General features: G+C 54.1%; 222 protein-coding genes, 4 tRNA genes, 2 pseudogenes, 1 riboswitch and 3 other annotated features (1 of these 232 cut by a window edge). Of the genes and pseudogenes, 61 read left to right on the plus strand and 167 right to left on the minus strand.

Annotation, left to right across the window (positions count from 1 at the left end):
• The 5 genes and pseudogenes from FKP33_RS00005 to FKP33_RS28015 form a co-directional block, all read right to left on the minus strand.
• Positions 1-488 (minus strand): HD domain-containing protein (locus tag FKP33_RS00005; protein WP_141333690.1); only part of this gene is annotated, 488 nt, incomplete at its 3' end.
• A gap of 239 nt (positions 489-727) precedes the next feature.
• Entirely contained in the window at positions 728-1,027 is a 300-nt protein-coding gene (locus tag FKP33_RS00010) for a peptidylprolyl isomerase (protein WP_141333691.1), read from the minus strand.
• Positions 912-1,256, minus strand: coding sequence for a hypothetical protein (locus FKP33_RS26880; protein ID WP_181410019.1), 345 nt, complete (start codon positions 1,254-1,256; stop codon positions 912-914). Before FKP33_RS26880 ends, FKP33_RS00010 begins: the two co-directional genes overlap by 116 nt.
• 7 nt (positions 1,257-1,263) lie before the next feature.
• Complete coding sequence (locus tag FKP33_RS00015) at positions 1,264-1,674, minus strand: hypothetical protein (protein ID WP_141333692.1); 411 nt, start codon at positions 1,672-1,674, stop codon at positions 1,264-1,266.
• Positions 1,675-1,740: 66 nt separating this feature from the next.
• A pseudogene (locus tag FKP33_RS28015) lies at positions 1,741-1,879 on the minus strand (IS1595 family transposase); the annotation flags it as partial.
• A gap of 252 nt (positions 1,880-2,131) precedes the next feature.
• Here FKP33_RS28015 and sda point away from each other — a divergent pair.
• The 4 genes from sda (at position 2,132) to FKP33_RS00030 (ending at position 3,703) form a co-directional block, all read left to right on the plus strand.
• Positions 2,132-2,272, plus strand: coding sequence for a sporulation histidine kinase inhibitor Sda (sda, locus tag FKP33_RS28020; RefSeq protein ID WP_127608448.1), 141 nt, complete (start codon positions 2,132-2,134; stop codon positions 2,270-2,272).
• Between the two features lie 336 nt (positions 2,273-2,608).
• Complete coding sequence (locus tag FKP33_RS00025; protein ID WP_141333693.1) at positions 2,609-2,815, plus strand: hypothetical protein; 207 nt, start codon at positions 2,609-2,611, stop codon at positions 2,813-2,815.
• A gap of 271 nt (positions 2,816-3,086) precedes the next feature.
• Entirely contained in the window at positions 3,087-3,236 is a 150-nt protein-coding gene (locus tag FKP33_RS26885; RefSeq protein WP_155615679.1) for a hypothetical protein, read from the plus strand.
• Between the two features lie 110 nt (positions 3,237-3,346).
• A complete protein-coding gene (locus tag FKP33_RS00030; RefSeq protein ID WP_127608450.1) occupies positions 3,347-3,703 on the plus strand; it encodes a hypothetical protein in 357 nt (118 codons plus the stop codon).
• Positions 3,704-3,772: 69 nt separating this feature from the next.
• Here FKP33_RS00030 and FKP33_RS00035 read toward each other — a convergent pair whose 3' ends face one another.
• The 5 genes from FKP33_RS00035 to FKP33_RS00055 form a co-directional block, all read right to left on the minus strand.
• The gene (locus FKP33_RS00035) at positions 3,773-5,101 is read right to left on the minus strand and encodes a TIR domain-containing protein (RefSeq protein WP_141333694.1); all 1,329 of its coding nucleotides are present in this window, start codon (positions 5,099-5,101) and stop codon (positions 3,773-3,775) included.
• 476 nt (positions 5,102-5,577) lie between these two features.
• Positions 5,578-5,877 (minus strand): putative quinol monooxygenase, encoded by a 300-nt coding sequence (locus FKP33_RS00040; RefSeq protein ID WP_054798249.1) that lies wholly within the window; start codon positions 5,875-5,877, stop codon positions 5,578-5,580.
• A 96-nt stretch (positions 5,878-5,973) separates the two neighbouring features.
• Entirely contained in the window at positions 5,974-6,834 is an 861-nt protein-coding gene (locus FKP33_RS00045; protein ID WP_141333695.1) for an ATP-dependent DNA ligase, read from the minus strand.
• 65 nt (positions 6,835-6,899) lie between these two features.
• On the minus strand, positions 6,900-7,904 hold the full coding sequence (locus tag FKP33_RS27940; RefSeq protein WP_141333696.1) for a globin-coupled sensor protein: 1,005 nt from the start codon (positions 7,902-7,904) through the stop codon (positions 6,900-6,902).
• Between the two features lie 46 nt (positions 7,905-7,950).
• Positions 7,951-8,928 (minus strand): HD domain-containing phosphohydrolase, encoded by a 978-nt coding sequence (locus FKP33_RS00055; protein ID WP_258313346.1) that lies wholly within the window; start codon positions 8,926-8,928, stop codon positions 7,951-7,953.
• 494 nt (positions 8,929-9,422) lie between these two features.
• Here FKP33_RS00055 and FKP33_RS00060 point away from each other — a divergent pair, with 494 nt between their 5' ends.
• The 3 genes from FKP33_RS00060 to FKP33_RS00070 all read left to right on the plus strand — a co-directional run bounded on the left by FKP33_RS00060 (position 9,423) and on the right by FKP33_RS00070 (position 11,072).
• The gene (locus FKP33_RS00060; protein ID WP_054798253.1) at positions 9,423-9,731 is read left to right on the plus strand and encodes a DUF3817 domain-containing protein; all 309 of its coding nucleotides are present in this window, start codon (positions 9,423-9,425) and stop codon (positions 9,729-9,731) included.
• A gap of 251 nt (positions 9,732-9,982) precedes the next feature.
• Positions 9,983-10,810, plus strand: coding sequence for a hypothetical protein (locus FKP33_RS00065; RefSeq protein WP_127608455.1), 828 nt, complete (start codon positions 9,983-9,985; stop codon positions 10,808-10,810).
• A 67-nt stretch (positions 10,811-10,877) separates the two neighbouring features.
• Positions 10,878-11,072 carry a hypothetical protein gene (locus FKP33_RS00070; protein ID WP_054798255.1) on the plus strand — a complete coding sequence of 65 codons (195 nt, stop codon included), beginning with the start codon at positions 10,878-10,880 and terminating at the stop codon, positions 11,070-11,072.
• A 63-nt stretch (positions 11,073-11,135) separates the two neighbouring features.
• Here the strand turns inward: FKP33_RS00070 and FKP33_RS00075 are convergent, their stop codons facing one another.
• The 7 genes from FKP33_RS00075 to FKP33_RS00100 form a co-directional block, all read right to left on the minus strand.
• A complete protein-coding gene (locus FKP33_RS00075) occupies positions 11,136-11,936 on the minus strand; it encodes an IucA/IucC family C-terminal-domain containing protein (protein WP_127608456.1) in 801 nt (266 codons plus the stop codon).
• A gap of 272 nt (positions 11,937-12,208) precedes the next feature.
• Positions 12,209-12,358: a hypothetical protein gene (locus FKP33_RS26890; protein WP_164751862.1), complete on the minus strand. Its 150-nt coding sequence runs from the start codon at positions 12,356-12,358 to the stop codon at positions 12,209-12,211.
• 281 nt (positions 12,359-12,639) lie between these two features.
• The gene (gene gloA2 / locus FKP33_RS00080; protein WP_141333698.1) at positions 12,640-13,029 is read right to left on the minus strand and encodes an SMU1112c/YaeR family gloxylase I-like metalloprotein; all 390 of its coding nucleotides are present in this window, start codon (positions 13,027-13,029) and stop codon (positions 12,640-12,642) included.
• 12 nt (positions 13,030-13,041) lie between these two features.
• Positions 13,042-13,476, minus strand: coding sequence for a DUF350 domain-containing protein (locus FKP33_RS00085; protein WP_141333699.1), 435 nt, complete (start codon positions 13,474-13,476; stop codon positions 13,042-13,044).
• A gap of 21 nt (positions 13,477-13,497) precedes the next feature.
• The gene (locus FKP33_RS00090) at positions 13,498-14,811 is read right to left on the minus strand and encodes a glutathionylspermidine synthase family protein (protein WP_141333700.1); all 1,314 of its coding nucleotides are present in this window, start codon (positions 14,809-14,811) and stop codon (positions 13,498-13,500) included.
• Positions 14,812-14,851: 40 nt separating this feature from the next.
• Positions 14,852-15,112, minus strand: a complete 261-nt coding sequence (locus FKP33_RS00095) for a hypothetical protein (RefSeq protein ID WP_141333701.1) — start codon at positions 15,110-15,112, stop codon at positions 14,852-14,854.
• A 102-nt stretch (positions 15,113-15,214) separates the two neighbouring features.
• Positions 15,215-15,670, minus strand: a complete 456-nt coding sequence (locus tag FKP33_RS00100) for a hypothetical protein (RefSeq protein ID WP_127608459.1) — start codon at positions 15,668-15,670, stop codon at positions 15,215-15,217.
• A 348-nt stretch (positions 15,671-16,018) separates the two neighbouring features.
• Between FKP33_RS00100 and FKP33_RS00105 the strand changes: the two genes are divergently transcribed.
• Together FKP33_RS00105 and fxsT are read left to right on the plus strand one after the other, a co-directional pair.
• Positions 16,019-16,501: a toll/interleukin-1 receptor domain-containing protein gene (locus FKP33_RS00105; protein WP_181410012.1), complete on the plus strand. Its 483-nt coding sequence runs from the start codon at positions 16,019-16,021 to the stop codon at positions 16,499-16,501.
• A 47-nt stretch (positions 16,502-16,548) separates the two neighbouring features.
• Positions 16,549-18,954, plus strand: a complete 2,406-nt coding sequence (gene fxsT, locus FKP33_RS00110) for an FxSxx-COOH system tetratricopeptide repeat protein (RefSeq protein ID WP_164751863.1) — start codon at positions 16,549-16,551, stop codon at positions 18,952-18,954.
• A 59-nt stretch (positions 18,955-19,013) separates the two neighbouring features.
• Here fxsT and FKP33_RS00115 read toward each other — a convergent pair whose 3' ends face one another.
• From FKP33_RS00115 to FKP33_RS00140, 6 genes are all read right to left on the minus strand, one after another.
• Positions 19,014-20,342 carry a right-handed parallel beta-helix repeat-containing protein gene (locus tag FKP33_RS00115; RefSeq protein WP_127608462.1) on the minus strand — a complete coding sequence of 443 codons (1,329 nt, stop codon included), beginning with the start codon at positions 20,340-20,342 and terminating at the stop codon, positions 19,014-19,016.
• Between the two features lie 112 nt (positions 20,343-20,454).
• Entirely contained in the window at positions 20,455-20,742 is a 288-nt protein-coding gene (locus FKP33_RS00120; protein WP_054800063.1) for a stage VI sporulation protein F, read from the minus strand.
• Between the two features lie 101 nt (positions 20,743-20,843).
• Positions 20,844-22,898, minus strand: coding sequence for an ATP-dependent DNA helicase RecG (recG, locus tag FKP33_RS00125; protein ID WP_141333703.1), 2,055 nt, complete (start codon positions 22,896-22,898; stop codon positions 20,844-20,846).
• A 6-nt stretch (positions 22,899-22,904) separates the two neighbouring features.
• Complete coding sequence (locus FKP33_RS00130) at positions 22,905-23,762, minus strand: DegV family protein (protein WP_127608464.1); 858 nt, start codon at positions 23,760-23,762, stop codon at positions 22,905-22,907.
• Between the two features lie 70 nt (positions 23,763-23,832).
• Positions 23,833-25,632 (minus strand): DAK2 domain-containing protein, encoded by a 1,800-nt coding sequence (locus FKP33_RS00135; RefSeq protein WP_141333704.1) that lies wholly within the window; start codon positions 25,630-25,632, stop codon positions 23,833-23,835.
• 70 nt (positions 25,633-25,702) lie between these two features.
• A complete protein-coding gene (locus tag FKP33_RS00140; RefSeq protein ID WP_054798200.1) occupies positions 25,703-26,065 on the minus strand; it encodes an Asp23/Gls24 family envelope stress response protein in 363 nt (120 codons plus the stop codon).
• Between the two features lie 188 nt (positions 26,066-26,253).
• Here FKP33_RS00140 and rpmB point away from each other — a divergent pair, with 188 nt between their 5' ends.
• On the plus strand, positions 26,254-26,442 hold the full coding sequence (gene rpmB / locus FKP33_RS00145; protein WP_054798201.1) for a 50S ribosomal protein L28: 189 nt from the start codon (positions 26,254-26,256) through the stop codon (positions 26,440-26,442).
• 102 nt (positions 26,443-26,544) lie between these two features.
• Here the strand turns inward: rpmB and spoVM are convergent, their stop codons facing one another.
• The 19 genes from spoVM to FKP33_RS00240 form a co-directional block, all read right to left on the minus strand.
• Complete coding sequence (gene spoVM / locus FKP33_RS00150) at positions 26,545-26,625, minus strand: stage V sporulation protein SpoVM (RefSeq protein WP_014652194.1); 81 nt, start codon at positions 26,623-26,625, stop codon at positions 26,545-26,547.
• A 486-nt stretch (positions 26,626-27,111) separates the two neighbouring features.
• Positions 27,112-27,363 carry a hypothetical protein gene (locus FKP33_RS00155; protein ID WP_054800044.1) on the minus strand — a complete coding sequence of 84 codons (252 nt, stop codon included), beginning with the start codon at positions 27,361-27,363 and terminating at the stop codon, positions 27,112-27,114.
• A 7-nt stretch (positions 27,364-27,370) separates the two neighbouring features.
• Positions 27,371-28,030: a ribulose-phosphate 3-epimerase gene (rpe, locus tag FKP33_RS00160; protein ID WP_141333705.1), complete on the minus strand. Its 660-nt coding sequence runs from the start codon at positions 28,028-28,030 to the stop codon at positions 27,371-27,373.
• A gap of 2 nt (positions 28,031-28,032) precedes the next feature.
• Positions 28,033-28,953 (minus strand): ribosome small subunit-dependent GTPase A, encoded by a 921-nt coding sequence (gene rsgA / locus FKP33_RS00165; protein ID WP_127608467.1) that lies wholly within the window; start codon positions 28,951-28,953, stop codon positions 28,033-28,035.
• The gene (gene pknB / locus FKP33_RS00170; protein ID WP_141333706.1) at positions 28,953-31,142 is read right to left on the minus strand and encodes a Stk1 family PASTA domain-containing Ser/Thr kinase; all 2,190 of its coding nucleotides are present in this window, start codon (positions 31,140-31,142) and stop codon (positions 28,953-28,955) included. The genes rsgA and pknB overlap by 1 nt, the downstream gene beginning before the upstream one ends.
• An 8-nt stretch (positions 31,143-31,150) precedes the next feature.
• The gene (locus tag FKP33_RS00175) at positions 31,151-31,924 is read right to left on the minus strand and encodes a Stp1/IreP family PP2C-type Ser/Thr phosphatase (protein WP_141333786.1); all 774 of its coding nucleotides are present in this window, start codon (positions 31,922-31,924) and stop codon (positions 31,151-31,153) included.
• Between the two features lie 8 nt (positions 31,925-31,932).
• Complete coding sequence (gene rlmN / locus FKP33_RS00180; protein WP_054798204.1) at positions 31,933-33,015, minus strand: dual-specificity RNA methyltransferase RlmN; 1,083 nt, start codon at positions 33,013-33,015, stop codon at positions 31,933-31,935.
• A gap of 90 nt (positions 33,016-33,105) precedes the next feature.
• On the minus strand, positions 33,106-34,581 hold the full coding sequence (gene rsmB / locus FKP33_RS00185) for a 16S rRNA (cytosine(967)-C(5))-methyltransferase RsmB (protein WP_141333707.1): 1,476 nt from the start codon (positions 34,579-34,581) through the stop codon (positions 33,106-33,108).
• A gap of 8 nt (positions 34,582-34,589) precedes the next feature.
• Positions 34,590-35,537, minus strand: coding sequence for a methionyl-tRNA formyltransferase (gene fmt / locus FKP33_RS00190; RefSeq protein ID WP_127608490.1), 948 nt, complete (start codon positions 35,535-35,537; stop codon positions 34,590-34,592).
• 17 nt (positions 35,538-35,554) lie between these two features.
• Positions 35,555-36,040 carry a peptide deformylase gene (def, locus tag FKP33_RS00195; protein WP_127608470.1) on the minus strand — a complete coding sequence of 162 codons (486 nt, stop codon included), beginning with the start codon at positions 36,038-36,040 and terminating at the stop codon, positions 35,555-35,557.
• Positions 36,041-36,335: 295 nt separating this feature from the next.
• Positions 36,336-38,834 carry a primosomal protein N' gene (priA, locus tag FKP33_RS00200; protein WP_141333708.1) on the minus strand — a complete coding sequence of 833 codons (2,499 nt, stop codon included), beginning with the start codon at positions 38,832-38,834 and terminating at the stop codon, positions 36,336-36,338.
• Positions 38,831-40,054, minus strand: a complete 1,224-nt coding sequence (gene coaBC / locus FKP33_RS00205; protein ID WP_127608472.1) for a bifunctional phosphopantothenoylcysteine decarboxylase/phosphopantothenate--cysteine ligase CoaBC — start codon at positions 40,052-40,054, stop codon at positions 38,831-38,833. The genes priA and coaBC overlap by 4 nt, the downstream gene beginning before the upstream one ends.
• A gap of 57 nt (positions 40,055-40,111) precedes the next feature.
• Positions 40,112-40,327 carry a DNA-directed RNA polymerase subunit omega gene (rpoZ, locus tag FKP33_RS00210; RefSeq protein ID WP_054798758.1) on the minus strand — a complete coding sequence of 72 codons (216 nt, stop codon included), beginning with the start codon at positions 40,325-40,327 and terminating at the stop codon, positions 40,112-40,114.
• Between the two features lies 1 nt (position 40,328).
• Positions 40,329-40,970 (minus strand): guanylate kinase, encoded by a 642-nt coding sequence (gene gmk, locus FKP33_RS00215; RefSeq protein ID WP_127608473.1) that lies wholly within the window; start codon positions 40,968-40,970, stop codon positions 40,329-40,331.
• On the minus strand, positions 40,960-41,220 hold the full coding sequence (gene remA / locus FKP33_RS00220; protein WP_009672664.1) for an extracellular matrix/biofilm regulator RemA: 261 nt from the start codon (positions 41,218-41,220) through the stop codon (positions 40,960-40,962). Before remA ends, gmk begins: the two co-directional genes overlap by 11 nt.
• 76 nt (positions 41,221-41,296) lie before the next feature.
• On the minus strand, positions 41,297-42,178 hold the full coding sequence (locus tag FKP33_RS00225; RefSeq protein WP_054798757.1) for a YicC/YloC family endoribonuclease: 882 nt from the start codon (positions 42,176-42,178) through the stop codon (positions 41,297-41,299).
• Positions 42,179-42,207: 29 nt separating this feature from the next.
• Positions 42,208-44,112: a bifunctional homocysteine S-methyltransferase/methylenetetrahydrofolate reductase gene (locus FKP33_RS00230; protein ID WP_141333709.1), complete on the minus strand. Its 1,905-nt coding sequence runs from the start codon at positions 44,110-44,112 to the stop codon at positions 42,208-42,210.
• 24 nt (positions 44,113-44,136) lie between these two features.
• Entirely contained in the window at positions 44,137-44,985 is an 849-nt protein-coding gene (gene dapF, locus FKP33_RS00235; protein ID WP_141333710.1) for a diaminopimelate epimerase, read from the minus strand.
• 158 nt (positions 44,986-45,143) lie between these two features.
• The gene (locus FKP33_RS00240; RefSeq protein ID WP_141333711.1) at positions 45,144-47,930 is read right to left on the minus strand and encodes a calcium-translocating P-type ATPase, SERCA-type; all 2,787 of its coding nucleotides are present in this window, start codon (positions 47,928-47,930) and stop codon (positions 45,144-45,146) included.
• A 226-nt stretch (positions 47,931-48,156) separates the two neighbouring features.
• On the opposite strand from FKP33_RS00240, the gene FKP33_RS00245 reads away from it, so the two are divergent.
• Positions 48,157-49,944 carry an Rqc2 family fibronectin-binding protein gene (locus FKP33_RS00245; RefSeq protein WP_127608477.1) on the plus strand — a complete coding sequence of 596 codons (1,788 nt, stop codon included), beginning with the start codon at positions 48,157-48,159 and terminating at the stop codon, positions 49,942-49,944.
• A 183-nt stretch (positions 49,945-50,127) separates the two neighbouring features.
• Here the strand turns inward: FKP33_RS00245 and FKP33_RS00250 are convergent, their stop codons facing one another.
• The 7 genes from FKP33_RS00250 to FKP33_RS00280 form a co-directional block, all read right to left on the minus strand.
• On the minus strand, positions 50,128-53,727 hold the full coding sequence (locus tag FKP33_RS00250; RefSeq protein ID WP_141333712.1) for a CheR family methyltransferase: 3,600 nt from the start codon (positions 53,725-53,727) through the stop codon (positions 50,128-50,130).
• A 262-nt stretch (positions 53,728-53,989) separates the two neighbouring features.
• Positions 53,990-55,330, minus strand: a complete 1,341-nt coding sequence (locus tag FKP33_RS00255) for a UDP-glucose dehydrogenase family protein (RefSeq protein WP_141333713.1) — start codon at positions 55,328-55,330, stop codon at positions 53,990-53,992.
• Between the two features lie 33 nt (positions 55,331-55,363).
• Positions 55,364-56,230, minus strand: a complete 867-nt coding sequence (gene galU, locus FKP33_RS00260) for a UTP--glucose-1-phosphate uridylyltransferase GalU (RefSeq protein ID WP_054797032.1) — start codon at positions 56,228-56,230, stop codon at positions 55,364-55,366.
• Positions 56,227-57,087, minus strand: a complete 861-nt coding sequence (locus tag FKP33_RS00265) for a PHP domain-containing protein (protein ID WP_155615457.1) — start codon at positions 57,085-57,087, stop codon at positions 56,227-56,229. The genes galU and FKP33_RS00265 overlap by 4 nt, the downstream gene beginning before the upstream one ends.
• A 24-nt stretch (positions 57,088-57,111) precedes the next feature.
• The gene (locus tag FKP33_RS00270) at positions 57,112-58,023 is read right to left on the minus strand and encodes a selenium metabolism-associated LysR family transcriptional regulator (RefSeq protein WP_054797030.1); all 912 of its coding nucleotides are present in this window, start codon (positions 58,021-58,023) and stop codon (positions 57,112-57,114) included.
• Between the two features lie 149 nt (positions 58,024-58,172).
• Positions 58,173-58,613, minus strand: coding sequence for a hypothetical protein (locus FKP33_RS00275; protein WP_127608479.1), 441 nt, complete (start codon positions 58,611-58,613; stop codon positions 58,173-58,175).
• 191 nt (positions 58,614-58,804) lie between these two features.
• A complete protein-coding gene (locus FKP33_RS00280) occupies positions 58,805-59,071 on the minus strand; it encodes a YlbG family protein (RefSeq protein ID WP_127608480.1) in 267 nt (88 codons plus the stop codon).
• 53 nt (positions 59,072-59,124) lie between these two features.
• On the opposite strand from FKP33_RS00280, the gene FKP33_RS00285 reads away from it, so the two are divergent.
• Positions 59,125-60,159, plus strand: coding sequence for an asparaginase (locus tag FKP33_RS00285; protein ID WP_141333714.1), 1,035 nt, complete (start codon positions 59,125-59,127; stop codon positions 60,157-60,159).
• Positions 60,160-60,214: 55 nt separating this feature from the next.
• On the opposite strand, the gene FKP33_RS00290 is transcribed toward FKP33_RS00285, so the two are convergent.
• The 3 genes from FKP33_RS00290 to FKP33_RS00300 all read right to left on the minus strand — a co-directional run bounded on the left by FKP33_RS00290 (position 60,215) and on the right by FKP33_RS00300 (position 64,495).
• Entirely contained in the window at positions 60,215-60,661 is a 447-nt protein-coding gene (locus FKP33_RS00290; protein WP_127608481.1) for a YlbF/YmcA family competence regulator, read from the minus strand.
• A 76-nt stretch (positions 60,662-60,737) separates the two neighbouring features.
• On the minus strand, positions 60,738-62,801 hold the full coding sequence (locus FKP33_RS00295) for a helicase-associated domain-containing protein (RefSeq protein WP_141333715.1): 2,064 nt from the start codon (positions 62,799-62,801) through the stop codon (positions 60,738-60,740).
• Positions 62,798-64,495, minus strand: coding sequence for a DNA repair helicase XPB (locus tag FKP33_RS00300; RefSeq protein WP_127608483.1), 1,698 nt, complete (start codon positions 64,493-64,495; stop codon positions 62,798-62,800). Before FKP33_RS00300 ends, FKP33_RS00295 begins: the two co-directional genes overlap by 4 nt.
• Positions 64,496-64,674: 179 nt before the next feature.
• On the opposite strand from FKP33_RS00300, the gene FKP33_RS00305 reads away from it, so the two are divergent.
• Entirely contained in the window at positions 64,675-65,427 is a 753-nt protein-coding gene (locus FKP33_RS00305; protein ID WP_141333716.1) for a thermonuclease family protein, read from the plus strand.
• Between the two features lie 49 nt (positions 65,428-65,476).
• On the opposite strand, the gene FKP33_RS00310 is transcribed toward FKP33_RS00305, so the two are convergent.
• Together FKP33_RS00310 and FKP33_RS00315 are read right to left on the minus strand one after the other, a co-directional pair.
• Entirely contained in the window at positions 65,477-65,914 is a 438-nt protein-coding gene (locus FKP33_RS00310) for a CBS domain-containing protein (RefSeq protein WP_054797028.1), read from the minus strand.
• Between the two features lie 94 nt (positions 65,915-66,008).
• A complete protein-coding gene (locus FKP33_RS00315) occupies positions 66,009-67,196 on the minus strand; it encodes a M20 metallopeptidase family protein (RefSeq protein ID WP_054798754.1) in 1,188 nt (395 codons plus the stop codon).
• A 209-nt stretch (positions 67,197-67,405) separates the two neighbouring features.
• On the opposite strand from FKP33_RS00315, the gene FKP33_RS00320 reads away from it, so the two are divergent.
• Together FKP33_RS00320 and ftsW are read left to right on the plus strand one after the other, a co-directional pair.
• Positions 67,406-67,753, plus strand: coding sequence for a YugN family protein (locus FKP33_RS00320; RefSeq protein ID WP_054798753.1), 348 nt, complete (start codon positions 67,406-67,408; stop codon positions 67,751-67,753).
• Positions 67,754-67,766: 13 nt separating this feature from the next.
• Positions 67,767-68,924: a putative lipid II flippase FtsW gene (gene ftsW, locus FKP33_RS00325; RefSeq protein WP_141333717.1), complete on the plus strand. Its 1,158-nt coding sequence runs from the start codon at positions 67,767-67,769 to the stop codon at positions 68,922-68,924.
• Between the two features lie 407 nt (positions 68,925-69,331).
• Here the strand turns inward: ftsW and FKP33_RS00330 are convergent, their stop codons facing one another.
• A complete protein-coding gene (locus tag FKP33_RS00330; protein WP_127608487.1) occupies positions 69,332-69,721 on the minus strand; it encodes an Asp23/Gls24 family envelope stress response protein in 390 nt (129 codons plus the stop codon).
• A 277-nt stretch (positions 69,722-69,998) separates the two neighbouring features.
• Here FKP33_RS00330 and cax point away from each other — a divergent pair, with 277 nt between their 5' ends.
• Positions 69,999-71,051 (plus strand): calcium/proton exchanger, encoded by a 1,053-nt coding sequence (gene cax / locus FKP33_RS00335; RefSeq protein WP_141333718.1) that lies wholly within the window; start codon positions 69,999-70,001, stop codon positions 71,049-71,051.
• Between the two features lie 33 nt (positions 71,052-71,084).
• On the opposite strand, the gene FKP33_RS00340 is transcribed toward cax, so the two are convergent.
• From FKP33_RS00340 to FKP33_RS00355, 4 genes are all read right to left on the minus strand, one after another.
• Positions 71,085-71,375, minus strand: a complete 291-nt coding sequence (locus tag FKP33_RS00340; RefSeq protein ID WP_054797025.1) for an Fpa/YlaN family protein — start codon at positions 71,373-71,375, stop codon at positions 71,085-71,087.
• Positions 71,376-71,521: 146 nt separating this feature from the next.
• Complete coding sequence (locus FKP33_RS00345; RefSeq protein ID WP_054797024.1) at positions 71,522-71,770, minus strand: HPr family phosphocarrier protein; 249 nt, start codon at positions 71,768-71,770, stop codon at positions 71,522-71,524.
• Positions 71,771-71,867: 97 nt separating this feature from the next.
• Entirely contained in the window at positions 71,868-72,986 is a 1,119-nt protein-coding gene (locus FKP33_RS00350) for an aminopeptidase (protein WP_141333719.1), read from the minus strand.
• 22 nt (positions 72,987-73,008) lie between these two features.
• On the minus strand, positions 73,009-73,614 hold the full coding sequence (locus FKP33_RS00355; protein ID WP_141333720.1) for a TVP38/TMEM64 family protein: 606 nt from the start codon (positions 73,612-73,614) through the stop codon (positions 73,009-73,011).
• A gap of 364 nt (positions 73,615-73,978) precedes the next feature.
• Between FKP33_RS00355 and rpsD the strand changes: the two genes are divergently transcribed.
• Positions 73,979-74,578, plus strand: a complete 600-nt coding sequence (gene rpsD, locus FKP33_RS00360; protein ID WP_054797022.1) for a 30S ribosomal protein S4 — start codon at positions 73,979-73,981, stop codon at positions 74,576-74,578.
• A gap of 115 nt (positions 74,579-74,693) precedes the next feature.
• Here the strand turns inward: rpsD and tyrS are convergent, their stop codons facing one another.
• Entirely contained in the window at positions 74,694-75,950 is a 1,257-nt protein-coding gene (gene tyrS / locus FKP33_RS00365; protein WP_054798751.1) for a tyrosine--tRNA ligase, read from the minus strand.
• 59 nt (positions 75,951-76,009) lie between these two features.
• Positions 76,010-76,275 (minus strand) — a binding site (T-box leader).
• Positions 76,276-76,460: 185 nt separating this feature from the next.
• Between tyrS and FKP33_RS00370 the strand changes: the two genes are divergently transcribed.
• Positions 76,461-79,586 carry a transglycosylase domain-containing protein gene (locus FKP33_RS00370; protein ID WP_141333721.1) on the plus strand — a complete coding sequence of 1,042 codons (3,126 nt, stop codon included), beginning with the start codon at positions 76,461-76,463 and terminating at the stop codon, positions 79,584-79,586.
• A gap of 158 nt (positions 79,587-79,744) precedes the next feature.
• Complete coding sequence (locus FKP33_RS00375) at positions 79,745-80,443, plus strand: type 1 glutamine amidotransferase (protein ID WP_127610500.1); 699 nt, start codon at positions 79,745-79,747, stop codon at positions 80,441-80,443.
• Positions 80,444-80,512: 69 nt separating this feature from the next.
• On the opposite strand, the gene acsA is transcribed toward FKP33_RS00375, so the two are convergent.
• Positions 80,513-82,237: an acetate--CoA ligase gene (gene acsA, locus FKP33_RS00380; RefSeq protein WP_127610498.1), complete on the minus strand. Its 1,725-nt coding sequence runs from the start codon at positions 82,235-82,237 to the stop codon at positions 80,513-80,515.
• 144 nt (positions 82,238-82,381) lie between these two features.
• On the opposite strand from acsA, the gene FKP33_RS00385 reads away from it, so the two are divergent.
• The 3 genes from FKP33_RS00385 (at position 82,382) to FKP33_RS00395 (ending at position 86,383) form a co-directional block, all read left to right on the plus strand.
• Complete coding sequence (locus FKP33_RS00385) at positions 82,382-83,014, plus strand: GNAT family N-acetyltransferase (protein WP_127610496.1); 633 nt, start codon at positions 82,382-82,384, stop codon at positions 83,012-83,014.
• A 15-nt stretch (positions 83,015-83,029) separates the two neighbouring features.
• Complete coding sequence (locus tag FKP33_RS00390) at positions 83,030-84,208, plus strand: acetoin utilization protein AcuC (protein WP_127610494.1); 1,179 nt, start codon at positions 83,030-83,032, stop codon at positions 84,206-84,208.
• Between the two features lie 705 nt (positions 84,209-84,913).
• Positions 84,914-86,383 carry a DUF5050 domain-containing protein gene (locus tag FKP33_RS00395; RefSeq protein WP_127607407.1) on the plus strand — a complete coding sequence of 490 codons (1,470 nt, stop codon included), beginning with the start codon at positions 84,914-84,916 and terminating at the stop codon, positions 86,381-86,383.
• A gap of 158 nt (positions 86,384-86,541) precedes the next feature.
• Here FKP33_RS00395 and FKP33_RS00400 read toward each other — a convergent pair whose 3' ends face one another.
• The 15 genes from FKP33_RS00400 to crcB all read right to left on the minus strand — a co-directional run bounded on the left by FKP33_RS00400 (position 86,542) and on the right by crcB (position 100,448).
• Positions 86,542-87,927, minus strand: coding sequence for a glycine--tRNA ligase (locus tag FKP33_RS00400; protein ID WP_127607405.1), 1,386 nt, complete (start codon positions 87,925-87,927; stop codon positions 86,542-86,544).
• Between the two features lie 35 nt (positions 87,928-87,962).
• Positions 87,963-88,670: a 5'-methylthioadenosine/adenosylhomocysteine nucleosidase gene (locus tag FKP33_RS00405; protein WP_127607403.1), complete on the minus strand. Its 708-nt coding sequence runs from the start codon at positions 88,668-88,670 to the stop codon at positions 87,963-87,965.
• A gap of 38 nt (positions 88,671-88,708) precedes the next feature.
• Positions 88,709-89,737 (minus strand): catabolite control protein A, encoded by a 1,029-nt coding sequence (ccpA, locus tag FKP33_RS00410; RefSeq protein WP_127607401.1) that lies wholly within the window; start codon positions 89,735-89,737, stop codon positions 88,709-88,711.
• Between the two features lie 140 nt (positions 89,738-89,877).
• A complete protein-coding gene (locus FKP33_RS00415; RefSeq protein WP_127607399.1) occupies positions 89,878-90,294 on the minus strand; it encodes a hypothetical protein in 417 nt (138 codons plus the stop codon).
• A gap of 141 nt (positions 90,295-90,435) precedes the next feature.
• Positions 90,436-90,840 (minus strand): VanZ family protein, encoded by a 405-nt coding sequence (locus FKP33_RS00420; RefSeq protein ID WP_141333722.1) that lies wholly within the window; start codon positions 90,838-90,840, stop codon positions 90,436-90,438.
• Between the two features lie 21 nt (positions 90,841-90,861).
• Positions 90,862-91,395 carry a type 1 glutamine amidotransferase domain-containing protein gene (locus FKP33_RS00425; protein WP_127607395.1) on the minus strand — a complete coding sequence of 178 codons (534 nt, stop codon included), beginning with the start codon at positions 91,393-91,395 and terminating at the stop codon, positions 90,862-90,864.
• A gap of 66 nt (positions 91,396-91,461) precedes the next feature.
• Positions 91,462-93,252, minus strand: coding sequence for a phosphoenolpyruvate--protein phosphotransferase (gene ptsP / locus FKP33_RS00430; protein WP_141333723.1), 1,791 nt, complete (start codon positions 93,250-93,252; stop codon positions 91,462-91,464).
• Positions 93,245-95,143 carry a glucose PTS transporter subunit IIA gene (locus FKP33_RS00435; protein ID WP_127607391.1) on the minus strand — a complete coding sequence of 633 codons (1,899 nt, stop codon included), beginning with the start codon at positions 95,141-95,143 and terminating at the stop codon, positions 93,245-93,247. Before FKP33_RS00435 ends, ptsP begins: the two co-directional genes overlap by 8 nt.
• A 154-nt stretch (positions 95,144-95,297) precedes the next feature.
• Positions 95,298-96,089, minus strand: coding sequence for a hypothetical protein (locus FKP33_RS00440; protein WP_054797015.1), 792 nt, complete (start codon positions 96,087-96,089; stop codon positions 95,298-95,300).
• A 102-nt stretch (positions 96,090-96,191) separates the two neighbouring features.
• Positions 96,192-96,884: a thiamine phosphate synthase gene (thiE, locus tag FKP33_RS00445; RefSeq protein WP_141333724.1), complete on the minus strand. Its 693-nt coding sequence runs from the start codon at positions 96,882-96,884 to the stop codon at positions 96,192-96,194.
• 1 nt (position 96,885) lies between these two features.
• On the minus strand, positions 96,886-97,314 hold the full coding sequence (locus tag FKP33_RS00450) for a CoA-binding protein (protein ID WP_054797013.1): 429 nt from the start codon (positions 97,312-97,314) through the stop codon (positions 96,886-96,888).
• A 71-nt stretch (positions 97,315-97,385) separates the two neighbouring features.
• Positions 97,386-98,237 (minus strand): C39 family peptidase, encoded by an 852-nt coding sequence (locus FKP33_RS00455; RefSeq protein ID WP_141333725.1) that lies wholly within the window; start codon positions 98,235-98,237, stop codon positions 97,386-97,388.
• Between the two features lie 95 nt (positions 98,238-98,332).
• Entirely contained in the window at positions 98,333-99,628 is a 1,296-nt protein-coding gene (aroA, locus tag FKP33_RS00460) for a 3-phosphoshikimate 1-carboxyvinyltransferase (RefSeq protein ID WP_127607385.1), read from the minus strand.
• Between the two features lie 38 nt (positions 99,629-99,666).
• Positions 99,667-100,038 (minus strand): fluoride efflux transporter FluC, encoded by a 372-nt coding sequence (locus FKP33_RS00465; RefSeq protein ID WP_141333726.1) that lies wholly within the window; start codon positions 100,036-100,038, stop codon positions 99,667-99,669.
• Positions 100,035-100,448 (minus strand): fluoride efflux transporter CrcB, encoded by a 414-nt coding sequence (gene crcB / locus FKP33_RS00470; RefSeq protein ID WP_258313347.1) that lies wholly within the window; start codon positions 100,446-100,448, stop codon positions 100,035-100,037. The genes FKP33_RS00465 and crcB overlap by 4 nt, the downstream gene beginning before the upstream one ends.
• A 70-nt stretch (positions 100,449-100,518) precedes the next feature.
• Between crcB and FKP33_RS00475 the strand changes: the two genes are divergently transcribed.
• Together FKP33_RS00475 and FKP33_RS00480 are read left to right on the plus strand one after the other, a co-directional pair.
• Positions 100,519-100,812 carry a rhodanese-like domain-containing protein gene (locus tag FKP33_RS00475; RefSeq protein WP_141333727.1) on the plus strand — a complete coding sequence of 98 codons (294 nt, stop codon included), beginning with the start codon at positions 100,519-100,521 and terminating at the stop codon, positions 100,810-100,812.
• Between the two features lie 314 nt (positions 100,813-101,126).
• Positions 101,127-101,459 (plus strand): hypothetical protein, encoded by a 333-nt coding sequence (locus tag FKP33_RS00480; RefSeq protein ID WP_141333728.1) that lies wholly within the window; start codon positions 101,127-101,129, stop codon positions 101,457-101,459.
• A gap of 16 nt (positions 101,460-101,475) precedes the next feature.
• Here FKP33_RS00480 and gndA read toward each other — a convergent pair whose 3' ends face one another.
• The 7 genes from gndA to FKP33_RS00515 all read right to left on the minus strand — a co-directional run bounded on the left by gndA (position 101,476) and on the right by FKP33_RS00515 (position 109,729).
• Entirely contained in the window at positions 101,476-102,888 is a 1,413-nt protein-coding gene (gndA, locus tag FKP33_RS00485) for an NADP-dependent phosphogluconate dehydrogenase (protein WP_054795601.1), read from the minus strand.
• A 94-nt stretch (positions 102,889-102,982) separates the two neighbouring features.
• Positions 102,983-103,753, minus strand: coding sequence for an SDR family oxidoreductase (locus tag FKP33_RS00490; RefSeq protein ID WP_127607378.1), 771 nt, complete (start codon positions 103,751-103,753; stop codon positions 102,983-102,985).
• A gap of 12 nt (positions 103,754-103,765) precedes the next feature.
• Positions 103,766-105,310: a gluconokinase gene (locus FKP33_RS00495; RefSeq protein WP_127607376.1), complete on the minus strand. Its 1,545-nt coding sequence runs from the start codon at positions 105,308-105,310 to the stop codon at positions 103,766-103,768.
• Positions 105,311-105,323: 13 nt separating this feature from the next.
• Positions 105,324-106,592 (minus strand): nickel pincer cofactor-dependent isomerase, group 22, encoded by a 1,269-nt coding sequence (locus FKP33_RS00500; RefSeq protein WP_127607374.1) that lies wholly within the window; start codon positions 106,590-106,592, stop codon positions 105,324-105,326.
• 43 nt (positions 106,593-106,635) lie between these two features.
• Positions 106,636-107,646, minus strand: a complete 1,011-nt coding sequence (locus FKP33_RS00505) for a LacI family DNA-binding transcriptional regulator (protein ID WP_054795600.1) — start codon at positions 107,644-107,646, stop codon at positions 106,636-106,638.
• 160 nt (positions 107,647-107,806) lie between these two features.
• Positions 107,807-108,403, minus strand: coding sequence for a hypothetical protein (locus FKP33_RS00510; protein ID WP_054798746.1), 597 nt, complete (start codon positions 108,401-108,403; stop codon positions 107,807-107,809).
• Between the two features lie 420 nt (positions 108,404-108,823).
• On the minus strand, positions 108,824-109,729 hold the full coding sequence (locus FKP33_RS00515; protein ID WP_127607372.1) for a stalk domain-containing protein: 906 nt from the start codon (positions 109,727-109,729) through the stop codon (positions 108,824-108,826).
• Between the two features lie 157 nt (positions 109,730-109,886).
• Here FKP33_RS00515 and FKP33_RS00520 point away from each other — a divergent pair, with 157 nt between their 5' ends.
• From FKP33_RS00520 to FKP33_RS00540, 5 genes are all read left to right on the plus strand, one after another.
• On the plus strand, positions 109,887-110,726 hold the full coding sequence (locus FKP33_RS00520) for an ABC transporter ATP-binding protein (RefSeq protein WP_141333729.1): 840 nt from the start codon (positions 109,887-109,889) through the stop codon (positions 110,724-110,726).
• On the plus strand, positions 110,659-111,423 hold the full coding sequence (locus FKP33_RS00525; RefSeq protein WP_236595859.1) for an ABC transporter permease: 765 nt from the start codon (positions 110,659-110,661) through the stop codon (positions 111,421-111,423). The genes FKP33_RS00520 and FKP33_RS00525 overlap by 68 nt, the downstream gene beginning before the upstream one ends.
• Before the next feature lie 45 nt (positions 111,424-111,468).
• A complete protein-coding gene (locus FKP33_RS00530) occupies positions 111,469-112,515 on the plus strand; it encodes an ABC transporter substrate-binding protein (protein ID WP_127607368.1) in 1,047 nt (348 codons plus the stop codon).
• 210 nt (positions 112,516-112,725) lie between these two features.
• Positions 112,726-113,364: a DUF1054 domain-containing protein gene (locus FKP33_RS00535; protein WP_054795596.1), complete on the plus strand. Its 639-nt coding sequence runs from the start codon at positions 112,726-112,728 to the stop codon at positions 113,362-113,364.
• Positions 113,365-113,458: 94 nt separating this feature from the next.
• Positions 113,459-114,193 carry a hypothetical protein gene (locus FKP33_RS00540; RefSeq protein ID WP_141333730.1) on the plus strand — a complete coding sequence of 245 codons (735 nt, stop codon included), beginning with the start codon at positions 113,459-113,461 and terminating at the stop codon, positions 114,191-114,193.
• 173 nt (positions 114,194-114,366) lie between these two features.
• Here FKP33_RS00540 and FKP33_RS00545 read toward each other — a convergent pair whose 3' ends face one another.
• From FKP33_RS00545 to FKP33_RS00570, 6 genes are all read right to left on the minus strand, one after another.
• Positions 114,367-114,732 (minus strand): STAS domain-containing protein, encoded by a 366-nt coding sequence (locus FKP33_RS00545; protein ID WP_054795595.1) that lies wholly within the window; start codon positions 114,730-114,732, stop codon positions 114,367-114,369.
• Between the two features lie 9 nt (positions 114,733-114,741).
• Positions 114,742-115,161 (minus strand): ATP-binding protein, encoded by a 420-nt coding sequence (locus FKP33_RS00550; RefSeq protein ID WP_127607364.1) that lies wholly within the window; start codon positions 115,159-115,161, stop codon positions 114,742-114,744.
• Positions 115,162-115,232: 71 nt separating this feature from the next.
• Positions 115,233-116,861, minus strand: coding sequence for a PP2C family protein-serine/threonine phosphatase (locus FKP33_RS00555; RefSeq protein ID WP_164751791.1), 1,629 nt, complete (start codon positions 116,859-116,861; stop codon positions 115,233-115,235).
• The gene (locus tag FKP33_RS00560; RefSeq protein WP_164751790.1) at positions 116,848-118,329 is read right to left on the minus strand and encodes a SpoIIE family protein phosphatase; all 1,482 of its coding nucleotides are present in this window, start codon (positions 118,327-118,329) and stop codon (positions 116,848-116,850) included. Before FKP33_RS00560 ends, FKP33_RS00555 begins: the two co-directional genes overlap by 14 nt.
• Before the next feature lie 71 nt (positions 118,330-118,400).
• The gene (locus tag FKP33_RS00565; RefSeq protein WP_054795588.1) at positions 118,401-120,194 is read right to left on the minus strand and encodes an AfsR/SARP family transcriptional regulator; all 1,794 of its coding nucleotides are present in this window, start codon (positions 120,192-120,194) and stop codon (positions 118,401-118,403) included.
• Positions 120,195-120,324: 130 nt separating this feature from the next.
• Entirely contained in the window at positions 120,325-121,116 is a 792-nt protein-coding gene (locus tag FKP33_RS00570) for a sporulation protein (RefSeq protein WP_164751789.1), read from the minus strand.
• A 169-nt stretch (positions 121,117-121,285) separates the two neighbouring features.
• Between FKP33_RS00570 and FKP33_RS00575 the strand changes: the two genes are divergently transcribed.
• Positions 121,286-122,860, plus strand: a complete 1,575-nt coding sequence (locus FKP33_RS00575; protein ID WP_164751788.1) for a copper amine oxidase N-terminal domain-containing protein — start codon at positions 121,286-121,288, stop codon at positions 122,858-122,860.
• Between the two features lie 320 nt (positions 122,861-123,180).
• On the opposite strand, the gene FKP33_RS00580 is transcribed toward FKP33_RS00575, so the two are convergent.
• A complete protein-coding gene (locus FKP33_RS00580) occupies positions 123,181-124,359 on the minus strand; it encodes an MFS transporter (RefSeq protein WP_054795582.1) in 1,179 nt (392 codons plus the stop codon).
• Between the two features lie 223 nt (positions 124,360-124,582).
• Here FKP33_RS00580 and FKP33_RS00585 point away from each other — a divergent pair, with 223 nt between their 5' ends.
• A complete protein-coding gene (locus FKP33_RS00585; protein ID WP_459558714.1) occupies positions 124,583-126,052 on the plus strand; it encodes an aminotransferase class I/II-fold pyridoxal phosphate-dependent enzyme in 1,470 nt (489 codons plus the stop codon).
• Positions 126,053-126,116: 64 nt separating this feature from the next.
• Here the strand turns inward: FKP33_RS00585 and FKP33_RS00590 are convergent, their stop codons facing one another.
• Positions 126,117-126,959 (minus strand): Cof-type HAD-IIB family hydrolase, encoded by an 843-nt coding sequence (locus FKP33_RS00590; protein WP_127607350.1) that lies wholly within the window; start codon positions 126,957-126,959, stop codon positions 126,117-126,119.
• Between the two features lie 147 nt (positions 126,960-127,106).
• Here FKP33_RS00590 and FKP33_RS00595 point away from each other — a divergent pair, with 147 nt between their 5' ends.
• A complete protein-coding gene (locus tag FKP33_RS00595) occupies positions 127,107-127,526 on the plus strand; it encodes a DUF1885 family protein (RefSeq protein WP_054798735.1) in 420 nt (139 codons plus the stop codon).
• 56 nt (positions 127,527-127,582) lie between these two features.
• Here the strand turns inward: FKP33_RS00595 and FKP33_RS00600 are convergent, their stop codons facing one another.
• A complete protein-coding gene (locus tag FKP33_RS00600) occupies positions 127,583-127,870 on the minus strand; it encodes a DUF1292 domain-containing protein (RefSeq protein WP_054795580.1) in 288 nt (95 codons plus the stop codon).
• A 100-nt stretch (positions 127,871-127,970) separates the two neighbouring features.
• A complete protein-coding gene (locus tag FKP33_RS00605) occupies positions 127,971-128,585 on the minus strand; it encodes a stalk domain-containing protein (RefSeq protein ID WP_127607348.1) in 615 nt (204 codons plus the stop codon).
• A 221-nt stretch (positions 128,586-128,806) separates the two neighbouring features.
• On the opposite strand from FKP33_RS00605, the gene FKP33_RS00610 reads away from it, so the two are divergent.
• The 3 genes from FKP33_RS00610 to FKP33_RS00620 all read left to right on the plus strand — a co-directional run bounded on the left by FKP33_RS00610 (position 128,807) and on the right by FKP33_RS00620 (position 131,677).
• Entirely contained in the window at positions 128,807-129,544 is a 738-nt protein-coding gene (locus tag FKP33_RS00610) for an MBL fold metallo-hydrolase (RefSeq protein WP_054795608.1), read from the plus strand.
• A 114-nt stretch (positions 129,545-129,658) separates the two neighbouring features.
• On the plus strand, positions 129,659-129,892 hold the full coding sequence (locus FKP33_RS00615; RefSeq protein ID WP_141333731.1) for a DUF3892 domain-containing protein: 234 nt from the start codon (positions 129,659-129,661) through the stop codon (positions 129,890-129,892).
• A 150-nt stretch (positions 129,893-130,042) separates the two neighbouring features.
• The gene (locus FKP33_RS00620; RefSeq protein ID WP_141333732.1) at positions 130,043-131,677 is read left to right on the plus strand and encodes an ATP-binding protein; all 1,635 of its coding nucleotides are present in this window, start codon (positions 130,043-130,045) and stop codon (positions 131,675-131,677) included.
• Here FKP33_RS00620 and FKP33_RS00625 read toward each other — a convergent pair.
• Entirely contained in the window at positions 131,646-132,161 is a 516-nt protein-coding gene (locus FKP33_RS00625) for a divergent PAP2 family protein (RefSeq protein ID WP_054795577.1), read from the minus strand. The two genes, FKP33_RS00620 and FKP33_RS00625, sit on opposite strands and share 32 nt — an antisense overlap.
• Before the next feature lie 81 nt (positions 132,162-132,242).
• Entirely contained in the window at positions 132,243-132,536 is a 294-nt protein-coding gene (locus FKP33_RS00630) for a DUF1811 family protein (protein ID WP_127607342.1), read from the minus strand.
• A 176-nt stretch (positions 132,537-132,712) separates the two neighbouring features.
• Between FKP33_RS00630 and FKP33_RS00635 the strand changes: the two genes are divergently transcribed.
• Both FKP33_RS00635 and FKP33_RS00640 read left to right on the plus strand, forming a co-directional pair.
• Positions 132,713-132,940, plus strand: coding sequence for a hypothetical protein (locus tag FKP33_RS00635; protein WP_127607340.1), 228 nt, complete (start codon positions 132,713-132,715; stop codon positions 132,938-132,940).
• Between the two features lie 105 nt (positions 132,941-133,045).
• On the plus strand, positions 133,046-133,477 hold the full coding sequence (locus FKP33_RS00640) for a PilZ domain-containing protein (protein ID WP_054795575.1): 432 nt from the start codon (positions 133,046-133,048) through the stop codon (positions 133,475-133,477).
• Here FKP33_RS00640 and FKP33_RS00645 read toward each other — a convergent pair.
• Positions 133,474-134,412, minus strand: coding sequence for a hypothetical protein (locus FKP33_RS00645; protein ID WP_181410013.1), 939 nt, complete (start codon positions 134,410-134,412; stop codon positions 133,474-133,476). The genes FKP33_RS00640 and FKP33_RS00645 overlap by 4 nt on opposite strands.
• A gap of 223 nt (positions 134,413-134,635) precedes the next feature.
• Here FKP33_RS00645 and FKP33_RS00650 point away from each other — a divergent pair.
• Both FKP33_RS00650 and FKP33_RS00655 read left to right on the plus strand, forming a co-directional pair.
• Positions 134,636-134,708 (plus strand) — tRNA-Val (locus tag FKP33_RS00650).
• Between the two features lie 408 nt (positions 134,709-135,116).
• Positions 135,117-136,054: pseudogene (locus tag FKP33_RS00655) on the plus strand (bile acid:sodium symporter family protein).
• Between the two features lie 78 nt (positions 136,055-136,132).
• Here FKP33_RS00655 and FKP33_RS00660 read toward each other — a convergent pair.
• Positions 136,133-136,321 carry a YqaE/Pmp3 family membrane protein gene (locus FKP33_RS00660; protein ID WP_054795574.1) on the minus strand — a complete coding sequence of 63 codons (189 nt, stop codon included), beginning with the start codon at positions 136,319-136,321 and terminating at the stop codon, positions 136,133-136,135.
• Positions 136,322-136,504: 183 nt separating this feature from the next.
• On the opposite strand from FKP33_RS00660, the gene FKP33_RS00665 reads away from it, so the two are divergent.
• From FKP33_RS00665 to FKP33_RS00690, 5 genes are all read left to right on the plus strand, one after another.
• Positions 136,505-137,152, plus strand: coding sequence for a hypothetical protein (locus FKP33_RS00665; protein ID WP_127607336.1), 648 nt, complete (start codon positions 136,505-136,507; stop codon positions 137,150-137,152).
• A gap of 167 nt (positions 137,153-137,319) precedes the next feature.
• A complete protein-coding gene (locus FKP33_RS00670) occupies positions 137,320-137,811 on the plus strand; it encodes a phage lytic cycle repressor MrpR family protein (protein ID WP_127607334.1) in 492 nt (163 codons plus the stop codon).
• 629 nt (positions 137,812-138,440) lie between these two features.
• Complete coding sequence (locus FKP33_RS00680) at positions 138,441-139,445, plus strand: hypothetical protein (RefSeq protein WP_141333733.1); 1,005 nt, start codon at positions 138,441-138,443, stop codon at positions 139,443-139,445.
• A gap of 107 nt (positions 139,446-139,552) precedes the next feature.
• A complete protein-coding gene (locus FKP33_RS00685) occupies positions 139,553-140,413 on the plus strand; it encodes a DUF421 domain-containing protein (RefSeq protein ID WP_127607331.1) in 861 nt (286 codons plus the stop codon).
• A gap of 144 nt (positions 140,414-140,557) precedes the next feature.
• Complete coding sequence (locus tag FKP33_RS00690; protein ID WP_127607329.1) at positions 140,558-141,088, plus strand: GNAT family N-acetyltransferase; 531 nt, start codon at positions 140,558-140,560, stop codon at positions 141,086-141,088.
• A 179-nt stretch (positions 141,089-141,267) separates the two neighbouring features.
• Here FKP33_RS00690 and FKP33_RS00695 read toward each other — a convergent pair whose 3' ends face one another.
• The 4 genes from FKP33_RS00695 to FKP33_RS00705 form a co-directional block, all read right to left on the minus strand.
• Entirely contained in the window at positions 141,268-141,504 is a 237-nt protein-coding gene (locus FKP33_RS00695; RefSeq protein ID WP_054795566.1) for a hypothetical protein, read from the minus strand.
• Positions 141,505-141,702: 198 nt separating this feature from the next.
• Positions 141,703-143,139 (minus strand): group II intron reverse transcriptase/maturase, encoded by a 1,437-nt coding sequence (gene ltrA / locus FKP33_RS00700; protein WP_141333734.1) that lies wholly within the window; start codon positions 143,137-143,139, stop codon positions 141,703-141,705.
• A 719-nt stretch (positions 143,140-143,858) separates the two neighbouring features.
• Positions 143,859-144,023 carry a hypothetical protein gene (locus tag FKP33_RS26895; RefSeq protein ID WP_155615272.1) on the minus strand — a complete coding sequence of 55 codons (165 nt, stop codon included), beginning with the start codon at positions 144,021-144,023 and terminating at the stop codon, positions 143,859-143,861.
• Between the two features lie 156 nt (positions 144,024-144,179).
• Positions 144,180-144,401 (minus strand): hypothetical protein, encoded by a 222-nt coding sequence (locus FKP33_RS00705; protein ID WP_054795565.1) that lies wholly within the window; start codon positions 144,399-144,401, stop codon positions 144,180-144,182.
• Positions 144,402-144,540: 139 nt separating this feature from the next.
• Between FKP33_RS00705 and FKP33_RS00710 the strand changes: the two genes are divergently transcribed.
• Positions 144,541-144,705 (plus strand): DUF3973 domain-containing protein, encoded by a 165-nt coding sequence (locus FKP33_RS00710; RefSeq protein WP_127607325.1) that lies wholly within the window; start codon positions 144,541-144,543, stop codon positions 144,703-144,705.
• 43 nt (positions 144,706-144,748) lie between these two features.
• On the opposite strand, the gene FKP33_RS00715 is transcribed toward FKP33_RS00710, so the two are convergent.
• From FKP33_RS00715 to FKP33_RS00755, 8 genes are all read right to left on the minus strand, one after another.
• Positions 144,749-145,012, minus strand: a complete 264-nt coding sequence (locus tag FKP33_RS00715; RefSeq protein ID WP_181410014.1) for a hypothetical protein — start codon at positions 145,010-145,012, stop codon at positions 144,749-144,751.
• A 188-nt stretch (positions 145,013-145,200) separates the two neighbouring features.
• Complete coding sequence (locus FKP33_RS00720) at positions 145,201-145,398, minus strand: hypothetical protein (protein ID WP_127607321.1); 198 nt, start codon at positions 145,396-145,398, stop codon at positions 145,201-145,203.
• A 239-nt stretch (positions 145,399-145,637) separates the two neighbouring features.
• Positions 145,638-146,027 (minus strand): VOC family protein, encoded by a 390-nt coding sequence (locus FKP33_RS00730; protein ID WP_127607316.1) that lies wholly within the window; start codon positions 146,025-146,027, stop codon positions 145,638-145,640.
• Between the two features lie 216 nt (positions 146,028-146,243).
• Positions 146,244-146,633: a spore germination protein GerPE gene (locus tag FKP33_RS00735; protein WP_244932931.1), complete on the minus strand. Its 390-nt coding sequence runs from the start codon at positions 146,631-146,633 to the stop codon at positions 146,244-146,246.
• A gap of 2 nt (positions 146,634-146,635) precedes the next feature.
• Positions 146,636-146,818 carry a spore gernimation protein GerPD gene (locus FKP33_RS00740; protein WP_127607411.1) on the minus strand — a complete coding sequence of 61 codons (183 nt, stop codon included), beginning with the start codon at positions 146,816-146,818 and terminating at the stop codon, positions 146,636-146,638.
• The gene (gene gerPC / locus FKP33_RS00745; protein WP_054795561.1) at positions 146,796-147,431 is read right to left on the minus strand and encodes a spore germination protein GerPC; all 636 of its coding nucleotides are present in this window, start codon (positions 147,429-147,431) and stop codon (positions 146,796-146,798) included. The genes FKP33_RS00740 and gerPC overlap by 23 nt, the downstream gene beginning before the upstream one ends.
• 15 nt (positions 147,432-147,446) lie before the next feature.
• Positions 147,447-147,674, minus strand: a complete 228-nt coding sequence (locus FKP33_RS00750) for a spore germination protein GerPB (RefSeq protein WP_141333737.1) — start codon at positions 147,672-147,674, stop codon at positions 147,447-147,449.
• A gap of 17 nt (positions 147,675-147,691) precedes the next feature.
• Positions 147,692-147,913, minus strand: coding sequence for a spore germination protein (locus tag FKP33_RS00755; protein WP_127607314.1), 222 nt, complete (start codon positions 147,911-147,913; stop codon positions 147,692-147,694).
• Positions 147,914-148,047: 134 nt separating this feature from the next.
• Here FKP33_RS00755 and FKP33_RS00760 point away from each other — a divergent pair, with 134 nt between their 5' ends.
• A complete protein-coding gene (locus tag FKP33_RS00760) occupies positions 148,048-148,533 on the plus strand; it encodes an Hsp20/alpha crystallin family protein (RefSeq protein WP_127607312.1) in 486 nt (161 codons plus the stop codon).
• Between the two features lie 81 nt (positions 148,534-148,614).
• On the opposite strand, the gene FKP33_RS00765 is transcribed toward FKP33_RS00760, so the two are convergent.
• Entirely contained in the window at positions 148,615-148,833 is a 219-nt protein-coding gene (locus FKP33_RS00765) for a spore germination protein (RefSeq protein WP_127607310.1), read from the minus strand.
• 189 nt (positions 148,834-149,022) lie between these two features.
• A tRNA-Leu gene (locus FKP33_RS00770) sits at positions 149,023-149,108 on the minus strand.
• Between the two features lie 170 nt (positions 149,109-149,278).
• Between FKP33_RS00770 and FKP33_RS00775 the strand changes: the two genes are divergently transcribed.
• Positions 149,279-149,512, plus strand: a complete 234-nt coding sequence (locus tag FKP33_RS00775) for an alpha/beta-type small acid-soluble spore protein (protein WP_054795556.1) — start codon at positions 149,279-149,281, stop codon at positions 149,510-149,512.
• 133 nt (positions 149,513-149,645) lie between these two features.
• Positions 149,646-149,882: a hypothetical protein gene (locus tag FKP33_RS00780; protein ID WP_141333738.1), complete on the plus strand. Its 237-nt coding sequence runs from the start codon at positions 149,646-149,648 to the stop codon at positions 149,880-149,882.
• A gap of 37 nt (positions 149,883-149,919) precedes the next feature.
• Here FKP33_RS00780 and FKP33_RS00785 read toward each other — a convergent pair whose 3' ends face one another.
• The 6 genes from FKP33_RS00785 to FKP33_RS00810 all read right to left on the minus strand — a co-directional run bounded on the left by FKP33_RS00785 (position 149,920) and on the right by FKP33_RS00810 (position 154,587).
• Positions 149,920-150,363, minus strand: coding sequence for a DUF6376 family protein (locus tag FKP33_RS00785; protein ID WP_141333739.1), 444 nt, complete (start codon positions 150,361-150,363; stop codon positions 149,920-149,922).
• A gap of 196 nt (positions 150,364-150,559) precedes the next feature.
• Positions 150,560-151,195: a CBO0543 family protein gene (locus FKP33_RS00790; protein WP_181410015.1), complete on the minus strand. Its 636-nt coding sequence runs from the start codon at positions 151,193-151,195 to the stop codon at positions 150,560-150,562.
• 598 nt (positions 151,196-151,793) lie between these two features.
• Positions 151,794-151,881, minus strand: a riboswitch (cyclic di-GMP riboswitch).
• A gap of 155 nt (positions 151,882-152,036) precedes the next feature.
• Positions 152,037-153,257 (minus strand): MFS transporter, encoded by a 1,221-nt coding sequence (locus FKP33_RS00795; protein ID WP_141333740.1) that lies wholly within the window; start codon positions 153,255-153,257, stop codon positions 152,037-152,039.
• Positions 153,258-153,485: 228 nt separating this feature from the next.
• Positions 153,486-153,559, minus strand: a tRNA-Ile gene (locus tag FKP33_RS00800).
• A 7-nt stretch (positions 153,560-153,566) separates the two neighbouring features.
• Positions 153,567-153,643, minus strand: a tRNA-Met gene (locus FKP33_RS00805).
• Positions 153,644-154,014: 371 nt separating this feature from the next.
• Positions 154,015-154,587: a phosphatidylglycerophosphatase A family protein gene (locus tag FKP33_RS00810; protein ID WP_054795552.1), complete on the minus strand. Its 573-nt coding sequence runs from the start codon at positions 154,585-154,587 to the stop codon at positions 154,015-154,017.
• A gap of 180 nt (positions 154,588-154,767) precedes the next feature.
• Here FKP33_RS00810 and FKP33_RS00815 point away from each other — a divergent pair, with 180 nt between their 5' ends.
• Positions 154,768-155,775: a phosphatidylinositol-specific phospholipase C/glycerophosphodiester phosphodiesterase family protein gene (locus tag FKP33_RS00815; protein WP_141333741.1), complete on the plus strand. Its 1,008-nt coding sequence runs from the start codon at positions 154,768-154,770 to the stop codon at positions 155,773-155,775.
• Positions 155,776-155,847: 72 nt separating this feature from the next.
• On the opposite strand, the gene FKP33_RS00820 is transcribed toward FKP33_RS00815, so the two are convergent.
• The 16 genes from FKP33_RS00820 to leuC all read right to left on the minus strand — a co-directional run bounded on the left by FKP33_RS00820 (position 155,848) and on the right by leuC (position 179,144).
• Positions 155,848-157,551 carry a hypothetical protein gene (locus FKP33_RS00820; RefSeq protein WP_054798723.1) on the minus strand — a complete coding sequence of 568 codons (1,704 nt, stop codon included), beginning with the start codon at positions 157,549-157,551 and terminating at the stop codon, positions 155,848-155,850.
• A 31-nt stretch (positions 157,552-157,582) separates the two neighbouring features.
• Entirely contained in the window at positions 157,583-158,839 is a 1,257-nt protein-coding gene (locus FKP33_RS00825) for an efflux RND transporter periplasmic adaptor subunit (protein WP_127607302.1), read from the minus strand.
• A 51-nt stretch (positions 158,840-158,890) separates the two neighbouring features.
• Positions 158,891-161,989 (minus strand): efflux RND transporter permease subunit, encoded by a 3,099-nt coding sequence (locus FKP33_RS00830; RefSeq protein WP_141333742.1) that lies wholly within the window; start codon positions 161,987-161,989, stop codon positions 158,891-158,893.
• 115 nt (positions 161,990-162,104) lie between these two features.
• Positions 162,105-162,626 (minus strand): GbsR/MarR family transcriptional regulator, encoded by a 522-nt coding sequence (locus FKP33_RS00835; protein ID WP_054798722.1) that lies wholly within the window; start codon positions 162,624-162,626, stop codon positions 162,105-162,107.
• A 195-nt stretch (positions 162,627-162,821) separates the two neighbouring features.
• On the minus strand, positions 162,822-165,041 hold the full coding sequence (locus tag FKP33_RS00840) for a hypothetical protein (protein ID WP_127607296.1): 2,220 nt from the start codon (positions 165,039-165,041) through the stop codon (positions 162,822-162,824).
• A gap of 49 nt (positions 165,042-165,090) precedes the next feature.
• Positions 165,091-166,566: an ABC transporter substrate-binding protein gene (locus FKP33_RS00845; RefSeq protein WP_127607294.1), complete on the minus strand. Its 1,476-nt coding sequence runs from the start codon at positions 166,564-166,566 to the stop codon at positions 165,091-165,093.
• Positions 166,563-167,492: an ABC transporter ATP-binding protein gene (locus tag FKP33_RS00850; RefSeq protein WP_127607292.1), complete on the minus strand. Its 930-nt coding sequence runs from the start codon at positions 167,490-167,492 to the stop codon at positions 166,563-166,565. The genes FKP33_RS00845 and FKP33_RS00850 overlap by 4 nt, the downstream gene beginning before the upstream one ends.
• Positions 167,493-167,499: 7 nt before the next feature.
• Positions 167,500-170,412, minus strand: a complete 2,913-nt coding sequence (locus FKP33_RS00855; protein ID WP_127607290.1) for an ABC transporter permease — start codon at positions 170,410-170,412, stop codon at positions 167,500-167,502.
• Positions 170,412-171,479: an efflux RND transporter periplasmic adaptor subunit gene (locus FKP33_RS00860; protein WP_373423818.1), complete on the minus strand. Its 1,068-nt coding sequence runs from the start codon at positions 171,477-171,479 to the stop codon at positions 170,412-170,414. The genes FKP33_RS00855 and FKP33_RS00860 overlap by 1 nt, the downstream gene beginning before the upstream one ends.
• Positions 171,472-172,317: an ABC transporter ATP-binding protein gene (locus FKP33_RS00865; protein WP_127607288.1), complete on the minus strand. Its 846-nt coding sequence runs from the start codon at positions 172,315-172,317 to the stop codon at positions 171,472-171,474. The genes FKP33_RS00860 and FKP33_RS00865 overlap by 8 nt, the downstream gene beginning before the upstream one ends.
• Positions 172,318-172,761: 444 nt before the next feature.
• Entirely contained in the window at positions 172,762-173,439 is a 678-nt protein-coding gene (locus FKP33_RS00870; RefSeq protein ID WP_127607286.1) for a DnaD domain protein, read from the minus strand.
• A gap of 57 nt (positions 173,440-173,496) precedes the next feature.
• Positions 173,497-174,795 (minus strand): asparagine--tRNA ligase, encoded by a 1,299-nt coding sequence (gene asnS / locus FKP33_RS00875; RefSeq protein WP_127607284.1) that lies wholly within the window; start codon positions 174,793-174,795, stop codon positions 173,497-173,499.
• 69 nt (positions 174,796-174,864) lie between these two features.
• Positions 174,865-176,079: an acetate kinase gene (locus FKP33_RS00880; protein ID WP_127607282.1), complete on the minus strand. Its 1,215-nt coding sequence runs from the start codon at positions 176,077-176,079 to the stop codon at positions 174,865-174,867.
• Positions 176,076-176,948 (minus strand): 3-hydroxyacyl-CoA dehydrogenase family protein, encoded by an 873-nt coding sequence (locus tag FKP33_RS00885; RefSeq protein ID WP_127607280.1) that lies wholly within the window; start codon positions 176,946-176,948, stop codon positions 176,076-176,078. Before FKP33_RS00885 ends, FKP33_RS00880 begins: the two co-directional genes overlap by 4 nt.
• A 136-nt stretch (positions 176,949-177,084) precedes the next feature.
• Entirely contained in the window at positions 177,085-177,690 is a 606-nt protein-coding gene (gene leuD / locus FKP33_RS00890) for a 3-isopropylmalate dehydratase small subunit (RefSeq protein WP_141333743.1), read from the minus strand.
• Positions 177,691-177,725: 35 nt separating this feature from the next.
• The gene (gene leuC / locus FKP33_RS00895) at positions 177,726-179,144 is read right to left on the minus strand and encodes a 3-isopropylmalate dehydratase large subunit (protein WP_054795548.1); all 1,419 of its coding nucleotides are present in this window, start codon (positions 179,142-179,144) and stop codon (positions 177,726-177,728) included.
• A 172-nt stretch (positions 179,145-179,316) separates the two neighbouring features.
• Here leuC and FKP33_RS00900 point away from each other — a divergent pair, with 172 nt between their 5' ends.
• Positions 179,317-180,288, plus strand: coding sequence for a LysR family transcriptional regulator (locus tag FKP33_RS00900; RefSeq protein WP_127607276.1), 972 nt, complete (start codon positions 179,317-179,319; stop codon positions 180,286-180,288).
• Positions 180,289-180,354: 66 nt separating this feature from the next.
• On the opposite strand, the gene FKP33_RS00905 is transcribed toward FKP33_RS00900, so the two are convergent.
• Positions 180,355-181,158, minus strand: coding sequence for a carbon-nitrogen family hydrolase (locus FKP33_RS00905; protein ID WP_127607274.1), 804 nt, complete (start codon positions 181,156-181,158; stop codon positions 180,355-180,357).
• A 189-nt stretch (positions 181,159-181,347) separates the two neighbouring features.
• On the opposite strand from FKP33_RS00905, the gene FKP33_RS00910 reads away from it, so the two are divergent.
• The 8 genes from FKP33_RS00910 to FKP33_RS00945 all read left to right on the plus strand — a co-directional run bounded on the left by FKP33_RS00910 (position 181,348) and on the right by FKP33_RS00945 (position 190,029).
• A complete protein-coding gene (locus tag FKP33_RS00910; RefSeq protein ID WP_054795547.1) occupies positions 181,348-182,550 on the plus strand; it encodes a pyridoxal phosphate-dependent aminotransferase in 1,203 nt (400 codons plus the stop codon).
• Between the two features lie 107 nt (positions 182,551-182,657).
• Entirely contained in the window at positions 182,658-183,743 is a 1,086-nt protein-coding gene (locus FKP33_RS00915) for a GGDEF domain-containing protein (protein ID WP_181410016.1), read from the plus strand.
• Positions 183,744-183,819: 76 nt separating this feature from the next.
• Positions 183,820-184,033 (plus strand) — a binding site (T-box leader).
• A gap of 65 nt (positions 184,034-184,098) precedes the next feature.
• Entirely contained in the window at positions 184,099-185,232 is a 1,134-nt protein-coding gene (gene proB / locus FKP33_RS00920) for a glutamate 5-kinase (protein ID WP_127607270.1), read from the plus strand.
• Between the two features lie 34 nt (positions 185,233-185,266).
• Positions 185,267-186,538 carry a glutamate-5-semialdehyde dehydrogenase gene (locus FKP33_RS00925; protein WP_127607268.1) on the plus strand — a complete coding sequence of 424 codons (1,272 nt, stop codon included), beginning with the start codon at positions 185,267-185,269 and terminating at the stop codon, positions 186,536-186,538.
• Between the two features lie 25 nt (positions 186,539-186,563).
• The gene (proC, locus tag FKP33_RS00930) at positions 186,564-187,433 is read left to right on the plus strand and encodes a pyrroline-5-carboxylate reductase (RefSeq protein ID WP_054798760.1); all 870 of its coding nucleotides are present in this window, start codon (positions 186,564-186,566) and stop codon (positions 187,431-187,433) included.
• Between the two features lie 15 nt (positions 187,434-187,448).
• Complete coding sequence (locus FKP33_RS00935; RefSeq protein WP_141333745.1) at positions 187,449-188,729, plus strand: 2,3-diketo-5-methylthiopentyl-1-phosphate enolase; 1,281 nt, start codon at positions 187,449-187,451, stop codon at positions 188,727-188,729.
• On the plus strand, positions 188,726-189,388 hold the full coding sequence (locus FKP33_RS00940) for a 2-hydroxy-3-keto-5-methylthiopentenyl-1-phosphate phosphatase (protein ID WP_127607264.1): 663 nt from the start codon (positions 188,726-188,728) through the stop codon (positions 189,386-189,388). Before FKP33_RS00935 ends, FKP33_RS00940 begins: the two co-directional genes overlap by 4 nt.
• On the plus strand, positions 189,385-190,029 hold the full coding sequence (locus tag FKP33_RS00945) for a methylthioribulose 1-phosphate dehydratase (protein WP_141333746.1): 645 nt from the start codon (positions 189,385-189,387) through the stop codon (positions 190,027-190,029). The genes FKP33_RS00940 and FKP33_RS00945 overlap by 4 nt, the downstream gene beginning before the upstream one ends.
• Before the next feature lie 160 nt (positions 190,030-190,189).
• On the opposite strand, the gene pyrE is transcribed toward FKP33_RS00945, so the two are convergent.
• The 7 genes from pyrE to pyrR form a co-directional block, all read right to left on the minus strand.
• A complete protein-coding gene (gene pyrE / locus FKP33_RS00950; RefSeq protein WP_054795543.1) occupies positions 190,190-190,846 on the minus strand; it encodes an orotate phosphoribosyltransferase in 657 nt (218 codons plus the stop codon).
• Positions 190,847-190,931: 85 nt separating this feature from the next.
• Entirely contained in the window at positions 190,932-191,672 is a 741-nt protein-coding gene (gene pyrF / locus FKP33_RS00955) for an orotidine-5'-phosphate decarboxylase (protein ID WP_054795542.1), read from the minus strand.
• A gap of 110 nt (positions 191,673-191,782) precedes the next feature.
• On the minus strand, positions 191,783-194,998 hold the full coding sequence (gene carB / locus FKP33_RS00960; protein ID WP_127607258.1) for a carbamoyl-phosphate synthase large subunit: 3,216 nt from the start codon (positions 194,996-194,998) through the stop codon (positions 191,783-191,785).
• Entirely contained in the window at positions 194,985-196,166 is a 1,182-nt protein-coding gene (locus tag FKP33_RS00965) for a carbamoyl phosphate synthase small subunit (RefSeq protein WP_141333747.1), read from the minus strand. The genes carB and FKP33_RS00965 overlap by 14 nt, the downstream gene beginning before the upstream one ends.
• A gap of 41 nt (positions 196,167-196,207) precedes the next feature.
• On the minus strand, positions 196,208-197,491 hold the full coding sequence (locus FKP33_RS00970) for a dihydroorotase (RefSeq protein ID WP_127607255.1): 1,284 nt from the start codon (positions 197,489-197,491) through the stop codon (positions 196,208-196,210).
• Positions 197,492-197,537: 46 nt separating this feature from the next.
• Entirely contained in the window at positions 197,538-198,446 is a 909-nt protein-coding gene (locus FKP33_RS00975) for an aspartate carbamoyltransferase catalytic subunit (protein WP_141333748.1), read from the minus strand.
• Entirely contained in the window at positions 198,443-199,024 is a 582-nt protein-coding gene (gene pyrR, locus FKP33_RS00980; protein WP_054798759.1) for a bifunctional pyr operon transcriptional regulator/uracil phosphoribosyltransferase PyrR, read from the minus strand. Before pyrR ends, FKP33_RS00975 begins: the two co-directional genes overlap by 4 nt.
• Positions 199,025-199,523: 499 nt before the next feature.
• Between pyrR and dapD the strand changes: the two genes are divergently transcribed.
• Both dapD and FKP33_RS00990 read left to right on the plus strand, forming a co-directional pair.
• On the plus strand, positions 199,524-200,237 hold the full coding sequence (gene dapD / locus FKP33_RS00985) for a 2,3,4,5-tetrahydropyridine-2,6-dicarboxylate N-acetyltransferase (RefSeq protein WP_054798717.1): 714 nt from the start codon (positions 199,524-199,526) through the stop codon (positions 200,235-200,237).
• Positions 200,238-200,332: 95 nt separating this feature from the next.
• Complete coding sequence (locus FKP33_RS00990) at positions 200,333-201,481, plus strand: N-acetyldiaminopimelate deacetylase (protein ID WP_054795541.1); 1,149 nt, start codon at positions 200,333-200,335, stop codon at positions 201,479-201,481.
• Between the two features lie 82 nt (positions 201,482-201,563).
• Here the strand turns inward: FKP33_RS00990 and FKP33_RS00995 are convergent, their stop codons facing one another.
• From FKP33_RS00995 to lspA, 3 genes are read right to left on the minus strand one after another with little or no spacing between them, the layout of a single operon-like run.
• A complete protein-coding gene (locus tag FKP33_RS00995; RefSeq protein WP_141333749.1) occupies positions 201,564-202,736 on the minus strand; it encodes an aminotransferase A in 1,173 nt (390 codons plus the stop codon).
• A 16-nt stretch (positions 202,737-202,752) separates the two neighbouring features.
• Entirely contained in the window at positions 202,753-203,709 is a 957-nt protein-coding gene (locus FKP33_RS01000) for an RluA family pseudouridine synthase (protein ID WP_054798716.1), read from the minus strand.
• Positions 203,706-204,236: a signal peptidase II gene (gene lspA, locus FKP33_RS01005; RefSeq protein ID WP_141333750.1), complete on the minus strand. Its 531-nt coding sequence runs from the start codon at positions 204,234-204,236 to the stop codon at positions 203,706-203,708. The genes FKP33_RS01000 and lspA overlap by 4 nt, the downstream gene beginning before the upstream one ends.
• Positions 204,237-204,342: 106 nt before the next feature.
• Here lspA and FKP33_RS01010 point away from each other — a divergent pair, with 106 nt between their 5' ends.
• Complete coding sequence (locus FKP33_RS01010) at positions 204,343-205,104, plus strand: TraR/DksA C4-type zinc finger protein (protein ID WP_054795538.1); 762 nt, start codon at positions 204,343-204,345, stop codon at positions 205,102-205,104.
• Positions 205,105-205,200: 96 nt separating this feature from the next.
• On the opposite strand, the gene ileS is transcribed toward FKP33_RS01010, so the two are convergent.
• The 23 genes from ileS to FKP33_RS01125 all read right to left on the minus strand — a co-directional run.
• Entirely contained in the window at positions 205,201-207,978 is a 2,778-nt protein-coding gene (ileS, locus tag FKP33_RS01015) for an isoleucine--tRNA ligase (protein ID WP_141333751.1), read from the minus strand.
• Between the two features lie 55 nt (positions 207,979-208,033).
• Positions 208,034-208,300 (minus strand) — a binding site (T-box leader).
• 84 nt (positions 208,301-208,384) lie between these two features.
• A complete protein-coding gene (locus tag FKP33_RS01020; RefSeq protein WP_127607245.1) occupies positions 208,385-208,864 on the minus strand; it encodes a DivIVA domain-containing protein in 480 nt (159 codons plus the stop codon).
• A 120-nt stretch (positions 208,865-208,984) separates the two neighbouring features.
• Positions 208,985-209,767 (minus strand): YlmH family RNA-binding protein, encoded by a 783-nt coding sequence (locus tag FKP33_RS01025; RefSeq protein WP_127607243.1) that lies wholly within the window; start codon positions 209,765-209,767, stop codon positions 208,985-208,987.
• A gap of 16 nt (positions 209,768-209,783) precedes the next feature.
• A complete protein-coding gene (locus FKP33_RS01030) occupies positions 209,784-210,053 on the minus strand; it encodes a YggT family protein (protein WP_054795537.1) in 270 nt (89 codons plus the stop codon).
• A 23-nt stretch (positions 210,054-210,076) separates the two neighbouring features.
• The gene (locus tag FKP33_RS01035; protein WP_141333752.1) at positions 210,077-210,505 is read right to left on the minus strand and encodes a cell division protein SepF; all 429 of its coding nucleotides are present in this window, start codon (positions 210,503-210,505) and stop codon (positions 210,077-210,079) included.
• Positions 210,506-210,535: 30 nt separating this feature from the next.
• Positions 210,536-211,225: a YggS family pyridoxal phosphate-dependent enzyme gene (locus FKP33_RS01040; protein WP_141333753.1), complete on the minus strand. Its 690-nt coding sequence runs from the start codon at positions 211,223-211,225 to the stop codon at positions 210,536-210,538.
• A 69-nt stretch (positions 211,226-211,294) separates the two neighbouring features.
• A complete protein-coding gene (gene pgeF / locus FKP33_RS01045; RefSeq protein WP_141333754.1) occupies positions 211,295-212,155 on the minus strand; it encodes a peptidoglycan editing factor PgeF in 861 nt (286 codons plus the stop codon).
• Positions 212,156-212,229: 74 nt separating this feature from the next.
• Positions 212,230-212,532, minus strand: coding sequence for a YlmC/YmxH family sporulation protein (locus tag FKP33_RS01050; RefSeq protein WP_054795534.1), 303 nt, complete (start codon positions 212,530-212,532; stop codon positions 212,230-212,232).
• 156 nt (positions 212,533-212,688) lie between these two features.
• Positions 212,689-213,471 carry an RNA polymerase sporulation sigma factor SigG gene (gene sigG / locus FKP33_RS01055; protein ID WP_127607235.1) on the minus strand — a complete coding sequence of 261 codons (783 nt, stop codon included), beginning with the start codon at positions 213,469-213,471 and terminating at the stop codon, positions 212,689-212,691.
• Positions 213,472-213,630: 159 nt separating this feature from the next.
• Positions 213,631-214,353, minus strand: coding sequence for an RNA polymerase sporulation sigma factor SigE (gene sigE / locus FKP33_RS01060; RefSeq protein ID WP_054795533.1), 723 nt, complete (start codon positions 214,351-214,353; stop codon positions 213,631-213,633).
• Between the two features lie 47 nt (positions 214,354-214,400).
• Positions 214,401-215,309, minus strand: coding sequence for a sigma-E processing peptidase SpoIIGA (gene spoIIGA / locus FKP33_RS01065; protein ID WP_141333755.1), 909 nt, complete (start codon positions 215,307-215,309; stop codon positions 214,401-214,403).
• Positions 215,310-215,555: 246 nt separating this feature from the next.
• On the minus strand, positions 215,556-216,698 hold the full coding sequence (gene ftsZ / locus FKP33_RS01070) for a cell division protein FtsZ (protein WP_054795532.1): 1,143 nt from the start codon (positions 216,696-216,698) through the stop codon (positions 215,556-215,558).
• A gap of 50 nt (positions 216,699-216,748) precedes the next feature.
• The gene (gene ftsA, locus FKP33_RS01075; RefSeq protein WP_127608540.1) at positions 216,749-217,993 is read right to left on the minus strand and encodes a cell division protein FtsA; all 1,245 of its coding nucleotides are present in this window, start codon (positions 217,991-217,993) and stop codon (positions 216,749-216,751) included.
• A 186-nt stretch (positions 217,994-218,179) separates the two neighbouring features.
• On the minus strand, positions 218,180-218,971 hold the full coding sequence (locus FKP33_RS01080; protein ID WP_141333756.1) for a cell division protein FtsQ/DivIB: 792 nt from the start codon (positions 218,969-218,971) through the stop codon (positions 218,180-218,182).
• A 102-nt stretch (positions 218,972-219,073) separates the two neighbouring features.
• On the minus strand, positions 219,074-220,342 hold the full coding sequence (murA, locus tag FKP33_RS01085; protein WP_141333757.1) for a UDP-N-acetylglucosamine 1-carboxyvinyltransferase: 1,269 nt from the start codon (positions 220,340-220,342) through the stop codon (positions 219,074-219,076).
• 15 nt (positions 220,343-220,357) lie between these two features.
• Positions 220,358-221,263, minus strand: coding sequence for a UDP-N-acetylmuramate dehydrogenase (gene murB, locus FKP33_RS01090; protein WP_141333758.1), 906 nt, complete (start codon positions 221,261-221,263; stop codon positions 220,358-220,360).
• A gap of 203 nt (positions 221,264-221,466) precedes the next feature.
• Positions 221,467-222,540, minus strand: coding sequence for an undecaprenyldiphospho-muramoylpentapeptide beta-N-acetylglucosaminyltransferase (locus tag FKP33_RS01095; protein WP_141333759.1), 1,074 nt, complete (start codon positions 222,538-222,540; stop codon positions 221,467-221,469).
• A gap of 9 nt (positions 222,541-222,549) precedes the next feature.
• Complete coding sequence (gene spoVE, locus FKP33_RS01100) at positions 222,550-223,647, minus strand: stage V sporulation protein E (protein ID WP_127608536.1); 1,098 nt, start codon at positions 223,645-223,647, stop codon at positions 222,550-222,552.
• Positions 223,648-223,701: 54 nt separating this feature from the next.
• Positions 223,702-225,126 (minus strand): UDP-N-acetylmuramoyl-L-alanine--D-glutamate ligase, encoded by a 1,425-nt coding sequence (murD, locus tag FKP33_RS01105; RefSeq protein WP_141333760.1) that lies wholly within the window; start codon positions 225,124-225,126, stop codon positions 223,702-223,704.
• Between the two features lie 2 nt (positions 225,127-225,128).
• Entirely contained in the window at positions 225,129-226,091 is a 963-nt protein-coding gene (mraY, locus tag FKP33_RS01110; RefSeq protein WP_054795529.1) for a phospho-N-acetylmuramoyl-pentapeptide-transferase, read from the minus strand.
• A 4-nt stretch (positions 226,092-226,095) separates the two neighbouring features.
• Positions 226,096-227,505, minus strand: a complete 1,410-nt coding sequence (locus tag FKP33_RS01115) for a UDP-N-acetylmuramoyl-tripeptide--D-alanyl-D-alanine ligase (RefSeq protein ID WP_127608534.1) — start codon at positions 227,503-227,505, stop codon at positions 226,096-226,098.
• Positions 227,506-227,508: 3 nt separating this feature from the next.
• Complete coding sequence (locus FKP33_RS01120; RefSeq protein WP_127608533.1) at positions 227,509-228,996, minus strand: UDP-N-acetylmuramoyl-L-alanyl-D-glutamate--2,6-diaminopimelate ligase; 1,488 nt, start codon at positions 228,994-228,996, stop codon at positions 227,509-227,511.
• Between the two features lie 219 nt (positions 228,997-229,215).
• A protein-coding gene (locus FKP33_RS01125) for a stage V sporulation protein D (RefSeq protein WP_127608532.1) crosses the window boundary here: on the minus strand, positions 229,216-230,686 show its 3' portion. The gene runs 479 nt beyond the window's last position; 1,471 of the gene's 1,950 nt are visible here — the last part of the coding sequence; its start codon lies beyond the right edge, outside the window — the gene reads right to left on this strand; its stop codon occupies positions 229,216-229,218.

Below are 230,686 nucleotides of genomic sequence, written 5' to 3' on the forward strand. Positions count from 1 at the left end.
ATAGTAAAATAATTCGAATATTGTTTTCTTACAATTTCTGCAGATCTTATTGCATGAATCTTCCTAATATATTCTTGCATTGCTTCAGTCTCATTACCACAGAATTTCTCTAGTAATGCTTCAAAAACTATGTCTGAGTATGGATAGGTATTACTTTTGATTTGTATTTTTTCAGCATCAGTAACAGCCATCCCTATATCATGAAGTAATGCTGAATAAATAAGTATGGTTATATCCAGTTCATCATGTTCTTCAATATTAGGAATCAAGCTAAACATATTCTCCATAACTCGGATCGAATGATTAATATCATGCATTGTGTACTTAGGGAACGTTTTTGGAATCTCATTATTCAATACAAATTCTACATTCCTAGCAAGCTCGTAAATATTGGTAAGGAATTCACTTTTCCTACTTTCTAAAAATTTCACTAATCTAGGGGGATCAAGTTCTATTTTACTTTTAAAATTTTCTACAGCTGAATACATACCGAGCTATTCCCTCACTTTAGAATTTTATTTTCTGAGAACACTGCCACACTCATTGATGATTCAAACTGAATATTCAATTACAGAATTAAACATAACAACTATATGCAACAGTCAAACAACCGAGGCATTATCATATTTCCACTATAATAAAATAACAAAATTCGCCAAAAGAGTATATCATTTTTCAGGAAAAAAGAACTAAAAACGACACCTTGTTAGGTGCCGCTGTAAGTTTATTAAATATCCTTTTCAATTATCTCAACTGACTGGATAATTACATTTTCAGTAGGTTGACTAGATTCACCCGTCAGGTTGCTCCTACTAACTGGAGTCTCAGCAATCTTTAATACCGTATCCATCCCACTGGTTACTTTTCCGAAAATGGTATAGTTGGGCATTTGGTTTAGCATCAGGCTGTCTTCATCCTTTGTCATCATTATAGAATCCTGATAATTCAGTAAGCTTGCCTCTGGCCCAAGAGTTTTGTTGACGTTTAGTAAGCCATGATGCTTGTGCAAGTGGGTATTCTGCTTCATGTATAAATCCCAAGTAAAACTGGCCGTTTCTGTACTTCTTTTTATTTAAATATTTTTGTGTCTCCTTGATATCTTTATTAAATGGGTCAATGTTGGTGGCATATCCTTTAAACTTTAATTCAATAATTGCGAGAACGTCTTCAATGTTGTTACTAAGTTGTTCATACTCATCACTTTTTGTTCTAACTATAGCAATATCCGAACGCGTGGGAAAAACTCTTGTCTTCATTATTGTTCTATTGTTTACTTTCGTATAGCTCTTGAATTTTATTTTTCAATTCTTCATTGTAAATATAATAATGCCCGCCCGTGCTATTGGGAGTAAACCCAAGCTTTAGTTCCTTGTTTTCAAACAAAGAAACCCCATATAGAAAACCGCTTCTATCTTCTTGATTGGGGTCGGGAACGAATTTAAAATTACGAACCTGACCAATCCAATCTTGTATCTGATTCTTGTCTGTATACGTTTTGAGATGACCCGTTTCCCCACTGCGAATCTCGATATAATCAACTTTCTGAATATCGCCAGGGTATAGCTCATACAGTTTTTTCGTGGTTAATTGAGGTTCTGGTACAGTTTTACTGCACCCAGCAATAAAAGGGAGAATAACGAATAGTAGAACAAAAGATGTTATTATTGGTTTCATGAAATCGCCTCCATTTGTTGAAACCGTTTGTTAGAATTAGTTACAGCGTTCAAGCTAGACAAGACAGCATATTTTCCTTGTTTGCCTTCGTGTTTTCATATTCTTTGCTATCTAAATAACGATACCAAGCAAAATAGTGTTGCAAATATGGGGTTGCAACGCCGTTAAACCGGTTTCTCCAACACTTTAATCGACTACGATAGCTAGTCCAGCTGCTTTAAAGCAATAATAAGGTCATCTCTTGTCTTTGGCGTAAGTGCTGAATGCTCTCCCGATGTCTAACCTCTTCGAACGGGTTTATACCCACATATTACAGAATATGAGTTTGCATGATGTGAATATCAGCATGAAGCATTAACCAATTTTTTTATATACATTTCATTCCATCTGTAGGATTCTGAACTACGGTGAAGGGATGGAATCCATTCGCTTCAAAGGAGACATTTGAGTGCGAAGGATGACTGACGCCGAACTAATCGATGCATACAAAATAGCTATTGAACATGAGTTAGACCGGGATTTTGTACAAATGCTCGAGGAGGAGATTGATCGCAGGAGGATTAATATTCAGTCTGTGCTTCAGAAACAAGATGAGTAGGATTCGCCGCCATTACTGAGTAACTTTTTAACTAAAATATGAAGGGCGGATGGGTTCTACGCCCTTCACTGGTGGGGGCAATATGCCCCGCCTTATTTAGTAAATAGGATAAAGTTACTTTTTGCCGGTCCCAACCAGGATAACATCCCAAAAAGGATGCGTTTTACTCCAGGAGCCACCCAAGTACGGGTCCGTCGCCATAAGCGTTTTCCCGTCAGTGTTTTCATTTCTTCGATAGCAATGCTAGCCATTCCGGACATGTTTCGGCTTTTCCCAAATATGACCAAGCCTTCATGCATATACATAAAAGATAAAGACAGACGGGAGGTGGGAAGTATGTCGATCAGAAAAGCACTTTTATCGCTTTCTGTTGGCTTGTTCTTAGCTGTCTTCGTCATAGGTCTTTTGCCTTTCTTAGTTATTATTAGTTGGGCGGAGACTTTAGGAAGTACCGAACTCTACACGTCGCCGCTATTCTTCTTAAAATTTTTATACAAGGACAGCTGTAAGAAGCAATCGCAGCACAGAGAAGAGGGGCATTAAGATGGCCTCTTCTCCCCTTTAGAGGGAGAAACATCATTTTCAGACCTGTCCGCCACCATGGATGGCAATTCTCCTCGAAATATTTGCCGTCGAACACAACATCAAGATATCCGTTGTCACTGCCGCCTGCAATCGTTCCGGGATTCCCGTCCACCCTAAAATCTCATTCCTTTGGAAAGCGAAAGAGATTCCCCTTTTCTCCCTATTCAGTTAGTGCTCGAGGTTGCCGATATTCTTAATGGGAACGATGTTATTAAGGAGTTGAATCACCATGTTCGAAGCCGGCTTGACTCAAGAAGAACTAAACCTGCTTCTCTCAAGAAAGAGTGCCCATGAATCTCCATTTATACCTAGATCGAAAAGAAAACGTAAGAAGCAAGGATTTATTGAATTCATCCTCAAAAAGCTTTTGATTATTTAAATTATAGACCCCGCAGTGAATCCATTTGTGTAGACATTTAGGAATAGGGTGGCTTCCGGCATCTATGATCGGGATTTCATAGGGGATCAATCCGATGCTGCACTTCACAAGTGAAAGTCGCCAATAGCTTCGTCTATAATGTCTTGGTTGGTCCCCATGTATCGCATGGTGATGCTCGGCACGCTGTAGCTAAGTATCTGCTGCAGCAGGTCACCGATCCGCAGCCCACGTTAACGCCCATCACCAGCAGAAACCAGTCGCGCTCCGACCGTTTTCTGAAAACTGACCTCATCTGCTCCAACTTCTCCATGCTTCTAATCGGCTGTACAACCTTCCAGCACTTTTCTTATAAACGAAAACCAAACAAGCTGACGTCTGTAGGGTACAGAGGCCAGCTTGCAGCTGCGAATCCTATGTTTATCGAGGACTATATTCGCCTGATCCAGTTTATCACGCACTTCCAGTAAACACATACGCGTTGCCGTATTTTTTCCTGACTTGAGTGCATTCATCCCTGTTCTAGTCATTCTACATCATCATGATTCAATATTGATTCGATTTAAAATGTCGGGAATTTCTTCGAACGAATGAATCCACAATACATTAAGCCCTAAATCATTCGCATCCTGCTCTTCCAATAAAAAAGCCAGTCTATCTATGATCTCAGTATCCCCGCGATAAGTTGTAGGTACCTTCTTAATAATATAATGATTGATTTTCTTCTCTGAATTTTTCCTGGAGGACACATCCAGCAAGCGCCTTAAATTAGGATCCGTTAAACTTAAACCAATCAATAGACACGTGTTCTGGTTTAACTTATTGAGCTGAATAAGATTGGACCAGCTGAAAGGTTCGATAAATTGACTATGATAGGAATCCTCACTAAACACAATATTGGAATCCTTTGGAATAGGGCTTGATCTTGGCAAGTAACCATGCACATGATAAATGGGGATTTCATCGGAATTGTGTTTTAAACCTTCACAATAAATCGGTTTATTTTTTATATTATTGTTAGTAAGATGCTCTTCAATGAGCGAGTCAAAATTAAAGGTTATAATGGAATCAAGCGGTTTGCGATCCCGTTGGGGCCGTGCCAGATTTGCTATGGATTCGATCGTATCGTTAATCCTAATATCGGAGGAGTACAGGGCATTGCGCACTTTTGCCTGGAAGTCATCGCCCAGATTATTTTTCAGGTACTTGCCGATGATTAGACTGGAATATCTGCTGTTAATGTCATCGATATTGCTGAAATCGATTGAAATATCATGATTATTCGATATTCGGGTCATCATGGATTCCAATAGTTTATTTAATAGCACATTCCAAGCCGGAATCCCCGCACTTATGGAAATACCGGCTCCGCAAATCAAGGTGAGCCTTCCGTCCGACAACGATTTGGCAATGACTTTAATATCTTTATCGTGCGAAACTGTAAAAGTGTTCGATGCCGCTGCTGTAAATCCATCTTCGACTCTATCGAACAAGCTTTCGATTAACTCTTTAAGTCCATCTTCAAAGTTAGACGATAAATCTAAATACTTGATTTCCGAAAGATAACTGGGCACGCTGCTTTTGTCAATGAGGACCGGTATGATCCTTCTGCTGCCCCTTGATATATCTGCCAGCGCCATTGCCGAAAATTCTTTTAACACCCCTCTGGAGTTCAGAGAATTTTTACTGATGACGACGATGATGGCATCCGCGTTATCAATGCCCTCTTTAATTTTTTCAAAAATATTGTCACCCAGTTCGATTCTCCAGGAATCCAGCCAAATGTGGTGACCCGCTGTTTCTAATTCGCGTACAATTCGATTGGTTATATCTTTATCCTCATGGCTGTAACTAATAAAGACTTTCATCTGTGCACCTCTTCGAAAGATGGCCTGTCACCATACACAAACGTTCCTGCACCATTGGAAACAACCCTATAGTTCAATCATATAAAAAATAACAAATATCACCATAAAAGTATATCGTTTTTTTGTAATGGCCATTGTCCTGCCAGGCTTGGTCATCTCATCTCATATCTCCGGAACATACGTTCCCCATCGCGCCGCAAAATAAAAAGGACTCCTCTCGGAGTCCCTTGACGGTGATGGAATGGGTACACTGCCTTGAACCTTCTGAACCTCGGGTCAAACCTTGATCACACCATGCAGTTGTACACTACATTAATGTGTCTTTGGCACATCCCCTCGCTCCTATTTGGTTTCAATAACAACTTCCCTGGTATTGCTCGTTAGATCGCCCAACGAAAACCACACCTCTCTTGTCACCGTCCTTATGTAGGATGTCCCGTGACAAAGAAATTATTGTATCTCTACGTTCAAAAAAATTACCGGCGGATGGATGCGATTTCTTCATAATGGGTCAGCTTAATTTCTCCATCTACCAGCAAGGCAAACTTTTCGCGCAATTCCCGTATATGCGGAGTGTTGTCATGGAAATCCCAGGCCGCTTGATCTTTATACTTTTCGTAGAATGTAAATTGGCCCGGATCGTCTTTGGCCCGGAGCAGGGTATACGCCAACGCCCCTTCCTCGTTTTGCACCTGTGACACCATATGAATCAGCGCTTCTTCAAGTTCCTTTTCTTTTCCAGGCTTTGCTTTTAACGTAGCTGTAAATGCGATCACGGGTTCATCCTCCTGATGTAACGATTCTGTTTACCAAGTGCGGGGATCGCCTGCACTCTCCTGAGTATAGCCGATCCACCCGCTTCATGCATGCGTTCATTCTGCACAAATTTGAACAAGCTCCGGCTTCCGCAGCATCCCGCCGCGCGTCCGGTTCCGGTATTTCACCCGAGCTCTTATCTTCGGCTCCAAATAGACAAAGCTGGGGCCTTCACGGGCTTGGAGTTTCCGGGACAGGCTCATAAACGTTTCTCGATGCTCAGCCGTCACCCCAAGCTCGAGCATGCCTGAAGGACGCAGCCTGCCGTTCTCTTCCAGATGAATCAGCCAACCCGATCCATCTTTACGATACCCTGCAAGGTACACATCCGCAAACTGGTAGTTAATAATTTGCTGCCAATCATGGGATTGCCTGGACACGTATTTACTGTTTTTCCGCTTTCCGACAATCCCCTCCATTCGGTTCGCCACGACATATTCCCATAGATCCTCACCGCGGCCATCGATATGCGGCACGATCGATATATTCGGATTCGACTCAAGAACAGACTCCAGAATCGAGCGTCGCTTCATTAGCGGCAGCTGCCGCAAATCCCGACCCTTATGGAACAAAATGTCCCAAACTATATAATTCACCGGCTGCTGTTTCGAGTACGCATCGATTTTGTTTTTCTTTTTCAGCCGGAATCGTTCCATCACAAGCTCAACATCTATCGCTTCTGTCTCCGGATCGGTGCAGCAGACTTCGCCGTCCAGCACGAAATCGCCGGCCATTGGCGGCAGGTGCAGCTCGGGAAATTGCCTCGTGCATTCATTCCCCTGCATCGTCCATAATCTGGTTTCATCGGATTGCCTCGACATGATCACCCTATGACCATCAAGTTTCGGTTCAAAAATCCATCCGTCGTCTGAGAATGGCTCCGGACGTGATTCAAGCAGCATCGGCGCTATGAACATAAGAATCACCCGCAATCATTGTACCACGGGGATTATGCACGAATAATCAGGGAATCACTGGGGTTTCAGTTGGATTGCAATTGCTCAAGATCAGCGGTCACTTTCTCAATCATCTGCACAAACGAAGATAACTCCTCGGAACTGGCCGCCTGGGTCCGCGCTTGGATGGACGTTTGGTGGGACTCATGCTCAACCTCTCGCAGTAAACGTGAAATCACTTCAAGCTTCTCCTGAATTTGCTCAAGCGCCTCCTTCGACCTTGAAGCTAATTTACGAACTTCATTGGCTACAACCTCAAAGCCGCGCCCCTGATCACCGGCGCGCGCCGCTTCAATGGCCGCGTTGAGACCAAGTAAATGAGTTTGATCCGATATTTCTTTGATCAGGGAACCCATATTTTCAATATGCGTCACTTCTTGAGTAAGCGATTGCACCATATGATAGGATTTATCCTGAGATTCCGAGGAACGAATAGCGGAATCTGCAACCGATTGGCTGCTGCTGCTGAGTTCCACCATCATCGAAGCAAGTTCCTGGACGGCGGAACTAATCCCGTGCAAGAGACGGCCCCGTTCATCAGCGAGCGTTTGGACTTTCTTCTTCTCTTCGAATTCATAAGCTTCCAAAACTAATTGAGAATCGAGATTAAACATTTTGGTAAGCGCTTGGATGACCGATAACCATGCGTCAGGCATCGTCCGTTTGAAATGATGGGTTGCCAAGTCCAAATACAGCAAATACGTTCCTAAATACCACTGCGTCGTTAAACCGATTCGAGAATGAACCTGACCTATAAAAATCCTTTTTTCAATAAATTCATTGTCAATGGTACCGGTCGCAAGCGAAAGAAAATACCACCTTTGCGTCTCCTTCAATCGTTCAACCGTGCTGTGAGCCTCAATAATCCGTTTCAGTTCTGATCGCTGCATGATCCGTTCATACAGTTCATCAACCAGTGTGTCCACGACTTCTTTAAATATAGGTTCTTTACTTTGCAAAAGCGTTAAATCTTCGCCGGTAATGCCGATGTAATCAAGCTGTTGTTTTCGTGCTTCCGATAAGTTTAGCATGGGTACGCTCCTCTGCATCATGAAGTCAAATCTGCTTACTCTACTTTTATTTCATTATAAGAAGAAACGAATCTATAATATCCGGATCAAAGAACGATCCACGGTGGTCCAGCAGGAATTCCAATGTTCTCTCCTCTCCCCAAATTTCCTTGTAAGGCCTTCGTGAAGTTAAAGCGTCATAAACATCCACCACACTGACAATACGAGCTTCTAATGGGATGTCAGCGCCTTTCAATCGATGAGGATAACCAGATCCGTCCCATTTCTCGTGATGGTGCAGGATAATGTTTCTGGCTACATCGAATTCATCTTTAAAAAACTCATCGTCCAGCTCTGCATTTATTTTTTCGAGAATATCTACACCAATGAGCGGATGCATTTCAATAATTAAACGTTCATAGCTTGTTAACTGCCCCGGCTTATATAAAATACCTTCGGGTACCCCGGATTTCCCAATATCGTGCATAATGCTGGAGTGACTTACACTGCGGACATATTCATCCTTCAGCTTAAGATTCAAGCGCTCATTATGAGTCGTTATTAACCGCTCCGTTAGCTGCTGGACTCTTGTTAGATGTTCCTCGATCGCGGGGTCTCTGATTTCACAGGAAATAGCCAGCACTTTCAGAAGCGCGGCTTGAAAGGAGCTTCTTCGTTCTTCCGCTATGTAGATGCCTTCTCGCAAATCTTCCAGTTCCCTGAACAGTCCGACGTAGAACCACTCCCCTTCGATAAGAAAAGGAGTAATCGAAATGGAAGAATGCCAAAGTTCGCCGCTCTTCTTTTTATTGATAAAAATGCCTGCCCAGCTCTCTTTTTTATGCAACGCCTCATACATGCTTCTATAGGTCGCTTCTGTGGTAAATTTCGTTTTTAGAATGCTTGCTCTGGCACCTATGATGGTCTCGCGTTTGTACCCGGTAATTTCCTCGTATGTCTGGTTCACATCAAGAATACGATGGTCGGCATCGGTAATAATGACGGCATCGGATAACGAGAGGAACATACGTAAGTTCTGATTCAAGGCCATTCCCCTTATTCTTTATGCAAAATAAATGTAACCAAAGTTACAATAGCACGTCTTTCGCACAAATGTCCAGGCCTGTTTACGGCCAACAAAGAACACACGTTCGATTATCCATGCATTAAAAAAGGACTCCTCTCGGAGTCCCTGACGGTGATGGAATGGGTACACTGCCTTGAACCTTCTGAACCTCGGGTCAAACCTTGATCACACCATGCAGTTTAGCACTACATTAACGTGTCTGCGGCACATCCCCTCGCTCCTAATTGGTTTCAATAACAACTTCCCTGGTATTGCTCGTTAGATCGCCCAACGGAACCACACCTCTCTTGTCACCGTCCTTAGTTAGGATATCCGATCGAAGCAATCTTATACCGAAGATTATCAATATTTGATTTCGATTCATGTTCACATCTCGTCCATGGCGTTCCCTGCGGCCTGTTGTTATAATGAAGAGTGAGTTTTAAACGATAAATGTCATTCGAGGTGTAACGATGCTCACAACCGCTCTAGGACGTTTGCGCTTGATCGGTGCGATCGAGGGCCTTTCCTTCCTCATTCTGCTCGGAATCGCCATGCCACTGAAGTATGCCTTCGAGATGCCGCAAGCCGTTACGACAGTCGGGCAACTCCACGGCCTCTTCTTCGTGCTGTACCTGCTGGCCATTGCCAACGCTGCCTTCGTGCATCGCTGGTCCATGGGGAAAATAGGGCTTGCGATTATTGCCGCCTTCGTGCCGTTCGGGCCATTCCTGTTCGACCTGAGGCTGAGAAAAGAGCAGCGGCCAACTATCCCGCAGTAGCGGAACAAGGATCTTCATTCCGGCTCATATCCGGGCTTTACGGCCTGATAGCCTGGAACGAGGATGCCTTAGTTCCGCTTTTCTCTTATCTAGGATACAAACGGTGTATAAAAGCGCTTGACTCGATACATTACGTATCTTATAGTTACATAATGGAGCAGCTCTTGTTCCTTTCAGAAAACTATCGGCAATGTAAAAGGTCACAGCTGACGTTATACGGTTTGTATCGTATTTATAGAAAGGGGATTTGCATGTTTCATTTGCTGGAATTGAACATTGCCGAACACCGTCTCGTTATGGAAGTGCCTTCGGACACGTTATATACGTGGGCGGCGCGTACATTTTGCGCGGTTCCGGCAACCAGCTATACCTTCGCCTCCCCGATCGACCTCATCCTGAGCGCGAACGTAGGGTACGGTCAATCCTTCGACGGGCGGCCAGCGCAAATTTCCTGCACTGCGGCATTCATACAATATTGGCGAAGCGACTTCCTGATCGTCGTCTCACGCGACTATTCGGAAGCAACGATCGAGGCGTATGATCTTTTGGCTTTAAATCAGGCTCTCCTGACGTTGTACAGCGCGCTCATTACATACCGGGAGTGGGGACTCCTCGTACGGGCGACTTGTTGGATCGAAGACGGTCGTGTCCTCATGTCCGCCGATACGTCCTCCCCACGGCCATTCATGACGAACGAAAAGCCGTTTGCCCACACCCTGTTATCGGATGAAGCTGCGCTGATTAAAGTGTCCGGCGATCATCTCCGGGCGTTCAATTCGCCTTTCCGCAGCGGTTCGTTGCGAAATCCGCTTGAAATCCATCTGAATGGCGAGCTAGACGAGTGTCTGCTGAACCGCCCTACGCTCCATTCTCGCCGAATTCGGCTCAGCGAAACCGAAGCCGTCAGCCGACTGCGGCATTTACTGGCCTTTCAAGCACTCGACACGCATGAATCGGCCAAAACCGCCGCGATGTGCCGCGCAGCAGTTCGCGCGGTTCCTTTCTACGAGCTTCAGGCCCCAGTTCCCGATGCCTTCCTGAGCCAGGCTCATGAACACGTCTACGCAGAAATGGTTTAAGCGGACCAGCCTTTTCGGCTCTCCCCTTTTCTGGTAAGATCATACCAGAGAAGAAAGGGTGGGAACGATGAGAACCGAAAATCAAGTGAAACGCAAGCTCAACGAGCTTCTGATGCAGAAGAAAACGTTGGAGTCCCGGCTGGAAAACGAAGCCGCGGGCGCGGACAACCATCCGCTGCGGCAGCAAATCGACCGGCTCGACGAACAAATCATGCTGCTTGAATGGGTATTGAACGAACCGGTCGGCAGCTATCACGCCTAATGAAAACGGAACGAAAGTCATCGACCTTCGTTCCGTTTTTGTTTGGTATGGCAAGCCCTAGCGCTAAGAGCCCTGCGCGATTGCCGTCTTCCGCGCCTGTGTACGGCGCTCCTCGCGCTGCTCTTCCGTCAAGCGCGGGCACGTATAGCAGCAAAAGCCGCCTTCGGTTCGATAATACAAGCAACAGGCGTTTTTCATACGGATACGCTTGTCCGGATCTTTCAAGTCTTCCATCCAGCGAATTTTGACGTCGAGCGGATTTTTGGCACGGCCAAACACCTCGCCGTTCAATTCCTGTCTTAAGCGGTTGTAGTCTTCAGCAATCCGCTCACGCAGCTCATGCTCTTCCGCCTCCGCCAATAGATCGTCCATCAAGTAATTCAGCTTCGTCGGGAATTGACCCCATAATTGGCCGACTTCGATTCCCGCGGCCTCCGAAGCGGCCTCCAGCAGCGGACGAAACGTCGTGCCGTAGAGCTCCGTCAGCGTTCGGCGCAGCCACGCGGTTCTTTCCGCTTCCCCGGCGGGAGCCGGCTGCGCCGCCTCGCGAACGAGCTTAAACGAGATAGCCGTATAGCTCTCCTTGACGTGCAGCTGCACAACGAAGTTTGAGAGCGACAGGTCTAACGCCTGATTGTGAAACGACAGCGCATACTGCTGTGCAAACGCCGCATAACCAAGCCATCCGCTGAAATAAGCGGCGGACGCAGCCGGTTCAAGCGCGTGGATACGCGTCCCGTAAAGCTCCAGAAACTGCTGCATATTAGGCCGCTCCAGCAATTCGGCGGCAGGAATCGAACAAATCAAGTGCTCCGGGTCTTCTCGACGAATATGATATTTTTGTTCCAATGTCAGAAAGTCCATCAGGATGCAGCGCCTTCTTTCGCGGATCGATAAAGGAAAGTTAACCTCGTTATAGGCTGATAACGATTTTCATTTTCAATTATAACCGAAGACGCTTTCTTTTACCACGTTCAATTTGACTAGTTGTCGCTGCGCCTTTCGTCGTCACGATCCGACAACTCTATAATGTCCTTGGCGCTCGGCAAATCACTCTCGTCAAATTCCTCTTTGGATTGCTCCGCCTGCCGCAGCAGCTCCTCCCGCCTCGATAAGTCCGGCTCCGGGGCTCCCCCTTACAGCAGCTTCAATTGGTTCTCGTAGACGACGATTAATAACGTGACGATGAGGGACAAATCCATCAGCACAACCCCGATCAGACTGGTAAACAGGAGCAACATCAAATTGACGGCAACGACCGCGACAAAGATGAAAATCCCTCCCATGCACAACCCCTCCCGCTCCTTGCTACCGATCGCAGCTGCGAACGGTTCGTTATGCCGATGCAACGATCTTAAGTTCTTCAGACGGTTCAATCCGGCAAACGAGTCCAGCCGTATTCCAGGACCGTCCTTCTTTCAACTTCGTTGTCATATTCTGAAGACCGGTCCCGGGACCGCCCGAGATCGGCACATCTTCTTGCGGGGCATGCTGGGCAACGCGCCTGCCGGCAGCAGGCGCTTCGTTTCGTTCCTGTCTTGCGCGCGGTTATTCCTTCCTGGCAGCGCTAAGCTTCGTACAGCTCGAGCGGCAGTCCGTCGGGATCCGCGAAGAATGTGAACCGTTTGCCCGACGTCTCGTCAACCCGGATCGGTTCGACCTGTACGCCTTGAGCGGTCAGGCGGGCGGCCGCCGCCTCCACGTCGTCCACCTCGAAAGCCAAGTGCCGCAGCCCCCGGGCCTCCGGATAGCTCGAGCGCACCGGCGCTTCGGGGAACGAGAACAGCTCGATTTGGTAGATGCCGCCGACCCTCAGATCCAGCTTATAGGAGTTCCGTTCGGCGCGATACGTTTCGTTAAGTACCGTAAGTCCGAGGATGTTTACGTAAAAGTGCTTCGATTTTTCATAGTCCGAGCAAATGATGGCGGCATGATGAATGCGTTTAATAGGAATCATCGCGTCCGCTCCTTAGTAACTGATCAGCGAGGCCATCAGCAAACCGGAGGCGAGGCTCAAGCAGAACGAGAAGATGCCGACGGAGACGTTTCCCCTGGGAATTTCGGCCAACACCGTAAATGGCGTCAACAATTCGAACAAGTAAAAGATAAGGATCTGGAAGGCGATGCCGATCAATCCCCATACGATCAAATCGACAAGCCCCAGGGAATGATACACCGCGGAAGCGAGCACCAGCACTTGACCGATCAGCTTGCCGCCGAGATCGTAGGCCGCCGCTTTGCCTGCCGCCGCCTTGACCGGATCGGTGACATCCCCGGCATCGCGAATTAACCGGAACTCATTGTAAGGCGTGACGAGGTTGAAAAACAATAGCCCTAACCCGACAAGCGGCACCGTAACCCCCAAATACATGAAAAAATTAACGACGCTTTCGAATTGCTCCACCTTCGATTCTCCTCCCGCAAATTAGCTTTCAGTGCCCTCTTCCTCCAAAGCGCACGGCAAATAATAGGATAAATTGCTCGTGATGGTTCCGCCGACGCGCGCGATGACCGCCGAACCTTTGCCATCGATCAGGAAACAGCCCCACAGGAGACGACCGTCGAACGGGCCGTTCGCCGTCTCTACCCGGATCGGCGGCAGCTCGGTGAATTGCTGGTACACCATCGGTTGATCGGCGTACTCCTGTTCGCCGCTCGATTCCCGGGCGGCGCCGCTGCCGTCATAGATCGTGACGCTGCTGCCCTCCCGCCCGAGTATGGGTTTCGCCACATACGGCGTTCCCGGCTCGAAGCAAGGCTCCAAGTAAGTCGGCAGCATGTACCGCCTGATCGTGTCGTGCTCCTCTTTGGTATAAAACTCGTCCGCTTCGTGCAGGTTCCAGATGAGCGCCTGCAGCGCTTTCGTCTGCGCGGCAAAGCCCGACGGCGGATTGACGATTGCCAACCGGCGGTCCGCAATCAGCCGCAGCACATGCTCGCCGGTCGGGTAACCGTCCGTGTCGCGGTCTTCGGCCAGCTTCTCAAGCGCGTGCAGCCGGTATAACACGTCAACCGGCTGCAGCGGCGGCTCAGCGAAGGCGGTCGAGCCGGCCGGCGGCAGGCCGGGCGCCCATAGGCGTTCGCCCTTCACCCGCAGGTCGGCCAGCGGCACGAACGCAGCGCCGGTAACGCCAGACTGCTGCAGCAGGTAGCGCGTCGTACCCGCATCCTCCTCGTGCCAGCCGAGCGCGCTGAACACAAAGCGCTCCGTCGGGTAACCGGCCTCCCGGTACAGCCGCAGCATCCGCTCGAACGCTTCGCCCAGCGCCTCGCTGCAGCCCGCGTTCGGGTCCTCCGCGCCGTAGGCTGCGCAGATGCGCCCGTTCGCGTGAAAAGCCTCGACGATGCCCGTCGGCGTATCGCTGTTGAACTCCAGCATCTTAAGGCCGTCCGGCGTCAGCGCAAAATCGAACCGGCCGATCATCGTCGGCACCGTGTCATCAAAGCGAAGCCGAAGCGCGCCGAACGACGCCTCCGGCAGCCCGAGCTCCGTCCATAAAGCGGGCTCGCCCTGCTGTACGATCTGCACGGTGCGCGCATACACGCGCCCGAGCGCCTCCGCAGCGCGGCGCATCTCCTCAAGCCGGCTCCGGCGGATACGGCACAGCCCGGCCAGCGCATACTCTTGGCCGTACAACCAATCCCAAGTGAACACGCCTTCCCGGCGCAGCGGCTCATACAGCGCTTCTCGACGCTCGGCATAGGTGAGATCTGCAACCCTCCGGCTTTCCTTGGTCATGGTCCATCTCCTCCGTTTCGATTGTACCCGAGCCGTCACGTCAAGAGCCGGAGCTCCCGCTGCTGCCGATACCGCCCTTGCTGATCCCGGATGTCGCACCGCTCGTGCCGCTTTTCACCTTACCGCTGGAGCCGCCGTAGTAGCCCGACGAATGTCCCCCGCTTCCGTCATCGCAATAGCCGTCTTGATTTCGATCTGTGCAGCTGCCGTTACTTGAACAGCCGGCCGCACCGCCGATCACGAGCGCCGAAGCGACGAACAGCGAAACGACTTTGCGCGTTCTGCTTTTCGTTAGACCCATCGTTCGTTTCACCCCTCCCCTTGCGGCTGACCGCGATTACATAGCCCGGGAGCCGGGCAAGCCAAACTCCGCCCCCTCTCCCTCCGGGCTATTGCAATTCATTTACGTCGAAGTCGAAATGGCGTAATATACATACGTTTCGCGGTCTTCATCGATTTCCGAAGACGTGCGCTGCCACTCCCGACCTTCCGCATATAAATAATTCGCTTGCACATGCAGCATTGCTTCCAGCGTATCGGCGAAGCGGTAAGTCTCGACCAGCCGGTAGTCGGCTGTGCCTTCGCTGTACTCCCGCAGCTCCATGTAGATGCCGCGCGGGCCGTTCACATCCGGCCGGCGCCATGGCATCGTTCGTTCCTCTTCAGCTTCTTTCACATAAATGACGTAACCGTCCGACTCGACGGCGCATGACGTTTTTTCATACACCCGTCCGCTTTTGACGAAATAATCGCAAGCGAACCGAAGCGCCGCCTCGTCTCTCCCGATCTGCTCGTAGTAATAAAGGACCGGGAACGTCTCGCCGCCTTCCGTATATAACCGATATTCCAATCGCGCCAAGTAAACCGCTCCTTTCCGTCATCGACCGCGCGGAGGCATCAAGGCGTCGTCCGCGCTTCGGGCAGCCTGCGGGCTGCATCCGCCCTTATCCGGCATCCGTACCATTCATACGTGCAACCGCGCCTAAAGATTCGTTTCGTAACAACGGCCGCATTACCCATTACCATTTCGCTTAGACGCACTTTCGGGCTCCAAAGTTGCGCCTTCGGATAAAATCAGGTACATTTCCCAGGCGCGTACACCGGCAGCGCGACAAGCTCACATGTCGGGCAATAAAAGGAAATGTATGGATGATGTCGAATATATAGCTGTTTCCATCTTTTATAGCGAATGATGAGGGGTATGAATATGTCGAATAAAGACTTCTTTATTAGCTACAACAAGAACGACGTGCAGTGGGCGGAATGGATCGCTTGGGTGTTGGAAGCAAAAGGTTATCAAACCGTCATCCAGGCTTGGGATTTCAGACCGGGAAATAATTTTATTCTAAAAATGCAGGAAGCTGCCAGTCAATGCCAAAGAACCATCGCCGTGTTGTCGCAAGATTATTTGAATTCAGCATTTACGCAGCCGGAATGGGCAAGTGCATTTGTTCATGATCCGACTGGTAATCAGTCTACCCTGCTGACTGTGCGCGTTAAACCATGCGAACTGGAAGGTCTGTTAAAACCGCTCATCTACATCGACCTGCTCGACAAACCGGCCGGTGAAGCGGAAGAAGCGCTGCTTCAAGGCGTGCAGCTAGGGCGGGCAAAGCCAAATCAAGCACCCGTTTTTCCGGGAGCAGCGGCAAAGACTGTTCCGTTCCCGGGTAATCGTGTAAACCCCTAGCAGGCTCATCGGGACAATCAGACACACACTTGATGGGCCCACAAACCGTGTCTGCCAGACGTTCACACTGGAATATTCCGCACCACCTGAAAAACAAAAACTTCGTAGGCAGAGATACGTTTATAGCCGATCTGAACCACCATGTTCATACAGCGGTATCTAACCGCATTTTTGCTATTCACGGTATGGCCGGGATTGGCAAGACCCAGATTGTGTACGAATACATCCGTACATTCAAAGATCAATACGACCTGATCTACTGGATGAGCGCAGAAGATGAAACGCTGGCGCTGAAAGATTTTATCGGGCTCGGAGAAAAGCTGAAATTACCCATAGACCCGGATCAGGAGCAACGCAGCAATCTGGAACTGGTCAAAAACTGGCTTGGCGCGAACGAACGGTGGCTGTTAGTTTTTGATAATATGGATGATCCTAAGCTTCTTCAAACTTTTTTACCGGACGAGGTCCGGGGTAACATTCTGCTCACGAGCAGAAACCCGAACTGGATGCATGCTGCCGAACCGATTGAACTGGGCCTCCTGGATCCTGACTATTCAGCGTTGTATCTCCAGCAGCGATCCGGCGTTTCAGACCCTGCTGCCGCCCTTCAGTTGGCCAATCTTCTGGGCAATCTTCCACTAGCGCTGGAACAAGCAGGGGCCTACATTGAAGCCACCCGCTGTTCACTTGCAGATTATATCGAGGAATACAATAAATATAAGTCAAAGCTGCTCCAGCTTTTCCAACCGTACAATTACAATTTTACGGTAGTTAAGGTCACGGAACTAGCGCTGGAGCGAATACGCGATAGTAAGCCGGATGCGCTATGTCTGCTTAACGCGATGAGCTTCCTTCATCCTGAGGATATCCCCAAGGACTTGTTTGTCCAGGACGATACAGATTTGGAGCTCGAACACTACCCCATTAGGGATTCATTAACGCTTAACTCTTATATTTATGAATTACGGCGTTTTTCTATCATTCATGCGGATCAGGCTTCGCTATCCATGCACCGGCTGATCCAAGAGATTGTACGCGCGGGATTGCCGGAATCCCAGCAACGGGAGACGCTGCGTCTGGTGCTGCGGCTATTGGAAAAATCGACCTCCAAATGCAACGAAACGGAACTGGAGATCACCGCTAGCGGCGAACGGCTTGTTCCCCATCTGGTACGCGCTACCGAACATGCGCTGCAAATGGATCAATTTACGGATCAAGCCATTGATTTAATGACTTTTTTAGGACAGTATTTCACGCTAACCTCCAACTACGAAAAAGCGATCCATGTTTATGAAGAAACGATCGATTGGGTCAAAAAGTCTTTAGGCGAACAATATGAAGGCTTGATCGACCCCTACAGCGGGCTGGCTTTTACCTATTACCGCATGGCACAATACGCAAAATCGGAGTCTTTGTATCAACAAGCGCTACAATTGATTTCGAGAAGTAAGGCAAGCAACGAGTACGCCACCTACAATCATTACGGCTTGCTGTTGTTGAAAACGAATCGGTTTCCCGAAGCGAGAACATTTTTTATTCAAGCACTGCGGGGGTCAAGGAAAAAATTTGGAAAAAAATCATTGCAAACCGTCAATATTAATGGCAACTATGCCGAGCTGCTTTTAAGACTGGATCAAAACGAACGAGGGTTAGAAATTCTTAACCAAAACATAAAGTTGTTACAGGATTTGTACAGCGACAAGCATCCTTCCATAGCGACCTGCCACATTCTCCTCGGTCAAGCCTACAGCAATCTTCACCGATTCAATGAGCAGGAGCAGCATTGCCGTTTAGCCCTCGGGATGGATGAAGAGTTGTTTGGCCGCGAGCATCCCAAAGTGGCAACCGATTGCAATAACCTCGGACTGGCGCTCATTAATCAGGAGCAATATGACGAAGCGCTCGCTTATTTTAAACGCTGTTACCGGATCGACCGTCAATACCTGGACATGGATCACCCGAAAATAGCGGTTCGCCTTTGCAACGTAGGTCTCGCTTATAATCATAAAGGGAAGCATCGACTTGCCATCAAATTTTACAGAAAATCGCTTGCCATCAATCAAAAAGCATTCCCGGACGGTTCATTGGAAGCAGCAACGCAGCTCGTTAATATTGGAACGGCTTATCAAAGTTTAGGAAAAACGACCGAAGCCATTGAATATTTGGAACAAGGACTGGCTATGGAGAAAAAATTTTATAAATCCGATCATAGCGAGTTAGCGAAGAGTTATCTCAATTTGGGATTCTCGTATTGCATGACGCGTCTTCCGTTCTATTTGGATAAGGCGGTTACGTATTTCAACAAGGCACTTCGGATCTATGAAAAAAAACTGGCACCCGGCCATCCGTTAATTAAACAAGCTGTTGAATGCTTGTTGGTTGCCTACGAACTCCAAAAAGATTTCTTGAATTTCACTTCAACCCTTACCAAATACAGGAGCATTCTAAACTAGTACATTGGTGAAGATGAATAAGGCTCGGCGCCAATGCGCGCCGAGCCTTCCTCATTACTTCAAAACCCGCTGCGGATCGTGCCCTTGCCCGCATCGGCCAACGCTTCGCCGTTCGCGGAGCCGCCGTTGCCGAATACGGCGTTTGCTTCGCAGCGCTGCGTGGCAAGGCGGATGCCGGCCTCCGTGCAGCGAAACACCGTATTGCCGGTGATGACGTTATCCCGGCAAACGGAACCGCCCTTCTCGCCGGACGTGTCCAGCTCGATGCCGACCTTCGTCCGCCTTACGTCGTTGCCGCTCACCGTGTTGGCGTCGCTGTTCAGCAGCGCGATGCCTTTCGGCGAATCTACGATGCGGTTGCCGGCGATCAGATTGCTCTTCGGGCGTTCCGCCTCCGCCGCCCCGTCGCCTTCCAGCCAAATGCCGGCCGCGGACGCGCCGGCGATTCTATTGTCGGCAATTACGTTATCCGTGCAGTAATGGCGCAGCACAATTCCATGCCTGCAGCTCTTCTCCCCGGCGGCCAGACCGGTTGACGTCACCGTATTTCCTTCGATCCGCAAGTGGGAGCACGCCTTGAGCGGTGACGTAACGGTAATTAGCGATTCCTTGCAAGCTTCAGCCGTATTGCCTGCGATCGTGGAATGCGAGCAGCCGCCCGATACGTAAATGCAGGGCTTGTCCAGCTGTTGAAACCGGTTGTCGACAAGGCCGAGCTTCTCGCCCGCCTCAGCAACGATTCCGTAACCTTCGTACAAGCTTTCCGATGAGTACAGCCGGATGAACGAACAGCCGACCACCGTCGTTTCGCGGCAGCCGGTTAGCCAGACGCCGTTGGCAACCGCCTGGAACGCGCAGTCGCGGACGATAGCCTGCTCGCATTCCGTCAGCGCGATCGCCTTCTCCGTTTGCAAGTCGTTGCGGCCTGTCAGCGATCCCGAGCCTTCAAAGCCGAGCCGTTCCACCGACGAGTGCTTCAGTTTCGCGCCCTGCACCATCACCATCGACGAACGGTTCGACTTGATGACCGAAGAAACGGGCCCGTCTCCGATCAACCGGACATTCGAATACAGAAACAAAGGCGCATCGATGATATATCGTCCTGGAGGAACGTACACCGTGCCGCCGAACCGGGAAGACCCGGCCGCATTGATTGCCGCCTGGATGGCCGGCGCATCATTCTCGAAGACGAGCCCGCCGCCTTTGGCGCCGTAATCCTTAACGTTCAACCAAGGGCCCGCCGCCGAGGGAAGCGGAGCTGCCGCCGAAGCGGTCCGCTCGAAGCTTGCGCTCCCTCCCAACATAAGTCCCGCCGCGCCCGTACCGATCGCCGCCAGCAGCTTGCGCCGCGACCACGTCTGTTGCTTTGAAGAAGAGTCCGATGGCATACCGATGTACCTCCCGTAAATCTACATAATCTAGCAATCTATGAAAATTATAGCCGTAGCCTGAACGTTTGACAATGCAGCCGGGAAGATCTTCAAAAAAACCATGCTCCGTTTAACGGAACATGGTCCACAATTTAATAAGATGGAACGTATTGTTCGGATCGATTTTTTGCGAAATTATGAAATTTACCAAATTCTCCATTTGGAGATCCGTTACCTTTTCTCCGAGCGCCTTGGTCAGCATCCCTACGAAACGCCGCACTTTCACCCGATCCTGCAAATCGGCCTTCGTCACGCCCTGCAGAATCATCTTCACCCGTTCCTTCGTCTCCGGGTTTTTCATCTTTTGCTTGATCCGTTCCACCTGTGCGGGGTCAAAACCGTATTTCGTGTAGCTCACGCCGCCCACCTCCGTCAATTTCAGCATAGAAACATACCTATACCGTAAGTCTATGACGGATGGCTTGACCATGTTTACCCTTCGGGCACCCAAATCATGAATTAGTCCAGCATCTCGCTTTCAAAAATGTGCTCCCGCTGCAAGAAGCTCCTGAGCGGCACGTACGCCGCCCCGGTCCAGAATTCCGGACGCCGGACGATTTCCGCCGCGTCGTCGCGCGCCTGCTCCATGACCTCGAAGTCGGTCACCATATCCGCCAGGCGGAAATCCGGCACCCCGCTCTGCTTCGTTCCGAAGAAATCCCCCGGTCCGCGCAGCTCCAGGTCGCGCCGCGCGATTTCGAAGCCGTCGTTCGTCTCCGTCATCGCCTTCATGCGCTCCTTGCCGACTTCGCTCTTCGGGTCGGCGATGAGCACGCAGTACGACTGATGCTCGCCCCGGCCAACCCGGCCGCGGAGCTGGTGCAGCTGCGAGAGCCCGAACCGGTCGGCGTCGTAAACGACCATCAGCGTCGAATTCGGTACGTCGACGCCTACCTCGATGACGGTCGTCGAGACGAGCACATGCACGCGTCCTTCGCTGAATTCGCGCATCACTTCGTCCTTCTCGCCAGGCGACATGCGGCCGTGCAGCAGCCCGACGCGGTAAGACGGGAACGCAAATTGCAGCTGCGCGTGGATATCGATGGCGTTCTGCACATCCAGCTTCTCCGATTCTTCGATCAGCGGACAAATGACATACGCCTGCCTCCCGGACTCGACCTCGCGGTTGATAAACCCGAGCACGCGCTCCAGCATCGAATGCGGCACCGCATAAGTCTGGATCGGCTTCCTCCCCTTCGGCAGCTCCCGCAGCGTCGACACGTCCAGATCGCCGAACGCCGTAATCGCCAGCGTGCGCGGAATCGGCGTCGCCGTCATCGTCAGCACGTCCGGGTTCATGCCCTTGCGGCGCAGCACGCTGCGCTGGTTGACGCCGAAGCGATGCTGCTCGTCGGTTACGACGAGCCCCAGCGCGCGAAAGAACACGTCTTCCTGAATCAGCGCATGGGTCCCGACGACGATATCGACGAGCCCCATCTGCATCGCGCCCAAGACGTCGCGGCGCCCGCGGGCCGTCAGGCTCCCGGTGAGCAGCGCCGTTTGGATGCCGTAAGGCTCAAACAAGCGGTCAAGCGAGCGTTTATGCTGCTCGGCCAAAATTTCCGTCGGCACCATCAGCGCGCCTTGGTACCCGGCCTTGACGACGGCGAACAAAGCAACCGCTGCGACGACCGTTTTTCCCGCACCGACGTCGCCCTGCAGCAAACGGTTCATGCAGTAAGGCTGCTGCAGATCATGCAAAATTTCGGCGATCACCTTCTTCTGCGAATCCGTTAATGTGAACGGCAGCGAACGGACGAACGCCCGCACGGCCGGCAGATCGACCGGGTGCGCGACGCCGTCGGCGCGCTTATGGTTGATCGCCCGGTAAGCCTGCATTTTCAGCTGAAACAGGAACAATTCCTCGAACACCATGCGACGGCGCGCCCGCTGCCCCTGCTCCATATTGCCGGGCATGTGCAGCAGCTTCACGGCGGCCTTACGCGGCAGCAGCTCATATTTATACAGCAGCTCGGCCGGCAGCACCTCGGGAATCATCTCCCCGAACTGAAGCAGCGCCTGCTTCATCGTTTGGCGGAACCACTTTTGCGTGAACGCCCCGGATATGGAATAGACGGGCTGTAACGTTCCGGTCTGTGAAGCGCCCTGTCCGGGGAATTCGGATTCGGTTACGGTGATGTGCTGCCGCTTCTGATCCCATTTGCCGGTCAGCACGATCTCGGCGCCGCTCGTCAGCTTGTCCTTCAGAAAGTGCCGGTTAAACCAAACCGCCGTCACGAACCAGGTATCGACCAGCACCTTACAGAGCATGCGCGACTTCGTTCGCCCATACATCTGCACCTGCGGGATGCCGACGATCTGACCCTTCACCGTAACTTTGTCCCCATCCTTTACCTGGGTCAAGTCGCGAAGCGTGTAATCTTCGTAGCGGAAAGGATAATAATCAAGAAGCTGCCCCACGCTTGAAATGCCAAGCGCGTGCAGCTCCTCCAGCTTCTTTCCTTTAACGCCGACGACTTGACCGACCGGTACTTTGTACAAATCGATCGACATGTTCATTCACTCCTGAGCCGGATAGGCAAACACCGCAATGGTTCCCGGTCCGGCATGAGCTCCGATAACGGAGCCAATTTGCGTATAGTTGATACTCTGCACTTGAAATTGAGACTCCAGCTGCCTTTGCAGCTCCTGCGCATGCTCTTGCCCCTTCGTATAAGCAAAAATAAGATGAAGAGGACGATGGCCGAAATCCTGCTTCAGCATCTCGGCAATGCGGCCCATCGCTTTCTTCGTGCCGCGTACTTTATCGACGGAAAACACTTGGCCGTCGTCGCTGATGGACAAGATCGGCTTAATATTGAGCAGCGAGCCGACCAATGCAGCCGCTTTGCCGATACGTCCGCCTTTTTGCAGAAATTCCAGCGTATCGACCAGAAAATATATTTTCGTGCTTTCGCGAATCCCGGCAATCATTGCCAAGATTTCTTCCCTGCTCTTCCCTTGCCGTGCGGCTTCCGCCGCTGCGACGACGAGCAGACCGAAGCCGTAAGACGCGGACTTCGAATCGACGACGTCAATGTCGATCTTATCGTCGATCATCGTCTTCGCGATCAGCGCCGACTGGTACGTGCCGCTCATCGCCGAAGACAGATGGATCGAGATGATCGGTCCGTCCCCCTGTTCGGCCAGCTGCTGATACACTTCGAGAAATTCGATCGGCGACGGCTGCGAAGTAGTCGGCATGACGTTCGAACCCGTCAATTTATCATAAAACGCATCTGCGCTAATATCAACGGCATCGCGGTAAGATTCGGTGCCGAACAATACCTTCAAGGGCACCATCTCGATCCCCAGCTTCTCGCGTACGTCTTTGGGAATGTCGGCTGTGCTGTCGGTTACGATACGAACTTGGCTCATGGGAGCCTCCCCCCGTCCAAATGGTAATTGGGTGACGCGCCTCGAGACCGAGACGGTCTCGAACCGTGCCTTACTCTGCGGAAATAATGTAATAGTACAACGGTTGACCGCCTTCGTGCACTTCCACTTCGACGTCGCCGTGCGCCTCATGCACATACGCGACAAGCTGCTGCGTCGTCGATTCCTCGGCGTCCGCCCCCGCGTACAATGTTAATATTTCCGCGCCGTCCGCAAGCAGGCTGTCGATCAGCTGCCGGCAGGAGGCGACCAAGTCCGGGTTCGAAGCGACGATCTTGCTGTTGTGAATGCCGATATAATCGCCCTGCTTAATGTCGATGCCGTCCATCTGCGTATCGCGGACCGCGTACGTCACTTGACCGGCATGCACCTGCTGGAGCGCCTGCTGCATATTGTCGGCATTCTCGTCAGGCGCCGCTTCCTCCTGAAACGCGATGATGGCGGCGATGCCCTGCGGAATCGACTTGCTCGGAACGACGATCACTTGCTTGTCTTCCACGAGCTCGACTGCCTGCTGGGCAGCCATGATGATGTTGGAGTTATTGGGCAGTACGAACACGGTATGCGCTTCGACCTCCGAAACGGCCTTTACGATGTCCTCCGTGCTCGGATTCATCGTTTGTCCCCCGTGCAGCACGCGATCGACGCCCAGGCTGGTGAAGATTCCGCCCAGCCCCTCGCCTGCGGACACCGCTACGAAGCCGTATCGCTTCAAATCGTCCGTATCCGCGATTGCGGCAGCTTCGGCCGGAACCGCGGCAGCGGCTGCTTGAATCGCAGGCTCTACCGTTCCGAACGGCTGCTCCGATTCCAAAATGTGCGTATGCTGATCGCGCATATTTTCGATCTTGATCCGGCTCAGCTCGCCGTACTGCTGGGCATGCGTCATTACCGTTCCGGGATATTCGGCATGGATATGAATTTTGACCAGATCGTCGTCAGCCACGACGAGCAGCGAATCTCCATACGCGGACAGCTGCTCGCGGAAGAGCGCTTCGTCAAAAGGCCGGGAGGCCGTCTTGGACGGGTTCAACCGGATCATGAACTCGGTGCAGTACCCATATTCGATATCTTCCGTCGCCAGGTGGGCCTGCGCGCTCTTCGGTTCGGCGTGAGCCTGGACGTTCACGGCCGTATTCTCCGGTTCCAGCAGCTCGTCGATCGGCTGCACCGCGCCAAACGCCACATACGGCATATCCGCCGGCTCAACCACCTCATCTTGACCTTCAAGCGCCGACATAAACCCTTCATAGATCAATACCAAGCCTTGTCCACCCGAATCGACAACGCCAACCTGCTTCAGCACCGGAAGCAAATCGGGTGTACGGTTTAAAGCGTCCTGCCCTTGACGCAGAAGCTCGGACACAACCGTCGTCACATCCGATTGACGCTTTGCCGTCACGACCGCTTGTTTGGCCGCTTCTTTGGCTACCGTCAGAATGGTGCCCTCCACCGGTTTCACCACTGCCTTATACGCAATATCGACGCCGTTCTGAAAAGCGGCTGCGACCTGCTGCGCGTTCGCTGTGCTAAGGTCGGCCACGGCTTTCGAAAAACCGCGGAACAACTGCGACAGAATGACGCCCGAGTTACCGCGTGCACCCATCAACAGCCCTTTGGCCAGCGCCTCGGCTGCCTTCCCGAGGTGTTCGGACGGCCTGCGCCGCAGCTCCTCGACCCCGGATGTAAGGGTTAGATTCATATTCGTTCCTGTATCTCCATCCGGCACCGGAAACACGTTCAGCGCGTTGACTCGATCGACATTCGTCTTCAGCCGAAGAGCCCCCGCCTCCACCATTCGGATAAAATCCGCACCGTTCAATTCATTGAAGCGCTTACTCAAAAAGACCATTCCCCTTCCTGCTATTCCCTATCCCGCGCCAGGCCCTTGGCCCGGTCGCAACTGATGCCTCTGCTTAGTCTTATTGGGCGATACGAACGCCTTGTACGAAAATGTTGACGGCATCGACTTGCAATCCCGCCACTTCGCGAAGCATGTACTTCACTTTGGTTTGAACGTTGTGCGCCACAACGGAAATCTTCGTGCCATAGCTAACGACGATATATAAATCAATGGCGAGAATGCCCGTTTCATCGCGATGCACTTCAACGCCGCGGCTCAGGTTATCCCTTCGCAGAAGCTCGGCGATTCCGTCCTTGAACTGGTTGCGCGACGCCATGCCGACAAGCCCGTAACATTCCAGAGCTGCGGAGCCGGCGAGTACGGAGACTACTTCGTCCGTCACATATATTTTGCCATAGGGTGAAGCCAGTTCAATAGCCATCTTTAGAACGCTCCTTTAATTTAGATTACGATGGACTATGTAACATTGTACTATATCTGTTGCAAGAAATAAATAAACTTCCATGAAAAGTGCCAAGATTGTCCTTTCGTTCCGTTGACGGCTTTTACCCACTGTGCTATCATAGTTAAGTATGCTTTGAGCGCGTATGCTTTAAGGAGGTGTAACACATGTCCCGTAAATGTTTTATTACCGGTAAAAGTCCGAGCACTGGAAACCACGTATCCCATGCGAACAACAAAGCGAAACGCACATGGGGAGTTAACGTGCAAAAGGTCCGCATTCTGGTGGACGGCAAACCTAAACGTGTTTGGGTAAGCACGAAGGCTTTGAAATCCGGCAAAGTAACTCGCGTGTAATCTGCGCTTGCAGACAAAAAGCACCTGTTTCAGGTGCTTTTTTAGTTTGCCCCGAACTTCGAAGGCTGCAAGTCGACCCGTATAAGTATGGGTGGCGTACGTTCAGTTTTTACTGAATGTATTAAGTACCGCCTTCACAAACCCACCTAAAAACTTCGGAAGCTTGATTGTGTAAAATTTCATTTTGCATCCTCCTCCCGGGCTTTGACTGGCAAAGCCACTTCGTCAGCATAGTCATAAGCTTTGCGAAAGCAAAGTCGCTTCGTAAGCAGTTGCTCGGCTTTGCCCGGCAAAACCATTTTCGTAAGCATTATATTCGTACCGCTCCCCAAAGGTGACTTACCTTTTTCTTCCGGTTCACACATCCAATGGCATGCTAGAGCCATAACTTTTTACTTTATATTATTAACTCCTCCGATTAATTATGACTTCACACGAGACAAGATTTACGCAGTCCGGGGGACTTTCTTCCTCTCGGCTTTCCCGCTTGACCCTAAGCAAGATAGCAGCACGCCGAGCACGCCGATTCGCTGCAGGTGTCACGCTTGGTTTGAAGGAGGGGCACAAGGTGAGCCGGATGGTAATGCCGATGCGTCCGCCATGTAAAGCTCACGCCCGAAAAAAAAAACGCCGCCCCAACCGATAAGTTGGAGCGGCGCTTACACAGCGTCAAGCCGGCTGCGCAGGTTCGTTCATAAACAAAAACACCGCGTAGAAGCATATGAACAGAAAGTAAAAGCCGACTGCCGCGGCGACAAAACCGATGCGCATGGCGCGCGAGTCGTTGCGCGTAAAAAACTGGTAGCCGACGTACAGTGCTCCCAGTGAGAACACATACTTGCTCAGATCCTGCATAATCGAGAATAGAAAGATAAGACCGCCGCCTGACAGGCCGAACACCACAACTTTTGCCGCACGCAAGCTGGAATCAGCGCTCCTCCCCGCGAATGGCGCGGATCGCGGCGGCACGGTCCGGTTGGCCGAACACCGCGTTGCCCGCCACCAGCACGTTGGCCCCGGCAGCCGCCACAAGCTTGGCCGTATCGGCATTGATGCCTCCGTCCACTTCGATGTCGATGTGCGCCAAACCCCGCTCATTCAACATCTTACGCAGCGAACGAATTTTCTCCAGCGACCCCGGAATGAAGCTTTGGCCCCCGAAGCCGGGGTTTACCGTCATGACGAGCACCAAGTCCACGATTTCCAGCGGCGCGTATTCGATCGCCGATAACGGCGTAGCCGGGTTTAAGACAACTCCCGCCTTGACTCCCTGCTCTTTAATGCCGTGAAGCGTGCGGTGCAGATGCACGCACGCTTCCGCATGCACGGAGATCAGATCTGCGCCGGCTTTGGCGAACGCCGGCACATAACGATCCGGTTGTTCGATCATCAGGTGAACGTCGAGCGGAAGCTTCGTTCTCGGCCGAAGGGCTTCCACCACAAGCGGTCCGATCGTCATATTCGGCACGAAGTGCCCGTCCATCACATCGACGTGAAGCCAATCGGCTCCGCCCTGCTCCACGTCTGCCACCTCCTCGCCCAGACGGGCGAAGTCGGCGGAAAGAATCGATGGCGCTATGCGCAGCATCGTTAATACCTCCTTTTTTGACCGCGGATTTCTTCCAGAAACAGTACGTAATCCGAATACCGCGAGGCCGCGATCCTCCCCTGCTCCATCGCTTCCTGCACTTTACAATCAGGCTCGTGCAGATGAAGGCAGCCGCGGAATCGGCATTGCGCCGCGAACGGCGCGAACTCGCGGAAGCATGCGCCCAGACCTTCGGCGTCAACCTGCAGAAAGTCAAGCTGGCTGAACCCCGGCGTATCGGCGACTATGCCGCCGTTCGGCAGGCGCAGCAGCTCGACATGACGCGTCGTATGCTTGCCCCGGCCAAGCTTCATGCTGATTTCGTTCGTTTCCAGCTGCAGCCCGGGAATCATCGCATTAAGCAGCGTCGACTTGCCGACGCCCGACTGACCCGCGAACACGCTGATCCGTCCGGAGAGACGTTTACGCACCTCTTCCACGCCGACCCCTTCCTTGGAGCTCGTGACAAACACCGGATAGCCGATCGACTCGTACAAACGCACGACCGCCTCAAGCTCCTCCGACGAATCCTCATCCGTCTTGTCCGATGCGGACGGGGACCACAAATCCCGCTTCGTCAAGCAAATGATCGTATCCAGTCCCGCGCTTTCGGTATGCACGAGAAATTTATCGAGCAGCGGAATGTTAAGCGCCGGCTCCCCGACCGAAAACACAAGAACGACTTGTTCCACGTTGGCGATCGGTGGACGCACGAGCTCCGAGGACCGAGGCAAAATTTCCGTGACCGTTCCTTCCCCGTTCTCCGTCAATTCGTAAGCGACCCGGTCTCCGACCAGCGGCGAGATGTTCCGCTTCTTGAAGACGCCGCGCGCCCGGCATTGAATATATTCGGAATCGTGAGACCCTTCCGCCAGCACGTAGTAATATCCGCTTAATGCCTTGACGATCAATCCGTTGGGCATTATGACATTCGGCCTCCCGTTGTCGTATTTCCGCTTGCTCCTCCGGCCGGCACGCTTGTGCCGCCCTGCGCGGGCTTCGCCCCGCCGTTGTTTGCAGGAGCCTGACTATCCGTCCCGGCCGGCTTGTTGGTGCCGCCCTGCTGCTGAATCCCCGTCCCGCCGGCGCCGGTATTCGGCGTTCCAGTGCTCGGCGTTACAGGCTTGCCGCTTTTTTGCATCAAATAATCCTGATACGTCACCGTAATCAGATCGGCGATATTGTTATCCACCTTAACCTGGATGACCGCGTTTTTATCCGGGGACACGACCAGCTTCACTTGAAGCATCTCCGTCTTCGTTACGTTGCTCAGCGTTTGATATTCCGTCGGCGTGTCGTAAGTCGCGTCGGTCAACAAAATTTTGACCGTTGACGCTTTCCCCTCTTGCGCAGGCTTGATCGGTATGCTGACGGACATCGGTCCGGCTTCTTCCGGAAGACCCGAACTGACCGTTAACGTGATTTCTGTTCCCGGCGGCACGGAATCATTCGGCTGGTAAGGGAACTGCCCGATGACCTTGCCCTTCGATTGCTTATAGCTAGCCTCGTAGGTAATTCCATCCTTAGCGAGCTTCAGGTTGTTGACCAGCAGCATGTTTTTCGCTTCATTCTCCGTCTTGCCGATCAAATTCGGCATCGGGATGGATTCGCGCCCTTTGGACACAACCAGCTTCACCATGACGGCCGCCGGATCGGCGAATTCTTCGTCCGCCGCCGGCGTCTGGCTCACGACCGTGTCCGGCGGCTCGTCCATAAACTTCGATTCGACGACGATGTTCTTCTCGGCGATGCCCAGCTCCTTCAACCGCGTTGTCGCATCGCCAAGCTTCAATTTCACCAGGTCGGGCATTTTTTTCTTATCCGGCCCTTGGCTGACGTACAGCGTAATCTTCGAGCCGACATTCACCTTCATGTCGGAATGGCTTTGACGGACAACCGTGTCCTTAGGCGAATTTTTGTCATCCTTGACGTACTCGAATTCCGACTCCAGCTTCGCGTCGTGCAGCATCTGCTGCGCTTGCACGAGCTGCAGGCCGACGACGGTCGGGACGTCCACCCGCTCGATCATCACTTTAGCCTTAACCACACCGACCGCATACCACATGCCGCCCAGCACCGCAAGCAGCACAAGGATGATAACCAGCGGCTTTACCCAGCGTTTCTTCTTGCGCAGAGCCGCAGGTTCCTCCTCATCGTCCTCGTCGTCCCCGGCTGCCTGCAGCGAGGAACGGTCGATCGTAAATTGGTCGGGCCTTAGAGCCGGCATGACGCGCGTCCGTTCTTCATCGAGCTCGTCGTCATCGAGGAAGTTGACCTTCGGCTCGTTTCGGCGATGCGGCAGCAGGCACGATTCCAGATCGCCGAGCATTTCTTTGGCGGAACGATACCGTTCCGTCGTGCTTTTCCGCATCGCCCGCAAAATGACGTTCTCGACGCTCTGCGGAATGAGCGGATTTACTTTGCGCGGCTCCTCGACGTCCTCCTGCAAATGCTTCAGTGCGACGCTGATCGGGCTCTCCCCGAGAAAAGGAAGACGACCGGTCAGCATTTGGTACATGACGATCCCTAGCGAGTACAAATCGGATTGCTCGCCGGTCGGCGTACCTTTGGCATGCTCCGGCGAGAAATAATGCACCGAACCGACCACCGAGCCGGTTTGTGTGATCGTAGAGGATGTAACGGCGCGCGCGATGCCGAAATCGGTCACTTTGACGCGTCCGTTTTTGCCAATCAGGATATTGTGCGGCTTGATGTCGCGATGGATGATTTGATTATGGTGTGCGTGATCGAGCGCATCGCAGATTTGACCGGCGATATGCACGGCTTCTTCCACCTGCAGAGGCGCCCTCGTTTTAATCAAATCGTTCAAGGTCGTCCCTTCGATGTACTCCATCACGATGTAATGCACGTCTTCTTCCTGACCGACGTCGTAGATGCTGACCACATTCGGATGCGATAAGGAGGCGGCCGCTTGCGCTTCGCGGCGGAACCGCTGGATGAATTCCTCGTCGTGCACGTACTGCTGGCGGAGCACTTTCACGGCCACATGTCGATGTAATAAAATATCTAGTCCTTTGTATACGATGGCCATTCCTCCGCCGCCGACCCGCTCGAGAATTTCGTAACGTCCTCCTAGCTGTCTGCCGATCATTCCATCCCTCACCCCGCTTCTCCGTTAGGTTCCGACGCCCGATGCCAGGAATCGTTAGCCATCAATACGACAGTGACGTTATCGTCGCCGCCCGCAGCCAGCGCTTCGTCGATCAAGCCGCGAACTTTGTCCTCAAGATCGCCTTCTCCCAACACCGTATGTAAAATGCGCTGCTGCTCCACGAGACCGCTAAGGCCGTCGCTGCACAGCAGCAGCATGTCCCCGGACTGCCAGGAAATTTCCTGCACGTCAACCTCGATCGTAGGCTCCGTGCCCAGCGCCCGTGTCAACACATTGCGGCGCGGATGGTGTTCCGCCTCTTCACGGCTGATTTGCCCGCTCTTGACCAGCTCGTTCACGAGCGAATGATCCTCCGTCAGCTGTTCGATATGACCGCCGCGAATGCGGTAAGCCCGGCTGTCCCCGATATGCGCGATCACAGCGGATTCACTGCTGGCCAGAACAGCGACCACCGTCGTTCCCATTCCGTGGTAGTTTTCCCGCTCGGAAGCGTACTCAAATATTTTCTCATTCGCTTTTTCGATCGCAGAACGCAGACGCTGGCCCCGCTGCTCGCCGTTCAGATCAGCGTCCATCGGATGCAGACCTTGCGGAATCCATTCGATCGCCATTGCGCTTGCGATATCGCCCGCCTGATGACCGCCCATGCCGTCGGCGACGATGGCGAGCGCCCATCCGTCCGGTTGATCCTGAACGAGCGCACGGTCTTCATTGACCGTGCGGACCCGTCCAATATCGGATAAAAAGGCCATTTTCAACATCGTAGGTTTCACCTCGCACCCGACTCCATATGCTTCGCCCGCAATTGTCCGCAAGCCGCGGCGATGTCGCTGCCCTGCTCGCGGCGGATCGTGGCGTTCACTTTGTTCTTCTCGAGAATGCGCTGGAACGCGAAGATATCGTTGCGCGGCGTACGCACGTAGTCGCGCTCGGATACGAAGTTGACCGGGATGAGGTTGACGTGAGCCATCGGGAACGTCTTGAGCACCCGAGCCAGCTCCTCCGCATGCTCCGGTCTGTCGTTTACATTCCCCATCAAAGCGTATTCGAACGTGATGCGGCGGCCGGTCTTGGCCACATAGTAACGACAGGCTTCCAGCAAGTCGGCAAAAGGATAGCGCCGGTTCACCGGCATCAGCTTGGAACGCAGCTCGTCGTTTGGCGCGTGTATCGAGATCGCCAGATTGATCTGCGTATCTTCGTCCGCAAAACGGTAAATGTTCGGCACGATGCCGCTCGTCGATACCGTAATGTGGCGCTGCCCGATGTTCAGACCTTTCGGATGAATCATCACCTTGAGAAACTTCATGACGGCGTCATAGTTCTCGAACGGCTCGCCAATGCCCATGATGACGATGCTGCTGACGCGCTCTTCCGTTTCATCGAGCAGTTGCTGGGCTTTGACCACCTGCGCGATAATTTCGCCCGAGGTCAAATTCCGCTTCAAGCCGCCTAGCGTGGAAGCGCAGAACGTACAGCCGATCCGGCAGCCGACTTGCGTCGTGACGCAAATGCTGTTGCCGTAGCTGTGCTTCATGATGACCGTTTCGATCGCGTTCTTATCCGTTAATTCGAATAGAAACTTCACGGTACCGTCTTTGGACCGGTAGTGCGCCACTTCGTTTAACGTGACGAAGTCGAACTGATCCCGCAGCTTGTCCCGCAGCGATTTCGGCAGGTTCGTCATCGCGTCGAAGCTTGAAACTCTTTTCACATATAACCAGTCAAAAATTTGGCCGGCGCGAAAGCCCGACTCTCCGTTCTCTTTCACCCAAGCCTGCCAATCCTCTAACGTATAATCGTAGACGTAGGGCTTAAGGTTGGTGGGCATTTTGCTTGCTGGCAGTTCCATATCTTATCACGACCCGTTTTTTCTAAATTGAAGGCCCTTCGGGCAATACTGCCGAAAAGGCCACGTTTTATTTTACCACATTTTAAACGCTTATGCTCGTTTGCGCAGACGGGCGATAAAAAAGCCGTCCGAGCCGTATTCGTACGGCATCAGCTGGCGCATCGCCGCCGGCCCGCCCGGAGGCGCGTCCGCCGAAAAATCGGGGTGCTCGCGCAAAAAGCTTTGCACCATCTCTTCGTTCTCGGCCTTCTCCACCGTACACGTGCTGTAAACGAGCACGCCGCCCGGCTTCAGCAGCGGTGCGACCGCCGCGAGGAGGTCGCGCTGAATGCTGCAGACGGCTGTGATTTCCGCTTCCGTTTTGGCCCACTTCAAGTCCGGCTTGCGGCGGATGACCCCGAGCCCCGAGCACGGGGCATCGAGCAGGATCCGGTCAAAGCTCCCCGGCGGAAAATAGCGGTCAAGCTCGCGGGCGTCGGCGGTCATCGTGCGGATCGACTTCAGGTCAAGTCGATCCGCTTGCCCGGCGATCAGCTGCCCCTTGTGCTCGTGCACGTCGCAAGCGACGATCTCGCCGCGATCGCCCATCTTCTCGGCCATATGCGTCGTCTTGCCGCCCGGCGCCGCGCAGCAGTCGAGCACCCGTTCGCCCGGCTGCGGATCGACCCATTCGGCGACGAGCATCGAGCTCTCGTCCTGCACGGAGAACAGGCCGCTTGCGAACTCGGGCGTCAGCGCCATGTTGCCGCCGCCTCGAACGACGACGCCGGAAGGCGCCAGCGCGGAGGCCTGCGCGTCCAGGCCCTGCTTCTGCAGCCGCTCGATCAGCGTCTGCGGATCGAGCCGCAGACGATTGGCGCGCAAGCTGACCCGGGGCGGCTCGTTGTTTGCGCGGCACAAGTCGCGCGCTGCGGATTCGCCGTACTGCGCGATCCAGCGCCGCACCATCCATTCGGGGTGCGACTCTTCGAGCGCGATTCGCGCCGCTGGCGGTAAATCCGCCGGCAGCGCAAGCTCGCCTTTGCGCCGGAGCACATTGCGCAGCACGCCGTTCACCATGCCTGAGATGCCCGAATGGCCGCGGCGCTTCGCCAGATTGACCGCTTCGTTCACGATCGCGTGGTCGGGAATCCGGTCCAAGTAATACAGCTGATAGAAGCTTAGACGCAGCAAGCTTCGCACCCACGGCTCCAGCTTCGCCAGCCCTTTCGCCACAAAAGGCGTTAAGAAATAATCGATCGTATTGAGTCGCTGCACCGTCCCGTATACGATTTCCGTCGCGAGGCCCGCATCCGGCTTATCAAGCTTGTACGCCTGCAGCGTTTGGTTCAGCAGCAGGTTGCTGTAAGCGCGGTCGGCGTCGATCCGCGTCAGCACGTCGAGAGCTGCTTCCCGGGCCGTGCCCCGCACAGGCTTGCGGGCCGGCGGTTTAACGGCGGGACCGCTCCTGCCGCCCGATGCGTTCGGGCGCCCCGCTCCGCGTACGTTGCCCGCACGTTGCGGCGATCCGGCAGACGGCTGCCCTTCGCGGCGGCTGTCCGCCCCTGCTTTCCTTGTGTCGCTCATGTTAGATCTCAGCTCCCGTCATCCTGCGAACCCAGCACCGTGCCGGGCGCCAATTGTCCGCCCCGCACGAACGTAGCGGCGTCCATCGCTTTCTTGCCTGCCGGCTGCAGCTCCGTAATCCGCAGCACACCTTCGCCTGCGGCTACGACGATGCCGCCGGGGCCCACTTCCAGCACAGTGCCCGGCTGAACGCCGGCCCTCGCAACTTCCGCTGCATTCGGCTTGGCGCACGCCCATATTTTCAGCACCTCACCGTTCCATAGCGTATAGGCGCCCGGACGCGGGTGCAGCGCGCGCACCAGATTCCAGATGGCCGTGGCCGGCTGGTGCCAGTCGATCCGCTCCTGCTCGCGCGTGATGTTGGGCGAGTATACCGCATCGCTATCCGCCTGCGGCACCGCTTGTACGCGCCCGGCCAGCAAGTCCGGCAGCGTCGATTCCAGCAGCGCCGCCCCGGCGGCGCTTAATTTATCGAACATCGTACCGGTTGTATCTTCGTCGCCGATCGGCACCTCGATACGGCTGATCATATCGCCCGTATCAAGTCCTTCGGCCATGTACATGATCGTGACGCCGGTCACTTTGTCACCGTTCATGACGGCGTAGTGAATCGGCGCGCCGCCTCTGTATTTCGGCAGCAGCGAAGCGTGAATGTTGATGCAGCCGAGCTTCGGCAGGTCGAGCACCGACTTCGGTAAAATTTGACCGTAAGCGGCGGTGACGATCAAATCCGGCTTCAGCTCGCGAATCGCTTCCACCGATTCCGGCCGTCGCAGACGCTCCGGCTGCAGTACGGGCAGGGCGTGCTTCTCGGCCTCGACCTTAACCGGCGTCGGTGTCAGCACACGCTTGCGTCCGACGGGACGGTCTGGCTGCGTCACAACCCCGACCACGCGGACTCCGTCGAACCGCAGTAAAGCTTGCAGCGCCGGAACAGCAAATTCCGGCGTTCCCATAAAGACGACTCTCACACTCATGCTTCGTCCTGCTCCGAATCTTCAGGCGTTCGATACATCGACTCCGCCAAGTCCGTATACAAAATCCCGTCCAAGTGATCCACTTCATGCTGAATGCAGCGGGCGAGCAGTTCCCTGCCTTCAATTACGATTTCTTCGCCGTTGCGGTTCAAGCCTTTCACCTTCACGCGCTCAGCCCGGCGCACGTCCCCGCGAAGTCCGGGAATGCTCAGGCAGCCTTCCGGCCCGAATTGTTCGCCGTCCTTCTCGATAATTTCCGGGTTAATCAGCTCGATCAACCCGTGCTCGTCGCCGACGTCCATCACAATGACACGCTTCAAAATACCGATTTGCGGCGCTGCCAAGCCTACCCCTTCCGCATCGTACATCGTATCGGCCATATCATCCAGCAGCTTATGAATGTTGGGTGTAATTTTCGGCACCGGCTTGCTTTTTTCCCGCAGAACGGGGTCCGGATCTTTCACGATGATTTTAATTGCCATAACGTTCAGCACCTTTCTATAGTAAACATGACTTGCTGTTGCTTCTAAGACCTATAGTATGTAGAGCAGCTGCACAAGGTAACGTTAGGAATAAGAGGAACAAGAACACCGTCTGTTTCGAATACGGACTTCTCCGGATCATAGCGGAACTTCCGTACGCTATCTGTTTCAAACGCCGCCCGGTTCCGGAAACAAGCTTGCCAACCTGCAAATAACGAACTCGAGGCTCCGCTATTTCCTCAACAACGCTTGCCGACCCGACGAATAAGCGTTCAAGTCGGCTTCTCCTTGCGGCTTACATCAAGATCTGCGGGTCCACATCGATCGAGACGGTCAGCTTGTGCTGCTTCATCGGTTCGTCGAGCACCGAAACCGCTTGCTGCACAAGCTCTTCGATGCGGGAATCTCCCCGATATTTTATCATGCATTGGAATCGATATCTATCTTTGATCCGGGAGATCGGCGAAGCGACGGGGCCCAAGACCTCAAACTCCGTCGAGTCTTTCGGCAAAGCGACCGCGAGCGCCTTCAACCGTCCGGCCAGCGCTTCCCCGGAACGAATCAGCAGTTGCACCTGTTCGTGAGACAGCGTAATCAGCACCAGCTGATGAAACGGCGGGTAATGGTGAAGCTTGCGCATCAGCATTTCCTTGCGCATGAAGCCCAAATAATCGTGACGGCTGGCGCTGACGATGCTGTAATGCTCCGGTGTGTACGTCTGCACGAACACCTCGCCCGGCAGCTGGTGGCGTCCGGCCCGGCCCGCTACCTGCGTCAGCAGCTGGAACGTCCGTTCGGCCGCGCGAAAATCCGGCAGATTCAGCACCGAATCGGCGGCCAGCGCTCCGACCAGGGTCACATCGGGAAAATCAAGCCCCTTGGCCACCATCTGCGTGCCGAGCAGCACATCCGCCTGGCGGTTGCGGAACATCGTCAGCCACTTCTCGTGCGAGCCTTTCTCCGTCGTCGTATCGACGTCCATCCGGATGACCCGGATGCCGGGAAACAGCTTGCCGAGCTCCTCTTCCACCCGCTGTGTCCCGGTACCGAAATGGCGGATATGCTCGCTCCCGCAATCCGGACAGACGGACAGCTCCCGCTCCGCATAGCCGCAATAATGGCAGCGGACGGCGCGCGAGCTCTGATGGTACGTGAGTGAAATGTCGCAATGCGGACACTGCGCCACATACCCGCACGTGCGGCACATGACGAACGTCGCATACCCGCGGCGGTTCAGCAATAAAACGATCTGTTCTTTCTTGTGTAACCTTACTTCGATCGCTTTATACAACGCGCGGCTGAACATCGAGCGATTGCCGTTCTTGAGCTCCTCCCGCATATCGACGATATGCACCGGAGGCAGCGGACGGCCTTCCACCCGGCTTGCCATCGACAACAGCTCGAAGCGCGGCCGGTCCTCCGTGGCCAGCCGTTCTGCCTCAACGCTGGTGCGGTACATGCTCTCCAGCGACGGCGTCGCCGAACCGAGCACAACCGATGCCCCATGCTCGCGCGCGCGGGCGATCGCCACGTCGCGCGCATGGTACTTCGGGCTCTCTTCCTGCTTATAGGTCGATTCGTGTTCTTCATCGATAATAATGAGCCCGAGCTTCGTAAAAGGCGCGAATACCGCCGATCTTGCGCCGATCACGACACGCACCTCGCGGCGTACGATTTTGCGCCACTCGTCATAACGCTCCCCATGCGACAAACGGCTGTGCAGCACGGCGACTTGGTGGCCGAACCGGCCCTTGAACCGCTCCACCATTTGCGGCGTCAGCGAGATTTCGGGCACGAGCACGATCGCTTCGCGTCCCTGATCCAGACACGTCTGGATGGACTGCAGGTATACTTCCGTCTTGCCGCTTCCGGTTACGCCGTGCAGCAGAAAGATGCGCCGCTCCCGGGCCAGCACCGCCCGGCGAATCCGGTCGTACACGTCCTGCTGTTCAGGCGTCAACGGCAGCGGCGTCGTCGGCTTGAAGGTGCGGGACCCATAAGGATCCCGCCGCACCTCCACTTCCTCGAGCCGCAACCAACCGCGCTCCACCAAACCTTTGACCGCCGATGCCGTAATATGCAGCTTGGTCTGCAAATCCGTCAGCTTCACGGGCTCCGGTACCGGCTGCTCGCGAAAAAAACGCAGCACCTCGTGCTGCTTCGCCGCGCGCGCCGGCAGCTCCGCGATCCACGCATCCAGCTGCGACGGATCGTCCGGCGGGAACACGGTCAGCGCCTTCTTCACCGTCATCCGGTCTTTGACCATCTGCCGTTCGACAAGAACGCCTTCCTCCAACAGCTGCTTGATCCGCCCGCCGGCTTCGGGAAATTTCGCAAGCAGCGACTCGAGCTCAACGCTCTCCTGCTTGCGGACGTAATCGACGATCATACGATGCTCGGGAAACAGCATCGCTGCGGTCTCTGCACGTTCGCTCTCCTCCGCGACCGCCACGTGACGCTCATATTTCGCCTTCAACGCGCCGGGAATCATCGCCTGCAAGGCGACAATTTCATGGCACACATACGTACGGCCGATCCAGCGGGCAAGCTTGACGAGCTCCGGCGTAAGCGGCGGCGTAACGTCGAGCACCTGCTTGATCGGCTTCAGCTTGCTTACGTCGATATCGGATCCGTTCTGCAGCTCGACCACGAACCCCTGCACCGTACGCGGGCCGAACGGGACGCCGACCCGGCTGCCGACGGCCACGAGCTCGAGCAGCGGCTCCGGCACCACATAGTCGAACGAGCGATTCGTCGGCTTGGCCGGGACATCGACTATCACTTTGGCGATCATGCGCCCGTTGCATCCCCCTTCGTCAGACGGTCGGCGATCAGACTGAGCAGCCGCGATGCGACCTCCCGCTTACCCAGCATCGGCAGCGCTTCGACCAAGCCGCTCGCATCGAAGATGCGCACGATGTTCGTATCGGTGCCGAAGCCGGCCCCTTCCAGCGTCACGTTGTTCGCGACAAGCAGATCGCACCGTTTCCGTTGCAGCTTGTCCATCGCGAACTTCTCCAGATCCCGGGTTTCGGCCGCAAAACCGACGACGAGCTGCTTCGTTTTCCGTTCGCCGACAAGCTGCAGAATGTCCGGATTTTTGACCAGCCTCATCGTCATTTCGTCTTCCATCTTTTTGAGTTTATGTTCATACTGCTCGGCCGGCCGATAATCGGCGACCGCCGCCGCTTTGATGATCACATCCTGATCGTCCATCCGGGACAATACCGCATCGCGCATCTCCAGTGTCGATTCCGCCTGAACGAGCGTCACGCCCGGCGGGACCGGAACCGAAACCTTGCCCGACACAAGCGTGACGTCCGCTCCCATACGAGCCGCCGCCTCGGCGATCGCGTACCCCATTTTGCCCGAGGAATCGTTGCTGATGTAGCGAACCGGATCGATGCGTTCCAGCGTTGCGCCAGCCGTGATCAGCACCCGCTTCCCCTTCAACCGTCCGTCTTCGGCAAAATGCTGCTCGATCGCCCGCATGATCTCCTCCGGCTCGGCCAACCGGCCTTTGCCTACATAACCGCACGCCAATTGACCGGTACCCGGTTCGACGAAACGAACGCCGCGGTCCGCCAGCGTCTTCATATTTTGCTGAACGGCCGGATGCGCGTACATATGCACGTTCATTGCCGGTGCGACCAGGACCGGCGCCGTCGTCGCAAGCAGCGTCGTACTGAGCATATCGTCGCCAAGTCCGTGCGCCATTTTGCCAATCACGTTGGCCGTCGCAGGCGCAACGACGAACAGGTCCGCACGGTCGGCGAGATCGATGTGCTGGACGACGGACGCATCCTTCTCGTCGAACGTATCGACTGCCACCTCATGACGCGATAACGTCTGGAACGTCAGCGGCGCCACAAACTTAACGGCCGATGCGGTCATAATGACCCGAACTTCAGCACCCGCCTGCGCCAGCTTGCTGCACAACGCGGCCGCTTTATAAGCGGCGATGCCTCCGCTAACGCCGAGGACGATCGTTTTTCCGTTCAACCCTTTCGACATCCGCCGAATCCCCTCTCCCTTTCTGCGCTAAAAAAATAACAACCACGAAGGGTTGTTTTACTTAATCGTTTCTTTGTTTTGGAGCTTCTCGTACGAAATATGATCTTCGTATATTTCTTCTAGCGCCAGGCCAACAAATTTATGCGAGCGTTTTTGACGAACTTCGCTTTTGGCTCCGTCACGCAGCAAGCGCGCCCGTTTGGCGGCTGCGACGACGAGCGAGTATTTGCTGTCGACTTTATCCAAAAGCCGGTCAATGGAAGGATACAACATGTTATTTTCTCACCTCTTCCATCCAATGTTGAATTTTTGACACCATGCGGTCCTTGCGGCAATGTTCCGCCGTCAAGATGCTGCGAATGCGATGGCAGGCCAAATCGACCTGATCGTTCACGATCGCATAATCGTATTGCTCCATCATCGCGATTTCTTCCAAGGCGACCGACATCCGGTTTCTAATGGATTCTTCCGATTCGGTCCCGCGGCCGACGATGCGGCTTTCCAGTTCAGTCAGCGAAGGAGGCAGCAAAAATATAAATACGCCGTTCGGGAACTTTTGTTTCACCTTCAAGGCGCCCTGCACTTCGATTTCCAGAATGATGTCTTTCCCGCTGTTCAACGTATCTTCCACGAATTTGCGAGGGGTTCCGTAGAAATTACCGACGTACTCGGCCCATTCCAGCATTTGGTCCTGTTCGATCAACTGCTGAAAGTGTTCCCTCGACTTGAAAAAATAATTCACCCCGTCGACTTCGCCCTCTCTGGGCGAACGCGTCGTAGCCGATACCGAATAAACGATGTCCGGCGCACAGGCGCGAAGCGCTTTGCATACGGTGCCCTTGCCTACGCCGGATGGTCCGGACAGGACAATCAAAATCCCTTTGTCCGAAGGGGAAACACTTACATTACTCGTCATGATCATCGTCCTTATTGGAAAGTCGGTGTGCCACCGTTTCCGGCTGGACGGCGGACAAGATCACATGATCGCTGTCGGTAATAATCACAGCACGGGTACGGCGACCGTAGGTCGCATCGATCAGCATATGGCGGTCTCGCGCTTCTTGGATAATCCGTTTGATCGGCGCCGATTCCGGGCTGACGATGGAAATGATTCGATTCGCGGAAACAATGTTCCCGAAACCGATATTGATAAGTTTGATCGCCATTGAATGGTTCCCCCTGGTTCTTTGCTTCCCTCGGCGTTTCGGTCGCGAGCGGAAAAGAAAGAATGATAGTCCGAATTTACTCGATATTTTGAATCTGCTCGCGTATTTTCTCGAGTTCCGCTTTCATATCCACGACGACGGCGGCAAGACCCGCATGACTCGCTTTCGAGCCGACGGTATTGACTTCCCGGTTCATTTCTTGAACGAGAAAATCGAGCTTGCGACCGACGGGCTCCGTTTCGCTCAGCAGCTTGCGGAATTGCTCCGCGTGACTTTCCAGCCTGATCAATTCTTCATCGATGCTCGCGCGATCCGCGAACAGTGCCACTTCCATAGCCAGACGCGTTTCGTCCAGCTCCGTCTGCTGCAGCATATCCTGAATGCGGCTCCTAAGCTTGACGGCATATTCTTGAATGATCTGAGGTGCAAGCCGGGCGGCGTGCTGCCGGAACCGTTCGATGGCTTCCAAGCGACTGTGAATATCCCCCAGCAAAAAATTCCCTTCCCGCTCCCGCATGGAAACAAGCTCGGAGACGGCGGCATTGGCGCAAGCAGCGATTTCGTATTCAAGCGACTCCTCATCGAGATCCGGTTTGTCGCGGAACGACACAATCCCCGGCAAGCCCAGCACCTCGCGCAGCGTGAGCTCGCCCGTAAGCGAGAGCTTCTCGCGGAGCGCCTCGGCCGCATGGCGGTAGCTTTGCGCCAGCGCCCAATCGATATCGACCTCGAGCGGCGCCTCACGGTCCCGTTCGACCGTAACGAACGCGTCGACGCGTCCCCGCTTCACTCGCTGTTGGATCGCCTGCTTCACCGTATTCTCATAACGGGCAAACTCGCGCGGAAGGCGAACCGCCACTTCGCAGTATCGATGGTTCACCGATTTGAGGTCGATCTGCATCCGAAATCCGGCGATGGAACGCTCAGCTTGTCCGAAACCGGTCATACTCGTCACCATGGCAGTCACATCCGTTACCCTATTTTAATTCATTTTGCAAGTGGGGACAAGTGGAAATCCCTGCGGCCCGCCTTCTCCCACACGTACTGCGTCAGCTCTACGGTCATCTCGTAAGCCATGAACGGCGTCATCAAGTAAATGCCGTTAAACCGCGAAATCGCCACGTCAAGCAGTTCTTTGGCGATTTGCACCCCCATCGCACGTCCTTCCTCGCCCTTCAACCCGTTCATGCGCCGGCGCACATCGTCGGATAATTGAATGCCGGGCACCTCATTGTGCAGGTACTCCGCATTGCCTCCGCTGGCGAGCGGCATGATGCCAAGGAAGATCGGAATGTTCAGATGACGCGTCGCTTGATAGATGCTCTCGATCAGTTCGGCGTTGTACACGGGCTGCGTCATGATGTAGTCGGCGCCCGCCTCGATTTTGCGTTCGAGGCGCTGCACGGCTTTGTCCAAGTATTTGACATTCGGATTGAAGGCGGCCCCGACGATGAAGTTCGCTTTCTTCTTCAACGGCTTCCCGGAGAAAGCAACCCCTTCATTCAGCTGTTTGATCATACGAATGATCTCGAACGAAGTCAAATCGTACACCGAGCTGGAGCCGGGCAAATCGCCGAATTTCGCCGGATCGCCGGTGACCGCGAGCACGTGGTCGATGCCCAGCGCATGCAGCCCCATCATATGCGACTGCGTACCGATCATATTGCGGTCGCGGCATGCGATGTGAATAAGCGGCCGAATCCCGACGCGTTCCTGCACGATCGAACCGAGCGCCAGATTGCTCATCCGCGTCACGGCTAGCGAATTGTCGGCCATCGTCAGCGCGTCGACGCCGACTTCCTTCAAAGCGGCCGCGCCCTGCATAAACTTCGCGATATCCAAATCGCGAGGCGGGTCGAGTTCTACGATAACCGTCGGCCGTTCCTTGACGAGATCGACAATCGTCGGCTCCGCGGGTGGCGGCTCCGTGATCGCGATACCGCGCACCTTCTGCCATTCACTCGTCGCAAAGACGCCAGCTTCGCCGCTTATCCCCCGTGTCTGCGCCCCGCTCTCGTTCGGCATGTAGCCTTCCAGAGCGGCGGCGATGGCGGCGATATGCTCCGGCGTCGTGCCGCAGCAACCGCCGACAATGCGTGCGCCGAGATCGGCGAATTTACGGGCGGACTCGCCGAAATAGGACGGCGTTGCGGCGAACGTATACCGGCCGTCCACGTAATCGGCCAGTCCCGCGTTCGGGAACACCGAGAACGGCGGCTTCTCGTCCATGCCGCTCGCCTGTTCGAGGGAGCGCAGGAGACCGTTCGGGCCGCTGCGGCAGTTGAAGCCGACGACGTCTGCGCCAGCCGCGAGCAGCTTCGAGAAAGCCTCGGGCATCGGCACCCCGTCCATCGTCGCGCCGACGCCTTCGGTCGTAAACTGGCAAATGACCGGCAGCGAGCTGACTTTGCGAATCAGCTTCAGTGCAAGCATCATTTCCTCCAAATCGAAAAACGTTTCAAGCAGCAGCCCGTCCACGCCCGCATCGACCAGCACCTCGATCTGCTGGCGCAAATCTTCCTTGACCTTGGCGGTACGGACGTTCTTCCGTTTGCCTGCGCGAATCGAACCGACAGCCCCGACGACATAGGCATCGTCCCCGACCGCTTGACGCGCCAGCTTCACGCCGGCCCGGTTAATCGCCTCGACTTCTCCCTCCAGACCGAACTTCGACAGCTTCTCGCGGTTTGCGGAGAAAGTATTCGTCTCGATCAACCGCGCGCCCGCTTCATAATATCGCCGATGGACGTCCCGAATGACGTCGGGCTTGAGCAAATTCAATTCCTCGTAGGAGATGCCGACGGGAAAGCCCATTTGATATAAATAGGTGCCCATCGCCCCATCTCCGACCAGCACGCCACGGCGCAGCGCTTCTCTCAAATCCGGTTTCACTCGCGGCCTCCCCTTTCTTGCTTCTTATATAAGTGACGGGAGCGTTCCCGTATACACCGTCTCGGCAGGACCGGTCATGTACACGCGGTTGTCCGTCTCGTTCCATTCGATCAGCAGCTCGCCGCCCTTCAGAGCGACAATGCCCTTCCGGTCCATTTTGCCGTTCAACACGCCGGCAACGAGTGTCGCGCAGGCGCCTGTCCCGCAGGCCAGCGTAGGACCGGCGCCTCGTTCCCAGACGCGCATATCCGCATAGTCCCGGCTTTTGACCGTAGCGAACTCGACGTTGATGCGGCGCGGAAACAGCGGGTGCTTTTCCAGCTTCGGCCCCCATGCGGCCAAGTCGAAACGGACCGCGTCCTCCACGAAAATGACGCAGTGCGGATTGCCCATCGACACGGCGGTAAACGTGAATTCACGGCCGTCTACCGCGACCGGATGCTCCAGCACCGGCTCGGCGTCGACCGTCGTCGGCACCTGCAAGCCGGCGAGTACCGGCTCGCCCATATCGACGCGCACCCGGGTCACCCGTCCGTTCTCCACCTGGAGCTGGACGACTTGCGGCCCGGCGCCGATCGTCTCGATCGTCAGCTCGGTTTGCCCCGCATCGACAAGCCCGTTGTCGTAAATGTACTTCGCCGCGCAGCGGATCGCATTGCCGCATTGTTCGGCCTCCGAGCCATCGGAATTGATAATGCGCATCATATAGTCAGCACGGTTGGACGGCAGCACGAACACGAGTCCGTCGGCCCCGATCCCGAAATGGCGGTCGCACAAGCGGACAGCCAGCTCGGAAGCGTCGGCGGGAAGCGTCTCCGTATTGGAAAAAACGATGAAATCGTTGCCCAATCCGTGCATTTTCGTGAAATTCATAGCGAAAACTCCCATTTTTACGGTTTATCCCCTACTATAGCGTAAAAAAGTGACGCTGCAAAGCGGTTCCGCAAAATTTTACCGCATCGCTCCAAAAAAAGCAACGGCCTTAGCCCCTGCGTCGCTGCAGGCGGCTCGGGCCGCATGTTTAGAGATTCTTATCGGACGACGGGCTTCATCGGGTTGCGCCCTTTGGGCAGCGTCGTCTGTTTGCGTTTGGACGTGCTGAGCAAGCTGCCCAGCCCCATAAGGAACGTCGGAATACCCGCGAACACGAGCACAAGCCCCCAATCGACGAGACCGAGCGGCACCGTCTTGAAGATCGGCTGCAGCGCGTCGACGTAAAGCACCGGGAACATCAGCAGCAGCGAAGACGCCACCGCCAGCACGAGCCAAACGTTCTGGAGCGGGTTGCGATGGAAAATCGAGCGCGAGCTGCGGCAATCAAACACGTGAATCAACTGAGCCATGACCAGCGTAACGAACGCCACGGTCTGCGCTTTCATGAGCGCGTTCGGGCTATCGGCGCCCTGTTTCAGCGTAATGTAGAATGCCGCCAGCGTACAAAGCCCGATCAAGATTCCGCGGCTGACGATTTTCCAGCCGAGCCGGCGGGCGAAGATGTTTTCTTTGGCCGAACGCGGCTTTTGCTGCATCAAATCTCTCTCTGCCTGGTCGACGCCAAGCGCCATCGCCGGCAGCCCGTCCGTCACCAGGTTCACCCACAAAATTTGAATCGGCACGAGCGGCAGCGGCAGGCCGGCCATCATCGCGAGGAACATCGTCATAATTTCGCCTACATTCGACGCCAGCAGGTATCGGATGAATTTACGGATGTTCTCGTAAATGCCCCGGCCTTCCTCAATCGCCGCCACGATCGTCGCGAAGTTGTCGTCGGACAAGACGAGCGACGACGCTTCTTTGGAGACGTCCGTGCCGCTGATGCCCATCGCAATGCCGATATCGGCCGCCTTGATCGCAGGCGCGTCGTTGACCCCGTCGCCGGTCATCGCAACCGTGTGGCCTTGGCGCTGCAGCGACTTGACGATGCGCAGCTTATGCTCCGGGGATACGCGCGCGTACACGAACACGTCGTTCACCCGCTTATCCAGCTCGTCGTCGCTCATGGCGGCAAGCTGTTGGCCGTTCAAGGCCAGCCCGTCCTGCTGCAAAATGCCGAGCTGCTTCGCAATCGCCTCCGCCGTCGTCTGATGGTCGCCGGTGATCATGACCGTCTTGATGCCGGCGCGGCGGCACTTCACGATCGCGTCGCGCACCTCGCGGCGAGGAGGATCGATCATGCCGGTCAGACCGATGAACACGAGCTGACTCTCGACGGTCGACTCATCAAGATTCCGCTCCGTCGCTTTCAAATCGCGGTACGCAAGACCGAGCACGCGCAGCGCGTTTTTGGCCATGCCCTCGGCTGCGGCGAGCACCTTTTGCTTCAGCGTCGAGGTGAACGGAATGACTTTATCGTCCCACAGCACATAGGCGCATTGCTGAACGAGCAAATCCGGCGCTCCTTTCGTGCATGCCATCCGTCCGCCTTGATGCTCGACGATCACGGACATCCGCTTCCGCTCGGAATCGAACGGAAGCTCAAGCGTGCGCCGGTACAGCCCTTCGAGCGATTGTTTCGTAAGACCCGCTTTTGCTCCGAGCACGGTCAGCGCGCCTTCCGTCGGGTCGCCTTTAATCGCCCAGACGCCGCTCCGCTCGGTCGCCTCCTTCTTCTTCTTCGTTTCGTTCGCTTCTTCATATAGCATGGCGTTATTGCACAGCACGGCGACCTGGAGCAGACGACGGAGCATCTGATTGTCGCGCAGGTCGGCGGGCTTGCCCCGGTTCATGATGCTCCCGTTCGGCTCGTACCCGTCGCCCGTCACCTCCAGCACCTCGCCGCCCAGCCACAGGTGCGTCACGGACATTTTGTTCTGTGTCAGCGTGCCGGTCTTATCCGAGCAAATCACCGACGCGCAGCCGAGCGTCTCGACCGACGGCAGCTTGCGGACGATCGCCTTGCGCTGAATCATCCGCTGCACGCCGAGCGCGAGCGCGATCGTGACGATCGCCGGCAGCCCTTCGGGAATCGCGGCGACCGCCAGGCTGACGCCCGCGAGAAACATGCCGTAAGGCTCTTGGCCGTGTACAATCCCCGCGACGACGACAAGCACCGTCAGCGCCAGCGCGACGATGATCAATATTTTACCGAGCTGCTCGAGCCGATGCTGCAGCGGCGTTTCCATGGCATCGGTATTCTGGATAAGATCGGCGATCTTGCCCATCTCCGTCTGCATGCCGGTGCGTACGACAACCCCTCTGGCCGTTCCCCGGGTGACCATCGTTCCCATGAAACCGAGGTTGCGCTGATCGCCTAGCGGAATATCGTCCTGCGTCAGCGGGGATGTATGCTTGGCCACCGGCACGGACTCTCCGGTTAGAGCCGATTCCTCGATGTAAGTGCCGAACGTTTCGATGAAACGAATGTCGGCCGGCACCCGGTCTCCGCTTTCGAGCAGCACGAGATCGCCGGGCACGAGATCGCGGGCCGGAATCAGCTCGAGCTTGCCCGCTCTTACCACCTTGGCGTTCGGGGCCGACAGTTCCTTCAGCGCGCGCAGCGAACGCTCCGCCCGAAACTCCTGGGCAAAGCCGAGAATGCCGTTCATAATGATGATCGCAATGATCGTAATGGCATCCAAATACTCCCCGAGCAATCCGGAAACAAGCGTGGCTCCTACCAGTACAAGCACCATAAAATCTTTAAATTGATTCAGGAACAACGTGATCGGCGAGATGCTCTGACCTTCGGCCAGCTCGTTCTTGCCCTGCGAGCCGAGCCGCTTGTCCGCCTCCTCCCAGCTCAAGCCTTGTGAGGGCTCTGTTCCCGACGACTGCAAGATCTCCTCGGCCGTCCATTGATACCACGGTTTCTGACTCATCTGCTCATTCCCTCCCATAAGGTTGTCTAGGGTAAATGTATTCAGACAAGCCGCAAATTAGCACGTTTTCCTGCAGCTGCAAAAAGACCTTAAGTTTTTGATGAAAATATGGCATGATAGGGGGTAGCGTTTAAAACTTAGCCTACGTTTGCCCGCAACGCGTGTCCGGTCCGGCTGGTAAGCCCGGCCGCGCCGCAGCGGCAAACACGATTGGAGTTGTTCCCTCATGTCTTTTGACGGTCTCGTTACACACGGGCTCGTAAGCGAGCTGCAAAGCCTCCTGCCCGCCCGTATCAATAAAGTGCAAATGCCCTCCGCGAACGATATCGTGATGCAGCTTCGCGCCGGAGGCAAAAATACGAAGCTTCTGTTATCGGCCAGCCCGACCTATCCGCGTGTACACGTTACGGAGGAAAGCTTCTTGAATCCACTCGAAGCGCCGATGTTCTGCATGCTGCTGCGCAAGCATTGCGAGAACGGCATCATTGAAGCGATCGATCAGCCGGGCATGGAGCGCGTCATCCGCTTCCACATCCGGCAGCGCGACGAGCTCGGCGACCTGTCCTTGAAGACGATCGTCGTGGAAATTATGGGCCGCCATAGCAACATTATTTTGCTAGACCCGGCGACCGGCACGATTCTGGACGGCATTCATCACGTCACACCGGCGATCAGCAGCTACCGGATCGTCATGCCCGGCGTACGTTACACGGCTCCGCCGGAGCAGCACAAGACGCTGCCGCTCGGCCTGAGTGCGGACGCATTCGAGCAGCAGCTCGGCGATACGGCCGCCGGGCTGCTGGAAGCCGGCGGGGAATACGGCGCCCGGCTGTGGGAGCAAGCGATCGTACAGCGCTTTAGCGGCATCAGCCCGCTTGTGGCGCGCGAGCTCGCATACCGCGCCTTCGGCGGCGCCTTTGACCCGGAGCTTGACGCGGCCTCAGCCGTACGCAAGCTGTGGGAGCCGTTCCATGAGCTCATCGGCAAGCTGGAGCGAAGGCAGCTGACGCCTGTCATAACCGAGCATCCGTCGTCGGGAAAGAGCTACTTCTCCATCCTCGAACTGACGCATATCGGCGGCGGCATGCGCCGATTCGATTCGATAAGCGCCTGCCTGGAAGCCTATTATAGCGATAAAGCCGAGCGGGATACGGTCAAGCAGCGGGTCAGCGACCTGTTCCGCTTACTGACGAACGAGCGGACCAAGAACGTGAAGAAGCTGGAGAAACTGGAGGAAACGCTGCAGGACGCGCAGCAGGCCGATCGTTTCCGGATTCTCGGCGAGCTGCTGACCGCCTCCATGCATCAGATCCGCAAAGGCGACAGCCGTATCGAAGTGATTAACTACTACGATGAAGAACAGCGTCCGATCGAAATCGAGCTGGACCCGCTGCTGTCACCGTCTGAAAATACCCAGCGGTACTTCAAAAAATATACGAAAGCCAAAAACAGCCTAAGCGTCGTGAAGGAGCAAATGCAGCAGGCGCACGAGGAAATCGCCTATCTGGACAATTTGCTGCAGCAGCTTACGAGCGCGAGCCTCTCCGATATCGAGGAAATCCGCGAGGAACTGACAGAACAAGGTTACTTGCGCGACCGCGGCAAGAAGGGCAAGCGCAAGAAGGCAAACGCCAGGCCGCAGCTCGCCTGCTACACATCCAGCGAAGGCATTGCTCTTTATGTGGGCAAGAACAATACGCAGAACGAGTACTTGACCAACCGGCTCGCCGGACCCGGCGATACGTGGCTGCATACGAAGGATATTCCCGGCTCTCACGTTGTCATTCGCAGCGCGGAATTCGGCGACGCCACGCTGCTCGAAGCGGCGCAGCTCGCCGCGTATTACAGCCAAGCGAAGGAATCCAGCGGAGTGCCGGTCGATTATACGCTGGTCAAGCACGTCCGTAAACCGAGCGGCGCCAAGCCCGGCTTCGTCATCTACGATCATCAGAAGACGCTGTTCGTCACACCGGACCCCGAACGGATTAAACAGCTGCCCTTTACCGTGAAATAACGTTCGCCGCCGGGAGAACGACATAAAGACCGCCGGTCCCTTGATGAAGCAGCAAGGACATGCTGCATTCCGGGACAGGCGGTCTTTTTTTTTGCGCTTCACCCGCTTCCCCCACATATAGGAAGGCTGGTACGCTTTCCCTTGCGCCAAAAAAGATCTGCTGGGTCTTGTATTGGAAGAAAATCAGGAGATCGTCGGCAGCTGAATGACAACGGCCGTTCCGACATTTTCTTTGCTCGTAATTACCATCACGCCTTGATGGTTTTCAATAATTTTATAGCTGACCATCAGACCCAGGCCGGTCCCATTGCTTTTCGTCGTGTAGAACGGTTCTCCGAGACGCGCAAGCTTCTTTTCGGGAATACCGCAGCCATGATCGATAAACCCGATGTTCACCATACCGTCTGCTGCAAGGCGCGCGCGCACAATTAATTGTCCGCCGTCCGGCATCGCCTCGACGCCGTTCTTCACCACATTAATGAATACCTGCTTTAATTGGTTTTCCACACAACTGATGAGCGGCAGCGGATCGTCGATTTCATTGACGATTTCGACATTCGTAATGATCGCCTGCGTATCAAGCAGCATGATCACATCGTTCAGAATGGAGGAGACCGACTTCGGCAAATAATCGACCGCCTGCGGCTTCGCGAGCACGAGGAGCTCGCTGACGATTTGCTCGATCCGCTCCAGCTCGGCGGACATGATCGATAAATAACTATCGTTATGAGCCCCCGAACGGAGCAGCTTGGTGAACCCTTTCAGCGCGGTAAGAGGGTTGCGGATTTCATGGGCGATGCCCGCTGCGAGCTGGCCGACGGCCGAAAGCATTTCCGACTTGCGCAGCAATTCTTCCGTATGTCTCCGCTCGGACATATCTTCAGCGATTTTCAGATAATGAATCGTCTGTCCTTCGCTATCTTTGATCGGCAAAAACTTGACCGATTCCCAGTAAGTCAATCCGTTCCTGCTGTGGCTCTCCAGCTCGCCCTTCCACTCTTGACCCTCCGACAGCAGGCTCCAAATTTCCGTGAACGGCACGCTGGAACCTTCCCAATGCTGCAGTTCTCGAATGTGCCCGCCTATGGCGTCGGCCGGCTCGAATCCGGTCACTTCCGTGAATTTCGGATTGACGTATTCGATGGTCCCGTCCAAACCGGCAATGACGGTAATCGACGGGCTTTGTTCAATGGCGTACGACAGCTTCAGCATTTCGATATTGGCGCTCTTCAGCTCGGTAATATCGACAAAAGTAAGCACGATTCCTTTAATAACATTGTCGCTCGTCCGATACGGCAGCACGCGCATGCTGTACCATTTGCCGCCTTGGTTCTGGATCTCCCGCTCTTCGGGCACTAACGTTCGGAGCACTCGCTTCGCGTCTTCCACGAAGCCGTTATAGCGGAAGTTGTGCGAGATGTGCGCGAGCGGCCGGCCGCAGTCGGCATCCAGCAAATTGATCTCCTGAGCGATCACTGGCGTGAACCGGCGAATGCACATATTCCGGTCCAGAAAAATGGTGCCGATCCTTGTGCTGACCAGAAAGTTATCGATATCATTGTTCAAATCGGTCAGTTCTAAAATTTTGTACTGATATTCGAGGTTGACCGTCACCAGTTCCTCGTTGACGGACTGCAGCTCTTCGTTCGTGCTCATCAGCTCTTCATTGGCGGCCACCAGCTCTTCATTGGTCGCCTGCAGCTCTTCGTTCGACGTTTCCAGCTCCTCGATCGTAGCCTGCAGCGACTCTTCGGCCCGCTGCAGCTCCTGCTCGAGCTCCACCATACGCTGGTTTACGTTATTTTCAATATCGAACGATTCGACGACGCGTACCTGCGGCGACTGCTGCTGCGCCGACTCCTCGAACGAAACGAGCACGAGCTTGTCGAACTTTTTATTGGTCAACGAGAACGGCTTGACTATCAGGTTAATGTACGGCGAATGCTCCGAATTGTTGACCTTGATGTCTTTGTAATAAATAGCGCGCCGTTCCCTGCGTACCTTCTGGATCGCCGTAACGATCGCCACCGACAAATGCGCCTCCACCATCTTATAGATGTTCCAGCTCGGCTTTCCGCGCGCAAGCGCCAAGTACGGATTGATGTTGCCGCTCAAGTGCAGCACTTCGTTGTTCTCGTCGATAACCATGCATGGTGGCAAATGTTCATCGACGAACGTCGTGTCCAAATCGTCCGTTTTTTTGCAGCCTTGAACCTCTTTCGAGAGCGGAACCCACCTCTGTGCCATCTGATGAATCTTCGGGATATGCGCAGAACCGTTCATTCCGGGAACTCCGGCCGCAGCTTTATTCGAGTTGATGCTGTGCTGCTGAAATATGTTCCATTTACGCTCGAACGGCGTGAACAAATTCGCCAGTCGTCCGAGCGTTTCACTTGGCCCGAGGAACAGATAACCGTTCGGTTTCAAAGCAGCATGGAATAAAGAGATGAGCTTCTGCTGCATGTCCGATTGCAAGTAAATCAGCATGTTGCGGCATGTGATCAAGTCCAAATTATGAAATGGAGGATCTTTGATCATGTTGTGAGACGCAAACACAACCATGTTGCGGATTTCTTTGTTGATCTGGTGCATATCGCCGATTTGCGTAAAATACGTCTTGCGAAGCCGCTTGGAGACGCCCTTCATGGCAGCTTCCGGATACACGCCATGTCCCGCGAAATCAATCGAGTCTTGATCCAGATCGGTTGCGAAAATTTTTACCGAGAACGATTGCCCGGTCTTCGCCATATGCTGGTGAAACAATATCGCCAGCGAGTACGCCTCTTCTCCGGTCGAGCAGCCGGCCGCCCATATTCGGATTTGCCGCTCGCTTTGCTTGCTTTCCAAGATCGCGGGAATCACTTTGTGCTGCAGCGCCTCGAACGCTTGTGCATCGCGAAAAAAGCGCGTAACGCCGATCAGCAGGTCCTTGACGAGCGAACCGAGCTCGTTCTCGTCTTTCTGCAGCAGCTGCAAATAATCGGCCTGCTTGTTCATGCCGATCATGCTCATTCGACGCTCCATGCGACGGAAGATGCTGTTCTGCTTGTAGTGCGAAAAATCGATGCCTCTGGACATGTTCAGCAATTCGAAAACGCGCTGCATCGTTTGCTCGTCCCAACCGACGATAGATGGCAGCGCTTCGTCCCCCGGCATATCCCTTTCTTTCTCATGATCGACGACCGCCCGACCCAACAAGTAATTAGCTATCGCGCTCGGCGCAAGCACGTGGTCGACGCAGCCGGTCGATCGGGCGCTATTCGGCATCCCGTCGAATTTCGCCGACTTCTCGTCCTGCACGATAACCAGACCCCCGTGCTCCTTGATCGCCTCCGCACCGCGCGTGCCGTCGCTTCCCGTGCCGGACAAAATGACGCCGACCGCTTGGGTGCCCACATCCATGGCCAGCGAAGTCAGAAACATGTCGATCAGCAGATAAAGACCGGCCGATTGCAAATAACCGGTCACTTGCAGCTTTCGGTTGTTGATCGTAATCGCTTTGCGCGGCGGAATCAAATAGACGCAGTTCGGCTTCACCTCCATTTGATTCTCCGCTTCGTATATGCGCATCCGAGTGTTCTTGGCCAAAATCTCCGCCATGAAACTCTTGTAATTCGGTGAAAGATGCTGAATGACCACAAAAGACAAGCCACTGTCCGCTACCATATGATCGAAGAAGTGCTGCAGCGCCTCCAGACCGCCTGCAGAGGCGCCAATTCCTACGATATAACCGCCCGCAGCAGGCTGCTTCCGTCTTTCTTGTATCGCTGGTTTATCACTCATTCACCTCAACCTCATTTCATTCGGCGTTGTTCCGCACACCGTTGTCCAGTCTATTATATCAAAATGGGTAGTCTGCATCAAAATCCCTATTTACCCAACATATACCTTTTTTTCGGCCCGTCGCCCTATGCGAGTGATGATGTTGCACGGCGGCGCTTCCGCCAGATGGGCTGCAAAATGTGCACGACCTGCAGCGCAAATAAGCCCGGGGCTGACAAGCTCCCGGGCTTTGCTTTATTAACTTCCGTATACGCGCACCGCTTCATTGGCGAACTAGCGCCGTGCTGTCCGGCTGAATCACGATCTCCGGACGGCCTACGCCGATATACCGGATGCCGTGCTTCGCCATTTGGACCGGATCGAAGCAGTTGCGGCCGTCGATCACGACCGGCCTGGCGAGCCTTGCCTTTACTTCCTCAAGGTCCAGCGTCCGTACGGCGCTCCATTCCGTCGTAACGACCATCGCATCGGCGCCGGTTAACGCTTCGTAGGGGTCGCTGACGTAAACCGCGCCGTCCAAACTCAGAACATCCGCCGCAAGCTCAGCGGCGACCGGGTCATATGCGCGTACGCGAAAGCCGCGTTCCACCAGCATGCTTAAGATATCGAGCGCCGGTGCGTCGCGCAGATCATCGGTCTCCGGCTTGAACGTCAAGCCCATCAGCGCTACCGTGCAGGGGCCTCCCAGCGTCTGCTCGATCTTATCTGCGAACCTCTCCCGCTGGCGGCGGTTCACCTCGATGACCGACCGCAATATAAGAAAATCGTAATCGACATGCTCCGCCAAGCGGAGCTGCGCTTTCGTATCCTTCGGAAAGCAGGAGCCGCCGTACCCGATGCCCGCCTCCAGAAAGTGCGGTCCGATGCGCCGGTCCATCCCCATCCCTTTGGAGACGAGGTCGATGTCGGTGCCCACCTTCTCGCATACGTTTGCCATCTCGTTAATGAACGAGATTTTGGCTGCCAGGAAGGCATTGGACGCATATTTGATCAGCTCGGCGCTCTCTCGGTCCGTGTACAGCACCGGTGCACCGAAGGACGCATGGAGCGCGGCAATTCGTTCCGCCGCGTCCCGGCGGTCCGCGCCGATGACGATCCGGTCAGGTTGCAGCGTATCCCGAATTGCCGAACCCTCCCGCAGAAACTCCGGATTAGACACGACATCGAACGCCAGAGGCTTGCGTAAAGCTGTCTCAATCCATCCTTCCACGAGCCGCGACGTGCCGACCGGCACCGTGCTTTTCATCACAATGAGCTTTGGCGCGTCCATCGCCTCCGCAATTTCAGTAACGGCTGCCTGGACTTGGCTTAGATCGACCTCGCCGTTCGGGAGCGTCGGAGTGCCGACAGCCAGAAACACGATATCCGATTGACGCACCGCGTGCTTCAGATCGGTCGTAAAGGCCAGTCGCCCGCCTTGCAGATGCCGCTGCACCATTTCATCCAGGCCCGGTTCATAGATCGGAATATGACCGCTTTGCAGGAGCTGTATTTTCTCCTCCGCCCGATCCACGCCAATGACGAAATGCCCGGCTTCTGCATAACAGGTGCCGGAGACGAGTCCGACATACCCGGTTCCTACCACTGCAATCCGTTCGAACATAAACGCCTCCCGATTCCTGATTCGATTCGCCCGTTACAAACCTAACCGCCCGCGCAAATATCGCTCAAGCGGCCCTTTCAACTCGTCGCGCTCGAGCGCCATCTCGACGGTTGCTTCAATATAGCCGAGCTTATCGCCGACATCGAAGCGTCGACCGCCGACCGGCATCATCACCATACGCTGCTGCCCGTTCAGCACCCGCAGCGAGTCGGTCAATTGAATTTCTCCGCCTCGGCCTGGAGCGCTGTTCTCCAGAATGCCGAAAATTTCCGGCATCAATACGTAACGGCCGATGATGGCCTGATTGGACGGCGCCGTATCGCGATCCGGCTTCTCCACCAAATCCTCGATCCAAAGAAAGTCCGATGCCTCCTTCACCGGAGACAAAATCCCGTACTTGGACACGTCCTCCCACGGCACTTCCTGCGCACCGATGACCGAGGTGCCCGTCATGCTGTGCAAGTCGATCATTTGCTTCAAGCAAGGCGGGTCCGACTGAATGATGTCGTCGCCGAGCAGCACGGCGAACGGCTCGTTCCCGATAAATTTGCGGGCGCACAAAACCGCGTGGCCGAGGCCGAGCGGCTGCTTTTGACGTATGTAATGAACGTCAGCCAGATTGGAAATCGACTGGACCATCTGGAGCAGTTCGGTGTTTCCTTTTTCCTCCAGGATCATCTCCAGCTCGGCCGACTTGTCAAAATGGTCTTCGATCGCCCGCTTGTTGCGGCCCGTCACGATGATGATATCTTCGATTCCCGAAGAAATCGCTTCTTCCACAATATATTGAATCGCCGGTTTGTCGACGATCGGCAGCATTTCTTTTGGCTGCGCTTTCGTTGCCGGCAGGAACCGGGTTCCCAGTCCTGCCGCCGGAATAATCGCTTTGCGTACGCTCATGTCCTCACTCCTCTTCTCTGTTTCAGCCTCTCGACGACCTCAGCGTCGATCCGGCGTCCTCCGACCGGGGCGTGAAACACGACGCCCCCGCGCTCGCCGTGGTAATCGGAGCCCGCCGTGACGACCAAGCCGTAACGATCGGCCATCGCAGCATAGTGGGCCTCCTGCCCGGGCGAATGGTCGGCATGGTAGGCTTCCAGTCCGACCAAGCCTTCCGCGGCAAGAGAAGCGATAAGATCGTCCCGCCCGTATAAGCCGGGATGCGCCAGCACCGGCGCGCCGCCGGCTTCCTGAACCCAGCGAACCGCTTCAAAGGGCGTAATGCGCGGCGGCGACACGAACGCGGCGGCTCCGCTGCCCAGGTAACGCTCGAACGCCTCAGCCATCGATCCGACGTAGCCCTTGCGCACGAGCGCGTCCGCAATGTGCGGGCGCCCTATCGTATCGCCTTGCTTCTTAACGGTCTGCAGCGATTGCAGCACGTCGTCCATCGTCAGGTCGAGGCCGAGCTCGCGCAGCCGCTCCACAATCATCTCGTTGCGCCGGTCGCGCACGCGCCGAAGCTGTTCCAGCCGGGACAACAACACAGGGTCGTCCTTGTCGATCCAATACCCGAGCACGTGGATATCGATCCCTTCATGCATCGTGCTGATCTCTACGCCAGGCACGACGGTGACGCCGTAGACGGCGCCGGCTTGAAGCGCTTCCTCCAGCCCTCCGACCGTATCGTGATCGGTCACCGCGACGGCGCTGAGGCCCGCTTCCGAGGCTAATCTCACATTGTCCGTCGGAGTCCCCGTACCGTCGGAAGCCAGCGTATGCGTGTGCAAATCGGCGAATGCCACTTGAGCCAACATCCCCTTCTCCTTAATGTCAATGCGCTACAGCCATTGGCTGAGATCGCGCTCCCGTAAAAACGTCAAAAACGTTACCGCCGAAATCGGCAGTAAGGTCGAGCTTAAATAAATGGCATGAAAGCTGCGGACGAAGCTTACATCCTTCACATCTTTTACCTGCAGCACCCCCAGCGCAGCCTCGTGTTTAAGCGACGATTGGGACAAGATCGAGATGCCGAGTCCCGCCTCCACCGCCGATTTAACCGCTCCTGTGCTGCCGAGCTCCATCACGATTTTGAGCGAAGACGGGTCATAGCCCGCTCGCGTCAGCTCTTCTTCCATCACACGCCGCGTACCGGAGCCCTGCTCCCGCAGGACGAAAGGGTACTTCATCAGTTCCTCCACCGGCACCAGGTCGAAGTCGCCAAGCGGATGATCCTTCGGCAGGATCAGCTTCAATTCGTCGCTGAGCACGGCTTCCGTATGCAGATCCGAATGCTTCACTTCAGCCTCCACCAGCCCGAACGTAAGCTGATGATTCAGGACTTCCTCCAAAATTTGCTTGGTGTTGATCACCTTCATGCTGACCGAAATATTCGGGTACTCCAAACCGAACGGACCGAGCAAGCGCGGCAGGATGTACTCCCCGACCGTCAGGCTAGCCCCCAGATGAAGCCGGCCCTCCAGCATATGCGTGAACTTTGACATACTAACGTCCGTTTCCTTAATCAGCTCGATACTTTTCTTCGCGTAAGGCAGCAGCGTGCGTCCCGCTTCCGTCAGCTCGACCCGCTTGGTTGAACGGACGAACAGCTTCGTGCCGAAATAATCCTCCAGCGATTGAATTTGCATCGTCACTGCCGGTTGGGTCATATGTAAAGCCCCGGCCGCGTGTGAGAAGCTGCCCTTTTCCGCGACCGTGTAAAAAATGTGAAGCTGATGAAAATTGAGCGCCATAACGTACCTCCGCAAGGGTCTTCCTTCAAATTATATCTAAAATAACGGCGATTAGCCATCCGAACGTTTTAAGCCCGCGTTAAAAATGAAAAAAGGTACGCCTTGAGGGCATACCTTCAATAACGCATCGTAAGTCGGAGAGCTTGGCGTTATCTTCGCTTCCTGCTGTTCTTGATCAATGTCATGCGGCGGGAGTGGCGCAGCCACGAGTAATACGAACGCAAATCGCGCAGTTCCATCGTTTCGGACATCCGTCCGAGAAAGGTGACGACGATCATCTTGTAAGTCGGAGGCCCTGGTTGAGGCCCGGGCTTCACGGTTTCGGCGAATTCGCAGACCATCACCAGATCATCATCGATCAGAAAGACGTCCTGCTCATTTTTGTAGTAAGTCCGAATGGAATTTGATCTTAATTTGCTCCACAAAAATTCGGTGATGTCATGGAAACCGGTTTTCTCGGATTCAACACGATCGGCCCACCGGCTGCGGGCATGATGCGTAATCACGATATCTGTAATTGCTCGACCCCCAAGCACGATCGGGTTGGTATCGTTTCGGTTGTCACGTTCGCCGACTCTGCGTTCTGCCACAAACCAAACCCTCTTCCTACAAAAATAGTCCGTCAAACCTATATACTTTTTTAATCTACTATTATATTTTACAGCATCCCTCGCGAGAATCAACTTAAAAAATCTTTAGATAAAAGGCCCCGGTTCGAACCAGAGCCTTCATTTCGTCATAGAATGCTAAAAAAACCGCCGTTTGCGGCGGCGGGTTTGTCTTACAGGGTGTAGAATCTTGTTTTATCAGGCATATTACTGCTATACTCGGTTTTGATTTCATTCCGGTAGGAACGCTCCACTTTTTTGACGAAGGGCAGCTTTTGCAATTGTTTGACCGTGTCGTCCAAACGGCTTGCATAAACATACATAGCGGCATAATGCAGCTTCTTGGAAATAAAATGGACGTTTCCGTATTTCTCCAAATGCTTAGCCGCCGCCTTGACGTCGGACACCCAAACGATGATTCCGGTACGCTCGGTAAACATATCGTTAACCTTCTTTCTCCAGCTTTCTTAGACAATGAAAGGAATGAAACTCGATGTCCACTTCAGATGCCGAACTTCTTGTCGCCGTCACGCGCGGTCCGGTTACGGAAAGCGTTCATCGCGGCCATATCGCCGTATCGGACTCGCAAGGAAGGCTGCTGGCTTATGTGGGAAATCCGCACTTTTATACGTTCGCCCGCTCCACCGCCAAGCTGCTGCAGGCCATTCCGCTTCTCGAAGCGGGCGGCGCCGAACGGCTGTCGCTGACCGATGCCGAAACGGCCATCACTTGTGCGTCCCATAACGGGGAGCCGGAGCATACACAGGCGGCGATGTCCTTGCTGGGCAAGGCCGGCCTGGGTGTAAGCGCTCTTGATTGCGGGCCGCAGGAGCCGTTGCTGCGGCGCGAAGCGGATCGGCTCAAATACGAGCATGTCGCGGCCGCGCCGATTCACAACAATTGTTCGGGCAAACATGCGGGCATGCTCGCCCTAGCCTCGTTGATGCAAGTATCTACTCATCAGTATACTCACCCCGATCATCCTGTCCAGCACAAAATGCTGCAAACCGTCAGCGACATGTGCGGAATCCCGGCCGAGCGCATCGAGCTTGGCGTCGACGGCTGCGGGGTTCCGGTATTCGCGCTTCCGCTGGCTGCTCTTGCCTACGGATATGCGCGCCTCGGGCGCCCGGATGACTTGGCGCCGAAGCGTGCGGAAGCTTGTCGGCGCATTATAGCGGCCATCCGCCGTTCCCCGTTCTATCTAGCGGGCACGGATCGTTATGATACGCGCTTGGCGGAATTAACCGCCGGACGGATTATCGGCAAGATGGGCGCTGAAGGCTTGTACGCGGCGACCGTCCCGGAGCTGGGCATCGGCATCGCCATTAAAGTCGACGATGGCGCCGAACGGGCGCTGTATCCGGTTGCAACGGAAGCGCTGCTGCAGCTCGGTCTGTTAAGCGAGGAGGAAGCGGAACGGCTCGCCCCGTTCCACCGGCCGGACGTCGTCAATCGCCGGAATGAGACGGTCGGACGGATTCAGCCGGTATTTCGGCTTATTCGCACACAAGAACACACATGCTAATAAAACAGAAAGGGCGGCGTCTGCCGCCCTTCATTGGTTCCGGCTTACTCCCGCCTCAGCCGCAATTCCCGCTGCAGCTCCCTCCGGAAGAACAACCCCCGGAGCTTGCGAGCGGATCGTTCGAAGGCACCTTGATCGTTTCCGAGACGGAACGTGCGATCGTCTCCGAGACGGTATATAGAAGGTCGTCCAGCTTCCTCTCCGCCTCTTTATATTTACGAACCGCCTCTACTTCGTCAAGCTGCGCCTGCACGGCTTTCACCTGATCGAGCGCCTCGTGATAATTCGGATGATAGTGGCCAAAGCGTTCGCACTCTTCGAAAAGCTCTTTCTTCTTGGCGAACTCCTTCACCAGACGCGCCACTTCCGGATCGGCGTCCTTGGCTTGCTTCCAATATAAATAATCCGCGGTTTCTGCGGAGTACTTGATCATATCGGCCAAATCGTAGGCCTCCAACAGGATGGCAGACATATCGAGCGTGCGCGATTCCATAACCGCCATGTTTAAGCACCCGCCTTTCGGATAATATAAGCTTACCCTTCTATCATATCACATTTTAAAGAAATACGCCGTTGGATTAATATTTATCGTTGATCCCAGGCAAAATCAGCTTCATCTCCTGCCATTCGTCGGCAAGGAGACGAATTTCGCCGGCGTTCCCGCTCCGTTCCTCCGCCGGCCCGAGCCCGGTCATGCACCAGGTGCCTCTGGTTTCCTGCACCTTGCGGGGGGCGAACCGAACATCGGCGCCATCCTTGCGGATTTGCAGCAGCGTCCGCATCTCGATCGCTTTCTCAACCATATCTTTGCGCGTAGATGGGTGATAATTCCGATAATCCCGCAGCCAAGCCGCCGGGATATCCCGCAGGTCCGGATACAGATCGGCAGGCTCAGGCAGCCGCGCTTCCATCTGAAAGTATGCGATGGAATGCCGCGAGTAGACGAGCCCCTTCGCCGTTCCGGCATCAATCTCAAACTCCGGTTCACGCGGCGGCTGTGTTCTCTCTTGCCCGGAATCCCGGAGCAGCGAAGGATAGCGGCGGCCTCCGCTTCCGGCAGCAGGATCGGCAGCCGGAAGCCCGGCCATAAATCCGGCCTTCTCCAATGCGGCGGCGAGCGGCTTGATATCGTTCTCGTCGATGACGTAATGCATGTCCCCGATCCGCTCGCCCAACAGCTTCGACACCGGCGGCAGTCTCGTTAAGGCTGCCGCCGTATCGGCATCGGCGCAGCGCAGCAGCACGACACGCGTGAGATTCGTTTTGCCGAACGGCTTCGCCCATTGCTCGACGGTCAACCGGACGTTGTCCGGCAGCCCGTATGCCGCGTGCTCTTCCAGAAAGTACAGCACGTCGTCCGCAGTTCTCCCCTGCTCCAGGGCATACTTGAGGCTCGCCTTGGTCAGTTTGGTTACGGAGAGCACGTCCCGGACAGGCGGGTCGCATAGGCAGATCAGCTCCCATTGCACCCAAAGCGGCACGTCAGGCGGTACGAGGATTTCGAAATCCGGCTGCACGAGGAAGGCACCCGGCATCTCCTCGACCGCCTCCCCCTCCGTACCGGCGGCTCGCCAACGCCAACGATAATACGTAGAAGCGCCTCCCTGGCCCTCGCGGCCGAGGCCGATGCAGCCTCGCTCCAGCCAGCCGAGCCCGGTTAACGGCTCCAACCATTGCTCCCTTAGCAAACGCACGCGTTCGGCCGCATCGTCCGAGTTTTCCGCGCCCTCGGCGAGCCCGTAACGGCGCAGCGAGCTCAGCAGCATCTCAGGGGCAAACCATTCGCCTTCCGGGATCGTCTCCAGCAGCAGCACTGCGTGCTGCTGCCACGCATAGGCCGGGAAGGCAAGCTCCTTCCACAGCCGGTACAACCGTTCGTTTTGCCGGGCACGGGTCGCGTGGAGAAACGCCCGCAGTTGTTCTTCCTGCAGACGCAACCCTTCGTCATCCATCTCCAGCAATCCCATTTTCAGCAGCATATCCAGGACCAGCGCCGTCTTCAACGGGTAGACGTCCGCATAGGCATACTTCAGCGACACGCCTTGGAAGCATTCGTCTTGCCAAGGCAGCCCTTCATTCAGCCGTTGAACGGCTTTCTTCGGCAGCGTGCCGTTTTTTGTCAATTTCATATCCTGCTTCGCAATCAGCGTCAGGATGTCGAAGATGGCGATGACAGGTTCCCGGCCGCCCCCGGCTTGCAGTTCAATCGAACCCGGGTCCAGCCGTTCCGCCGCCGCTCTTTCGCCGAGCAGCGGGTAGAGGATGCGCTGCCACCGCGGAAGGGCGTCCTCAGGAAGCAGGTACACAAGCTCGCCCCACGATTTGCGGAATGCGAACACCAGTCCTTTACGCCGAATGCCGGCGAATCCGGCTTGTACTTCCGCACCGGATAGCGCCGCCCCAACCGATCGCTCTAAACGCGCGTCGTCAAAGGGTTCGCAGCCGATCCGCCGCACGACAGCGTCCAACACCGTACGTTCCGCCGGCGCAAGCCGATTGTACACAGTCTCCAGCACCACATCGTCCTGCCAAAGCCGCTCCAGCGCTTGTCCTCGCCTCAGCCACGGCGCATAAACGGTTTCCGCTTCAAGACGACCGCGCAGTTCGGCCGGCATCAAGGCAAGCAGTCGATCGTAATTCATCGCACGGTCACCTCCGACACACCGGCCGCACCGACCATCCGGTAGTTGTAGCCTTGTTCGATCAGAAACAACTGACGGTTCATCGCAAACTCCTGCTCCTTTGTATCTTCGCTGACAATCGTATAAAAGTAAGCTTTATTTTCTCCCGATTTCGGCCGTAAAATGCGGCCCAGCCGCTGCGCCTCCTCCTGACGGGAGCCGAAGCTGCCGGACACCTGTATCGCCACCGCCGCATCGGGTAAATCGACGGCAAAGTTGGCCACTTTGGACACGATCAGCACGGGAATTTCGCCGCTGCGGAAGCTGTGGTATAACGCCTCCCGCTTGTCGTGCGGCATCTCGCCGCTGATCATCGGCGCGCCGGTCCGCTCAGCAAGCTTGTGCAGCTGCTCCAAATATTGCCCGATGACGATTACCTGCTCGCCTTCATGCTTGCGCAATAACCCATCCACAACGTCCAGCTTGGCCCGGTTATTGCTTGCGATGCGCATCCGTTCCCGTTCGGCCGCCGACCGGTAAGCCTCCATCTCGGCGGGCGGCAGCGGCACCCGCAGCTCGACACATTCGACGGAGGCGATCCACCCTTGCGACTCCAGAGTTTTCCAGGGCATCTCGTACCGCTTCGGACCGACGAGCGAGAATACGTCCTCCTCGCGTCCGTCTTCGCGGATCAATGTAGCGGTAAGCCCCAGCCGCCGCGTCGCCTGGATATCGGCCGTCACCCGGAATACGGGAGCGGGCAGCAGGTGGACTTCGTCATAAACGATAAGCCCCCAGTCCCGTTTATTAAACAGGTCCATATGAACGAACGATTCGTTCTTCGACTTGCGGTACGTCAAGATTTGATACGTTGCGATCGTCACGGGGCGAACTTCTTTCTGCAAGCCGGTATATTCGCCGACCATATCCTCCGTGAGGTCCGTTTTATCCAAAATTTCGCGCTTCCACTGCTTCACCGACGTGCTGTTCGTCGTCAGAATGAGCGTCGCGCACGACAGCTTCCCCATCGCCGCAATGCCGATAACCGTCTTCCCTGCGCCGCAGGGCAGCACCAGAACGCCGCTGCCGCCCTGCATCGAGCCCTCGCGGTAGAAGGAATCGACCGCAGAGCGCTGGTAATCGCGAAGCGCGAAGGCGCCCGTACCGGCGGCATCCGAACGCAGCTGGATCGGCAGCGATTCGCCTCGGCTGTAGCCGGCAAGATCTTCAACCGGAAATCCGAGCTTGACCAGTTCCTGCTTCAATAAACCCCGGTACTGTGCAGAAAACCGCAGCGTCCGTTCATCCAGCTGGCATAGCCCATAGGAACGGAGCGATTTGTAACGAGCCATTTCCTTAATGATATCGATATCGTCGGAGATTAGAAGCAACTCATCTCCAAGCCTTTCCAACCGGACTAACCCGTACCGCTCAATAAATCGCCGGATGTCCTGCTTGACCGACACCGGGACGCCGAACTTCGAATTCGCTTCGAGAAAAGCGATCACATCCTCGGCCGTGACTCCCGCGGCAGCGGCGTTCCAAAGCGATAGCGACGACATCCGGTACGTATGCATATTATCCGGCGATTTGACAAGGTCGGCGTACCGGATCAGCTCGGCGCGCATTTCCTCGAATTGGGGGTGTCTCGTTTCCAATAAAATGCAGAAGTCGTGCTGTACAACGAGCGGCCGGTCTTTATGAAACGTAGGCATCGCAGTTCCCTCCAAGCATTGACAGATATTTGTAGTATGAGGGAACGGCGCACGATTTAAACCTCCTTTACCGAGAATCAAACTCGAAATTCCTTGAAAAACGTCGAAATTTGTGAAAAAATGTGTGGAGCAACCGATCTTTACCGTTGGGGCGGATCGGCGTAAAGGAGATTGCAATCATGATGAGACATCTTTGGGCGGCAGTGATCTGGGGAATGATATTCGTCTTGTCCGGGTGCGGGGTCCCGCCAGAGGGCACGGCTGGATCGGACGACGACGCATTCGTACAAGCCGTCTTGGCGGATTATCCTCAATTAAAAGGAAAGCCTTATTCGGTCGATCAAGTGAAACGTGTGGTCGACGGCGATACGTTCGAGACGGTCTCGAACAATAAAGTTCGCCTGATCGGCGTAAACACGCCGGAAAGCATCGGCAAAATTGAGCCGTACGGCAAAGAGGCCAGCGAGTATACGAAGAAACGTCTGTCTAATCGGAAGGTCTTTCTGTTTACGGATACAGGAAACACCGATACTTACGGCCGACTGCTGCGCTACGTATTCGTCGAAGGGGAGCGAATCATGTACAACGAACTGCTGGTGCGTGAAGGATACGCCAATCCGATGACCGTTCCGCCGAATGTGATGTATGCGAAGCTGTTCGTCCAGGCGGAGAGAAGCGCTCGCGAGCAAGGCAAAGGCTTATGGGCCGCAGGAAAAAAACCAGGCAGCAGCACTGGCGTCTCCGCGGGAACAAATAACGAAGCCGCCGATTCCACTTGCGCGAATCCGGAGATTAAAGGCAACATCAACGCCAGGAAGGAAAAAATATACCATGTTCCCGGCGGCCGCTACTACGAGCAAACCGTGCCGGAGCAGCTGTTTTGCAGCGCCAAGGAGGCCGAGAACGCCGGTTATCGCAAATCGAAAGAATAAGCAAAAAGTCCTCCGGCTCCCCGGAGGATTTTTCATACGAGCGTATCATTTAATTGACGGTTTGTTTGTGGTTCTCGGAAATTTGGCTGAGCGCCTCGCCCGCCTCGTTCTCGAACTTGTCGCGCACCGCCAGATCCCCTATGGAGACGATACCGACAAACTCCCCGTTCTCGACGACCGGAAGGCGGCGAATTTGCTCCTTCGCCATCACCTTCGCCGCTTCATCGACGGTCGTATCCGGCGAGACGGATACGACTTTATCGCTCATCACCTCTTTAATCGCGGTGGATCCTTCCTTTTTAGCCGCAAAGCCGCGGATGACCAGGTCGCGGTCGGTCAGCACGCCGATCAGCTTCTTACCGTCGACGACCGGGATAAATCCCGTATCTTCCTGCTTCATTTTTACGGCAGCTTCATATACGTTGTCCTTCAGCGTCACTGTCGCGCAATCTTTCGTCATGATTTCCCGAAGCGTCCTCGATGCCATCGCGCTCATCCTCCTGAGAAAAAAATCGGCGGTACGCCGTCTCCCATAGATTTGCCCTGGCGGCGCGATCCCATGCGCTTCGAAGAACTAGCACTTAACGGGAAGTCCGGTACTCGTTCATATAATCGAGCGTCATGCTCACGAACAGCTTCGCCGCGTGCAGCATCGCATTCTCGTCGATGTCAAAGCGGGGATGATGGTGCGGATAAACGATTCCCCGCTCCCGATTGCCTGCGCCGACGAACATGAAGCACCCCGGAATTTGCTCCAAATAATAAGCGTAATCTTCCCCGGCCATAATAAGCGGCGAAAGCTTCGTGCCCGCTTCCCCGAATGTCTGCGGCGCCGTGCGCAAGAACCGGTCTGCTTCCTCGGCATGATTAATGACCGGAGGATACCCCATCTTGTAATCAAGCGTGTACGTGGCGCCGTGCATCAAACAGGTCTGGCGCACGATCGTTTCCAGCCTGTCCTTTACCATCGACCTTAAGTCCGGATGAAAGGTCCGGACCGTTCCTTTCAACGTCGCCGTTTCGGCGATGACGTTGAACGTCGTGCCGCCGTGTATCGATCCGACCGATACGACGCAAGGCTCCGTCGGATCGGCTGAACGGCTGACGATCGATTGCAGATTCACGACGAGCTGCGAAGCGACGAACACACTATCGATCGCCTCGTGCGGCAGTCCGCCGTGACCGCCCTTGCCTTTAATCTCGATCACAAACTCGTCCGCGGCAGCCATCATCGGTCCCGGCTTACAAGCCGCCGTGCCGACCTCGAACGGCGTCCATAAATGAATGCCGTATACGACATCGACACCGTCCAATGCGCCGTCTTCGATCATCCCCAGCGCTCCTCCCGGCGTCGTTTCTTCGGCAGGCTGGAACAGGAACACGACGGTGCCGTTCAGACTGTCGCGATGCCGGCTCAGCGTCTTGGCCACCGCGAGCAGCGTAGACGTGTGGGCATCGTGTCCGCAAGCGTGCATGACGCCGGGTACGGTCGATGCGTATTCGCACGCTTTCTCATCCTGAATCGGCAGCGCATCCATATCCGCCCGCAGCGCCACCGTCGGCCCTGCGTTCCGGCCTTCCAGCCGCGCAACGACGCCATGTCCCTTGCCCGCAAATGTACGGACCTCGAGTCCCCAAGCCAGAAGCCGTTCGGCTACGTAGGCAGCGGTCTCCGATTCGTAATAGGAAAGCTCCGGATTCCGGTGCATATGTCTGCGCCATTCGATCATCTCGGGAAAAACCGATTCAAGCGTTTCATTCATATTCATGGTCTTTCCCCCTTTGTATACGTCTTTAAGTCCACGATCCGTACCTTCGTTTCTTATTGTAACAAATGCGCGGGGCGGTTTCATCCATGTGTCACAAAATTTCAAATTTTCCCTTTGACGCCGCTTGGGCGGGATGCATTAGGCTTGCACAAGTAAGGGAAACATACTATCATGAGTAAAGTGATGTACATAGATTAGGAGGGCTTGCTGTGATTATTGAGAACAGTGGATTGAAGGGCTTGAAAAGCGATCTCGCCCATTTGGACGAAAGTATGGAGCAACTCGGGTTCGTGCGTTGGCAATGGGAGTACTACCGCGCCACTTACGACCTGAAGCTGGAAGATAAAGCAAACCGCGAAGATTACTTCCTGCGCATCAATACACGGGTGGAAAGCGGTAAATTGGAATCCCCTTACGCGATTCTTTACATTGAAGACGTTTATATCGGAAGAGCGACCTTCCCGCACGGTTTGGACTATCAATCTCCGGTGCCGGACTCCATCATGAAAGCCGTAAACGGTAAACTGGCGGAATTGAAAGTTAAGTTGACCCACTAAGCGGAGACTCTCGATGAATTCGCCGCGACGAGGAACGCCTGATTTTCTGCTGCTCTTTCTGACGTTTTTACTCGTGTGCATCGGTTTGGCGTTCGTATTCAGCGCAAGCGTAGCGATGAACGATCCTTGGAGTTTGGTCATTAGGCAAGGCTTGGCCGTCGGCTTGGGAACGGTCATCATGTTCTTTTGCATGAATGTCGATTTCCGCAAGTTTCAGAAATGGGTGGCCCCCTTCCTTACCTTCTCCATCGTGCTGCTGCTTCTAGTGCCGATCGTCGGACGCGAAGTGAACAACGCCAAAAGCTGGATTTATATCGGTTCCTTCGGTTTGCAGCCTACGGAACTCGCCAAACTGGCCGTCATCCTCTACTTGGCGGCCTTGCTTAGCAAAAAGGGGGATAAAATCCACGATTTCAAGCGCGGACTCGTTCCTCCTTTGCTCGTTGTTGGATTCCTGTGCATGCTGATCATGTTTCAGCCCGACCTTGGTTCCACCATGATCGTAGTTTTGAGTGCGGCGCTGGTCATCGTCGTTGGCGGCGCCAGCATCAAGCATATTATGCTGCTCGGCGCAGCAGGCGCCTCCGCCCTCGCGCTGCTGGCGTCCGTTTACTTGTTAAAAACGGGTGGAGACAGCTATCGGGTCGACCGGTTTACGACATTCTTGGACCCGTTCGCCGATCCGCAGGGCGGCAGTTTTCAAATCGTACAGTCGCTTTATGCGTTTGGACATGGCGGTCTGACCGGCGCCGGCTTCGGACAAAGCGTCCAGAAGCTGCACTACCTGCCGGAAGCGCACAACGATTTTATTTTCTCCATTATCGGCGAAGAGCTCGGCTTTATCGGATCATCCATATTTTTGATTATTTATTTAGTATTCCTGCTGCGCGGTCTTATCGTGGCCTTACGCTGCAAAGACTTGTTCGGCATGCTGGCGGGCGTCGGTATCGTCGGCATGATCGGCATCCAGGCCTTCATCAACATCGGCGGCGTTACCAACACCATTCCGATGACCGGTGTTACGCTTCCACTGATCAGCCAAGGCGGAACATCCATGCTGGTGACGCTGATGAGTCTCGGAATTCTGCTCAGCATCTCGCGGGAATACAACCGGCCGGATAAAGAGCGGGAGCCGGGAAAGAAATTGAATGAGCGCCAATGGGCGAGATAGAGAGAAAACGGGAAAACCTAGCGGCTCAACGCTAGGTTTTTTTGGGGTATTCGGATGCTGATTTTCATCAGGGATTAGGTTTGTCCGGAACAAAAGATGGCCAGAACCAGTATTCACTTCCTTGAGCTATAATTAGAAGTTCAAGCCAGGTCGCAAAATCCATGTTCAAGTCAATGGCATACTCCTATGAATTGATACAATCTTGCCAAAATAAATAGTTTTTTCCCTCAATATAGGCTAGAGAGTCAATGAAAATCATGGCGGTGTTCGCCATTCAATGCTCGCACAATCTTTTCTTGATTCATCTCATTGTCACATCATTTCGAATAATTAATCCGATGGGCATCTCGCCCCGGACATGAAAAAGCAGAGGGCGATTTCTCGGCACCCCCTGCTGCGCTATCTTCCTATTTTACCCGATGCTGCGGGTCTTCGGTATGTACCGCTTCTTCTTCGCGGAAGGCGACCCCTTCCACTTTCACGTTGACTTCAATGACCGATAAACCGGTCATGTTCTCCACCGCTTCGCGCACGTTCTCTTGAAGATCGCGGCAAACCTCCTGGATCTTGCTTCCGTAGTGAACGATTACGCGCAGATCGATGGCGGCCTCGACTTGACCCACTTCAACGGAAACGCCCTTTTGCGCGTTTTTCCCGCTCAGGCGCTTGGCCAATCCTTCCGACATCCCTCCAGACATGGCGGCGATCCCCGGCGTCTCCAATGCAGCGAGTCCTGCTATGGTTGCAACGACGTCATCTGAAATGCGGATAAGACCAGTTTGAATTTCTTCGTTCATGAGGATCACTCCTTCACCGATTATACTTCTATTGTAATAACTTCTTTCATGGAAAGCAAATCCAACGTACCCTCGGATTGACAAGGTTCGACACCGGTACAGCTGATAGTTCAAGGCTTTTCCCGGTGCTTCGCCCTTAGCGTTATTGCACCGCGATTCCGTACTTTTCATCACCGGACTGCGGGTCCAATAAATATTTTGATTGCCTTACATCTTGTAGGGGATTAGAATATTGTTTGTTGATTTAAGGAATACTTTCCCATATGAGGTGATTGTTATGAGACGATACGGTTTTGCCATCGGACTAATCGCTAGCTTCATTTTGAGCGGAGTGGCTCATTATGTCGGCGCTCCAACCTTTAGCCCAACGGTGCAATTTCTGATTTCCGCGGTATCGATCGTGTTCGTTGCCGGGTTTCTTGGCAAAGCGACGGAAAGCGTCGCTCATTATGCCGGAGAACGGCTCGGCGGTTTTCTGAACGCAACGTTCGGGAATGCGGCGGAGCTGATCATCGCCATCTTTCTGGTCAAGGACGGCATGTTCGACATCGTCAAGGCGAGCGTCACCGGTTCGATTATCGGCAACATGCTGCTCGTGCTTGGATTAAGCGTCCTGCTCGGCGGGTTGAAGTACAAAGAGCAATCGTTCAACCTGAAGCTCGCCGGCCATAACGGCTCGCTCATGCTGCTCGCCGTCATCGCACTGTTCATTCCCGCCGCCTTCACGAAAAGCTTGACGACGAACGAGACGATCAACCTAAGCATTATCGTTTCCGCTATCCTTATTGTCGCCTACTTGCTGTGGCTTTACTTCTCGATGGTCACCCACAAAGACGAGCTTTCGGACCCGGTTGTCGAGCATGGAGAAGCGGCCTGGTCCAAAGGGATCTCCGTGCTGTTTCTTATCCTTGCCACGGTCATGGTCGCATTCGGGAGCGAATGGCTCGTGGGCACGCTCGAAGGCTTCAGCCATCAATACGGATTATCCGAGCTGTTCGTAGGCGCTTTCCTCATTGCGATCGTCGGCAATGCGGCCGAGCACAGCGCCGCTATTATTATGGCACGCAAGAACAAAATGGGCGCCGCGGTCGAGATCGCGATCGGCAGCAGCCTGCAAATCGCACTGTTTGTCGCGCCGCTGCTCGTCCTCGTGTCCGTATTATTCGGCAAAACGATGGACCTCGTCTTCACCGGGTACGAGCTGGTCGCCATCGGCGTCGCCGCCTTTATTGCCAAATCGATTTCCAGTGACGGAAAAACCACCTGGTTCGAGGGCGTCCTGCTCTTGGTCGTGTATCTGGTGCTCGGCATCGCCTTCTTCCTCGTTTAACCCAAAAACAAAGGGTAACCTTCAGTCTGAAGGTTACCCTTTGTTTTGCAAATCCAGCGCTTCGTAAAGCGTCGCCAAATTACGCTCCAGCTTCACCAAAATTTGCTTGCCTGTCGACTCGGTAATTAAATCGGCACGAATGGCAAAGTCGATTTCCCGGGACAGCCCGTAGATCTGCGTATCTAAGACCTCTTCGTACAGAGGACATTTGCGTGTGGTCAAGTTTTCCATCTGTACTTCGATCAGCTTCTCGATCTTATCCGCATCTTCCTGAAGAAGAAGCAGCGCTTTCTGCGATAAGCTGAGCAGCACATCCGACGACATGGCGCTCCCCCCTGTGATCCCCGTTATGAATCTAATTAATAGCTTGTATATTTATATTAGTCGAAATCGAACCATTACACAAGTGCAACTCCATAGAAAAAGGCATTTTCGCTTTATGCGAAAACGCCCCCTACGACTAAACCTTATTATTCTTGAATGCTGTTGATGCTCAAGCCGTGTTTCTCGAACACTTCGGCCATAGCTTGCTTGGCTTCTTCAGCATCCGGACCGTGCACGTGCAGGTCGTATTTGCTCGAAGTCAAGAGCGTTGTAAACAAACCAAGGATACTTTTAACGTCGATGTACTTATTCTCATATTGGAGAACAATCGAAGATCTGAATTTGTTGGCGGTTTGCGAAATCTCCACAATAGCTGCGTTGTTTGCGTTCGGCATAAAAATCCCTCCATGTGTTGATGAGACGGTCGTAATAAATCGCTTAGTTAATGATACATTGGAAGAGAATAACATGCAACTAGATTTTTCGGCGTATTTACTTCAACCGTTCCGGATTTAATCCTTCCAGTTCCGGAACGACGAATCGTCCGTCCTTGCGGATGAGCCGGTCGTCGAAATAAATTTCGCCGCCCCCGAATTCAGGGCGCTGAATCAGCACCAAATCCCAATGAACGGACGAGCGGTTGCCGTTGTCCGCCTGCTCGTAAGCTTGGCCCGGCGTAAAGTGAAGGCTGCCGTCGATCTTCTCGTCGAATAGCGTATCCTTCATCGGGTACAAAATATACGGGTTAAAGCCAAGGCTGAACTCGCCGATATAACGCGCCCCTTCATCGGTGTCCAGAATCTCGTTCAGCCGTTTCGTGTCGCTCGCGGTCGCTTCGACAATTCGGCCGTTCTCGAAGCGGAACGTAATATTGTCGAATGTAATGCCCGAGCTCACGGACGGTGTGTTATAGGCGATAACGCCATTGACGGAATCGCGCACCGGCGCCGTGTACAGCTCTCCGTCCGGGATATTGCGGCGTCCGCAGCATTTGACCGATCCGATGCCCTTGATCGAGAACGAGATGTCGGTCGCGCCCGGTCCGACGATCCGTACGCGGTCTGTCCTGTTCATTAATTCCTGCAGCGGGTCCATCGCCGCGGACATTGCGGAATAATCCAGGTTGCATACATCGAAATAAAAGTCCTCAAACCGCGACGTGCTCATATTGGCAAGCTGGGCCATCGAAGCGTTCGGGTAACGAAGCACAACCCATCGCGTTCGTTTCACACGCTGCTCCAAATGTACCGGCTTCTGATACAGCTGCTTGTACAGCTTCATCTTGTCTTCCGGCACATCGGACTGCTCGTTCACGTTCTCACCTGCGCGTATGGCGACATAGCAGTCCATATCTTCCATACGCTTCAAATCGAGGGCCGCCCAGTGCTCAAGCTGTTTCTCCGTGATGCCCTTCAGCACGGACGCCCGAACGGCGGGATCGATCAATTCCACGTAAGGATATCCGCCGCGGACGTACACTTCTTCGACCAGGCATCGGACCAGCTCGCGCTCGGAGCCGATCATTTCGATCAAAACCTTCTCGCCAGGCTTCACATCGAGCGAATATTGCACAATATTGCGCGCCAACGTATGTAAGCGAGGATCTCGCATCGTTCTTCTCTCCTTTATCGCGTTAAACTTTTTTGCCGGACTTGCCGACAGGTTCGGCTCGCGTCCATTTCTTTTTGTAATAACTTCCCACGGCAAGCATAACCGCCAAGAGAATGAGGAGTACAAGCAACCTCCCTTTATGTTGCCCAAAATGCAGCAAATCGTGCCCAATCAGCGATTCCATAAATACCATCGGCGCTTTGCCGATCAGGGTGCCGATAATGAAATGACGGGTACGTACTTTCATAACCGCGGCGCCCAAATTGATCGCGAAGGAAGGCAGCACCGGGATGATGCGGCTGCCTGCAATAAACCATAGTCCGTACCGTTTCAGCTTCTCGTTAAATTTGTCTAGATAGCTGTATTTGGCAAGCTTGCGCTGCACCCATGTTCTGCCCAGGTTTTTGGCGACCCAATAAGCGATAACCGCACCTAAACAGGCAAACACGTAGTTGACAATGAAGCCCATCCAGAAGCCGAACAAGAGCACGTTAACCCCGGCGACAACGATAAACGGGATAAAAGGCACCAGCGTCTGCACCAGTACGAGCAGCGCTCCTCCGATATGGCCGATCCAGCCTAACGAGTCCAAAGCATCCGATATGTGCTGGACATTCCAATGGCCCAAAGGTTGTCCCTCCCTTCTCACATTCTATTATTGTATCAAAATAAGCAAACATACACGAGCTTTAAGCAGCGGTGATCTTTATTCGAAAATATTACCCGATCCGTGCCGCCTCCACTTGACACAGCCTACTTCAATCTTATAAAATTAGAAGTCGAGAATAAGCGTGATCCCTCACGGGCTTCATGTTTATGGTGGAAGGCGTGTCACCCTCTAAAGATTTCGTTACCGACAGGACCGCGGCTGGTTTTTCTTGTCGATAGCTCCGGTGATCTTTCGGAGCGTAGCAGCGGAATCGGGCACGATCTTCACGCGTTTGTTCCAAGCTTGACTCAACTATATTAAGGTTAAAGGAGTTCATCCTACAATGTCACGTTACACAGGTCCTAAATTTAAATTAAGCCGCCGCCTCGGCATCTCCTTGAGCGGTACCGGCAAAGAATTGAAACGCCCTTTCCCTCCAGGTCAACACGGCCCTGGACAACGTAAGAAACTGTCCGGTTACGGCGTACAATTGCAAGAAAAACAAAAGCTTCGTCACATGTACGGTTTGAACGAGAAGCAATTCCGCAACTTGTTCGACAAAGCTTCCAAGCTGCAAGGTATCGCGGGTGAAAACTTCATGTTCTTGCTCGAAAGCCGTTTGGACAACCTCGTATACCGTTTGGGTCTGTCCAACACCCGTGCAGGCGCTCGTCAGCTCGTCGCTCACGGCCACATTACCGTTAACGGCAAAAAAGTGGACATCCCTTCTTACATCGTTAGCACCGGCGACGTGATCGGTCTTCGCGAAAGAAGCCGCAACCTGTCCGCCGTCAAAGAAGCTTTGGCGAACCGCAACTACTTGCCGGGTTACCTGGAGTTCAACGAAGCCGCCCTGGAAGGTAAATACATTCGTCTTCCTGAGCGCGCCGAGCTTGCCCAAGAAATTGACGAAAAACAAATCGTCGAGTTCTACAGCCGTTAATCCTACATCACACCGAACTGTTCCTTCCGGGAACAGTTCTTTTTTTCATTTACACATAAAGAAATACCTCCGCCCCGCTCGCCATAAAGCGCTTCGGGCACGGAGGTATTTGTATTTATCCCAGCTTAATCCGGGCGAATTTGCGCTTGCCGACCTGTACAATGTCGCCATCGGCCGGGGTGAGCTCGGCATTCGGGTCGTCAACCTTCTGCTCGTTGATCTTCACAGCGCCCTGCTGCACGCTGCGGCGCGCCTCGCTGCCGGACGTCTGCAGACCGAGCGTCACCAGCAGCTTCGCCGCGCGGATGACGCCGTTATCGAGCGCCTCCGCAGGCAGCGTCACGTCTTCGATATCATCCGGCAGCGCGCGCTGCTGGAAGACTGTGACGAAGTGGTGCTGCGCCTCATCGGCGGCTTGCTGGCCGTGGTACATCCGCACGAACGTATGCGCCAGGCGCATTTTGGCATCGCGCGGATGAACGGAACCGTCCTCCAGCCCGCTGCGCAGCCGGGCGAGCTCTTCGTTCGACATGTCCGTCGCCAGCTCGTAATATTTAGCCATCAGCTCATCGGGCACTGACATCGCCTTCCCGTAAATTTCGTTCGGCTCTTCGTCGATGCCGATGTAGTTGCCGAGGCTCTTACTCATTTTGTTAACGCCGTCAAGTCCTTCGAGCAGCGGATTCATGATGGCGACCTGGGCAGCCACGCCATATTCCTTTTGCAGCGTACGGCCCATCAACAAGTTGAACTTCTGATCGGTACCGCCGAGCTCGATGTCGCTTTTGAGCGCAACCGAATCGTAGCCTTGCATAAGCGGATAGAAAAACTCGTGAATATGAATCGGCAATCCGGAGCCGTACCGCTTGGAGAAATCATCGCGCTCGAGCATCCGGGCGACCGTCACTTTAGCCGACAATTGCACGACATCGGCGAAATTCAACGGACCAAGCCACTCCGAATTGTAATACAGGTTCGTTTTCGACTTGTCGAGAATTTTATAGATTTGCTTCTGATACGTTTCCGCGTTGCGCTTCACGTCTTCTTCGGTCAGCTGCTTCCGCGTCTCCGACTTGCCGGTCGGGTCGCCGATCCGCCCGGTGAAGTCCCCGATGATGAGCTGTACCTGATGGCCCAGCTCTTGGAATTGACGCAGCTTATGCAGCACCACCGTGTGCCCGACATGAATGTCCGGGGCCGACGGGTCGAGCCCGAGTTTAACGTTTAACGGCTTGCCGGTCGCGACCGAGTCGATCACCTTATTTCTCAATTCGTCCTCCGGTACGATCTCAACGACGCCGCGGCGAATCGTCTCCAGTTGACGATTCACCTCCTCTTGCTGCGCGGACGAAAGTTCCTCCCATTTTGCCATAACGACTGATTCCTCCTAAGAAATAAACTGAACACATAGAAAAAAAGCCTTCTCTTCCACAAAGGGACGAGAAGGCTCTGCTCGCGGTACCACCCTAATTAAAGTCAGGCTCTCAAGATCTGCGCCTGAACTTTCACTTCATCTGAATAACGGAGGTCCCCCGATCGGAAGCTACTGGCTCATCGATGGCTCACAACCAACATGAAGCGTTCCCCTCCGCTGCTCCGGACCGTAATTCGATCAAAGACGAGTACCGGTTCGCACCTACCACCGGCTCTCTGGGAGCTTCGTTCCTTGGCCTACTGCTGTCCATCCTGGCATTTGTCCGTATACAATTACCGATTATTTAACCATACAACGGCGGCATTGTCAAACGGGTTCGCCCCGTTTCTCTCATCCAAACGTCATGGAACAGTCATGAAAGCGATACCGCCGCGCGGTGTTCAGCTTGACGCTTTATGCTATAATGAACTAGGAATGTTTTTCTAGATCAGGAGGAACCCGGTTTACATGGAGACGGAGAACAAGACTAGATCTTACAAAACAATAGTACGCGCGACCGGTAAATACACGGTACTGACGATCAAATGGCTTTTCATTACGGGCGTTATTGCCGGTTTTCTGGCCGGCGGCGCCGCATTCGGATATGTAACCGCACTCGTGAAGGACGACCCTGTACGCGATAAAGAAACGATGCTCAAGCAAATGAACGACGACGCCTTGACCGGCTTTGTTTACTTCCGGGACGATACGGTCGTCGGCCAGCTGCGCACCGAGGAAGACCGGCAGCTCGCCAGCATGAGCGACATTCCTCAGGTCGTGCTGGATGCCGTCTTTGCGATCGAAGATAACAATTTCTACGAGCATATGGGGATCGATATTACCGGGACCGCCCGCGCAGTAGTCCAGAAGCTGCTGAATCAGGATGTGCAAACCGGGGGAAGCACGATTACGCAGCAGCTTGCCCGGCGCGTATTCCTGTCGCTCGACAAAGCGGACAGCCGGAAGGCGAAAGAAATTTTTCTCGCCATGCGCCTGGAACGACTGATGTCGAAAGACGAAATATTACTTGCTTATCTGAACAAAATCCCTTACGGCAACGGCTCGTCCGGCTACAATGCCTATGGAATCAAGGCTGCGGCCAAAGGGATTTTTAATATCGAGGATTTAAACAAGCTGAACTTGGCGCAAGCCGCCTACTTGGCCGGACTTCCACAGCTGCCAAGCAACTATTCGGCGTTCAACAGCCAGGGCATCTTCGACAGCGCCGCCTTCAAGCGCGCCGTGCAACGTCAGCAGTTGGTGCTTCGGCGCATGCTGGAGGAAGGCAAGATCACCCAGCAGCAGCACGACGAGGCGCTTGCCTTCGATTTAAAGGGTTCGCTCGCCGAACGGGTGAAGAAAGCTTACTCCACTTACCCGTTCTTGATGATCGAAGTGGAGAAGGAAGCGGCGAAAGCGCTGTTGAAGGCGGAGAAGCCGGATCTCGACCCGGAGAAAAACCCGGAAACGTACAACGAAGCTCTGAAGAGCATGCAGGCGCAGCTCAGCCGCGGCGGTTACCACGTCTATACGACGATCGACAAAGATATTTACGAAGAGATGCGTTCCATCGCCCAGAACGAAAAAAACTTCACCCCGGATGACAAGGTGAAGGGGATCGAGCAGGTCGGGGCCGTTATGATCGATAACAAAACCGGAGCGATCCTGAGCATGCTGGAAGGACGGGATTTCTTCAAGGAGCAGTTGAACCACGCGACGCAAGCCTATCGCCAGCCGGGCTCCACCATGAAGCCGATCGCAGCCTTCCTGCCGGCCCTCGAGAAGGGAGCCATTCAGCCGGCTTCCGTCATCGACGACGTGCCGATCATTTTGAAGGACGGCACGAAGGTCGGCTATCACATACCGGAAAACTGGGATGACGGATATCACGGCTTGATCACGGCCCGTACGGCATTAAACCAGTCGTACAACATTCCTGCCATCAAGCTGTTCACCGAAACCGTGGGCATCAAAGAAGCTTGGGCGTTCGCAAGCAAGCTCGGCATCCGTTCCATAACCCCGGACGATTACGTCGCGCAGACGGGCGTTATCGGCGGTTTAAAATACGGCGTATCCGTCAAAGAGCTGACCAACGCTTACGCCACGATAGGCAATGAGGGCGTCTTTAACGAGGCGTTCATGATTCGTAAAATTACCGATTCGAACAACCAGATCATCTATGAGCACGAGAGTAAACCGACAACCGTCTTCTCTCAAGAAACGGCGTACTTGATGACAGATATGATGCGTACCGTCATTACTTCCGGAACGGCAACCGACTTGATGAGCAAGTACAAAAGTTACGGTAAAATTCCGATTGTCGGTAAAACCGGTTCCACCCAGGACGACGCGGACGCTTGGTTTATGGGATATACGCCGGATATTACGCTGGGCGTATGGGCCGGATATGAACTGCCGATCCATAAGCTGAGCAAGAAAACCGGCGGTACGAACCGCGCCAAGAACGTGTGGGCGATGGCCATGAATGCGGCGATCGAGAAACATCCGGAGTTGTTCCCGACCAAGCAATTCAAGCGCCCGCCGAACATCGTCGAAATGACCGTGTCGAGCTTATCCGGCAAACTGCCGAGCGAAGCCGTTTCGGCGGCCGGCAAGCTGACCACCGACATTTTCAACAAGAAATTCGTGCCGACCGATGAAGATAATGTCATGGTGAAGCTTCCGATCATTACCTACAACGGGTTGAACTACATAGCGCAACCATCTACACCGGCGGAGTTCGTGCAGGAGAAGACGGTGATCAAACGCGAAAAGTCGTTAAATCAGCTGTTCAAAGAAATCGGGGAAATTATGAGCCGGATGCCGCAAGACCGCAAGCGCAGCATCGATTTCTACAAGCCTAGAGACTTTGACGAGGACGCCCCGTCGGAAACCGATCCGAGAACCGACGACGGCAAACCGCCGGTGCCGCCGACAACCGTTGTCGCCACCCACTCCGGCGAAACAAGCGTCATCACGTTCCAAGCGAGCGAAAGCGCGGATACGGTCGGATACCGGTTGTACCGTTCTACCAATAACGGCAATTATCAAAGGGTCGCGGGGAAAGTCGTCCTCGCCGGAGCGGAGACCAAATTCACCGACCACATCGCTCCGGGACTGCACGGCTACTATGTCACCGCGGTCGATGTGGCGGGTCACGAATCGCCGCCGAGCAAGGCCGCCTTCACGGACGGCACAGCGATGGAACTGCTCTTCCTGAATCCGGATAGCGGCGACCCGCTTGCTTCAACAGAAGGCGCAAAACCAGGCAAGTCAGGCGAATCGAAGCCCGGCAGCACGAACGGGGCTACCGCAGCCAAAACAGCTCCCGCCGCTCCTTCCGGTCTAGCCGCCAAGTCGACCGGCGGCGGTATCGAGTTAAACTGGAAAGCGAACGCCGATAAAGACAAAGTAAAATCGTACACCGTATATTACAACGAGAAGGAAGACGGAAAGTTCGAGAAAATCGGCACGGTTACAGGAGCCACCCAGTTCCGCTATTATGCCGTATCGTTCGATGGGTTTTATCGCATCACGGCAACCAATGAATACGGCGAGTCTAAGCCTTCAGCGACCGTGAAGTATGTGAAATAGTGCAAAAAAACGTCCGGCAGCCGGACGTTTTTTTGCACCCGTTCCCCTCACTTATAACGTTAGGTAAATTGACATGCACCTCACTCCCCTACTACAATAAGACTAAAACCTGCAATCATCTGTTAAGCGATGAACGTTCGGTTTTCGGGAGGGTTCATATGCATATTGTACTGCTTAAGCATTTCGCGTTCGACGACGCTTCGGTTATACTCGCTTGGGCGGAGCAAGAAGGCTGTCAGACGACTGTGTTGTTCCCGCCTGACGGGATCGCGCTGCCCCGTATGGACGATTTTGACTGGCTCATCATTCTTGGGGGGCCGATGAGCGCCTACGACAAGGAGGACTGGCTGCAGCAAGAGAAGCGATTCATCCGTTCGGCCGTTGATCACGGTAAACACGTGTTAGGTATTTGCTTGGGAGCCCAAATGCTGGCTGAGGCGCTCGGCGGCAAGGTGTATCGGAACGAACAGAAGGAGATCGGATGGCATCCCGTGACCCGTACGCGCGCTGCACACCGTTTATTCGAAGATGTGCCTGCCTCCTTTCACTCGTTTCATTGGCATGGGGATTGCTTCGACTTACCGGAGGGCGCGCTGTCCCTCGCCTATTCGGATGCTTGCAGGCATCAAGCCTTCGCCTACGGGGAGCGGGTGCTTGGGCTGCAGTTCCATTTGGAGACAACGCCTTCCTGCCTGGCCATGATGCTCGACCGTTGGCAAGACGAGCTGAGCGATGCCCCGTTCATTCAAACGGCAGACCGCATTCGTCAAGAAGCACACCGCAGTGAGGAGTCGTTCCGCATCCTGCGGCACATTCTCGACCGTTTCGCGGCCATTCGCACGATAGCTAACCGATAGCCCCCAATGCGGATGCAAATAAAAAAAGACAGCGGACTCTCAGGCCCGCTGTCTTTCTTTTTGTTCGAATTAATCTTCAATCGTCGACAGGTCGCCTGTCGGCAAGTTCAGCTCCCATGCTTTCAACACGCGGCGCATGATTTTGCCGCTGCGGGTTTTGGGCAGTTTGTCTTTAAATTCAATCTCGCGCGGAGCGGCGTGAGCGGACAATCCTTCTTTGACGAATTTGGAGATGTCGGCTTTCAATTCGTCGGAAGGCGTATACCCTTCGCGCAGCGCGATGAACGCTTTGATAATTTCCCCGCGCATCGCATCCGGCTTCCCGATAACGCCCGCTTCGGCTACCGCCGGATGTTCCACCAGCTTGCTCTCCACCTCGAACGGACCCACGCGCTCGCCCGCCGTGTTAATGACGTCGTCGATCCGGCCTTGGAACCAGAAGTATCCGTCCGCGTCCATATAAGCGGAATCCCCGGAGATGTACCAGCCGGCAATACGGAAGTATTCTTCGAACTTCGCCGGGTTCTTCCAGATTTTGCGCATCATGGAAGGCCAAGGCGTCTTAATGGCCAAGTTGCCCATCCGGTATGGAGGCAGCTCGTTGCCCGCATCGTCGATGATCGCCGCTTCTATGCCCGGCAGCGGTTTGCCCATGGAGCCCGGGCGAATTGTCATCGCCGGATAATTGCAGATCAATTGGGCGCCGGTCTCGGTCATCCACCAAGTGTCGTGAATACGCTGACCGTATACTTTAAGCCCCCAACGGACGACCTCGGGATTCAACGGCTCGCCGACGCTCAGTACGTGACGCAGCGAGGACAAGTCGAATTGTTTCACGGCTTCGTCGCCGGCGCCCATCAGCATGCGGAACGCGGTGGGCGCGCTATACCAGACGGATACTTTATAACGTTGAATCGTATTGTACCAATCTTGCGGGCTAAAGCGTCCGCCGCGGATCACATTCGTCGCGCCGTTCAGCCACGGAGCGAAAATGCCGTACGACGTTCCCGTCACCCAGCCTGGATCGGCCGTACACCAGTACACGTCCTGTTCCTGCAAATCAAGCACGACGCGGCCCGTATAATAGTGCTGAATCATTGCGTTATGGACGTGATAGACGCCTTTGGGCTTGCCCGTGGAACCGGAGGTGTAATGAATGAGCAGCCCGTCTTCACGGTCTACCCACTCAAGCTCCAATTCTTCGGAAGCGGCAGCCATCTCTTTGTGGAAATCTACTTGCCCTTCGCCCAATTGCAAGTCTTGGCCGACCAAAATAACATGCTTCAAATTCGGAAGCTGATCCACCGGTACGCGCGAAAGCTGAGACGGAGTAGTAACGATCGCCACAGCCTCGCTATCCTCCAGACGGTCCCGGACAGCCGTTTCCATGAAAGCTTCGAACAACGGTCCGACGATCGCCCCTATTTTAATCGACCCGAGCAAAGCGAAATACAATTCCGGCGTTCTCGGCATAAAGATGAACACCCGATCGCCCTTCCCCACGCCCAGCTTGCGCAGAACGTTGCCGAAGCGGTTGGATTGGAGCTTCATGTCGTGATAGGTGTACTGCTCGTCGCGGCGATCGTCGCTGTAATACAACGCCACTTTATTTTTTCGTTCGGAGTTCGCATGGCGGTCAATGGCTTCGTGGGCCATGTTGACTTTGCCCGTTTGGGCCCAGCTAAACGTCTGTTCGATCGTTTCCCAGCTAAAACCGGCACGTTCTTCTTCGTAATTTTTCATATTCGAAGTTGTTGCTACAGGTGCAATGCTTTCTACACTTGCTTGATCCATGCCACTTACCTCCCGAAATTATCCGTATTTATTTATATAAAACGCTTTCATTAGACATCTGATATTATACCACAACATCTTTCTATTCGCCTATTTATTTGTTATGCTTAACAGAGAATGTCGGAGGGGAGAAACCGCTCACAAATGGAACACCTTAAAATCTATCACTCCTTTACTATCCCGTATCAGGACACGGAAATCGTCGTTGAAGGCCCTGTATCTCCCGAGCGTCTGCGGGGCTATTCGATGCATCCGGACCTCGATGCGTTTCGCCGTCCGAAGGAACAGTTCGTGGCCCTGGTGGAGATCGCGGAGCTTCCGGAAGGACGTATTATTCTGGCCCGCCATGCGGAGCAGATCGTCGGGTACGTCACGTTCCATTACCCGGACGAACTGGAACGATGGTCGGAAGGCGGAATGAAAGACCTGATTGAGCTGGGAGCCATTGAAGTGGCCGACGATTACCGCGGTATCGGCCTCGGCAAGAAAATGATCCAGCTCGCCTTCGAGGACGAACAATTGGAGAATGTCATTACCTTTACGACCGAGTATTATTGGCACTGGGATTTGGAGAAAAGCGGGCTTACCGTGTGGCAATATCGCGACATGATGGAGAAGTTGATGAAAAGTGTCGACATGGTCTGGTATGCAACCGACGACCCGGAAATCTGTTCTCACCCGGCTAACTGCTTGATGGTGCGTATCGGCAAAAACGTACCGCTGTCCTCCGTCGAGAAATTCGATCGGGTCCGTTTCCGGCAGCGGTTCATGTACTGATGGGGGCGCAAGAGGATGAAACCGAATGCCATATTTATTTACAATGAGCGGGAAACCGCGTACCGTTTTAATGATAGTCACCCTTTTAATCAAAAAAGACTGCATCTGACCGTCGATTTGTTGAAAAAATCGGGCACTTTGCCCGCTTCCTGTATACGCATGCCGGCTTCCGCCGATGAAGGGCTGCTGCGGCTCATCCATTCGCAAGAATATATCGACGCAGTCAAAGGTCTAAGCGCGGCTGCTCCGGCGCCGCAGTGGCTGGATAAAGCAAGCATGTACGGCCTCGATACGGAGGACACGCCGTTCTTCCCGAACATGCACGACATCACGCTCGGTGTCGTGGGCGGGTCGATTCACGCCGTCGATGCGGTCATGTCCGGGGCATCGCTGCATGCCCTGCATCTGGGCGGCGGGCTGCATCATGCGCTACCGAGCAAGGGCGCCGGATTTTGCGTCTATAACGACGCGGCCGTAGCGATCGCTCACGCTAAGGCGGCTTACGGTGCCAGGGTGTTGTACATCGACACCGACGTGCATCACGGCGACGGCGTGCAGTGGTGCTTTTATACCGATCCTGACGTATGTACGTTTTCGATTCATGAAACGGGCAAGTATTTGTTTCCGGGCACCGGAGCGGCGAACGAACGTGGAGACGGTTCCGGCTTCGGCACTTCCGTAAACGTTCCCATGGAACCGTTTACGGAAGACGAATCGTGGCTTGAATGCTTCGAAGAGGTGCTGAATCGCACGATCGCCCAGTTCAAGCCCGACCTGATCGTGTCGCAGCACGGCTGCGACGCCCATGCGTACGACCCGCTCGCCCACATTCATTGCAGCATGGAAATTTTCCGTGCGATGCCGCGAATCATCCACGGCCTGGCCCACACCTATTGCGGTGGACGCTGGGTTGCGCTTGGCGGAGGCGGTTACGATATTTGGCGGGTGGTGCCGCGCGCCTGGAGCTTGCTGTGGCTGGAGATGAGCGACCATCCACTGCGGGACCGGCTTCTAGCGGAGCCCTCCCTCACCCTGCCGAAAGCTTGGATTGACGCATGGCAGCCGCTGAGTGAAGAAGTCCTCCCACACACGTGGCTCGACCCTGTAGACACCTGGGAACCGATGCCGCGCCGTGCAGAAATCGAAGCCAAGAATCGCCAAACGGTGGAAGTGTCAACGCTTTATTTAGCTTAGCTCGAGGACGCAGCCCTAGCGAATGCACGTGAGATATCCTTTTTTCTGAACTAACTGGCCATTATGCGTAACAACTTTTTCTTAATAATAAACGTGAACAAGGTGGGGTAGTTATTGCAAAAGATCTTAGCATTACTACGATTTTTGGCTGGCATACTATGCTTAATCCTTGGCGTTTATGGTTACATGTGGTGGAATACGCTTTTGAAAGAGAGCGGAGGACCCGATCAAGGCAGTGGGATTATAATGGTCGTACCGAATTTCATTGCCATGTTTTTAGTTGTCATCGGATTAGTTTCCTTAAGTCAAGGAATGATTAGACTACTAAAAAAAGGCGTCACGTGACAGATACTTCTGCGGAAATCTAATGGAGCCTAAAAAGACTTTTATAAAGTATTTGTGGTATCTGGTACGATATTAAGGAGGATTTCGCCACCTATAGGCGTATCTCTAACAGAAATGAGGCGCTCCATATTTTTGGCACTGTACACTTGATGATAATTCAACCTGCCGAAATGGCAGGTTTTTTTTGCGTACATTTGAACTTGGAGAAAAATTCGAGTGGCTGGAGAAGCCGTATATCCGGGTAAAAAAGTAAACCACCTATTTTACGGCGGTCCGCAACATTCCAGATCGGCGCAGCGTTTATTGGTTTAGATCTGAAATATTAAGGACTCAACTACTTTTATCCAAAGGAAGAGAGCCATGATGTCAACACGATTAAAACGCAGTTTGAGCGCTCTGCTCGTCGGAATCACGGTTACATGTACGTTACCCCCTCTTGGCGCGGATGCCGCGGCCCCTGCCCTTCAGGCAACCGTCCCTTCATTTCCCGTCACCGTTAACGGCACCGTACTCGATGTCACGCACGCCGCCTACCCGCTGCTGCTATATCGGGATATCACTTATTTCCCGATGACCTGGAACAACACAACGGCGCTAGGGTTATCCGTCGCCTGGGATCCGGTTAACGGCTTGTCGCTAAGCAAGAAAGCCGGCTGTGAGCCGGTCCGTCAAGATTTGACTGCCGTGCGTAATGATAAGACGAAGCAGGAACCGGTTATGTTGGCGCCGTTTCCCGTTACCGTGAACGGTCAGAAAGTCGATAACGCGCAGGAGCCTTACCCCGTTCTGCTGTACCGAAACATGACCTATTTCCCCATGACATGGCGCTTCACCCACGACGCGTTCGGCTGGACGACGAGCTGGACGACCGGCCAAGGCTTCGGCCTTCAAGCTTGCGGCAGTGGAGCCGACGTACAAGCGAAACAAGCCGACGCGCTCAACCTTGCCAATGGCGGACAGTTAGCCGTACAGGGCGACTGGCTCTACATGAACCCCGCTCAGCAATACAGCGGACCGAATCAGCTTGTCAAAAAGCGCATGGACGGGTCCGGCGAGGTCAAGCTGGCCGATGACAACGCAAGGTACATCCAGCTTGCGGACGATTGGATCTATTACACGTCCTCAAGCCCCGACATGAAACAAATGGACGGTATTCTGAAAATTAAACCTGACGGATCTCAGCGCACCGTCATTTCTGCGGCTCCCACGAACCGGATGTGGGTAGCCGGTGAGCGGATTTACTACACCCGTCTCGCCTTCAAAGCCATGGAAGGCGTAACCGGAGGCGGTTATTATTCCGCAACCGGTATCCACAGCATGAACAAGGATGGCACGGACGATACCGAGCTCGTCGGCGGCAGCGGCGAATTTGACTTTTTCATCCACGATGACCGGATTTATTTCCTTATGCAGGAGTCGGAAACCGGACCTTCGAACTTGTATGTGATGTCGACCGACGGCACACAGCGGACAAAGCTCGCCGAAGGCGTATCCAGGCTGTCCGTTCTCGACGGATGGCTGTATTATGTCAAGAACGGCATGCAATTGAATAAGCTGAGTCTGGACGGCAAGGTCGATATTCCCCTCCTCACATCGGACCAGTTGATTTCGGGACTGCATTACCGTCAAGGCTGGCTCTATTTCATTCATGGCTCCTTTGGAATCATGGGCTCCGCTTCGATTGAAAAGATGCGGATTGATGGAACGGAGCGCAGCTCGCTCGTTCACGCAAGGGCGACCTCTCTATATTTGGTCGATGACGATACCCTCTATTTCCCGCAATCCTACATGGGCGACAACAGGCTGGAACGATTCGAGCTGACACCCTAATTGGCGATAAAGCGCCATTCTGCGCCTCCTGAAGAACGAAGATCGGCCGCTAGCTTCACGTTTCTGATCAGGTCCTTCAGGAGGCCTTTTTTGGCCTTAACCCGAGTAGACGCACAAAACCCGCAACCAAAGGCTGCGGGTTCGAAGCTGAGATGCGATTAAAATTGAATTTTCGACTCGAGGAACGCTTTCAGCTCGCTGATCGGCATCCGCGTTTGTTCCATCGTGTCGCGATCGCGAACGGTCACTTGACCGTCCGTCTCCGATTCGAAGTCATAGGTGATGCAGAACGGAGTTCCGATCTCGTCGTGGCGGCGGTACCGTTTACCGATCGAACCGGCCTCATCGTAGTCGACCAAATAATGCTTGGCAAGATCCGCGAACACTTGGTGGGCCCCATCGGACAGCTTCTTCGACAACGGGAAGATCGCCGCTTTGTAAGGCGCCAGCGCCGGATGCAAATGTAGGACTGTCCGGCTGTCGTCGCCTTCCAGCTGCTGCTCTTCATAAGCGTCGATCAAGAATGCGAGCGTCACGCGGTCCGCACCGAGCGAAGGCTCGATACAGTATGGAATGTAACGTTCATTCGTTTCTTGCTCGATATAGTTGAAATCTTCGCCGGAATGCGTCATATGCTGCTTCAGATCGTAATCGGTACGGTCAGCGATGCCCCACAACTCGCCCCAGCCGAACGGGAACTTGTATTCGATATCGGTTGTCGCGTTGCTGTAGTGCGACAGCTCGTCGTCGGAGTGATCGCGCAAGCGGATGCTGTCTTCTTTAATGCCGAGGGCTAGCAACCAGTCGCGGCAGTAGGCGCGCCAGTACTCGAACCATTGCATGTCCTCGCCCGGCTTGCAGAAAAATTCAAGCTCCATTTGCTCGAATTCGCGTGTCCGGAACGTGAAGTTGCCCGGCGTAATTTCGTTCCGGAAGCTTTTACCGATTTGGCCGATCCCGAACGGCAGTTTCTTGCGCATGGTACGTTGAACGTTCTTGAAGTTCACGAAGATGCCTTGCGCCGTTTCCGGACGCATGTACACCACGTTGGCGCTGGACTCGGTAACGCCTTGGAACGTTTTGAACATCAGGTTAAATTGGCGAATTTCCGTATAATCCAAAGCGCCGCAATCCGGGCAAACGATCTTATGCTCGGCGATCAGCTTCTCCATATCGGCGAACGACAGGCCGTCGACGATCATTTCGATGCCCTTCGCGTTGAGCGCGTTCTCGATCAATTTATCGGCGCGATGCCGCACTTTACATTGCTTGCAATCGATCATCGGGTCGTTAAAGTTACCGACGTGACCGGAAGCGACCCAAGCTTGCGGATTCATCAAAATCGCCGCATCCAAACCAACGTTATAAGGCGATTCTTGAATAAATTTTTTCCACCAGGCGCGTTTGATATTGTTTTTCAATTCCACGCCGAGCGGACCGTAGTCCCATGTATTGGCCAAGCCGCCGTAAATTTCGGAGCCCGGAAAAATAAAGCCGCGGTGTTTCGCCAAAGCGACGAGTTGATCCATTGTTACAGAAGACATAAGTTTGTTACTCTCCTTCTATGTATAATTCTCGGTCAGGCTTGCAATCGTTTCAGCATCCCGTCCACGATTTGGAACGAATGATCCGAAGCCATCAACGTGAATTCGGCAAAATTGACATGCGCCGAACCGTCCGCCTTATCGGACATCGAGCGTATCACGACGAACGGCACCCCGTTCATCGAGCACACCTGTGCAACCGCGGCGCCCTCCATCTCGACGCAAGCTCCCTGCAGCTCGCCGTACAGCCCTGCTACCGTCTCGCGGCTGGCGATGAATTGGTCGCCGGATAACACTCGCCCTTCGAGCACGCGCTCACCGAACAGCTCCCGGCTCACTTCCGCCGCAAGTTTACGCAGCGACCCGTCGGCGGCGAACAGCGAGGTCGCCTCGTACGGAATAGTGCCCCGCGGAAAGCCAAGCGCCGTCACGTCCATATCGTGCTGTAAACATTCCGAGGAAACGACGATATCCCCTACGTTCAAGGAGGGGTCCACCGCCCCCGCAACGCCGGTGAAAATAACCGCCTGCACGCCGAACGTATCGATCAAGAGCTGCGTCGTCACGGCAGCATTCACTTTGCCGACGCCGGATTTGCACAGCACGACGGGTTGCCCGTGGAAACGGCCCTCATAGAACGTGATTCCGGCTTTTACCGTTTCGCGCGTCTCGGTCAGATGTTCGTGGAATTTGTCGATTTCCTCTTTCATGGCGCCGATGACGCCAATCTTATCGTAAACCAAAATCAGTTGCCTCCTTTTACAAAAAGAAGTGGCTCATATCAACGATGAGCCACCGAATTTCTATGAATGACCTCATGCGGCAAAATCACTTGCGATAACTCCGAAGCGTCCTTCGTTTCCTTGTTCATCAGCTTCGTCAGCAATCGCATCGCCACCGCGCCGATATCGTACATCGGCTGCGCCACCGTTGTCAGCTGCGGCCGAACCATCGAAGCCATCCGGATATTGTCCACGCTGATAACCGATACATCTTCCGGTACCTTGACGCCGTTATCCTGCAGCGTGTGGATGGCGCCGATCGCCATCTCGTCCGTCGCTGCGAATATCGCCGTCGGCCGCGGATCAAGCGTTAAGAAATATTTCGTCACTTCAAGCCCGGATTCGTAACGGTAATTGCCGACTCGCACATAGTCTTCGCGAAGCGGAATACCCGCTTCCTCCAGCGCTCTCTTGTATCCTTGGTAACGCGCGAAGCCATTGGCCGGATCCTGCAAATGCCCGGAAATCATCGCAATGTCACGATGGCCTTGTCCGATTAATGTCGCCACGGCATCATACGCTGCTTTCTCGTGATCGATATCGACGGAAGGAAGCTTCCGCTGCTCGTCCGCCGTTGCGCAAAGCACGACCGGCACCGAGGACGTTTTGAACGCTTGCACGTGTTCTTCCGTCACTGCGCCGCCCATGAACAATAGCCCGTCCACCTGCTTCTCCAGAAGCGTGTTGATGACGCGGATCTCTTTCTCTTTCTTCTTGTCCGCGTTGCAAAGAATAATATTATAATGGTACATGTTGGCGATATCTTCGATCCCTCTCGCCACTTCCGAAAAGATGGAGTTGGAAATATCGGGAATGACCACGCCGACGGTCGTTGTTTTCTTGCTGGCGAGTCCACGTGCAACGGCGTTCGGACGGTATCCCAAGCGTTCGATCGCTTCAAATACTTTCTTGCGCGTTTGCGGTTTCACATTCGGATTGTTGTTGACAACCCTCGAGACGGTTGCCATGGAAACGCCTGCTTCTCTGGCTACATCATAAATTGTCACAGTCACGGCCATTCTCTCCATTGTAATTTAAAGTATAATGCGATCAGGTCATTTAGCCTTATCATACGACAAAATGCCGGGTTACGCAACGAATTTGGGCTTACGCTTGTGTTTATAGTATCAAATTTATGCCAAAAAAGCCAACTGCGAAGCAGTGGCTTTCAAAAATCTTGCACCGTTAGCGAATGCTTGGCAATCTGCGACAGGCGTTTGCGCAGATCTTCGATCCACGGCCCGTCCTGCAGCGATTGGGCGAGCAGCAGCAAATCGAGCAGTTCGTTAATCCGCTCCTCTATGATCACTTCGATCGCATCCGAGGCGCGTTTTTTCTCCGTCACTTTCATCATCAGATAAGCGATCTCGCTAATTTCGTTAAAATTCACCTGCTGCTTCTCAGGCTTGCCTCCAAGCGTTCCGATCAATCCGGTTAACTCGGGCTTCACTTCGGCAAACACTTCGCTCCGGTTACAGGAGTCGCATGAATGAATAGGCACGTTATCGATTTCAACTTTATTCTGATAGATAACCGTGCGGAGCCTGATATTCATCGATTTCCCGCATTTGCATAACTTCACCAACAATACCACTCCTTCTGGCGGCACACCCAACCTTACATGAGAACATGGCGACACAAGAAGCCTAGCCGGCTTTCCTGGTCCGATAAATAGAAATATTCTACCTTCGTTCATATTCTCCTGCCGCTCGAAGTCTAGCAATTATTAGCAGTCGTTACGCCGTTCGAAAAACCGCGCTACGCTTGGAATGGAAGCGGTCAACATGGCAAGCGCAGCCCCGATCGCATCATTGCGGAGATCCATCACATCCGGGGTGCGTCCCGGTACGAACATCTGATGGAATTCGTCCGTTACGCCGTAGCCTATGCACATCAGGACGACGAGAAGCTTCGTGCGCCAGCTTAGCCGTCTTGGTCGAAGCCCCCATAAATACGTCAGCGCCAGTCCGTAATAGGATACGAAATGGCCCCAATCGAAGCCTTCCATAAAGGGGATCCAAATGCGAATTTGGTCCAGCCAGCCGCCTAAATCGTCGCCCGTTCGGGACGAAAAATAATAAATGGCCGCCATCCCTAGGACGGAGGGCAGCCATCGAAGCCATACATTCATTTCGCTATTTCCCCTGCTCTTTTATTTCTGTGAGAAGCTCGCCAATACGTCCACGAACGCTTTCGTAAACGCCGGCAGATCGGGCGGTCTGCGACCGGATACGATGTGACGGTCAACCACGACTTCCTCGTCGACCCAAGTAGCTCCCGCGTTCTCCAGATCGTCCCTGATGCCCGGTGTCGACGTCATCGTGTATCCTTGGCAAATTTTCGCCGAAGCAAGCACCCAGCCTGCATGGCAAATGTGCGCGATCGGCTTCTGCGCCTCATGAAATTCTCGCGTCAGCCGCAGAACGGACGCATAGCGGCGCAGCTTGTCCGGCGCCCAGCCGCCAGGCACGTACAAGCCGATATAGTCTTCGGACTTCACCTCGTCAAGCGCGTACACCGTCGTTAACGGCACGCCGTATTTCCCATGATAGACCTGATTCGCCTTCGGGCCTGCCAAATGCACCTCGGCGCCGGCTTCCCGCAAGCGAAGCACGGGGTACCACATCTCCAAATCCTCAAATTCTTCGTCCACGAAGGCAAGCACTTTGTAACCTTTCAGTTCCATGGTCCGCGACTCCTTTCCTGTTCTGAGCTTGAATAATGGATGTTTCGCTTCCAATCGCCTACCCGTTCAAAAGCAGCCGCTTGCGGGCCGCGAGTTATCCGACTCTGACGGCTTCGGCCCTTTCGACGCCGCGGCAATCCCCGTCTCCCAATAACGTCCAAGCACCTGCAGCACGGCGGTGCTGCTTGGACAGGCCGCAAGCTCCTGCCAAATTGTCGAGGCTTCGCTTTGACGGCTTTGAATCAGACTGTTCTTCACATGCAGAATCGACGACACCGACATGCTCAGCTCGGTTATGCCGAGGGCAATCCAGATCGGGAGCGCGCGCACGTCGCCCGCCATCTCGCCGCAGACGCTGATGTGCGTGCCGAACCGTTTGGCGTTATCCACCGTTATTTTCAGCATCCTCAGCACAGCCGGATGAAACGGGTCGTACAAATGCGCGACCTGCTCGTTCATCCGGTCGACCGCGAGCACATATTGCACCAAATCGTTCGTACCGATGCTGAAAAAATCGACTTCCTTGGCAAGCAAGTCCGAAATCATGACCGCTGCCGGAAGCTCGATCATGATGCCGACCGGCACGTCTGCACGAAAAGCGACGTTCGCCTCCGCCAGCTCGGCTTTTACCTCGTTCAATACGTCGTTCGCCCTGCGAAGCTCGTCAAGCGAGGAGATCATCGGGTACATGATCTTGATGTTGCCGTAATGGCTGGCCCGCAAAATGGCGCGAAGCTGCGTTTTGAACAGATCGGTTCGATCCAGCATGATCCGGATCGCACGGTATCCGAGCGAAGGGTTTTCCTCCTCCGGCAGCTCCAGATAATCCAGATGCTTATCTCCGCCGATGTCAAGCGTTCGAATGACAAGCGGTTTGCCGTTCAGACGCTCCGCCACCTCGCGGTACACGACGAATTGCTCTTCCTCCTCCGGGAAGCTGGTGCGGTTCATGTACAGAAATTCGGTGCGGAACAACCCGACGCCGGAAGTGCCCTTGGCGATCGCTTGCTCCAGCTCCTTGATCGAGCTGATATTGGCGGCAAGGTTCATGGTCATGCCGTCTTCCGTTTGCGACGGAATGTCGGCTAATTGAAGCAGCAGCTCTTGCTGCGCTTTCCACGTTTCCCGCCGCTGCCGATACCGTTCGATCTCTTGCTCCGGAGGGTTGACGAATACGAGGCCCTCGTCGCCGTCGATGATTAAATAATCGCCCGTTTGGATCGGCGTGGACAGCTTCCCTTCCACGCCCAGCACATAAGGAACGCCCATTGCCCGGGCCATGATGGCCACATGCGATGTTTTGCCGCCCATCATCGTAACCAGCCCGAGCGTCTGGTTGACGTCGAGGTGCACCATTTGGGACGGAATAAGCTCCTTCGCGACGAGCACGTAAGGTTCGTCCTTCGGCGGCAACGTTTCTTCCAGCGCGCCGAGCAGGTGCTTGAGGAGACGGTTGCCGACATCCTTGATGTCAAGCGCCCGTTCCTTCATGTACCCGTCGTCCAGCAGATCGAACATATTGACGAATTTTTCGATCGTTTCCTTCACGGCCACTTCCGCCGCTTTATATTGACGCTGCATAATACCCTGGACCTCGTTCATGAATACCGGATCTTCCAGGATGGCCAAATGCGCGTCGAAAATTTGTGTCTGCTCTTCACCCAGCACGCTGACGAATTCTTGCTTGATTTGCTCGATCTCATCCTTGGAGTGCCGGATGCCGTCATACAATCGTTCGAATTCGTACGCCAGGTCGGCGACATCAATCAACTTGTCGGGAAAGTCCCATTCCCAGGTCGGAATGACGAAAGCCCTGCCCATCGCAATGCCGGATGAAGCTCCGATCCCCCTAACCAAAAACGTTCCCTCCCCTTACGACTGTTGTGGCGGTATCTTTAAGAACGACCGACATGACCGAAGCCTGGCCTTTCTTTACCGCTTTATATGGTGCAAAGCTCCATGATTTGACCGCATCCGTATTCGTGATCAGCATCGGCGTAGCCAGCGATTTGCTGCCCTTCTTCACCTTCTGCAGATTGAACCGGACAAGCAGTTGTCCCGTTTCCACCTGATCGCCTTCTTTCACATAGCAAGTGAAATACTTGCCCTGCAGCTGCGCCGTATCGATCCCGATATGCAGCAGCACCTGCAGTCCTTGCTCCGTCTCGATGCCCAGCGCATGAAGCGTCGGATACACGTGAATGATGCGCCCGGCGATTGGGGCAACGAGCTCGCCCTTATCCGGGATGAACGCGACGCCGTTACCGACGATTTTGCCGGCGAAAATTTTATCAGGAACGTCTTCGAGCGCGATCATGCGTCCTTGCATCGGCGAGCTGAACAGCACCTGACGAATATCCTTGCGCAGCACCTTGTTGATTTCTTCGCGAATAAGCTCGGAGTACGTGCCGAACACGACCTGCACATTGCCGCCGCCAAGACGGATGACGCCCGCCGCACCGAGGTGCCGCAGCGCGGACGTATCCATCAGCTTATCGTTCTCGAGCGTTATGCGCAACCGGGTGATGCACGCTTCCAGATTTTTAATGTTGTTCTTCCCGCCGAGCGCCTCCAATATGAGCGGCGAACGGTAAGGGATGTCGCCGGCCCATTCTTCCAGCTGCGAACCTTCCTCGCGACCGGGCGTCGGGATGCGGAATCGGCGAATCGCCCAACGGAAAAGCACATAATACACGACGCCGTAAGCAAGCCCGACCGGAATGAGCAGGAGCCCGTTCGTGGACAGGTGCAGATTGATCAGAAAATCGATCGCGCCGGCCGAGTAAGAGAAGCCGTGATGAATGCCAAGCGAATAGGCGATCCACATGGACAAACCGGACAATAAGGCATGAATGAAGAACAAGTAGGGCGCTACGAATAAAAACGCAAATTCAATCGGTTCCGTCACACCCGTTAAGAAGCAAGCGAACGCGGCGGTCAAAAACGTCGCCCGAATTTTCGGCTTCAAATCTTCGCGCGCTTCTTGAATGATGGCTAGGGCGATGGCCGGAAGCGCAAACATCATAATCGGGTACAATCCTGCCATGTAAATGCCTGCCGTCGGATCGCCCGCGAAAAACCTCGGCAAATCGCCGAATACCGGCTGTCCGTTGTTCCCGTAAGCGCCCAATTGAAACCAGAAAAAATTGTTGAACACGTGGTGCAGACCGGAAGGTACTAATAAACGATGGATGATTCCGTACAAAAAGGTGCCGAACCCGCCCCAACTGAGCAGCATATCGGTCAGCTTCTGCATCCCCAGATTCATGAGCGGCCCGATTTGAATCATAAGCAGGACGAGCACGAAGACGGCCGGTCCCATAAATAGCGGAACCAAACGAGGTCCACCGAAAAATTGTATGGCCTCAGGCAGCTGAATATGTTTGACGCGGTGATAAATCACGGCTGCAATCAGTCCGATCAATATCCCCCCGGGGACGCCCAGTTGAAACGTCTCACCCAGATAACGCTGCAGCGTCTCCGCGAACATATAATGTCCGATCAGAGCGGTCATCCCGGCGATGCCTGCGCTTTCGGTCAACCCGAGCGCCACCCCGACGGCAAATATCATAGGGAGATATGTAAATATGATCGTGCCGAATGCAGTGAAGATTTCACCGATCCGGGGCATATACATCTGATCCCAAGGCAGCGATCCGAGACGCAGCATAATGGCCGCAACGGGCAATGTGATGGTCGGCAGCATCAACGATCGTCCGAGCTGCTGCAAATTTCCCATCCAGTTCAAAACGTGTCGCTCCCCCTTCCAATTTACCGTAACTTGACTCGCACTATTTGATGGTAAGCGCTAACCCGGTATTTGTCAAACAACCATTTGCCTTGAAAAAGCGCATAAAGGCGAGCCTTTCGGCCCGCCCGTTCGCTTACGAGAACAGTTCAATTTAGAACTGGTATCTGTTCATGCCGCTTGCGCCCATACCGTATTGGCTTTGCGCGGGTTGCGTAGAATCGGAACGCAGATAAGCGTCATGACCTTGTTGGTTGCCGCGGTAGCTTGCCGTATGGTAAGACTGCGGGCTTTGGTTTTGGAATTGCGAATAAGAAGCGCCCGTACCCATTTGCTGCTGGTTGCTGTTTATGCCTGTGGAAAACGAAGACGTATAGGGGCTGTTCGCGTAGGAGCTTGCGCCGATACCGTACTGGCTTTGAGCCGTTTGGGTAGAATCGGAACGCAGGTACGCGTCGTGACCCGGCTGATCGCCGCGGTAGCCCGCCGTGTGGAACGATTGAGCGCTTTGATACTGGTTGTTCGGTTGGTTGGCTTGGAAGGCGTTCGAGCCAAACGATGTCGATGTGTACGCGCTGTTGTTGATGCCGCTCGCAGCGCCTATTCCATATTGGCTTTGTGCGGGCTGCGTGGAGTCGGAACGCAGGTAGGCGTCATGACCTTGTTGGTTGCCGCGGTAGCTTGCCGTATGGTAAGCTTGCGGGCTTTGCTGTTGCGAGTAAGAAGATGCGAATTGCTGCTGATTGTTCACGAATTGCTGCTGATTGTTCATGTTGTTCATACCTGCGTTGAACTGGTTATTCGCGCCCTGATTAATTGACGAGTTGTATTGGGATTGAACGAATCCGACCGGTTGATACTTTGTTTCGTAGCCGCGGTACTGGGAATTCACAATTCCGGAAGCACCTGCTTGATTTTGAAAATTGTTTTGAAATTGGCTGTACATGCGAAATCCTCCTTGGACGGTTTAGGAAGTCTTCCAGAGATAGGCGCTTCGCCGTTCTCATCCGAAAGCCTTTCTTATTGTCTTCAAGGAGGATTTATTTTATTACTCGGATTTATCGTTTTTTCTCTTTCCCCCGCGAGCGTTGCGTGCGGCATCGACGTTTCTCCGCAACTCGCGGGCCGCATTCTGCGGATCGCTTTGTTTCGTTATCGCGGACACGACAGCCACCCCGTCCGCGCCTGCGCTTACGACGGCCGAAGCATTGCCGCTCTGGATGCCGCCGATGCCGACAAGCGGCAGCTGCGGCCAACGCGCCCGGATCTGCGAGATCAGCGACGTGCCGATCGGTTCGCCGGCATCGCCTTTGGTCATCGTAGCGTATACCGGACCTACGCCTAAATAGTCGGCGCCCTGCGCAACGGCCCACTCTGCCTCTTCCATCGTGCCTGCCGACACGCCGACGATGGCGGCTGGACCGAGCAGTTCGCGCGCGGCGAGGCCGGGCAGGTCGTCCTGGCCGACGTGCACCCCGTCGGCCTCAAGCAGAAGCGCAAGGTCTGCGCGGTCGTTGACAAGGAAAGGGACGCCGTACTCCCGGCACAAAGCCCGGAGCGCGCGTCCCTCTTCCAACGTTTGACGCAGCTGCGCGTTCTTCTCGCGCAGCTGAACGATCGTCACGCCGCCGTCCAACGCGGCTCGTACGGTGGCGAGCGCACTGCCTGCCCCGGCCGGTGACAAATCCGTCACCAGATAAAGCGACAGCAACTCGGATAAGGACTTGGATCTGGTCTGCACTTTATTTTCCTCCGGGCAGCAGGATCGAATCTTCCACTTTGATGCAGCGGTCCATGATGACTTCCAAACCGCCAGCTTTCGCTATTTCCGCCGCTTCCTCATTGTAAACGCCAAGCTGCAGCCACAATACCCGCGATCCGATGCTTACAGCCTCTTCCGCCACCGGGACGACTTGGTCGCTGCGCCGGAACACGTTAACGATGTCCACCTTATCGGGAATGTCCGACAGCGTTGCATAGCACGTTTCCCCGAGAATGGTGCCGTTCACCATCGGGTTGACCGGAATGATCCGATACCCTTTCTTCTGCATCGCCTCCGACACCGTGTAGGAAACCCGATCCGGCTTGTCGGACAGTCCGACGACGGCAATATTTTGCGCCTCGCTCAGCAGTTCTTTAATACGTTCACGCGAAGGATTTTCAAATGCCATGGTTTTCATCCGCTCCTTATACTAAGCTTGATCAAAGCGATAGCTACTTGCTATTGTGATCCCGGGGACGCTCAGCCATTCGTATAGCTGATCGCTTGGCGCCCCATCGCTTCCCAAACGGCAATAAATTGCGCTTTCTCGATAGGCTGCTTGCTGCGGCCCGAAAGCGGATCGTTCACATACACATACGTCTCGTCATAACCGACCAAGAGTACAGCGTGCTCCATAAACGTCGTTTGGATCGGACCGATCGGCGTATCCCAAACGACCCATTTCTCAGGCACCTGATAATCGATCGTCGTCCAAACCACGGAAGGTATTCCCAGCTGTAACTGCTCTTCCAACTTGGCAAAAGTCTGACGGGTCAAATCGATTGCGCTAGGCACATGAGCCTTCAACTGCGCGAATAAAGCGGTATGGTAAATGCCGAAACCTTTGGCTGCGCCCGTCGGCTCGCCGACAAACCCCGTATTCGGGTTGCCCCAGTAGGCGATCGTGCCGTCCTTGTTATAACGAATCGGCGTTGTGTCGCGCGGCATCTCCGCGGCCAGCTCCAGCTTCGACTTCTCGAGGCCGCGGAATTTCAACAGCATCGTCAAGCTGGTCACCTCGCAGCCTGAAGGCAGCTCCGGCAGCTGGCGAACCATCGGAGCGTCGAGCATTGCGCTTGCCGGCTTGACCGGCTGCGGCGGCACTGCAGCAGCCGGCTCCGGCTGCGCTGCCGCACTGTCCGCGGCGGTTCCGGCTGCGGCGGCTTCCAGACCTGGAGCCGCCGCAAGCGCCCGGAGACCCGGAGTGATCCACGCGTCATGCCCTGTCGCTTTCGCATATAACAAGACGGCGAACACGCCGCTGGCAAACAACAAACCGGCAATCAAAAAGAATGCAAACGTGACTTGAATGCCTTTCCATAATACGGCCATGATGCTCACCGCCTTTGTCGCATACTGATTGGAGCGTCTAGCTGTCTGGGGAAGCTTTCCGTTTTCCTAAACGGATGCGATACGATAGACTACGATTACGCCTGGACCAATTCGATCTGCGCGCCAAGCGACAGCAGATGTTCGAAATACTGCGGATACGATTTAGCCACATGATGAGCGTCATTAATAACGAGTCCTTGCTCTGAACGCAAGCCGACAACCGTCAACGCCATAATGACGCGGTGGTCGTAGTGCGCATTGATTTCCACCCCGCCAGCGACGCCCTGTGGACGTCCATGGACGATGATTTCGCTCTGCCGCTCTTCCACATCTGCACCCGCTTTGCGCAGCTCGTTCACGAAATCGGTAATGCGGTCGCACTCTTTGTAACGCAGGTTCTCGACATTATAAAACCGGGACGTCCCGTCGGCAAATACGGCAGCCGCAACCATCGCCAGCACCGCATCGGTAAAATGGTCGCCGTCGAACTCGCCTGCCTTAAGCGTCTGATTGCCGCGCACATGCACCGTATCGTTCTCGTGCGTCAAATCGACGCCCATCGCGCGAAGCACGTCGATGACGGCGCGTTCGCCCTGCTTGCTCTGTTCGGCGAGTCGCAGCACCGTTACGTCAGAGTGCGTAACCGCCGCGGCCGCCAAGATCGCCGCCGAACCCGGATAATCGCCTTGGACCACATAATTTTGCGGCTTGTATTGCTGCTTGCCCGGAATTTTATAATGCATCAGATCTTCGGAGGCTTCGATCCGAATACCCGCCTGCTCAATAACCTCGAGGGTTTGCCCGACGATGATTTTGGATTTCAAATCATGCAGCACCGTAATTTCCGTGTCTTCCTCGAGCAGCGGCGTTACGAACAGCAGCGAGCTGAGAAATTGCGAGCTGATGTTGCCCGAAACAGTGATTTGTCCGCCGCGCGGCTTGCCGCCGCGAATGGTAATCGGCAGCTTGCCCTCGCGATGCTCGACCTCGACGCCCATCTGCTGCAGCGAATCGATCAGATCGTCGTGCGGCCGCTTGCCCAGGGAATCCGGATATGCGTTCACGAACGTCACTTCCGGCAGGAAAGCGGCGACCGACATGAGAAACCGGAGCACGGCGCCCGCATTGCCGACGTTCAGCTCGCTGACAGGCTTGGGCGATTTGCCGAAACCGCGGATGACCATCTTCTCTTCGTCTTCTTCGATTACGGCTCCCAAATCGCGGATGCAGCGGCGCATCGCGTCGCTGTCTTCGCTGTGCGCCGGGTAATGCACCGTGCTGGTGCCGTCCGCAAGCGCACCGATCAGCAAATAACGCGTCGTGTAATTTTTCGAAGATAGTGCGTTAATCGTGCCTTCCAATCGAGGCGTCGGTTTGACGATGGCTTTCATTGTGTATGTATCTCTCCTTGATTATTCAAATCGCTTATTCAAATCGCATATCCTGCAGCGGCGAGCAATATGCCAAGCGTGTAGGATACGCCCAAATAAGTCCAGGCATTGTTCCGCCGCCCGTCGCTAAAGAACGCTTCGGCCTCAAGCTTGAACGTCGAGAACGTCGTGAACGCACCCATGAAGCCCGTCCCAAGCAGCAGCATCGTCGTCTCGGAGGCTCCGTGTCCCCATAGAAAGCCAAGCAAAAAACTGCCGATCGCGTTGACCGTCAATGTGCCGTAGGGCAAATATCTGCGGGGAAAACGCTTGGCAATTCCACCGCTCAGCCCGTATCGGGCTATGGCCCCCGCGAACCCGCCTACGCTCACCCACAACAGGTTCCACAGCATATTATTATTCGACATCATTCTGCAGATCCCCTCTTTGCCCGCCCAAATTCCAGGTTTCTTCCAAGACGAACCAACCACAAGCCGCCCCACAAGCTCGCCAGCGCATAAAGGATGGCCGCCGCCCACAGCCCGTCGCGGAGCAGCGCAAAAAGCTCCCAGCTGAGCGTGGAGAACGTCGTGAACGCGCCGATCATGCCCGTTGTGATAGCCGTCCGCAATCTCGGCCGCCGCGAAAGACGGCTGGAGTACGCCAGGCCGCCCAGCAGGAAACATCCCACCCAGTTACACAAAAGCGTTCCCCATGGCAGAAAATGGACGGGAAACTTGATGAAAGCCGCGGACATGCCGAAGCGCGCCAGCGATCCGAGGACGCCTGCCAGTCCGACGTAAAGCCAGGTCAAAGCGGCCAAACCTCCTTTGATTGACACGATTTCCCGTTCCTAGGTATGATGAGGACAGTCGGCTGCCTGCAGCCAGATCAGAAGGAGGCGTTACCTCGTGCAAACGATTACCCCGGCCGAAGTGAAAGAACGGCTCAAGAATGGAGAAAAGCTGGTCATCATCGATGTCCGCGAAGCGGAGGAAGTGGCCCTCGGGATGATTCCCGGCGCTAAGCACATTCCTTTAATGCAAATTCCCGAGCGCCTGTCCGACATTCCGCAGAACGGCGAGACGATTCTCGTATGCCGCAGCGGCAACCGCAGCGGAAAAGCCCTTGAATATTTACAGGCGCAAGGCTTCTCCAACCTGAAAAACATGACAGGCGGCATGCTTGAATGGGACCCCTCCTAGTGCAAGCCAGTTCTTCAAAGCAAACCAGCCGCCGCTAACGACGAGACTCACGATTTCCTCGACGGTATGTCCGTCCGTTTCGATCTTAAATCGGCCAAATCATACGCGTGCCCAGCGGTTTCCTTAATCGTGCGCACGCGTTCCTCCATATCTCCCTGCAGCAAAGACCAGTCCAAGTTTAAACTGATCCTATCATATCACAGCTTAAGTAACGTGAATAGAAAGGTTGTCAAAAACATAAGATGATTGTGAATAATTACCAGATAAAACAATCAAACTGAATAATACCAATTTTTAGAAAGGAGAATGCTGCAATGACGCCTAGCGCCTTGTTCAGGAACCAAACGGCTGGCACCGATCCGACCGAGATGAAGCTGGAGCAGATCATGGACCCTGCGCGCCCTCTTTGCAAAGAAGAAATCATCTGGATGCTGGAATACATTAAAAAAAAGGTGGCCGAGGAAGATCCAAACCTGATGGATCTTTCCCAGCCACGACTGCTTCAAAACTTCCGTTATTTCGCCGAGATCGCACTTATGCTCATTCAGCGCCGCAACGGCTTCGACCAGGAGGCCGACCGGCTGAAGCGCTGGGTGCAGGAAGCTTCGCACGGACTATATTCGCCACGCTCGAACCGGAAGTCCTAACGTAACGGACTGCCGCTTAATTTTCGATCCATTGATAATGGAACGTGCCTTCTTTGTCCAGCCGCTTGAACGTATGCGCGCCAAAATAATCGCGCTGCGCTTGCAGCAGGTTCGCCGGCAAACGCTCCGTCCGGTAGCTGTCGTAGTAGGCGAGCGCCGAAGCAAACGCCGGAGCCGGAATGCCGCGCGATACCGCTGTACCTACCACGGATCTCCAAGCTTCTTGATAATTTTCGACGATGCCTTTGAAATACTCGTCCAGCAGCAAGTTTTTCAATTCCGGATTACGGTCGTATGCGTCTTTAATGTTCTGCAGGAAACGGGCGCGGATGATGCAGCCGCCGCGGAAGATCATCGCGATACTGCCGTAATCCAATCCCCAGTTGTACTCCTCGCTGGCTGCTCTCATCTGAGCGAAGCCTTGCGCGTACGAGCAAATTTTGCTGGCGTACAACGCCTTGCGAACTGCCTCGATGAATGCCGCACGATCGCCGTCGAACGGCTTCGTTGCCGGTCCGGCCAGCACTTTGCTTGCCGCCACGCGCTCTTCCTTCATCGCCGAGAGGAAACGGGAGAAGACGGATTCCGTAATGATCGACAGCGGTACTCCGAGGTCGAGCGAGCTTTGGCTCGTCCATTTCCCTGTGCCCTTCTGTCCGGCGGAATCCAAAATAACGTCGACCATCGGCTTGCCGGTTTCTTCGTCGTATTTCGTGAAAATGTCGGTCGTGATTTCGATCAGGTAGCTGTCCAATTCGCCGCGGTTCCAATCCGCGAATATTTCGTGCAGCTCTTCCGTGCTGACGCCGAGCACATCTTTCAAGAGCTGGTACGCTTCGCAGATGAGCTGCATGTCGCCATACTCTATGCCGTTATGCACCATTTTGACGTAGTGGCCCGCGCCGTCCGGTCCGATGTAGGTGCAGCAAGGATCGCCGCCTACTTTCGCGGAAATGGACGTCAGGATCGGAGCCACCAGCTCATAAGCGTCCTTCTGTCCGCCAGGCATGATCGCAGGTCCTTTCAACGCGCCCTCTTCGCCGCCGGACACGCCGGTACCGATGAAGCGGATGCCGTGCGCTTCAAGCTCTTGGTTGCGGCGCTGCGTATCCGGGAAGTATGCGTTGCCGCCGTCGATAATAATATCGCCCTTATCGAGGTGCGGAATCAGTTGGTTGATCGTATCATCCGTTGCGGAGCCCGCTTGGACCATGATGAGAATTTTGCGCGGCGACTCGAGGGAAGCCACGAATTCTTCGATTGTGTATGTACCCGTAAGCCGTTTGCCTTGCGCTTCCGCAAGCAATGCATCCGTCTTCTCCCGGGAGCGGTTGTACACGGACACGGTAAACCCGCGGCTCTCGATGTTGAGCGCCAGGTTTTTCCCCATGACCGCAAGTCCGATCACGCCGATTTGCTGTTTGGACATGTTTGGTTCTCTTCCTTCCCTAATCCCAATTTATATACTGTGAAATTAAATCTCAATTAAAAATAGCATTGTTCGCGCCCCATTTTCAAGCCCTTTAAATCGTCATCGCTCCGAAACCGCCGTCAACCCGCAGCAATGAGCCCGTTACAAAGCCCGACGCTTTCTCCGACGCGAGGTATACGGCCGCGCCCTGCAGCTCCTCCGCCTCGCCGAACCGGTTCATCGGCGTATGCCGCAGGATCGCATCGACCCGGTCGGGAGATAAAATTTTCCGGTTTTGCTCCGCCGGGAAAAAGCCGGGAATAATCGCATTGACGCGCACCCGCGAGGGAGCGAACTCTTTGGCCAAAAACTTCGTTACGTTGTTCACCGCCGCCTTCGACGCCGAATACGTAAACACGCGAGACAACGGCGGCTCGGACGAGACCGACGAAATATTGATGATGCTGCCGCCCTCGCCCCGCTCGACCATATATTTCCCAAAAACCTGGCAGGCCAACACAACACTTTTTAAATTGACGTCCATGATGGCGTCCCATTCGTCCATCTTCAGGTCGAAGAACGGCGTTGTGCTGTTTTTGCCGGGACAGTTCATCAGCACGTCGCAGCGCCCGGTCCAGGCGAGGACCTCGTCCAGCACCCGCTGCAAATCGCCCTCATTCGTCGCGTCGGCCGAGAAGCATTGCGCCCGGCCGCCGGCCGCTTCTACCGCCCGGGCCACCTCATGCGCTTTCTCCTGGTTTCGTCCCACGATCGCCACATCCGCACCGTGTCCGCCGAGACCGACGGCCATCGCGCCTCCCAGCGTGCTGTTTCCTCCGATGATGACGGCCGTTTTTCCCGTTAAATCAAACAAATTCGCCATGCTTACGCCCTCCTAAGATAACGTGTGCTGCTGTTGAAAGGCGGCAATCGCATCGAACTCATCTTTCAACTGATGGTACACACGACTATAAATGGTTGTCAACTGCCGGTACACTTCGAACGCTTTGAGATCCGTCTGCAGCGTATGGCGCACCTGCACCCAGTTATGAACGCTGGAGAAATCACGAATTTCCCCGACGGCCAACATGCCGAGCAGCGCTGCGCCCGCGCCGGAGCCCTCGATCGTATTCGGTACCGCTACCGGACTGCCGAGCACGTCGGACATCATTTGCAGCCAGAACGGCGAACGCGCGAAGCCACCGGAAGCGCGAATTTCGCGTGTGGGTCCGCTCAGCTCCTCCAGCGCGTCGACCACCGTATGGATGCGGTACATGACGCCCTCGAGCACGGAGCGGATCATATGCTTCTTCTGATGGTACAACGAAAGTCCGAAAAATACGCCCCGGGCGTTGGCGTTCCAGTAGGGAGCCCGTTCCCCCGCCAGCAAAGGCAGGAAGAGCAGTCCGTCCGAGCCGTGCGGCACTTCCGCCGCCAATGCCGTCAAATATTCGTAAGGGTCCATCCCCCGCCGGCGGCCTTCTTCGGCTTCCGCCGTCGCCAATTGATCGCGCACCCAGCGGAACATGATGCCTCCGTTGTTGATCGCGCCTCCGACAACCCAGAAGTCTTCCTTCAGCGCATAACAAAATAGCCTTCCCTTCGGGTCGGTCACCGGCTCACGGACGACGCCGCGCACAGCGCCGCTCGTACCGATCGTGACCGAATAGATGCCCGGCTCGAACGCGCCCGCGCCTAAATTCGCCAGCACGCCGTCCGATGCGCCGACGACGAACGGGGTATCCGCAGCAAGACCGAGCCGTGCGGCATCTTCAGCCCGCAAGCCTTGCATGACATGCGTCGTCGGCACCGGCCTGGACAGCTGCTCACGGCGTACGCCACAGAGGGCCGTCGCCTCCGAGTCCCAATCGAGGCTGCGCAAATTGAACAGCCCCGTGGCGCTTGCAAGCGAATGATCGATGACGCATTCCCCAAACAACCGGGCAAATACATATTCTTTAATGCCGATAAATTTATAAGCCGCGGCAAACAGCTCCGGGCGGTGATCGCGAAACCACAACAGCTTGAGCAGCGGGCTCATCGGATGAATCGGCGTTCCCGTCCGCATATATATCTCGTGACCGTTCAACTGCTCCTTCACCGGTTTCACGTATCCGGCGCTTCGGTTATCCGCCCATGTTATACAAGGCGTCAGCGGCCTCAAGGCTTCGTCGACGGCAATCAAGCTGTGCATGGCAGAGCTGAAGGACACGCACATCACTTGTCCCGGCAGCACGGAAGCCTGACGGACGACCGCCTGAATCCCGGTCAACACCGCTTGATAAATTTGCTCCGGATCCTGCTCCGCCATGTCCGGCTTCGGGGTATGCAGCGGATATTCGACCGCATGGGAAGCCAGAATGCGTCCTTCCCGGTCGAACAGCAGCGTCTTCGCACTAGTCGTGCCGATATCGGCTGCGATGATATATGGCTTTAGCACGTGCAACGCTCCTTTATCTCAAGTTCCCGTCCGCATTAAACTTCAGCTCATACGGTTCGGTCAATATTTCGATATCCGGATGCAGCTTCGCTTCCTCCAGCAAGTTGACCGATATTTCGATTTCCCCCACGTGCAGCGTATCTTGAATGCGCACCAAACGGCACTTCGTGTAATCGAGGATGTTGCAAGTTTTGACCGCCGCTTTAATCGCATACTCGTCGTTCTCGAGCGTAGTCGCAATTTTCGTTGGGGCGCAGACGGTCGACGTCAAGCCGTTGGCATAGGTGGCGACCAAATCGGCTTTGTCGACCAGACGCTGCGTCGTGAAGTCCGCCGTTCCGACGCCGTTCGCGTTACCTTTCGTCTCCGGCGTCAGATCGAGCACGACCATCTTCGAAACGTCAGGTCCGCCGTGCGCATAAGGGGTCGGATAACGGCCGGTGACATTCGGATCCATGCCGTCGCCGCTGATGTTCTTCCCAATATAGTCGATCACAAGAACGTCAATCTGATCGAACAATATTTTCGGCAGCCGCGCCTTGGCCGCTTCGAGCAGCACAACTTCCCGCTCCTCGATTTGCTCCGCCGGCAGCACCTCGACGATGCACGTCTCGTCATAGGCGTTCTCAACCAGCGCAATGCCGAATACGATCGGCAGCTTGTCGATCATAATCCGCGCCATCGCCGGCACGTTCTCGGCCATATATTTAAACCCGAGCTGGTGGCAGGCTTCAGCGCCTTTTTGCTTCCCGAGCCCGATCGAGATCATTTTCATAATGCCGCTTTCGATCCGGCCGCGGAAAGCCGTGTGCGGTTTCACCCGATTGATGACGACGATCGCGTCCGCTTCCGATGCATACTTGTCGACATAGACCGGAAGGCCGTTCGGCAGCCGGTCGATCTCGATCACTTCCATCGAAGAGAGGATCGGCGCGCCCATCGCTTCCTCCGTCACGCCGAGATGGTGCAGGACATCCACTTGCCCTTCCGCCGTTGCGCCGCCATGACTGCCCATGCATGGCACGATGAACGGATGCGCCCCTGCCGCTTGAATCGCTTCGACCGTTGCGCGTGTGAAGTCGGCAATATGTGCCACTCCCCGGCTGCCGACAGCGACCGCCACCCGTTGTCCCGGCCGGATCCGGTCCATCGCGCCGGGTTTGTTCAGCTCCGTGCGAAGGACCGCGACCGGATCTTCCAATCGGGTGGCGTCGAATTTTTGCCGGATGCGAACCATTTTCGGCAGGGGGATATCTTGCAGCAGTGTTTTCAGTATGCTCATTTACTTATTCTCCTCCATAGATGACTTTGTTTGAGTGTCAGGCTCATTCCGTGTTCAGCCGTTTGACGGAATCGCGAACGATGAGCTCCGTATGAAACAATGTTTTGCGCTCCGCGCTTTCTTTGGTCTCAAGCAGGGCCATAAGTCTTTCGGCGCCCGCGCGGCTCATCTCCTCGATCGGCCGTCGCACCGTCGTCAGCGCAGGGGTTGTGAAGGCCGAATAGCCCGTATCGTCGAAGCCCGCCACCGAAACGTCATCCGGCACGCGCAGCCCCCGTTCTACCGCCGCTTTCACCGCTCCGAGCGCCATATCGTCGCTGCTGCAAAAGACGGCCGTCGGACGTTCAGGCAGCGCAAGCAGCCGCACCATCGCTTTGTAGCCGCTCTCCAAGCCGTAATCCCCGCGAATGCAAAGCTCGTCCTGCAGCGGGATCCCGTAAGCGAGCAGCGCCTCGCGATAGCCCTCCTTACGGGCCTGGGCCGATTTGAAGCCCGCTTTCCCTTCCACGATGGCGATTCTCCGATGGCCGCAGCGCAGCATATACTCCGTCATCCGGTAAGCGCCGCTCTGATCGTCGGGAATCAAATTCACGACACCGCTCATTTCGACCTCCCGGTTCAGTACGATGAACGGGATGCCGTGATCGGAGGCGTATTCGATGAACGGCTGATCCGCTGCGCTTTGACTCATCAGCATAATGCCGTCAAAGCTTTTGCGATTGACGTGGTGGTAGCTCTTATAGTCGTCGATGCCGCGCACGATCAAATTATACCTGTCCTTGATGATCTCGTTAACCCCTTTAATCGCTTCGTATAGAAAGCCGGGCGAGGTCCCTTGACGCAAGGTCGTAAAGAACAGCCCCAGGTTATAAGATCGGTCCAGTACCAGGCTCTTCGCGCTGTAGTTCGGGGTATAATTCAAGCTTCCTGCGATCGATTTGATCTTCTCCTTCGTTTCCGGATTGATCAGCGGGCTGTCGTTGAGCGCCCGGGATACCGTCGTATGCGAAACACCGGCCATTCTAGCGATGTCCTTGATCGTCACGTTGCTCATGAAACCACCTCCTCTTTATCATATCATAGCCATGCACACGTTAACAATCGGATTTCTTATACGGGATGCAGCGAGGCAGCAGAACATCGGTTCTAACTTAAAAAGGCTTCCCGCGCGACAGATTCGATCCGTCTAACGGGAAGCCTATTGCAATTCAGTCTTACATTTCAAGCAATAACATTTCATGCCGCAGCTCCTTCAGCTTCTCTTTGCAAGTTAAAATTTTTCGCGTATCCCCTTCTTGAAGCGCCTCATGCAGCATCGCCAATTCGTAATCAAGCTCCAGCCGCAATACCGGGATCCGCTCGTCGGGCCGCCTGGAGCGGAATGCTTGCATCATTTCTTCCACGGTCACCACCGGCTCTTTTTGAAAAAGTACTTTGTGCTCCACCCCTGAAATTTCCACCATTCGGATGATTTCTCCGAACATAATGTTCTCAATTAAGATTTGCCGGTCTTTGAACCGTTTGACAACCGCATGGCCTCGGGTATCGCCGATCATTTTCTCCATAAGTTCCGCCAGTTTTTCGTCTTTGAACGAATAGTTGCCGACGATTTTATAGCGCTCTCCGATGCGTTGAAATTTCAGCTTTACCAGCTTGCGGCCGGTACGAATGGAAACGATGAACTGCTGATCGCTTTCATTCCAATAGAGCGAGTAACCCTCTTGAATGAGCGTTTTGATGAAGTTACGGATTAGCCGACGGTCAAATCGTAACTCAAGGTTGCAATATTCTACTTCATGACTTTTACTCACGGCAATCCCTCCTCTGGGTTTGAACGGTGTCAATAAAGTTCATCGATTTGCGCGAACCTTGCTGCGTCGGCTTCGATGAATGGAACAATCAGAAATGAAGAACAGCCGCATCGCTTTGAGTGAATTTTCTGACTATTCTGTTTCTTAGTTCTATCTTATTATGAATCATATGTTTTAGCAACTTGGATTATTGACTTTTTTTTTCGAAAAAACCACCTATTTTTTCGGCGGCCTGCCTGCATGACAGCGCTGCCAATCCATCGCGGGGGGCGTTTCGAGCGAACGCGCCAAGCCCGCGGAGCCATTCCCCGCGGGCTTATACAAGCCTTCTTGATCTTGTCCTTCGGCGCCGGAATCATGATGCACAAGAGCTGCGAGAACAGTCGTCGATTGCGATGTTGTTCATGGCGGCCGAACGGATTAAGGCTCCTCCGGATGCTCGCGTTTGTCGGCTTCGAGCAGCAAGTCGTATGTATTGGCAATGTTGACCGTGTAACTGTCCGGATTCAGGATATCTTGCGTCAATCTCAACTCGGCCAGTTTGTAGCGGGTTTGTGGGACCGGCACATTTTTCATTCGAACGGTTTCCAGGTACAGGAACTTGTAAGTATCCGTCTTGTCGATGTCTTTCTCGACCATAATCGGCTTTGTATAATACTCCACATCGCTGTACTTGATCAGGGTCATCCCTTTGATGTGGCTGCGAAGCAGCCCGAGCTTCTTCGGATGCAGCTCATCGGCGATCACATACGCTTCGTAGCCGGACGCATATACCTGCTTCGGCGCTTGGCGCCATCGCTTCTGCAATTCCTTCTCGTGAACGAACGTTTCATTCGTCAACCGATCCTTCGCTTTGGCCAAACCGCTCGTATCGATCCCCATCCGTTTGGCATCCTTCTCCCGGTAATACAAGCCGTAGTTGCTCGTTTTGGCGTTATACGTAAGCAGGACGGGGTAATCCGAGCCCAAATAGTTCATCATCGCCGAATAAGGGTTGGAGAGCTCCAGCGCTTCATACGTCGTGTCCTGCTCGTCCGGGCGCTGCTCGGGATTGATCCGGCTGTTGATGTAAATCGTCTTCGTATCGCCCTTCCAATAAATATTGGCTCCGAGCCGCTGTGCAAGCTCCTTCAAAGGCAAATAGCTGGTGTCGTTGTACACGAGCGCCGGACTTTCCAATTGAACGGCGGTACCGTTCAGTACGATTTGAAAGTCGGGCCGCAAGTACGCGTCCACCCGCTGCAGGACGTCCTCGGCATACACACCTGCCGTAAAGGCGCCGCTGAGCAAGCCCGCAGCCACCATAACGCGTTGGTAACGTTTCATGATATTCAAACCTTTCTTATATGAAATAGCCGTCCCCATTGATTCGACAAAACCGGACGATTTCCTGCCAAAAAAACGAGTTGACAAGATGACTAATTCCTATAAAATAGGTTTGATATCTGTCCTCTACAACTAGAATCTGAAAGGAGTGATTGTGTTGATCGAAATTCGCAACGTCAGCAAGACGTTTCAGCAGCGCGGTGCCGCTCCTTACACCGCGATTGACGACGTGTCTTTAACAATACAGAAGGGCGAGTTCGTCTCCCTGCTCGGGCCTTCCGGCTGCGGCAAATCGACGCTGCTTAACCTGGTAGCGGGGCTGGATCAAGCGGAGAAAGGGTCGATTGTCGTGAACGGCAAACCGTCTGACGGTCCGGGACCCGACCGGGTCGTTGTGTTTCAGGAGCACGCCCTTTTCCCTTGGCTGACCGTGCTGGAGAACGTCGCCTTCGGCTTGAAGCAGAAAGGCATCCGTAAAGCGGAACGGGAAGCGTTGGCGAAGGAGCATATCAAGGCGGTTCATCTGAGCAAATTTACAGACCGGTATCCTCACGAGCTCTCCGGAGGGATGAAGCAGCGGGCGGCGATCGCGCGGGCCCTCGCCATGGATTCAGACATTTTGCTGATGGACGAGCCGTTCGCGGCTTTGGACGAGCAAACCCGGCTCATCCTGCATAAAGATCTTGAAGAAATTTGGATGAAGACGCGTAAGACGATTTTGTTTATTACACATAATATCAGGGAAGCCGTTATCCTGTCCGACCGCGTGCTCGTCATGTCGACCCGTCCAGGTACGATTAAGAAGGAGTTCGCCGTGAAAGCGGCCCGCCCTCGGGATTACTCCGATTCCGTCTTACGCCACGTGGAAGCCAGCATCATGGAAGCGCTGGCCGATGAACTGGAAAAAGTGGTAAAGGAGGAGATGGGCGATGAATACAGCCTTAAGAAGAAGCATCTTTCTGATTCTGCTGCTGATAGCGTGGGAAGCGGGATTTAGAATTTTCGACTGGGGCTGGAAGTTCCCTTCCGTCACCCAGACGTTCCTTGCTTTCTATGACGGATTCGTTCACGGACAGCTGCTGGAAGCCACTTACCAGAGCTTGAAGAGACTTCTGCTGGCCTTCGTTCTGGCCATCGTCGTCGGAACGGCGCTTGGCTTTCTGTTCGCCCGCTATCGTCTCATTGACGATACCATCGGCTTTCTGGTTGTCGCCCTGCAGACCATTCCAAGTATTGCTTGGCTTCCGTTTGCCATCATCTGGTTTGGGATGGGTGATTTTGCCGTTATTTTCATCACCACGCTCGGCGCGACCTGGACGATGGCGATGGCAAGCCGGACCGGGATTAAGAACATCCCGTCTATTTACATTAAGGCAGCGCAAACGATGGGTACCGGGGATGGGCTGCGGATGTTTTATCAGGTCATGGTGCCCGCCGCTTTTCCGCATATGATGACCGGTGTGCGCGTCGCTTGGGCGTTTGCTTGGCGGGCGCTTGTTGCCGGCGAACTGATCGCCAAAGGAGTGGGCCTCGGGCAATTGCTGCAGGACGGCCGCAATCTGGCGGATACGGCGCTAATGCTCTGTATCGTCATTATCATCGCGGTGCTCGGTACGGTGTCCGACCATTTCTGCTTCAAGCGCCTGGAAGATAAATTGTTGGTGCGTTACGGTCTGATTAGCAGCAAAAAATAAGGATCCACTAGTGATCCGGCTACACAGCAAAGGAGAAAACAAGAGATGAAAAAAGGTTCTGTACTACTCGCAGTCTTGCTGTCCGGTGCGCTTGCCCTGTCGGCTTGCGGCGGCAAAACGGAAGCTCCGAACAATGCCGGCGGCGACGCTGCCGCAGCGAAGACGGTGCGTCTTGGCATCTTCAAGAACGTGACGCATGCACCGGGCTATGTAGCATTGGAGCAAGGATTGTTTCAAAAGCATTGGGGAGACAACGTCAAAATCGAGGTTCAGGCTTTCGATAACGGCTCCGATTTCTCCACCGCCCTGGCAACGGATCAAATCGACCTAGGCTTCGTAGGTCCCGGCCCGTCCACGAACCAATATATCAAGAGCAAAAACTTCCGCATCATCTCCGGCTCGAATAACGGAGGCGCGGTGCTCGTGGCAGGTAAAGATTCCGGCATTAACAGCGTGAAAGATTTGGCCGGCAAGACGGTTGCTATCCCGACCAAGGGAAGCACGAACGAAATTTCGCTGCGGCTCTTGCTTCAGGAGAACAACTTGAAAGTAACTACGGATAAAAGCGGCGTTCAGATCATCGCCCGTGCTCCGGCGGACACGCTCATCGCCATGCGCCAGAAGGAAATCGACGCCACGCTTATTCCGGAGCCATGGGGCACGCAGATGGAGCAGGAAGGCATCGGTAAAGTCATCGTGCCTTGGGACCAAATTCCGCCAAACAAAGGAAACTATCCGCTTGTCATTCTGGTAGCCGGGGATAAATTCCTGAAGGAAAACCGTGAATTGGCGAAGAAGGCGATCAAAGCGAACGCCGAAGCGATCGAATTTATCAAGCAAAACCCCGATAAATCGTATGAGCTTGTCAACAACCGGTTGAAGGAGCTCAGCGGCAAAGGGATGGACGTAGGCCTGATCAAGGCTGCGCTCTCTCATCTGAACCTGACGACCGACGTCAGTAAGGAAGCGATTGAAGAAATGGCGCGTGTCTCCATCGAGGCGGGCTACATCAAAGACATGAAGAAAGAAGAGCTTGATCTGAGCAAGTTCCTCGATCTCTCTTTGCTGGATGAAGTGAAGCAGGGCAAGTAAAGTGAAACGGAGCTGCGCGGCGCGCAGCTCCGTTTGTTTCGCCGGGAAATCAATAAGCTTTGGGCAGGCACCTCCATCTTGTGCGAAGCACCATCCCCGGCGAAATCGATGTGGTGTCGATTGCCGTCGAATTTCACTGTGTATTCGTGGTCATCTGTCACAGAGTGTGTTATATTGTTTGAAGAAAAAGGAAGTGTGGAGGCTAGCAGAATGACGGCATTCAAAGGATTTATAAAAGCGGATTTTGATACGTTTACGATCAACGGGTTGGAAGAACGGATGAAAGCCATTCAAACCCGGATCCAGCCCAAATTCCAAACGATCGGCGAAGATATTTTACAGTCTCTCTCCGTCCGCTCCGGACTGGAAATGTTCCTGCATATTGCAAAGCATGCCCGCAGAAAAGTGAATCCGCCCGTAGACACATGGATGGCTATAGCAAACAATAAACGCGGCTATAAGCAGCATCCTCATTTTCAAATCGGCTTGTTCGATGATCGGGTTTTCATCTGGCTTGCATTCATCTACGAGCTTCCAAATAAAAAGGAGATCGCAGAGAAGTTTCTGCAGCAGGCCCCCGAGATCAAACAACTTCTGCCGGCCGACGTTGTGATTTCGTTCGATCATATGAGGAAAGATGCGCTGAGTCTGTCAGCCATGGATGAAGAACAGTGGAAACAAGGCCTTGAGCGGTTTCGCGACGTGAAAAAGGCGGAGCTGCTGATCGGACGAAATATCATGAAAGACGACCCTGTTCTGCAAGACGGAGAAAAGTTCATTGAACTCGCTAACGAAACTTTCGATCATCTGCTGCCCTTATATCATTTATCTATGGGTATGAAAAATTAATTTTAAACTAAGCTTGCTTTAAAGTAAGGTTAATATGGTTTGCATACGTTATAGTTGGTGAAAACCGAAACCTACGTAAGGATGGTGCATTGTTATGAAGCAAACGTATGCCAAAAAAATGATTGTCTCCTCCCTAGCGCTTGCCTTGCTGCTGGGCGGCGGCACGCTTTACGGCACGAAGCAATTCGTTCGCGCAGAGACGCCGGATGCCGTCGTTCAGCCGCAGGACAGCGCGGACAAACCGGCAGGAGCCAAGGAATGGTCGGACAGAGGCGAAAAAGCACGCGGTAAGCACGGCAAGTCTATGCCGATCTTTGAGGAAGCTGCCGCCATTCTCGGCATGGATCAGGAGACGCTGAAGCAGTCGCTGAAGGACAAGACGCTGGTGCAGCTCGCCGCCGAGAAAAAGATCAGCGAAGCTGATCTGATCGCCAAGCTTCAAGCCGGGCGGACGAAACAAATCGACGAGGCCGCTGCCTCCGGCAAGCTGACGGCGGATAAAGCGGCGAAGCTGAAGCAGAATATGGAAGACCACCTGAAATTCATGGTGAACCAAAAGCTGAACGGCGAAGGAAAGAAGCGAATGCACGGACACGGAGGCAAGCATCAGATCATGATGCCCGCCAAGGAGAAGCTTGCCGGTATTCTAGGTATCTCGGAGGACGAATTGAAGGCGGAGCTCAAAGCCGGCAAATCGTTGGCAGAGATTGCTCAAGGCAAGGGAATCACCAAGGAACAGTTGATTAGCAAAATCAAAGATGAGATGACGCCGTGGATCGAGAAAATGGTTGACCGCAAGCATACAGCCGGCGACAAAAAAGCGGAATAATTATGGGCACAGGCGAAGGCTCCCCGGCCCTCGCCTGTTTCCATAGTCCCCTATTGTTTTGGAAGCATGCTAGTGATGAAGAAGATCGGATAAACAAAGGATTCCTGATGAGCGACATCATCTATATACGCGTAGGCTGACATCCTGCCGTGAACTGGTTGCTCCCTTCCTTTTCACTCCTGGATGGTTTCAATGCGCTGCAGAATCGAATACTCATCCGGGTAAATCATGATATATTCGGTCAAGCCGACCATGCGAAACAGCTTCTGATAATGCGGCGTGACCCCATAGGCGAACGTTTGACATCCGGTTTTCATGAGCGACCTCACAATGCGGATAAGAACCGCAATGCCCATACTGTTAATATAAGGAACCTGCGTGAAGTTCAGGATCAAAAACCTCTTATTTTGACCCAATCCCAGCTCCCACTCCCGTAAACCAAGCAAGCCTTCCTCGGATTGGTTTGAAAGATCGCCATATAAATCAATAATCACGGTTTTTACATGAGTCCGCATGTCTGCTCGAAATTGGCTGTCCATAGCAACCTCCTACCGATAAAAGATAACATCCACATACACTTTCCCGTCCCTCTCACCAAATTCAAACCGGTCCGAAAGTCTTCTTATTAGGAACAACCCCCAGCCCCTCGGGTGTTCCTCCTTCCATTTGTCCGAAAGCGGCTGCTCATAAGGAATAACCGGCTTTCGGGTTCCATGATCCAGGACTCGAAATTTGTATTTTTCGTTGTCCGCGATCATTTGGAGCGTCACAGGGAGGCTTGGATTCGAGAGATTCCCGTGCTCGATCGCGTTCAAGCATACCTCGGCAATAACAGTCATTATATCATCAATTCGGTGTTCTTCCGGATTGATTCGAGCAATAACGGAGGCAACCTCTTGCATTATCTTCTTTTCACAGCCATATTCGCCGGGCATGTTCCATTCCTTAAAAACCGAAGCAGCACTCATTGATCCTCCCTCCTACTGCTAACGCGTGATAAGATCCGTTTCTATTGTCCACCATTCCTATAACAAAAAACTTACACGCTTGTGTATCCGTTCCATCTTACCATAACAAGCGTACGGTCATCGCCCAACTCTTCCGCTTCCTCATGCTGCGGTCGCTTGATCAGCCTTAACAGCTGTTCCTCAAGCCCCCGGTAAGGCGACAGCTGCCGGAGCTCCTGCTCCCACCATTCGAATCCCAGCATGCCCCCCGATGCATGGCGGCTCTCGATGATGCCGTCTGTATACAAAATGAATATATCTCCCGGAGCTAGTGTATTGAGGATCCCCTGATAAACCGTATCCGGTGAAATGCCCAGCGGCAGTGATGAGCATTGCAATTCCATCACCTGTCCATTTCGAAAGATGTAAGGATCGAGATGTCCTGCACTGGCATATTCCAACCGTGCCGTTCCGGATGACAGGTCAATCAGTGCCAGCCCCAAAGTCGTGAACATCTTTCCTTGCGTCATATGAAAAACATGGCGATTGAGCCTGGTTATGATATCCCCGGCTGTTCCTCCTTTGGCAGCCTCTGTGCGAAGTCCTGTCATCATAGCGGACACAAGCAGCGCTGCCGGCAATCCTTTTCCCGTCACATCGCCGATCGCCACACAATAATATCGTTCTCCCAGTGGAATGACATCGTAAAAATCTCCGCCAACCTCCTGACATTGTTGGCAGGAGGCCGCAATGTCCACCCCTTCCATTACGGGAAAAGATGTCGGAAGCAGCCGTTGCTGAACCTTGTACGCCAGCTTCAGCTGACGATCAACCTCGTCGTATGTTCGTTCCACCCAATGTTGAAGAGCATTGAAGGCATCAGCCAGCCTTCCCGTTTCGTCGAGTGAGATGATGGTAAGCTTCTGATGCAAGGTTGTTTTCATTCCTCCGGACAGGGCGTGCAGACCGTCAATCAGCATCCGAAGTTCCTTACGAAGCTCCACCATATACAGCGATACAATTCCGATAGCGAAAGCAGCATATACCCCGGCTATCAACAAAAAGTCACTAACCTTAAAAAGTTCATCGGGGTTCGATCGAACAATGACGCGCGATGCGGCTGAAAATGTAATCACAAAGCAAACAACTGCTGACATAGCAATCAGGCTTACAGCGGAATAAGGTTTCTCACGGACAATCGAATGTATCTCCAAACGGACAGCATAAGAACGCAGAAGATGCCGGGTAATGCTGAACAACAGGATGGCCAGGATGAGAGAGAGGCTTAGCTCGGATAAAACGCTATTGAGCAAACGGGCAGCATTGTCAATCGAAGCTAAGGCTCTGCTGCCCATCATGATTTCTGACCCATGATACAAAACGATGAATACAATGGAAAGCAGCACCATTCCCCAAAATAATTCCAGCGGAAACCGCATAAGCCGGTCGAAAACGATGGATTTGGCAACATGCGGGGGCTGCACTCGGAAATATCGGAGGACCGGATACAAACGCCAATATGTAATCGCCAGCAGCAAAAGCGTGAACACAAGGTCGCTTAACAGAACGAAAGGAACGTTGAACTCCAGCAATTTCTGTATCGTTCTTCCATGGATAACGATATTGTTGATAAAAATAAAAATGGAGCCTCCGAACAACGCAGCGATATAAGCCGCCAGCAGCCGCAGCATAAGTCCTTTCGACCTGTCATGTGCCGCCATGCTTGTCCCTCCCGGCTCTGAATGCCATGACACAGCTTTGAACCTCCATGCTTTGGTTGGAAGAGACGAACCCTTGCCGAAGCACAGCCCGCTGCTCCCATACTGCGTATACATCCTCTCCTGACGGAACAGCCATGCCTGACGCATGCAGCATGACGATGCATTCCCTCTGCAACGGAAATTGCCGGTTATCGTATTGCCTATGATAACGGCTTCCCAGCGGCTCCGCATGCGGACCTCCTTCAAGGTATGGCTCCGACTGAACGACCCGCGCACACATGTTGCCGGCCAAAGCATATTCCAGCATCCCTCGTTCACTATCGATGATCCCGATGGCCATATGTATGTGAAGGCCGTCCGGCAAAATGTCGGCCAGCGAAGCATTCAACTCCGTTAACAGTTCTCCCGCTGAAGCTGCATCTTGAACTTTCGTACGGAGCATCATGAGAAGTGCTGACATAACCAGCGCTGAAGGCAGGCCTTTCCCTGTCACGCTGCCCGCCGCAATGGCTGCACGATGATCCGTTAACGGCAGCACATCATAGAAACCTCCCCCGACTTCCAACGGCCAGCTGCAAGCTCCGTCAAACCGCCATTCCTTGAATTCCTCGGGCCGATGGGCAAACAGCTGCTCCTGCACATGTAACGCCAGCTTCATGTCATTGTCGATGCGTGCATATTCCTTCTCGAACCGGGACTGCAGCGCGTTAAAGGCCATGGCCAGCTCCCCGGATTCATACGGGGAAGCGATCGGAATACGGCTGTGCAGCTGCCCGCGCTTCATTCCCGCCAACTCGCGCAGCTTAACAGTCATTCGCTCCAAATCGCGGAACAAATAATAAGCCGTATAATAAATGGCGGTAAAAGCGATCACGGTTACCGTCGCTCCAATGACCAACAGTACGGCGATTTTCGGAGCCTCCCCGACTAGCCTAGTGTCAATCGCATACCAGAACATGCGCAGCAATAAATAGACGATACTGCAGCTCAGGATGAGAATGATCATGCCGGCAGCGCTTCTGAACCGGAAGATCTCCTGCTGAAAGATGCGCATGTCTCGAAGATAAGGCCGCAAAATCCAGCGCGCTGTACAGTAGTGGATCATGGCAAACGCAAAATAGGCCGTAAAGTTAAACATAGTGCTCTTTCCATATTGCAGCGTAATTTCCGGTGGCCACGGCGGGAGGTCTAGTACTGAAAAAAGATAGATTTGCGAGACCAACATCCCGCTGAGCAGAAAGAACCGGAATAATTCCCCCGGGAAGCTTGTCAGCCGAAACCATCGCTGCAGCTCCATATCCGAAGGCTGATTAGGTTGACCTGCCTCACCCCGTAACTTCAGCCGATAATAGGTGAAAACAGAGAGCAAGACGATCAGGATCATGTTCCCGATGGAGAAGCTTTTTATCGTGAGAAGATGGTTAGCCGCTGTATTCCCGGTGATGAACTTGTTCGAAAACAGCATCATGCCGGCCGAGGCCCCCGTAAGGAGGATAACGTAAATCATACACAAGCGCAGCCTCACATCAGAGAAGATTGTCAACGCGTACTTCCCCCCAAGAGAAGATAAGTCTCTTCGGACGGTTCCGTCCCCAACTCGTCTCGACACCACTGGGCGAACCGCTCATAAACTTCTGCCGCTTCGCTTTGCCGGTGCGTGCGGATCAATAGACGCATGAACCGCTGACAAGCTTCTTCCTGATAAGGTTTAAGATCGATCCACTCCCGGCAGTACATTTCCTCGAGGACCGTTTCCTGCTGTTCCTCTGCCATCAGGCACAGCTTGCGGATGACAGCAACCTGCTTTTCCAGAACATACTCCCGCATGTTCTCGAGCCATGAAATATATGGAAGCTCGGGAAGCAGCTCGTCGTACAGGGCGTAAGCCTGCAGATAGAATTCATAGGCTAGGGGGCGGTCCTTCAGCCACAATTGGTCGGCCACCCGAAGCAGCGTCAAGTACCGTTCCACATCTACATACTCAAAGGCGTCTTCACGGAGAATGACCAAGCCTTCACGACTGTACACTCCCTCGTGAATAGACAACTGTTCGTGCAGCGTTTGCTTTAACTGATGGATAATCACATACAGCGATTTAGCGGCCTTCTCGGGATCTTCTCCAAGCTCAAGAATCTCTATAAGCTGCTCCTTCGCGCATGTGTATTTGGGCTGAAGCAACAGATAGACGCACAACTCCTGCGCCTTCCTTCGTTTCCATCGGATATTGCGCACCTCCTCGGCACCGCGCCCGACCGTCAGACCGCCGAAAAAGCGAATCCACCACCCGGCCTGTGGTTTTGGCTGCTCGATCCGGATCGTTTCCGGCTCCTGAACAAGATCCGGAGAAGAAGAGCAATTCGGCAGCCTCAAATGACGGGCGATCCGACCGGCCTCTTGCATAACCGCTTTTGCCTCCTCAGCGAGCTCAAGGCGTAACAGCCAATCATACTCGGCAAGCAGCAAAGCGTGCTGCAGCTGCATATCGGAGGGGTATTGTTTCTTTAGCTCGCTTAGTCTGTCTGCGAAGGCGGCAGCCTCCTCGGGGCAAACCTGTAACGCCGCCCTAAAGAAAGCCACTTGCACGCCGACCAAAATATAATACGGCCCCCTCCCCCGGAAAGGGGAATGGACCTGTCTCTTCAGCTGTGAGTATACATGCTCCCAGCGTTCAAGCTGCGCATTCTGAAGCGATATAATCCAGTCTGCACTGAGGCTGCCGTCTTCCGTCACGGCTGACCATCGCTTCAGCTTCCATTCCAGGTCCCTCCACTCCTTCGGATGAAGCTCGGCACCGCATTGAGTTATAAGTTCAGCCAATGTACAGGCAGCCTGGTCCATTTGAAGCTTCCGCTCGTACAACACAACCGCTTCGAGATACCACATCTTTGCCTGAGCATCGGCATCGATTAAGCGGCTGCCCGCCGCCAAAGCGCGGGGAAGACCGCCTTCCCGCTCCCCGGAAGGCGTCCTCTCATATTCCGTCTTAAGAAATAGGAGCAATGTTTCTGCCGATGCCAAGTCTCCCATCCGCAGCTGCACTTGCACCAATGCACACATCGCCGACAACAGACGGGCCGGGAGGGCCATCGCTCCGAACCCCTTCATCGCCTGTTCGAACCGCTGTCTCGCCTCGGAAAGCTGACCGTTGCCATAGCATATATTCCCAAGTGCTTGCAGAAGCAGCGGGGAAGCGTTCAGATAGGAGTCAGGAATTTGCCGAAGCAGCTCTTCCTGTACCTCCCTTTCCTCCAGCAAAGCGCATTCCATTCGCATCACCGCTTCCCGGAAGCGATTTCTTCGCAGCAGTCCATCCATGCTTTCATCCGGTATCAAGAGCCTTTTCGCCGCCTTTTTCTTAGCTGATTTCATCCACCGCTGAAATCTTATACTTTCTTATATCTTAACATAAAAAGCGCTGCGGCGTCCCTTGCCTTTCAGCGAAAATAATTCATATCACCTCAGCTTATTCCGTTGCTGTTGCCTTATCTATGACCGCTTTAATATGCCGCGCAAAGGCATCATTGTCTCTTGCTAACCATTCCTCAGGCAGAAATTCGATCGTTTCCGTAATGATGTCTTTTTCTGCAATCGTATGAAGCAGCCCGGCTTTCCTGTTGATTCCCAGAATCAAATGAAGCTTATCCGGCATCCACACGGGAGTTGCCATAATCTCATCCAATAATAAATGGTATTCATCCGATACCCCATAAATGATTCGTTGAATAAAAGGGTCCGGACTGACCTGTGTGTTTCCGTTTTCCGTCAAATACGATTCTACAAGCGGAAAGCCGAGGCGGTTCATCGCATCCAAGATACGCTGCATCAATGGATGGGGAAGCACAGTGATCCTGTCTTTATCCAAAGAATCGACCGCTTTCTCCATATTGAGCCGGGTTTCAAACCATATTTTTTCCCGGGATAACGTAATAGGCGTGTGCAGCGGAATGGCAATAGATAATGGATATTGTTTGACTTCAAACGATTGAATGTGAAAATCACATGGAAGCGTATACGCGTTCAGAAGTACTTTTGCAGTAGACGTCCGGTGTTCCCCTTCAGAGTCCGTGTAATAGGTCGTGTATTCAGTGAATAAGGCGATTTCGCAGCTTTGTAATTCCTGTTCTGTTTTTCCGCCTTGAATCCTGACCGTTCCCGTAATTTCTTCCCCGGCTGTCAATTGATGTGACGGAAGCCGAAAATCGACCTTCACGCTGCCGATACCTACCCGAGCCAGCATCTTTTTAAACAATGACACAGGCACACATCCTTTCGTTTTCCATCCTTGAAAATGATGCCTCATGATATCGCAAATAACTTACAAAATCATTGCAATATTCCGTTGGGCAAGTTTGTAAGTTTCCTGTAATCAAGGCTCGTTATAGTGAATGCTGAGTATGAATCAAATCTTGCGAGGAGTGAAGAAGATGAAAAAAGGGATTGCATCCATTCTGTTGCTGTTCATGCTGAGCATTTTTGTGCCCGGCGCACTTTTTTTCGGATCGGTCCAGGCGGCCGATACCATTACATGGGGTGATAAGCAAAGCGGCGTTTACGATAAGCTGCACCCCTATACGCTGAATTGGTCCGGTGACGTGCTTGATCGAGGGGGACTCAATTTACTTGAGTTGAAGTACACGACAAGCAGCTCCGATGCAGATATTGTCATCAATCAATACGGCGACATTGGGGCATTGGCGATTCGTAAGCTGGACTCTGAGGATCTGACGAAACCGACCGACCGTAATGTAACCGGCTTCACCAATTCGCTTGAAATAGAACAAGGAGCTGTTTATCTCGTCGTGCTGCATGACGGCAGCCATTCTAAAATCAAAATCGACCGCATTTTGCCGGATAACGGCTTTTCGATTACTAAAGTGACGTTCTCCTATGTGCTTGAGGTTCCGGAACAGGAGAACGACGGAAGCACAAACAGTCAAAATAACGGGACTTCCCCTCCGGTGTCCCTGGACTTGGGTTCTCCCGAAAAGGATATTCTCAATCCTTCAGCGGTTTACGAATTTGAGGAGAATGGAAGCATTACACTGCCTTGGAAGCAGTTAAACGGACATGTCTCTTGGGACATCTACCGTTCGGACAACGGCAAGCCTTATGTGAAAATGACCGACTTTAAGCTGACCGAGCCGCAATATATCGATAATTATACGTTTGCCGGACATACGTACCTATATAAAATCGCATCTTATGACAGAAATGATAATCTGATTTCCATCTCATCGGCACTCAAGGTGACCATCGTAAAAAAAGCCTCTCAAGCGCCCGTTAACGAGGGAAACCGGACGCCCGTTAACGAAGGAAACCGGATTTTGCTGCAAATTGATAATACAACGGCTTTGGTTAACTTAAAATCCCACACCTTGGAAACGGCGCCTTTCATCTACGACGGCAGAACTCTCGTCCCTCTCCGTTTTATCAGTGAGGCGCTCGGCGCTCAAGTGAAATGGAACGGCGAGCAGCGCAGCATTACATTGACTGTAGGGCAGGATACAATCGTGCTGGTTATCGGTCAATCTGCAGCGAGAGTGAACGGCAAGACCGTCATGATGGACGTCCCGGCCATGATCTATAACAACACCACCATGGTTCCTGTGCGATTCGTGAGCGAGCAGTTAAACCAAAAAATCACCTTTAACGATGAAACACGAACCATTCTCATCGTCAGTAAAGACGCAGCAGAAGCCAGCGATGACAATTCGCTGTCAACCTCAGACCCAGCTGATTACTTTATCGGCAAATGGAACATGTGGGTCCCGGCAGGCCGCGATGGAGCGAGCGGCGGAACCTTGACGATTGCTGCGGACGGCACCATCTCCTTCTATTGGAACGGACCGCAGACCGGCACATGGACGTTAGATCAAGCAACGGGCAAGCTGCTGCTCTCCGGTTACAAGAGCGGCTGGGATTGGACCGTAACGCGAACCGAAGACGGCATCACCGTCTCTACATTTGGTGTCCACGAAACAGGAACGCGTGCGAAATAAACGAAAGAGACATTCCTCAAGTCAGAATGGGCATCCATCCGGGTTGTGGAGAAAAACGGTCTGCGTTTTGAAGGTATGGCACAGCGGTGCTGCGTATGAAAGCGATCTGCGCCATCGCCATGGAGGAAGGGAAGAACAGACGGAAGAGGTGTAAGAAAAGCTTCTGATCGAAGCCTTTTCGATGAAGATACATTCGTGTTTTAGAGGAAGTTTTTCTTGAAATATCAGAATCGTGATCCTCCGGATCAAACTTATAAATTTTGATATTATAAAAAAGCTGCCGCAGCGGGAGTATCGCCTACGGCAGCTTTCTTATTTGGTCAGAGCGGCTGACTTGATGTTCTGGTGCCGATCCGATCCAATACTATAAAGCGGTACAACAAATAGAGCGCTCCGACCGACAACACCGCGCCGATCAGGAACGGCAGGCTGTGGCTGTAATCGTAAATGCCGGCTCCGAGCAGCGGTCCCGCGATGCGGCCCAGGCTGTCCATCGACGAGCTCAAGCCGGATGCGACCCCCTGCCCGACCTTGGTCTTCTGCGTGATCAGCGAGGTTACACAGGGCCGGATCAACGCATTCCCGGCCGCAAATACGCTTAAGTAAATCGAAGCGGTGAGCAGGCTGCTGGAAAACAAAATAAGCACGAAGCCCGCCGCCGACAATAACAAGCCGATGCCGATAACACGGGACTCCTGTCCCCGCTTGATAAGACGGCGTACAACTCCGCCCTGAATCAAGGCGCCGACGATGCCGCTTACGGCGAACATGATGCCGAGCTGCTGCGGAGTAGCTCCGATCTGATCCCGTTGGAACAGCAGCAGCGTCGCCTCGAGACCGGCCAGCGAGAAGGAGACGAAGAACGACAAGACGTACAAATATTTCAGCGAGCCGACGAAGGCCGTCCAGCGCGACTGTTTCGAATCCCGCGTCTGCTGGCGGGCTTCCGCGGACACCGATTCCTGCAGCATGAAATAAGCGAATACGAACATGAGCAGCGCCAGCAGCGCGGCAGCGAAGAACGGCACATGGTAACCGAAGCCGCTTAACAAGCCGCCGACCGCCGGGCCGAAAATAAACCCGAGTCCGATCGACATGCCGACCAGCCCCATCCCTTTCGTCCGGTTTTCTTCAGATGTAATGTCCGCAACGTAAGCGACCGCACAGGCCGTAACTGCCCCGGAGAACAAGCCGCCCAAAATACGCGAAATATACATAAGGACCAGATGGTCTCCGGCAATGCCGAAAATGAAGAAGCTTACGCTGAACCCCAATGTGCCGATCATAATGATCGGACGTCTGCCGATCCGGTCTGACCAAGCTCCCCAAAACGGCGACATGAGGAACGAAACGAGCGAGTACACGGAGAGCAGCATGCCCAGATGAAAGCTTTCGGCGCCCGATCCGGTTACAACCTCGGGGAGCACGGGAATAATGATGCCAAAGCCGATAAAAATCGTCATGATCAGCACCATGATTACGAGAAGCCTTTTGTCCATAGGTGTGACGTTTCCTTCCGATTTATAGTAAGTAATCTAACTGTACCATATCTTTTTTGACGATGGAAATATTGTACGCAAGGTTAACAAAATCGACAAACCTGCAAACTTCACAAAGGTTTTACAAAAACCGCTTGCATCCGTGTCGCATTTTGCTATACTCGATTTGTTTGCTTTTTTCAAGCAGGCCACCATAACTTATTCATGAAGGGTAGGGATGACCGTGGATCAGACGAAAACTCCCCTGTTCACTGCGTTGAAAGAACACGCTGCGCGCAATCCGGTGCAATTTCATATTCCAGGACATAAAAAAGGCGTGGGGATGGACCCTGAGTTCCGGGAGTTTATCGGCGATAACGCGCTCTCCATCGACCTGATCAATATCGCGCCGCTCGACGATTTGCATCAGCCGACCGGCGTTATCGAACAATCGCAGAGGCTCGCGGCCGAAGCGTTCGGCGCCGACCATACGTTCTTCTCCGTACAAGGGACAAGCGGGGCGATCATGACGATGATTCTTACCGTCTGCTCCCAGGGCGATAAAATTATCGTGCCGCGCAACGTGCACAAGTCGATCATGGCGGCCATTATTTTCGCAGGCGCCAAGCCGGTTTTCTTAAAGCCGGTGCGTGACGAAAATCTGGGCATCGATCACGGCGTGACGACCTCGTCGGTCAGACGGGCGCTCGAGCGCCATCCCGACGCCAAAGCGGTGCTCGTGATCAATCCGACTTATTACGGCGTCTGCGCGAACCTGAAAGAAATCGTGGACATCGTCCACGGCTACAACATTCCGGTGCTGGTGGACGAAGCACACGGCGTGCTCATCCACTTCAACGACAAGCTCCCGATGTCGGCCATGCAGGCCGGCGCCGATATGGCCGCTACGAGCGTGCACAAGCTCGGCGGTTCGATGACGCAAAGCTCCGTGCTGAACATTCGCGAAGGCCGCGTCAATGTCCGCCGCGCGAAGACCATCATCAGCATGCTGACGACTACGTCGACGTCCTACATCCTGCTCGCGTCGCTGGACAGCGCACGCCGCAATTTGGCGTTGAACGGCGAAGCGATGGCGGACCGCGCCATTGAGCTTGCGGAGTACGCGCGCAATCAAATCAACGAGATTCCGGGACTTTCCTGCTTCGGCCGGGAAATTTTGGGCAGTGAAGCAACCTTCGACTGCGATCCGACCAAAGTCAATATTCATGTCCGTCACCTGGGCATTACCGGCTACGACGCCGAAAACTGGCTGCGCGAGCAGTACAACATCGAAGTCGAGCTCAGCGACATGTACAATATCCTGTGCCTGGTGACGCCGGGCGATACCCAGGAGAACATCGACACGCTGCTTGCGGCGCTGCGCCGCTTGTCGGCCGAGAATTACAACATCCGGCAAGCTAACGAGCTGGTGATCAAAATTCCAAAGATTCCGCAGCTGACCCTTTCGCCCCGCGACGCCTTCTACGGCGATACGGAGCTTATTCCGTTCAAGGAGTCGGCCGATCGGATCATCGCCGAGTTCATTTACGTGTACCCGCCGGGTATCCCGATCTTGCTGCCGGGGGAAGTCATTTCGCAGGATTTGATCGACTATATCACCGAGCATATCGAGGTCGGTCTTCCCGTTAAAGGTCCCGAGGACCGCAGCATCGAATTCGTCAAAGTGATCGTGGAAACCCCTGCTATTTTCTAAAGACCAGGTCAAAAACGCTTGCCTTCGGTTGATCCGCGGCAAGCGTTTTTTTATGGTTACAGCCTTACGATCGAGCTTCCGCTTCGGCCTGCGCTTCGAGCCATTCGATCACATCGGCCACCGCATGCTCCTGGTGATGCTTCCCCTTCCGGTTCGCCGCTTCAATAAGCAGCGGGTGCGCGTTCTCAACCGCAACGCCGATCCCTGCCCTGCGGATCATTTCCAAGTCGTTCAAATGGTCGCCGATCGCCACGCATCGTTCCATCGCTATCCCTATTTTATCCGTTAACAGCTCCAATGCGTGGCCTTTAGTCGCCCCTCTGGCCAGCATCTCAAAATATCGGTCGTCGGATCGCACCCATTCGATCTGCGCAGCTTCGGTCAGCCGAACGATCGCCTCGCTCGTCTGATCGAGCCGCTCCGGCTCCCAAGCGAATAATACTTTCAGCCAATCCGGCGGCACCTTCGTCACATCGTCGATCGGCTGGTACGGAAACCGCTCGATTTGTCGATGCCGCGCCGTCCACTCATTCTCGCGCAGCACATACGGGTAAGGCTCCCCCTGCACATAAATTTCCGCGCCGATGCCGGGGAACGCCTCAACGACTTGCTGCAGCGCCGCTTTCCCCGCATCCGGCAGCTCGGACTGCCAAATCGCTTCCTCCCTGCTATAATCGTAGATAACCGCTCCGTTATATAAAATCGCGGGCGTGTTGACCGGGAGCTGCTTGACGAAATAACCCGCCGGTTCGACAATACGCCCCGTCGCTACCGTAAACAATCCGCCTTGGGCGACGAAACGCTCAATGGCGGCCAAGTTTTCTTTACTGATTTCCTTCTGCGCATTCAGCAGCGTTCCGTCCATATCCGTGACGAGCAAATAACCTTCAAACCTCTTCCTATCCACGGGAAATCCCTCTCTGTTCTTTGTTTACGCGGCGACTTTCGCTCACGTCACAAGTATTGTATTTGGTTTTTCTTAATGCTATGATGATCATGGTGCATGACAAAAGTCAAATCGTTCCAGTTCATTAAGTAGGCAGGTGCATGGGTCATGGCGCAAAGCGCATATATCAAATTCGTGGAAGGCTCGTCCATTTCCTCGTTAACTCTGGATGAGCTCAAGCAGCAGCTGGAGCATTACCGGGAGCAGCTTGCACTGACCGGCAAACAGCTCGGCTGGGAGTACGACGATGCCGGATTTCCGTATACGATCGAATCAAAACCGGAAGCCGAAGGCAAATGGTTTTTTTTGAAAGGGACCAACCCCCTCTACAAATATATCGTGATGGGCGTCGGAACCGAGAAAAACGGCGATGCCGAACGACACTTCGTACAGATGGTGCTGCCGGATGGCTGCACCCACGGTGACAAATCCAAGGGCAATGAATTCAGCAAATACTTGGGCAAGCTGTGGAAAGCCGAACTGCAATTGTTTAACGGACGTACGATGTACTTCAACCCTCGCAAATGATGGACCGAACGAAAAACCCTTCTTGCTGACAAGAAGGGTTTTTCGTTCAAGATTTATTATTCTTGCTCTTCAACGATCTCGTTGTAAATCGCAACAACGCGATCCCATTCCTCTTCGTCTTCGATACTGGCAAGGAACGCCTCGCCGTTCTCTTCTTCAATTCGGAATATAACACCGTCGGCTTCCATATCATTGCGATCGAGAAGTACCGCATAAGCCTGTTCTTTGGCTTCAAAGGTGTACACCATTACCATCTCATGTTCGACACCGTCTTGGTCCGTCACGATAAAAATCTCATCCTCGTGATCATGGTCGCAGGAAGCGTCATGAATGTGATCGCTCATGGGAAGACCTCATTTCTTCATTGTATTGATTGCTCCCACGTATCGTACCACGCATTCGGATCCCAAGTCAATGAACCAGGCATGTCCAAAACCGCCATATTTATTCGGATAGAATCGCTTTCTCGGAGACGACCACGTAGTCGCTGTCCGCATTCGGTTTGATCGAGAATCGAACGGTATACTGGCCGGCTTCAGTGAACGTCACGTTAAACGGCCACGTGTACCAAAAGCTGCTCTTCTGTCCGTCCACCACTTCTTCGCGCGCCTTCACCTGTTCGCCGCCCGGCGATACGATGGAAATGCGGAAGGAGTAAATGGACGTATCCAGGTTGTCAATTTGTGAAAAAACCGCAAAATCAAGGCGATCGCCTTTCTTAACACCGCCGAAAGGCTGCTTGATGGAATAATCGTCTTCCACCTTCTTGGCGACAAACATATGTACATTGGGCTTGTAAACCGAGACGGTACGGCTGCCGTTATCCCATTTCACAATCGATTGAAGCGTGTCAGACAAGATCCGGGCAGGAACGACGGCGCTTCCTTTCATTAAAAAAGAGGGTGTCTCGTCCGAACCAAACGACCTCTCCTTGTCATTTACCATCAATCTCACTTTCGAATACCCTTCAAAATCTCCCCACATGGAACTGGCGAAAGCTCCTGCCGTACCGAACAAAGAAAGCGAGAGCACCATCGTCAGTAATCGCGGTACCTTCATTGCAAGTAACCTCCATCGTTATTGTGCATTTGCTAAGTTATACTCTACAGACCGGCAAGAGTTGCGGAGATTGTGCCAAATTTATTAATAGTCAAGAACCGACAGCCAAACCGTTAAATTTAAGCAAAATGTGACGAAACTATCTTGAATCCGTATTGAAAAGCGTGATAGATTATAGAAAATATCGGCTGCAACGCCAAAAGCTGAGCGGAGGAACGTCATTGAGCCTGCAACTGCAAATGATAGGCACAGGAAGCGCGTTTGCCAAAACATTCTATAATAATAATGCGCTGATTTATTTGAACGACTTCACGTTATTGATCGATTGCGGCTACACCGCACCAAGAGCCTTGTTTGAGCTTGGCATCTCGCTCGATCAAATCGATGCGGTCCTGATCACGCATATCCATGCCGATCATGTCGGCGGCCTCGAAGAACTCGCTTTTCAATGCTTGTATACGTTCAAGCGGCGAATCAAGCTTCTCGTCCCCTTCTCTATCGAGCATATGTTGTGGGATCACTCCCTCCGCGGAGGTCTTGAGAACAAAGACGAGGGCATTTCGAGCTTGAACGATTATTTCGATGTCATTCCGCTTGCCGAGAACACGCCGATCTCCATTCGTCCGGACTTGACCGTCCGGCTGCTTCCGACCGATCATATTCGCGGGAAGAAAAGCTATTCGCTGCTTCTGAACGATCGTCTGTTCTACAGCGCGGACGCCAGGTTCGACCTTGAGCTGCTGATGAGCTTGCACATCAAGGGTTGCGATCATTTTCTGCATGACTGCCAGCTGCATTCGCCGGGTCACGTCCACGCCAGTTTGGAGGAGCTGCTCACGCTGCCGGTCGACTTGCAGCAGAAAACCTGGCTGATGCATTATTCCGATCAAATGCCAGATTATATAGGGAAAACGGGACATATGAGATTTATCGAACCGTTCAAGCGTTATACGTTCTAAGCGATAAACGAACCGCGCCAGCGTATCGGTTTGCTTCGCTCCGGGCATGTCCTCCCCTTTTTCGGCATAATTTCCCTCTGGTTGAAGCATCCTAGTCATAAGGAGGCGATATAGATGGAAGAACCCACTCAACACGTCGTAGCTGTTCGCAAGAACGGCGACGGCGATATCGTAGAAATGAAATTGTCCTCGGGCCAGGTCGTCGATTACGAGGAAGCCCAGTACATGGCCAAGAACGGGCAAATCTCGGGCGTCAACGTTTTCCGGGGCCGCGACGGAGACGAGCATCTGCGTTCGAACGCTGACGGAGACCCGACCAACAACCTGGACAACTTGCCCGGCTTCTAACTACTGGACAACCGCGACAAGCCGAATTTTTCTCGGCTTGTCATTTTTTTACTTAAATTTTGACAGCGCTTAGAAGGATTTCATCGAATTATACAGAATTTCAATTAATACGAACAAAATCTGCGAAAATTTGGGAGTTGGAGTACCGCAATGAAAGGTAATGCGATCTTCCTGATTTACTCGATTCTTGTATGCACTTGGTCGATCGGCTACGGGCTAACGGCAAGCATCCCACTGCTAATCCTGGTAACGCTGCTGTATATGCTGACCTTCTTCATAAAACGTCCTTATTACGGAAACACTTCCATTCAGTTATTGTTATTGGTCGCTCTACATGCCATCAGCGCGACAAGCTGGTGTCTTCCGCTTTACTTGCTGCATATGAGCCAGATGTATTATCGGGTCTCGAAATTTTCGACAGCGCTTCTCTTCAACGTCGCCTTGATGGGAGCTTACGTAATCGTCTCGTTAACCTACCGACCGCTCATTGCCGCCCATTTGACGGATATCGCTTTTCAAGCGGTCAGCTGTCTCATTTTGGCTTATATATTCGGAAGGCTCATTAAGGAAATGGAGCTGCAGAAGCAGCTGCTGGCCTACGAGAAGAAACATCTCAGCACGCATGACCCGTTGACTGGCCTTTATAATTTCCAGGAATTTCACCATCAAATGGAAATGATCGTTAAACAGAAGAAACCGATCGTTCTTGTGCTTGCCGACTGTAAAGACTTGAAGTCACTCAATACGACGAACGGATTTCAAGGAGTCAACGACATTTTGAAGGAAGCGGCCCAGCTGCTGCGCATCATGTTCCCCGAAAGTTCATTAATCAGCCGTTACGGCGGCGATGAATTCGCGATCGTGATGGAATATACCAATACCCGCCAAACGATCAATACGATTACACAATTGCTCGCTTCGGAATTTCCGAAATTGACCGGTATCGAAATTAACTTCGGGATGGCCTGCTATCCGCAAGACGGCTTGAATAAGGACGATTTGATGTCCTTCGCCGAACATCATCTCTATATGATGAAACGGGAAAGCTGGCTAAAGCGCGAGGAGCATATGCTGCGAAGCGAGAAGCTGCGCGTAGTGGGCGAGTTAGCGTCCGGGATGGCGCACGAAATTCGCAATCCTCTGACGACGATCAAAGGCTTCTTGCAGTTATCCAAAGCGGGGAATTACAACGTGGAGCCGTGGTACGATTTAATTATGGACGAAATAACCCGGATGAGCATGCTGACGGCGGAGTTTTTGCAATTTTCCAAGCCCCATGTTACCCAATACCGCGTACAATCGATCCGAAGCTGCATCGAGCGGGTCATCTCGCTGCTCGACTCGGAAACGACCAGGTTGGGACATCAGATTCACTTCGAATATGATCCAATGGATATTCGCATGCTGATGGATCAGGACAAAATGCTGCAGCTGCTGCTCAACTTAATGAAGAACGCGCTCGAAGCCATGGTGGATCAGGGAGACATCTTTATTCGGCTGTATAAGCAGCAAAATTACGCAGTCATCGAAATTGCCGATACTGGCAAAGGGATCCCCGAGGCCGAGCTGGACAAAATATTCATTCCGTTCTATACCACCAAAGATTCAGGCACGGGCCTCGGGCTTTCCATCTGTCATAAAATTGTACAGGATCATGACGGTACGATTGAGGTTGAGAGTTTGATCGGGACGGGAACAAAGTTTACCATTACGCTGCCGACCGCGGAAACGGATGAGCCGCGAAACCCCCAAGCTAACGAAGAGCTGACCACCATTTCCGTGTGAACGCCAGCCCTGCCGTGAAGGGATTTCGGCTAGGCTCGCTTACATAACTAAGAAAACCGATAACGGCTCCCAATACAGCACCCCCCAGCACTTCCGCAGGCATATGACCGAGGCGCTCTTCCAATTCGGCATCACGTCTTCGGTGGGCATGATGGGGGTGTTCTTGCGTCAGCTTGAATACCGTATCTTCGAGCTCGTTCACTTCCATTGCGATCAGGCCGGCATGGCGGCGAATGCCCATCGCATCGAACATCACAATCAAGCTCAGCAGGGTTGCCAGAGCGAACGAATCGCTGCTAAAGCCCTTCTTCAATCCGAGATAGCTGGCAAGTGATACGACCCCTGCCGCATGTGAGCTTGGCATGCCTCCCGTCCGAAACAAATCCGACCAAGACCAGCTCCTGCGCTCCTGCAAATGCGCAGGTATTTTCAACAGCTGCGCCGCTCCAACCCCTACAATGGACGTCCATAACGCCCGGTTCATACGCATCACCTCTTCACTAGGATGAGACGCGACGTATCTTTCTATGCGAACGAAAGCCGTGAATAAATCGGCAGACCGTAGTTAAAACCGTGTAAGCATTGAAATCGGAAAACTTGCCTCCGGATCGTTATCCAGTTTGCCCCAAGCCATAATTCCGTTGACATACGCCACTTCAAAAGGCAGCTGGATCCCCTCGACCTTATATAAACCAGGCGGAAAGTCAGCCGGATTCAACAGGTACGCCTGTGCCGTATACAGCTTACGTTCGGCAACCGCACGTTGACTGGGGAATTCGGCGTTCTCCTTTTCAGATTGAATCCAGCGGATTTCTTCCAGCAGTTCTTCTCTACTCATCTGGCTGTATAATTTTTTCATTTGGCATATCCCCTCCGAAAGACCCAAGACATTTATCCTGAATCCCATTCATTGTGTCGAAGCTTTGTCTATTCATCGCTCATCCTGTCAAGCCATGTAACAAAGTATTTATCGAAAATAACGAAGCAAAGTGGTATAATAAGTTACCCGATAGAAGGAAGGAGGAATTTGAAGTTATGAATACGGAATTGTTATTTATGAACCAAAAAATTCCGGTTAGCTTTATTTCCAGCGATCAAAAAGCGATACCGCAACTGATCAACATATTGGAGCGCAATTCATCCCATTCCTCGGCTGCCGGCACCTCGGACTTTAATCAAATCGATCGAATTGAAATTATCGGAAACAACGCCGTTTTGCATAAGAAGCATGTGAATCAATGTATCGAATTGCCGCTCTATTAGAGCGGCTTTTTACTGCTTAAGACGGATATTCATGGACAAGCACGCTACGATATACTAGAGGAGTCGATAGTAACTATATTTTTATTTGCAAAGGAATGTCTGCTTATGAGCACGAATAACAAGCGAAATTTCTTTCGCCTAACGTTTACAGTTCCGCTCGGCGCCGATGTGAAAATCTTCGGAATGGGCGATTTAGATCCGGAAACCAAGCTATATAAAGCCGCGCTTGTCGATTTAAGCGCAGGAGGCGCACGCTTCTTTACTCAGGCGCCCTTACCGGATAAGCCCGGTCTGCTGACCGAACTCCGGTTTATGTGTCTGGGCCATGAATACCGGCCGTACGGCCCGATCGTGCGCTCCATTTTGCCGGAGCCCGGCCATTATGAGTACTGCATCCAATTTTCCTTGGACGACACCGACACATCGGCGTTAACCAGGATGTTAAATCAGCTTGCAATCAAGCTCCGCCGAACCCCTAACGTACCTGGCTGCAGTTTCCTGACTCCGGAGGAAACGGCGGAATTTGAGCATTTTTAGCGAGCTTTACCGGATAAACCGACTGTCAAATACCGTTTCCCCGAATCCGCGTGCCCGATCCAACTGCGAAACAGCAGCTGGTCGGGTTTTAGTTTGTCATGAAGCTCCTTGAGCCCCAACACAGCGGCTTCCAGCCCGTACTTGCCAAACGCCTCGAACAGGAAGCGCGTCCGTTCCTCGGCCGTCCTATCCTCGTACAATTCGTCCGCGATCCAGTTCCGCTCCTCATCCAGAACAATCATATCGGTCCACATCGCCACCCGTCCATCCGGCTTCACCAACGACAGCAGCAGCCTGTTGTACCCTGTGATCAATGAGTTTCGCAAGTAGGCAAGCGCTTCTAAGATGGAGCGAATATCCGCTTCGTTGTACCGGTCCATGTAACCATGGAACTGCAGCAGCGCATCCGGATAAAACAACGGCGTATGTACACCCGAAGACATGACAAACGAGAACGATTTCTTGAGGTGCGGCACGACCTCGTGGCGGTTAACCTGGAAGCTGGCATCGCGCAAAAATCCGGCGATGTCCGCGGCCGACGACTCATTCAGCAGCAGTTCCTCAAATTTTTCATAGAACGAAATTTGATCCAGGCACGTATAATCGACTCGCGTCAATGATCGAAGCCGGCTCTGTGCCAATCCCCCCGTCTTGTCCAGCCATTCCTCCAGCATATTATCTTCCGTATCGAGCACGGTCACTTGTTGAAAATGCACCGCCAGCCCCGGCAAATCCACATCACCGTGATTCCCCGCTCCAAGCACTACCGCTTTCTCGGGCTTCGCCAGCAGACTGATGGAGTCCTCCACCAAACGGCGCACATGGTAACGATGAGTTCCGTACTCGTGCTCTCCCCAGTCCAAGCTTTCGTTCTCGATTGCCGCAGTATCTCCGCCGCCGAACTGCGACTGCATCATCCATGGCAAATCCTTCATGATTGTCCCCTCTTTCGTTGGCCATACTCCTCGTTCATATTATAACATACCGCTCTTTGAGAAAATACGACAGGAGACCTGTAAGCCATATGCTTTAATCGAGGCCTAATCCTAAACGTTCTAAAAAAATGGGGATGACGTGTTGACAAAATATTAAGATCTTGATAATATAATAATCGTCCCCTTGAGAGACACGAAAGAAAAAGGAAATAACTTTATCCATGACTTGTTAGCTCAGCTGGGAGAGCACCATCTTGACAGGGTGGGGGTCAGTGGTTCGAGCCCACTACAGGTCATACAGAAAAACCCTTGTGTAGCAAGGGTTTTTTGCTTTTTATCGAACTTCATTCATTCTTTATTTGGACAAGCTGGGGGCTATTTGGGGGCCGAATATATGTAAATGTATTTAAATTAATTATAGACCAGCTCTGAAACGTTCCTTGTCTGAATTATTTTGGGCATTAATGGAGATTGTCATGGAAGGTACGATAAATATTGAACTCAATAAGGGATCAAGTCGCATGTTCCGAAGGCCTCTCCAGATAAGAACGTCATCTGTCTGCCCGCGTCGCCCCTTGCTGGACATACATTGTAATATAAGCCCACACCACCCGTGCGGGCCTATTTATTTCATTGTCATTTGAATCTTACCGTAGTAAAATGACTATTTGTTAACAGCATGAATAAATAGGAGAGAGAACAGCATGAACGCAGTAGAAAAAGTCAGCAATTTTGTAGGTAAAACGTTTTCGCTTTGGGTTATCTTGTTTGCATGTCTAGGATTCTTTGCTCCACATCTGTTCACCGGCTACAAATCCTTGATTTCACCGCTTCTCGGCATCGTCATGTTCGGTATGGGGCTCACGCTTTCCGCTGCCGACTTTCGCGAAGTGTTTCGCCGGCCTAAGGATGTCGCCATCGGTGTCATCGGACACTACCTGATCATGCCTTCCATCGCCTATTTGTTGGCCATCGGCTTGAACCTTCCTCCGGAAATTGCGGTTGGCGTCATCTTGGTCGGCTGCTGCCCGAGCGGTACCGCCTCCAACGTCATGACGTTGCCAAGGGCGATGTAGCGCTTGGCGTATCGATCGCTTCGGTTTCTACGATCATCGCGCCATTTGCCACTCCCGCCTTGATCTCGCTTTTGGCCGGCAAATGGATGGATATTAATGCGAAGTCTTTATTTATGGACATCTTGCAGGTCGTCATTTTACCGATCGTGCTGGGCATTATTGCGAAAGCTATATTCCGCAAGCAAGCCGAAGCCAGCGTCAAAGCGCTGCCGCTCATTTCCACGATTGCGATCGTGCTCATTGTCGCCATCGTCGTAGGCTTGAACCAGCCGAAAATCATGTCCAACGGACTGCTCATTTTCGCGGCTGTCATCCTCCACAATTTGCTTGGCTACCTGCTCGGTTATTTCTTTGCCAAGCTGTTCGGCATGGATTTGGCCAAGCGTAAGGCAGTTACTCTGGAAACAGGGATGCAGAACTCGGGTCTGGGAGCTGCTTTGGCTGCCGCACATTTCAGCCCGCTGGCAGCTGTGCCTAGCGCCTTGTTCAGCGTGTGGCACAACTTGTCGGGTTCGATGCTGGCCACCTGGTTTGCGAGAAGAACTGAAGATAAGAACAAGCAGTAGCCCGCCTCATCAAGCATCGCGCCAACTTGGTTGGCGGATGCTTTTTTTTACATTCCCTCCGATTTCCAGCACATTGAACTAGTCTCTCATATTCCTCGCCATCTTCTCCATCCGTTTATCTTGTTTTCTCTCATGAACTACCATACACGCATGAATCGCGCCCGGAATCCAGAAGAAGCACGTTAGAATGAAATTCAACAAGGCTTGAATGGGCTTCCCGCAAAATAATACAGCAACAGGAGGAAGCAAAATCGCCAACAAATACATAAACGACACCTCGATTTATTGAGATACTTCATACTACGTTATGATTCCGTAAAGGATTCGGTAAGCTGGAACATCAAGGTCAGATGGCTTTGCCGTATCCCTGACCCTGCGAATGTTGGAATAGACACTTTAGCAGTGGGCAAATTAAAACCAAGAAGAACAAAATGGAAAGGACTTTTCATCATGAACTATTGGGAAGAAGTGCTGCAACGGCTGGATTTGAACGCAAAAGGAGCTTGGCTTATTTACATAGGCGGTACGCTTTTATTTTTAGCCTCATTGTGGTTCAAAAGAAGAATAACTTGGAGAGAATGGTACATCACTTTTGGCGTTGTAGGATTTATGGCCTGGATGGGAAATATTATTTTCTTTTTTCAGCTGGACTTGCTCGATTCGGGCGATCCATCCATTGGCGGAATTCCCGACATCGTGATGTTCTCGTTTGTCCCTCCCGCTATTGCCAATTTGTATTTGAATTTTGTAACAACCAAAAATAAATGGGTGCTGACGAGTCTGTTCGTCGCTTTTTCCTTACTATCGGAGTATTTGTTAGTTAAAGCGGGATTTCTCATTCAAAAAGGCTGGCATGTTTGGTATTCGATTCCATTTTATTTTTTGTTCTTTCATGTATTCCTTCCGTGGCATCTTCGCTTCATCAGGTCTGCAGAAGCTGCAAACAAAGTCCAACAAGACCATGCACCTGTCTTCCCGGCGAATTCGCCAACCAACGGGACAGCCTCTTTCACGGTCCGTGTAACCAAATGGATGGGGTATCATGAGAAAACGCCGCTCCTCATAAAATGGATAGAAAAAAAAGAAAAGGCAAACTAACATTTTCATATACGGGTTGAGTTCATATATTTGTCAAAAGTGTATCGTTTTCAAGCAAAAAATGACAAAACCTCTTATTTTAACACCGTATATTTATTTGCCAATATAATGTTATATTATTCCAGTCAGTTAAATATAGATGCAGGAAAGGATGATCTTGAATAACTATGACTGTCTTATTTGTTGAAAAATTACTTTTTGTTGAAAGTCAAAGCGTCAATCCTCAAGATGCAATTATTATTCGTTTACTTATGGAGGGTGTAGGAGTTCACGAGTTAGTATATTTGACCAAGGATTCTCTGGATATAACCAACCGTATGCTCACCCTAAAGGATGCTTATGACATCGAACGAAAAATTCCCGTGACACGAAAGTGCGTTGAGCTTTTTCAAAGCGCTGTCGAGCAGACTAAATATATTTTGCAAAACGGTTATAATCAAACCAGACAAAATTCAGTAAATTTGCGAGACAGCCGGTTTCTGATCAAAGTAAGCGTGCAGGATTACATCGCTAATGAAAGCATGATAACGGAATTAGATTCTGTGATTTTACGGGTCATCTACATGAGACTCAAACGGCTGGCCGAGTTTTTTTCGATACCGGAACTAACTCATTTTGCAACCGGCAAGCCCGACCTTCAAACAAAGGTATACGCATAAAAAGGAGGCTATTAAGCCTCCTTTTTTATATGAAGAAACCTGGATCCGCAGCTGTGTTTCTTTTACATCGCGTCTAATTTCTTTTTCTGCATGCTTAAATATTCAGTTCTCGGATCATAAACGATATGAGGATCGCTTATTTGTCTGAGATCTTTCCAGTAACACAGCACTCTTCCTTCATTCCCCCCCTTGAACATTTTACATCCTGAGCAAAAGTTGTCTATTTGGAATTGGTTTAACTCAACCACTTTATTTCGTAAGCAGCAATACACGTTTCCGATTTCATTGGCATAGTTAACATGGTTAATATACATAGCCATCCCTCCGCTTGTCCATTTAGTATGAGTATGGAAATTATACTGGATGTGAGCTGAAAAATGGCTCGAACGATGTTCACAAAATTGTGAGATTTTGACGAAAGCCATTAAAATAATAACTGGCCCATTCATGACTTTATTTTCCTGTACTTGTTTCGCAAGTAAAAGCAGAAAATGAATGCGAACAATTCATCTGGGGGAAATGGATCATGAACCGAGTCCGTACATGCCTTGGCGATTTTTATTGCTTGTACTTTGGTGTGGGTTGGGCAAGGGGCATTAGCGGAACCGGCTCATAAAGCCGTTTTAACCGTGAAAACTTCCCTTGATTCCGAACTCGAGACGAACCTGGAGCTGACGAATAACTTCGAACGCTTCCTGAAGCACGGTCAGCGTAAATCTGTCCAAAACATCCCCGTTCTGGATACTTACTTGACCCTAAATCGTAATGGAGAGCATCTCACCTTTCTGGTTGACCAGGCAGGCAACTTATACGATGAGAAGACCCTTGAAATTATTTATCTTCAAGAGCACATAAAATCGGAACTCAGGAATTACGTCCATAGCTTGCGCTCCAAACACTATGGCCAAATGATCGAGTGGGATAATGCTTCAACCTTGATCCCGAAGCAAGCGAAGTTCAAAGTCATCGACCTGGAAACCGGCCTCTCGTTTAACGTGCAGAGAAGAGCGGGAAGCAAACACGCGGATGTACAACCTTTGACCAAAGAAGATACCGCCATCATGAAACAAATCTACAACGGAGCCTGGAGCTGGCGGCGAAAAGCAATTATTGTTCAAACCGAGGATCAGCGGCTTGCCGCATCCATGCACGGCATGCCGCATGGCGGCGACGGCATTCCGGATAATGATTTTTCGGGCCATTTTTGTATCCATTTTACAGGAAGCTCTACCCACGGCTCCGGAAACGTTGATCCTGAACATCAGTTGATGGTATATAAGGCTGCCGGAAAATTAGTTGATTATTTCAATGAAGCTTCCCCTTATCAAATTGCGGACGCCTTTTTGATCGCATTAAACCTGAAGAAACCGCAAATCTTGAAAATGAGCTTTGCAGACGCCAAGGATCCGCAGCTTGATTATTTTCTGAAAGAAAAGGACCGGCTCAAAGGCATTCGCAAAAGATCCAGTCACGTTGACAAACCGTTCTCCGGTGTACTAGCTTTGGAATTTCCACTTGAAGTCAACATGTACCGGGAAAACAACCGCGTCGACAAAGCAACTTTTACGTTCCAAATGATCCGGGGATCTCTGCTGGAACCGTGGACCATTACATCCATCAGCATGGTTTCCTAAATAGGGGATCGGGCTAAACCCCTACCGTCTGGTGATTCATTCATAAAAACCAGGCATGCGGTAAATAAATATATTGTTGATTAATTGAACTGGAGGCAAATAAACCTATGTCACAATCGATTGAAGTTGCTTTACGAACGCTTCTTGCGGTTCTTGTGCTTTTTTTGTTAACGAAGCTGCTTGGCAAACGGCAAATATCCCAGCTTTCTTTTTTTGAATACATTACGGGCATTACGATCGGAAGCCTGGCTGCCTACGTTTCAATGGATTTAGATTCGATGTGGCATCTAGGTTTAATTTCACTGGTCGTTTGGGTATTGGTGTCGTTTCTTATTGAAATATTACAGATGAAAAGCAAAGTGTTCCGGGACTGGGTTGACGGAAAAGGAACCATTCTCATCAAGGATGGGAAAATAATGGAGGACAATCTAAAGAAAGAACGTCTCACAACCGATGAACTGCTGGAGCAGCTGCGTAAGAAAAATATATTTAAAGCGGCTGATGTTGAGTTTGCGGTCATGGAGCCCAGCGGCGAAATTAATGTGCTGGCAACCAAAGAAAACCAACCTTTAACCCCCAAGCATCTCGGTATTAAAGTAGGTCCCGAACAGGAACCGCAGACGGTTATTATGGACGGGAAAATGTTGGATGAGCCGCTGGCGACGATCGGATTAAGCCGGGAGTGGTTATACACCGAGCTGGAGAAGATCGGCGCTACCCTTGAGAATGTGTTCGTAGGGCAAGTTGATTCCTATGGTCAATTGTACGTCGACCTATATGACGACCAGCTCAAGGTTCCGCAGCCCCAGCTTAAGGCTACGCTGCTCGCCACCCTCAAGAAATGTGAAGCGGATCTTGAATTATATGGGCTTACAACGAAAGACGAGACGACGAAACAGATGTATGAACAGTGTTCCCGTAAATTACAAAGAGTGATTACGGAAATTAGACCGTTATTGGTCAGCTAGACCGGGTCTCTCCATTATAACAGCATAGGAAACCACCGGATCGTGTTGGCCGGTGGTTTTATGCGTTCCCGCAGCCGATAGACGAGTATTAAAGCGCGCATAAACAGCATACAATCAACAAACGACATTTCGGGGGAATGGGACATGGAGCAATGGGAAATCCGGCAGCCGAAACTGACGCATGTTCTTAAAAACACCGACGAAAACTTGTTTCAGGAGTTAGCGAAAGACTTCTCGGCAATTATTGGCTCCCCGGTTAAAGTATCCATTGTGAAAGAAAAGGAAAGATGGATGATTTTTTACAACCCTTCCGGCGAAGGCTTATTTCGCTTCTATATAAGCCTGCACGACCCGTCGATGAAGGAATACCTGACAAGCGATTTCGAGCTTGATCGCCCCGTCATTCAAATTCATGAATTGTTCGTCCACCCGATCGGACAGGGGCTCGGAACACAACTCATCTTCAAGCTGCTGGATCGTATCCAAGACACCAAGTTCGAGCTAATCGTATTGCGTGCAGAAAGTGAAAGAGCCGCACGGTTTTGGATCAAATTCGGATTTGAATACAAGGAGGATACGACCCCTTACATGCCATCCATGTCGCTTGATTTGGTGCCGATCCAACGAAGAACGACACCGGTTGTGAAAATACAATTTAAACAAACCTCGACTTGACCCAGGCCCGGATGCCCAACAGACGAAGCGAGCGGCGCGGCCGCAAACCTTTCCACGCGTCTAGCGGCCCGTCAGCCGGAAGCTTTTCCAGCCCGTGCGGCCGCTAACGAGTACTGTGAAGAAACTGTCTGCAAAAAAAGCCGTTGTGGCCAAGTCCACCACACGGCTTTTCTCGCGTCTTAACCTCCATGCCTGCGCACTTTGCGTATATTCTTGCTCTTCTCTTCGGCCGCTTTAGCGTCGTCCTCCGCTTCCGAAACCCACAGCAAGCCCATACAAAGCAAGAACATCCCGCCGACCAACACCAGTCCAGGCATCAATAATCCTTGAACCTGTACATAAAGAACTCCGGCTATTGAGACCAAGAGGCCGGCAAACAAGCCCAGCCCGATCCGTTGGGCGGTTTGTCGCTTCAAGCGGAAACACCTCCTTAAACCATAAGCATCTCTTCTCTTCTAGTCTATTCGACTGTCAGCCGCTTAGAAGCGGTGCTTCCGGGCCGTATAAAGCCGATCCATCAATAAAGTAGGGAAACCACTCTCATGGTTTCCCCCTTATCGAACCGTACGTGCCCTACTAAGGCATACGGCTCACCAACGTGATTCAACTTGAATTCAGAATGTCGCTAATCTCTGGGAATACTGCATCTTGCGGACGCGGTCGGGAGTGTAATACTCTTCACCGCATTCTTTTGCTTTCTGAACTTTACGTTCTTGTTTAACTGTTTGACGCCGCTTCATGTAGTCTAGATATTCTTCAAGGGAGTAACCGTACTGCTCATGAATGTACAGCCAATGGGCAGGGACTAGCCCTATTCGGGCAAAGAACTCGTTGTTCCATTTGGTTTTCATCGCATGTCCTTTTCTCTGACTCGGATGCTTGTGGATCATGGCAACTCTCAATCTCTGGCGGATATAGCCGTCGATGTCGAGTAGGTTGTTTCGACAGGCATTTACGAAGCAACGGCTTTCTTGTCCGTATTTCTTGTTTTCCTCCATCGCATGGTACAAGTTTAGGAAGTAGTTTACTTTCCCCCGGACGATGGGGTTTACTCGTTCCAACCATGCCTTTTTGTTCAGTGTCAAGGTCTTCTTCGTTTTCACTTTGATCTTTTGTTTGAAGTCCTTCCACGTGCTATCCTTTGGCTTCGCTATGAAGTATCGCTTGCCGTCCTTCTTGCGTTCTCGCCAATGCTCGAAGGTGAAGCCAAGAAAGTCGAAGTCGTCGTCCTTGAAGTTAACCGTCTTCGTTTTCTCCATAGCCACTTCGAGTCCTAGCTCTTGTAGCATTGTTTGGGTGATCTCCGCGGCTTTCTTAATTTCCTCTTCTGTTTTGGCGAAGAGCAAGAAGTCATCGGCATAACGTACGAACCGTATGCCATGTTCCTCTAGTTTCCAATCCAGCTCGTTTAGATACAGATTCGCAAGCAACGGCGACACCACGCCACCCTGTGGAGTGCCGGAATCTACCTCGTGGTATTTCCCTTCCTCCATATATCCTGCCTTCAGCCATTTCCAGATCATATCTAAGACAGTTCCATCGGCTATATATTTCGTCAGCACACGTATGAGATTCTTGTGCGGGATTTTATCGAAAAAGCTCCGTATGTCACAGTCATAGATGTAATGATGATCCGTTTCAATGTTCCATAGGATGATTTGGGCTACCCGTTTTGCTCCATAGTTTGGGCGGTATCCGCATGACCATCGATGAAAGATGGATTCTTCGCACTTCGGCTGTAGTACATTGACTATAGCTTGTTGTACGATTCGATCTTCGATGTTTGGAATTCCAAGCGGTCGTAGTTTTCCGTTTTTCTTCGGTATGTAACGTCTTCGGACCGGAGAAGGTACGTATTCTCTGGCTCTGAGTTTGTTCAGGAGCATGGTGAGATTGTGTTCCAGTTTCTTCTCGTACGCCTCCAACGTTACCCCGTCGATACCTCCTGCTCCCTTGTTTTCTTTTACTTGTTTCCATGCTTCATGAAGTCGTCTTTCAAACAGAATCTGTCCGTAGATGCTGTGCCATTTTAGCTTTAATTCCTGATTCAAGTCTATCTCTCACCTTTCATTGCGTCCATTCCGTTCGTTCTTACCGCGGTATCGTTACGGTTGTTCGACGCTACATTCAAGTGTTCGTCCACGAGGTCGTTCCCCTTCCGTTCAGTAGACGTTTGGTCGTCTGCCTACTTCCGTACTATGAGAACGTCTGAATTCTCTGACATGGGTATCACTTCGGCGAAGCCTTATAGATAGCCATCCTTTACAGGGAGGACAGAGAATCTCACGGGGTCATCGTATCTTCCTTCTGAACATACCCAGCACCTTCACATGATAAGCCACCGCTGCTCGTCTGGCTCCTTGAGCAACGGTTTGCCGTTCCGCAGGCTTCCCGTTATTTACGCACAGTCGCCGACTTACCCCGCCGCTTCGTGCTTCACGCTTTCGCATTTGGGTCTGCTCATCCACCTACGGGTCTCTCGACATCCCGCATCTCCTTCAGACAAGCACCTCGCAGTCCTTGCCCTAGATTAGGTTTCTCAAGCTGTACCAGAACTCTTGAGGAAGGACTTTCACCTTCGAGAAAAGTATCGTTCTCGGCTCTTGGCTCGTTTTTACCTACGGTATCGTTGCCGCCGCCTTTAATAGATAGCTCATAGCGCCATTGCGCTAGTGACACGACTGCCCGTCGCACATAAAAAGACCTGTTCCATTCAGAACAGGTCCTTGTTTGTTATTCAGGGTAAGGAGGATAAGGGATTGGGGTCAAACTATTCGGTTTCTTCCGATACTTCCTCGGACAATACTTCTTCTGTCACTTCGCCGGATGCGGCTTCTTCAACAGCCTCTTCTTCCGAAGCGGCCTCTTCAGCTTGTTCCACAACTACTTGTTCCACAACTTCTTCTTCAGACCGTACTTTCTCGTCTTCTCCCATATGTAATCCCTCCCAATGTTCGCCTAGGTTACCTAGACGTACCCTTAGTATACGATAGAGGCATATGAAATTGATGTCGTTTCATGCGGGCGAAAATATTACATTTCGATTACAAAAAAAAAGCAGGGACAGCCGCACCTGCATACCCATCTGAGCTTACTCCCTCAGCGCTTCGCTGAGCTTTGTCGACATCGACGGCTTCTGCGCAGTCGCCGCCTTCAGCAGCGCTGTCTTCAACCGTTTATTCTCCGCCCTTAGCCGCTCCACTTCCTCCAATAGACCATGGACGATACGTCCGGCTTCCGTCTGCGGCTCGGCACCGTCTCCGTCCAGCTGTCGTATCAGGTCTCTCCACGCTTCGATCTTATCCGCACTCATCCGCTTGTTACGCCCCTAACTTCGTATACTCAACAATAATCATCAATTCCGATTCCAGTCCGGTCGATTCCCTGTCATTTTTCCGCGAAAACGCGCATAACATGATAGTGCAAAATCACTCGAGTAAAGGAGACACACTATGTACTATTGTATCGCATGCCGTAAATTGCACCGGTTGAACGACGAGCCTGCCCAAATCGTCTTTAAGACAGGATTCCATATTGTCGACGTCACCCGTTACCCTGCGGGACTTTGTCTCGTTTCCCAATCGTTGCAGCAAGAATTATCAAGCGCTTCGGCCTAGCACAGAAATAGAAGGGGTGCGGCATGAAGCTCGATACGGCTTGTCAATAGCGCCGTCTCCAAGCCTTAACCGCAATCACGACGGAAAATAAGAGCATCGCCAAGCCTACGAACACGCCGAACCCCATCACCAGCCAGCTCATCCAGTGCGCACGGGGTTCCGCCCCTTCGCATGCGCAAGCAAACGAGGGCAGTGTCATAAGGTCAAGTCCCCCGATCGTCATGGCGAACAGCACGGTCGCCAGCCCTCTTCTCCGTCGCTCCCATACGAAGCGCACTTTCCGTATACGTTGTCCTAGAAGTAACATAGTTGTATCCCTCTCTCATCGATGATCATCCCGTCTATCGTTAGACGAAATCGCTGCAGGGATTGTTCCACGACAACAGTAATGACCGTAATAAACGGAGCAAAAAGGCGCGTTATGCGCGCCCAACCGGTTTCATGGTCCGGAAAAGCGACGAAATACGCACCAGGGGGCCGCTGGTCGCATCGGGATTATCGTTTTTTTCGCGAATTCCAATCGATGATATTATCTTTCGGCTCGGTTATGTTGATCTCTTCATTTCGTATCATTTGCGATAGATCAGCAATCGTCTTGTCAAGCAGCTCGCCTTTATGTTTCGAGAACAGCCGGCGTCTTTCTTTGAGCAAAATTTCGAGCATCAACTTTTTTTGTTGCTTGCTGAACAGCATGGGCTATTTCACCTGCCGTTAATGGATTAAGGCTTACTTCTCCTCGAAGGTTAAGCATGGTTTGCCGGACGAGCGCCTGATCAGGCTTGAAGGCAATTCGCTCGTTTTAATGCCGTAAGAACGGCAGCCCCGAGGAAAACTCGGATCCCACGTGACATAGAAATGCTTGCATTTGTAACAATTGATCCGTGTAGTCGAAGATGGTTGCGATTGGTTTGCAGCCTGTCTCATCGCTTCCCTTACCGAGTCGATTGGAAAAATTCGATCCACTCGCCGTCCGGGCCGTAGAAGAAAAAGTACCTCGAGCCGTTCGGCAGCGTCGTAATTTCCTGATCGATGAGCCTTATGTCAAGCTCTTTAATCCGAGCAAATTCTTCTTCAATGTCGTCCACGGTAAACGCAATGTGATGCACTTTGCCTTCCGCCGGCAAGCCTTCATTGTAGCCCTGAATCAATTCCAGCTCCGTTTCCGCCTGTTGCCCGAAGCCTAAGAAAGCAAGCTGGATAACGCCGTTCGGATGATCTAACCGCCCCTTCAGCTCCAACCCTACGACTTCCTTATAAAAACGTACCGACGCATCGATGTCTTTCACCATAACACCGACATGCTCGATTTTTTTGCGTGCCACTGTATCCCTCTCCCTCGCCGTTTATTTCTCCAGATTCATCATCCCTGTCCATTATATCACATGCCTTCGCGCTTCACAGCCGCGAAAGGCAAAAAGCAGCACGAGTCCGCCGGTCCGGCGAAGCTCAGGCTGCTAGATCCGCTCCTCCTCATTCACAAAAACGGACGAGGAGCGTATAGGATCAGCTTGCTTGTCCGGCATTCTAACAATCATCTCCTATTTCAGAGGCAATCCTGTTAGTATCTCCCTGATATTTTTTACCCGCGATTCGGCGCAAATGCCGCGCAGCTCCCCGAACTGCACGAGCGAGGAGCTGGAGATCGACGTGACCCGCACCGTGCCGGCTCGAATAACAGGATCAACATTGACAACACGCATCCGGACATCCTCGTCCGGCAGCAGCTCTGGAATCGGCCTCCAGAACGTCGAGAATTTTGACAAATCGCCCTCACTGCCCGAGAAACGCGAGATTTCCCTCTGCACGGCAAATACCAAGCTTACCGGAGCAAAATAACGCAAATCGCCTACGAACAGCGAGGAGGCATACCCGATATCGTTAACCTTGACCGACTGCACCGTGCTTGTACGTTCGTTCGGTATCGGCACACTTATTCCTCTTCCGTCGGAACAATCATTGTCGGGCCGATGATCAACGATTCCGGCGGCGTGTCGAACACCGATGACAGCGAGATCGACTGAGTGTCTCCTATCAGCAGAACGGAGGCGCTCGCAACCCCGACCACTTTGATATCGCCGACGCATAACGATCTATTTTCCACCTGCAAATTCATTCGAATCATCCGACTTTCCCCCCTCGTCCTTCTGCTTCATCAAATACTGCTCAATCCCGGATCTTACATCATCAATGACTTTAGATGCGATCGCTTCCTCCTGCTCTTGTGTAAGAAGAAGCGTCTGCCCGTTTCCTCCTATCGATTGCATATAATACTCGATCCGCTGCCCGGTTTGCCCTTGCAGGTCGCCGATCATGAAATCTTGAAATTCTTCGCTCAAGTGGAGCTGATACCGGTCCTGCAGTTTCTCCATCTCGGCAGGCGCGGCTTGCAGCAGGAAGTCATCGACTCGCTTCTGAATGCGCTCGAACGACTCAGAACGGGCCGTATTCGTGTAGACCGTCTTGCCGCCGACCGCCAGGTCGTCGATGTTCTGAGCCCCCAGCCCCGCGGGCGCAATACCGACATTCAGCGTGCCGTCCAGCTTCTCCACCTTCAGCTGATCGAAATTGTACTCGATCTTATCGATCCGTATGCGATCTTGCGACTTGACCTTGTCCAGCTCCTGCTCTAGGCCGTCGATCCGGCTCTCCAAGTAACGGATACGCTCAGTTTGCCACTTCAAATAGTCGTTCAGTTTCTGGAAATAGGACGCATATTCGGCGTACATGGCATATTCCTCCGTTTAAATGGTAGGGGAAGGCAGCGGCACCAACGGAAACGGAGAAGCTCCTTCGGGCCCTCCTACCTGCCCAAGCGCAGGCGCGGGCCCGGTAAACCCTCCGGTGTTATATAAATTGGAAAGTGCTCGAATCGTGCCCGCGGTTCCGATTTGCAGAATGGACGAGTTATTGATCGAGCCGACTTTAAGCTGATGGATCACGATATTTTGATGGACGGTGCAATTCGTCATGGCGGGCGACACCTGCCTTAGTTGTTGAGTGCATTGTTGGTATCCGCAACTTCCTTGTCAATCGTATTGGTCGTGCTCACATAGTTATATGTACGCAAAAAGTCTCCGGTGTTGAACGATCCGGCGCCTGCGAACGTTTTCGCCGTCGAACGCGGCGCCAGCTGGATGGAGTCGCCGATATGCACAATGGAGCCCGTACCAACACTGCTGATTTTGATCACGCCCACTATGGCCGGCATTATGCAGCACCCTACCTGTCATGGATTTGGTTCATTATATGAGAAGAACGGCGAAAGTATGTTTTGCTTTTCGCCTTAACACTCATGTCGAAGGCCGCACGGTCATATAGTGTAGAAGGAAGGAGTGAGGCTATATGAGCGGATCGAATCCGAATCCTTATTTCGACATGAACTGGAAGCAGTTCGAACAATTTTTCGGAGGCAAAATGCCGTTTCCGCCACAACCGGGTTCAGGGGATACGGGACCGGCTGCCGCAGCCGGAGATTTGTCTTGGGTGGACGGGTACATTAAGGACGTGTTAAAAAAAACGATTCCGCAGATGGAAGTGCAGACGTTGAATCATCATTTTCACTCGGAAGTGTTCGATACCCATAATAACGTCATCGTCAAGGTGCATATCCCCGACCGTGCGCAAGCGCGAAAAATCCGGGTGCTGCTGAATACCGACCAACTGAGGCTGGAAGGCCTTCCGGACGACAAGACGCAAACGATCGGGCTTCCCGGCTTCATCGTCCCAAGCAGCTGCAAAGCGGTCTATAAGAACGGCATACTGCAGCTTCATATGCGTAAACAAACGACGGAAAATCCATTCTACGAAATTGACGTCCGTTTTACGTGAGGATGCGCGGCAAAGGAAAGCACACCTGACTCGCTCCGCACGGAGACATGAGTGGTGTGCTCTTTTCTGTTCGTTGCTTCGTTAATTGTTGGCGGCATTGTTGCTGTCGGCGATATCAGGGTCAAGTGTATTGGTAAAGCTGATCAGCGTAAAGGTCGCGCTGAAATCACCCGTATTACTGCCGCCTGAACCTGTGTAAAATTTAAAGGTTGTTTTCGGATTAATTTGCAGCACGTCGCCAAACACCAGATCACCTTCATTGCCGGTAATTTTGATCGGGGCCAGTATGATTGAAGGCATGTCGTCCCTCCTCTTCCCTTGTGTGTTGTAAAGTATATGACGACGTTCAGAGAAACATCCCGACTTTCAGCAAGCGATCTAAGCTAAAGGCACGGGTTCGTCTGTGCAGAAGGCAAATGAAAAAAACTCCCTGGTTGTCCCGATGCCTAGCGCATCCGTTCATCCAAAGAGTTTCCTGACTTGTCGTACTGCCGAAGACCGGGGTCGAACCGGTACGGTAGTCACCTACCGCAGGATTTTAAGTCCTGTGCGTCTGCCTATTCCGCCACTCCGGCTTATGGTAACGTCGAAAAATCCCGACTTTTTTTATTATATCCACGATCCGGGGAAAAATCAATTGAAATTTTCCACCTGGGCATGGATAAAACGGCAGCATACCGGAAATCATATCCTTACATTGGCAGACAAAAGCCAATGAACATTCAATCCAGGAGGGATTTCAGGCATGGCTACAGGAAGAAGTCGTTCCAATAATCAACTGGTCGTTCAGCAAGCGGCGTCTGCATTAGAGCAATTGAAGTATGAAGTAGCGCAAGAATTAGGCATTCAGGTTCCGCAAGACGGGTACTACGGCTATATGGCTACGCGCGATACGGGCGCTATCGGCGGTCACATCACCCGCAGACTGGTACAAATCGCGGAGCAGCAGCTGTCCGGACAAGCTTTCGGAAAGCGCTGATCGCGAAAATGGCTTTCCAACGAATCCTCCTCAGACATAAGGATGGTTTGTAACACATAAGTCCCCGCCCGGTTTATCCCGGCGGGGAATTTTCTGCGTATAAGATCCTTAGATCAAGAAGGGAGCCGGCCCGATGAGTCAACAACCCTATGAACAAGAACTCGCCAAAGCGCTGCTGGAAGCCGGCATGGAAGAACCCGAAATCGGGGAAACGGCACGCCGCCGGCTGCCCGCCAAGACCGAAATCCGCATCCAGGCCCAGTTCGATCCCGTCACTGAAGAAACGGAACTTTACCGGCGGATGGCCCAAGAAATTGACGATCGTTACGACCGCTACGTTCAGGAATCAACAAACGAAGAGAATACTTGAAATCCCTCCGGCGGCAGTATGGCCGCGGTGCCGGAGCTTAGGGAGCGAGCTCCCGGATGCTCGTTAACGTTTGAGTGATTTTATTGATCGTTTGCAGCATCGGGGAGTCCGCAAGCGCTTTGAAATCGATCACGTTCTGATTCATCTGCTCCAAATACAATGTCAATTCTTTCATTAAAGCTTCATTATGCGCGACCAACTGCTTATGAAGGTCTTGAGCCACTTTGGGGACTTCCAGACCGTTAAATCGCACGATGCCGTCCCTCATGCTCTCCAGCTCCTGTTGAAGCGCCGTTCTGGACGCAGGATCCAGCAGCGCTTGCTGAGCCAAGACCGGCACCTGCTCGGCAAAACCGCTCGCCCGATTCACAAAACTCGTCGCTTCATTGATGTAATCGAGCGTATGGTTCACTTCGTTAAGCGCCGAACAACCCGGCAGTATCCCGATAACGAGCGCCAATAGCAGCAAATAACGTTTCATGTCTTACCCTCCTCCTCGTTTCCCGCTATACGTTATACTACTTTGAAACCGGAGATTGGTTTCATGATCGGTACATCTGCATCGTTCGACCGGATGAAAACCGTAGAGACAGGTACGAAGCGTTCTTGACATGACAAAAACCCTTGCTGAGCAAGGGTTTTTGTCATAGGGGTCAAGCGTGTCCGGACCCAGGGGGTTATTTGGCTTTGGCTTTGTTCGGGAACCATCTTTGCAGGCTGAGCTTTTTCGTGACGACCGTATCTTTTGGGGCTACGTTCTGAAAATATACGAAAAGGTTTGTGATCCATTTGGATATCAGCATGATCGTTAAATAGCCTAGAAGTAAATAAAAGTAATTGGCTCCCTTATATAATTGAAATAAGCCGAAGGCCGATAAAGCGGGTTTAAACAAGAACGAAAGCAGCACGCTTAAAGCGGTCGCATATAAATAATAATTTTTATGTTTATGGAGCGTCCATTGATACACGAACATGTATACGACAGGAATAAATGAGGCGTCCAATGCGATACTGGTTATGGTTGACGGTATTGCTTGATAAGGATAATTCCATAACCCATTCTTGATGCCATAGGCATCGATATAGGTAAACCATACATGGACATTAAACCCAAAGAAACCGATTTGCAGTGCTCTTCGTTTGTCGATGAATACGTAAAGCACAATCAGAGGCACGATGAGCAGAGCCGCATAAAACCAAAATTGCCATGTGCTTATATTCGAATATTGTTGCCAATAGTTAAACCAAAGCAGGCTAAGATTTTCTTGCATCCTGTTGATTTGTTCAAGTTGTTTACTTTGTTCTGCCAACAAGACTTTCCCTCATTTCTTCGCTTTATTTTATCCATTAACATCTAGAATACCCACCCCCGTTTCGATTTATTTCTAATCAGATAAGGTATCAAGAAAAGCGTTGATTCGACAACACCGTTCATCATCCTTTTTAACCAACTTCTTTTATAATTCATATATAAAACACCAGGAGGTGCTGTGCCTTGCCCTATTATCAATTCACTGAAATTTGGACACCCCTTAAATGGATCGGCATTCGCTTCTATTCAGATGGGGATGGGAATAAATGGATTAAAGTATGGCGCCGGTCAAGGCGATTGATTAAGTAAACGGCGGCAGGTCATCGCTAACTTCTCTCGCCTTCCGGGCAAAAAAAATAGCCCCGATCGACTCGGGACACAAAGTTCAGGCTCTTATAAGGTAGAATCCATCGTACTAACGCGTTTACCAAAGTGGTATCTGGCTTTGGCCGCCAATCTCATTTTTTCCCTGGGACAAAGACAGTCTTCCATCATTAGTTCGTAATGTCTGGCCAGAAAGCGATGCCAGGCCATCTTAAACTCTTGTATCATTCATCATCAACCTCCTCTTGTCCCGCATGACATAACGGAGGCTATATTACGGCAGCTGGCTGACATATTGGAGATTCCAACGAAGTCCCTATAGCTTTGCGTCACCATTTTTCAATGGTTTTGCCATGATCGTCGTACATGCGGTTGATATCAATCAAATTATATCTAACTTGAAGAGGATTGCAATGCATCGTTTGTATGAATTTAGGTTTTTTTTGGAATTCCTAATTAGGTAATTTTTCCCTTGTTATTTTCATATTTTTATTCTACCTGTCGATATTCCTCACATTTTATACCGAATTATTGACTAAAACCTGTTGGCTTAGCTTCCGCTCGACTCCATAGCTAAGCAATGCCCCGGCGAGGCCGAGAATGGTAAGGATCGCTGCCAGCCACGGTACGGAAGTCAGACCGGCATACGTAATGGTCAGGCCACCGAGATAGGCGCCTGAAGCGTTGCCCAGGTTCAAGGCAGAATGGCTGGAGGTCGCTGCGAGCAGCGGCGCTTCATGCGCCAAATTCATGATGCGTACTTGGATGCCGGGCATGATGCCGAAGGCTGCGATTCCCCAGCAAAAGACGGTGATGACGGCAAGAACGGGATAACGGAGCGTTACGGTCAACAAGGAAAGAATGACCGCCAGTACAGCAAAGTTAACCATGACCGAAGGCATAAGCTTCCAGTCCGCCAGCTTGCCGCCTACTATATTTCCGATGGTCACTCCGAAACCGAACAACACTAGAATCCAGGTCACACTGTGTTCGGCAAAGCCGCTAATCGATTCCAGCATCGGTGTAATGTACGTAAAGACGGAGAACAGGCTCGCGCATCCCAATGCACCCGTAATCAGCATCAGCAGCACTTGCGGGTTCACCAGACTGCGGAACTCTTGGGCCAAACTGGACGGTTGATCTTGGCGGATGATGGGGATGAATCGAATAATGCCGATAAGAGAAAGGATCCCCAGTAAGGTAATCGCTCCGAACGAAGATCTCCACCCAAGCTGTTGACCAATGAAAGTTCCGAACGGTACGCCGATAATGTTGGCCACGGTTATTCCGGCTAGTACCATGGATACGGCGCCCGCCCGCTTCTCGGGTCGTACGAGACGGGCTGCTATAAGCGACCCGACGCCCAGGAATGATCCGTGAGCAAAGGCCGTCATAATTCGCGCGGCAATAAGCAAATAGTAGGTAGGAGCCACCGCTGACAAGGCGTTGCCGGCAATGAAGATACACATGAGCAGAACGAGCAATTTTTTTTGCTGCATGCGGTGGGTAATCACGGTGAGCACGGGAGCGCCTACGGCGACACCGAGTGCGTAGCTCGTAATAAGCTGCCCGGCTTGCGGAATCGTAACGTGCAGATCGTCGGCGACGTTAGGCAGAAGACCCATAATAATAAACTCGGTCATGCCGATGGCGAAGGCTCCAATGGTGAGACATAAGAGGGATAACGGGAAACGGTCCTTCTTTTGCGGCAATGGAGCTTGGTTTTTTGATGAATTCATGTTAGATTTCCTCTTCCTATCCATAAATAATAACTGCCCGAATATGTCAATCAATAGGACATCCGAAAGGAGGAGGCAGCAAAAAAGGCGAACTGCTTGGTGCGGTATCGCCTTTCTGCATCGGTGCAATAAATCGTGCGCTCCAGCTTCTTCAGCCGTAGGGAGTTCTTTCTATGATGTCATCCACAAATAAAGAAAAACCCTTGTTCGGCAAGGGTTTTCTTCGTATGGGCCCTGAGGGACTCGAACCCCCGACCAATCGGTTATGAGCCGACCGCTCTAACCAACTGAGCTAAGGGCCCTGGAGTTTGGTTGCGGGGGCAGGATTTGAACCTGCGGCCTTCGGGTTATGAGCCCGACGAGCTACCGGGCTGCTCCACCCCGCGCCATTGTGCTGTCGACAGCGACAAAAATAAATATACACCAAATAAATCCTCGCAGTCAAGCACAAATTTAAACGGTATACCGAACTCCAAAGCGCCCTTTTCTGGAGCGAAAAACTTCAACCTCAGAAGGGCATTCGTACCCGTAAATCCACCAATCTTCTTCCATCCGTTTAGCTAAGCAGCCTGCTTGAAACTTGCTCTCATATAATTTTACCCAATAGACCCATCTCAACAGTCCTCACCCCGCCTGGTTCCATAATGAAGAGGAAGCAATGCTTGTAGTGTAACCCAATAAAAGCACCCTTATTTCTAAGGATGCTTTCGCATAATTGTACAATTTCAGGAAAATCTATAGCCTCACCGAGCGGGCATCACCCTGCGTTCTTCTCCGGCGTCTCCAAATCCGGCACGATGGGAACAACGACGTTATCCTGCTCCTCCCGCTCTTGCTGGTCGCGTTGATGGTGAGCGATGCGGCTGGCAGCGGACGATGCAATACTGGCCACCAGGTCGTCCAGAAACGTATGCACGCCTCGGCCGTTCTTCGTGTCCAACTGCTTGATGATGCCGATTTTCTGTTTATCTAAATGGCCGAAGGTCGTAACTGCGATGCTGCCGTAACCGAAAACTGACCCGAGCGCCAATGTTTCATCGCAGCCGAACAAGCCTTCATCCGAAGCGATAATCGATTGAATCGGCTCAGACAGCAGGCCCTTTTCAGCCAACACATCGAGCTCTATACCTACGAGAATCGCATGCTGAAGCTCGCGCTTCTGCAGTACCGCATGGACCGCTTCCACGCATTGATCTATCGTGAGCGCCGCGTTGTAGGGCAATTGCATCTCCCGGACGATCAGGGCTATATCCTCTATGGTGACGCCGCGCTCCTGGAGCTTCCGGTAGACGGCGGCCTTGACTTCCTTGCTATGAACTTGACGATTCATGAATATCGCCCCTTTACATGAAGTGATTTCATTATACCATGGGATGTAACCGCTTGTACGCAGGTGTTTTTCGGAATTTTCAAAAACGGCTCTTGGTCGTTCGCCCATTGTTCCAAAAACGTGTTACACTCCTTGGCTGTTGGTTTAATAAATGACAAACAGACATAAGGAGTGGAATCCATGTCCCTACGTCCACCTGCCATCTCGGCACTCCTCAGTGCCATCCTGATCTTCGGCTTCCTCTTCGGAACAACAGCTCACGCGGCATCGGCTTGGACAGAGCATACGTATATCGCGCACGGACTGGGAGAGCTCGACGGTACTGCGGCTGCGAACGCCGGCGACGCTTTAATTCGCAATTACGACAAGGGCTTTCGCGTATTCGAAGCCGACCTGATCCTAACGTCCGACGACAGACTCGTAGCCAGACACGACTGGTCTGACTATTTGTCCCGCCTGCTCAAGCAACCGGTTGCCTCCGAACAAACCCGCGATCAAGCGATGACAATCAACCAATTCAAAGAACGTCTAATCCTTGAAAAATATAAACCGCTGGAGATCAAAGAACTCCTTTACCTGCTTCAACTGCATCCGGGCGCCTACTTAATCACGGACACGAAGGAAACCGATCCGAAACTGGTAAAGAAGCAGTTCCAGCAAATTATAGACGCGGCGAACGCGTTAGATCCGGCGCTGCTAGACCGGATCGTACCCGAGTTGTATACCCCCGAAATGATTCGCCAAGTGCGGCAAATTTATCCGTTCCCGTCCATCATCTATTCGTTGTATTTATCGTCCCTCAGTCATAGGGAGGTGATCCGGGTCGTGAAATCGTTCGGTATCGATACAATTGCCATGCCGGTCGAACGAGTCGATGCAGCTTGGATTCGACGTCTCGAGCAAGAAGGCGTCAAGGTATATGCCCATACTGTGAATGATCCGAAGGATGAAGAACGTCTTCGCCGATTGGGCGTGCATGGGATCTATACAGACAGCTTGCAGCCGCTGGAAGCGCCGGCTGCCAAATCGGCTTCGGAAGGTCCGGTGATCGCGAGCCCGGTGACGGCCGTTGCCGCCGCAACGGCCGAAGCACAAGCATCGACAACCGCTGAAGTGCACGAAGAAGCGGGCTTTGCGGAATGGCTCGTCGCCCTGATCAAGGCTTGGATCGCCTCGAAGTTCACGTAACCGCAAGCAGCTAAACAACAAAGCCGACCTCGAGAAGGTCGGCTTTGTTGCGTCTTATAGGAATGAGCGGAATTATTGCTTAAACTCGGCGAGTAACCGTTTCGCTTCGCCCGCAGGCGTTTGGAACGTTTCATAAATGCGAACTTTCATTCTTGGATCAAACGTTTCCGAAGCTCCGTTAATCGTGATGTTGTTCTCCCCGTTCACCAGACGCCCGGTTCCGTACAGGCTTCCGCTTGCCGAGCCGACAAGGCGGTCGGAGGAATCGTACAGCTCGAAGAACAGATTCGAGAAGTTCGGGTCTAACTGAACCTGCTCATCGCGCTGAATCGCCAGATCCAGCTTCAGACGGTACGCATAACGGTATTGCGTCGTCGGGCCGTAATCGGAAACGAGATGCCAATCCTTCACCTTCACATCGAACGGATATAGGCTGAATTTGCCTTTCTCAGGAGCTTGAAGCTCCGTCGAGAACACGGCAACCGTCGATTTGTAAGGGGCAGCGGACGTCGTATCCTGGATCTTCATGACAAGCCCATTGCCTTTCTCCGATACCGGCACTGTGAAGCTGTAGCTGACCGTCAGCGAAGAGTTCGGCATGACCGTCCGCGTGACGACGTTCTGACGGCTTCCGGCATATTCGTAACCGTCCGTGCTAACCAGATCCGCTTGGAACGTTGGCAGCGCAACCGGTTTGCTGGAGTTATTCGTCAATTTAAATTTGGCCGTTACATGTTTGTTGCCGGCCTCTTCGTTCTCGTCCATCACAAACTCGACAACCGACACTTGCATATCCGGATGAATCAGCTCGCTCAGCTTGTCGAACGCAATCGGCGTCCCGATCTTATACGCGGCAACGCCTGTCGTTACTGCGTTCGAAGGCAGTATGATATTCAGTCGGCCGACATTGAAATTCGTAACGCCGCCCGCTTGCGCGAACGACTCCCGGGTCAGCACGTTAAAGCTTTCGATCGTTGTATCCTGATCGACTGGAATCGCATAATGAATATATTTCTCTTCCTTCGGTTCCAGTACGAGGCTGCGCTGCTCTACACGGGAACCTTCGTAAACCTTGCTGGCGCTCTTGCCGTCGATTCCGAAGGCCGGGATCGTTTCCCGCTTGCCCGTCGGGTTGTAAGCCAGCAATTGAACGACAATCACGGTGCCCTGTTCAGTCGATTCCTTGTTCAAAGAAACCGGTGTGTATTGCAGCGGCGAGATCAGTCCCGGGATCGTAAACGATTCCGACCATTTCTTCAACGCCGCCGGATCCGTGATCGTCGTGTCGCTGCCTTGCCAAGAGACACCCTGAACCGGTATGCCGACGATCAGCGTCTCTTTCTTCGGATACACGTAATAATCGACATCCGTCCAGTTCACTTGAGACAAGACGACCTCGTCCGTCCGGTCGATCGTCGTCATGTAGCTTAATTCCGTCGTCGCTTTCGGTTGAAGCGATTTGGCATTGGCGGCGCTGCCCTGCAGCGTATACTCGATGCCTTCGTTCGTTCTAACGCGCAGTTCGTAGTCCGGTACGCGCGTAATGGCGCTGCCGTTATTTTTCAATCTCACGACTACGCCGATCCGCGTACCCGCATCGACACGCTCGTTCAATACACCCTTCACTTCAACGTCCAGCAAATCAGTCAACTTATAGGAAACGACAGCCGGCGCTCCGGCAGCGGCCGAATCGGCCGCAAGAGCCGAATAGCCGGTACCGAGAAGGGAGACAGAAATTACGACGGATGCTACAGATAATTTCAGTTTGTTGTTCACTTGTTTTCCTCCTGTCAAGTCCGCTCTGGCCTTACTTCGCCAGCTGCACTTTTTCTTTATCTTTGAGTTGGTTTTGGCCGGAAACGATCAACTGCTCGCCTTCCTTAACGCCCGAGATAATCTCTTGAATGGTCTCGTTCAAACGGCCGAGCTCCACTTTGCGCTTCTCCGCCGTGTCGCCGACCAGGACGAAGACGAACGTTTCGCTTCCTTCCCGCACGACGCTAAGCGTAGGAACCGTCACCACGACTTGATCGTTGTCATCGGTCAACAACACTTGCGCCTTCATGCCCGGTTTTAATTTCCGATCAGCATTCGCCACTTCCAGCTCCAGAGCGTACGATTTGGATTGTGCGCCCATGACATCCGCCAAATAAACGACTTTCGCCTTCGCCCGCTCCGTTTCGCCCGGAACGTAGAATTCGAGCTCCTGCTTGCCGCGGATCAGTTGAGCCGCCTCTTCGGTTAGCTCCGCTTTAATTTTCACCGGGTCGAGCTGTTGAATCGTCGCTCCCTTGAAGCCCGGACTAAGCGTCATCCCGATTTCCACAGGCAAATCCGTCAATACCCCACTGGCCGTCGCTTTCACCTCCGTGTTGTTCAGGCTGCGCTCCAATTCGCGAACCGTCACATCGGCCGTCTGCACGCCTTGCTCCAGCTGGGCGAGTTGATTCGTAGACTCGAACGTTTTCAGCTTTTGGCGGGAGCTTTCAAGATCCAGCTTCAAGTTGTTCAGTTGGGTTTCAAGCTGCTCCAGCTGAAATTTGGTCACAAGACCAAGGTCATAATCGTTGCGCATTTTGTTATAGGTTTTCTCGGTATCCCGGACCGCGGCTTCCAGCTTTGCGATGCCGTTCACCATATCTTGTTTGCCGTCAGCCAAATCCTTACGGGTTTTGGCCAATTGCTGCTGGCTGCCGTTCAATGCGATTTGCGCCTTCTCTTTGGAAATTTGCAAATCCGTCGGATCAAGGCGGAACAGCACATCGCCCTTCTCGACCACATCGCCGCGTTTTTTCAAAATTTCGAGCACATCGCCGTTCACTTTCGTGATTACATCCATTTGGACGGAGGCGACGACATCGGCCACTTGCTCAAGCGGATCCCCGATTTTCTTCTTCTCCACCGGTGAGACTTTCACGACCTTCAATTGCGATTCGGCAGCATTGGCAGCCGTCGGCTGAGCTGCCGGTTGTGCAGAACAGCCCGCGATGAGCGCCGTGCAGATCACAACGGCTCCCGCCACTTTGGTGCTGTGTTTCAACGTAGACTTCATTGTCGAATTCATGGACCGATTCTCCTTTTCCCTCTCTGTCAATCAACAAACCCTGATTCAGGTTTAATGAGCAGCCGTTGTCGCAGCGACGTCGACAGCTTTATTTTTTTTGCGGAACAAGCGGCGGACAACTCCGTTAATTAAATCGTAAGCGACCGGTACGACAACGAGTGTCAGGAGCGTAGAAGTCGTCAACCCGCCGATAACGACGACAGCAAGACCTTTGGAAATCAGCGCCCCCTTGGACAGTCCGAGAGCCAGCGGCATCAAGGCGATAATGGTAGCGCCGGCCGTCATAATGATCGGACGAAGACGCGTCAGGCCTGCTTCAATTAACGCTTCGCGGACTTCGTATCCTTCTTCGCGCAGCTGCTGTACCCGGTCGACGAGAACGATGGCGTTCGTTACGACGACCCCGATCAGCATAAGGAAGCCGATCAGCGACGTAATATTGATGGATTCGCCTGTAATCAGCAAGGCAATCAGCCCCCCGATAGCCGCAAGCGGAAGCGAGAACAGGATGGCGAGCGGCGCGGTGCCGTTGCCGAAGGCAAGTACCATGATCAGATACACAATGAAGACGGAAGCAATCATCGCAATAAACATTTGGTTAAAGCTCGTTTGAATGTCGTCCGTCACGCCCTTTACCTGCGTCCGTACGCCCGGAGGCAGCTCTAATGTATTAAGCGCTGCCGAAATTTTCGCGCTGACGCCGCCTTTGTCGATCGAATCGATCCTGGCCGTTACGTTCACATACTGCTCCTGCTGCTCTCGCGTGATGGAGACCGGAGCCTCAATCTGGCGCACTTTCGCCACCTCATTCAGCGCAACCTTGGAGCCGGAAGGCGTAATGATCGTAAAGCTGCCGATTTTATCGACCGAGTTTTTGAAGCTAGGATCGAGCATGACCTTCGTTTCAAACGTTGCGTTGTCGAATTTCAAATCGCCGATTTTTTCCTCTGCCAGCCAGGAGTGCACGCCTTCCATAATTTGCGCCGAAGAGAGGCCGAACAATCTGGCTTTGTTTTGATCGACGCTAATTTCGATTTCTTGCTTCGACTCGCTCAAGCTGTCTTTAATATCAATCATTTCCGGGAACTCTTTCATTTTGTCGCGGACCAATTGCGCGGCCTCACGCAAATAGTTCAGATCGTCCCCTTTCAACACATAGTTGAAGTCAGCGCCGCCGGAAGGAGGTCCTCCCATGGAAAGCACCGAACCGTCAACCTCGGAGCCTTTCGGCAGCAAGTATTCGATGTTCTTCTTAAAATCCTGAACGACATCCTTCGCATTAGAGTTCGCGGAAGCGACCGCAAAGAACGAAGAACGGTAGGCGATCCGGTCCGATCCCCCGTTGTAGCCGATGGACGATTCCACATAATCGAACGTCGGCTGACCCGCCGAATCCTTCGATTCGAACATCATCTTCTCGATTTCCTTCACTTTCTCGTTCATCGTTTCGATTGTCGTTTCGCGAGGCATTTTGATCGTCAACATCAGCATCTTATCCGATTCGCTCTCCGGCATGAAGCCCGAAGCCAGGAAAGGCACCGTACCGGCGACGGATATGACGAGCGCCAGCATGGCGATGAGCAGCGTCTTGATCCGGTTGCGAAGCGACCAGGTCAAAGCCTTCTTATATGTAAGCGTTAGTTTGCCGACGGGAGCCTCGTCGTGAGCTTTGATGTTCTTGCTGCCGAGCACAAGCAGCTTAGCCAGCATCGGGATTACGGTGACCGCAACCAAGAGCGAGGACAACAGCGCCACGGACAGCGTAATCGCGAACGGGCGGAACACTTCGCCCAGTACGCCGCTGACGAATGCGATCGGTCCGAATACCCCTACCGTCGTAATCGTCGACGAGGTAATGGCCGACGAAACTTGGGCGGTGGCCAGCTTGATGACCGACTCGTTTCGCTCCTGCGCCTTTTGCAGCTGGCTGTATATATTCTCGATAACGACGATACTGTCGTCGACGACCCGGCCGATGGCGATCGCCATGCCGCCCAGTGTCATAATGTTCAACGAGATGCCGAGCGGCGCCATGATAAGCAATGTAATTAAAGTTGATAACGGGATTGAGACTAAAACGATAATGGTCATCCGAACATTTCTAAGGAAGAGCAGGATCATGACCGAAGCCAAAATCGCACCGAGCGCTCCCTCCTTCAACATCCCGTTGATCGACTCTTTAATGTCAAGCGCGCCGTTGTAGATCGCTTGGAAGGTGATGTTCGGGTAATCCTTCTTCCAGCCTTCCATCAGCTTATCGGCTTCGTTGCCAAACTCGACGGCATTGGCATTTTTCGTCTTGAACAAGCGCACGCCGATCGCCGGTTGACCGTTAAGACGGGACAAGAAGGTGGATTCCGTGATTGCTTCCACTTTCGCGATATCCTTCAGCAGCAAGGTCGTACCGGCAGGGGCGGTAATTTTCATATTCTCCAAATTGTAAATCGTGTTCAAATCGCTCTTCACGCGAACCATCTGCTCGTTCCCGTTAAAGTCGACCGTTCCCGCAGGACTCGTCATCAAAGCGGCCCGAATGTTTTGCGACACCTGCGACGGGGTCAGGCCATAGTTCTGGATCGCGTTCGCGTTCAGCTTCATCGTCAGCACCGATTCCTGGTTGCCGATCGAATCTACGTGGTCGATCCCTTTCATGGCGTTGAAGCCCGGCAAAATGACGTCTTTGTACACTTTGTCAAGCTCCTGCTGACTCATCCCGTTCTTGGCGTAAACCGACAAGTAGTATACGGGCTCGGAAGCGAAACCAAACGTTTGCACTTTCGGCTTTTCCGAGGCGGAAGGCAACTTGACGTTGGCGATCAAGCTCTCTACGTCCTTCTTGGCGTCGTCTGCCTTGATGCTCTGTTCAAGCTCGATCACGATTTGCGAAAAATTATCGCTGGACGTGGACTTCAAATTTTTAATCCCTTCGAGACTCGCGACCGCCTTCTCCAGCGGTTTCGTGACGTCTTCGAGCACGTCCTTCGGGGGCGCCGTATATTGCGTGTTGACGAGGACGACCGGAAACGAGATATCCGGCATGCTTTCTACTTTCAGCGTCGTCGCCGCGTAGGCCCCGCCTCCGAATAAGAGAAGAACAATGATGATAACGGCCGTGATGTTCTTCATGGAAAAACTTGTTAATTGATTCATCTCTCTACTCCTCCATTAGAAATGCTGACAACTTAGACGCAGCTTTCGGAGGGTCCCCTTCATTTTTTTGAAAATGTTTTTCGGCTAGAAGGCGATCCTTCGTCAAACTTTTTCGTCAAGCTTCTTCTTCAAGCTTTTGTTTCACGAGCTGCCACTCCTCTTCGATGCCTTCCAGCCGCGATAAAATAAGCTGATACATCGCCACTGCTTCCTTGTACCTCCGCTTGGCAGCCTCGTAGGAGGCGCGTTCTTCGGGCGGGAGATCCCCGATGGTTTCCATCGTCTCCAGCGTCGTTTGAACGTGGCGATTATAAATTTCAATCTTTTGCCTCGTCCCTCGAAGCGTGATGATGTTGACGTCGTCTGAGATGTAGTAATAATCTTTACGGTCGCTGCTGGTGGCAAGCTTGGTGCATAGCGCGTTTTTCTCCAGGGTGCGCACCTGCACGCTGACGGCCGCTTTCGTCACACCCAATTGATCGGCCATTTCCTGCAGACTGACCGGCTCGGATGCGAACAGCAGCAGCGAGAAAATTTTACCGACCAGCGGACTATAGCCTTCAGATTCGAAGGATAGAGACATCACGTTGCTTTCCGAACGCTTCAGGTCTGAGAACGAAACAGGTGGTGAATTCATCTTACATAGACTCCTCAGGGTTATGTATGTTTCCGTCGTTAACAAAATTGTTAACGATAATAACTTACTGTGCAACAACCCCCTCTGTCAATATGTTCCACATAAAATTAACCAAGTGTTCAATTCTGTGAGCATCATGTTAAAAAAACCGCGCCTGTCAGTTATACGAAACTGAGCAAGCACGGTTACGATGAATTAGTCCGTCGTTTCAAACCAGGTAATTTTTTGAGAGGCTAGCAGCTTCTTATGACCGTTGATCGATTCGTATACCTTCAGATCGTAATCTTTGAGGTACGAGACCAAATAAATGAAATTACTGTCATTTTTATCCAATCTAAACTTTTCTTTCTTGCCGAGCAGCAGTTTGCCTGTTATATTTTGCGAAGGGTCGCTGCCATTCGACGTATCCGAATTCTCAAAGTCTTTAAAATCGAAATCCCAGCTGAACTTAACGCGATCTTCACGATCTTCCAAGGAAATAACGAGTTTGCGCCCCTCGACGTTCGTTTCGTTCAGCAGGTTCTTGCTCAGCTCATAATCGAAAAACAAGTGAATGCCCTCTTGGTCTCCGCGCGTATGAATCTTACTCATCGACAGCTTATACGGCGCCAGATCGATGTTCAGCAGCTTCGGCTGCACTTCCTTCTGCTCGGCCGGCAGCCAGAACGACGCGGCGTTCACGTAAGCGTCCGGCTTGTTCTCGCCTTCGGTCAGCTTGTCTTGCGTGACCGCATCGCCGATCATCAGCTGCAGCCCATTCGTATCCATCCCTTTCGGAATGACGCTCGACATGAGCAGCAGGGCCGTTCCTCCCGGGCTGATCTTGTTCTTGATCTCGCCGAAGGTCGCCGGGAGAACGGTGCCGTCCGCTGTTTTGAAGTATCCGACCAGCTTCGACACGCTGTTATACCGCTTCTCTTCATTGACCGCTTCCAGCTGGACGGCGATCGTATCGGCCGTGTCGCCGGTGTATGTCGTCAGCTTGCGCACCTTGTAGCTGGCGCTGCGCCCAACGCTCGTCACTTTGTACGTTTCGCCGACGTTGTTAAGCGGGATGCTCATCAGCTCCGAGCTGTGCTCGAATTCGAGCAAATCCTCCGAGCTCGCGCTGTCCGTCGAGCCGCCCCCGTCCGTGCCGCCGGTTCCCCCGGAGCCGCCGCCGACTGCAGCCTTTTCCTGGAGAACGAGCTTCGCTTTGGCGAACTCGTACGTGTACGGAATTTTCCCGATAAACTGGTACTGCGCACTCCCGCCGGCCGCCAGACCAATGACCTTATCCGTACGAATCAGCTTGGCTTCCACTTTGATGTTGTCGTCCAGCATAAAATACCCGGTTAGGTCCGGTAATGGCAGCGATTCCGTTCCTTTGTTGCCGAGCAGCAGCTTCGCTGCCAGAATGTCCTGATCCTCCCACGGCATTCTTTGAACCGCATTCAGCTCCGCCGAATACGTACCGTCCTTGTTGGTGAAATCGTACGCGACGCCCGTACCGACGCTGTCGGGTTCCGATACGGCAGGTAGCGTGTAATACGCGACAGGAAGGTTCAGCTTGAGATCGGCCGCATTCTGGACGATCACCAGCTGCCACCCTTCCTTCGATAAGGAAACAGGCACCGATCCCGTCAGTTCGATATCCTTATCCGTCTGCGGAAGGATGGTCAGCTCTTTCGCGCCTTTCGGATTCAGCGGGTACATGTAGCCTTCGCTCGTTCGAATTAAATATTGATAGGTCGGCACGGCCACGCTTCGACTGCCTGTATTGGCCATATTCAGCACGATCGTCGGCGTGTAGTTTTTCTCGTTTTTTCCGACATACACTTTCTCAATTTGCGTCTTGACCGGGTTTCCGTTCATTTGAATCGTTCGAGGAGCGCCTGCCGGGGTCACGATGCTGTAGTCGTCCGGCACCTGCACCTCCCCAAGCTTGCGTTCGAAGTTCGCTTGACTGAAATCCCATTGGATAATCTCAAAAATAAGGTCATTCAACTGTGTCGTTTCATTGACCGTCGCATAAAACCCGATATCCTGACTCGATTTCGGGGTAATCCGGTTTTTGTCCTTATCCTGCGGGAGCACCTTCACCGTAATCTGGTTGCCGGAAGCCGTACGCAGCCGGACCCAATAATCGATGAACTGCAAGTCGCTCGTCCCGTTGTTATGGACCGTTAAGGTGAAAATGACAGTCTTGCTGCCCTGTTCCGGCAGCATCGATAAGTTTTTCACCTCGAACGTGCTGTTGCCGTTCACGCTCACTTGCCCGATCGACGGCGCATTGCCCGTCGAAAGCACGGTGGAGCTGGATGTTCCGCCGGCCGGGCCGTCCGCCGCAAAAGCGGGAACGGCGCTGCCCAGCGTCAAGGCGGAAGCTAGAAACCACAAGCAAGCCCTGTTGACACGTTTACGTCTTTGATTCATGTTCGTTGCTTTCCTCCTCTAAGGTGAAGTCGCTTGCCCAATAAAACCCTCACCCCGCCATCGGCATCGGCATGTCGATCGGACCGTTCGGGTTTTCTTTAATTTTTTGCAGCAGCTGGTTGCCTTCCGTCTCCCATTGCTTTAACGCGTCACGAACCTGCAGTTTGCCCTGCGAGACTTCCTGGAGCAGGCGGGAGCCGATTTCGTTCACGCGATACAGGTTTTGTCGCTCGCGGTACAGCTTGTTGTCAAGCATCAGCGCCGGCGTCAGCGTCGTGAACGCCTTCAGGTTAAATTCGATGCCGTCTTTCTTCTTAATGTACTTCTGACGGGAGACGATATTATGATTGCTGCTTGCTTTCAACTTGGCCCAGTCTTCGCCGTTCACGAACTGGATGAACTTCCAGGCTTCGGCTGCATTTTGCGCCTTCGAATTGATCGCCATGACGCCTTCCATACCCATGAACCCGCCGACGTCCGGCGCCTCTTCATGCACCGGCAGCGTTACCACGTCCCAATCGAACGGAGTAAAGCCTTTAATGCCCTCCGCGTTCTTCATCGCATTGATGACGCGATCCAGTTCGCCGTAGTTGATGATCGACATCGCTACACGGCCGGATAAAAAGTCGTCGTGCTGGAACGGATTATACGTTTGCTGCTGATCCATCTGTCTCATTTGCGACATATCGAGCTGCTCCGGCAGGAGCTTCTCGGTTTTGAGCTGCAGCATCGTTTTCCAGACGTTCTCCCATTGGTCGGTGTTCACCGTCATCTTCTCGCCCTGCTCGTCGAACATGCGCAGCTGCAGCGGAGCCGTGTACATTTGCGTCGCGTAGGTCATATCACCGCCCATGTTGTAGGTCGAGAACGAGAAGCCGTATTTGCGGTCCGCGCCTTCGCCTTTGGCTACCCGGCGGGACAGGTCAAACATTTGCTGCCAGGTCATCTTGTCCGTCGGGTACTCGACACCCGCTTCGTCGAATATCTTCTTGTTGTAGATGACCGCCGAAGAGTTGAACGTCGGGGACAAGCCGTAAATTTTACCGTCGCCAAGCTTCTTGATGCCGTCTATAACAGCAGGCACGATGTCGCTCGTGTCGAATTTGTCCTTCGTTATCATCGGGTCAAGCTGCGTAAGCAGGTTGTCGGCTATCAAGTCTTCCAGCTGCTCGTAGCCGAACACGACGACGTCCGGCGGATTGTCGCCCTGCATAAGCTCCTTTAGCTTGGCTAACGGGTCCTCCGGCTTTTCTTTCGGGTCAGGCTGGACATACCCATACATGTACTTCTCATCGTAGGTCGGAATCACTTCGATTTTGACGTTCTTGTTGGCGAATTCGTAAAGCTCGGTAAACCGCTGGCGGAAATATTCGCCGTCCGGCCCGCTGTACATCGTCGTCGCGATACGCAGCACCTTCTCCGTATTGTCGTCGGAGCCGCCCGCTTTCGTACAAGCCTGCAGCATCGGTACCATTAAGCCGACGCCGAGCGAAAGCAGCATCGTTTGTTTCAGTCGTTTATTCATCGTTTTACCCCTCCGATTGGTTTCTTCTCTCCGAAGTTTGACGGTGCCTGCACATCATCCAGCAGCTTCGGCGTTTTGATAATGATTTTCTCTCCATCGAATTCCATAGACGCTTTGCCCTCGATCCCAAGCGACTTCAAGTATGAGGCGGGAATTTGCAGCCGGCCCGCGCGGTCGAGCACGACATACTCCTCATGTACGCCCCCCAGCGAGGCAGCCGACTCCGCTCCCGCCCGATCGAGGTCCGGGTTGCGTTTAATAAACTCGGTGCTCGTCATGCCGTCGCGAATCGCCACGACACGGTCCACTTTACCCGCCAGCGTCATATCGTGCGTGACGATCACAATGGTGACCCCAAGCTCCGTATTCAGCCGGCGAAAAATATCCATGATCATATCGGACGTTCGCGTATCGACAGAACCGGTCGGTTCGTCCGCAAGCAGCAGCGACGGCCGGTTCGCCAACGCTATGGCGATCGCCACCCGCTGCTGTTCTCCGCCGGAAAGCTGCTGCAGCTTGTTATGAATGCGTTCCTTCAAGCCGACCCACTCGAGCAGCTGACGCGCGTAAGCGCGGTCGTAGGTACCGCTCAGCATCATCGGCATCTCTACGTTCTCCAGCGCGGTTAAGTACGGAATCAAATTGCGCGCATTGTTTTGCCAGATGAAACCAACCGTTTTCCGCTTGTACTTCACAAGCTCGTCATCGGTAATTTTCAGCAAATTCCATTCGCCGACCCTCACCTGTCCCGCGGAAGGACGGTCCAAGCCGCCCAATATGTTGAGCAGCGTCGATTTCCCGCTTCCGCTGTTGCCGATAATCGCCATCATCTCGCCCGGAGCGACCTCGATATTCAAGCCTTGCAGGGCGACGACCTCGAGATCGTCGGTCTTGTAGATTTTGACGAGTCCTTCGCAATGAATCACTGCAGCCTCACTTCTCCTCTCCGAGCTTCACGGCTTGATGCACACGCAAACGCCGGATGTGCAGGAACAGCAGCGCCGCACCCGTCAGCATCATGACGCCGACGACGACGTACAGCTGGCCTGTATCGCGCGAATCGAAGATAACGCGAAACGGCGGAACTTGCGTCTTGACGTTCTCAGCGGTTTGCAGAAAAGGCAGGAACAAATAACTCGTCAGCTTGCCGATGCCGAAACCGAGCGCAATCGCCAGACCTGCCGTAAACGCCTGCTCCAGCAGCAGCATCCCGGTTAACTGCCTGCGGGACAGCCCCATCGCGCGCAGCACGCCGAACTGGACAACACGGCTCGATAGGTTGAAGAACCAGTAAAGAATGTACCCGATCAAGGAAACGAACACGGACACGAGAAACCCAAGGCTCAATATGCCGAATACCCCGCCCCTTGCCGGATGCTTCTTCTGGGTGATCAGTTCGTTGCGCACATCCTTCACAGTTGCGATATCGACGTTCTTCGCCGCCAGCGACTCGAGCAGCGGAGCCACCTTCGCCCCGTCCTTCATCTTCAGCCACACGTCGTACGGCGTAATCGGCGCCTGATCGTATACGTATTCCAGATTGGCGATAAAGAATGGCATTTCATCCGGATATTGACTCGGCCAGTAAGGGACAGCCGCAACGACGACGAATTCGACCGGTTGGCCGGAAACGGTAATATTCATCAGGTCGCCGGGTTTGATGTGATGCTTCTCGGCGAACGAAGTCGGGATGATCACTGCCTGTTCATACTGACCGAGCAGGTTTAAATACAGATTTTGATGAATCGGGAACAAATCTTTACGGAACCAGCCGACATGGGCGAAGTCTACATTGTCGATGCCCATGAGCATGCCTTGGCCGAGCGACTTGCCGGAAACGACGACGTTGCTCTTGGCCGTCAAGACCCGAGCCGCATGCTCGACGCCCTCCAGCTCGCGGAACACTTCGAAAGGAGGCTCGATGTAGCGCAGCTTCGGAGGGGGCTCATTGCCGCTGCCCGGTGCGCCGGGCTGTCCTTGGCCGCCTTGGCCCTGCCCTTGACCGCCCTGGCCTTGGCCCTGACCCTGACCGCCCTGGCCTTGACCGCCTTGACCGCCTCCTTGCTGCGGACTCGGCAGCTCGTCGGAGACGGCCTGCCAATCGGCGCGCATGACGACATCGGTACCGTAGGCGTACAAGATGCGGTCGGTCGAGTTCAAGTCGATCGTTCGCGCAGCCGAGGCGTTATACACGCCGAGTCCAAGGGTAAGAATAAGCAAGATCATTAACGGGTAATAGGCCGTCGACGAGCGGGACAGCTGCGTCAGCGTCAAGTAGACGGGAACCGGCAGTACCCGTTTGCCCAGCCAATTGCCGAAGCGCAGCAGCCACGGGAAGACGCGCAGGAAAAACAGACCGAGCGCAATAATCGACAAAGCCGGGATAAAAAACAACAGCGGATGCACCTGCAGCTGATCGGTGGTCATGCCCGTGCGGCTGAACAAATCCTGCCTCTGCCCGAACAAGTAGTAGCCGTAGCCCACAAGACCAAGCAGCAGCACGTCGAGAAACCACTTTTGCCAAAACGGCCGCCGATCGGAGCGCGCCAGCTTCTGCTTATAGCTGACGATCGATGCCCGTGCAAACACGATGGCCGGTATAACGCTGGCCAGTATCGCAATGACGACGGCCGCCGCACCGTACAGCAGCGCTTCCATCGAGACGCCGACCGGCACGGCCTTGCGGTCGACGAACGTGAGAAAACCGCTGGAGGAGCCGATGCTCTTGGCCATCAACCAGCCGAGCAGCGGTCCAAGAAGCAGAGCGGCTGCGCCGAGAAGCAGTCCTTCCAGCAAATAGATCCATATAATTTGCCCTGTGCTGCCGCCCCGGCTGCGAATGACCGCGATTACGGTTCGCTGCCGGTCGAGCGACTGCCTCGCGTTCATGACGATGTAATAGAACACCATGGCGATCATGGGCGCCGCCAGCGTGAACAGCAAGATTTGCAGCTGCAAGCTCTGCACTTTAAATTCCTGCAGCAGCGGGATGAACGAGATGTCCACTCTCGTGTTTTTGAGCATCTGGAACAGCGTGATGTCAAGACGCTCCAGCTTCCGCTCCAAACCCGCCAGCTGGCTCGTTTGGATGTCGCGTAAATCGAACGCATAATACCAGTTCGCCAAGTTCAGCGGAATCTTTTTATTGTTCAATATATAATCCTGAAAACCGGCTTCGCTCATGAACGTGGAGCTGAGCAAGCCTTCCAGTCCTTGGTACCAGTAGGGATCAGAGCCGGAGAGCGGTTTGAACGCGCCGACGATCTTAATCTTGAGCGGAGCGATGCCGAGCCCTCCGGAGATCGGGTATGTGAAGACGTCCCCCACATGCATATCGCCCCGGTAGAGCGCCTCCTCGAACATGACGACTTCGACCGCCCCGCCTTGGGGCTGCTCCGCAAACCACGTGCCTTGCGTCAGCTCCACCTGCTCCTTCAGTCCGGTCTGCGCCATCAGCGTCAGCTGTCTGCGCTTGCTCGGATCGACCTTCGACGGATCGTCGGGCGACACCTGCGAGCCGCGAATCGAATACGTCCGTACGAAAGCCTGGTGCGGAAACGCGATGTCCTTCGGCAGGTCCTCCCGAATAAACGCATCGACACCGTTCAAATCGCTAAGCTCGGCACGGTCGCTGCCGCTCGCTTGATAACGGATCATGACCGAGCCTGCCGGCAAACCGCCGCTTTTTTCTTCCAGCGATTTGGCGACGACGCGCTTCAGCGAACCGTCCGCGTACATCGGGATGCTGGTCGTGAAGGCGACCGCCATGATCAAGCCGATCAACGTGCTTAACGTCAGCCAGCGGGTGTTCCACATTTTGCGAAACAAGAAACGGAACATCAGCATCAGCGACCCACTACTTTCTGTCCCGGCGTCAAGCCTTTCACAATTTCCACATCGGTGGAGGTTTGCTGGCCGAGCTCCACGTCCACCTCGCGCTTGTTGCCTTTATCGTCCACGACCTGCACATAGTTGCGTCCCGAATACGAACGAAGCGCCGCCAGCGGAATGATCACCGCATTCTCTTTGCGCTGCGTAATGACCGAGACGCCTAACATCGTGCCCCGGTTCAGCCCCTCCGGAAACGGATCGAGCTTGACGATCATGTAATTTTCGATAGAGTCAGGCTGTTTCTGCCCTTCGCCGGGGAATCCGCTGCCGCCACCCCCGCTGTTCGGATCTTTCGGATTCGGCAGCTGCTGCACCGTCCCTTTATACTGTCCGGCCGCGTTGACGTCGACCACAACCTCCATCCCGACGGCGACCTTCTTCAGGTCGTCCTGGCTGAGCGTTGCGGCAACGGTGAGCTGTGACAGATCGGCGATGGTGACGATCGCATCATACGCCTTCGCCGTATCGCCCTTCTTCACATACACCGACACAATCGTACCGGAGAATGGGGCCGTCAGCTTCGCATTGGCAATCGTGCTCTCCAGCTTATTCAATTCCTCGCGCTTCAGCTCGAAATCGATCTTCGCCTGCTCGACCTCTTCGGCGCTCTTGCCGTCGGCATTGCGCAGCGTCTCGATCATGGCCAGCTCATCCCTGCGCGTCTGCAGCCTTGTCTTCTTGAGCTGGCTCTCCTGCTCGGTGACGTCGAGCTCGGCGATGATTTGACCTTTTTCTACCGTGTCACCGGTTTTGACATACAGATTTTTAATGCGGCGGCTCGTTTCATCAGTAAAATATAAGTCCTCCTCCACCGTCGCCATCAGCTTCCCGGAGCCGCGAACCTTCGTTTCAAGCGTATCGGTCTTGACGACGTACTCCGGCTTCTTCGACAGCTTCGGCGGCTGGATGGCAGGCAGCGTTTCTTCTTCCTCCTCTTTCGGAAGCACCGAGCAGCCCGCCGTAACGGCTAGCGATACGGCGAGGCAGGCGATGGCCGCCGGCTTGGCCGCCTTTTTAAGCATTAATAAATTTCCCATCCACCATTTCGAAGACACGGTCGGCTACCTCCATTATTGTCGGATCGTGCGTGGTCATGCAGATCGTCATGCGTTCGGTGCGGATAATATCCCGGAACACGTTCATGACTTGAGCACCCATCTGGGAATCCAGCTCGGCGGTCGGTTCGTCGGCCAGCAGCAAGCTCGGCTTATGCGCAATCGCCTTGGCGATCGCCACCCGCTGCTGCTCGCCCCCGGACAGCTCGAAGGGACGGTGGTGCATCCGTCTGACAAGCCCGACCAGCTCCAGGCAATGCGTCACGCGAGGTTTCCACTGAGCCCGGGGAACCCCGGCCATGCGCAAGGAAAGTTCCACATTTTCCCAAGCGGACAAGAGCGGCATTAGAGCAAAGGATTGGAATATAAAACCGATTTCTTTTCTTCGTATGTAGGTGCGCTCATCGTCACCGCATTGGTGAAACAGATGTTCCTTGAACCGGATCTCGCCACGGTTCGGCTGATCCAAGCCGCCGATCAAATTCAGCAGCGTCGTTTTGCCGGAACCGGACCGGCCTTTCAGCATTACAAGCTGCAGCGGATACAACGACATATCAATCCCTTTCAGGACATGAAGCTGCTGACCGCCAACCGGAAACGACCTTTCGACGCCGGTCACCGTCAGCAAGGGCTTGCTTGTATCGATCGCCGCAGGCAGCGATTGCTCTAGCGCAGCCAGTTCGGCTGCGGACGCCGCTTCGGGAACTTGCTCGCCTTCGGAGGAGACGCCGAATTGCGGTTCCTCCGGCACGCCGGGACTTGGCTTCTGCGCTTGTTTTTTGTTTCTGCGCAAGCCTGGAAACATGTTGACCCTCCTTTTTTTTACAATTTCGACCACCGGTCAGAATTGATGGAACACATGAAATAGACGACAGAACTGGAAAAAAGGTTACACATCACGCAGCAACAAAATAAAAATATTTACCAAATTAACAATCCATGTTTCCGGTTTCTGCGGCACGGGTTCCACGGGTTGCGAGCGCCGCAAAACGGCAATATCTCATTCATGATGCCGGACAAAATTATAAATGATATGAAGATAATATGAAGAAATCGTTAAGAAGCCGGGGAGGGGTTAGGGCGCAAAACGGCTTGAAGGAGGTTAGGGGTACTTCGGGGCGGGCTCCATGGTGTTTTTGGCGAGAAGCGAAAAAAGACATTCGCCCCGGGGACGAATGTCTCGATATTTCGCAAATTCCACGTTGAACTCGACCGGAATCTGTACGATAGTGCACTTCTTGCATAAAGCTTACCGGGATCGGAACTTCTGCGAATGTTCCTTCGCCTGTTCCACCGATGTAATCCGGTTACGCTGCCATTCGAGCAGAATGCGGTCAATGTAGCGGAAATGCACTTTCCCGGCGAACACCGCTTCCTTCAAGCCGGCCAAGATCAATGCCTCCGGATGGCCGTCCTTGTCTAACCAGCCTGTGATCGATTCGAACTCCATCGGGGTCAACGGCCGACCGAACTCCTTCTCGAAAATCGAAAAAATATCTTTCCGCTCCCCGCGCGCGCTCTCCGAAACGATCTGCGCTCTGCGCGCAGCCTCCCATTCGTCCGCGCGAATCGCCGCGAGCCTGTTGAGCAGCGGCGACCAGTTGTAGGCTTCGCTGTGTACCCCCGTCACCGGATCCTTCGTTTCATCGATCAGCAGGAATCCTTCCCGCATCAGCTTCTGCAGCACTGTGATCACTTTGTCTTGTGCAATCGACATCCGCGCGCACAGCTCCTCAGGCGTCGGAAAGTCCTTGCCTTCCTTCTGCTTGAACGCCATGAGATGAATCAGCAGCATCACTTCATGTTCCCCTAAACGCAGCTGGGGATAATATTGCAGCAGCCAGTACGGCACCTCGACGCTGCCGCTTTGCAGTCCTTCCAGCAGCAAGGCAGCAAAGTCCCCCGCTTCTTGCCCGTTCCCCCTCATGCCAACCCCTCTTTCCGTAACGTATCCTTACCCGAGCAACTGAACCGCCGGCCGGCCTTACGGATACAAACGATAGAGCAAACGCGGGAACGGAATCGTCTCCCGGACGTGGTCAAGGCCGCAAATCCAGGCGACCGTCCGCTCCAGCCCCAGACCGAAGCCCGAATGCGGCACGGAGCCGTATTTGCGCAGATCCAGATACCACTGGTACGCTTCCTTCGATAGCTCGTGCTCCTTGAAGCGTTCCTCCATCAGCTCCGGATCGTCGATGCGCTGGCTGCCCCCGATAATTTCGCCGTACCCTTCGGGCGCAATCATATCCGCACACAGCACGACTTCCGGACGAGACGGATCCGGCTTCATATAGAACGCTTTGATTTCCGTCGGGTAATGCGTGATGAACACCGGCTTGTCATAGCTTTCCGCGATCGCCGTCTCGTGAGGAGCGCCGAAATCTTCGCCCCACTCAAACTCGTGCCCGTTGTCCTGCAGAAACTTGACCGCTTCGTCGTACGTAATGCGCGGAAACGGGGCTTGAATGCGCTCCAGCTTCGTCACATCCCGTTCCAGCACCTCAAGCTCCTTGCGGCAGTTCGCCAGCACCGACTGCACGACATACGAAACGAACTGCTCCTGTACTTCCAGATTCTCTTCATGCGTGACGAAAGCCATCTCCGGCTCAATCATCCAAAACTCGATCAGGTGACGGCGCGTCTTCGACTTCTCGGCGCGGAACGTCGGCCCGAACGAATACACCCGGCCGAGCGCCATCGCCGCCGCTTCCATGTAAAGCTGTCCGCTTTGCGTCAAGTAAGCGTCCTCGTCAAAATATTTCGTATGGAACAGATTGGTCGTCCCTTCGCAGGAAGAAGGCGTCAAGATTGGCGGATCTACCAAATGAAATCCGCGTTCGTCAAAAAACTGCTGAATCGCCCGGATGATTTGCGAACGAATGACCAAAATTGCCCGCTGCCGCGGCGTACGAATCCACAAGTGACGGTGATCCATCAAATAATCGACGCCGTGCTCCTTCGGTGTAATCGGATAATCGGTCGCGAGCTGAATGATCTCGATGCCTGTGACCGTGAGCTCGAAGCCGCCCTTGCTTCGCGAATCCTCACGTACGACGCCCGTAACGTATAAGGAGCTTTCCTGCGTCAGCTTGCCTGCGTCCTCCCACACTTGCTCGGAAACTTCGCTTTTCACAACGACGCCCTGCATAAATCCGGAACCGTCCCGCAGCTGCAAAAACCTTATTTTTCCGCTCGAGCGGATATTATGTAACCAACAACCGATGGTAACCGTTTGTTCCACGTGCCCGCCCGCTTGGCGAATCGTAACCAAATTGCGATTCATCAGCCATCCTCCTTGCTTGATCGAATCCGGGACGCCGGTGAACAGATGTTCGACCGGCGCTCTTTATCCTTATTCTACATGATTGGATTTGAAAATCAAACGGTGCGTATCCCGCGCGATGACCAGCTCCTCATTCGTCGGAATGACGAGCGCCTGAACGCGCGAACCGGGCTTGGTGATGACCCGTTCCCCGCCGTCGCGGCGCATATTGGCCGCTTCGTCGAGCTCTAGGCCGAGGAACGTCAGGTTACGGCAGACGGCGTCGCGCAGCACGGCCGAGTTTTCCCCTACGCCGGCGGTAAACACGATAGCATCGATGCCGTTCATGGCGGCGGCGTAAGCGCCGATGTATTTGCGCAGCCGGTATTCATACATCTTGAACGCGAGCGTCGCGTTCCGGTCGCCCGCCTCCATCGCCTGCGTAATCTCCCGCATGTCGCTGCTGATGCCGGAGATCGCCATCAGCCCGCTGTGCTTGTTCAGCATGGAGTTGACCTCCGACAGTGTCAGGTCTTCCTTGCCCATCGTGAACGGAACGATCGCCGGATCGATGTCCCCGCTGCGCGTCCCCATCATCAGCCCTTCCAGCGGCGTTAAGCCCATGCTCGTGTCGAGCGACTGGCCGTGCAGCACCGCTGCGCAGCTGGCGCCGTTGCCGATATGGCACGTCACCAGCTTCAGCTCCGAAAGCGGCCTGCCGAGAAACGAAGCCGCCCGCTCGCTGACATAAGCGTGCGACATGCCGTGAAACCCGTAACGGCGAATTTTGTGCTTTTTGTAGAGCACCATCGGAATGGGGTATAAATAGGACGTCTCGGGCATCGTCTGGTGGAACGCCGTATCAAATACGACCGCCTGCGGCGTATTCGGCATGTTCGCCTCGACCGCTTGAATGCCCAGCATATGTGCCGGGTTGTGCAGCGGCGCAAGGTCGAACAGCCGCTTGATCTCGCGCTTCACCTCTTCGTTCACCCTCACCGAGCTGGAGAACGACTCGCCGCCATGCACGACCCGGTGCCCGACGGCTTCGATTTGCGCTGCGGATTGCAGCACGCCGAATTCCGGATGGACCAGCATATCGAGCACCCGGCGAATCGCCGTCGTATGCTCCAAAATTTCCCGCACCTCGCGAATGTCCTGCTTCCCTTCCGGTTCGTAAGTGAGAATCGCCGATTCCATGCCGATCCGCTCCACCTTGCCTTTGGCCAGCACCGATTCATCCGTCATTTGATACAGTTGAAATTTCAATGACGAGCTCCCGGCGTTGATGACGAGAATAATCATAGTCGGTCACCGTCCTTATCGTAGGTAAAAAAGCCTTGTCCCGTTTTCGTCCCGAGATGCCCCGCCCGAACCATTTGTTTGAGCAGGAACGAAGGCCGGTACTTCAGCTCGCCGAACTCGCGGAACATTCGCTCCATCGCCGCCAGCACCGAATCGAGTCCGAACCGGTCAGCCATCTCCAGCGGTCCGTAACGAAAATCGTACCCGATCCGCATCGCGCTATCGATATCGTCGGCCGTCGCCACCCGTTCGGAAAGCGCATGCATCGCTTCGTTAATCAGGATGCAGATCAACCGCGTCGTCACGAAGCCCGGCGATTCGTACACTTGAATGCCGCGTTTTTGAATCGTTTGTTCCACGAAACGGCGCGTTTGTTCGAACGTATCCTCGCTCGTTTTAACCGCCCGAATAATTTCCACGAGATGAATTTTCGATACCGGGTACAAAAAATGCAGCCCGATCACCCGCTCCGGCACCTTCGTTGCGGCCGCGATCTCGGTTAAGCTGAGCGTCGACGTATTGCTTGCGAGAATGATCGGGGGCGGGCACAGGTCGTCAAGCCGCGCGAACACTTGTTTTTTCAAATCCAGATCTTCGCTGATCGATTCGATCACCATGTCGCACTCGGACAACCGGCTCCAGTCCGTCATCTTATGAATACGCGATAAAATCAATTTTTTCTCCGGGATCGTAATCGCCCATTTCTCGATCTGCTTGTCTAGGCTAATCTCCATTTGTTCCCAAGCCTGGTCCAGACGCTCCGGCGTTCGTTCGATCAGCAGCACCTCAAGCCCGCGGGAGGCTAGCATTTCCGCGATGCCTTGGCCCATTGTGCCCGCTCCGACGACTCCTATTTTGTTAAATACCATGATGGCGTCCCCCCTCCATATCGATCCAGTGATATTATACACAAGCGGAAGAAATTTTCATAAATCATTTGTCACACTTTTCGCAAAAAAAGTCCGCCAAACCCGGTTTATCGGGCGGCGGACTTTGGACACAAGCTTATTTGTTGGCAAGGCGGGCTTCATGAGCCGCTTCGTACGCGGCAATTTTGTCTTCATGCTGCAGTGTCAAGCCGATATCGTCAAGACCGAGCAGCAGAAATTGACGGCGATGCTCGTCGAGGTTAAACACGATGTTCAGCCCTTGGTCGTCGGTGATCGTATTGTTCTCGAGATCGACGGTCAGCTGATAGCCTTCTTGAGCGGCTGTGCGCTGGAACAGTTCTTCCACTTGCTCTTCGCTGAGCGTGATCGGCAGGATGCCGTTCTTGAAGCAGTTATTGTAGAAAATGTCGGCGAACGACGGCGCAATGACGACGCGGAAGCCGTAGTCTTGAATCGCCCATGGCGCGTGCTCGCGGGATGAACCGCAGCCGAAGTTGGCGCGGGAGATCAGCACCGAAGCGCCTTGGTAACGCGGCTGGTTCAAGCTGAACTCGGGAATGACGTTCCCTTTCGGGTCAAATCGCCATTCGAAGAAGAGGAACTGGCCGAAGCCGGAACGCTCGATGCGTTTCAGGAATTGTTTAGGGATGATGGCGTCCGTATCGACGTTCACGCGGTCGACCGGGCCGACGATGCCGGTATGCTTTTTAAAGGCTTCCATTTCGTTCTACTCCTTATTTCTCATGTGGTGTATGCTTAAGCTTCCTGCTTCACTTTAAATTCCCAATCGCGCACATCTGTAAAACGCCCTTTGACCGCTGCAGCGGCAGCCATCGCCGGCGATACGAGATGCGTGCGTCCGTCGCGGCCTTGACGGCCTTCGAAGTTCCGGTTGGACGTCGACGCACAGCGTTGTCCCGGTTGGAGCACGTCCGGGTTCATTGCCAGACACATCGAGCAGCCCGCGTCGCGCCATTCGAATCCGGCTTCGGTGAAGATTTTGTCCAGACCTTCCTTCTCGGCCTGGATCTTCACGCGGCCCGATCCCGGTACGACAATCGCCGTGACGTTCGGAGCCACTTTATGACCTTGAGCGACAGCTGCGGCGGCGCGCAGGTCTTCGATCCGGCCGTTCGTACAGGAACCGATAAACACATAATCGATCGCGATTTCGGACATCGGCGTTCCCGGCGTCAAGCCCATGTACTCCAGGGCTTTCTCAGCAGCTTTGCGCTCGTTCTCGGTCGTGAAGTCCGCCGGATTCGGCACAACGCCGGTAATGTCGGTACCCATGCCCGGGCTCGTGCCCCAGGTCACTTGCGGGATCAGGCTCTCGGCGTCGAATTCAACCACACGGTCGTATACAGCGCCTTCGTCTGTCGTCAGCTTGCTCCATTCGGCTACCGCTCTGTCGAACGCTTCGCCTTGCGGCACATACTCGCGTCCGCGCAAGTAATCGAATGTCGTTTGGTCAGGCGCGATCAAACCGGCTCTTGCGCCCGCTTCGATCGACATGTTACATACGGTCATGCGCTCTTCCATCGACAAGTTGCGGATCGCTTCGCCCGTATACTCGATGACGTAACCGGTGGCGAAATCCGTACCGTATTTCGCGATCACGCCGAGGATCAAGTCTTTCGCCGTGACGCCCGGCTGCAAGCGGCCGTTGATGCGCACTTCAAGCGTTTTGGCTTTGGATTGCTGCAAGCATTGCGTCGCGAGCACGTGCTCGACTTCGCTCGTCCCGATGCCGAACGCCAATGCGCCGAAAGCGCCGTGAGTCGACGTGTGGCTGTCGCCGCAGACGATCGTTTTGCCCGGATGCGTCAAGCCGACTTCCGGTCCCATAACGTGCACGACACCTTGGTCGATGCTGTCCAGGTCAAACAGCTTGATCCCGAAGTCAGCGCAGTTTTTCGAAAGCGTATCGATCTGCTGCTTCGAAATCGGATCGGTGATGTTGAAACGGTCTTTCGTCGGCACGTTGTGATCCATCGTCGCGAACGTCAGGTCCGGACGGCGCACTTTGCGGCCGCTCAAGCGAAGTCCTTCGAAAGCTTGCGGGCTTGTCACTTCATGCACCAAATGCAGGTCGATATAGATGATGCTCGGTTTGCCTGCTTCGGATTGAATGACATGGTTATCCCAAATTTTCTCAAACATTGTTTTTGCCATCGGTTCCACCTCGGGTTGTGTATGAATGAATCCTTGGAATGTACTGCTCTATGTGTTACATCGTACCATGTTCAACTTCATTGTTCCAAGATATAATAGCTATAACATTGATAGGTTTCGATAATAATGCATCATAAATCAATTATGAACCAAAGGAGCCGTTTGAACGATCATGGAACTGCGTCAGCTGCAATACGCTTTGCAAATCGCTATCGACAAAAACTTTTCCCGCGCCGCAGAAAAGCTGCACATCGCCCAGCCCTCCCTCAGCCAGCAGCTGTCCAAGCTGGAGAAAGAAATCGGCGTACTCTTGTTTCAACGCACGACAAACTCGGTGGAGGTCACGTATGCCGGGTCGCTCTTCGTGGAGAAGGCACAAAAAATACTCGACACCGTCGAGCAGCTGAAGAAGGAAATGGAAGATATTTCACAGATGCGCAAGGGCCGGCTTGTCGTCGGCAGCCTGCCGATCACCGGCGCGCACGTCCTGCCGCTCGTGCTTCCCGTTTTTCAGGAGCGCTACCCCGAGATCGACGTCGTGCTTGTCGAGGAGACGACGAGGAACCTCGAGCATTTGACCGCCAGCGGCCAGGCGGACATATCGCTGCTGTCGCTGCCGCTGTTTGACGACGCGCTCGCTTACGAGCCGGTGATCGAGGAAGAAATCGTGCTGGCGGTGCCGCCGCAGCATCCGCTCGCCGCCAAGGCCGCAGAAGCGGCCCCCGGTGAAGGAGGCGATGCGTGGACGGATCCGCTCCGTCCGCTATCAGGCGCAGACCGCTCGGTGCAGCCGGTCGACATCGGGCTGCTGCGGAACGAGCCGTTCATCGCGCTGAAGAAGGGCCAGGGCTTCCGGCAAATCGCCATCGAGCTGTGCGGCAGCGCAGGCTTCTCGCCGAACATTGTGTTCGAAAGCAGCAACATCGAGACGGTGCAGTCGCTCGTCGCCGCCGGCATGGGCATCGCCTTCGTGCCGCACATGGTATCCCGCGGCCGCTGGAGCAAGCTGGCGCCTGCCTACCTGCCGCTGCAAAGCCGTCCGACGCGAACGCTCGTAGTCGCTTACCGCAAAGGACGCTACTTGTCCAAGGCGGTCGAAGCGTTCATGGAGACGTTCCGCGACGTCATGCGCACGCCGACCTGACTCCAGCCTGCCATTAATGGTGTCCCTTCGCCATGCGATGACGGCATGGCGCGGGGATAGCCCCGCTTATTCCGCGTACAACGACGGACGTCGATCCTCGAAGATCGGAATGCGCCGGCGAACGTCCTTCACAAGCCCGAGATCGATCGTGGCCCGCACGATGCGCTCGCTTTCGTCCCCTTCCGCGAGCACCTCGCCCCACGGGTCGATGACCATGGAATGACCGAAAAATTCCGTCGTTCCGCTTATGCCGACACGGTTGCACGAAATGACGAACATCTGATTCTCAATCGCGCGCGCCATCAGCAGCGTTCGCCAATGGTGCAGGCGCGGATTCGGCCATTCCGCCGGCACGAACAGCACCTGGGCGCCGCCGAGCGCCAGCTTGCGCGACAATTCCGGGAAGCGGATGTCGTAACAAATCATCATCCCCGCCGGAACGCCGTCGAGCTCAAGCCTTCCCAGCTTGTCTCCGCTTTGCAAAAACTTCTCCTCGTCCATCAACCGGAACAGATGAATTTTCGAATAGTCGCCGGCTTCGTTCCCTTCACGATCGAACGCATAGATCGTATTGAAAACCCCGCCTTCCCGCTTCTCCGCGATCGATCCGCCCACGACGTTCACCCCGTGTTCCCGGCTAAACCCGGACAGCAGCGCCCGCGTCCGTTCTCCGGCCGGGTCGGCCAATTCCTGAATGCGGTCCAGCGCATACCCGGTGTTCCACATCTCCGGAATGACGATCACATCCGGCTTCACTTCATTCGTGACCGCTTCATTCAGCATTTCTTCCAACTTGGCGTAATTGCGCTCCGGCTCGCCGATGGCTATGTCCATCTGCAGCAGCGCGACGTTCCAGGTGCCTTGTGTCATGTTCCCCATCCTTTACTTCGTAAAATCGACATTTCCTTAACTATAGAGCATGAGGCCGACAACTTCAACGGATCCTCCATGCGAAAGCCATTCCCATGTACACAGGTCGGAATTCATGTTACATTAATCGTATTCAACTAAAGCGGCATCAGCCCGCATACCGATACTAAGCAATGGAGTGAGACGAACATGAACCCAACTTCGCCCAGCGCCGTCAGCGCTTTTCCCATTCAGCCCGCGCAGCGCCTGCAGGAGCTGCCTACCCAATTTTTCGCCAAACTCGTGCGCAAAGCGAACGAGCAAATCGCTGCCGGACACGATGTCATCAATCTCGGCCAAGGCAACCCGGACCGTCCGACGCCGCCGCATATCGTACAGGCGCTGCAGGAAGCGGCGGAGAACCCCCAATACCACAGATATCCGCCGTTCAACGGCTATATGTTCCTGAAGGAAGCGGTCGCCCAGCGGTATCGTGAAGATTACGGCGTCGAGCTCGATCCCGAAACGGAGGTCGCCATCTTGTTCGGCGGCAAAACCGGGCTCGTCGAAATCGCCCAATGTCTGCTCAATCCGGGCGACGTGTGCCTCGTCCCGGATCCGGGCTATCCGGATTATTGGTCCGGCGTCGCATTGTCCGGAGCCCGCATGGCGTTCATGCCGCTGCGGGAGTCGAATGCGTTCCTGCCGGATTACGACTCACTGGCGGCCGACGATCTCAACAAAGCGAAGCTGATGTTCATGAACTACCCGAACAACCCGACCGCTGTCTCGGCTCCTTACTCCTTCTACGAGGAAACCGTGCGGTTCGCCGCCAAGCACGGCATCGTCGTCGCCAGCGATTTCGCTTACGGCGCAATCGGGTTCGAAGAGACGAAGCCCGTCAGCTTCTTGCAGGTGCCGGGCGCCAAGGAAGTCGGCGTCGAATTTTACACGCTGTCCAAAACGTACAATATGGCCGGATGGCGGGTCGGCTTTTGCCTCGGAAATAAAGAAGTTGTGCGCATGATCAACCTGATACAGGATCATTATTACTGCAGCCTGTTCGGGGGCATTCAAGCGGCGGCGGCGGTAGCGCTCACCGGACCGCAATCGTGCGTGGACGAGCTTGTCGCGGTTTATCAATCCCGCCGTCATGCGCTGTTTACCGAGCTGGACCGGATCGGCTGGCAAGCGAAACGATCGCAAGGCTCTTTCTTTACATGGCTGCCGGTTCCGAAGGGATACACCTCCGAAACGCTGGCCGATCGGCTGCTGAACGAAGCCAAAATCGTCGTTGCGCCCGGTATCGGCTTCGGGGAGCACGGCGAAGGTTACGTACGGCTCGGCTTGCTAAGTCCGGAATCGAGACTGCAGGAAGCGGTGCGCCGGGTTGAAGCGCTCGGTTTATTTTAAGACCGCCAAGGGGATCATTCATATATACCAAACCTTAGGACTATGGTAGAATAAGCTCATTGCATCCATCATTCCGAAGTCTTATTCTACCGCTTAAGGTGATGCCTATGGACTACGACACGATCTCCAGCCTGCAAATGAATCGTTGGCATCGTATCTATTTAAATGCGTATTGGTGCATGATCGTTCTGTCGTTAGCGGTGGCATGCGTCGGGTACCCGTTTCGCTCCGTAAGCGAAGAGAGCGCCTTGTACCCATGTATCCTGTTTCCGACGGCGGGCTTGTCTGCAGTCGCCATCGTCGCTGAGTTGACGCTGCCGAGAATGAAGGCTTATCAAGATTTCTTCATGATCACGACCGCGACCGCCATGTGTGCCGTGCTCGTCTCCTCGATCTCGATGATCACGTTTATCCAATCGCTGTTTGTGCTGCCGTTGCTGATTTCGGTTATCTACATGCGGCGCCAAATCGCGTTCTATGCCTTCGGCCTGAACTTATCCTGCTTTTACGTCACGACGTTCGCCAACGAAGCGATTCGCGTACAGACAACCCGGGATCAAATCATCCTGATACATCTGTTGCTAGTCGCCGTGCTCCTGATCGCCTTAACGATCGTGGCCCGCGGACGGCAATTGGCCCGCTATTTGCAATCGGTCATCGACGCCAAACAGGAGCTTCTGGTGCAAAATGTCGTGTTGGACAAGCTGATCAAAACCGACGCGCTTACCGGACTTTACAATCACCGGACGTTTCACGAATACTTGGACAAATTGCTCGAGCTGTGGAATCATCAGCCGTTCCCGCTTTGCCTCGCCGTTCTCGACATTGATAATTTTAAGACCGTGAACGACACGTACGGACACCGCGCCGGCGACATCGTGCTGCGGGCAGTCGCAACCGCCATCCAGGAAGCCCTTACCCCTAACGATTTCGCCGCCCGTTACGGCGGTGAGGAATTCGCCGTCATTATGACCGAGAAGTCGTTCAAGGAAGCGTATGCGATGCTTGAGAACATTCGCACCGTCATTGCGAATATGCGGCACCCTGAGTTGGACGGCAGCTCGGTGACAGTCAGTATCGGCCTGTATGCGCATCGCGCCAACGAAGACAAAGAGCGATTGTTCGAGAAAGCGGATATGCTGCTGTACGAGGCCAAACATTCCGGCAAAAACCGAACCGCCTGCGCAGGCTAGCTCCAAGTCCAACCCGTATCGGACGGCGCCCTCTCCTTTACAAACCGCGTCCGGGCGTGCTATGCTAAACAAGAAACCAAACGTAATGATGGGAATAGTAGGAAGCCCCTGCACGCTCAGAGAGTAAATTCCGACGGCTGAGAGAATTTACCGTGAAGACTTACCGAACCCGCCCCTGAACGGCCAACGACGAGTTGGACGGCGTTCCCCGCCGTTATGAGGGATCAAGACGGATGAGCACGCTCATCAAGTAAGGTGGTACCGCGGAAGTTATGGCTTTCGTCCTTAGAGGACGGGGCCTTTTTGCATTTACCGGGACCCTCCTCTCCAATCGTAACGGAAAAGAGTGAAGTATATGTCGCAAGCCATTGTCGTCAAAATCGGAAGCAGCTCGCTCACGTCGGATGAAGGGGGGCTGAACCGCGATAAAATCGTGTTCTTCGCCTCGGAACTGGCTTCTCTGCACCGCGCCGGTTATCCGGTGCTGCTCGTCACCTCCGGCGCGGTCGCGGCCGGGTTTCGCGAGCTCGGCTATGCATCCCGTCCCAAAGCGCTGCATGAGAAGCAAGCTTCGGCGTCCGTCGGGCAAGCGCTGCTGATGCAGGCGTACCATGATGCATTCGGACGCCACGGTGTCGGCGTCGGTCAAATTTTGCTTACCCGCTCCGACTTTTCCAACCGCAAACGCATCCATAACGCGCAGATGACGCTGGAGGAGCTGCTTCGAAGGCGCATGGTGCCGATCATTAACGAGAACGACACCGTCTCGGTCGACGAGCTGAAATTCGGCGACAACGATACGTTATCCGCCCTGGTCGCTAATCTGGTACGGGCGCGCAAGCTGGTCATCCTGACCGATACCGACGGGCTCTACACGGAAGATCCGCGGAAAAACGCCGAAGCGAAACGGATCGACCGCGTGAACGAAATCGACGAAGAGCTCTACCGGATCGCCGGAGGCTCGGGCTCTTCCGTCGGCACCGGCGGCATGCGCTCCAAGGTTGAAGCGGCCCGCATCGCGATGCGCGGCGGCATTCCCGTCTTCGTCGGCCGGGTTATGGAACCCGGCGACTTGACGCTTGCGGTGGACGGCTCCGGCAAAGGCACGTATTTCGATACGAGCGAACACAATTTGCCGATGAAGAAGCAGTGGCTCGGCTTCCACTCACAGCCGCAAGGCCGCGCCGTCGTCGACGACGGCGCGGAACGGGCGCTCATCGAGGGCGGCAAAAGTCTGCTGCCGGCCGGCGTGAAGGAAGTTTCCGGCGACTTTCACCCGGGCGACGTCATCGAGGTTGTGAACGCGAGCGGGCAGACGGTCGGCCGGGGCGTCGTCAATTATGCGGCGTGGCAGCTTCAAGCCGTTGCCGGGTTAAGCACCGACGAAGTGCTGAAGCGCATCGAGGTGCCGCGGCTCGAAGTCATACACCGCGACGAATGGATTACCCTCGCCGCGACGGCGAAAGCAAGAGATAGCGCAAATTCGTAAGATCAGCTTACTTACTTAAAGGAGGAACAGGCGAATGACGACTGTTTACGATACCCATACTTCTGAAGTGACGATAAAGGCGAAGCTGGCTAAAGCGGCCTCGCCGAAGCTTAGCTTGCTCTCCACCGGGCAGAAGAACGCCGCCCTGCTCCGCATGGCTGAAGCGCTGGTTCAGGAAGCCTCTTCGATTATCGCCGCTAACGCGCTCGACCTGCAGCGCGGCCGCGAGAACGGCATCTCGGTCTCGCTGCTCGACCGGCTCGCGTTAAACGAGTCCCGCATCGCGGCGATGGCCGAAGGCTTGCGCCAAGTCGTGGAGCTGCCAGATCCGATCGGCGATGTGCTCGAAGCGTTCGACCGGCCTAACGGGCTGTCGATCCGCAAGGTGCGCGTCCCGCTCGGCGTGATCGGCATGATCTACGAAGCCCGCCCGAACGTTACGGTCGATGCGGCCGGACTGTGTTTGAAAACCGGCAACGCCGTCGTCCTGCGCGGCGGATCGTCCGCTCTTGAATCGAACAAACGCATCGTAGAGGTACTGCACGAAGCGCTTCGCGAAACCGACGTTCCCGTCGATGCGCTGCAGCTCGTGCTGGATCCGAGCCGCGCCTCGGCCCAAGAAATGCTCAAGCTGAACGGCCTGCTTGACGTGCTCATTCCGCGCGGCGGCGCTTCGCTCATCCAGAATGTCGTGAAGAACGCTTCCGTACCGGTCATCGAAACCGGCTCCGGCATTTGCCATACGTTCATCGATGATTCGGCGAAGCCGGAGATGGCGCTGCAAATCGCCATCAACGCCAAAGTGCAGCGCCCCTCCGTCTGCAACTCGATGGAAACGCTGCTCGTGCACAAGTCGTTTGCCGAACGGCATCTCGAGATGATCCTGCACCAGTTCGCACAGCAGAACGTTGAACTGCGCGGCGACGAACAGGCCCGCCGCATCTTCCCCGGCATGAATGAAGCCACCGATCAGGATTGGGATACCGAGTATAACGATTACATTCTCAACGTACGTATCGTGGATGGGTTGGACGAAGCGCTGGCGCATATCGCCGCTCACGGGACGATGCATTCCGAATGCATCGTAACCGAAAATGCCGACCATGCCGCCCGTTTCTTGAATGAAGTCGACGCCGCCGCCGTTTACCACAACGCCTCCACCCGTTTTACCGACGGGTTCGAATTCGGCTTCGGCGCGGAAATCGGCATCAGCACGCAAAAGCTTCACGTCCGCGGACCGATGGGCCTGCCTGCCTTGACATCGAGCAAATACCGTGTCGTCGGCAACGGCCAAATCCGGGGATAACGAACATATAAAGGAGTCCTTCAACGTGTCCAACACTTTAGCTTCAATAAATATCGCCTTTATCGGCGCAGGCTCGATGGCCGAAGCCGTCATTCGCGGCCTGATCGACAAGGGGGGCGTCCAAGGCGAGCGCATCTTCGTCGCGAACCGCTCGAATGCGGCTCGATTGCAGGAGCTTCAGCAGACATACGGCATTCGTTACACGCAAGACGAAGCCGCCAAAGAACAGGCGATCCGCCAAGCGGACGTCGTCGTCATCGCCTTTAAGCCGAAGGATGCCGCAGAGGGCGTGCGGCTTCTCCGCGGGCTGTTGAACGAGCGCCAGCTGCTCGTCTCCGTCATTGCCGGGCTATCCATTGAAACGATATCCGGGCTGCTGGAGAACCCGCGCATGCCGGTTGTGCGCACGATGCCCAACACGTCCAGCACGATCGGTCTCGGCGCAACCGGTATCAGCTTCTCCGCAGCCGTCAACGCCGAACAGCGGCAAATCGCGACCGACATGTTTCGGTCGACCGGCATCGTCAGCATCGTCGACGAGCCGCTGCTCGATACGGTCACAGGCCTGTCGGGAAGCGGCCCCGCTTACATCTATTTCATGATGGAAGCGATGATTGAGGGGGGCGTCCAAGGCGGCCTCAACCGCGAGGAAGCGCGGCGGCTGACCGTGCAAACCGTACTTGGCGCCGCCCGCATGGTTGAGACGACCGGCGAGGAGCCGGCCGAGCTGCGCCGCAAAGTAACGTCGCCGAACGGCACGACACAAGCCGCGCTCGAGCTGATGGCCGGTCGCGGCTTCAGCGAGACGGTCACGCAAGCCGTGCTTCGCTCGGCTGAGCGCGCTTCCGAAATCGGAGCCGCCATCAGCGATTCCGTTACGTCCCAAAACAAATAAAGGAGGTGGATTATCGTGAGTTTGCCCTTGCCAGCTTCTTATTGCATAGCGACATACCGCTGTTATGACGAGAAAGCGGATTTTCATAAGAAAGCAACCGGTATCGCCGTCGGTCTGACCGTCGGCAGCTGGACGGATTTGCCCGAAGCGCGGAAGGCCGAGATGGAGAAACACCTCGGCCGGGTCGTCTCCGTCGACGTCCATGAACCCGCTGCCGGCGAATCGCTCGGCGAACGGTACGCCGACATTCGGATCGCCTATCCGGACGTCAACTTCAGCCGCGACATTCCGGCGCTGCTGGTCACCGTATTCGGCAAGCTGTCGATGGACGGCCGTATTAAATTGACCGACCTCACCTTCTCGCCTTCGTTCCTGGACGCCTTCCCGGGTCCTCGTTTCGGTCTGCAGGGCGTACGCGACCTGCTCGGCGTGCAAGACAGACCGCTGCTGATGAGCATCTTCAAATCGGTAATCGGCCACGATTTGCCGGCGCTGCGCGAGCAGTTCTACCAACAGGCTCTTGGCGGCGTCGATTTGATCAAGGACGATGAGATCTTGTTCGAGAACCCGCTGACGCCGATCGAACGACGCGTTGAGGTGTGCATGGAGGCAGCGGAGCAGGCCGGACGCGAAACAGGTCAAAAGCTGCTGTATGCCGCTAACCTGACAGGTTCGACGTTCGGTTTGGTTGAGCAAGCCAGGCGCGCCATCGGAGCCGGCGCCAATGCGCTGCTGTTTAACGTGCTGGCCTACGGATTCGACGCGCTTGCCGAGCTGAGCCGTCATCCCGACGTGAACGTGCCGATTATGGCGCACCCGGCGCTCGCCGGCGCCTTCTACCCCTCGGCGCACCACGGCATTTCGGCTAACGTCCTGCTCGGCAAGCTGATGCGCCTGGCCGGCGCGGATCTCGTTCTGTTCCCTTCCCCGTACGGATCGGTCGTCATGCCGCTGGAGGAAAACATGGCCATCAAGGATGCTCTCCTAACAACCGAAGCGTCCGGCTATGTGACGGGTGGCGGCGCTGCGGACCAGCTGTCGCTGCGGACCAGCTTCCCGGTGCCGTCCGCCGGCATTCATCCGGGACTTGTGCCGTGGATCTTGCGCGACTTCGGACATGACGTCGTGGTGAACGCCGGCGGCGGCGTCCATGGTCACCCGATGGGCGCAGCGGCCGGAGGACGCGCGTTCCGTCAAGCGATCGACGGCTGCTTGAGCGGCATTCCGCTAAGAACGTATGCGGAAACCCACCCGGAACTGCAGGCGGCAATTCAAGCTTGGGGGATTAAAGAATGAGCAAGCGGCGCGTTATTTTTTGCGATTTCGACGGCACGATTACCGTCAACGACAACATCGTTGCCATTATGAAGCATTTTCAGCCGGAAGGCTGGGATAAGCTTGTGGATCAGGTGATTAACAAAGAAATCACGATTCGCGAAGGGGTCGGACGCATGTTCGCCCTCCTTCCCACCTCCCGCAAGGAGGAAGTGATCGACTTTGCGATCCGCAATGTGACGATTCGTGCGGGGTTCGCCGAGCTGCTCGACTATTGCAAGCGTGAAGGCATTACGTTTCTCGTCACCAGCGGGGGAATCGACTTCTTCGTGTATCCCGTACTGTCGGCGTTCCCGATTCCGAGCGACAATATATACTGCAACGCCAGCGATTTCAGCGGCTCGCATTTCCGTATCTTGTGGCCGCACGCGTGCGACGAGCATTGTCATAACGATTGCGGGATGTGCAAAACGACGATCATTCGCGCCTATCCCGCAGATGAATACGAACGTATCCTGATCGGCGACAGCGTGACCGACTTCGAGGGGGCCAAGCTTGTGGATACGGTTTATGCGCGCGCGCACCTCATCGATTTGTGCAAGGAACTCGGCTTGAATTATAAGCCGTTCGAAAACTTTTATGATGTGATCCAGCATATAGAGGAGTTGAACGTAAGGTGAGCTTCAGCACCATTACGCTAGAAGAGAAACAGCAGGCGTTCGCCGAGCTGCGGGAAATCAAAACCTTGCTGTCCTCACGGGGATGGTTCCCGGGGACAAGCGGCAACCTGTCGATCCGCGTGGGCGGGTTCGCCCCCGAGCAGTTCGCTTTCGCCGTGACGGCGAGCGGCAAGGACAAATCGATCAATACCCCGTCCGACTTCCTGCTCGTCGACCAGAACGGGAAAGCGATCGAAGCGACGAGCTTGAAGCCGTCGGCGGAAACGCTGATCCACTGCGAGATTTATCGGGCAACCGGAGCAGGCGCCATTTTCCATGTGCATACGGTATTCAACAATGTGATCTCGGAGTGGTACGCCGAACGCGGCAGCGTGCCGATCGACGGCGTCGAGCTCATCAAGGCGTTCAATATCTGGGACGAGGAAGCGCAGATTGAGATTCCGATTGTGCCCAACTATGCGGACATTCCGCGTATCGCCGAGCTCGTGGAACGATCGATTCTCCCGCGCATTCCCGGCATCCTCATTCGCAAACACGGCATTTGCGCCTGGGGCGCCAATGCATTCGAGGCGAAGCGCCATCTGGAGGCATTCGAGTTTTTGTTCGAATACGCCTATAGGCTTGCTGTATTGAAGAAATAAGCAGGGCGCTTGCCGGCCCGTGTTGCGGACTTACCTTACATCGTAGAGATGACGCCCATGCTGGGCCGTAACATTAGAAAGCCCTCTGTCACACGGTGACGGAGGGCTTTCTCCATATATTGACCTTCCAAATCGATCGGAACTAAAAGCCTTGCTCGACTTATTTCCCGTATTCGCTCGGGTTCGCACGCCATGCCTGCAGCGCAGCCAAATCCTGCTCCTGGATGCTGCCCTTCGCAAGGGCAACCTGCAGCAGCGTGGTGTAGTTGGTCAACGTCTCGAACGGAACGCCTGCGCCGTCGAACGCTTCTTTCGCCTTATCGAACTGGTACGAGAAGATGCCCAGTACGCCAAGCGCAGCGGCACCCGCTTCGTTCACGGCAAGCGCAACCTTCAGCGAGCTGCCTCCGGTGGAAATCAGGTCCTCGATGACGACGGTCTTCTGCCCCGGGCGGATCGTGCCTTCGATCAGGTTTTCTTTGCCGTGGCCTTTCGCTTTATCGCGTACGTATACCATAGGCAGGCCAAGTTTCTGCGCGACCCAAGCCGCGTGCGGAATACCGCCCGTCGCCGCTCCGGCAATCACTTCGGCATCCGGAAAATATTCGCGGATGATCGAAACGAACCCTTCCGCGATCCGTTCGCGGACTTCCGGGTACGAGATGGTCAGCCGGTTGTCGCAATAAATCGGTGATTTCAAGCCCGACGTCCAGGTAAAAGGCTGCTGCGGCCGCAGGGCGACCGCGCCGATGGACAGCAAATCGGCTGCGATTTGTTCCGCAAGCTGCGGGTTGGTACGAATCGTTGTGGCGCTCATTAGGGTATGCTCCTTTTATGGGGATTATCGGTTGAAAAGCTCGTGCTCCATTCCAGTTACAGGCTGGTTACATGCCAGCTACAGCTTAGCAGCCCGTTTCGACGGAAGCGATAATCGCTTCCAGCGCCGCTCTCGGGTCCGGCGCAGCCGTGATGGGACGCCCGATGACGACATAATCGGTGCCTTGCGCAAACGCCTCAGGCGGCGTCATGACGCGCGATTGATCGCCGATGTCGGCCCCCGCCGGACGAATGCCCGGCGTCACGGTGACAAAGCCGGTGCCGCATGCCTCTTTGATGCCCGCGACTTCATGCGGCGAAGCGACGACGCCGGCCATGCCCGCGAGCCGCGCCAGCTTCGCATACCGGATGACCGCATCCTCCACGCTGCCGGCAATACCGATCTCGTCGTTCAGCGTCGCCTGGTTCGTGCTTGTCAATTGGGTCACGGCGATAAGCAGCGGCTTGCTGCCTTGTCCCGCTCCGGTCACAGCTTTATCGACGCCTTCCCGAGCCGCTTCCATCATCCTGACTCCGCCCGCGGCATGCACGTTGAACATGTCCACGCCGAGCCGCGTGATGCTCTCGGCCCCGCCCTTAACCGTATTCGGGATATCGTGCATCTTCAAATCCAGGAAAACGTTGTAGCCCTTGTCCTTCAGCCTCGCTACGAACGCGGAACCTGCGCTGTAGAAAAGCTGCATTCCCACCTTCATGTAACAAGGAATGCCTTCGAGCGACTTTACAAGCGTCTCCGCCTGCTCCTCGCAAGCGTAGTCCAAGGCTACCATGATGCGTTCCGCCGCCAACCTGCCGTTCTTTGTCATTCGTCCGTCTCCTTCTCGTTTCCTTCTCATTCGGGCCCCATCAAGGGATTAGCACAGCGCTCCGCAGTCAAGCCGGAGACACTGTGCTAATTCGGGTTTGCTGCTTATAGTTACGCTTGATGCGCAGGCATCGGCGTCGATTGGAAGTAAATCGATTCCAGCACGTGCAGCAGCGCGCTGACGGTATCGAGCGAGGTCATGCACACGACGCCGTTCTCGACCGCTTCGCGGCGAATCCGGAAGCCGTCGCGCTCCGGCATTTTGCCTTTAGTGAGCGTGTTGACGACGAAATGCGCTTCGCCGTTGCGAATCAGATCCAGAATGTTCGGCGAGCCTTCGCTCAGCTTGTTGACGCGGGTTACGTTCAGCCCGGCTTTTTCAAGCGCCGCCGCCGTACCGCCTGTCGCTACGATGCGGTAGCCCAATCGGTCGAAGCCGCGGAAAATTTCCGTCGCTTCCGCCTTGTCTTTGTCCGCAATCGTCGCGATGATGGCGCCGGTCGGCGGCACTTTCATGCCGGAGCCGATCAAGCCTTTGTAGAGCGCCTTCGCGAACGTTTTATCGCGGCCCATGACTTCGCCCGTCGATTTCATCTCCGGTCCGAGCGTCGTGTCGACGCGGCGCAGCTTGGCGAAGGAGAACACCGGCACTTTAACGGAAACGTAGTTGTCTTCCGGCCACAAGCCGTTCTCATAACCCATATCCGCAAGCGTCTCACCCATGATGACGCGTGTCGCCACGTTAGCCATCGGGATTTTCGTGACTTTGCTCAAGAACGGAACCGTCCGGGAAGAACGCGGATTGACTTCGATCACGTACACTTCGTCTTGATAAATGACGAACTGGATGTTGACGAGGCCGACCACTTGCAAGCCGCGGGCGATTTTCGTCGTGATGTCGATAATTTTTTGCTTCAGCTCTTCCGATACGGTTTGCGTCGGATACACCGCGATCGAGTCGCCGGAGTGAACGCCCGCCCGCTCGATATGTTCCATAATGCCCGGAATCAATACGGTTTCTTTGTCGCAAATGGCGTCGACTTCAACTTCTTTGCCGAGCATGTAACGGTCGATCAGGACCGGATGCTCCGGATTGATTTTCACTGCGTATTCCATGTAGCTGAGCAGCTCTTCGTCGGAGTAGACGATTTCCATCGCCCGGCCGCCCAATACGTAGGACGGGCGCACGAGCACCGGATAACCGAACTTCGAAGCCATGCCAACGGCTTGGTCGACCGAAGTGACGGTGCCGCCCGGCGGCTGAGCGATATCGAGCGAGCGCAGCAGCGCTTCGAACTTCTTGCGGTCTTCGGCCGCATCGATGTTCTCCAGATCCGTACCGAGAATGCGTACGCCGGCTTGGGACAGCGGTGCCGCCAGGTTGATCGCCGTTTGGCCGCCGAACTGCACGATGACGCCGATCGGCTGCTCACGCTCGATGACGTTCATGACGTCCTCGAAGAACAACGGCTCGAAGTACAGACGGTCGGACGTATTGAAGTCCGTCGACACGGTTTCCGGGTTGTTGTTGATGATGACCGCTTCGTAACCGGCGGCCTGAATCGCCCACACCGCATGAACGGTCGAGTAATCGAACTCGATGCCTTGTCCGATCCGGATCGGACCGGAGCCGAGCACGACGACCTTCTGTTTCGTCGTCTCCTTCACTTCATCTTCGGTTTCGTAGGTCGAGTAATAGTAAGGCGTCGAAGCTTCGAATTCGGCTGCGCACGTGTCGACCATTTTGTACACCGGCTTCAGGTTCAGGCCGAGGCGGTAAGCGCGAACGTCCGCTTCTTTCGTCATGTTCAGCCCTTTGTCGGCCGACTGGCGAATTTCGGCGATAGCGCGGTCCGTAAACCCTTTGCGCTTCGCTTCATATAACAATTCCGGCGTCAGTTCCGGCTGCTGGAGCTCGGCTTCGAATTTAATCATGCCCTCGAGCTTGTGCAGGAACCACCAGTCCACCTTCGTCAAGTCCTGCAGCTGCTGCACCGTGTAGCCGCGGCGCAAAGCTTCGGCGATCAGGAACATCCGCTCGTCGTCCGGCTTCACCAGACGCTGCTCCAGCGTCGCTTGGTCCAGCAAATCGGTTTCTTTCAAGAACAGACGGTGGACGCCGATTTCAAGCGAACGGATCGCTTTATGGATCGATTCCTCGAACGTACGGCCGATCGCCATGACTTCGCCGGTCGCCTTCATTTGTGTCCCGAGCTTCCGGTTGGCCGAGGTGAATTTATCGAACGGCCAGCGCGGAATTTTCGACACGATGTAGTCGAGCGTCGGCTCGAAGCAGGCGTATGTTTGACCCGTGACCGGGTTGACGATTTCGTCAAGCGTGTAGCCGATCGCGATTTTTGCAGCCATTTTGGCGATCGGGTACCCTGTAGCCTTGGACGCCAGCGCGGAAGAACGGCTCACCCGAGGGTTAACCTCGATCACGTAGTATTGGAAGCTGTGCGGATCAAGCGCGAACTGAACGTTGCAGCCGCCCTCGATATTCAACGCGCGAATAATTTTTAAGGAGGCCGAACGCAACATTTGGTACTCGCGGTCGGACAGCGTCTGGCTCGGAGCGACGACGATCGAATCGCCCGTGTGGACGCCTACAGGATCGAAGTTCTCCATGTTGCAGACGACGATACAGTTATCGTTCGCATCGCGCATGACCTCGTACTCAACTTCCTTCATGCCGGCAATGCTTTTCTCGATCAAGCATTGGTTAATCGGGCTGTAACGAATCCCGGATGCGACCGTTTCGAGCAGCTCTTCTTCGTTCGCGCAAATCCCGCCGCCCGTTCCGCCCAGCGTATAGGCCGGACGCACGATGATCGGATAACCGATCTCATTCGCAAAATCAACCGCTTCCTGCACCGTCGTCACGATCGTGCTGTCCGGCACCGGCTGCTCCAATTCGCGCATCAGATCGCGGAACAAGTCGCGGTCTTCCGCCTTCTCGATCGCGGTCAGCTGCGTACCGAGCAGCTTCACGTTCTCGCGTTCGAGCACACCCGCGCGAGCGAGCTCCACGGCCATATTCAGGCCAGTTTGACCGCCGAGCGTCGGCAGCAAGCCGTCCGGACGTTCTTGACGAATAATTTGCGTGACGAAATCCAGGGTGATCGGCTCGATATATACTTTATCAGCCATGTTCGTGTCGGTCATGATCGTAGCCGGGTTGCTGTTGATCAGAACGACCTCGTAGCCTTCTTCTTTCAAAGCTTGGCAAGCTTGCGTCCCGGCGTAGTCAAATTCCGCCGCTTGGCCGATGACGATCGGACCCGAACCGATAACGAGAATCTTTTTAAGTGTATTATTTTTTGGCATAGGTCAATTCCCCTTTCGAAACGGATCCTGCGGCGCCGTTCGCCTGCTGTTCGTAAGCCGCTGCGAGTTGCGCTTGGCGCGAAATCTTCGGCGTATTTTTTTGATGGTCGCGGATCATGGTCAGAAATTCGTCGAACAAATAGCTCGAATCGAACGGTCCCGGTGCGGCCTCCGGATGATATTGTACGGAGAAAGCCGGGTATTTCTTATGGCGCAAGCCTTCGATCGTACGGTCGTTGTTGTTGATGTGCGTCACTTCCAGCTCCGTGCCGGCGATCGATTCTTCCTTAACGGTGTACCCATGGTTCTGGGACGTGATGTAGCAGCGGCCGGATTTCAGTTCTTTCACCGGATGATTGCCTCCGCGATGACCGAATTTCAGCTTCTCGGTGTCGGCTCCGCTCGCCAAGGCGAACAATTGATGGCCGAGGCAGATGCCGAAGATCGGGAATTCGCCGAGCAGCTCGGCGATCATCTTCGCCGCATGCGGCACGTCTTTCGGATCCCCGGGGCCGTTGGACAGCAGAATGCCGTCCGGCGAGAGGCGGCGGATTTGCTCGGCCGTCGCATCCTGCGGAACGACGACCACATCACAACCGCGCTTCGTCAGGTCGCGCAGAATGCCGCTTTTGGAACCGTAATCGACAAGCACGACGCGCTCTTTCGTCCCCGGCGCGCTAAACACGCTTTTCGTCGAGACGCGGGACACTTGGTCCGTCATGAGCGGCGTCCCGTTCAACTGCTCGAGCAGCTCTTCGACGCACTTATCCGATGTGGTCAAGATGCCTTTCATGACGCCAAGATGGCGGATGCGGCGGGTCAACATCCGCGTATCGATGCCGCTGATCCCGATAATGCCGTATTCTTTCAACAGGTTGTCCAGCGAATACTCGGCTCTCCAGTTGCTCGGCACGATCTCGTGCTCGCGCACGACAAAGCCGTGAATGAACGGACGGATCGATTCGAAATCGTCGCGCGCAATGCCGTAGTTGCCGATCAGCGGATACGTCATCGTGACGATTTGCCCGCAGTAAGACGGGTCCGAGAGAACCTCCTGATAACCTGTGATACCTGTATTAAAAACGACCTCGCCCACCGAGTCGCCGGTGCTTCCGAACGCCTTGCCGGTAAACAACGTACCGTCTTCCAACAACAATCTTGCCTGCATCGATGCTCACTCCTTATGTAATGTTGTTTTCAAGCTTTACATCATACCGACCAAACAACCTTGCCTTCCACCATCGTCAGCGTCGGCCAGCCCTTAAGCACCCAGCCCGTAAACGGGGTGTTGCGTCCCTTCGAAGCGAATTCCGCCGGATCGACCGCTTTCTCCGACTCCAGGTCGATCAAGGTTAAATCCGCCGGTTTACCTTCAGTTATCGTTCCCCACGGCAGTCCGAACACTTCGGCCGGCAGCTTCGTCATCTTGTCGATCAGAAACTCCAGACTCCAGGCCCCCGTTTCCACGAACTTCGTGTACAGAAGCGGGAAGGCCGTCTCGAAGCCGACGATGCCGAACGGAGCGAGCTGTACGCCGCGCGCCTTCTCTTCCTCGCTGTGCGGCGCGTGGTCCGTTACGATGATATCAATCGTACCGTCCATGAGACCTTCGATACAAGCCTGCACGTCTCGCGGCGTGCGCAGCGGCGGATTCATTTTCCAGTTGGCGTCGAGTCCGGGAATATCTTCGTCCGAGAGCAGCAGATGGTGCGGACATACCTCCGCCGTCACCTTGATGCCGATCTGTTTCGCCTGCCGGATCAGCCGGACCGATTGCTCCGTGCTGACGTGGCACACATGATAATGGACGCCCGTCGCTTCAGCCAGCAAAATATCGCGGCCCACATGAATCGCTTCCGACTCGTTCGGAATGCCCTTCAGCCCGTGCTTGCGAGCGAAAGAGCCTTCCGAGAAGGCGGCGCCCTCTACCAGCGTGTTGTCTTCGCAGTGCGCGATAACCGGCATGCCGATCGAGGCCGCTTTAGCCATCGCGTCTTTCATCATCTGAGCGCTTTGCACGCCGACCCCGTCATCCGTATACCCGATTACGCCCGCTTCCTTCAGTGCTTCGAAGTCGGTCAGCTCGCGGCCGAGCTCGTTTTTCGTAATACAGCCGTACGGAAGCACGCGGACGACGCCTTCGGTTTCCGCTTTGTCCAGCACGTACTTCACGGTCTCGACCGTGTCGATGACCGGCCTCGTGTTCGGCATGCAGGCGATGGTTGTGAAACCTCCGCGGGCAGCCGAGCGTGTACCGGTCGCAATCGTTTCTTTATGTTCAAAGCCCGGTTCGCGCAGGTGCACGTGCATGTCGATCAATCCCGGCGTCAGCAGCTTGCCCTTGGCATCGATCACTTCATGTCCGCCGACATCCGGCGACGTGCCGTCCGCATCTGCAATACGGGCCACGAGACCGCCCTCCACCAGCACGTGCTTCGCTTGTGTTTCATTCCCTGCGCTGACAACGCGGGCGTTCAAGATCCAAATTCCCATGAAAACCTCCACATATGGTTAAAATGTTTCGCGCAATCCCCTTCGCTTAGCTCAACGCGCGCTCGATCACGGCCATCCGAATCGGCACGCCGTTGCTCATTTGCGTAAAAATTTTCGACTTCTCGCACTCGACCAGCTCGTCGTCGATTTCGACGTTCCGGTTGAACGGGGCCGGGTGCATGATGATCGCGTGCGGCGCCATTCGCGCAGCCCGCTCCGACGTCAGCCCGTAGGCGGCGCGGTATTCCTCCGCCGACCCGAACAGCGTGCCTTCGTGGCGTTCCAGCTGCACCCGCAGCATCATGACGACGTCGGCCGACAGCGCCTCGTCGATCGTAACATAAGGCGCGTGCTCGCCCAGCTCATCCGCACGCATGCCTTGCGGCGCGCAGAAGCTGACCCTCGCGCCAAGCGTTTGCAGCGCCCACAAGTTCGAGCGGGCGACCCGGCTGTGCTGGATGTCGCCGATGATGGCGACGTGCAGCCCTTTGAAGCCGCCGAATGTTTGGCGGATCGTATACAGATCGAGCAGCGCCTGCGTCGGGTGCTCGTTGTTGCCGTCGCCGGCGTTGATCAGCGGCACCTTGATTTTTTGCACCAGCTCGGGCAAGAGACCGTTCGGCTTCATGCGGATGACGCCGGCGTCGATGCCCATGGACTCCAGCGTTCGTACCGTATCGTAAATCGATTCGCCTTTTTGAACGCTGGATACGGCGGCTGTGAAATTGAGCACTTCAGCGCCAAGCCGCTTTTCCGCAACCTCAAAGGAAAATCTCGTTCTCGTACTGTTCTCAAAAAACATGTTGGCCACGAAGCGGCCTTGCAAATGACCGGTCACCTTCACCGGATATTGCTCCCAGTAAGCGGCGCGGTCCAAAATGGATGTCAGCTCTTCGGCGCTAAGCCCTTTCGTTCCGAGCAGATGTTTATCGGATAAAAGCTGAGTTCGTGTCATTCGCCTTGCCTCCTCTGTCCTGTGATGAGCACTTGGTCCGCGCCGTCCGATTCCGTTAAGTGCACCTCAATGCTCTCCATTCGCGAGGTCGGAACGTTCTTCCCCACGTAATCCGGCCGGATCGGCAGCTCCCGGTGTCCGCGGTCGACGAGCACGGCCAGTTGTATCGATTGCGGCCGCCCGAGATCCATCAGCGCATCCATCGCCGCCCTCACCGTTCGTCCCGTGTACAATACGTCATCGAACAAAATCACTTTCTTCTTATGAACCACGAGGCTTTGCCGTCCGGCTTCGAGCGCAGCCGCCTCTTCGCTCAAGGCGGTTACGTGCGGGGGTGCGGAGATGGTCCGGTCGTCGCGATATCGCGTGACGTCCACTTCCCCGATCGGTACGTTAGCTCCCTCGATTTCGACAATTTTCTCAGCGACCCGCCGGGCCAGATGAATGCCCCGGGTGCGGATCCCGATGAGTACGCAATCTTCAAAGCCTTTGTTTCGTTCCAATATTTCATGGGCGATACGCGTCAATGCTCGTCGTATGGCCGTATCGTCCATTAGCACAAGCTCGGTTTGCTGCATGAACACCGGAACCTCCTCACCGTTGTATTCCTTCATCACAAAGCGATCGACTGCGCAAGACATAAAAAAACCTTGCCGTGTGGACAAGGTTAGCGTGCGCGAAAATAGAACCTGCCCGCAGGAACCGAGATGAGCTGGACATAACCAACCCAAGTCGTTCCGTTCCGGGTAGACCGTTCAATTCGTCGTTCACCTTGTCAGCCTCACGGGACTGCATTTTAAAGGTGCTTTTCAGTTACGAGCATTATCCCACGTTCGACAGCGGATGTCAATAGACGTCGAGGTGCCTTCATCGTTCGAACCGAACAAGCGGACGATGAATCGGCATTGCCTTTCCTGTCAGGGCCGCCAGTTGCGTTATCGCGTTCGGGCCCGGTCTCCTTTTGCGGCATGCGGGGTCTTAAACATTGCTAGAAACGGTGGATTGTGCTATAAAAGATGTAGTTCGTGTCCGCTTGTCCGAGCGGCAACCTTACATAAGGAGTGGAAGTGAAACATTATGTCGATCGAAATGAATACCGAAGAAGTCATTAATCTTATCAAAACAAGCAAAAAGAAAACCCCGGTGAAAGTATATGTAAAAGGCGATTTGGAATCCATCGCTTTCGGCGATACGATCCAAGCGTTCGTATCCGGCAAAAGCGGCGTCCTGTTCGGCGAATGGACCGATATTAAAGCGGTGCTTGACGAGCAAAGCGCGAAAATCGAAGACTACGTCGTCGAGAACGACCGCCGCAACTCCGCCATTCCGCTGCTCGACCTGAAAGGCATCAACGCCCGCATCGAGCCGGGCGCCATCATCCGCGATATGGTCGGCATCGGCGACAACGCCATCATTATGATGGGTGCCGTCATCAACATCGGCGCTTCCATCGGCGAAGGCACCATGATCGATATGGGCGTCGTCATCGGCGGCCGCGTGAAAGTCGGTAAAATGTGCCACATCGGCGCAGGCTCCGTCCTCGCGGGTGTCATCGAGCCGCCTTCGGCGCAGCCGGTCGTGATCGAAGACGATGTGCTCGTCGGCGCGAACGCAGTTATTCTGGAAGGCGTGCGCGTAGGGGAAGGTTCCGTCGTGGCGGCCGGCGCGGTCGTCGTGGAAGATGTGCCTCCTTTCAGTGTTGTGGCGGGTACGCCAGCACGCGTGATCAAGAAAGTGGACGACAAGACAAAGTCCAAAACGGAAATTTTGAAAGACCTGCGCACCCTGTAAATAGCGCATGGATGCGGCTCGGCGCCTGGCGCCGGGCCTTTCTGTTAACCGTGCACGGCCCAAATTGCTTTCTTATAGGAGGCTCTGGTTCGCTTATGAGCAAAACCGTCATTCCCAGCCCGTTCGTTCAGGTGCGCCGCGAGCTGCACCAAATCCCCGAACCGGGCTTCCAGGAATTCAAAACGCAAGCTTATTTGCTTGACTTTATTTCCCGTCTGCCGCAGGACCGCATCGAAGTTCGCAAATGGCGGACCGGTCTTCTCGTGAACGTTCGCGGAACCGCGCCGAAGCGCAGGTATGGCTACCGTGCCGATATGGACGGCTTGCCCATTCAGGAGGACACCGGTTACGAGTTCAAATCGACGCATCCCGGTTTCATGCACGCGTGCGGCCACGATTTGCATATGAGCATCGGGCTCGGGATTTTGGCCCATTTTGCCTCTCATCCGATCCGCGACGATTTGACGTTTATTTTTCAACCGGCGGAGGAAGGTCCGGGCGGCGCGCTTCCGATGCTCGAAAGCGAAGAGTTTCAGGCTTGGCGTCCGGACGAGATCTTCGCGCTGCATATCGCCCCGGAATATCCGGTCGGCACGATTGCGACGAAGCCCGGCATCCTGTTCGCCAACACGTCCGAGCTCTTTATCGACCTTGTGGGCACCGGGGGGCACGCCGCCTTCCCGCACAACGCCAACGATATGGTCGTCGCCGCTTGTCAGCTTGTCGGCCAGCTGCAAACCGTCATCGCGCGCAATGTGAACCCGCTCGACTCCGCCGTGATCACGATCGGCAAGATCGACGGCGGCACGAAGCAGAACATCATCGCGGAGCGGGCGCGCCTCGAAGGAACGATCCGCACTTTATCCGCCGATACGATGAAGCTCGTTAAATCGCGCATAGAAGCGATCGTGAACGGCATAGAGGCTTCGTTCGCCTGTAAAGCCGAGATCGATTACGGTTCAAATTACATGCAGGTGTATAACGAAAAGTCCGTGACCGCGGAGTTTATGAGCTGGCTCAGCGAATCGCAGGCGGAGTTCGGCGTGAAGCTTCATGAATGTACGGAAGCGATGACCGGCGAAGATTTCGGATATTTCCTCGAATCGATTCCCGGCTTCATGTTCTGGCTCGGCGTCAATACCCCGTACGGGCTGCATCATGCGAAGATCGAGCCGGACGAAGCGGCCATCGATACGGCCATCGGCCTCATGACCCGCTTTCTGACCTGGAAGTCGGAGCAATAGCCTGAAATGATATGCAAACAGCCGTCCGGATCATTCCGAACGGCTGTTTGCGCAGTTAAAATTCGATAACATGGCGCCAAATTCAACGGTGGGGCAGCTTCTTCACGAACGCCTCCAGCCGGTCCATCCCGGCTTCCAGCACATCCATCCCGTATGCATACGAAAGCCGCACGTACCCTTCCCCGAAATGCGAGAAGGCATCCCCCGGAACAACCGCGACGCGGTGCTCCTCGAGCAGACGCATCGTGAACTCCATCGACGTCAACCCGAACCGCTCGATCGAAGGGAACATATAGAACGCCCCTTCCGGTTTCTCCAGCGTAAAGCCCATGCCGGTCAACCGGTCGTATACGAAATCGCGGCGCTTGCGGTACTCGGCTTTCATGGGGGCAGCGTCATCCACGCCCGCTGTCAGCGCTTCAATCGCCGCATATTGACTGATCGAGCTTGCGCAGGTCACGTTGTACTGATGAACCTTGACCATATGCTGGGACAAGTAGGCGGGCGCAAGCGTGAAGCCGATCCGCCAGCCTGTCATGGAATGGGATTTCGACAAGCCGTTAATGACGATCGTTTGCTCACGCATGCCCGGCACGGCCGCGAAAGAGCGGTGCGGCGCATCGTAGATAAGCTCGCTGTAAATTTCGTCGGCGATGACGAACACTTCCCGATCGGCCAGCAATTGTCCGATCTCCGCCAGCTCTTCCGACGCCAGGACGCGACCGGTCGGGTTTGACGGGTAACAGAGAACGACGCAGCGGGTCCGGTCCGTCAGATGCGGCTCAAGCAGTTCTGCAGTCAGCTTGAAGCCATTGGATCGCGTATCCACATAGACCGGTACGCCTCCGCACAATCGGACAAGCGGCTCATAGCCGGGATAGATCGGACCCGGTAAAATAACCTCGCTGCCTTCGGTCAGCAGCGTCCGCAGCGTAATATCGAGCGCCTGGCTTGCGCCAGTCGTCACGATGATTTCGTCCGCTGCGGCATACTCCAGTCCGTACTTCCCCTTCACGAACTGTGAGATGGCCGACCGCAGTTCCGGCAGCCCCGGATTCGGCGTGTAGGTCGTGCGGTGGTCGGCGATGGCCTGCTCCGCCGCGTGCAAAATATGTTCAGGCGTCGGAAAATCCGGCTGCCCGATGGTCAGTGTAATCGCATCCTTATATCCGCTGACCAGATTCGAAATTTTACGGATGCCTGAAATTTGAATGTCTTTGACCCGCGGATTAATGAGCCTCTCCAATTGTTCCATGTCCGGCTTTCATTCCTTATCGCGTTTTTAGTACGTCCAACAATCGCAGCATATCGTCCGGCAGCGGCGCTTCAAACTCCAGCCACTTTCCGGAGCGCGGGTGTTCGAAGCCGAGGACGGCGGCATGCAAGGCTTGCCCTTCCATGACGACGCCCCTGCTCTTCGACAGGCCGTAGGCCGGGTCGCCGACCAGCGGATGCCCGATAAACTTCATGTGGACGCGAATCTGGTGCGTTCGTCCCGTTTCCAGCTTCAGCTCGACTAACGTGTAGTCGCCGAATCGTTCCAATACGAGAAAATGCGTGACGGCACGCTTACTGTTCTTCTCTGTGACCGTGTACAGCTTGCGGTCCTTCGGATCGCGGCCGATCGGCGCATCGATCGTTCCGTTGTCGTGCGGCACGTTGCCGTGCACAAGGGCGATATACTTGCGGTTGACCGTGTGCGCCTTCAGCTGCGCGGCCAGCCCGCTGTGGGCCAGGTCGTTCTTCGCAGCCATCAGCAGTCCCGAAGTATCCTTGTCGATCCGGTGCACGATGCCGGGACGCATCACCCCATTAATGCCGGACAAGTCCTGGCAGTGGTACATCAGCCCGTTCACGAGCGTGCCGCTGTAATGGCCGGGCGCCGGGTGCACGACAAGGCCGCGCGGTTTATTGATGACAATCACGTCCGAGTCCTCGTAGACGACATCGAGCGGAATCGGCTCCGCGGCCACTTCCAGCTCCTGCGGCTCGGGGATGATCAGCGCCAGCGTTTCGCCCTCATTCAGCTTGTAGTTCGGCTTGACCACGCGGCCGTCGATAGTTGCATGGCCTTCCTTGATCCATTGCTGCACCTGCGTCCGCGACACCTCCTCATCCAGCGCCTCGGTTAGAAACTTGTCGATGCGTTCGCCCGCTTCCGTCGCTTCAATGACCCATTCCTGGCGGGAATCCAAATCCCCGGAGACTTCTTGCTGCACTCCGCTCATGGCTGCAAATCCCCGCTTTCCGATCCGGTCTTGACGCTCTGCTTCGCCTCGCGGCGCCAACTGATTAATGCGTCCAGGAAGATCAAAGCGACGCCGGAGACGATTGCGGAATCCGCCACATTGAAAATGGGGAAAATATAAGGCGTCTGCAGCCAGCTGAAATCGAATGTAAATTGGAAGAAGTCAACCACCTCGCCCGTTCTCGCCCGGTCGATGAAATTGCCGAGCGCTCCACCCAGCAGCAAGCTTAACGCAAACGGCAGCAGCTTCTTGCCTTCGTCCAACGTCTTTTTCAAATACCAGATGATACCGATCACGACAAAGATCGTGATAACGATGAAAAACCATCGTTGGTTTTGCAGAATGCCGAAGGCCGCTCCTTTATTCCGGTGCGACGTAATTTGGAAAAACTCGCCGATAACGGAACGCGATTCTCCAATCACCAAGCGGTTGACAATCACCCATTTCGTTGCTTGGTCGATAAGCAGCACGATGAAGGCGTACACGTAGTATTGTAAATATTTCAATGGAACAACCCCTTATTCGAGCTGACATTACAAGGATTTACCTAGCTAAAAAAATTCCGGTCCGCTTAAACTAACGGTAGGCAACCACCTCGAGGAGGCGATCATCTTGACGAACGTTCCATCCCGGGATCACGCGTTAACCGGGGCCCAGCTGCAGGAGCTGAGCGCTAAGCTTCAGGAAGAGCAGCAGTGGCTTCAAGCGCACTTGACCGACCGAGAGCACGAAGGCCTGGAAAATTCGCTCCGCGATCAAACCGGTGAACTATCCGCTTACGACAACCATCCGGCCGACCTCGGCAGCGAAATGTTCGAGCGGGCTAAAGACATCGCTTTGCTTGAAAATGCGGAACGTCACTTAACCGACATCAACGAAGCGCTCGCACGCATCGAAACGGGTGCATACGGAACGTGCCGCGCTTGCGGGCAACCCATACCGTTCGAACGGCTGCAAGCTATGCCTACCGCGGCGTACTGCGTCAAGCATGTGCCCGACCCGAACGAATCGGAGCGCAGACCTGTGGAAGAGCAGCTGCTGGCTCCGCCATTCGGACGTACGAGCTTGGACGAGCTCCCCGATCAAAATCAATTTGACGGCGAAGACGCATGGCAAATCGTGGAGAGCTGGGGCACATCCAATTCCCCGGCGATGGCGGAAGATCCGGATATATCCAACAACTACAACGATATGGAGATCGAAGCCGAAGAGAACGTCGGTTACGTCGAATCGTTCGAAAGCTTCGTCGCGACCGATCTGTACGGCCAACAGGTCACCGTCGTCCGCAACCAGGCTTACCGCGATTATATGCGCAATGGCGAAGGCTACGGCTTACTGGAACAAGAATCTTCCGTGGAGGACAGCTACGACTGAACGTTGCGTGCGGAATACGGAATCAACGCAACAAGTAACGAGCGTTCCGGCCTCAGCCGGAGATCGCTCGTTACTTGTTTGCGCGGATACACCGGGTTAAACCGCAGCGCCTTCTTTCAAGACGCCTGAGCACCGTTTGCACAACGTAGGATGCTCCGGATCGTGTCCAACCTCCGGCGTGACGATCCAGCAGCGCTCGCACTTCTCACCGTCTGCTACAGCGATGGACACCGCCATTTCCTTGAATGCATGCGCCCCGGCAGGCACCGTCTCTCCCGCTTCGTGCACGACGACACCCGACACGATGAAGAGCAGATCCAGCCTGTCAAAGCCGGCAAGCAGCTTCGCGGCTTCCGCATTCGGATACAGATGCACGCAAGCGCTGAGCGAGTTCCCGATGAGCTTCTCCTTGCGCGCTTCTTCCAGCGCCTTCAGCACATCGTCACGCAGCGAGATGAACGATTCCCACTTCTGCTCCAACGCTTCATCGAACAAGTCCGCATTCACTTCCGGCAAATAGGCGAGCTGCACGCTGGCCAGTTCCGTGCCCGGGATATATTTCCACACTTCGTCCGCGGTATGTGGCAGGATCGGCGCGATCAGTTTAGTTATAACCGTTAGCGTGTCGTACAATACGGTTTGTGCCGCTTTTCGCTCCGGATCCGCCGCCGCGCTGGCGTACAGCCGATCTTTCAGAATATCCAGGTAGAACGCGCTCATTTCGACGGCGCAATAATGATGCACCGCTTGATAAACGACATGGAACTCATACTTGTCGTAAGCTTTAATTACTTTGTCGGCCATCCGGTGCAGACGAATCATGGCGAATCGGTCAAGCTCGTTCAGAGCAGACACGTCGACGCGATCGCGAGCCGGGTCGAAATCCGACAGGTTGCCGAGCAGGAAGCGCAGCGTGTTGCGGATCTTCCGGTAACCCTCGGACGTTTGGGTCAAGATGTTATCCGAGATGCGTTGATCCGCCTGAAAGTCGGTTGAGGACACCCACAGACGCAAAATTTCAGCGCCCAGCTTGTCTGCCACTTGCTTCGGATCGATCGTATTGCCGAGTGACTTGGACATTTTCCGTCCTTCGCCGTCCAGCGTGAAGCCGTGGGACAGGATACCTTTGTAAGGCGCTTGCCCCTTCACCGCAACACCCGTGATCAACGAGGAGTTGAACCAGCCGCGATATTGGTCCGATCCTTCCAAATACAAGTCAGCCGGCCATTGCAGTTCCTCGCGCGTCTCCAATACCGCTACATGGCTGGAGCCGGAATCGAACCATACGTCCATAATATCCGTTTCTTTGCGGAAATGGTCGTGTCCGCAGGACGGGCACACGGTACCTGCCGGCAGCAGCTCTTTCTCATCCTTCAAGAACCATGCATTCGAGCCCTCCTGCTCGAAGATGCCCGCAACATGCTCGATCGTCGACTCATTCACGAGCGGCTCGTTGCAGCTGCGGCAATAGAAGATCGGAATCGGAACGCCCCATGCCCGTTGCCGGGAAATACACCAGTCGCCGCGCTCGGCGATCATGTTGTGCAGACGGGTCTCGCCCCACTCCGGCGTCCAGTCGATGCGTTTGATTTCGTCCAGCATCGCTTGACGGAATTTATCGACGGAAGCGAACCATTGCTCGGTCGCACGGAAGATAACGGGCTTCTTCGTCCGCCAGTCATGCGGGTATTGATGCTGGATCGTGTTCATATGCAGCAGGTGGCCGGAAGCTTGCAGCATCTCCGTGATCACCTTGTTTCCCTTATCGTAGAACATGCCTTCAAAGCCCGGCGCTTCCGCCGTAAAATGCCCCTGATCGTCCACCGGACACAACACGCCGATGTTATAACGTTGCCCGATGACAAAGTCATCTTCCCCGTGACCCGGCGCGGTATGAACGCAGCCCGTACCCGCTTCCAGCGTGACATGCTCGCCGACCATCACGAGGGACCTGCGGTCGTAGAACGGATGCTGGCAGAGCACATGCTCCAGCTCGGCGCCTTTGTAGGCAGACAGCACCTTCACGTCTGTCCAGCCGATTTCCTTCGCCGCCGCTTCGAGCAGCCCTTGCGCAAGCACAAACTTGCGGCCGGCCGCCTCTACCAGCACGTAGTCAAATTCCGGATGCAGACTGATCCCGAGGTTGGCAGGAAGCGTCCAAGGCGTCGTCGTCCAGATGACGATCGCGGCATCCTCGGGCAGCTTGCCTTTTCCGTCTTTCACTTGAAACGCCACATAGATCGAGGTTGAAGTTTTGTCTTTATATTCGATTTCCGCTTCGGCCAGCGCGCTCTCCGAGGACGGAGACCAATAGACCGGCTTCAGCCCTTTGTAGATGTAACCTTTGTTCACCATGCCGCCGAACACGCGGATTTGCTGGGCTTCGTATTTTGGCTGCAGGGTTACGTACGGGTTCTCCCAATCGCCGCGGATACCTAGCCGCTTGAACTGTTTCTTTTGTTTCTCGACCCACTCGAGGGCGTAGGCTTTACAGTAATCGCGGAATTCCGGAACGCTCATTTTTTTACGGTCGACCTTGCCGCCGTTGGCGATGGCCTGCTCGATCGGCAAGCCGTGCGTGTCCCAGCCCGGCACGTACGGGGCGTCGTAGCCCTGCATCGTTTTGAAGCGGACGATAATATCTTTCAATACTTTGTTCAGCGCATGGCCGATATGAATATCCCCGTTTGCATACGGAGGACCGTCATGCAGTATAAATTTCGGCTTGCCTTTGCGGCTTTCTTGCACGAGACGGTAGATGTCAATCTCTTCCCAGTGCTGCTGCATTTTCGGTTCGGCCTGCGGCAAGTTCCCGCGCATCGGAAACTCGGTTTGCAGCAGGTTTAACGTTTTTCCATAATCTACGTTTGACATATTTACCCACGCTCCTGACTTGATTCAAACCAAACAAAAAAAAGACCTCGCATCCCATAGGGACGAGAAGTCTCGCGGTACCACCCTGATTAAGACAATAGCCAACCCCATCCGCGGCTGACGCCCGACCGGATGAATCAATTGGCTTATAATCTTCGCTCCATGATCGATAACGGGATCATCCGTTGCTCTTTACTTACGCATCGGTTCAAGAGACGCTCCTGGGTGATATTCCTAAGCCGCCGAAGTCCGGGCTCGCACCAACCCCCGAATCGCTTGCTTCAGCCGTACGCCAAGTACTCGTCCCAGTCTTCGCTTTCACATATGGTAACTTAACAGGAGTATATCGAAAATTGCGCGCATCGTCAACTGACACGGCTTGTATGAATATCCGGGCTTGTCCGGTTTACGGCTGCTCCACTTCCGTGCGCTCAAGCGAGTTCCAATCTTCCTTGCTGAGCAGTTCGAGCTGCGCTTCGATTAACGTCCGGAAACGGGTACGGTAGATCGATGCCTGTTTCTTCAGCTCCTCGATCTCAACCGAGATTTTGCGCGCCTTCGAAAGCGATTCGTTAATAATCCGATCGGCGTTTTTCTCCGCTTCCTTGATGATGAGCTGTGCTTCTTTCTTCGCGTTCGTTTTTACCTCATCCGCAGCTTCCTGAGCGACGATGATCGTCTTGCTCAGCGTTTCCTCAATGTTTGCAAAGTGATCCAGCCGCTCTTGAATCGTAATCAATTGATTTTGCATCTCTTTATTTTCACGAATTAACGCCTCGTAGTCTTTAATAACCTGATCCAAAAATTCATTGACCTGATCCTCGTCATATCCTCGGAACGAACGACTAAATTCCTTATTATGTATATCGAGCGGTGTTAAAGCCATTCTTGCACCTCCTGCATATTTGAGCAACGTGCGCCGATGATGTTCGACATCCATGCGTATTGGTATATTTCGACAATACTTAGATTTTTCCTGCCTGCATAAATCAAAAAAATCGGCAATTTATGCATATTTGCCGATTCGAATGCGATACCTGCCTTTTTTGGTCAGCCCTTCGACTTCCAACACTTTGAACCTGCCGAACCCCTTCAGCGACACGACGTCACCCTGCTTCAGCGGCTTGCTCGGATCCTCTTCCTGCTTCCAATTCACTTTGCAGCGGCCCGCTTTGATCGGAACAAGCACCTTCGCGCGGCTGAGCCGGTACACGTCGCTGACAATCCCGTCCAAGCGGAGGGAAGCGACGGTCAAGTTCATGTCGTCGAGCTTCGTTTCCGTGGCCTGCAGCTTGTCCAGCGGCAGCGTGCCCGTATGCACGTGCACACGATGCACCTGGTTCAAGTGAAGCACGATATAATCGGCGATCTCTGCGGCGGCAAGAAAGTGGCATCCGGTCGGCAGCACATAGATGTCGCCGACTTTATCCCGTTTAATGCCCAAACCGAGTATTGCGCCCATATAGTCGCCATGGTCCAAATCGCCCAGGCTGTCGTCTGTGGAAGACACTTCGATTAGCCGGATGCCCATCTCTTCATCATCCAGTACGCGGTAATCCGGGGCGACAATCGCCCGCTTCCGCTCGGCGTTCGGGTGACCTCCCTCGAAGCGAACCTGCACGTCTGCGCTTCGATTCACGAGACTCGTTAAGATGAACGCTTGTCTTGGGTCTAAAAAATCGGTCCGTTTCACTTCATGCTGCTCGGCCCTGGCCACCCATTCGGCGGCTTGATCGACGAAACGATGCTCATCCGGGTGAAAGTGAGCGTAAATGTTATCCTGCGTCAGTTGAAATCACCTTCAATTAAGGGATGATGTAGCCGATGACGACGGCCAATCCCATGCCGATAAAACGTAGCGCAATTAAGGCGACGATCGGCGAAATGTCGATCATGCCTCCGATCGGCGGGATGAAGCGGCGAAACAGACCCAAATATGGCTCGCACAGCTTAGCCAGTATTTCGCCGATGAAGCTCTCCCTCGCGTTAGGCAGCCAGGAAAGCAGCACGTAAGCGATAAGCACGTATTGATAAATGTTGACGAGTGTGGATATGAAACCTTCAATAGAGCTCAAATACGTTCACCTCGTTTTTGTAGTCAAGCTTGTTCATCCTGGTTGAGCAATTCCGAGATGGAACCGTGAATTTCAACCGTATCCGGCGTGCACAGAAAAATATTCGGACCTATCTTGGAGATCGAGCCGTTCAAAGCGTACACCGTACCGCTCAGGAAATCGACGATCCGCGTCGCCTGATCGGTACGAACGCGGTGCAGGTTGACGACAACCGGGCGGCGGGAACGCAGATGATCGGCGATTTCCTGCGTTTCCTCGTAAGAACGCGGCTCGTGCAGGACGACCCGAATATTTTTTTGCGAATGAATGCTCACAATGTTCCCTTTAGTTTTACGCACTTCCTGCGCCGGAGTTTCATTTTCTTCATGCTGCTCCAAGCTGCGCTCGCGCTCGACGAGCTCTTCCTCTTCCTGCAGGCCGATCAAATTCATAAACTTGTTATAAACGCCCATATCCGTTCCCTCCCTTTGTTTGGTGACGCTTTATTCTTTACCCACCAAAATAGAGCCGAGCCTCACCCAAGTCGCGCCTTCCTCGATTGCCACTTCGTAATCGTTCGACATGCCCATGGACAATTCCGACACTTCGTAATCAAGTACGCCGGCGTCGTTCAAGCGGTCGCGCCACTCCCGAAGCCCCCGAAATACAGGCCTGGTTTCCTCAGCTTCCGCTTCGTACGGCGCCATGGTCATCAACCCGGCAATCCGAATCGAATCCATTCCCCGTATTTCTCTAACGAACGAGATCAGCGATTCCGGCTCCAATCCGTATTTCGACTCCTCGCCGGATACGTTCAGCTGGATGAAGCAAGGCACCTGCAGCTGCAGCCCGGAAGCTTTCTTCTCAATCTCCTTGGCGAGCGACAGCCTGTCCAGGGAATGAATATAGGCGAACTTGCCGATGACGTCCTTTACTTTGTTCGTTTGCAAATGTCCGATAAAATGCCACGTGCCCTTCAATCCGAACGCTTCCCACTTGGCCGCCGCATCCTGCCAGCGGTTCTCGCCGATATGCGTAAGTCCGGCTTCGAGAACTTGTCCGGTCGTCGCCAGCGAAACGTATTTCGTAACGGCAATCGTCCGCACCTCTTTCGGGTCGCGGCCCGAGCGGGCGCAAGCGGCTGCCACTCGTTCCTGCACGTGCTGTATGCGATCTGCCAATTGATTGTTCAACTTCATTATTCACCCCATTTACGATCGACCGCGTTCGAGACAGCGAACGGCTTCTAACGCGGGAAGCCTCTACGCTTCCCGGAGCCCGATCCAAGCTGCCATTCGGCCCGTCCTGCCGCCTTCCTTCCGATGCGAAAAGAACAGATCCGTATGACAGCTTGTGCATAAACCTGTTATTTCGATATGAGACGGCAATATTCCTGCTTTTATCATAATTTGTCGGTTGACTTGTTGCAAGTTTAACTTATATTTGCCGTTCGGCTGCTGCTTGTAACACAGTACGTCGGCCGGTTGAACGGTTGCTTCCTCATCCGCCTCGCGAAGCGCCCGGTCGATCCGCCCGATGACGGTGTCGTCCACCTCGTAACAGCAGGCACCGATCGAAGGCCCGATCGCCGCTCTCACATCGCGCGGCTTCGTGCCGTACGCGGCGCTCATCGTCTCCAGCAGCGCCTTGGCGATTTGGAGTGCGGTGCCCTTCCAGCCGGCATGCGCCAGCCCGACCGCTTGACGGATCGGATCGTAAAAGTAAAGCGGCACGCAGTCCGCGAACAGCGCATGCAAGTAAACCCCGCGTTCGTTCGTCACGAACCCGTCCTTCGCCTGCAGCGCCTTCTCGCGCGAGTCGTTGCCCGCTCCGCGCCATGCTTTCGTTACCACTTGAATCTCGTTGCCGTGCACCTGTTCGGCATACGTACAGGCGTCGAACGGAAACTCCAGCGCCTCGGCCAACAGACGCCGGTTGCGCACGACATCGCCGGGTTCATCCGCAACGTGAAGCCCGCAGTTCAAGCTGCTGAAATCGCCTCGGCTAACGCCGCCAAGCCGTGTCGTAAATCCGGCGGACAGCTGCGGATAGGCGCGCGTGAAAGGCGCCAAGGCTAACAACTCGCAGCCGTTATCGGCTTTCTCGAGAACAAACGGTTCCATTCCCCTTGCGCCCCCTGTCATCGTTTACCATTCAGTATACACGATACGCCTGAAAAGAACACCCCATTCGGCGCTTAATTCCCTTCGCGGTAATTGCGGTTGTATTCGTAGGAGACCTCGGTCTCCTCCTGCCGGACGCTGCGCATATCTTCGATTTTCACAAGCACGACGTCCATCCCGATCTTCACAATATTGCGCCATGGGATAATAACGTCCGTCGCGCCCCCGAACAATCCGAAGAAACGCGGCGAGTTCGGAACGACAATCGCCTCGATTCGCCCGTTCCGCAGGTCGAGCTCCAGATCGCTGATTTGCCCCAGCTTCTTGCCGTCCACGATATTGATGACGTCCTTCGTTTGAAAATCGGATATTTTCAAGCTGCCCTCACCACCGAGCTTTAGTTGATACTTTATGTGTATGTGAAAGTTGGGCAAAATGTCCATGCGTGTACCGTTTTCCATATAAAAAAAGACCTTTCCCACGGGCTTGGCCTGCGGTTCGGGTCGGATTTTCACGGTTGAGGTGCGGCTGTTTCAGTTTTTTACGTGCTTTTGCATTTGCGAGATGGCCGATTTTTCCAGACGAGAGACTTGCGCTTGCGAAATGCCGATCTCATCGGCGACTTCCATTTGCGTTTTTCCGTCAAAAAACCGCATGGATAAAATCATTTTCTCCCGGTCGTTCAGCTTGCGCATCGCTTCCCGCAAGGCGATTCCTTCGATCCACGACACATCCTTGTTGCGATCGTCGCTAATTTGATCCATTACGTAAATCGGGTCGCCCCCGTCGTGATAAATCGGCTCGAACAGCGACACCGGATCCTGGATCGCATCGAGCGCGAAGACGACATCTTCCCTAGGAACGTTCAGCGCTTCGGAAATTTCGTAAATCGTGGGCTCGCGCGAGTTTTGGTTCGTCAGTTGGTCGCGGACCTGGAGCGCCTTATAAGCGATGTCCCGCAGCGAACGCGATACCCGAATCGGGTTGTTATCCCGCAGGTACCTGCGAATTTCCCCGATAATCATCGGAACGGCGTACGTCGAAAACTTTACATTTTGGCTTAAATCAAAATTATCAATGGCTTTCATCAGTCCGATACAACCGACTTGAAACAGATCGTCCACGTATTCCCCCCGGTTGTTAAAGCGTTGAATAACGGATAGCACCAGCCGGAGGTTGCCGTTTACTAATTTCTCTCTTGCAGATCGTTCATTCTTCGTTTGCAAACCGACGAACAGTTCACGCATTTCCGCATTGGTCAAAACCGGTAGCTTTGCCGTATCGACGCCGCAAATTTCGACTTTGTTTCGGGTCATTCGTGATTACCTCCCAAGGAGAAACATTAATGTACATTATCCCCCTGGACATTTTTTTTATGCGTTTTTTTCCAACTCGCCGCAGCACCCGCGAATGGCCTGCTGGAACGCGGAAAAGCTACAGAACGAACTGCAGCTTTTTTCTTCACCCTCCGGATTTTACACCATCTTGTTAAATTCTTTGCGAAGCCGCTTAATAATTCGCTTCTCTAAGCGGGAGATGTACGATTGCGAAATACCGAGCATGTCGGCCACATCTTTTTGCGTCTTCTCTTCGCCGTTCCGCAGCCCGAAACGCAGTTCCATGATGATGCGCTCGCGTTCGGACAATTTATCTAAAGCCTTATGCAGCAGCTTCCGGTCCACCTGCTCCTCAATGTTCCGGTATATCGTATCGTTCTCCGTGCCGAGAACATCCGACAGCAGCAGCTCGTTGCCGTCCCAATCGATATTAAGCGGCTCATCGAACGAGACTTCCGTACGGATTTTGCTGTTTCGGCGTAAATACATTAATATTTCGTTCTCAATGCAGCGGGAAGCGTACGTGGCAAGCTTGATCTTTTTCTCCGGATCGAAGGTGTTCACCGCTTTAATAAGACCGATTGCTCCGATCGACACCAGATCCTCGATATTGATGCCGGTATTCTCAAATTTACGCGCAATGTATACGACTAATCTGAGATTTCGTTCGATCAGCATCCCCCGGATGGCCGCATCGCCCGACGGAAGCTTCTCCAGCAAATATTCTTCCTCTTCGCGGGTGAGCGGGGGCGGCAGCGCTTCGCTTCCTCCGATGTAATAAATCTCTTCTCCTTTAAGCCCGAGCAGCAGCAAAAGACGGAAATACATGATTTGCAGCATTAGCTTCCACTTGACTAACATGTTCGACTACCTCCTATTCCGGTATGTTGACCGCTGTTGGTTTGACGCTAACCGCTGTGGCTTTGCACCAATGAAGGGTGAATAATGGCCTGGTAAGCGTTATCCGAGCTTAAGCGCCCGCCGTCAAGTCCGATGAGCACCTTGATCGTTTCGATTTGTCCGCTTTCCGTCGTAATGACCACTTTGTCAGGTTTGAGCGCCAGCATAAACTGCGTGCTTCGATTCACGCCCCGGTAAGGCACCAGCCGCAGCCGGTCCTGCCAGATGAAAGGTTCGGTACCGATGGCGCCTACGATCTGGTCGACTTCAGCCCGCCTGATTTTGACCATCCACGTCTCGGGGATCCACTCCCCCCACTGCGAGGCTTCCATCACCATCACCGGCGTCTTCGTCAGCGGGTCGTACAGTTGATTGCCCGTGTCGATCAGACCGGTGCAGCTGGAGGCGATCGCATCAATGTACACATCCACTTTAGCCATGAAGGAAGCGATTTCTTGCTTTTGCTTTAACGCCAGCACAACCCGCTTGTAGATCCACATGGCTAGCGGAAGCGCGATAATGAGGGGCGGAAGCGTTCCCGTCAATCCGCGACCGAACATGACCCCGTTCAAGATGTCGTGCGACGACTGCAGCACATACATGCATCCGACGACGCATCCGGCCGCTACGAAATTGATTACATAAAACGTGCCCAGGTTGCGTAAAAAGTGCACCATCCCTCCGAAGCCGAACGCTGTCAGCATCATCGCGAAGGAAAACGCCATCTTGGCGACAAAGGTGTACATAAAACCAAGCGACGGAAAAAACAAAAAAACCGCATAACTGCCGCCGATCACGGCGGATAGAACAAGCCTCCACGGACGCAGTCGCAGCTTGCGCGACCACCCGGTCATCCAAATCAAAGTGCCGTCGATCAACACATTGATGAGGAAAATGATATCGATATAAACGACCATTTTCCGTCACCTCTCTTTACCGCCACCATGCTTTTTTGCGAATGAGACAAGTATATAGCAATGGTATTCCAAAGTCTGTCTAAACATGACAGGAGGAAGCATCTTTTTTTGTCGGTTGCTGCAAACGGGTAGGGACGTCCTTGACCTCCGATCGGCCTAATCCAAGCTGTGCCCAGAGGCTAATACGGCAAAAAAACAGCCGCTCTCCCTAAGGAAGAACGGCTGTTACGTTAACCGGCAATGCCATTATTTGTTGTCGAATCCGTTGCGGTTCCGGTTGCGCAGAAATGCGGGGATGTCCAGCTGGTCGTTAGACGTTTGACCGCCGAACGGACGCAAATTGTTCAGTCGGTTGTCCGTGTTCTCTTGCTGGCTCCCGCCCGTGCTTGGCGCAGCGCCTGTGCCGCCCGGCTTACGCTGGGTCGTCGAGATGCTCTTATGCTCAAAGCCGGTCGCGATAACCGTGACGATAATTTCGTCTTTCAACGTCTCGTCGATAACGGCGCCGAAGATCATGTTGACCTCGAGGTCGGAAGCCGACGCGACGATATCGGCCGCTTCGTTCACTTCGTACAGCGACAAGTTGGCGCCGCCGGTAATGTTCATCAGTACGCCGCGCGCGCCGTCGATCGACGTCTCCAGGAGCGGCGACATAATCGCCTTCTTGGCCGCTTCCGCCGCACGGTTCTCGCCGGTTGCGACGCCGATGCCCATCAACGCGGAACCGCGTTCAGTCATGATGGTCTTCACGTCCGCGAAGTCGAGGTTGATCAAGCCGGGAACCGCGATCAAATCGGAGATCCCTTGTACGCCTTGACGAAGCACATTATCCGCTTCGCGGAATGCTTCCAGCATCGGCGTTTTCTTATCAACGATTTCGAGCAGGCGGTCGTTCGGAATCACGATCAGCGTATCTACTTTTTCTTTCAATGCGGCAATGCCCTGATCGGCTTGCATCGCCCGTTTACGGCCTTCGAACGTAAACGGACGTGTGACGACGCCGACGGTCAATGCGCCGCATTCTTTGGCGATTTCGGCGATAACAGGCGCTGCGCCCGTTCCCGTGCCGCCGCCCATACCCGCCGTAACGAACACCATATCGGAGCCCTTCAGCGCGTTAAAAATCAATTCGCGCGACTCTTCCGCCGCCTTCTTCCCGACCTCCGGGTTGGCCCCGGCGCCGAGACCGCGCGTTAACTTGTCGCCGATCTGCAATTTCGTATCGGATTTGGAAAGGTGTAACGCTTGAGCATCCGTATTCACGGTAATGAACTCGACGCCCTTCACACCGTTGTCGATCATCCGGTTGACCGCGTTGCTGCCGCCCCCGCCGCAACCGATGACCTTTATTTTAGCCAGTTGGTCCAAGTCCATATCAATTTCAAACATACTAGCGTCTTCCCCCTCATTAGGCTTTCATCGCGTGAGCACGATCCACGCTAAATAAACTCGCTTAACCAATTTTTAAACCGTTCCATGGCCGAAGGCTTCTGCTCTTGACCGGAAGACGCTTTCTTGCTTACCGTCCGCTTGGCGCCTGAGCCCGATTTGGAATTCCGCAAATATTTGGACGCATATTGTATAATTCCGACTCCGCTCGTATACGCAGGATCACGAACTCCAATAAAGTCCGGTACGGCGATGCGTACCGACGAAGCGAGTTCGACCTGAGCGATCGCCAGCATGCCCGGCATGGATACCGTTCCGCCGGTTAATACATAACCGCCCGGCAGCTCGGAAAATCCCAGACGCTGCACTTCCATGCGGATCAAATGAAAAATTTCTTGAACGCGCGGTTCGATAATGTTCGCCAGATCGACCTGCGAGAATTCCTTGTCCACGTTGCTTCCAATCCGGTTTACTTTAAACACTTGGTCCGAAGCCGCATGCTCGACGACTGCGCATCCGAATTTCAGCTTGATCTTCTCGGCAATGTCTGCCTGTGTGCGAAGTCCGTATGCAATATCGTTCGTAATATATTCCCCGCCGATGGGCAACGTGGAAGTGGCAACCAAATGGTTCTCATCAAACACGGCTATCGTCGTTGCGCCGGCTCCGATGTCGACTAACACGGTACCCATAGCCTTCTCGTCTTTCGACAACGCCAGGTGCCCTGCGGCAAGCGACATCAAGATCAACCCCGATACCCGCAGCCCTGATTTTTCTACAACGCGAAGCAAATTATGTATGGCCGTCTTCGTACCGGTCACAATCGTCGCTTCCACTTCCAACCGGACGCCGATCATGCTTCGCGGATCGTAAATTTGGTCCGTTCCATCCACTACATATTGGTTCGGCACTACGCCGATAATTTCGCGTTCGGGAGCTAACGGAATCACTTTCGCCGCTTGGATAACGCGTTCGATATCCTCGTCTCCGATCTCGCGGTCCTCGTTGGATACGGCTACTACGCCGTGACTGGATTGAAGTGCGATATGGTTGCCGGAAATACCTACGTACACATCCGAAATCTGAATGCCTACCATCCGTTCCGCGTGATCCACTGCGCTTCGAATCGACTGGACCGTCTGATCGATATCGACAATGGCTCCTTTGCGAATTCCTTGCGAGTCGGCAGATCCAACTCCTATTATGTTAATGGCGCCGTTAACGACTTCCCCAATAATAGCACGAACTTTGGATGTACCGATGTCCAAACTAACAATGATGTCATTGCTGCTCAACCCGTGGCACCTCCTGTAAAATGTAGTGTATATGAGCCGTGGTCAGCAAACCTGCTTGTAAGTATTCCACACGCTCTGGCGGTTTCCTCTTTTTTATGAAATTTTTTTCAAAAGAAAAGCGCAAAATATACCATAATTACAATTCTATCATTATTTTCTATGCTTGAGTAGACCTATTTATAGAGACTAAGGCTGCGTTTTCGTACCGGATTTGACCGGTTCCTGCTTATCGCCGGCAGCCTCGAAAGGCGCAAATGAATCCGCAAGCAGCATCGTCAGCACGCCGCTCGTTTTATTGTTCTCGCGGATGCTGGCAATGTACGATTCCATGTTGGGCATCTTGTCCGGCAAGTAACCGATCGTCGTAATGATCTCGAACTGCGAGCGCGTATACATCTTGATTTTATCCGGGTACGACGCGCTTGGCGCCGGCTTGATTTCGGAAACATCCGCAAAAAGCGCCTCGGGCAGCTTCGACATCGCCGCGCACAGCTGTATCTTCAAGGGGTCGTCCTTGCTCCAGCCCGACAGGATCGGCTTGTCCAATCTGGCTCCATGCATCGTGACGGGAATGACGCTCCCGTCTGCGAGCAGCGCTTCCACTTGACCGCCTTCACCGAACTGGTAGGCAACCTTCGGGTATTCATAAACGTAAATTTCAATTCGTCCGGGAAAGCGTTTCTTCACTTCGACCCTTTCGATCATCCGCAATGATTTGATTTGCGCCGCGATTCGCGCTGACGACACGGAGAAGAAGTGATCTCCCGGCACGACAGCCGCCGCGGTACGAATTTGTTCTTCGGCCACGAGCTGCTGGCCCTGAATGGACACCTCCGTAATCTTGCTCAGCGACGATTGGAAGAAGAGCACCAGCAGCAGCGTGACGAAAAACAAAAAAAGAAACAGAAGCAGCTTTTTGCTGCTGCGGCCGCGCGGTTTTTGTTTTTGTTGTTTGATTACGGGAAGTCGTTCCTCCATGAGGGCCTCCTCTTGCTATATGTAAACCGCGGATTACCCCTCTTTCAAGAAGAAAAAGGGATAACCCGGCGGTTGCGTTCATATGAATGAAAATAACATGGCTTATTCCATGACGACCGGCGTCGTCCGAAGAATGTTCGCGCCAAGGCTGCGAAGCATCCGTTCGATGCGGTCATAACCGCGGTCGATATGATGAATTTGTTCGATAACGGTCGTGCCTTGCGCGGTTAAACCCGCGATGACGAGCGCAGCGCCTGCGCGCAGGTCGGTCGCTTCCACCGTGGCGCCGTACAACCGCGGTACGCCCCGGATGAATGCCGAGTTCAGATCGACGCGAATGTCAGCGCCCATGCGGGACAATTCGTCGACGTGTTTGAAACGGCCTTCGAATACGGTTTCTTTGACGATGCTGACGCCGTCGGCGAGGCTCAAGAGCACCATGATCTGCGACTGTAAATCCGTTGGAAATGACGGGTAGGGCGACGTGACGATCCTCTCGACCGCTTTCAGTCGGCCGGACCCGCATACGTACATTATATCACCGTTGATTGTGATTTGAACACCTGCGCGTTTGAGGACATGAATGGCCGAAGTAAGATGAGCCGGGCAGACGCCATTCAGGGTAACGCTGCCCCGGGTAACCGCTGCGGCGATCATGATCGTACCTGCGACGATACGATCGGGAATAATCCGGTAAGTACATGGGACGAGTTCCGGAACGCCCTCGATCGTAATCGTATCCGTGCCGGCGCCCATGATTCTCGCCCCCATCGCATTAAGAAAGTTTTGCAAATCTTGGATTTCAGGCTCGCGAGCCGCATTGGTGAGCGTCGTTTTTCCCCGGGCCATCGCCGCTGCCATCATGATGTTCTCCGTAGCGCCAACGCTCGGATAGTCAAGCACGATGTCGGCGCCGACCAGTTCCTTCGCCGTGCATACGATACGGCTGCCGTCGTCTTCGATGACGACGCCCAGCCCTGCGAGACCTTTTAAATGCAAGTCGATTTTACGCTCGCCGATCGCGCAGCCCCCTGGCTGATAAAGCTCCACTTTGCCGAGCCGCGCCAGCAGCGGCCCCATCAAGAATATCGAGGAACGCATTTGGCTCATCAAGCTTTCCGGGATGTGATACTGATGGACCGCATTCGTATTAACGATGACCGTATCTCCGGCCAGCTCCGCTTTACACCCCAAGGAACGAAGAATGCCCAACATGACGCCGATGTCGGAAAGATCGGGGACGTTCTCGATCTTAACCGTTCCTTCCGCCATGATACTCGCTGCCAGGATCGGCAGTGCGGCGTTTTTCGCGCCGTGAATGCTGATGGCTCCCGATAGTGGTTTCCCGCCTTCGATAACCAGCTTTTCCAAAGTCCCACCTCCGATTTACCGCTCACCCACCACCAATACTTCAGGTACGAGAGTTACTCCGAATCGGGTACGGACCGTTTCTTTGACTTGTTCGACCAAGGTGAGCACGTCGTAGGCTGTCGCCTGCCCTATGTTGACGATGAAATTGGCGTGCAAGGGCGAGACTTCGGCGCCTCCGACACGCAGGCCTTTCAGGCCCGCTTCTTCGATCAGCTGCGCCGCGTGACGGCCTTCCGGATTCCGGAAGACACTGCCCGCGCAGGCCAGCTGCAGCGGCTGCGTTCGCAACCGGCGGTCCTTGTAGGCAGCCATCGCCGCCGCAATTTCCTTCCGGTCGCCATAACGGAGCCGGAATTCCGCCTCCGTGACGATGCCCGGGTTCGTTTGCAGAATCGAATGTCGATAAGCATATGCCAAGTCCTCGTTTTGCAGCGTAACCAACTCACCCCTCGGGAGCAGCACTTCAGCCCGCTGTAGTATTCGTGACACGTCAGAGCCGTGCGCCCCGGCGTTCATGTAGACGGCGCCTCCCACGGTTCCCGGGATGCCTCCCGCGAACTCCAAGCCGGTCAATCCTTCTTTGCCGGCGATGACCGACAGCTTGATGAACGAATATGCGCCGCCGGCCACAATCGACTCCCCTTCAATCCGGACGGTTTCCAGCGCATCCCCCAATTTGATCACGACACCGCGTATGCCTTTGTCCGCGACGAGCATGTTGGAGCCCCGACCGAGCGCCGTCCATGGGACGCGGTGCTGATGGAGCAGCTTCACTGCCGCCACAAGCTGCGTCTTATTCTCCGGAATAAGCAGAACGTCAGCCGGCCCTCCAATCTTCCATGTCGTGTAGAGGGCAAGCGGTTCGTCAAGGCGAACCTCGCCGAACGATCCCTTCATCAATTCTGATATGACCTGTTGCATGGGAACAACCTCCTTCACAGAACGCCCTGGCACCCTATTCTCGAATATCGTTCGAAAAATAGAGAGCGGCCGGCCGCCGGGCTCCGACTGTCTTTTGTATCCGAGCCGCTTGCCGCTTGCCGCTTCGCCGGGTGTCTGTCACGGTTATAGTGTAGTTTATGTGGAATGCTGCAGAGTGTGACAATCGCCTATTGCTAAATTCGTCAACCGCCGGAACGCTTAAGCGCCTCGAGCAGTCGGACGATGGTTTCGGTTCCGTTGCCGTAAGGGTTATCCGCCATGCGCCGCTTCATCGCATCCCGTTCGTCATACAAGGCGGAAATTCCGCTCACGAGCGCGTCCGCCGATAAGTCTTCTTCGAACAAAACGTGCGCGTAGCCTTGGCTCTGGAACGAATTCGCGTTCAATATTTGGTCGCCCCGGCTTGCCGCCCGCGATAACGGAATAAGCAGCATCGGCTTGTTTAAGGCAAGAAATTCAAAAATGGACGTCGAGCCTGCCCGCGATACGACAAGATCGGCGGCGGCGAGCAGGTCCGGCAGTTCGTCCTTGACGTATTCGAATTGGCTGTAGCCGCGTTTGCCTGCCCGCGTCGGATCGACATGTCCTTTGCCGCAGATGTGAATGATCTGATAGCGCTGCAGCAGCGTATCGAGCGACGCGCGCACCGTCTGATTGATGCGCTGCGCCCCAAGGCTGCCGCCCATCACCAGCAGCACCGGCTTTTGCGAATGAAAGCCGCACAGCGAGAGGCCCCGAGCGGCTGCCCCTTGCAAAATTTGCTCGCGTATCGGCAAGCCCGTGCATTCCGCTTTATCGCTGCGCACGTATTGCAACGTCTCAGGGAAGGTAACGCAGATGCGGGAGGCAAAGGGCATTGAGATTTTATTGGCCAGGCCGGGGGTTAAATCGGATTCATGCGAAATGACCGGTACGCCGGCCAGCCGGCATGCCACGATGACCGGAACGGAAACGAAGCCGCCCTTGGAGAAGACGATGTGCGGCTTGAGCCGCCGAAGCAGTCCGTACGCTTGCCCGACGCCTAACGCGACGCGGAAAGGGTCTTTGAAGTTTTTCAAATCGAAATAGCGGCGAAGCTTGCCGGAGGCGATGGGATGGAACGGTACCCCTTCATGCTCGACGATTTCGCGTTCAATCCCGTTCCGGGAACCGATATAGTGGATCTCCCACCCCCGCTCGCGCAGTTTGGCCATGACCGCCAAATTGGGCGTCACATGGCCGGCGGTCCCTCCGCCGGTGAAGACGATTTTGTTCATATGCGAAACTCACCTCGAATATCGGGAAATATTAAGCAGTATGCCGATGGAGGTCAGCATCAATGTTAAGGAAGAACCGCCCGCGCTGATCAGCGGCAGCGTGATGCCCGTGACCGGGAACATGCCGATGACGACGCCGATGTTGATGATGACTTGCACAGCGATCATGCCGACAATGCCGGTGGCGAGCAGGCTGCCGAACGTATCGGGAGCCGTAATGGCCGTGCGCATGCCGCGCCAGACCAGCACCATAAACAGAATGAGCACGCAGGAACCGCCGATAAAGCCGAGCTCCTCCGCGATGATAGAAAAGATGAAGTCCGTTTGCGGCTCGGGCAAATAGCTGTATTTTTGCCGGCTCATCCCAAGTCCGAGCCCAACGAGCCCGCCGGGTCCGATCGCATACAGCGATTGTATCGCCTGATAGCCCGCGCCGAGCGGGTCCTGCCACGGATCGAGAAAAGCCGTAATCCGCTTCAACCGGTAAGGGGCCGCTATCACGAGGCCGATGAATCCCGCCACCCCGATCAACCCTAAATACGACAAGTGCTGCAATCGCGCGCCCGCCGTATAAATAATGAGCAGTGTAGCGCCGACAAGCACCGCGCCGGTCCCAAGGTCCGGCTGGAGCATAATGATCCCGAAAGCCAGTCCGACTAAAGCGAGGGGCGGCAGCAGTCCTTTTGTAAACGCCGTGATCGGGTTCTTCTGCTCGGACAGCCATTTGGATAAATAGATGATCATGCCCATCTTCATAAATTCGGAAGGCTGGATGCCGAACGACCCGATGCCGAGCCAGCTGCGGGCGCCGCCGCGAACGACCCCGATGCCCGGAATCAAGACAGCGACAAGCAGCACGAAGCAGACGATCAGCGCCGGTTTGGCGTACCTCTTCCAAATCCAATAGTCGGTATTCATCATAAAAAACATGGCGATAACGCCGAGCGCCGCAAACAGCGCCTGACGTTTCAAGTAGTAGAACGCATCGCCGAATTCGCGAAACGCCAGCACCGCACTGGCGCTGTATACCATAATAACGCCGATGACAAGCAGAAGCAGCGTAGAGCCGAGCAAGTACATATCCGGAGCCGACCGTGCTTTGACCATTGCGACCACACCTCTAACCTTAAAAATTTAGGAGGCGGCTTGTCATCCTCCTGTTTAAAGGTTATGCACGGACTGCTTAAACATTCTTCCCCTTTCCTCATAGGAAGGAAACATGTCCCAGCTGGCGCACGCCGGCGATAACAGCACGACGTCGCCCGGCTTCGCGAGCGCGAACGCTTCCCGCACCGCATCCGTCACCGTATCCTGCAACCCGCTAGCAGCAGTATCGACGGTTTTCAGACGGCTCATGCCTGCGAGCTTGGCGACACGGACAATTTTTTCTTTCGTTTCGCCGATGGCGACGAGTCCTTTCACCTGCCGCTGGAACGCGGGAAGCAGCTCCATGTAGTCGGAGCCCCGGTCCAGCCCGCCCGCCACGAGGACGATATCTTGATCGAACGACTCGATCGTCTTGATCGTCGCCGTCGGGTTCGTGGCTTTCGAATCATTATAAAACAAGACGCCGTCCTTAGTTCGCACGTATTCGAGGCGATGCTCAACGCCCCTGAATTCGCGCAGCACACGGGCAATCGTCTCGATAGCTACGCCTGAAGCGATGGCCATCGCGCTCGCTGCGAGCGCATTCTCCACGTTATGGCTGCCGGGAATGCCGAGTTCGCTGACCGGCAGGATGGTATGCTCGGTCTCCTTTTCATCCCTGTACGTTAACAGGGCCGTCACTTGCCGCTCCTTCGCCTCCTTCAAGCTCGGCTTCACGAACAGCCCGTAAGGCAGCTCCTCCCGTACGGAAAACGGCAGTACGCGGGAACGCACCTTTGCCGCCGTTTGGCGGCAAACCGGATCGTCCCAGTTCAAGACGGCCGTATCGGCTTCCGTTTGATTGGCGAACAGCTTCATCTTCGAAACAACGTAGTCGTTCATCGTTCCATGATAATCAAGATGCGTTTCATACACATTCAACAAGCAGGCTATCGATGGCCGGAAGCTGCTCGTGCCTTTCAGCTGAAAGCTGCTCAATTCCACGACCATCCGGTTATCCTCCGCCGCTTCGAGCGCAGCTTCGGTTAAGGCCCGCCCGATATTCCCGGCGACGATAGGCTTCAGCCCGCCCGCCTCCAGCATCAGACCGGTCCATGTCGTCGTCGTCGTCTTGCCGTTTGAGCCGGTAATGCCGATGATCGGAGCTTGGCATAGGTAGTACGCCACCTCCACTTCGGTGACCGTTTCAATGCCGAGCTCATCCGCACGGCGAATCGGCTCCACGCTATAGGGGATTCCTGGATTTTTCACGACGAGCGACACGCCCTCGTGGACAAGTCCGGCCGGATGACCGCCGCAAACAACAGAAATACCCAGAGCCTCCAGTTCGTCGGCCTCAGGGCATAGTTCTCGTTCTTTCCTATCGTTGACCGTCACGTTCGCGCCGGCTTCGTGAAACCATTTCGCGACCGCGACCCCGCTGCGCGCCAGACCCAAGACGACGACCTGGCGGCCGCGGTAATTTGCAGGATGCTCCATCCTTATAACACCTCGTTAATATATAGTCCAAGACCCGCCAAGATCAGACCCGCCGTCCAGAAAGATATGACGACGCGCCACTCCGACCAGCCCACCAATTCAAAGTGATGATGAATTGGGCTCATTTTAAACACACGCTTGCCCCTTGTCTTGAAGGATACGACCTGGATAACGACCGACAAAATTTCCGTCAGGAACACGCCGCCGATCAGCGCAAGCAATATTTCGGCTTTCGTCAGGATCGCCACTGCAACCAGCCCTCCGCCAATGCCGAGCGAGCCGGTATCCCCCATAAACACCTTCGCCGGATGCGCGTTGAACACGAGAAACCCGAGCACCGCGCCGACCATGGCCGCCGAGAAGATGGCGACGTTCGGCTGCGTGTTGTTCAGGGCGATTATCGCATAAGCGCCGAACGCAATCGCGCTCGTGCCGGCAAGCAACCCGTCCAGACCGTCGGTAAAGTTGACCGCATTGGACGTGCCGAGCATAAGAAAGACGATAAAGGGAAAATAAAGCCAGCCGAGATCGAACGATACGTCGAAGAACGGAATGCGTATATCGGTGCTGTGCCCGGATTGTACGAGCAGCAAGCACACGATCGCCGAAATGAGCAGCTGACCGATCAGTTTTTGTTTTGCGGTCAAGCCGAGCGAGCGTTTGAACAAAATTTTAATGTAATCGTCAAGAAAACCGATGAATCCGTAGCCTAACGACGCCAGCAGCAAAATGACGGTCTCCATATTTTTCTCGCCAAAGCGAAGGACCGCGAGCGCCAGCGCCAGCATGATGATAATGCCGCCCATCGTCGGCGTTCCGGCTTTTTTCAAATGTCCCTGCGGACCGTCCGTCCGAATTTGCTGGCCGAATTTCAGTCGGCGCAGCAGCGGTATGAATAATGGACCCATAATCACCGCCAGTAAAAAGGCAACCCCCAGCGTGATCATTACGATATTGAAATCCACAGCTTTATCCCCCCAATTGCATGACCCAGGCGGCCACTTGCTCCATTCGCATGCCGCGCGATCCCTTGATCAGCACGACGTCGTGTGCGCCAGCCGTTCGGCCGAGCTCGTGCGCCAATTGTTCTTTATCCTCAAAATGCCGGACGCGGTTGTCCGGGAACCGGGTTCTCGCCCCTTCCGCGATATGAACCGCGAGCGGACCGTACACGAACACAGCCTCCACCTTCGCAGGATCGAGCATCTCGCCAACCTCCCTGTGAAACGCCGCTTCGTTCTCGCCCAGCTCCAGCATGTCGCCCAGTACGGCGAATTTGCGCTCGAAGCCTTCCGCTTCATGCAGCAGCGCAATCGCAGCGCGCATCGCTGTCGGACTCGCGTTGTAGGCATCGTTGAAGATCGTAAGCCCGCTTGGCGCATGCATCACCTCGATCCGCATGCCGGTCACCGCCGCACCCGCCAATCCTCGCGCAATCGTCTCCGCATCCAAACCGAAATGTCTGCCTACGGCATAAGCGGCCAGCGAGTTGACCACATTGTGCGCGCCGAGCAGCGGAATGTAAAAATCCCGCGCCCCCGCCTCATGGATACGGTAATGCGTCCCTTTCGCATCCATTCTAATGTCCGATGGATACAGATCGTTCTCCGCTCCATGGCCGAACCGAACGCGCCCATACGAGGGAGCCTGCATCCGTCCCGGCTCGGACAGCTCCGGCAGCACTTCCTCGATCAAGGGCTCGTCGCCATTGTATACGAGTGTGCCCCCCGGCAGCAGGCCGGCCAATATTTCCGTCTTGGCGCGCGCAATTTCCTGACGCGTGCCGAGCTGCAGCAGATGCGCTTCGCCGATGTTCGTAATCACGGCAATTTCCGGCTCCGCGAGCCGCGAGAGAAACTCGATTTCGCCCCGGCCGCTCATCCCCATCTCGAGCACGGCGATCTCCGTGTCCTCCGATAATTGCAGCAGCGTAAGCGGCAGCCCGATGTGGTTATTATAATTCCCCCCGGTTTTGTGCACCCGAAACGAAGTCTGGAGCACGGCTGCCGTCATATCTTTCGTCGTCGTTTTGCCGTTGCTTCCGGTTATGCCGACAATTCTAACGTGAAGCTGCCGCTTGTAATTAACGGCCAGTCGCTGAAGCGCCGCCAGCGTATCGTCGACCAAGATCAACGGCACGCCTTCGGGCGCATCCGGACGATCCTGCTGCCAGAACGACCCGACTGCTCCTTGCCGGGAAGCGGCTTCGACGAATCGATGCCCGTCGAACGCTTCGCCGATTAACGGTATATACAGATTGCCTGGCGCCAGCGTCCGCGTATCCTTCGATACGCCCTGCGCCATCAAGCTTCCGGACGATTCGTCCGTCAACGTGCCCCCCGCCATCACGGCGATTTCAGCTAACGTTCGTTTCATCACGCTTCATCGTCCCCTTATCGCTTCCTGAGCCACCAACCGGTCGTCGAACGGATGTTTGACGCCGCAAATTTCCTGATATGTTTCATGCCCTTTGCCCGCGATCAAAACCACGTCTTTGGCCCCGGCACGCCCAATCGCCTTGCGGATCGCTTCTTTGCGGTCTGCGATCAGTTCGTACCGGGACGTATCCCAGCCCGCTTCGCGAAGACCCGGCTCGATGTCGAGCAGAATCCGCTCGGGATCTTCCGTCCGCGGGTTATCGGACGTCACGTAAATATAGTCGCTGTAAGACGCCGCAATCGCCCCCATCACCGGCCTCTTCTTCCGGTCCCGGTCACCGCCGCAGCCGAACACGCAATACACGTTTCCTTCGGCAAACTGGCGAATCGTCGCTAACGCGTTCTTCAAGCCGTCCGGCGTATGGGCGTAATCGACCAGCACCAAGTAAGGCTGCCCGACGTCCACAATCTCCATCCGCCCCTCTACCGAAGCGATCCGCGAGATGCTGTCCGCAATACGCTGCAGCGGAATCCCTTCGGCCAATGTTGCGGCGATGGCGCCCAGGGCGTTATAGATGTTGAATCTCCCGACCAGACGCATCCGCACCTCGGCTTCGCCCTGAAACGTCAGCAATCGAAAACGCGTCCCGCCCGCCGTCATTTCGATATCAACCGCTCTCACATCCGCAGTCTCATCGTCAATCGCGTATGTAATGGTCTGTGCGGCGGTCGCTTTACGGTAATACGCCGATGCGGCATCGTCCGCATTCAGCACAGCGAACTGCCGGCGGGCCGGGTCTTCCGTATACTCGTTCCCCAGTCTGGAGAAGAGAAGCCCTTTCGCATCCCGGTACTGTTCCATCGTCAGGTGATAATCCAAATGATCTTGCGTTAAATTGGTAAAAATACCTGTGCGGAACCGGCATCCCTTCACCCGGCCCATATCCAGCCCGTGGGAAGAAACTTCCATTAACGCGTAATCCGTACCGGCCTCGACCATGTCCCGCAAGATGCGCTGCAATTCCAGCGCTTCCTGCGTATTCGTCGCTTTATTCTCGCGGTATTCCGATCCGATCTTGACATGAATATTGCCCATCAAACCGGTCTGAAACCCTTGATCGCTCAAAATGCTTTCCAATATATACGTCGTGGTCGTCTTGCCGTTCGTACCCGTCACTCCGATCAGCTTCAGTTCCCGGCTCGGATACCCGTAAAAGTGATTCGCAAGCACGGCCGCCGCCATTCTGGCATCGCGCACGAGCAGCGTCGGAACGCCCGCCCGCAGATCGCGTTCCGCAACCAGCGCAGAGGCCCCCCGCTCAACGGCGACGGCGGCGTAATCATGACCGTCCACAGTCAAACCCGGTACGCAGATGAACAAGTCGCCCGGTTTGACCTTGCGGGAATCGGTCGCCATGCCGGTCACTTCCGTGGCGCCGTCGCCGATCAGGCGGCTCGTGACGAGCTGGGAGGCCAGTTCTTGTAGCTGCATCGAGCGTCCCCTCCATTGGTCAATAAATCGTAAAAAAAAAGCACGGATGATCGATCTCCATTTTCACACATGGTCTCGATAAACCTTTCTTCGTTGAATAAAAATCCGCACGGATGATCGATCTCCATTTTCACACATGGTATCTATTATGGACAAAAAAACGCCCGATGAAAAGCCCAATTTTCAATTTTCATAATGAAATTGCGGGACTGGGGCCGCTTAAGACGCCGGCGGCGCCGGCTCCTGCGGCACGCCCGTGTCGGATAAGTAGATGCGAATCGTGGAGCCTTGCTCCACACGCGTGCCCGGCTTCGGCACCTGGTTGATCACCGTCTTGCCGGTACCGGATTTGGCCAGCTGAAAATTCATATTTAAATCTTCGTAAATATCGGTGACCGTCATGCCGACGAGATTCGGCACTTCCACGATGCGCTTGTCGCCATAGACGTATTTGCGGTCGAGCTGGTCTTTCCGCGGAGGCACCTTCATATAACGCAAGGTATCTTCCATCATGCTCTTCACGAGCGGCGCTGCGATCAATCCGCCGAACTGGATGCCTTGCGGGTCGTCTACGGCCGCATAAATGACGACCTTCGGATCGTCCGCAGGCGCGAAGCCGATGAATGAAACGATGTGCTCGTCGGCGGAATAACGTCCGTTAATAACTTTTTGCGCCGTTCCCGTCTTCCCTCCGACACGATAGCCGTCGATGAACGCGTTTCGTCCGGTTCCGTTCGCCACGACGCTCTCCAGCGTCTCGCGCACCTGCTTGGACGTCGCCTCGGAGATGACCTGCCGCACCATGGTCGGCTCGACCTTCTGCACCATCTCGCCGGACTCCGGCTTATACCAGGCCCTCGCCACATGCGGTTGGTACAGCTTACCGCCGTTGATCGCCGCCGAGATGGCCGTAATTTGCTGAATCGGCGTCACCGAAACTCCTTGGCCGAACGAGGTGGTCGCCAGCTCGACCGGACCGACGCGGGACGGCTTGAACAGAATGCCGTTCTCCTCGCCGCCGAGGTCGATGCCGGTTTTTTTGCCAAAGCCGAAGTCGTGGATGTACTTGAACAGCAAGTCGGTGCCCAGACGCTGGCCCATGACGACGAAGCCCGGGTTGCAAGAGTTTTCAACTACCTGCTGGAACGTTTCGCTTCCGTGTCCTTGCCGCTTCCAGCAGCGAAGACGCGCCCCCGCCACCTCGATCGAGCCGGGATCGTGAAAGCCTTCGGTCAGCTTCACTTTGTTTTCCTGGAGGGCCGCAGCAAGCGTAATGATCTTGAAGGTTGATCCGGGCTCGTAGGTCATCCAAATCGGCAGGTTGCGGTTATAGCTTTCCACCGGGTATTGCTTGTAGTTGCTTGGTTCATAACCCGGCCGGGACCCCATCGCAAGAACCTCGCCGTTGTTCGGATCCATGGCGATCGCAACGATGTGTTTCGGTTGATATTTCAGCATCGCTTGATCAAGCTCCCGCTCCATGATCGCTTGAATGTTGCTGTCGATCGTCAGCTGCAGATTGAGTCCGTCCATCGGCTCTTTGTACGTGTCGGTCGATCCCGGCATCAGCTTGCCGTTGGCTTGCGCCAAATACGAAATGCCGCCATTGAGACCCGTGAGCAATTTATCATACTTCAATTCTATGCCCGTCAAGCCTTGATTATCAATTCCGGTAAAACCGAGCACATGT

This window comes from Paenibacillus sp. tmac-D7 (assembly GCF_006519665.1).
GTDB classification, from domain to species: domain Bacteria; phylum Bacillota; class Bacilli; order Paenibacillales; family NBRC-103111; genus Paenibacillus_G; species Paenibacillus_G validus.

Coding starts and splice junctions, on each gene's coding strand:
- FKP33_RS00010 (WP_141333691.1), bottom strand. CDS start 1,027: ATGAAGCAGAATACCCACTTGCACAAGCATCATGGCTTACTAAACGTC.
- FKP33_RS26880 (WP_181410019.1), bottom strand. CDS start 1,256: ATGAAGACAAGAGTTTTTCCCACGCGTTCGGATATTGCTATAGTTAGA.
- FKP33_RS00015 (WP_141333692.1), bottom strand. CDS start 1,674: ATGAAACCAATAATAACATCTTTTGTTCTACTATTCGTTATTCTCCCT.
- sda (WP_127608448.1), top strand. CDS start 2,132: ATGACTGACGCCGAACTAATCGATGCATACAAAATAGCTATTGAACAT.
- FKP33_RS00025 (WP_141333693.1), top strand. CDS start 2,609: ATGTCGATCAGAAAAGCACTTTTATCGCTTTCTGTTGGCTTGTTCTTA.
- FKP33_RS26885 (WP_155615679.1), top strand. CDS start 3,087: ATGTTCGAAGCCGGCTTGACTCAAGAAGAACTAAACCTGCTTCTCTCA.
- FKP33_RS00035 (WP_141333694.1), bottom strand. CDS start 5,101: ATGAAAGTCTTTATTAGTTACAGCCATGAGGATAAAGATATAACCAAT.
- FKP33_RS00045 (WP_141333695.1), bottom strand. CDS start 6,834: ATGTTCATAGCGCCGATGCTGCTTGAATCACGTCCGGAGCCATTCTCA.
- FKP33_RS27940 (WP_141333696.1), bottom strand. CDS start 7,904: ATGCTAAACTTATCGGAAGCACGAAAACAACAGCTTGATTACATCGGC.
- FKP33_RS00060 (WP_054798253.1), top strand. CDS start 9,423: ATGCTCACAACCGCTCTAGGACGTTTGCGCTTGATCGGTGCGATCGAG.
- FKP33_RS00065 (WP_127608455.1), top strand. CDS start 9,983: ATGTTTCATTTGCTGGAATTGAACATTGCCGAACACCGTCTCGTTATG.
- FKP33_RS00070 (WP_054798255.1), top strand. CDS start 10,878: ATGAGAACCGAAAATCAAGTGAAACGCAAGCTCAACGAGCTTCTGATG.
- FKP33_RS00075 (WP_127608456.1), bottom strand. CDS start 11,936: ATGGACTTTCTGACATTGGAACAAAAATATCATATTCGTCGAGAAGAC.
- FKP33_RS26890 (WP_164751862.1), bottom strand. CDS start 12,358: ATGGGAGGGATTTTCATCTTTGTCGCGGTCGTTGCCGTCAATTTGATG.
- gloA2 (WP_141333698.1), bottom strand. CDS start 13,029: ATGATTCCTATTAAACGCATTCATCATGCCGCCATCATTTGCTCGGAC.
- FKP33_RS00090 (WP_141333700.1), bottom strand. CDS start 14,811: ATGACCAAGGAAAGCCGGAGGGTTGCAGATCTCACCTATGCCGAGCGT.
- FKP33_RS00095 (WP_141333701.1), bottom strand. CDS start 15,112: ATGGGTCTAACGAAAAGCAGAACGCGCAAAGTCGTTTCGCTGTTCGTC.
- FKP33_RS00105 (WP_181410012.1), top strand. CDS start 16,019: ATGTCGAATAAAGACTTCTTTATTAGCTACAACAAGAACGACGTGCAG.
- FKP33_RS00115 (WP_127608462.1), bottom strand. CDS start 20,342: ATGCCATCGGACTCTTCTTCAAAGCAACAGACGTGGTCGCGGCGCAAG.
- recG (WP_141333703.1), bottom strand. CDS start 22,898: ATGTCGATCGATTTGTACAAAGTACCGGTCGGTCAAGTCGTCGGCGTT.
- FKP33_RS00130 (WP_127608464.1), bottom strand. CDS start 23,762: ATGAGCCAAGTTCGTATCGTAACCGACAGCACAGCCGACATTCCCAAA.
- FKP33_RS00135 (WP_141333704.1), bottom strand. CDS start 25,632: ATGGTCTTTTTGAGTAAGCGCTTCAATGAATTGAACGGTGCGGATTTT.
- FKP33_RS00140 (WP_054798200.1), bottom strand. CDS start 26,065: ATGGCTATTGAACTGGCTTCACCCTATGGCAAAATATATGTGACGGAC.
- rpmB (WP_054798201.1), top strand. CDS start 26,254: ATGTCCCGTAAATGTTTTATTACCGGTAAAAGTCCGAGCACTGGAAAC.
- spoVM (WP_014652194.1), bottom strand. CDS start 26,625: ATGAAATTTTACACAATCAAGCTTCCGAAGTTTTTAGGTGGGTTTGTG.
- rpe (WP_141333705.1), bottom strand. CDS start 28,030: ATGCTGCGCATAGCGCCATCGATTCTTTCCGCCGACTTCGCCCGTCTG.
- rsgA (WP_127608467.1), bottom strand. CDS start 28,953: ATGCCCAACGGATTGATCGTCAAGGCATTAAGCGGATATTACTACGTG.
- pknB (WP_141333706.1), bottom strand. CDS start 31,142: ATGATCGGCAGACAGCTAGGAGGACGTTACGAAATTCTCGAGCGGGTC.
- FKP33_RS00175 (WP_141333786.1), bottom strand. CDS start 31,924: ATGTTGAAAATGGCCTTTTTATCCGATATTGGACGGGTCCGCACGGTC.
- rlmN (WP_054798204.1), bottom strand. CDS start 33,015: ATGGAACTGCCAGCAAGCAAAATGCCCACCAACCTTAAGCCCTACGTC.
- rsmB (WP_141333707.1), bottom strand. CDS start 34,581: ATGAGCGACACAAGGAAAGCAGGGGCGGACAGCCGCCGCGAAGGGCAG.
- fmt (WP_127608490.1), bottom strand. CDS start 35,537: ATGGGAACGCCGGAATTTGCTGTTCCGGCGCTGCAAGCTTTACTGCGG.
- def (WP_127608470.1), bottom strand. CDS start 36,040: ATGGCAATTAAAATCATCGTGAAAGATCCGGACCCCGTTCTGCGGGAA.
- priA (WP_141333708.1), bottom strand. CDS start 38,834: ATGATCGCCAAAGTGATAGTCGATGTCCCGGCCAAGCCGACGAATCGC.
- coaBC (WP_127608472.1), bottom strand. CDS start 40,054: ATGTCGAAAGGGTTGAACGGAAAAACGATCGTCCTCGGCGTTAGCGGA.
- rpoZ (WP_054798758.1), bottom strand. CDS start 40,327: ATGTTGTATCCTTCCATTGACCGGCTTTTGGATAAAGTCGACAGCAAA.
- gmk (WP_127608473.1), bottom strand. CDS start 40,970: ATGACGAGTAATGTAAGTGTTTCCCCTTCGGACAAAGGGATTTTGATT.
- remA (WP_009672664.1), bottom strand. CDS start 41,220: ATGGCGATCAAACTTATCAATATCGGTTTCGGGAACATTGTTTCCGCG.
- FKP33_RS00225 (WP_054798757.1), bottom strand. CDS start 42,178: ATGGTGACGAGTATGACCGGTTTCGGACAAGCTGAGCGTTCCATCGCC.
- dapF (WP_141333710.1), bottom strand. CDS start 44,985: ATGAATTTCACGAAAATGCACGGATTGGGCAACGATTTCATCGTTTTT.
- FKP33_RS00240 (WP_141333711.1), bottom strand. CDS start 47,930: ATGAGTCAGAAACCGTGGTATCAATGGACGGCCGAGGAGATCTTGCAG.
- FKP33_RS00245 (WP_127608477.1), top strand. CDS start 48,157: ATGTCTTTTGACGGTCTCGTTACACACGGGCTCGTAAGCGAGCTGCAA.
- FKP33_RS00250 (WP_141333712.1), bottom strand. CDS start 53,727: ATGAGTGATAAACCAGCGATACAAGAAAGACGGAAGCAGCCTGCTGCG.
- FKP33_RS00255 (WP_141333713.1), bottom strand. CDS start 55,330: ATGTTCGAACGGATTGCAGTGGTAGGAACCGGGTATGTCGGACTCGTC.
- galU (WP_054797032.1), bottom strand. CDS start 56,230: ATGAGCGTACGCAAAGCGATTATTCCGGCGGCAGGACTGGGAACCCGG.
- FKP33_RS00265 (WP_155615457.1), bottom strand. CDS start 57,087: ATGTTGGCTCAAGTGGCATTCGCCGATTTGCACACGCATACGCTGGCT.
- FKP33_RS00270 (WP_054797030.1), bottom strand. CDS start 58,023: ATGGCGCTCAATTTTCATCAGCTTCACATTTTTTACACGGTCGCGGAA.
- FKP33_RS00280 (WP_127608480.1), bottom strand. CDS start 59,071: ATGTTTACCGAGCGTACCGGAATCATCGTTTGGGTGTCCGACGTCAAG.
- FKP33_RS00285 (WP_141333714.1), top strand. CDS start 59,125: ATGTCCACTTCAGATGCCGAACTTCTTGTCGCCGTCACGCGCGGTCCG.
- FKP33_RS00290 (WP_127608481.1), bottom strand. CDS start 60,661: ATGGCGGTTATGGAATCGCGCACGCTCGATATGTCTGCCATCCTGTTG.
- FKP33_RS00295 (WP_141333715.1), bottom strand. CDS start 62,801: ATGAATTACGATCGACTGCTTGCCTTGATGCCGGCCGAACTGCGCGGT.
- FKP33_RS00300 (WP_127608483.1), bottom strand. CDS start 64,495: ATGCCTACGTTTCATAAAGACCGGCCGCTCGTTGTACAGCACGACTTC.
- FKP33_RS00305 (WP_141333716.1), top strand. CDS start 64,675: ATGATGAGACATCTTTGGGCGGCAGTGATCTGGGGAATGATATTCGTC.
- FKP33_RS00310 (WP_054797028.1), bottom strand. CDS start 65,914: ATGGCATCGAGGACGCTTCGGGAAATCATGACGAAAGATTGCGCGACA.
- FKP33_RS00315 (WP_054798754.1), bottom strand. CDS start 67,196: ATGAATATGAATGAAACGCTTGAATCGGTTTTTCCCGAGATGATCGAA.
- ftsW (WP_141333717.1), top strand. CDS start 67,767: ATGAATTCGCCGCGACGAGGAACGCCTGATTTTCTGCTGCTCTTTCTG.
- FKP33_RS00330 (WP_127608487.1), bottom strand. CDS start 69,721: ATGAACGAAGAAATTCAAACTGGTCTTATCCGCATTTCAGATGACGTC.
- cax (WP_141333718.1), top strand. CDS start 69,999: ATGAGACGATACGGTTTTGCCATCGGACTAATCGCTAGCTTCATTTTG.
- FKP33_RS00340 (WP_054797025.1), bottom strand. CDS start 71,375: ATGTCGTCGGATGTGCTGCTCAGCTTATCGCAGAAAGCGCTGCTTCTT.
- FKP33_RS00345 (WP_054797024.1), bottom strand. CDS start 71,770: ATGCCGAACGCAAACAACGCAGCTATTGTGGAGATTTCGCAAACCGCC.
- FKP33_RS00350 (WP_141333719.1), bottom strand. CDS start 72,986: ATGCGAGATCCTCGCTTACATACGTTGGCGCGCAATATTGTGCAATAT.
- rpsD (WP_054797022.1), top strand. CDS start 73,979: ATGTCACGTTACACAGGTCCTAAATTTAAATTAAGCCGCCGCCTCGGC.
- tyrS (WP_054798751.1), bottom strand. CDS start 75,950: ATGGCAAAATGGGAGGAACTTTCGTCCGCGCAGCAAGAGGAGGTGAAT.
- FKP33_RS00370 (WP_141333721.1), top strand. CDS start 76,461: ATGGAGACGGAGAACAAGACTAGATCTTACAAAACAATAGTACGCGCG.
- FKP33_RS00375 (WP_127610500.1), top strand. CDS start 79,745: ATGCATATTGTACTGCTTAAGCATTTCGCGTTCGACGACGCTTCGGTT.
- acsA (WP_127610498.1), bottom strand. CDS start 82,237: ATGGATCAAGCAAGTGTAGAAAGCATTGCACCTGTAGCAACAACTTCG.
- FKP33_RS00385 (WP_127610496.1), top strand. CDS start 82,382: ATGGAACACCTTAAAATCTATCACTCCTTTACTATCCCGTATCAGGAC.
- FKP33_RS00390 (WP_127610494.1), top strand. CDS start 83,030: ATGAAACCGAATGCCATATTTATTTACAATGAGCGGGAAACCGCGTAC.
- FKP33_RS00395 (WP_127607407.1), top strand. CDS start 84,914: ATGATGTCAACACGATTAAAACGCAGTTTGAGCGCTCTGCTCGTCGGA.
- FKP33_RS00400 (WP_127607405.1), bottom strand. CDS start 87,927: ATGTCTTCTGTAACAATGGATCAACTCGTCGCTTTGGCGAAACACCGC.
- ccpA (WP_127607401.1), bottom strand. CDS start 89,737: ATGGAGAGAATGGCCGTGACTGTGACAATTTATGATGTAGCCAGAGAA.
- FKP33_RS00420 (WP_141333722.1), bottom strand. CDS start 90,840: ATGAATGTATGGCTTCGATGGCTGCCCTCCGTCCTAGGGATGGCGGCC.
- FKP33_RS00425 (WP_127607395.1), bottom strand. CDS start 91,395: ATGGAACTGAAAGGTTACAAAGTGCTTGCCTTCGTGGACGAAGAATTT.
- FKP33_RS00440 (WP_054797015.1), bottom strand. CDS start 96,089: ATGTACAGCCAATTTCAAAACAATTTTCAAAATCAAGCAGGTGCTTCC.
- FKP33_RS00450 (WP_054797013.1), bottom strand. CDS start 97,314: ATGGCATTTGAAAATCCTTCGCGTGAACGTATTAAAGAACTGCTGAGC.
- FKP33_RS00455 (WP_141333725.1), bottom strand. CDS start 98,237: ATGGCCGTATTATGGAAAGGCATTCAAGTCACGTTTGCATTCTTTTTG.
- aroA (WP_127607385.1), bottom strand. CDS start 99,628: ATGAAAGCCATCGTCAAACCGACGCCTCGATTGGAAGGCACGATTAAC.
- FKP33_RS00465 (WP_141333726.1), bottom strand. CDS start 100,038: ATGATGTCGAATAATAATATGCTGTGGAACCTGTTGTGGGTGAGCGTA.
- FKP33_RS00480 (WP_141333728.1), top strand. CDS start 101,127: ATGACGCCTAGCGCCTTGTTCAGGAACCAAACGGCTGGCACCGATCCG.
- gndA (WP_054795601.1), bottom strand. CDS start 102,888: ATGTCCAAACAGCAAATCGGCGTGATCGGACTTGCGGTCATGGGGAAA.
- FKP33_RS00490 (WP_127607378.1), bottom strand. CDS start 103,753: ATGGCGAATTTGTTTGATTTAACGGGAAAAACGGCCGTCATCATCGGA.
- FKP33_RS00500 (WP_127607374.1), bottom strand. CDS start 106,592: ATGAGCATACTGAAAACACTGCTGCAAGATATCCCCCTGCCGAAAATG.
- FKP33_RS00505 (WP_054795600.1), bottom strand. CDS start 107,646: ATGAGCAACGTGACGATCAAGGACATCGCTAGAATGGCCGGTGTTTCG.
- FKP33_RS00515 (WP_127607372.1), bottom strand. CDS start 109,729: ATGAAACGTTACCAACGCGTTATGGTGGCTGCGGGCTTGCTCAGCGGC.
- FKP33_RS00525 (WP_236595859.1), top strand. CDS start 110,659: ATGAATACAGCCTTAAGAAGAAGCATCTTTCTGATTCTGCTGCTGATA.
- FKP33_RS00530 (WP_127607368.1), top strand. CDS start 111,469: ATGAAAAAAGGTTCTGTACTACTCGCAGTCTTGCTGTCCGGTGCGCTT.
- FKP33_RS00535 (WP_054795596.1), top strand. CDS start 112,726: ATGACGGCATTCAAAGGATTTATAAAAGCGGATTTTGATACGTTTACG.
- FKP33_RS00540 (WP_141333730.1), top strand. CDS start 113,459: ATGAAGCAAACGTATGCCAAAAAAATGATTGTCTCCTCCCTAGCGCTT.
- FKP33_RS00545 (WP_054795595.1), bottom strand. CDS start 114,732: ATGGACAGCCAATTTCGAGCAGACATGCGGACTCATGTAAAAACCGTG.
- FKP33_RS00550 (WP_127607364.1), bottom strand. CDS start 115,161: ATGAGTGCTGCTTCGGTTTTTAAGGAATGGAACATGCCCGGCGAATAT.
- FKP33_RS00555 (WP_164751791.1), bottom strand. CDS start 116,861: ATGGCGGCACATGACAGGTCGAAAGGACTTATGCTGCGGCTGCTGGCG.
- FKP33_RS00560 (WP_164751790.1), bottom strand. CDS start 118,329: ATGATGCTGTTTTCGAACAAGTTCATCACCGGGAATACAGCGGCTAAC.
- FKP33_RS00575 (WP_164751788.1), top strand. CDS start 121,286: ATGAAAAAAGGGATTGCATCCATTCTGTTGCTGTTCATGCTGAGCATT.
- FKP33_RS00580 (WP_054795582.1), bottom strand. CDS start 124,359: ATGGACAAAAGGCTTCTCGTAATCATGGTGCTGATCATGACGATTTTT.
- FKP33_RS00595 (WP_054798735.1), top strand. CDS start 127,107: ATGGCGCAAAGCGCATATATCAAATTCGTGGAAGGCTCGTCCATTTCC.
- FKP33_RS00600 (WP_054795580.1), bottom strand. CDS start 127,870: ATGAGCGATCACATTCATGACGCTTCCTGCGACCATGATCACGAGGAT.
- FKP33_RS00605 (WP_127607348.1), bottom strand. CDS start 128,585: ATGAAGGTACCGCGATTACTGACGATGGTGCTCTCGCTTTCTTTGTTC.
- FKP33_RS00615 (WP_141333731.1), top strand. CDS start 129,659: ATGGAAGAACCCACTCAACACGTCGTAGCTGTTCGCAAGAACGGCGAC.
- FKP33_RS00620 (WP_141333732.1), top strand. CDS start 130,043: ATGAAAGGTAATGCGATCTTCCTGATTTACTCGATTCTTGTATGCACT.
- FKP33_RS00625 (WP_054795577.1), bottom strand. CDS start 132,161: ATGAACCGGGCGTTATGGACGTCCATTGTAGGGGTTGGAGCGGCGCAG.
- FKP33_RS00630 (WP_127607342.1), bottom strand. CDS start 132,536: ATGAAAAAATTATACAGCCAGATGAGTAGAGAAGAACTGCTGGAAGAA.
- FKP33_RS00635 (WP_127607340.1), top strand. CDS start 132,713: ATGAATACGGAATTGTTATTTATGAACCAAAAAATTCCGGTTAGCTTT.
- FKP33_RS00640 (WP_054795575.1), top strand. CDS start 133,046: ATGAGCACGAATAACAAGCGAAATTTCTTTCGCCTAACGTTTACAGTT.
- FKP33_RS00645 (WP_181410013.1), bottom strand. CDS start 134,412: ATGAAGGATTTGCCATGGATGATGCAGTCGCAGTTCGGCGGCGGAGAT.
- FKP33_RS00660 (WP_054795574.1), bottom strand. CDS start 136,321: ATGTATTTGTTGGCGATTTTGCTTCCTCCTGTTGCTGTATTATTTTGC.
- FKP33_RS00665 (WP_127607336.1), top strand. CDS start 136,505: ATGAACTATTGGGAAGAAGTGCTGCAACGGCTGGATTTGAACGCAAAA.
- FKP33_RS00670 (WP_127607334.1), top strand. CDS start 137,320: ATGACTGTCTTATTTGTTGAAAAATTACTTTTTGTTGAAAGTCAAAGC.
- FKP33_RS00685 (WP_127607331.1), top strand. CDS start 139,553: ATGTCACAATCGATTGAAGTTGCTTTACGAACGCTTCTTGCGGTTCTT.
- FKP33_RS00690 (WP_127607329.1), top strand. CDS start 140,558: ATGGAGCAATGGGAAATCCGGCAGCCGAAACTGACGCATGTTCTTAAA.
- FKP33_RS26895 (WP_155615272.1), bottom strand. CDS start 144,023: ATGGGAGAAGACGAGAAAGTACGGTCTGAAGAAGAAGTTGTGGAACAA.
- FKP33_RS00705 (WP_054795565.1), bottom strand. CDS start 144,401: ATGAGTGCGGATAAGATCGAAGCGTGGAGAGACCTGATACGACAGCTG.
- FKP33_RS00710 (WP_127607325.1), top strand. CDS start 144,541: ATGTACTATTGTATCGCATGCCGTAAATTGCACCGGTTGAACGACGAG.
- FKP33_RS00715 (WP_181410014.1), bottom strand. CDS start 145,012: ATGTTACTTCTAGGACAACGTATACGGAAAGTGCGCTTCGTATGGGAG.
- FKP33_RS00720 (WP_127607321.1), bottom strand. CDS start 145,398: ATGCTGTTCAGCAAGCAACAAAAAAAGTTGATGCTCGAAATTTTGCTC.
- FKP33_RS00740 (WP_127607411.1), bottom strand. CDS start 146,818: ATGAATTTGCAGGTGGAAAATAGATCGTTATGCGTCGGCGATATCAAA.
- gerPC (WP_054795561.1), bottom strand. CDS start 147,431: ATGTACGCCGAATATGCGTCCTATTTCCAGAAACTGAACGACTATTTG.
- FKP33_RS00750 (WP_141333737.1), bottom strand. CDS start 147,674: ATGACGAATTGCACCGTCCATCAAAATATCGTGATCCATCAGCTTAAA.
- FKP33_RS00755 (WP_127607314.1), bottom strand. CDS start 147,913: ATGCCGGCCATAGTGGGCGTGATCAAAATCAGCAGTGTTGGTACGGGC.
- FKP33_RS00760 (WP_127607312.1), top strand. CDS start 148,048: ATGAGCGGATCGAATCCGAATCCTTATTTCGACATGAACTGGAAGCAG.
- FKP33_RS00765 (WP_127607310.1), bottom strand. CDS start 148,833: ATGCCTTCAATCATACTGGCCCCGATCAAAATTACCGGCAATGAAGGT.
- FKP33_RS00775 (WP_054795556.1), top strand. CDS start 149,279: ATGGCTACAGGAAGAAGTCGTTCCAATAATCAACTGGTCGTTCAGCAA.
- FKP33_RS00780 (WP_141333738.1), top strand. CDS start 149,646: ATGAGTCAACAACCCTATGAACAAGAACTCGCCAAAGCGCTGCTGGAA.
- FKP33_RS00785 (WP_141333739.1), bottom strand. CDS start 150,363: ATGAAACGTTATTTGCTGCTATTGGCGCTCGTTATCGGGATACTGCCG.
- FKP33_RS00795 (WP_141333740.1), bottom strand. CDS start 153,257: ATGAATTCATCAAAAAACCAAGCTCCATTGCCGCAAAAGAAGGACCGT.
- FKP33_RS00810 (WP_054795552.1), bottom strand. CDS start 154,587: ATGAATCGTCAAGTTCATAGCAAGGAAGTCAAGGCCGCCGTCTACCGG.
- FKP33_RS00815 (WP_141333741.1), top strand. CDS start 154,768: ATGTCCCTACGTCCACCTGCCATCTCGGCACTCCTCAGTGCCATCCTG.
- FKP33_RS00825 (WP_127607302.1), bottom strand. CDS start 158,839: ATGAATTCGACAATGAAGTCTACGTTGAAACACAGCACCAAAGTGGCG.
- FKP33_RS00830 (WP_141333742.1), bottom strand. CDS start 161,989: ATGAATCAATTAACAAGTTTTTCCATGAAGAACATCACGGCCGTTATC.
- FKP33_RS00835 (WP_054798722.1), bottom strand. CDS start 162,626: ATGAATTCACCACCTGTTTCGTTCTCAGACCTGAAGCGTTCGGAAAGC.
- FKP33_RS00840 (WP_127607296.1), bottom strand. CDS start 165,041: ATGAATCAAAGACGTAAACGTGTCAACAGGGCTTGCTTGTGGTTTCTA.
- FKP33_RS00845 (WP_127607294.1), bottom strand. CDS start 166,566: ATGAATAAACGACTGAAACAAACGATGCTGCTTTCGCTCGGCGTCGGC.
- FKP33_RS00855 (WP_127607290.1), bottom strand. CDS start 170,412: ATGCTGATGTTCCGTTTCTTGTTTCGCAAAATGTGGAACACCCGCTGG.
- FKP33_RS00860 (WP_373423818.1), bottom strand. CDS start 171,479: ATGCTTAAAAAGGCGGCCAAGCCGGCGGCCATCGCCTGCCTCGCCGTA.
- FKP33_RS00865 (WP_127607288.1), bottom strand. CDS start 172,317: ATGTTTCCAGGCTTGCGCAGAAACAAAAAACAAGCGCAGAAGCCAAGT.
- FKP33_RS00870 (WP_127607286.1), bottom strand. CDS start 173,439: ATGAGGGGGAACGGGCAAGAAGCGGGGGACTTTGCTGCCTTGCTGCTG.
- asnS (WP_127607284.1), bottom strand. CDS start 174,795: ATGAATCGCAATTTGGTTACGATTCGCCAAGCGGGCGGGCACGTGGAA.
- FKP33_RS00880 (WP_127607282.1), bottom strand. CDS start 176,079: ATGATTATTCTCGTCATCAACGCCGGGAGCTCGTCATTGAAATTTCAA.
- FKP33_RS00885 (WP_127607280.1), bottom strand. CDS start 176,948: ATGGTATTTAACAAAATAGGAGTCGTCGGAGCGGGCACAATGGGCCAA.
- leuD (WP_141333743.1), bottom strand. CDS start 177,690: ATGGAAGCCTTTAAAAAGCATACCGGCATCGTCGGCCCGGTCGACCGC.
- leuC (WP_054795548.1), bottom strand. CDS start 179,144: ATGGCAAAAACAATGTTTGAGAAAATTTGGGATAACCATGTCATTCAA.
- FKP33_RS00900 (WP_127607276.1), top strand. CDS start 179,317: ATGGAACTGCGTCAGCTGCAATACGCTTTGCAAATCGCTATCGACAAA.
- FKP33_RS00905 (WP_127607274.1), bottom strand. CDS start 181,158: ATGACACAAGGCACCTGGAACGTCGCGCTGCTGCAGATGGACATAGCC.
- FKP33_RS00910 (WP_054795547.1), top strand. CDS start 181,348: ATGAACCCAACTTCGCCCAGCGCCGTCAGCGCTTTTCCCATTCAGCCC.
- FKP33_RS00915 (WP_181410016.1), top strand. CDS start 182,658: ATGGACTACGACACGATCTCCAGCCTGCAAATGAATCGTTGGCATCGT.
- proB (WP_127607270.1), top strand. CDS start 184,099: ATGTCGCAAGCCATTGTCGTCAAAATCGGAAGCAGCTCGCTCACGTCG.
- FKP33_RS00925 (WP_127607268.1), top strand. CDS start 185,267: ATGACGACTGTTTACGATACCCATACTTCTGAAGTGACGATAAAGGCG.
- FKP33_RS00940 (WP_127607264.1), top strand. CDS start 188,726: ATGAGCAAGCGGCGCGTTATTTTTTGCGATTTCGACGGCACGATTACC.
- pyrE (WP_054795543.1), bottom strand. CDS start 190,846: ATGAGCGCCACAACGATTCGTACCAACCCGCAGCTTGCGGAACAAATC.
- pyrF (WP_054795542.1), bottom strand. CDS start 191,672: ATGACAAAGAACGGCAGGTTGGCGGCGGAACGCATCATGGTAGCCTTG.
- carB (WP_127607258.1), bottom strand. CDS start 194,998: ATGCCAAAAAATAATACACTTAAAAAGATTCTCGTTATCGGTTCGGGT.
- FKP33_RS00965 (WP_141333747.1), bottom strand. CDS start 196,166: ATGCAGGCAAGATTGTTGTTGGAAGACGGTACGTTGTTTACCGGCAAG.
- FKP33_RS00970 (WP_127607255.1), bottom strand. CDS start 197,491: ATGGGAATTTGGATCTTGAACGCCCGCGTTGTCAGCGCAGGGAATGAA.
- FKP33_RS00975 (WP_141333748.1), bottom strand. CDS start 198,446: ATGACACGAACTCAGCTTTTATCCGATAAACATCTGCTCGGAACGAAA.
- pyrR (WP_054798759.1), bottom strand. CDS start 199,024: ATGCAGCAAACCGAGCTTGTGCTAATGGACGATACGGCCATACGACGA.
- dapD (WP_054798717.1), top strand. CDS start 199,524: ATGTCGATCGAAATGAATACCGAAGAAGTCATTAATCTTATCAAAACA.
- FKP33_RS00990 (WP_054795541.1), top strand. CDS start 200,333: ATGAGCAAAACCGTCATTCCCAGCCCGTTCGTTCAGGTGCGCCGCGAG.
- FKP33_RS00995 (WP_141333749.1), bottom strand. CDS start 202,736: ATGGAACAATTGGAGAGGCTCATTAATCCGCGGGTCAAAGACATTCAA.
- FKP33_RS01000 (WP_054798716.1), bottom strand. CDS start 203,709: ATGAGCGGAGTGCAGCAAGAAGTCTCCGGGGATTTGGATTCCCGCCAG.
- ileS (WP_141333751.1), bottom strand. CDS start 207,978: ATGTCAAACGTAGATTATGGAAAAACGTTAAACCTGCTGCAAACCGAG.
- FKP33_RS01020 (WP_127607245.1), bottom strand. CDS start 208,864: ATGGCTTTAACACCGCTCGATATACATAATAAGGAATTTAGTCGTTCG.
- FKP33_RS01035 (WP_141333752.1), bottom strand. CDS start 210,505: ATGGGCGTTTATAACAAGTTTATGAATTTGATCGGCCTGCAGGAAGAG.
- pgeF (WP_141333754.1), bottom strand. CDS start 212,155: ATGGAACCGTTTGTTCTCGAGAAAGCCGATAACGGCTGCGAGTTGTTA.
- sigG (WP_127607235.1), bottom strand. CDS start 213,471: ATGACCCGAAACAAAGTCGAAATTTGCGGCGTCGATACGGCAAAGCTA.
- sigE (WP_054795533.1), bottom strand. CDS start 214,353: ATGTTAGTCAAGTGGAAGCTAATGCTGCAAATCATGTATTTCCGTCTT.
- spoIIGA (WP_141333755.1), bottom strand. CDS start 215,309: ATGGTCGTTTATATCGATATCATTTTCCTCATCAATGTGTTGATCGAC.
- ftsZ (WP_054795532.1), bottom strand. CDS start 216,698: ATGTTTGAAATTGATATGGACTTGGACCAACTGGCTAAAATAAAGGTC.
- FKP33_RS01080 (WP_141333756.1), bottom strand. CDS start 218,971: ATGGAGGAACGACTTCCCGTAATCAAACAACAAAAACAAAAACCGCGC.
- murB (WP_141333758.1), bottom strand. CDS start 221,263: ATGCAACAGGTCATATCAGAATTGATGAAGGGATCGTTCGGCGAGGTT.
- FKP33_RS01095 (WP_141333759.1), bottom strand. CDS start 222,540: ATGAACAAAATCGTCTTCACCGGCGGAGGGACCGCCGGCCATGTGACG.
- spoVE (WP_127608536.1), bottom strand. CDS start 223,647: ATGGTCAAAGCACGGTCGGCTCCGGATATGTACTTGCTCGGCTCTACG.
- murD (WP_141333760.1), bottom strand. CDS start 225,126: ATGGAGCATCCTGCAAATTACCGCGGCCGCCAGGTCGTCGTCTTGGGT.
- FKP33_RS01120 (WP_127608533.1), bottom strand. CDS start 228,996: ATGCAGCTACAAGAACTGGCCTCCCAGCTCGTCACGAGCCGCCTGATC.